The 230,686-nt window shown below is 37.8% G+C and carries 187 protein-coding genes and 5 pseudogenes (1 of these 192 cut by a window edge); 92 read left to right on the plus strand and 100 right to left on the minus strand.

Annotated elements, in window-relative coordinates:
- The 5 genes from LVD15_RS18685 to LVD15_RS18705 form a co-directional block, all read left to right on the plus strand.
- On the plus strand, window positions 1-804 hold the 3' end of the coding sequence (locus tag LVD15_RS18685) for a hybrid sensor histidine kinase/response regulator transcription factor (protein WP_233776732.1). Its footprint begins 3,378 nt before the window's first position; only the last 804 of its 4,182 coding nucleotides appear in the window; its start codon lies off the left edge, out of view; the stop codon is at window positions 802-804.
- A 79-nt stretch (window positions 805-883) separates the two neighbouring features.
- Window positions 884-2,173, plus strand: a complete 1,290-nt coding sequence (locus LVD15_RS18690; protein ID WP_233776733.1) for a glycoside hydrolase 5 family protein — start codon at window positions 884-886, stop codon at window positions 2,171-2,173.
- Between the two features lie 59 nt (window positions 2,174-2,232).
- Window positions 2,233-2,682, plus strand: coding sequence for a hypothetical protein (locus LVD15_RS18695; protein ID WP_233776734.1), 450 nt, complete (start codon window positions 2,233-2,235; stop codon window positions 2,680-2,682).
- A gap of 94 nt (window positions 2,683-2,776) precedes the next feature.
- Window positions 2,777-3,187, plus strand: a complete 411-nt coding sequence (locus tag LVD15_RS18700; protein ID WP_233776735.1) for a hypothetical protein — start codon at window positions 2,777-2,779, stop codon at window positions 3,185-3,187.
- 294 nt (window positions 3,188-3,481) lie between these two features.
- Window positions 3,482-5,374, plus strand: a complete 1,893-nt coding sequence (locus LVD15_RS18705; RefSeq protein ID WP_233776736.1) for a sialidase/neuraminidase family protein — start codon at window positions 3,482-3,484, stop codon at window positions 5,372-5,374.
- Window positions 5,375-5,381: 7 nt separating this feature from the next.
- On the opposite strand, the gene LVD15_RS18710 is transcribed toward LVD15_RS18705, so the two are convergent.
- The 5 genes from LVD15_RS18710 to LVD15_RS27150 all read right to left on the minus strand — a co-directional run bounded on the left by LVD15_RS18710 (window position 5,382) and on the right by LVD15_RS27150 (window position 9,088).
- Window positions 5,382-6,425, minus strand: coding sequence for an IS1380 family transposase (locus LVD15_RS18710; RefSeq protein ID WP_233780987.1), 1,044 nt, complete (start codon window positions 6,423-6,425; stop codon window positions 5,382-5,384).
- Window positions 6,325-6,702, minus strand: a complete 378-nt coding sequence (locus LVD15_RS18715; protein WP_233776737.1) for a hypothetical protein — start codon at window positions 6,700-6,702, stop codon at window positions 6,325-6,327. Before LVD15_RS18715 ends, LVD15_RS18710 begins: the two co-directional genes overlap by 101 nt.
- A gap of 202 nt (window positions 6,703-6,904) precedes the next feature.
- Window positions 6,905-7,717 carry a 3'-5' exonuclease gene (locus LVD15_RS18720; RefSeq protein WP_233776738.1) on the minus strand — a complete coding sequence of 271 codons (813 nt, stop codon included), beginning with the start codon at window positions 7,715-7,717 and terminating at the stop codon, window positions 6,905-6,907.
- A gap of 8 nt (window positions 7,718-7,725) precedes the next feature.
- Window positions 7,726-8,331: a Mur ligase domain-containing protein gene (locus LVD15_RS27145; RefSeq protein ID WP_306416727.1), complete on the minus strand. Its 606-nt coding sequence runs from the start codon at window positions 8,329-8,331 to the stop codon at window positions 7,726-7,728.
- Complete coding sequence (locus LVD15_RS27150) at window positions 8,273-9,088, minus strand: Mur ligase domain-containing protein (RefSeq protein WP_306416728.1); 816 nt, start codon at window positions 9,086-9,088, stop codon at window positions 8,273-8,275. The genes LVD15_RS27145 and LVD15_RS27150 overlap by 59 nt, the downstream gene beginning before the upstream one ends.
- Window positions 9,089-9,245: 157 nt before the next feature.
- Between LVD15_RS27150 and LVD15_RS26910 the strand changes: the two genes are divergently transcribed.
- Both LVD15_RS26910 and dnaB read left to right on the plus strand, forming a co-directional pair.
- Window positions 9,246-9,377 (plus strand): hypothetical protein, encoded by a 132-nt coding sequence (locus LVD15_RS26910; protein ID WP_255763300.1) that lies wholly within the window; start codon window positions 9,246-9,248, stop codon window positions 9,375-9,377.
- Between the two features lie 67 nt (window positions 9,378-9,444).
- Entirely contained in the window at window positions 9,445-11,028 is a 1,584-nt protein-coding gene (gene dnaB, locus LVD15_RS18730) for a replicative DNA helicase (RefSeq protein WP_233776739.1), read from the plus strand.
- A gap of 96 nt (window positions 11,029-11,124) precedes the next feature.
- Here the strand turns inward: dnaB and pckA are convergent.
- From pckA to LVD15_RS18750, 4 genes and pseudogenes are all read right to left on the minus strand, one after another.
- Window positions 11,125-12,736: pseudogene (gene pckA, locus LVD15_RS18735) on the minus strand (phosphoenolpyruvate carboxykinase (ATP)).
- A gap of 227 nt (window positions 12,737-12,963) precedes the next feature.
- Entirely contained in the window at window positions 12,964-14,220 is a 1,257-nt protein-coding gene (locus LVD15_RS18740) for a porin (protein ID WP_233776740.1), read from the minus strand.
- Window positions 14,221-14,290: 70 nt separating this feature from the next.
- Window positions 14,291-15,781, minus strand: coding sequence for an SLC13 family permease (locus LVD15_RS18745; RefSeq protein WP_233776741.1), 1,491 nt, complete (start codon window positions 15,779-15,781; stop codon window positions 14,291-14,293).
- 19 nt (window positions 15,782-15,800) lie between these two features.
- A complete protein-coding gene (locus tag LVD15_RS18750; RefSeq protein WP_233776742.1) occupies window positions 15,801-16,568 on the minus strand; it encodes a universal stress protein in 768 nt (255 codons plus the stop codon).
- A gap of 232 nt (window positions 16,569-16,800) precedes the next feature.
- Between LVD15_RS18750 and LVD15_RS18755 the strand changes: the two genes are divergently transcribed.
- Window positions 16,801-17,610: an energy transducer TonB gene (locus LVD15_RS18755; protein ID WP_233776743.1), complete on the plus strand. Its 810-nt coding sequence runs from the start codon at window positions 16,801-16,803 to the stop codon at window positions 17,608-17,610.
- A gap of 14 nt (window positions 17,611-17,624) precedes the next feature.
- Entirely contained in the window at window positions 17,625-18,185 is a 561-nt protein-coding gene (locus LVD15_RS18760) for an HI_0787 family protein (RefSeq protein ID WP_233776744.1), read from the plus strand.
- Between the two features lie 14 nt (window positions 18,186-18,199).
- On the opposite strand, the gene LVD15_RS18765 is transcribed toward LVD15_RS18760, so the two are convergent.
- From LVD15_RS18765 to LVD15_RS18775, 3 genes are all read right to left on the minus strand, one after another.
- The gene (locus LVD15_RS18765) at window positions 18,200-18,781 is read right to left on the minus strand and encodes a YceI family protein (protein ID WP_233776745.1); all 582 of its coding nucleotides are present in this window, start codon (window positions 18,779-18,781) and stop codon (window positions 18,200-18,202) included.
- Between the two features lie 101 nt (window positions 18,782-18,882).
- The gene (locus LVD15_RS18770; protein ID WP_233776746.1) at window positions 18,883-19,956 is read right to left on the minus strand and encodes a response regulator; all 1,074 of its coding nucleotides are present in this window, start codon (window positions 19,954-19,956) and stop codon (window positions 18,883-18,885) included.
- A 27-nt stretch (window positions 19,957-19,983) separates the two neighbouring features.
- The gene (locus LVD15_RS18775; protein WP_233776747.1) at window positions 19,984-21,243 is read right to left on the minus strand and encodes a PAS domain-containing sensor histidine kinase; all 1,260 of its coding nucleotides are present in this window, start codon (window positions 21,241-21,243) and stop codon (window positions 19,984-19,986) included.
- 141 nt (window positions 21,244-21,384) lie between these two features.
- Between LVD15_RS18775 and LVD15_RS18780 the strand changes: the two genes are divergently transcribed.
- The 3 genes from LVD15_RS18780 (at window position 21,385) to LVD15_RS18790 (ending at window position 25,298) form a co-directional block, all read left to right on the plus strand.
- Window positions 21,385-21,834 carry a universal stress protein gene (locus tag LVD15_RS18780; RefSeq protein ID WP_233776748.1) on the plus strand — a complete coding sequence of 150 codons (450 nt, stop codon included), beginning with the start codon at window positions 21,385-21,387 and terminating at the stop codon, window positions 21,832-21,834.
- 223 nt (window positions 21,835-22,057) lie between these two features.
- Window positions 22,058-24,004, plus strand: coding sequence for a sialate O-acetylesterase (locus LVD15_RS18785; RefSeq protein ID WP_233776749.1), 1,947 nt, complete (start codon window positions 22,058-22,060; stop codon window positions 24,002-24,004).
- 232 nt (window positions 24,005-24,236) lie between these two features.
- Window positions 24,237-25,298: an ATP-binding response regulator gene (locus LVD15_RS18790; RefSeq protein WP_233776750.1), complete on the plus strand. Its 1,062-nt coding sequence runs from the start codon at window positions 24,237-24,239 to the stop codon at window positions 25,296-25,298.
- On the opposite strand, the gene LVD15_RS18795 is transcribed toward LVD15_RS18790, so the two are convergent.
- Window positions 25,291-25,710: a response regulator gene (locus LVD15_RS18795; RefSeq protein WP_233776751.1), complete on the minus strand. Its 420-nt coding sequence runs from the start codon at window positions 25,708-25,710 to the stop codon at window positions 25,291-25,293. The genes LVD15_RS18790 and LVD15_RS18795 overlap by 8 nt on opposite strands.
- 285 nt (window positions 25,711-25,995) lie before the next feature.
- Between LVD15_RS18795 and LVD15_RS18800 the strand changes: the two genes are divergently transcribed.
- On the plus strand, window positions 25,996-28,215 hold the full coding sequence (locus LVD15_RS18800) for a TonB-dependent receptor (RefSeq protein WP_233776752.1): 2,220 nt from the start codon (window positions 25,996-25,998) through the stop codon (window positions 28,213-28,215).
- A gap of 46 nt (window positions 28,216-28,261) precedes the next feature.
- Window positions 28,262-31,057: an AAA domain-containing protein gene (locus tag LVD15_RS18805; RefSeq protein ID WP_233776753.1), complete on the plus strand. Its 2,796-nt coding sequence runs from the start codon at window positions 28,262-28,264 to the stop codon at window positions 31,055-31,057.
- A gap of 92 nt (window positions 31,058-31,149) precedes the next feature.
- Here the strand turns inward: LVD15_RS18805 and LVD15_RS18810 are convergent, their stop codons facing one another.
- From LVD15_RS18810 to LVD15_RS18845, 8 genes are all read right to left on the minus strand, one after another.
- Complete coding sequence (locus LVD15_RS18810; RefSeq protein WP_233776754.1) at window positions 31,150-31,839, minus strand: potassium channel family protein; 690 nt, start codon at window positions 31,837-31,839, stop codon at window positions 31,150-31,152.
- Between the two features lie 12 nt (window positions 31,840-31,851).
- A complete protein-coding gene (locus LVD15_RS18815) occupies window positions 31,852-33,669 on the minus strand; it encodes a TrkH family potassium uptake protein (RefSeq protein WP_233776755.1) in 1,818 nt (605 codons plus the stop codon).
- Between the two features lie 162 nt (window positions 33,670-33,831).
- Entirely contained in the window at window positions 33,832-34,359 is a 528-nt protein-coding gene (locus tag LVD15_RS18820; protein WP_233776756.1) for a hypothetical protein, read from the minus strand.
- A 200-nt stretch (window positions 34,360-34,559) separates the two neighbouring features.
- Entirely contained in the window at window positions 34,560-35,087 is a 528-nt protein-coding gene (locus LVD15_RS18825; RefSeq protein ID WP_233776757.1) for a hypothetical protein, read from the minus strand.
- 564 nt (window positions 35,088-35,651) lie between these two features.
- Window positions 35,652-36,308, minus strand: coding sequence for an SdpI family protein (locus LVD15_RS18830; protein WP_233776758.1), 657 nt, complete (start codon window positions 36,306-36,308; stop codon window positions 35,652-35,654).
- Window positions 36,305-36,568: an autorepressor SdpR family transcription factor gene (locus LVD15_RS18835; protein WP_233776759.1), complete on the minus strand. Its 264-nt coding sequence runs from the start codon at window positions 36,566-36,568 to the stop codon at window positions 36,305-36,307. Before LVD15_RS18835 ends, LVD15_RS18830 begins: the two co-directional genes overlap by 4 nt.
- A gap of 130 nt (window positions 36,569-36,698) precedes the next feature.
- Window positions 36,699-37,148: a DUF4348 domain-containing protein gene (locus LVD15_RS18840; protein ID WP_233776760.1), complete on the minus strand. Its 450-nt coding sequence runs from the start codon at window positions 37,146-37,148 to the stop codon at window positions 36,699-36,701.
- A 571-nt stretch (window positions 37,149-37,719) separates the two neighbouring features.
- The gene (locus LVD15_RS18845) at window positions 37,720-38,628 is read right to left on the minus strand and encodes an IS1595 family transposase (RefSeq protein ID WP_233776761.1); all 909 of its coding nucleotides are present in this window, start codon (window positions 38,626-38,628) and stop codon (window positions 37,720-37,722) included.
- Window positions 38,629-38,708: 80 nt separating this feature from the next.
- Between LVD15_RS18845 and LVD15_RS18850 the strand changes: the two genes are divergently transcribed.
- Window positions 38,709-39,158, plus strand: coding sequence for a hypothetical protein (locus tag LVD15_RS18850; RefSeq protein ID WP_233776762.1), 450 nt, complete (start codon window positions 38,709-38,711; stop codon window positions 39,156-39,158).
- Between the two features lie 23 nt (window positions 39,159-39,181).
- Complete coding sequence (locus tag LVD15_RS18855) at window positions 39,182-39,691, plus strand: hypothetical protein (RefSeq protein ID WP_233776763.1); 510 nt, start codon at window positions 39,182-39,184, stop codon at window positions 39,689-39,691.
- A 231-nt stretch (window positions 39,692-39,922) separates the two neighbouring features.
- Here the strand turns inward: LVD15_RS18855 and LVD15_RS18860 are convergent, their stop codons facing one another.
- The 5 genes and pseudogenes from LVD15_RS18860 to LVD15_RS18880 form a co-directional block, all read right to left on the minus strand.
- Window positions 39,923-40,321 (minus strand): hypothetical protein, encoded by a 399-nt coding sequence (locus tag LVD15_RS18860; RefSeq protein ID WP_233776764.1) that lies wholly within the window; start codon window positions 40,319-40,321, stop codon window positions 39,923-39,925.
- Between the two features lie 159 nt (window positions 40,322-40,480).
- Window positions 40,481-40,663, minus strand: a pseudogene (locus LVD15_RS18865) (transposase); the annotation flags it as partial.
- 5 nt (window positions 40,664-40,668) lie between these two features.
- Entirely contained in the window at window positions 40,669-41,988 is a 1,320-nt protein-coding gene (locus tag LVD15_RS18870) for an IS1380 family transposase (RefSeq protein WP_233776765.1), read from the minus strand.
- A 92-nt stretch (window positions 41,989-42,080) separates the two neighbouring features.
- Window positions 42,081-42,815, minus strand: a pseudogene (locus tag LVD15_RS18875) (IS1595 family transposase); the annotation flags it as partial.
- Between the two features lie 267 nt (window positions 42,816-43,082).
- Window positions 43,083-43,310 (minus strand): hypothetical protein, encoded by a 228-nt coding sequence (locus LVD15_RS18880; RefSeq protein WP_233776766.1) that lies wholly within the window; start codon window positions 43,308-43,310, stop codon window positions 43,083-43,085.
- Window positions 43,311-43,894: 584 nt separating this feature from the next.
- Here LVD15_RS18880 and LVD15_RS18885 point away from each other — a divergent pair.
- The 4 genes from LVD15_RS18885 to LVD15_RS18900 all read left to right on the plus strand — a co-directional run bounded on the left by LVD15_RS18885 (window position 43,895) and on the right by LVD15_RS18900 (window position 48,328).
- Window positions 43,895-44,584 carry a hypothetical protein gene (locus tag LVD15_RS18885; RefSeq protein ID WP_233776767.1) on the plus strand — a complete coding sequence of 230 codons (690 nt, stop codon included), beginning with the start codon at window positions 43,895-43,897 and terminating at the stop codon, window positions 44,582-44,584.
- 876 nt (window positions 44,585-45,460) lie between these two features.
- Window positions 45,461-46,261: a pyrroline-5-carboxylate reductase gene (proC, locus tag LVD15_RS18890; RefSeq protein ID WP_233776768.1), complete on the plus strand. Its 801-nt coding sequence runs from the start codon at window positions 45,461-45,463 to the stop codon at window positions 46,259-46,261.
- A 4-nt stretch (window positions 46,262-46,265) separates the two neighbouring features.
- Complete coding sequence (gene proB / locus LVD15_RS18895; protein ID WP_233776769.1) at window positions 46,266-47,060, plus strand: glutamate 5-kinase; 795 nt, start codon at window positions 46,266-46,268, stop codon at window positions 47,058-47,060.
- 68 nt (window positions 47,061-47,128) lie between these two features.
- Window positions 47,129-48,328: a glutamate-5-semialdehyde dehydrogenase gene (locus tag LVD15_RS18900; protein WP_233776770.1), complete on the plus strand. Its 1,200-nt coding sequence runs from the start codon at window positions 47,129-47,131 to the stop codon at window positions 48,326-48,328.
- A 286-nt stretch (window positions 48,329-48,614) separates the two neighbouring features.
- Here LVD15_RS18900 and LVD15_RS18905 read toward each other — a convergent pair whose 3' ends face one another.
- The 9 genes from LVD15_RS18905 to LVD15_RS27015 all read right to left on the minus strand — a co-directional run bounded on the left by LVD15_RS18905 (window position 48,615) and on the right by LVD15_RS27015 (window position 63,760).
- Window positions 48,615-49,541 (minus strand): DUF6607 family protein, encoded by a 927-nt coding sequence (locus tag LVD15_RS18905; protein WP_233776771.1) that lies wholly within the window; start codon window positions 49,539-49,541, stop codon window positions 48,615-48,617.
- An 8-nt stretch (window positions 49,542-49,549) separates the two neighbouring features.
- A complete protein-coding gene (locus tag LVD15_RS18910) occupies window positions 49,550-50,959 on the minus strand; it encodes an HmuY family protein (RefSeq protein ID WP_233776772.1) in 1,410 nt (469 codons plus the stop codon).
- 9 nt (window positions 50,960-50,968) lie between these two features.
- Window positions 50,969-53,230, minus strand: a complete 2,262-nt coding sequence (locus tag LVD15_RS18915) for a TonB-dependent receptor plug domain-containing protein (protein WP_233776773.1) — start codon at window positions 53,228-53,230, stop codon at window positions 50,969-50,971.
- Window positions 53,231-53,384: 154 nt separating this feature from the next.
- On the minus strand, window positions 53,385-53,993 hold the full coding sequence (locus LVD15_RS18920) for a response regulator transcription factor (protein ID WP_233776774.1): 609 nt from the start codon (window positions 53,991-53,993) through the stop codon (window positions 53,385-53,387).
- A gap of 379 nt (window positions 53,994-54,372) precedes the next feature.
- On the minus strand, window positions 54,373-55,506 hold the full coding sequence (locus LVD15_RS18925; protein ID WP_233776775.1) for a cytochrome-c peroxidase: 1,134 nt from the start codon (window positions 55,504-55,506) through the stop codon (window positions 54,373-54,375).
- A 2-nt stretch (window positions 55,507-55,508) separates the two neighbouring features.
- A complete protein-coding gene (locus tag LVD15_RS18930) occupies window positions 55,509-57,023 on the minus strand; it encodes a DUF6850 family outer membrane beta-barrel protein (RefSeq protein ID WP_233776776.1) in 1,515 nt (504 codons plus the stop codon).
- A gap of 98 nt (window positions 57,024-57,121) precedes the next feature.
- Window positions 57,122-58,456 carry a DUF4876 domain-containing protein gene (locus LVD15_RS18935; RefSeq protein WP_233776777.1) on the minus strand — a complete coding sequence of 445 codons (1,335 nt, stop codon included), beginning with the start codon at window positions 58,454-58,456 and terminating at the stop codon, window positions 57,122-57,124.
- Between the two features lie 23 nt (window positions 58,457-58,479).
- The gene (locus tag LVD15_RS18940; RefSeq protein WP_233776778.1) at window positions 58,480-61,137 is read right to left on the minus strand and encodes a TonB-dependent receptor; all 2,658 of its coding nucleotides are present in this window, start codon (window positions 61,135-61,137) and stop codon (window positions 58,480-58,482) included.
- 307 nt (window positions 61,138-61,444) lie between these two features.
- Window positions 61,445-63,760, minus strand: a complete 2,316-nt coding sequence (locus LVD15_RS27015) for a T9SS type A sorting domain-containing protein (protein WP_305038970.1) — start codon at window positions 63,758-63,760, stop codon at window positions 61,445-61,447.
- Between the two features lie 335 nt (window positions 63,761-64,095).
- On the opposite strand from LVD15_RS27015, the gene LVD15_RS18950 reads away from it, so the two are divergent.
- Entirely contained in the window at window positions 64,096-65,745 is a 1,650-nt protein-coding gene (locus LVD15_RS18950) for a vWA domain-containing protein (RefSeq protein ID WP_233776779.1), read from the plus strand.
- A 9-nt stretch (window positions 65,746-65,754) separates the two neighbouring features.
- On the opposite strand, the gene LVD15_RS18955 is transcribed toward LVD15_RS18950, so the two are convergent.
- The gene (locus LVD15_RS18955; RefSeq protein WP_233776780.1) at window positions 65,755-67,455 is read right to left on the minus strand and encodes a glycosyltransferase family protein; all 1,701 of its coding nucleotides are present in this window, start codon (window positions 67,453-67,455) and stop codon (window positions 65,755-65,757) included.
- A 1,125-nt stretch (window positions 67,456-68,580) separates the two neighbouring features.
- The gene (locus LVD15_RS18960) at window positions 68,581-69,015 is read right to left on the minus strand and encodes a hypothetical protein (RefSeq protein WP_233776781.1); all 435 of its coding nucleotides are present in this window, start codon (window positions 69,013-69,015) and stop codon (window positions 68,581-68,583) included.
- Between the two features lie 1,558 nt (window positions 69,016-70,573).
- Here LVD15_RS18960 and LVD15_RS18965 point away from each other — a divergent pair.
- Window positions 70,574-71,236: a hypothetical protein gene (locus LVD15_RS18965; protein ID WP_233776782.1), complete on the plus strand. Its 663-nt coding sequence runs from the start codon at window positions 70,574-70,576 to the stop codon at window positions 71,234-71,236.
- Window positions 71,237-71,387: 151 nt separating this feature from the next.
- On the opposite strand, the gene LVD15_RS18970 is transcribed toward LVD15_RS18965, so the two are convergent.
- From LVD15_RS18970 to LVD15_RS18990, 5 genes are all read right to left on the minus strand, one after another.
- The gene (locus LVD15_RS18970) at window positions 71,388-71,945 is read right to left on the minus strand and encodes an SH3 domain-containing protein (protein ID WP_233776783.1); all 558 of its coding nucleotides are present in this window, start codon (window positions 71,943-71,945) and stop codon (window positions 71,388-71,390) included.
- Window positions 71,945-72,316 (minus strand): hypothetical protein, encoded by a 372-nt coding sequence (locus tag LVD15_RS18975; RefSeq protein ID WP_233776784.1) that lies wholly within the window; start codon window positions 72,314-72,316, stop codon window positions 71,945-71,947. The genes LVD15_RS18970 and LVD15_RS18975 overlap by 1 nt, the downstream gene beginning before the upstream one ends.
- 171 nt (window positions 72,317-72,487) lie before the next feature.
- Window positions 72,488-74,809, minus strand: coding sequence for a CUB domain-containing protein (locus LVD15_RS18980; protein ID WP_233776785.1), 2,322 nt, complete (start codon window positions 74,807-74,809; stop codon window positions 72,488-72,490).
- Between the two features lie 231 nt (window positions 74,810-75,040).
- The gene (locus LVD15_RS18985; RefSeq protein WP_233776786.1) at window positions 75,041-75,763 is read right to left on the minus strand and encodes a PepSY domain-containing protein; all 723 of its coding nucleotides are present in this window, start codon (window positions 75,761-75,763) and stop codon (window positions 75,041-75,043) included.
- 6 nt (window positions 75,764-75,769) lie between these two features.
- Window positions 75,770-76,168, minus strand: a complete 399-nt coding sequence (locus LVD15_RS18990; protein ID WP_233776787.1) for a hypothetical protein — start codon at window positions 76,166-76,168, stop codon at window positions 75,770-75,772.
- A gap of 144 nt (window positions 76,169-76,312) precedes the next feature.
- On the opposite strand from LVD15_RS18990, the gene LVD15_RS18995 reads away from it, so the two are divergent.
- The 3 genes from LVD15_RS18995 (at window position 76,313) to LVD15_RS19005 (ending at window position 81,963) form a co-directional block, all read left to right on the plus strand.
- Window positions 76,313-77,599, plus strand: coding sequence for a leucine-rich repeat domain-containing protein (locus tag LVD15_RS18995; RefSeq protein ID WP_233776788.1), 1,287 nt, complete (start codon window positions 76,313-76,315; stop codon window positions 77,597-77,599).
- A gap of 1,750 nt (window positions 77,600-79,349) precedes the next feature.
- The gene (locus LVD15_RS19000) at window positions 79,350-79,520 is read left to right on the plus strand and encodes a hypothetical protein (RefSeq protein ID WP_233776789.1); all 171 of its coding nucleotides are present in this window, start codon (window positions 79,350-79,352) and stop codon (window positions 79,518-79,520) included.
- A gap of 67 nt (window positions 79,521-79,587) precedes the next feature.
- A complete protein-coding gene (locus LVD15_RS19005; protein WP_233776790.1) occupies window positions 79,588-81,963 on the plus strand; it encodes a glycoside hydrolase family 127 protein in 2,376 nt (791 codons plus the stop codon).
- Between the two features lie 225 nt (window positions 81,964-82,188).
- Here LVD15_RS19005 and LVD15_RS19010 read toward each other — a convergent pair whose 3' ends face one another.
- Both LVD15_RS19010 and LVD15_RS19015 read right to left on the minus strand, forming a co-directional pair.
- Window positions 82,189-82,506 (minus strand): carboxypeptidase-like regulatory domain-containing protein, encoded by a 318-nt coding sequence (locus LVD15_RS19010; protein WP_233776791.1) that lies wholly within the window; start codon window positions 82,504-82,506, stop codon window positions 82,189-82,191.
- A gap of 91 nt (window positions 82,507-82,597) precedes the next feature.
- Entirely contained in the window at window positions 82,598-83,710 is a 1,113-nt protein-coding gene (locus LVD15_RS19015) for an alkaline phosphatase (RefSeq protein ID WP_233776792.1), read from the minus strand.
- 288 nt (window positions 83,711-83,998) lie between these two features.
- Between LVD15_RS19015 and LVD15_RS19020 the strand changes: the two genes are divergently transcribed.
- The 5 genes from LVD15_RS19020 to ybiA all read left to right on the plus strand — a co-directional run bounded on the left by LVD15_RS19020 (window position 83,999) and on the right by ybiA (window position 88,570).
- Window positions 83,999-85,270, plus strand: a complete 1,272-nt coding sequence (locus tag LVD15_RS19020) for an alginate export family protein (RefSeq protein WP_233776793.1) — start codon at window positions 83,999-84,001, stop codon at window positions 85,268-85,270.
- A 218-nt stretch (window positions 85,271-85,488) separates the two neighbouring features.
- Window positions 85,489-86,730 (plus strand): hypothetical protein, encoded by a 1,242-nt coding sequence (locus LVD15_RS19025; RefSeq protein ID WP_233776794.1) that lies wholly within the window; start codon window positions 85,489-85,491, stop codon window positions 86,728-86,730.
- A gap of 92 nt (window positions 86,731-86,822) precedes the next feature.
- Window positions 86,823-87,620: a HipA family kinase gene (locus tag LVD15_RS19030; RefSeq protein WP_233776795.1), complete on the plus strand. Its 798-nt coding sequence runs from the start codon at window positions 86,823-86,825 to the stop codon at window positions 87,618-87,620.
- Entirely contained in the window at window positions 87,598-87,981 is a 384-nt protein-coding gene (locus LVD15_RS19035; RefSeq protein ID WP_233776796.1) for a DUF3037 domain-containing protein, read from the plus strand. The genes LVD15_RS19030 and LVD15_RS19035 overlap by 23 nt, the downstream gene beginning before the upstream one ends.
- Before the next feature lie 19 nt (window positions 87,982-88,000).
- Window positions 88,001-88,570 carry a riboflavin biosynthesis intermediates N-glycosidase gene (ybiA, locus tag LVD15_RS19040; RefSeq protein ID WP_233776797.1) on the plus strand — a complete coding sequence of 190 codons (570 nt, stop codon included), beginning with the start codon at window positions 88,001-88,003 and terminating at the stop codon, window positions 88,568-88,570.
- 89 nt (window positions 88,571-88,659) lie between these two features.
- On the opposite strand, the gene LVD15_RS19045 is transcribed toward ybiA, so the two are convergent.
- Genes LVD15_RS19045 through LVD15_RS19055 form a run of 3 tightly spaced genes read right to left on the minus strand, consistent with a single transcriptional unit; the run spans window position 88,660 to window position 92,652 of the window.
- A complete protein-coding gene (locus LVD15_RS19045) occupies window positions 88,660-90,258 on the minus strand; it encodes an MFS transporter (protein ID WP_233776798.1) in 1,599 nt (532 codons plus the stop codon).
- A 4-nt stretch (window positions 90,259-90,262) separates the two neighbouring features.
- On the minus strand, window positions 90,263-91,324 hold the full coding sequence (locus LVD15_RS19050; RefSeq protein ID WP_233776799.1) for an HlyD family secretion protein: 1,062 nt from the start codon (window positions 91,322-91,324) through the stop codon (window positions 90,263-90,265).
- A 2-nt stretch (window positions 91,325-91,326) separates the two neighbouring features.
- Window positions 91,327-92,652 (minus strand): TolC family protein, encoded by a 1,326-nt coding sequence (locus LVD15_RS19055; RefSeq protein WP_233776800.1) that lies wholly within the window; start codon window positions 92,650-92,652, stop codon window positions 91,327-91,329.
- 132 nt (window positions 92,653-92,784) lie between these two features.
- On the opposite strand from LVD15_RS19055, the gene LVD15_RS19060 reads away from it, so the two are divergent.
- The 4 genes from LVD15_RS19060 (at window position 92,785) to LVD15_RS19075 (ending at window position 96,524) form a co-directional block, all read left to right on the plus strand.
- Window positions 92,785-93,573: an AraC family transcriptional regulator gene (locus tag LVD15_RS19060; protein WP_233776801.1), complete on the plus strand. Its 789-nt coding sequence runs from the start codon at window positions 92,785-92,787 to the stop codon at window positions 93,571-93,573.
- Between the two features lie 151 nt (window positions 93,574-93,724).
- The gene (locus LVD15_RS19065; RefSeq protein ID WP_233776802.1) at window positions 93,725-94,567 is read left to right on the plus strand and encodes a DUF1206 domain-containing protein; all 843 of its coding nucleotides are present in this window, start codon (window positions 93,725-93,727) and stop codon (window positions 94,565-94,567) included.
- Window positions 94,568-94,705: 138 nt separating this feature from the next.
- A complete protein-coding gene (locus LVD15_RS19070; protein WP_233776803.1) occupies window positions 94,706-96,265 on the plus strand; it encodes a hypothetical protein in 1,560 nt (519 codons plus the stop codon).
- A 31-nt stretch (window positions 96,266-96,296) separates the two neighbouring features.
- Window positions 96,297-96,524, plus strand: coding sequence for a hypothetical protein (locus LVD15_RS19075; RefSeq protein ID WP_233776804.1), 228 nt, complete (start codon window positions 96,297-96,299; stop codon window positions 96,522-96,524).
- Between the two features lie 64 nt (window positions 96,525-96,588).
- Here LVD15_RS19075 and LVD15_RS19080 read toward each other — a convergent pair whose 3' ends face one another.
- Complete coding sequence (locus LVD15_RS19080) at window positions 96,589-96,828, minus strand: hypothetical protein (protein ID WP_233776805.1); 240 nt, start codon at window positions 96,826-96,828, stop codon at window positions 96,589-96,591.
- Between the two features lie 178 nt (window positions 96,829-97,006).
- On the opposite strand from LVD15_RS19080, the gene LVD15_RS19085 reads away from it, so the two are divergent.
- The 14 genes from LVD15_RS19085 (at window position 97,007) to LVD15_RS19150 (ending at window position 117,049) form a co-directional block, all read left to right on the plus strand.
- Window positions 97,007-97,489 carry a DUF4372 domain-containing protein gene (locus tag LVD15_RS19085; protein ID WP_233776806.1) on the plus strand — a complete coding sequence of 161 codons (483 nt, stop codon included), beginning with the start codon at window positions 97,007-97,009 and terminating at the stop codon, window positions 97,487-97,489.
- Between the two features lie 10 nt (window positions 97,490-97,499).
- The gene (locus LVD15_RS19090) at window positions 97,500-98,213 is read left to right on the plus strand and encodes an IS4 family transposase (RefSeq protein ID WP_233776807.1); all 714 of its coding nucleotides are present in this window, start codon (window positions 97,500-97,502) and stop codon (window positions 98,211-98,213) included.
- 319 nt (window positions 98,214-98,532) lie between these two features.
- Window positions 98,533-99,117, plus strand: coding sequence for an RNA polymerase sigma factor (locus tag LVD15_RS19095; RefSeq protein ID WP_233776808.1), 585 nt, complete (start codon window positions 98,533-98,535; stop codon window positions 99,115-99,117).
- Window positions 99,118-99,252: 135 nt separating this feature from the next.
- Window positions 99,253-100,266, plus strand: a complete 1,014-nt coding sequence (locus LVD15_RS19100) for a FecR family protein (RefSeq protein ID WP_233776809.1) — start codon at window positions 99,253-99,255, stop codon at window positions 100,264-100,266.
- Window positions 100,267-100,454: 188 nt separating this feature from the next.
- Window positions 100,455-104,123, plus strand: a complete 3,669-nt coding sequence (locus LVD15_RS19105; RefSeq protein ID WP_233776810.1) for a SusC/RagA family TonB-linked outer membrane protein — start codon at window positions 100,455-100,457, stop codon at window positions 104,121-104,123.
- A gap of 12 nt (window positions 104,124-104,135) precedes the next feature.
- Window positions 104,136-105,371, plus strand: a complete 1,236-nt coding sequence (locus tag LVD15_RS19110; protein ID WP_233776811.1) for a RagB/SusD family nutrient uptake outer membrane protein — start codon at window positions 104,136-104,138, stop codon at window positions 105,369-105,371.
- Between the two features lie 231 nt (window positions 105,372-105,602).
- Window positions 105,603-106,460 carry a hypothetical protein gene (locus LVD15_RS19115; RefSeq protein ID WP_233776812.1) on the plus strand — a complete coding sequence of 286 codons (858 nt, stop codon included), beginning with the start codon at window positions 105,603-105,605 and terminating at the stop codon, window positions 106,458-106,460.
- A 50-nt stretch (window positions 106,461-106,510) separates the two neighbouring features.
- Window positions 106,511-107,584, plus strand: coding sequence for a TlpA family protein disulfide reductase (locus tag LVD15_RS19120; RefSeq protein WP_233776813.1), 1,074 nt, complete (start codon window positions 106,511-106,513; stop codon window positions 107,582-107,584).
- A gap of 1 nt (window position 107,585) precedes the next feature.
- Complete coding sequence (locus tag LVD15_RS19125) at window positions 107,586-108,980, plus strand: alpha/beta hydrolase (protein ID WP_233776814.1); 1,395 nt, start codon at window positions 107,586-107,588, stop codon at window positions 108,978-108,980.
- Window positions 108,981-109,431: 451 nt separating this feature from the next.
- Window positions 109,432-110,958: a pyridoxal phosphate-dependent decarboxylase family protein gene (locus LVD15_RS19130; protein ID WP_233776815.1), complete on the plus strand. Its 1,527-nt coding sequence runs from the start codon at window positions 109,432-109,434 to the stop codon at window positions 110,956-110,958.
- 23 nt (window positions 110,959-110,981) lie between these two features.
- Window positions 110,982-112,307 carry a lysine N(6)-hydroxylase/L-ornithine N(5)-oxygenase family protein gene (locus LVD15_RS19135; RefSeq protein WP_233776816.1) on the plus strand — a complete coding sequence of 442 codons (1,326 nt, stop codon included), beginning with the start codon at window positions 110,982-110,984 and terminating at the stop codon, window positions 112,305-112,307.
- A gap of 4 nt (window positions 112,308-112,311) precedes the next feature.
- Window positions 112,312-113,496, plus strand: coding sequence for an MFS transporter (locus LVD15_RS19140; protein WP_233776817.1), 1,185 nt, complete (start codon window positions 112,312-112,314; stop codon window positions 113,494-113,496).
- 30 nt (window positions 113,497-113,526) lie between these two features.
- Complete coding sequence (locus LVD15_RS19145; RefSeq protein ID WP_233776818.1) at window positions 113,527-115,983, plus strand: GNAT family N-acetyltransferase; 2,457 nt, start codon at window positions 113,527-113,529, stop codon at window positions 115,981-115,983.
- On the plus strand, window positions 115,964-117,049 hold the full coding sequence (locus LVD15_RS19150; protein ID WP_233776819.1) for a heparan-alpha-glucosaminide N-acetyltransferase domain-containing protein: 1,086 nt from the start codon (window positions 115,964-115,966) through the stop codon (window positions 117,047-117,049). Before LVD15_RS19145 ends, LVD15_RS19150 begins: the two co-directional genes overlap by 20 nt.
- Window positions 117,050-117,236: 187 nt before the next feature.
- On the opposite strand, the gene LVD15_RS19155 is transcribed toward LVD15_RS19150, so the two are convergent.
- Complete coding sequence (locus tag LVD15_RS19155; RefSeq protein WP_233776820.1) at window positions 117,237-117,695, minus strand: PKD-like domain-containing protein; 459 nt, start codon at window positions 117,693-117,695, stop codon at window positions 117,237-117,239.
- 386 nt (window positions 117,696-118,081) lie between these two features.
- On the opposite strand from LVD15_RS19155, the gene LVD15_RS19160 reads away from it, so the two are divergent.
- Entirely contained in the window at window positions 118,082-119,260 is a 1,179-nt protein-coding gene (locus LVD15_RS19160) for a DUF418 domain-containing protein (RefSeq protein ID WP_233776821.1), read from the plus strand.
- 9 nt (window positions 119,261-119,269) lie between these two features.
- Here LVD15_RS19160 and LVD15_RS19165 read toward each other — a convergent pair whose 3' ends face one another.
- From LVD15_RS19165 to LVD15_RS19210, 10 genes are all read right to left on the minus strand, one after another.
- Window positions 119,270-119,725 (minus strand): CheR family methyltransferase, encoded by a 456-nt coding sequence (locus tag LVD15_RS19165; RefSeq protein ID WP_233776822.1) that lies wholly within the window; start codon window positions 119,723-119,725, stop codon window positions 119,270-119,272.
- Window positions 119,697-120,080, minus strand: a complete 384-nt coding sequence (locus LVD15_RS19170; protein ID WP_233776823.1) for a protein-glutamate O-methyltransferase CheR — start codon at window positions 120,078-120,080, stop codon at window positions 119,697-119,699. The genes LVD15_RS19165 and LVD15_RS19170 overlap by 29 nt, the downstream gene beginning before the upstream one ends.
- Before the next feature lie 103 nt (window positions 120,081-120,183).
- Window positions 120,184-121,098, minus strand: coding sequence for a methyl-accepting chemotaxis protein (locus LVD15_RS19175; protein WP_233776824.1), 915 nt, complete (start codon window positions 121,096-121,098; stop codon window positions 120,184-120,186).
- Complete coding sequence (locus LVD15_RS19180) at window positions 121,091-121,480, minus strand: methyl-accepting chemotaxis protein (RefSeq protein ID WP_233781015.1); 390 nt, start codon at window positions 121,478-121,480, stop codon at window positions 121,091-121,093. Before LVD15_RS19180 ends, LVD15_RS19175 begins: the two co-directional genes overlap by 8 nt.
- The gene (locus LVD15_RS19185; protein WP_233776825.1) at window positions 121,384-121,887 is read right to left on the minus strand and encodes an MCP four helix bundle domain-containing protein; all 504 of its coding nucleotides are present in this window, start codon (window positions 121,885-121,887) and stop codon (window positions 121,384-121,386) included. Before LVD15_RS19185 ends, LVD15_RS19180 begins: the two co-directional genes overlap by 97 nt.
- 57 nt (window positions 121,888-121,944) lie before the next feature.
- Window positions 121,945-122,442 (minus strand): chemotaxis protein CheW, encoded by a 498-nt coding sequence (locus LVD15_RS19190; RefSeq protein ID WP_233776826.1) that lies wholly within the window; start codon window positions 122,440-122,442, stop codon window positions 121,945-121,947.
- Window positions 122,432-124,465, minus strand: coding sequence for a chemotaxis protein CheA (locus tag LVD15_RS19195; RefSeq protein ID WP_233776827.1), 2,034 nt, complete (start codon window positions 124,463-124,465; stop codon window positions 122,432-122,434). The genes LVD15_RS19190 and LVD15_RS19195 overlap by 11 nt, the downstream gene beginning before the upstream one ends.
- A 5-nt stretch (window positions 124,466-124,470) precedes the next feature.
- Window positions 124,471-124,845 (minus strand): response regulator, encoded by a 375-nt coding sequence (locus LVD15_RS19200; RefSeq protein ID WP_233776828.1) that lies wholly within the window; start codon window positions 124,843-124,845, stop codon window positions 124,471-124,473.
- 428 nt (window positions 124,846-125,273) lie between these two features.
- Window positions 125,274-127,592, minus strand: a complete 2,319-nt coding sequence (locus tag LVD15_RS19205) for a glycoside hydrolase family 2 protein (RefSeq protein ID WP_233776829.1) — start codon at window positions 127,590-127,592, stop codon at window positions 125,274-125,276.
- Window positions 127,567-127,926 (minus strand): glycosyl hydrolase 2 galactose-binding domain-containing protein, encoded by a 360-nt coding sequence (locus tag LVD15_RS19210; RefSeq protein WP_233776830.1) that lies wholly within the window; start codon window positions 127,924-127,926, stop codon window positions 127,567-127,569. The genes LVD15_RS19205 and LVD15_RS19210 overlap by 26 nt, the downstream gene beginning before the upstream one ends.
- Before the next feature lie 360 nt (window positions 127,927-128,286).
- Between LVD15_RS19210 and LVD15_RS19215 the strand changes: the two genes are divergently transcribed.
- The 5 genes from LVD15_RS19215 (at window position 128,287) to LVD15_RS19230 (ending at window position 134,078) form a co-directional block, all read left to right on the plus strand.
- Window positions 128,287-130,575: a GH92 family glycosyl hydrolase gene (locus LVD15_RS19215; protein WP_233776831.1), complete on the plus strand. Its 2,289-nt coding sequence runs from the start codon at window positions 128,287-128,289 to the stop codon at window positions 130,573-130,575.
- A gap of 61 nt (window positions 130,576-130,636) precedes the next feature.
- Entirely contained in the window at window positions 130,637-130,945 is a 309-nt protein-coding gene (locus LVD15_RS27155; RefSeq protein WP_306416733.1) for a hypothetical protein, read from the plus strand.
- Window positions 130,872-131,906 (plus strand): glucose/galactose MFS transporter, encoded by a 1,035-nt coding sequence (gene gluP / locus LVD15_RS19220; protein ID WP_306416734.1) that lies wholly within the window; start codon window positions 130,872-130,874, stop codon window positions 131,904-131,906. The genes LVD15_RS27155 and gluP overlap by 74 nt, the downstream gene beginning before the upstream one ends.
- 157 nt (window positions 131,907-132,063) lie before the next feature.
- A complete protein-coding gene (locus LVD15_RS19225) occupies window positions 132,064-132,954 on the plus strand; it encodes an ROK family protein (protein ID WP_233776832.1) in 891 nt (296 codons plus the stop codon).
- 494 nt (window positions 132,955-133,448) lie between these two features.
- Window positions 133,449-134,078, plus strand: a complete 630-nt coding sequence (locus LVD15_RS19230) for a hypothetical protein (RefSeq protein WP_233776833.1) — start codon at window positions 133,449-133,451, stop codon at window positions 134,076-134,078.
- Here LVD15_RS19230 and LVD15_RS19235 read toward each other — a convergent pair.
- From LVD15_RS19235 to LVD15_RS26920, 7 genes and pseudogenes are all read right to left on the minus strand, one after another.
- A complete protein-coding gene (locus LVD15_RS19235; RefSeq protein ID WP_233776834.1) occupies window positions 134,068-134,901 on the minus strand; it encodes a polysaccharide deacetylase family protein in 834 nt (277 codons plus the stop codon). The two genes, LVD15_RS19230 and LVD15_RS19235, sit on opposite strands and share 11 nt — an antisense overlap.
- 114 nt (window positions 134,902-135,015) lie before the next feature.
- Window positions 135,016-135,381 (minus strand): hypothetical protein, encoded by a 366-nt coding sequence (locus tag LVD15_RS19240; RefSeq protein WP_233776835.1) that lies wholly within the window; start codon window positions 135,379-135,381, stop codon window positions 135,016-135,018.
- Window positions 135,382-135,423: 42 nt separating this feature from the next.
- Entirely contained in the window at window positions 135,424-136,380 is a 957-nt protein-coding gene (locus LVD15_RS19245; protein WP_233776836.1) for a hypothetical protein, read from the minus strand.
- Between the two features lie 239 nt (window positions 136,381-136,619).
- Entirely contained in the window at window positions 136,620-138,536 is a 1,917-nt protein-coding gene (gene nagB / locus LVD15_RS19250; RefSeq protein ID WP_233776837.1) for a glucosamine-6-phosphate deaminase, read from the minus strand.
- A gap of 151 nt (window positions 138,537-138,687) precedes the next feature.
- Window positions 138,688-140,844 carry a glycoside hydrolase family 3 N-terminal domain-containing protein gene (locus LVD15_RS19255; RefSeq protein WP_233776838.1) on the minus strand — a complete coding sequence of 719 codons (2,157 nt, stop codon included), beginning with the start codon at window positions 140,842-140,844 and terminating at the stop codon, window positions 138,688-138,690.
- A 10-nt stretch (window positions 140,845-140,854) separates the two neighbouring features.
- Window positions 140,855-141,292: pseudogene (locus LVD15_RS26915) on the minus strand (substrate-binding domain-containing protein); the annotation flags it as partial.
- A gap of 28 nt (window positions 141,293-141,320) precedes the next feature.
- Window positions 141,321-141,923: a LacI family DNA-binding transcriptional regulator gene (locus LVD15_RS26920; protein ID WP_255763306.1), complete on the minus strand. Its 603-nt coding sequence runs from the start codon at window positions 141,921-141,923 to the stop codon at window positions 141,321-141,323.
- Window positions 141,924-142,301: 378 nt separating this feature from the next.
- Between LVD15_RS26920 and LVD15_RS19265 the strand changes: the two genes are divergently transcribed.
- From LVD15_RS19265 to LVD15_RS19290, 7 genes and pseudogenes are all read left to right on the plus strand, one after another.
- A complete protein-coding gene (locus tag LVD15_RS19265; RefSeq protein ID WP_233776839.1) occupies window positions 142,302-143,558 on the plus strand; it encodes a carboxypeptidase-like regulatory domain-containing protein in 1,257 nt (418 codons plus the stop codon).
- A gap of 94 nt (window positions 143,559-143,652) precedes the next feature.
- A complete protein-coding gene (locus tag LVD15_RS19270) occupies window positions 143,653-145,692 on the plus strand; it encodes a SusC/RagA family TonB-linked outer membrane protein (RefSeq protein WP_233776840.1) in 2,040 nt (679 codons plus the stop codon).
- An 18-nt stretch (window positions 145,693-145,710) separates the two neighbouring features.
- A complete protein-coding gene (locus LVD15_RS19275; protein ID WP_233776841.1) occupies window positions 145,711-147,282 on the plus strand; it encodes a SusD/RagB family nutrient-binding outer membrane lipoprotein in 1,572 nt (523 codons plus the stop codon).
- Window positions 147,272-148,264: a fasciclin domain-containing protein gene (locus LVD15_RS19280; RefSeq protein WP_233776842.1), complete on the plus strand. Its 993-nt coding sequence runs from the start codon at window positions 147,272-147,274 to the stop codon at window positions 148,262-148,264. Before LVD15_RS19275 ends, LVD15_RS19280 begins: the two co-directional genes overlap by 11 nt.
- Before the next feature lie 247 nt (window positions 148,265-148,511).
- Window positions 148,512-148,580: pseudogene (locus LVD15_RS27310) on the plus strand (fasciclin domain-containing protein); the annotation flags it as partial.
- 396 nt (window positions 148,581-148,976) lie between these two features.
- On the plus strand, window positions 148,977-152,048 hold the full coding sequence (locus tag LVD15_RS19285; protein ID WP_233776843.1) for a SusC/RagA family TonB-linked outer membrane protein: 3,072 nt from the start codon (window positions 148,977-148,979) through the stop codon (window positions 152,046-152,048).
- Window positions 152,049-152,059: 11 nt separating this feature from the next.
- A complete protein-coding gene (locus tag LVD15_RS19290; RefSeq protein ID WP_233776844.1) occupies window positions 152,060-153,637 on the plus strand; it encodes a RagB/SusD family nutrient uptake outer membrane protein in 1,578 nt (525 codons plus the stop codon).
- Between the two features lie 538 nt (window positions 153,638-154,175).
- Here LVD15_RS19290 and LVD15_RS19295 read toward each other — a convergent pair.
- The 3 genes from LVD15_RS19295 to LVD15_RS19305 are packed head-to-tail and all read right to left on the minus strand — an operon-like array spanning window position 154,176 to window position 158,969.
- Window positions 154,176-156,038: a beta-galactosidase gene (locus LVD15_RS19295; RefSeq protein WP_233776845.1), complete on the minus strand. Its 1,863-nt coding sequence runs from the start codon at window positions 156,036-156,038 to the stop codon at window positions 154,176-154,178.
- A 56-nt stretch (window positions 156,039-156,094) separates the two neighbouring features.
- Window positions 156,095-157,552, minus strand: a complete 1,458-nt coding sequence (locus LVD15_RS19300) for an alpha-L-fucosidase (RefSeq protein WP_233776846.1) — start codon at window positions 157,550-157,552, stop codon at window positions 156,095-156,097.
- Between the two features lie 7 nt (window positions 157,553-157,559).
- Window positions 157,560-158,969 carry an alpha-L-fucosidase gene (locus LVD15_RS19305; protein ID WP_233776847.1) on the minus strand — a complete coding sequence of 470 codons (1,410 nt, stop codon included), beginning with the start codon at window positions 158,967-158,969 and terminating at the stop codon, window positions 157,560-157,562.
- Window positions 158,970-159,156: 187 nt separating this feature from the next.
- Here LVD15_RS19305 and LVD15_RS19310 point away from each other — a divergent pair, with 187 nt between their 5' ends.
- On the plus strand, window positions 159,157-161,052 hold the full coding sequence (locus LVD15_RS19310; RefSeq protein ID WP_233776848.1) for a beta-N-acetylhexosaminidase: 1,896 nt from the start codon (window positions 159,157-159,159) through the stop codon (window positions 161,050-161,052).
- A gap of 126 nt (window positions 161,053-161,178) precedes the next feature.
- Complete coding sequence (locus LVD15_RS19315) at window positions 161,179-162,213, plus strand: isoaspartyl peptidase/L-asparaginase family protein (protein ID WP_233776849.1); 1,035 nt, start codon at window positions 161,179-161,181, stop codon at window positions 162,211-162,213.
- A gap of 17 nt (window positions 162,214-162,230) precedes the next feature.
- Here the strand turns inward: LVD15_RS19315 and LVD15_RS19320 are convergent, their stop codons facing one another.
- From LVD15_RS19320 to LVD15_RS19340, 5 genes are all read right to left on the minus strand, one after another.
- Window positions 162,231-163,640, minus strand: a complete 1,410-nt coding sequence (locus tag LVD15_RS19320; RefSeq protein ID WP_233776850.1) for a M61 family metallopeptidase — start codon at window positions 163,638-163,640, stop codon at window positions 162,231-162,233.
- Between the two features lie 189 nt (window positions 163,641-163,829).
- On the minus strand, window positions 163,830-166,349 hold the full coding sequence (locus tag LVD15_RS19325; RefSeq protein ID WP_233776851.1) for a PAS domain-containing protein: 2,520 nt from the start codon (window positions 166,347-166,349) through the stop codon (window positions 163,830-163,832).
- 101 nt (window positions 166,350-166,450) lie between these two features.
- Window positions 166,451-167,065: a hypothetical protein gene (locus LVD15_RS19330; RefSeq protein WP_233776852.1), complete on the minus strand. Its 615-nt coding sequence runs from the start codon at window positions 167,063-167,065 to the stop codon at window positions 166,451-166,453.
- 218 nt (window positions 167,066-167,283) lie between these two features.
- Entirely contained in the window at window positions 167,284-168,195 is a 912-nt protein-coding gene (locus tag LVD15_RS19335; protein ID WP_233775934.1) for an IS1595 family transposase, read from the minus strand.
- Window positions 168,196-168,323: 128 nt separating this feature from the next.
- Window positions 168,324-169,808 (minus strand): T9SS type A sorting domain-containing protein, encoded by a 1,485-nt coding sequence (locus tag LVD15_RS19340; protein ID WP_233776853.1) that lies wholly within the window; start codon window positions 169,806-169,808, stop codon window positions 168,324-168,326.
- A 784-nt stretch (window positions 169,809-170,592) separates the two neighbouring features.
- On the opposite strand from LVD15_RS19340, the gene LVD15_RS19345 reads away from it, so the two are divergent.
- The 7 genes from LVD15_RS19345 to LVD15_RS19375 all read left to right on the plus strand — a co-directional run bounded on the left by LVD15_RS19345 (window position 170,593) and on the right by LVD15_RS19375 (window position 177,413).
- Window positions 170,593-171,270 carry a TetR/AcrR family transcriptional regulator gene (locus LVD15_RS19345; protein WP_233776854.1) on the plus strand — a complete coding sequence of 226 codons (678 nt, stop codon included), beginning with the start codon at window positions 170,593-170,595 and terminating at the stop codon, window positions 171,268-171,270.
- A complete protein-coding gene (locus LVD15_RS19350; RefSeq protein ID WP_233776855.1) occupies window positions 171,267-172,997 on the plus strand; it encodes a peptidase domain-containing ABC transporter in 1,731 nt (576 codons plus the stop codon). Before LVD15_RS19345 ends, LVD15_RS19350 begins: the two co-directional genes overlap by 4 nt.
- Complete coding sequence (locus LVD15_RS19355; protein WP_233776856.1) at window positions 172,990-174,372, plus strand: HlyD family secretion protein; 1,383 nt, start codon at window positions 172,990-172,992, stop codon at window positions 174,370-174,372. The genes LVD15_RS19350 and LVD15_RS19355 overlap by 8 nt, the downstream gene beginning before the upstream one ends.
- Window positions 174,373-174,409: 37 nt before the next feature.
- On the plus strand, window positions 174,410-175,723 hold the full coding sequence (locus LVD15_RS19360; protein ID WP_233776857.1) for a TolC family protein: 1,314 nt from the start codon (window positions 174,410-174,412) through the stop codon (window positions 175,721-175,723).
- Between the two features lie 984 nt (window positions 175,724-176,707).
- Entirely contained in the window at window positions 176,708-176,881 is a 174-nt protein-coding gene (locus LVD15_RS19365; RefSeq protein WP_233776858.1) for a hypothetical protein, read from the plus strand.
- Between the two features lie 15 nt (window positions 176,882-176,896).
- Window positions 176,897-177,175, plus strand: a complete 279-nt coding sequence (locus LVD15_RS19370) for a hypothetical protein (protein WP_233776859.1) — start codon at window positions 176,897-176,899, stop codon at window positions 177,173-177,175.
- The gene (locus LVD15_RS19375) at window positions 177,168-177,413 is read left to right on the plus strand and encodes a hypothetical protein (protein ID WP_233776860.1); all 246 of its coding nucleotides are present in this window, start codon (window positions 177,168-177,170) and stop codon (window positions 177,411-177,413) included. Before LVD15_RS19370 ends, LVD15_RS19375 begins: the two co-directional genes overlap by 8 nt.
- Window positions 177,414-177,534: 121 nt before the next feature.
- On the opposite strand, the gene LVD15_RS19380 is transcribed toward LVD15_RS19375, so the two are convergent.
- The 3 genes from LVD15_RS19380 to LVD15_RS19390 all read right to left on the minus strand — a co-directional run bounded on the left by LVD15_RS19380 (window position 177,535) and on the right by LVD15_RS19390 (window position 180,694).
- Entirely contained in the window at window positions 177,535-178,773 is a 1,239-nt protein-coding gene (locus LVD15_RS19380; RefSeq protein WP_233775818.1) for an IS256 family transposase, read from the minus strand.
- A 195-nt stretch (window positions 178,774-178,968) separates the two neighbouring features.
- Complete coding sequence (locus LVD15_RS19385) at window positions 178,969-179,430, minus strand: KTSC domain-containing protein (RefSeq protein WP_233776861.1); 462 nt, start codon at window positions 179,428-179,430, stop codon at window positions 178,969-178,971.
- A 301-nt stretch (window positions 179,431-179,731) separates the two neighbouring features.
- The gene (locus tag LVD15_RS19390) at window positions 179,732-180,694 is read right to left on the minus strand and encodes an alpha/beta fold hydrolase (RefSeq protein ID WP_233776862.1); all 963 of its coding nucleotides are present in this window, start codon (window positions 180,692-180,694) and stop codon (window positions 179,732-179,734) included.
- A 112-nt stretch (window positions 180,695-180,806) separates the two neighbouring features.
- Between LVD15_RS19390 and LVD15_RS19395 the strand changes: the two genes are divergently transcribed.
- Window positions 180,807-181,139: a winged helix-turn-helix transcriptional regulator gene (locus LVD15_RS19395; protein WP_233776863.1), complete on the plus strand. Its 333-nt coding sequence runs from the start codon at window positions 180,807-180,809 to the stop codon at window positions 181,137-181,139.
- 109 nt (window positions 181,140-181,248) lie between these two features.
- A complete protein-coding gene (locus LVD15_RS19400) occupies window positions 181,249-181,824 on the plus strand; it encodes a hypothetical protein (RefSeq protein WP_233776864.1) in 576 nt (191 codons plus the stop codon).
- An 86-nt stretch (window positions 181,825-181,910) separates the two neighbouring features.
- Here the strand turns inward: LVD15_RS19400 and LVD15_RS19405 are convergent, their stop codons facing one another.
- On the minus strand, window positions 181,911-183,515 hold the full coding sequence (locus tag LVD15_RS19405) for a hypothetical protein (RefSeq protein ID WP_233776865.1): 1,605 nt from the start codon (window positions 183,513-183,515) through the stop codon (window positions 181,911-181,913).
- Window positions 183,516-183,754: 239 nt separating this feature from the next.
- Between LVD15_RS19405 and LVD15_RS19410 the strand changes: the two genes are divergently transcribed.
- Complete coding sequence (locus tag LVD15_RS19410; protein WP_233776866.1) at window positions 183,755-183,913, plus strand: hypothetical protein; 159 nt, start codon at window positions 183,755-183,757, stop codon at window positions 183,911-183,913.
- A gap of 1,432 nt (window positions 183,914-185,345) precedes the next feature.
- Here the strand turns inward: LVD15_RS19410 and LVD15_RS19415 are convergent.
- Window positions 185,346-185,483 (minus strand): hypothetical protein, encoded by a 138-nt coding sequence (locus tag LVD15_RS19415; protein WP_233776867.1) that lies wholly within the window; start codon window positions 185,481-185,483, stop codon window positions 185,346-185,348.
- 5 nt (window positions 185,484-185,488) lie between these two features.
- Window positions 185,489-186,367 carry an NADP-dependent oxidoreductase gene (locus tag LVD15_RS19420; RefSeq protein WP_233776868.1) on the minus strand — a complete coding sequence of 293 codons (879 nt, stop codon included), beginning with the start codon at window positions 186,365-186,367 and terminating at the stop codon, window positions 185,489-185,491.
- 212 nt (window positions 186,368-186,579) lie between these two features.
- Here LVD15_RS19420 and LVD15_RS19425 point away from each other — a divergent pair, with 212 nt between their 5' ends.
- A complete protein-coding gene (locus LVD15_RS19425) occupies window positions 186,580-186,912 on the plus strand; it encodes a winged helix-turn-helix transcriptional regulator (protein ID WP_233776869.1) in 333 nt (110 codons plus the stop codon).
- Window positions 186,913-187,054: 142 nt separating this feature from the next.
- Here the strand turns inward: LVD15_RS19425 and namA are convergent, their stop codons facing one another.
- Complete coding sequence (gene namA, locus LVD15_RS19430; protein WP_233776870.1) at window positions 187,055-188,152, minus strand: NADPH dehydrogenase NamA; 1,098 nt, start codon at window positions 188,150-188,152, stop codon at window positions 187,055-187,057.
- 301 nt (window positions 188,153-188,453) lie between these two features.
- Here namA and LVD15_RS19435 point away from each other — a divergent pair, with 301 nt between their 5' ends.
- Entirely contained in the window at window positions 188,454-190,184 is a 1,731-nt protein-coding gene (locus LVD15_RS19435) for a glycosyl hydrolase family 28-related protein (protein WP_233776871.1), read from the plus strand.
- Between the two features lie 136 nt (window positions 190,185-190,320).
- Here LVD15_RS19435 and LVD15_RS19440 read toward each other — a convergent pair whose 3' ends face one another.
- Together LVD15_RS19440 and LVD15_RS19445 are read right to left on the minus strand one after the other, a co-directional pair.
- Window positions 190,321-191,265: a ketopantoate reductase family protein gene (locus LVD15_RS19440; RefSeq protein ID WP_233776872.1), complete on the minus strand. Its 945-nt coding sequence runs from the start codon at window positions 191,263-191,265 to the stop codon at window positions 190,321-190,323.
- A 322-nt stretch (window positions 191,266-191,587) separates the two neighbouring features.
- A complete protein-coding gene (locus tag LVD15_RS19445) occupies window positions 191,588-192,133 on the minus strand; it encodes a DUF2911 domain-containing protein (RefSeq protein WP_233776873.1) in 546 nt (181 codons plus the stop codon).
- 88 nt (window positions 192,134-192,221) lie between these two features.
- Here LVD15_RS19445 and LVD15_RS19450 point away from each other — a divergent pair, with 88 nt between their 5' ends.
- A complete protein-coding gene (locus LVD15_RS19450; RefSeq protein WP_233776874.1) occupies window positions 192,222-192,704 on the plus strand; it encodes a deoxycytidylate deaminase in 483 nt (160 codons plus the stop codon).
- Between the two features lie 21 nt (window positions 192,705-192,725).
- Here the strand turns inward: LVD15_RS19450 and murB are convergent, their stop codons facing one another.
- Window positions 192,726-193,745, minus strand: coding sequence for a UDP-N-acetylmuramate dehydrogenase (murB, locus tag LVD15_RS19455; RefSeq protein ID WP_233776875.1), 1,020 nt, complete (start codon window positions 193,743-193,745; stop codon window positions 192,726-192,728).
- Window positions 193,746-193,817: 72 nt separating this feature from the next.
- Complete coding sequence (locus LVD15_RS19460) at window positions 193,818-194,564, minus strand: DeoR/GlpR family DNA-binding transcription regulator (RefSeq protein ID WP_233776876.1); 747 nt, start codon at window positions 194,562-194,564, stop codon at window positions 193,818-193,820.
- Between the two features lie 98 nt (window positions 194,565-194,662).
- On the opposite strand from LVD15_RS19460, the gene LVD15_RS19465 reads away from it, so the two are divergent.
- The 3 genes from LVD15_RS19465 to LVD15_RS19475 all read left to right on the plus strand — a co-directional run bounded on the left by LVD15_RS19465 (window position 194,663) and on the right by LVD15_RS19475 (window position 197,560).
- Window positions 194,663-195,193: a 5' nucleotidase, NT5C type gene (locus LVD15_RS19465; protein ID WP_233776877.1), complete on the plus strand. Its 531-nt coding sequence runs from the start codon at window positions 194,663-194,665 to the stop codon at window positions 195,191-195,193.
- A gap of 5 nt (window positions 195,194-195,198) precedes the next feature.
- Window positions 195,199-196,329, plus strand: a complete 1,131-nt coding sequence (locus LVD15_RS19470; RefSeq protein WP_233776878.1) for an MFS transporter — start codon at window positions 195,199-195,201, stop codon at window positions 196,327-196,329.
- Window positions 196,330-196,495: 166 nt separating this feature from the next.
- Window positions 196,496-197,560: a Gmad2 immunoglobulin-like domain-containing protein gene (locus LVD15_RS19475; RefSeq protein WP_233776879.1), complete on the plus strand. Its 1,065-nt coding sequence runs from the start codon at window positions 196,496-196,498 to the stop codon at window positions 197,558-197,560.
- A gap of 2 nt (window positions 197,561-197,562) precedes the next feature.
- Here the strand turns inward: LVD15_RS19475 and LVD15_RS19480 are convergent, their stop codons facing one another.
- Window positions 197,563-198,078, minus strand: a complete 516-nt coding sequence (locus tag LVD15_RS19480) for a TlpA disulfide reductase family protein (RefSeq protein WP_233776880.1) — start codon at window positions 198,076-198,078, stop codon at window positions 197,563-197,565.
- Between the two features lie 143 nt (window positions 198,079-198,221).
- Here LVD15_RS19480 and LVD15_RS19485 point away from each other — a divergent pair, with 143 nt between their 5' ends.
- The 3 genes from LVD15_RS19485 (at window position 198,222) to LVD15_RS19495 (ending at window position 200,421) form a co-directional block, all read left to right on the plus strand.
- Window positions 198,222-198,566 carry a hypothetical protein gene (locus LVD15_RS19485; protein WP_233776881.1) on the plus strand — a complete coding sequence of 115 codons (345 nt, stop codon included), beginning with the start codon at window positions 198,222-198,224 and terminating at the stop codon, window positions 198,564-198,566.
- A 134-nt stretch (window positions 198,567-198,700) separates the two neighbouring features.
- The gene (locus tag LVD15_RS19490) at window positions 198,701-199,756 is read left to right on the plus strand and encodes a transporter (RefSeq protein ID WP_233776882.1); all 1,056 of its coding nucleotides are present in this window, start codon (window positions 198,701-198,703) and stop codon (window positions 199,754-199,756) included.
- A gap of 143 nt (window positions 199,757-199,899) precedes the next feature.
- A complete protein-coding gene (locus LVD15_RS19495) occupies window positions 199,900-200,421 on the plus strand; it encodes a hypothetical protein (RefSeq protein ID WP_233776883.1) in 522 nt (173 codons plus the stop codon).
- Between the two features lie 94 nt (window positions 200,422-200,515).
- Here the strand turns inward: LVD15_RS19495 and LVD15_RS19500 are convergent, their stop codons facing one another.
- The 3 genes from LVD15_RS19500 to LVD15_RS19510 all read right to left on the minus strand — a co-directional run bounded on the left by LVD15_RS19500 (window position 200,516) and on the right by LVD15_RS19510 (window position 203,027).
- Complete coding sequence (locus LVD15_RS19500; protein ID WP_233776884.1) at window positions 200,516-201,094, minus strand: DUF4136 domain-containing protein; 579 nt, start codon at window positions 201,092-201,094, stop codon at window positions 200,516-200,518.
- 120 nt (window positions 201,095-201,214) lie between these two features.
- Window positions 201,215-202,411 (minus strand): DUF3570 domain-containing protein, encoded by a 1,197-nt coding sequence (locus LVD15_RS19505; RefSeq protein WP_233776885.1) that lies wholly within the window; start codon window positions 202,409-202,411, stop codon window positions 201,215-201,217.
- Window positions 202,401-203,027, minus strand: coding sequence for a hypothetical protein (locus LVD15_RS19510; protein ID WP_233776886.1), 627 nt, complete (start codon window positions 203,025-203,027; stop codon window positions 202,401-202,403). The genes LVD15_RS19505 and LVD15_RS19510 overlap by 11 nt, the downstream gene beginning before the upstream one ends.
- 114 nt (window positions 203,028-203,141) lie before the next feature.
- Here LVD15_RS19510 and LVD15_RS19515 point away from each other — a divergent pair, with 114 nt between their 5' ends.
- A complete protein-coding gene (locus LVD15_RS19515) occupies window positions 203,142-203,429 on the plus strand; it encodes a hypothetical protein (RefSeq protein ID WP_233776887.1) in 288 nt (95 codons plus the stop codon).
- On the opposite strand, the gene LVD15_RS19520 is transcribed toward LVD15_RS19515, so the two are convergent.
- From LVD15_RS19520 to LVD15_RS19550, 7 genes are all read right to left on the minus strand, one after another.
- Complete coding sequence (locus LVD15_RS19520) at window positions 203,410-204,642, minus strand: permease (protein WP_233776888.1); 1,233 nt, start codon at window positions 204,640-204,642, stop codon at window positions 203,410-203,412. The two genes, LVD15_RS19515 and LVD15_RS19520, sit on opposite strands and share 20 nt — an antisense overlap.
- A 122-nt stretch (window positions 204,643-204,764) precedes the next feature.
- Window positions 204,765-205,523, minus strand: coding sequence for a DUF4397 domain-containing protein (locus LVD15_RS19525; protein ID WP_233776889.1), 759 nt, complete (start codon window positions 205,521-205,523; stop codon window positions 204,765-204,767).
- Window positions 205,510-206,799 carry an APC family permease gene (locus LVD15_RS19530; protein WP_233776890.1) on the minus strand — a complete coding sequence of 430 codons (1,290 nt, stop codon included), beginning with the start codon at window positions 206,797-206,799 and terminating at the stop codon, window positions 205,510-205,512. Before LVD15_RS19530 ends, LVD15_RS19525 begins: the two co-directional genes overlap by 14 nt.
- Window positions 206,800-206,803: 4 nt before the next feature.
- Window positions 206,804-207,133, minus strand: coding sequence for a four-helix bundle copper-binding protein (locus tag LVD15_RS19535; RefSeq protein ID WP_233776891.1), 330 nt, complete (start codon window positions 207,131-207,133; stop codon window positions 206,804-206,806).
- A 230-nt stretch (window positions 207,134-207,363) separates the two neighbouring features.
- Window positions 207,364-207,744 (minus strand): hypothetical protein, encoded by a 381-nt coding sequence (locus LVD15_RS19540; protein ID WP_233776892.1) that lies wholly within the window; start codon window positions 207,742-207,744, stop codon window positions 207,364-207,366.
- 90 nt (window positions 207,745-207,834) lie between these two features.
- Window positions 207,835-208,539 (minus strand): SIMPL domain-containing protein, encoded by a 705-nt coding sequence (locus LVD15_RS19545; protein ID WP_233776893.1) that lies wholly within the window; start codon window positions 208,537-208,539, stop codon window positions 207,835-207,837.
- A gap of 68 nt (window positions 208,540-208,607) precedes the next feature.
- The gene (locus tag LVD15_RS19550; RefSeq protein WP_233776894.1) at window positions 208,608-209,753 is read right to left on the minus strand and encodes a Gfo/Idh/MocA family protein; all 1,146 of its coding nucleotides are present in this window, start codon (window positions 209,751-209,753) and stop codon (window positions 208,608-208,610) included.
- A gap of 103 nt (window positions 209,754-209,856) precedes the next feature.
- Here LVD15_RS19550 and LVD15_RS19555 point away from each other — a divergent pair, with 103 nt between their 5' ends.
- Both LVD15_RS19555 and LVD15_RS19560 read left to right on the plus strand, forming a co-directional pair.
- Window positions 209,857-210,531 carry a TetR family transcriptional regulator C-terminal domain-containing protein gene (locus tag LVD15_RS19555; RefSeq protein WP_233776895.1) on the plus strand — a complete coding sequence of 225 codons (675 nt, stop codon included), beginning with the start codon at window positions 209,857-209,859 and terminating at the stop codon, window positions 210,529-210,531.
- Between the two features lie 8 nt (window positions 210,532-210,539).
- Window positions 210,540-211,832: an ABC1 kinase family protein gene (locus LVD15_RS19560; protein ID WP_233776896.1), complete on the plus strand. Its 1,293-nt coding sequence runs from the start codon at window positions 210,540-210,542 to the stop codon at window positions 211,830-211,832.
- An 82-nt stretch (window positions 211,833-211,914) separates the two neighbouring features.
- Here the strand turns inward: LVD15_RS19560 and LVD15_RS19565 are convergent, their stop codons facing one another.
- Together LVD15_RS19565 and LVD15_RS19570 are read right to left on the minus strand one after the other, a co-directional pair.
- Window positions 211,915-213,027, minus strand: coding sequence for a DEAD/DEAH box helicase (locus tag LVD15_RS19565; RefSeq protein ID WP_233776897.1), 1,113 nt, complete (start codon window positions 213,025-213,027; stop codon window positions 211,915-211,917).
- Between the two features lie 108 nt (window positions 213,028-213,135).
- Window positions 213,136-215,565: a glycoside hydrolase family 9 protein gene (locus LVD15_RS19570; RefSeq protein WP_233776898.1), complete on the minus strand. Its 2,430-nt coding sequence runs from the start codon at window positions 215,563-215,565 to the stop codon at window positions 213,136-213,138.
- A gap of 183 nt (window positions 215,566-215,748) precedes the next feature.
- On the opposite strand from LVD15_RS19570, the gene LVD15_RS19575 reads away from it, so the two are divergent.
- From LVD15_RS19575 to LVD15_RS19590, 4 genes are all read left to right on the plus strand, one after another.
- Window positions 215,749-216,885, plus strand: a complete 1,137-nt coding sequence (locus tag LVD15_RS19575) for a putative porin (RefSeq protein ID WP_233776899.1) — start codon at window positions 215,749-215,751, stop codon at window positions 216,883-216,885.
- Between the two features lie 225 nt (window positions 216,886-217,110).
- Window positions 217,111-220,194, plus strand: coding sequence for a SusC/RagA family TonB-linked outer membrane protein (locus LVD15_RS19580; RefSeq protein ID WP_233776900.1), 3,084 nt, complete (start codon window positions 217,111-217,113; stop codon window positions 220,192-220,194).
- 11 nt (window positions 220,195-220,205) lie between these two features.
- Complete coding sequence (locus tag LVD15_RS19585) at window positions 220,206-221,699, plus strand: RagB/SusD family nutrient uptake outer membrane protein (RefSeq protein ID WP_233776901.1); 1,494 nt, start codon at window positions 220,206-220,208, stop codon at window positions 221,697-221,699.
- A 137-nt stretch (window positions 221,700-221,836) separates the two neighbouring features.
- Window positions 221,837-225,202 carry a VCBS repeat-containing protein gene (locus LVD15_RS19590; protein WP_233776902.1) on the plus strand — a complete coding sequence of 1,122 codons (3,366 nt, stop codon included), beginning with the start codon at window positions 221,837-221,839 and terminating at the stop codon, window positions 225,200-225,202.
- A 5-nt stretch (window positions 225,203-225,207) separates the two neighbouring features.
- Here the strand turns inward: LVD15_RS19590 and LVD15_RS19595 are convergent, their stop codons facing one another.
- Window positions 225,208-225,906 (minus strand): LytR/AlgR family response regulator transcription factor, encoded by a 699-nt coding sequence (locus tag LVD15_RS19595; RefSeq protein ID WP_233776903.1) that lies wholly within the window; start codon window positions 225,904-225,906, stop codon window positions 225,208-225,210.
- Window positions 225,903-226,976, minus strand: coding sequence for a sensor histidine kinase (locus LVD15_RS19600; protein WP_233776904.1), 1,074 nt, complete (start codon window positions 226,974-226,976; stop codon window positions 225,903-225,905). The genes LVD15_RS19595 and LVD15_RS19600 overlap by 4 nt, the downstream gene beginning before the upstream one ends.
- 209 nt (window positions 226,977-227,185) lie before the next feature.
- On the opposite strand from LVD15_RS19600, the gene LVD15_RS19605 reads away from it, so the two are divergent.
- The 3 genes from LVD15_RS19605 (at window position 227,186) to LVD15_RS19615 (ending at window position 230,672) form a co-directional block, all read left to right on the plus strand.
- Entirely contained in the window at window positions 227,186-227,551 is a 366-nt protein-coding gene (locus LVD15_RS19605) for a hypothetical protein (protein ID WP_233776905.1), read from the plus strand.
- 25 nt (window positions 227,552-227,576) lie between these two features.
- The gene (locus tag LVD15_RS19610; RefSeq protein WP_233776906.1) at window positions 227,577-230,348 is read left to right on the plus strand and encodes an outer membrane beta-barrel protein; all 2,772 of its coding nucleotides are present in this window, start codon (window positions 227,577-227,579) and stop codon (window positions 230,346-230,348) included.
- Between the two features lie 183 nt (window positions 230,349-230,531).
- A complete protein-coding gene (locus LVD15_RS19615; protein ID WP_233776907.1) occupies window positions 230,532-230,672 on the plus strand; it encodes a hypothetical protein in 141 nt (46 codons plus the stop codon).
- The last annotated feature ends 14 nt before the right edge of the window (window positions 230,673-230,686 follow it).

Below are 230,686 nucleotides of genomic sequence, written 5' to 3' on the forward strand. Positions count from 1 at the left end.
GATGGCAATTTGAAAAAGCTGATGATAGTAGAAGATAACCCAGAGGTGCGTGGTCATATCAAATCTATGTTTGCAGGTAAATATGAAGTCATAGAGGCTGAGAATGGCAGGGTAGGGCTTGAGCTGGCAGAGTCACAATTGCCAGATGTGATAGTTAGTGATGTGATGATGCCTGAGATGGACGGTATCGCTTTATGTAAGGCCATTAAGAAAAACACAGCCACTTCTCACATACCTATAATTTTGCTTACCGCCCGTACTTCATTGATTTACAAAGTAGAAGGGCTGGAGAGCGGTGCAGATGATTATATCACTAAGCCCTTTAACTATCAGGTACTTTCTTTGAAGGTGAAAAACCTGGTTTCTACCAGAGATCAGCTCAGGAGGCATTTTAATGATAATCAGACGCTGGATATTGAGCCTAAAAAAGTCACTTTCAGTTCTGCTGATGAGCTGTTTATAGAAAAGGCCTTAGAAAGTGTGGAGAAGAACATGTCTAACACCGCTTATTCTGTCGAAGATTTTGGTGAAGATGTAGGTATGAGCCGTATGCAGATTTACAGAAAGCTCAAGGCACTTACCGGGCAGTCTGCTAACGAGTTTATTCGTACTATACGCCTTAAGCGTGCAGCTCAGCTTATAGAGCGAAATGAGTTTACCATTGCCGAAGTGACATATAGAGTAGGCTTTCAGGATTTACAATATTTTAGAAGTTGCTTTAAGAAATATTTTGGTGTGAATCCGTCAGAGTATGGTAGAAGTGAGGAGGAAGAGGAAAACACGGTAGAAGAGGAGCAAAAGTAACATCTATCCACCGAAAATGTGATATCGGCCATGGTTCAAAAAGTGTATTATGGCTCATATTAGCAGAAAAATCAACCTCATGAATAAGCGCACTTGTATATTTACCCTTGTTTTATTTTATCTCTCATATTTTAGTTTTGCTCAGCAGTTCGTTACCGTGAAAGATGGTCTTTTGTACCATCAGGGTGAGCCTTATTATTTTATTGGCACCAACTATTGGTATGGCATGAACCTGGGCTCAGCAGGTAATGCTGGCGACCGTGAGCGACTCAAGCGGGAGCTGGATCATATGCAGGAGTTAGGTATTAAAAACCTGCGTATTATCGGTGCTTCAGAAGGTCCTGATGACGCCCCATATAGAGTGGTGCCTTCTTTACAGCCAGAAGCAGGTAAGTATAATGAAGAAGTGTTTCAGGGGTTAGACTTTCTTCTGGTAGAAATGAATAAAAGAGGAATGACTGCCGCTGTAGGTCTTAATAATTTCTGGATTTGGAGTGGAGGTATGTCTCAGTACATTTCATGGGCTAATGATTCTGCCATGGTTTATTCCCCTCCGGTAGAAAATACTAACTGGCATTATTTTCAGCAGCATTCCAGTTCTTTCTTTGCTAATAAAAAGGCCAATAAATTATATCGAAATTTTATTAAAACCATGATTAACCGCACTAATACCATCAGCGGCATAAAGTATAAAGATGATCCTACCATTATGTCATGGCAGCTTAGTAATGAGCCCAGAGGCTATGCTAATATAGAAGCTTATCGTAAATGGGTAGATGAAACGGCTCACTTCATTCAGAAAAAGGATAAAAATCATTTGGTGAGCATTGGCTCTGAGGGTAACACGGCTACACACCACGCGGGCACTAACTTTTGGATAGATCACCAAAGTAAATACATAGACTATGCTACCATGCATATTTGGGTAGAAAATTGGGCTTGGTATGATCCTAAAAAAGGCACTGAAGATCTTGATTCGGCTATTTATAAAGCAAAGAAGTATTTGCATGAACATCTGGCTTTAAGCCAAAAAATGAATAAACCATTGGTACTGGAAGAATTCGGCGTTGCTCGAGATAATGGTTCTTTTGAAATAACCGCGAGTACTGAAAATAGAAATAAGCTATTTGAAGCCATTTTCGAAGAGGTTTATCAAAATGCGGGCAAAGGGCTAATGGGGTGCAACTTCTGGTCATATTCAGGTGAAGGCAGGCCTAAAAAGGCAGCAGGACTATGGCATGCAGGAGATCCTTTCACTGGAGATCCTCCCCATGAGAAACAAGGCTGGTATTCAGTGTATGATACTGACTCGGCTACGCTCGAACTTATCAGTAAGTATGCCGGCTTAATGAATGGCTTGCCTCAGTAATACTTTATTATTGATTCTGTGCGATAGTTTTTGTATATTATACTAAACGCTATTCACTCATGTTACTGTTTTATTCTATATGTTTTTGCGTGCTTACTGGCATGCAGGCGATGATACCTTTCAGAGAAGCTGATTCTTATGATATGCAGGTGCAATATAGTCTAAAAGAGAAACCCGCATCATTGTACCAGCAAAACAATGGTAAAGTAGAAAATAGTATATTACCGCATTTGGCATTATCCATTGATATAACCTCTGTAAAGCCTGAAGAATTCAGGGTGAATGTCATTAGTGGTCATGGAGGAGAAGTGATGAGTAAGCGGCTTAAAAAGCCTATTAAGCTTATGGTCAGCCTCGGGTTCACTGATGACATTTTTGATAACCTTAAGCCAGACACTTATCATATCTATTTTTCTGATAAAGATGGAGATATCCTTTCGCAGCTAAAGGTTCAGGTGAAAAAGGATAAAAGCTTACATTTTAACGATCAATTTGTTAGAGATTTGTGATTTTAAATATCTGAAAATCAATTGATTAAATTCATTAACTCTTTATTGGCCTTATTATTGTATTTCATGTAGTATAACTCTAAAGATTATCAACATGAAAAAGCAATTACTTTATATAATTCCTATAGCTATTTTACTTGCTAGTTGTGAAGTAGTAGTTGTAGAAGAACCTGTGATATCTAATGCCAGAGATCAGTTTTTAGGTTACTATGAGGTGGATGAATATAGCACCACTTTCGATGAATATGTTTACTATAATATGGATGTAGTAAGAGGCGAATATAGAGATGAAGTGTTTCTGACTAATTTTTACGGAGCTAATATAGATGTATTGGCTGAAGTGAACGGAAATAGTATTTACATCCCAAGTCAAAGAGTAGATGGATATTATATTCAGGGTAATGGCAGGATTAATGGCAATCAGTTGGTAATCAATTTTAATGTAGATGACTATTATGATCATCATGTACCTACTAATTATTGTGAATTAGTAGCTTATAGATAGATATTTTAAACTAAGAAAAAGGCCTATTCAATTAATTTTGGATAGGTCTTTTTTATGTCATTTTGAGATTGACCTAATCAAATTTTATCAGTTTGTAACAGATTTAATTTTTGGAGTCTTTAAATTCTTGGGTTATATTCACTCATAGTATGCGCACACATTTACAGCATTAGCCGAATTTGTCTAAATGTGTTCTTAATTAGATTGATTTATTGGACGCAAAGTTGGGTATAGGCTAATAAACTATGAGTGAAGTGTGACATTACTCCGCCAAGTTTTAAAAAATATGGATTTATGATGATGAGTTTAGTTGCTGACTTACGGAGCGTAGTTGTAAAATGCTCCATATTCTTTTGTGTATTTTGTTTTCAGTTTGTAAATGCTCAAACAGGGAGCGAGAACGAGCCGATAAGGTATGTAGGAGGTCAGCATATTGATCCATTTAGGCATGAGGCGGGGCTGAGGTATGCCATAGGGGTAGAGAATATCCAAACCTTAAGAGCTAACAGAACCAACCCTGACATGAGTGACGGATATGGTTGGACATACAATCATGCCTCTAACCTGGCTTACTGGAATGGGCAGTTTTACCAACAATACATCAGTGGTGAAGCAGATGAGCATATAGCTCCAGTGCAAACTATGCTGGTTACGTCGAAAAATGGTAAAGACTGGGGTTTTCCACAAGTTGCATTTCCTCCTTATGAAGCTCCAGAGGGTGTTGAGATTCCTAAAGGCTCTACGGGGTATATGATGCACCAGCGCATGGGTTTTTATGTGGCGCCTAATGGCAGATTGCTAACAGTGGCCTTCTATGGACATACGGAAAACCCTTTCGGTGAAAATGGTATCGGTCGGGTAGCAAGGGAGATTTATAAAGATGGTAGCATGGGTCCTATTTATTTTATTAGATATGATAGCCAGACCAAATGGAATGAGACTAACACATCATATCCTTTTTATAAAAAATCAAAAGATAAAGGATTTAGAGCAGCTTGCGAGGCACTGTTATCTGATAAATTAATGACCTGGCAGTGGTTTGAAGAAGACAATGGAGCGGATGGCTTTTATGCACCTAATCATATGGATAGGTCTCATCAGGCTTTTAACTGGTATACCCGGAAAGATGGTAAAATAGTAGGGCTTTGGAAGAAGTCTTATGCGGCACTTTCTATTGATGGTGGCGTGAGCTTTACTGATCCTGTTAAAGCATCTACTTTTGTGATGTCTGGAGGTAAAGTTTGGGGGCAGCAGACGGAAGATGGCAGGTATGCTATTTCTTATAACCCAATAGATCAGACTCAGTATCGATTTCCTTTGGCTATAACTACCAGCGATGATGGTATGATCTATGATAACTTGTTATTAGTGCAGGCAGAGGTGCCTCCAAGAAGGTTTACCGGCAGATGGAAAGATTTTGGACCTTGCTACATGCGAGGCATATTGCCTGGCAATGGAAATGCCCCCGGTACGGATATGTGGATGACCTATAGCATGAACAAAGAAGATATGTGGGTTTGTCGTATTCCTACTCCAATTAAATATGAAGTCACTCAGGATGTAAAAGATGATTTCGAAAATATGACTGCCGAAGGCGCTGTTGTTGATTGGAATTTATATTCTCCGAAATGGGCTAAAGTGCAATTGATAAAAGAGACTAATGCTAATCAGTGTCTTCAATTAACAGACAGTGATCCTTATGACTATGCAAGAGCTATTCGAGTATTTCAGGAAGGAAAAAATGTGAATGCCACTTTTAAGGTTAAAGTGGAGGAAGCAGATACCGCTAAGTTTGAAATAGAAATAGCAGATAAATTTGGGAATAGACCAGTGCAGTTGTCCTTCGATGGTGATGGATTTATCAAAGTATTTAATGGTGATAGAATGGTTTCTTTGATTCAATATAAAAAAGGTCAATGGTATTCTTTAAAAGTGAATTGTAATGCTGATGGCATTGGTAGTTATTCTGTTTATGTTGATGATAAATTGCTTGCAGAAGATTTACCAGCAGCTATGGCGATAAAGTCAGTGGAGCGTATTTCATTCAGAACAGGCAGCTATAGAAATACACCTGACAGAAAAACCCCAAATGAAACGAATGACCCGCCATTACCTGGGGCTGATGAAGAGCAAAAGCAGTCAAAATATTTGATTGATGATGTTTTTATTACCAGCCAAATGGATTAAACCCGGATTATTCATTAGAATAATCAAAAGGAGGACTAGTAGACGATATGTTCAAGAATATTCCCTCCATCCAGGGTCTTCTTTTGGAGGGTAATGAGATTTTTAAAACCTTTTTATTAGCATGGTTTGCTGTCCAGGCTCCTAATGCAAAGCAATAGGATCTGAGGGTTGATAGGGTTGCTTTTCGATGATGGTTCAACGCAAAATGCCTGAATAAACTCATCAAATTGTAAGCCACCATGATAAAGCGAAAGGAGGCTTCTGTTGCCCAAAAATCTTGTAAACAAAAATTTTCAAGCCCAAAATCTTGTTTCAATTCCTTAATTCTGTTCTCACAATCGGCGCGGGTGTTGTACATGTTCCAAATCTGATCCAGAGGTAAATCCATATTGGTCACATAGCAACTATATCGATAGCCAGGCTGATCTTCAAAAAGTTCCTTGCCTCCTGCATGTGGCCTGATGTCAACTTGCTTTTTTACAATAATGTATCGTCTTGGCTTACCGTTTTCATGACTGAAAACCATCTCGTTCAGCTCTATTCCCTTTGCCAGTTTGACCCAATCTTTAAGCCCCCAAACTTCGCTTTTTACATTGGGGTACATGCGTACAGCCATAATGTAATTGAGGAGTTCTTCATCTAGATATGACATGATTTCTTCGTTGTAAAAACCACTATCGGCCCTTACCAGACCTACTTTTTGTCCTGCCAAGGCGTGCTTAAAGGTTTCTTCCATGAACTCCCTGCAACTACTACTGGCCGCTGTGTTGCCTGGCCTGAGCCATGCATTGGCCACCATTCTGGTTTGACTCACAAAGGCCATCAAGGGGTGATGTGAATTTCTCCCTCTTTTGTTGGGGTTATAACCTTTACTACTCCCTTGTTGATCTCCATATCGAGTGATCACAGTACTATCAAAATCAATGGTGAGTGCTCCTAAACGGAGCTGGTCAAAGAACCATTGTTGAAGCTCTGGAAATACTTCGTTGTTTAGGGATTGAGAGAATTTTCCAAAAAAAACGACTGTAGGTACTTTGGCTAGGCATACCATCCCATCCAAAAATTGACTGTAAAACAGTATCATATCTCAACCAGTCACAATGGATGTATCTACTAGCCCCTGTCCAGATACTCAGCCAAAAACTCTCTACGATTTGCTTGGGGTCATACCCTCGGTTAGAACCAGGAGATGGAAGTGCCAGTTCGGCTAATTTTTCTCGTATCCCTACCTGATCGATAAATCGTTTCATTAAACTCATCCCTCCAAAGGGTGTCACTGGCTTGGAGGAATATTCAATGGGTAAAGACCCTATATTTTGAGTAACCATTCTGGTGATTTTTATACCTCATCAAAATCGATCTTTTTACACAATTATCGAAGGATTTTCTAAACTTTTAGTTTTCTAATGCATAATCAGGGTTAAAGTTACTTAGCTCTAATTGAGTGAAAACAAAAAAGCTGTATCAAAAGTATTCACCAATCTAGTGGCTACTTTTAATACAGCTCTTTTAAATGATTTCAGATGGCTTCTATCTATTTAAAGAAGAAAAAGCCTTTAGTTTTATTTCAGTCAGTCTTCTCTTGGTGTCTTGAGGGAAATCGCCTCGCATCATCCATTCATAATAATTGGGCTCTGCTTTTAAAACATCGGTTACAGGTCTGTTTCTGTGTTTACCGAAGTTAAAACAAGCTACGCCGTCATTATTAAGTACTATTCTGCCTGCCAGGTCTACCATGTTAGTAGAGGTAAGCTGGTGCAGAGTGTCCATATTATTTTCTATCACGCCAAGCTTATTGCCCAGGTTGTCTACCACTTCCTGACCATCATATTTCTCTACCTGAGCTTCCAGCACTTCTAAAGTGGCTTTAGTGTCAGCTTCAGCACTATGTGCATCAGTAAGGTCTTTATTGCAGTAAAATTTGTATGCCGCAGAAAGGGTTCTTTTCTCCATCATATGGAAGATCTTTTGGGCATCAATTAGCTTTCTTTTGCTTACGTCAAAGTCAATGCCTACACGCAAAAACTCTTCTACTAAAAGAGGAACGTCAAACTTCAGTATGTTGAAACCTGCCAAATCAGAGCCTTCAAGGAACTGAGCCAGACTTTTGGCTACATTCTTAAAAGTAGGCGCATCTTTCACATCTTCATCATAGATGCCATGAATAACGCTGGTCTCTGGCGGAATGGGAACGGTAGGATTAATTTTATTAGTCTTTACTATTGTTTCTCCATTAGGCATTACCTTCACTACCGATATTTCTAAAATCCTATCCTTCACCACGCTGGTTCCGGTAGTCTCAAGATCGAAAAATGTTAATGGATTTTTTAGTTTAAGCTTCATGAAGCAAATTAATTTATCAGTTCAGTGGCCAGAGCCTCGTAATCTACCTGGTTAAAAGTACCTGAGCTCATCATAAGCAAGTTCTTGTCTTTCCAGTTCTGATCACGCAGATATGCCAGTAGTTTATTTATATCAGTAAATACTTTTAGGTTTCTTTCGTCAAAGGCCTCTTTTATATCCTTTTTTGAAATAGGTTCAAGCTTTTTATGTTCTACAGTTTCTGGGTTATAGTACACAATGGGCTTGTAAGAAAACTTCATGCTGCCCTTATACTGAGCCAGAAAGCTCTTATTCAGACTGCTGAAAGTGTGTAACTCCAGGCAGGCTACCAAATCCCTGTCTGGGTATTGTTCTTTTAATGCTAAAGTGGTAGCTCGCACTTTTGAAGGCGCGTGGGCGAAATCTTTATAGATTGCAGTGCTATCACCAGACTTAATCAGTTGCAAGCGATTTTGAGGCCCTTTAAATGATTGTATGGCTTCGTAGAATTGCTCTTCTGATATGCCTATCTTTTTCAGAACCTCTTTAGCACCATTAATGTTTTGCAGGTTATGCTTACCAAATACCTTTATAGGTGTGTTTTTCAGAACCTCTGGTAAGGTAAGTAGTGCCATGTTCTATAATGAAAGGATGTGTTTTGTAAGGTGTCTCATGTACATCTTCACGCCCTTTAGTGCCTATTACAGTAGCTAATGGATCTTCTTCACAATATACTAAAGTGCCGCCCTTAGGAGAGGCATCAGCAAATTTATCGAACTGACTTACATATATTTCTTCTGAAGGAAATACATTGATGTGATCCCAGGCTACGCCACTAATAAGACCAATATGATGGTGATATTTAAGGAATTTTGGCGTTGAATCAATAGGAGAGGAGAGGTACTCATCTCCTTCAATAATGATTATGGGAGCAACATCAGTAAGCTGAACCATGGTTTCAAAACCTTCAAGTTTTGCTCCTACGGCAAAGTCGAACTTTCTGTTAAAATGCTTCAGTACGTGAATTATCATAGAGGTGATAGAGGTTTTGCCGTGGCTTCCTGCTATCACTATCCTTTGTTTGTCTTGAGATTGCTCGTATATATACTCAGGGAAGGAATAAACTTTTATGCCTAATTCCTCTGCTTTCTTTAGTTCAGGATTATCCTTGCGAGCATGCATACCCACTATTACAGCATCCAGATCTTTAGTGATGAGGTCAGGATTCCAACCTTGCTGCTTAGGTAGTAGATCATATTTCTTTAAGCTACTGTATGAAGGCTCAAAGATTTCGTCATCAGAACCACTTATTTGGTACCCCTTTTTATGCAGTGCGATAGCAAGGTTATGCATAATGCTGCCGCCTATAGCAATAAAATGAATGTTCTGCATATATCTGTTATGTAAATCCTTTGGTTAAGCGTCAAAATTAAGATAAAAATTATAAATGGTAGATAAAAATTAAGCTTTAAACCAATGTTAATATTAGTGTTGATAACTGAAAAATTTGTGAATATAAATTTGATTTTTCAACATAAAGGGTGTTGAAATGTGGATAGATCAAGACTTTAACGTTGATAACCTGTTTAATGTAGATATATATATAGGTATAGTGAATGAAGAGCAAGCCTTTTATGTTAATGAAATGAAAACTTTTATGCAACTCACAATCAATTGGTAGTCGTGAATTTTCTTTTTACGTTTGAGCTGCGAAAGAGAAAAAAACTAATCAAACCAGTAATCACTACATGGAAAATAAATCGTCTTTTAAGGTAGGGCAACTGTCCAATCGAGGGAATCGTGATGTAAACGAAGGATTGGGTAAACTTCCACCTCAGGCGATTGATCTAGAGGAAGCCGTACTTGGAGCACTTATGCTGGAAAAGGACGCGCTTACTACGGTTATCGATATATTAAAGCCTGATAGTTTCTATAAAGACGCGCACAAAGAAATATATGCAGCCATAGTAGAGCTGTTTAATAATTCTGAGCCCGTAGATATGCGTACTGTGGCTAACCAGCTTAGAAAAAATGGTAAGGTGGAAATAGCCGGAGGTTCTTATTACTTGGCTGAGCTGACCTCTAAGGTGAGTTCTGCAGCCAACGTAGAGTTCCACGCCCGTGTAATAATTGAGATGTCTATTAAGCGTGAGTTGATTCGTGTATCATCTGAAATTCAGCATGATGCCTATGAAGACACTACTGACGTATTCCAATTATTAGATAAAACAGAATCATCTCTTTTCGAAATTTCTGAGGCTAACATCCGTAAGAATTATGATAACATGCGTTCATTAATGGCGCAGGCTATTCAGGAATTAGAAGAAAGAAAAAATCATAAAGATGGCCTTACCGGAGTGCCAAGTGGCTTCTCAGCTTTGGATAGAGTAACTTCCGGATGGCAAAGAACTGACCTTGTAATTATTGCGGCTCGTCCTGCCATGGGTAAGACGGCATTTGTGGTTTCTGCGCTTAGAAACGCTGCGGTAGACTTTAACCACGCTGTAGCTATTTTCTCCCTGGAGATGTCATCTGTGCAGCTGGTAAACAGGCTTATTTCTGCTGAGGCAGAGCTGGAGAGTGAGAAGATTAAGAAAGGTAACCTGGCTGATTATGAATGGCAACAGCTGATCCATAAGACCAATAGACTGAGTAATGCCCCTATTTTTATTGATGATACTCCGGCACTTTCTATTCTGGAGCTTAGAGCTAAGTGTAGGCGTCTTAAAGCGCAGAATGACATTCAGCTGATAGTAATTGACTACTTGCAGCTGATGAGTGGAGATTCGGGCAAAGGTGGAGGAAACCGTGAACAGGAGATCGCCTCTATTTCAAGGGCTTTGAAGCAGATCGCTAAAGAGCTTAACGTGCCTGTAATAGCCCTGTCACAGTTAAGTAGGGCTGTGGAGACCAGGGGTGGAGATAAGAGACCACAGCTTTCTGACCTTAGGGAATCAGGATCAATAGAGCAGGATGCGGATATGGTAATGTTCCTTTACCGTCCTGAATACTATGGTATTACTGAAGATGAGAACGGTATGCCTACTGCAGGTACTGGTGAGGTAATTATTGCTAAGCACAGAAGTGGTTCTTTGGAGAATGTAAGTCTTAAGTTTATTGGTAAGTACACCAAGTTCTCAGATCTTGATCCGGGAGGCTTTGCTGGTGGAGATTTCCCTGGTGGTGGAGGTATTCCGGCTGAGTTTGATGACGGCCCAGGTACCATTACACTAGGTAGCAGACTAAATGAAGATAACGGCAGTAACTCAGGTGGCGCCGGTGGTGGTAGCTTCGGCTATAGTGGCCCTGATGAGGAAGATGCTCCTTTTTAATAACTGATTTTAACTCCTTTTTTTATATATATTATCCATAAAAAAACCCCGGAATATCACTTCCGGGGTTTTTGTTTTTCCAACTGCTCGCCTGGCTTATACCTGTTCTACAGCAGGCGCCCCAGACATGATCTCATCATTCGCATATGATTCATAGTTTCTGAAATTAGAAGCAAAGTTTTCTGCAAGGAGATGAGCTTTATCGTCATACTTAGCTTTGTCAGTCCAAGTATTACGTGGGTTAAGAAGCTCCTGTGGCACTCCTGGGCATTCGTTAGGGTAGTTGAGGCCGAAAGTAGGCAGCTCACTATACTCAACATTTTCCAGTTGGCCGTTTAGCGCAGCAGAAATCATACTTCTAGTGTATTTCAGAGGTATTCTGTGTCCGGTACCGTAGGCTCCACCAGTCCAGCCAGTGTTGATAAGCCAAATGTTTACCTCGTGTTCTTTGATTTTTTTCTCCTAGTAACTCGGCATATTTAGTAGGGTGTAATGGCATAAATGGCGCTCCAAAACAGGCACTAAATACACTGGTAGGCTCTGTAATACCTGCCTCTGTACCAGCCACTTTTGCTGTGTAACCAGAGATAAAGTGATACATTGCCTGGCTTACTGTAAGCTTACTGATAGGAGGGAACACTCCATAGGCATCACAGGTAAGGAAGAAGATATTTTTCGGATGACTTCCTGTAGAAGGACAGCACGCACCAGAGATATAGTCAATTGGGTAAGACACACGAGTGTTTTCTGTTACTTCTTTGTTAGAAAAGTCTACAATGCTGGTTCCTGGTATGAAACGAGTATTTTCCAGCAATGAACCGAATTTAATGGCGTCATAAATTTGTGGTTCTGACTCTCTGGTAAGGTCGATCACCTTAGCATAGCAGCCTCCTTCAAAGTTAAAGACACCGTTTTCTGACCAGCCATGCTCGTCGTCACCGATCAGATGTCTGTCGGGGTCGGCAGAAAGAGTTGTTTTACCAGTTCCAGATAAACCGAAGAATATAGCTGTATCTCCTTCTTGGCCAATGTTGGCACTACAGTGCATAGAGAGTACATTTTGTTGATCTGGCAATAGGAAGTTAAGCACACTGAAGATACCTTTTTTAGATTCTCCGGTATAACCTGTACCACCTACTAATATGATTTTTCTGGTAAAGTTAATGATAGCGAAGTTTTCGGCTCTGGTGCCATCTTCAGCAGGGTTAGCCATGAATTCTGGCACCGCTACTATAGTGAAGTCTGGTTCAAAGTCTACTAGCTCTTCTTTTTCAGGTCTTATAAACATGTTGTAGCAGAAGAGGTTGTGCCATGCCTGAGTGTCAATAACCCTTACTTTCAATCGGAAATCTGGGTCTGCACCTGCATAGGCGTCTCTTACAAATAGTCTTTTATATGCTAAGCTGCTAACAACTTTATCAAATAGTTTATCAAATTTTTCAGCGTCGAATGGGATGTTAATATTTCCCCACCATACTTTGTCACGGGTAATATCGTCTTCTACAATATATCGGTCTTTAGGAGATCGACCAGTAAATTTACCTGTGTCACACATTAGAGCCCCGGTGCTTGTTAATACACCTTCGTGATTGTTTATGGCTTCAGACACCAACTCGGCAGGAGTGAGATTCCATAAAACACCTTTTGCATTTGCTAGGCCTAGAGATTTGAGGCCTTTAAAGATTGATTCGAGATTAGAACGTTTCATCTGATTTAATGTTTAAAAGGTTAAGGACTTTTATCTGACATAAAAACGAAGAGTTTTAATGCTTATTTCTTCTTTTTTAGGTCTTTCTATTTATCTGTTTTTTTTCAGATTTTTCAGGTGATTTTCACCTGTTTTTGTTCCTTTTTTTGTTGGTATGAAGGTCGCAATTTAAAACTATTTCCAACATGACCTGTATTACTAAAATTAGTGATTAATGTCAGTTTTTATTAGAATTTAAATTGATACTGCAGCAGAAATAAGTTCTTTCTGGTAGTACTGTTGGTATGACCCTCATTACTTTCAAAAATAGGGCGACTTTGTAGCGCTAAAGTGAGTTTAGAGTGTTTCATATCAGGGTAATAATTAATACAAAAATCGTAGTTCACCACTTCATCATCCAGAATATCATAGTCTGCATATTGCATAGATATAGCTGGCTGTATCATAGATTGTGTTAAGTGATAATTACAGGCTATCTGAGCGGTAAATATAGAGCCTGTTCCTGCAGCAGGGTAGGCATTACCACTACCGCTATAGCTGCCCATTTCATTAGTGCCGGAACAAATATTATTTGGCGCAATATTTCGTATGAAATTTTCTCCTAAATCAGAGTTAATATAGCTGCCATAAAAAATAGCATCTATTTTAGGAAGTAGCGGTGTCTGACAAAACACATCCAAGCCATGCATATTCATACTGTGAAACACTGTGTCTTGCTGCTCCAGGCTCCATGTGGCACTGGGCTGATACAGATGGCCTACTCCTATATTAAATATGTTTTTTCTGGAAGTATAATATTGAGGAGCGAAAGATGAACTTTGTTTCTCTTTATCCATAAACTGATACTTAATATACCATGATGTTTGGTAGTCAGAGTATTGGCTGGAGAAAGTGGCCTGACCGCTTTTGGGAGTTACAGGGTTACTATCATTATAGGGTTTGGCTAATATAAGCCGGTAGTCTATTTTTCCTACTTGTCCGTAAGTAAAAAGGGAAGGTCTTCTCATCATATCATCATAAACATTAATAGCCGCAAGCGTGCTAAAATATATGTCTGAAGAAAGTTGGGAAGCTGTAGCCGGGGCGGTATATCTACTTAAGCCTACCCAGGCACTTTTGCCCACACCTACTTTAAGCCATGGCTTAAATTCATAGAAGCCGTAAGCGTCTAGTATTTTAAAGGTGTTCTCTTTTTTTGCCGTGTTAATATTGTTTTGTCCTCCTTGAAATACAAAACCAAAGTTATTGGTCAGTTTTCCCTGGACTTTAATTCTTAGGCGTCTTACAGAAAAATCTGTAACGCTAGACTGTGCTTCTTCTTTTACTAATGATCCCGGATTGAGATCCGTATATCTGAGCCAAAACTGCCCAGAACCTGATATCTTCAAATATTGTTTTTGTGTGCTATCTAATGGAATAATGATTTGTGCTTTTGCTACAGTAGTAAAGCAAATCAATATAATAAGTGATGCAAAAAGTTTCATGACTGTAGGGGGTGAATTCCCCACCAGCCTTTAGAGCTGGTGAGGATAGTTAAAAATCACACTCATGATTTTAAATTATACCGAGCGAGGTAGTGCAGTATAGCATCAGAAATACTAATGCTGTGCCTAACAGGCCCATAAATATTCCCATACCTGCCAGATGTTTAGTTTGTATCAGGCCAGTGCTAAATGCTAAAGCATTAGGAGGCGTACTGATAGGTAAAGACATGCTGAGAGAAATGGCCAGGGTTGTGGATACTAGTAATACTTTTTCTCCACCATATGCTTCTAGTCCTGGTACGGTAGTGCCTATTACTGCTATAATGGGTATGAGCAGGTTGGCAGTAGCCGTATGTGACATGAAGTTCGCGATAAGCAGCCCCGTAATGGCAGCTAGCAAAAAGATGATAGCTAATGACATGTTTCCAAAAGGAATACTGTTTACTATCACCGCAGCAAGACCGGTTGCATCCAGAGCCAAGCCTAAGGCAATGCCTCCGGATACCAGCCATAGCACATCCCAACTGATGTTTTTTAGATCGTCTTTATTGATCACCTGAAGGCATAAAAACACCGCCACAGGAATAAGTGCTATAATATAAGAGTTCATACCATGAAGGAAATCCGTCAGCCAGAGGGCTACTGTAACAGCAAATGTAGAGTAGATGATGATAGAAGCTCTTTTATTTTGTTTTGTGGCTTTAAATTTAAGTTCGATTTTTTTTGTAGTAGGGGGGTATAAATAAAGTATAAGTAGCCATCCGCATAACATGAGTAATAGTGCGAAGGGCACACACATGATCATCCATGTGCTAAAAGATATAGAATTATCACCGATTAGGTACTTCATGGCTATGGCATTAGGCGGTGTGCCAATAGGTGTGCCTATGCCGCCTATGTTAGCTGCTAATGGTACGCTGAGTACAAAACCGATACGTCCTTTATCTTCTTTATCAAGGCAGGCCAGTACGGGTACCAGTATGGAGAGCATCATGGCGGTGGCGGCAGTGTTACTCATAAACATAGAGAATACTGCGGTGATGCTCATAATGCCTAGCATAACCCATTTAGGCCGGCAGCCAAAAGGCTTGATGAATGTACGTGCCATGGCGCAGTCCAGGTTGTACTTGGAAGCGGCTATAGCCAGAAAGAATCCTCCTAGAAATAGTATTATAATAGGAGAGGCGAACGTGCCAATAATTTCTCTGTAGTTAAGTATGTTGCCAAACATGCTGGAATCCTTATTGAGAAATGCCAGAGCCAGGCCACTGTCTGATAGTAGTACCAGTTCAAGTAAAATTACCACTATAGAAGTGGCAAAAATAGGAACAGGCTCCATGATCCAGAAAATAGCAGCAAAGGTGAATATAAAGATAGCTCTGTGTTGTGTAACCGTGAGGTTATCCAGGGGAATCCAGGAAGAGGGCATAGCCCACACTAATAACGGAATGGCTATGCACAATATCAGTTTTAGAGTTGTGGTGTGGGCTACAAAATTAAAGGCTAAATTATTGAATCTACGATGTAAAAAATCGAAAGATTGTCTAAAGTAAGCTTGCATGATCGCATGATTTTATTCACTAGCATAAAATAAGCATCGGTATCTTCGTATTTTCTGCAAGTTGATAAATCAGTTTGCCTTCAGAGTTTGATTTGTTTCTTCCATGGTCCCTAGACAGCGTAATCAGTAAATCTATTTTCTGCTCTACCACATAGTTATTTATGGCATTCTCCATATCCTTATCGTTTATGGCTACGTATTCATGCTCTATATTTTCCAGGTAGTATTCCAGTATGTTTTCAGAGTTGTCTATCAATACAGGTTCTTTTTCTCTGTTTACATGAAATACATATAGCTTAGAAGAGAATTTCAGCGCTAGTTGCATTACATCTTTAAGTACCTGAGATACTCTTATTTCTTTAAAGTCATTGCCATAAGCAATACGTTTTAATCTATAATCAGTGTAGAAGTCAGGCACCGCTATAATAGGGCAATCAAGGTCTTTCATTAGTCCGCTGGCAATAGATATACTATCTTTTCTATTCTCTGATTTAAGGCCCATTATAACAAGGCTAGAGCGGTGTTCATCAGCAGCTCGGAGTAACTCATCAGCAGGGTTGCCTAAATATATATGAAATTCATAATGAGGCAGGCCTGTAAGTGTTTCTTCACGGAAGGTATTAAACTTATTTTCTATTTCTGCTTGAGAGAAATCAGTCTTATCAGTTACATGAACAATCACCAGATTTACAGATTCCTTATCAAAAATATAACTGGCGTATCTAACTGCATTTTTACTAGCATCAGTAAAGTCAATTGGGATGAGAATGCTTTTTAGATTTTTCATTTTTGGTTTGTATTTAGGTGAAAAATGTAAGGGAGGCACCATTTCTTCCCTTAATCTTATGTATGCAAGGTACTTTTTAAAGTATAGGAATTGAATGATTACAGCACGAGGAATTCATGACTTTTGTCACTTATTTCTTTCATGAAGATCATGATTTATTCAACCCTAGGTCATGAATAAGTGCCAAAATAAAAGAGACCTTTAGGTATGATTTCAATAAAACATTACTACCATGTTACTCGCAGATAAAACCTATGAACACACTATTGATAAGTATACAGAAGATACTTTAAATAAAGTAGAAGCCGATGCTCGTCAGGCTCAAATGATAGCTGATCTGATGGCTATTAAAAAGAACAAAGACGTAAAAATGAAATCTCAAAGAATTTTGTTTTTCAGCATTGGTTTATTGGTAAGTATGTCCTTCGTAGTAGGTCTTTTTGAATGGAAGTCCTATGATAGCGGTGAACAATTAGCCGTAGCACATGTAGATGCTCCTGTAGATGAACTCTTAGAGATACCTCCTACTGAGCAAGCTCCTCCTCCTCCTCCAAAACAAGTGCTTCAGCAACCTAATATAGTAGAGGTGCCTGCAGAGGAAGAAATAGAAGAGGAAATAGACCTGGATTTTGATATTGACATCACCACTGAAGAAGCGATTGAGCAAATAGACTTTGATAATACCCAGCTTGCTCAGCCTGAGGAAGAAAAGGTAGAAGAGGTGTTTACCATAGTAGAAACCAGACCTGAACCTAAAATGGGTATGACTGATTTCATGAAGTTTCTCTATGAAAATATAAGATACCCTAAAGGAGCCTTAGATGCCCAGATACAAGGTAAAGTGTTTGTTCAGTTTATAGTTAATTCAGACGGTACATTGAGCGATTTTGAAGTGCTTAAAGGAATAGGTAAAGGATGTGACGAAGAGGCTGTGAGAGTGCTTAAAACTGCTGCTCCCTGGAACCCAGGTAAGCAAAGAGGTAGACCTGTAAAAGTGAAAATGGTTCTTCCTATCAATTTTGTATATAAAGAAAGAAAGTAATAAACCCAGAAACCATGAAAGCGGTAAACAACATACTTAGACATTTGGAACACTTCGAAGTAGAAAAGGGATACTTTACTGGAGATAAAGTGAAAGACAAATATTTCAAGATGCATACCAGCAATAATGAAATTCCTGAAGTGATTTTGAAAATTAGTGCTATTGAAACTGAAGAGCTTAGAGAAATAGTACCCGATTTAAGGAAATTATCTTCCTTCATAGTGAAGTCTAAAATAGATCAGGACCTTAAAAATGGAGATCCTAAAGTAGTAAATAAGTTAATGTCATTTTATGAAGGTAAAGAAAAAGTAGCTTTCATGACCTTTTGCAGTACTTACTGCTGCTGGCATAACAAAGATGATTATCCTGTTTTTAATATAGAAGCAATCAGGATTTTGGGTAAATATTTTAAAAGAAGTTTTGCTGAATATCTGGGAGATTACTCTCTTTTTCAAGAAGATATGAAAAGCCTTAAAGAGCAGCTGGGTTTAGATTCTTTGAATTTTCAGGAGCTGGAAAAATTCTTCTGGTTGTTCTCTCAAGATCTGGAAGAAGCTAAGGTAAAATCAGCATGAAAAGGGTTTGTTACTTATTTCATAACAACATGTAGTCTAAGGTTAATGGAAATTATTTCATTAACCTTTACTATTCCCATCATTGCAGTAGGAGGGTCTATCCCGAAATCTTTCATATTAAAATCTGCATTTAAATAAATTCTATACTCATCTTCAGAAATTTGCTTCACTTTATATTTTAGCAAATACTTATTAGCCTTTCCGGCAATATTAATCAGAGATTCGGCTATAGGCTCGCAGTCGCCAGATTTGAGTCCTTCCAGGGTGAGTAATTCAAACTTTATTTTAGGATATTTATCAGCCTTGAGTGCATTTTTAAGGTCATGAGTCATCTTGGCATTTTGGCAGTCAAAATTACTCACCGCCAAGTGAAAGCCTGTATTTTCAAATACTAGTTGATCTTCATCCTGGCTATAGCATACATTGAGCTGATAATTGGAAAAAGCATCTTCCATTACGCAGCTAAATGAGTTTACGTTTGAGGTGCCAGAAAGTGAGAAATGACTTTCTGGTTCTATGGTTACTTGTTGAATGGTTTGGGCTTTGGCAAAAAAAGGTACCAAAGCCAAACCCATGGCAAAGCTCTTTAATTTCATGGTATTTCGAATTTAAGGCAATGTAAAAAAGGTCATTTGTGATAAAATCTCAAATGACAACCATCAGTAGTAGCTTTGATTACTGTCAGAGTATATGATCTCTATCTGGCAAAGTGCCATTTTTGGATCTGTGCCAGCTTATCTCTTTCCTTTATTACTATTTTACCAGAGCGTGTCTCTACTATGTCTTCATCTTTAAGGTCCGAAATAACACGGATTACTGATTCTGTGGCAGTACCCACCATATTAGCCAAATCATCTCTGGAAACGGATAGCTCAAAATCAGCTTTTTGATCAGGATTAAACTTTTCGCTTATAGTAAGCAAAGCTTCAGCCGTACGCTGCCTCACAGAATTATAAGCAAGATTAAGGAGCTTTTGTTCCTTTTCTGATACTTTATTAGAGAGCATTTCTATGAATTTTCTGGATACTTCTCTATTGCTGTATACAAGATCAAAAAACTCTTCTTTAGGGATCTGAATGATCTCAGATTCCTCCATGGTTTCAGCGCTATCAGGGTGTTCTATGTTTTCTAATAGTGCCTCGTAGCCGAAAAAGTCGCCGGAAGTATAAATGCTGGTAATCAGCTCTTTGCCATCTTCATTAGTGCGGATGCTTTTTACTTTACCACTAGCTACAAAGTATACATAGTTAGCATACTCGCCTTCGCGATAAATGTCATGTTTTTTCTTATAGTGACGTGGCTTTTTGTTTTCATGTAAGTGACTCAGATCATGAAAATCTTTTACGTCTTTAATGAACTGGTTCAGGCCATCAGCATTGCTGTTATATTCCTTTTTAAGGGCCTCTGTTTTCTTGAGCCTTATCTGTATGGCATCTAGCAGTTCTGTGTCTTCAAACGGTTTGGTTAGGTAGTCATCTGCTCCCAGATTCATACCTTTTCTTATATCTGTTTTTTCAGCCTTGGCTGTAAGAAAAATGAAAGGGATATTAGCGGTTTGCTCTTTTTTAGCCAGAATGTGTAGCACTCCGTAACCGTCTAATTCCGGCATCATAATATCGCAGATAATCAAGTCAGGATGTTGGTCTACAGCTATCTGCACGCCTTCCTTTCCGTTAGCGGCTTCAAGAGGTTCGTAGCCATCGAGCTCTAATATCTCTGCGATGTTTTCTCTTATTTCATTATTGTCTTCAATAATCAGAATTTTTCTCATAGTTCAGGGTTGGTCAGACTCTCTTATCTATACAATTTTCGGCAAATCTATTGAAAAAGTAGTGCCTTCATTTAATTTACTGCTAAAGGATATTTCTCCTTCCAGCATATCTACATATTTTTTTACAATATTTAAACCTAAGCCGGTACCTTGAATATTGGTAGCATTTTTGGCTCTGAAAAATCTTTCAAACATATGCTTCTGCTCTCCTTCGGGTATACCTATACCTTGATCTTTAACCGTAATAGTAAGCAGATCAGGATCTTCTCTAATAATAACAGTAATGTCTGTATTTGCCTCAGAGTACTTTATAGCATTGCTTAGCAGGTTAATAAGTATATTTTTTAATATTTTTTCATCAGTATGGAAAAGGATCTCTTTTTCATCGATGTCGATAATAATGTTTTGGCCGTTTTTGCAGATATCAGCCATGTCATCTGTGATATCTTTGAGCACCTCATTGATTTTTATGTCCTCTTTTTCAAGGCCTACTTTACCTTCTTCCAGTTTAGATAACGATAAAAAGTCGTTTAGAATATTAGTGAGGTTGCCAATAGCGGACTTTATTTTATTGATGTGCTTTTGCCTTTTTTCCTCCGTGCCGGGTTCTTTATACCGCTCTATCAGAGAGGCGGAAGATAGCATGGTGCTTAGAGGGGTTCTGAACTCATGAGAGGCCATAGATACGAACCTGGATTTTAACTCATTGAGCTCTCTTTCTCTACTTAGTGCTAGTCTGGTTTCATCTTCGGCTTTTTTTCTAATGCGTACCTGATCTTCCAAATCAGCATTAACTCTCTCCAGTTGCCTAATAGTATTATCCAGGTCTTGAGTTCTTTTAGTAACCCTTTTTTCTAGCTCTGCGGCATATACTATCAGCTGCTCTTCACTTCTTTTAAGGGCTTCTTCTATTTTCTTTCTTTCTGAAATATCAATGGCAAAGGCTAGTGTGTGGTACACATTGTCTATCTGAGCCATATTAAGGCTTATCTCTACAGGAAATTCAGAGCCATCTTTTCTTCTACCTGCCAGGTCACGGCCATGCCCCATTTGCCTGGGAGCAGGGTTGGCTTCATAGGCTTTACGATCATCTATGTGTACCCCTCTTACCGCTGGCGGAACTAGTAATTCTACTGACAAACCTATCAATTCGCCTTCTTCATACCCAAATAACTTATGGGAAGCCCTGTTTGCCATCACTATAGTTCCTTCTTTGTTTACTACAAAAATGCCTTCTTCACAGGCTTCGAAAACGGCTTTGTAGGGGTCTGGATGTTCGTTTTTCACTGGTTAGTTAAGTTTAGAAAATACGTCGACTGGCTCAAAAATATGATAAAAATCAGTAAACCGCTTGATTCACGTTCATAATAACGCCCAAAAAACAATTTTACTTTAGTGAAAAAATTATATGAATGAATAGCCAGAGCTATGTTTAAAAGAATAATATACCCAACTGATTTTTCGGAGTCATCGATGAGGTGTCTTTCTGTGGCATTAGACATTGCTAAAGCTCATGGGGGTGAGTTAATTATACTATATGCCTATAGGTTAATTACTGGTAGTGCACAGGAAAGTATAAAAAGCAAAATTCAGTTTAAAAGAGAGCAGGAGGATGCTGCCAACCTCAAATTTGAGCAGCTAAAGGCTTACATGCCTGAAATTCAACAGGTAGATCATACCTTCCTGGCTGAAGTGGGCTTTGTGAAAGAGAGGCTTTTTTCGGCTATTGATACCTTTGATGTGGACCTCGTGGTGATTTGCGAGAACATCCAAAAGAAATTACAGGAAAAATGGGACTTAAGCGAAGAGAGCGCTTTTAACAGATTTAAATGTCCTGTTATGTTTATTCCTGGGGCTAAAGTATTGGTTAATCAATGACACCTTTATGCCCACAAACCATGATTATATGATATGAATTAATCTCCTGAAAAGAGGTTAATCTTTCATTATCACAAACCTACACCAAAAACATTCGCGATACCGGGTTATAATTAATAGCCCGGTATTTTGATTTATTTTAGTTTTAGTATAGTTTCAAGGACTCAATAAATTATACAAGTTAAATAGATAAAATGGTTTAAAAACCATAATTATTAACGCTATGAAAACTAAACTAAAAAAATACAGCCTGCTGCTTATCTTATTCATAATGAGTACAGCACTGGCTGATGCCAAAGTGAAATTACCCAAGGTATTAGCGGATCATATGGTGATTCAGCGAAACCAACCCATCACCATCTGGGGATGGGCTGATAAGGGTGAGCAAATAACCGTAGAGTTTAATGGAGAAAAGGCTACTACTAAAGCTAAAAAAAATGGTGAATGGCAAGTAGAGTTGCCTGCTATGAAGCACGGTGGACCCTATACACTTACGGTTAAAGGAGAAGGCGATCCTGTGATTCTTAATGATATTTTAATAGGTGATGTGTGGATCTGTAGTGGGCAGTCTAACATGGAAATGCCTATAGATGGATGGGGCACTGTAGACAACGCTGCTAAGGAGATAAAAAATGCTGATCATCCGAACATTCGTTTACTGACTGTGGAGCAGGATAGAAGCTTCTCACCTAAAGAAAATATTAAAAAAGGCGAATGGAAGGTGTGTACACCTGAGAATATTCCTTCTTTTTCGGCAGCAGGCTATTTCTTCGGCAGAAAGATTAATAAAGAGCTAGATGTGCCCATTGGGCTTATCAGTACTAACTGGGGAGGTACCTACATTCAGGCCTGGACCAGCTGGGATGCTATCAGTAAAGATCCTGAATATAAAGACCTGGACCCTGTTGAATATGAGAAGCAGCTGAAGAAGTGGGAAGAAAACAGAGTGGCTTATTTAAAAGCGATTGAAGACGATCCCGGATTAAAAGAACGATGGTTTGCTCCTGAGACCAATACACAAGGTTGGGAAAAGATAAAAATGCCGCGCCAGTTTGAGCAGTCTGTAATAGGTAATGTAGATGGAATAGTATGGTATCGTTATGATTTTGATATTAACGAAGACCCAACCAATCAAAAGGCCGTACTTAGCCTGGGCGCCATAGATGATTATGATAAGACATATGTAAATGGCAAACTGGTAGGAGACCAAGGGGGCTGGAATACTACCAGATTCTATGAATTACCCAAAGGCCTATTAAAAAAAGGTAAAAACACTATTATAATAAGAATGTATGATACCGGTGGTGGAGGTGGCACCACAGCTTCTCCGGAGGAATTCTACCTTTCATTAGATGGTGAAAAGCTAAGTTTAGTGGGCGACTGGCAGTTTAAAGCTACTGTAACTACTGCTATGTATGACGTGAAAGACTCAGGTCCTAATTCTTTTCCATCTCAATTATATAATGCTATGATAGCACCATTACTCAACCTTCATATTACCGGTGCTATCTGGTATCAGGGAGAGGCCAATACCTATGAGGCATACCATTACCGTACTATGTTTCCTGCTATGATACGTAACTGGAGAGAAAAATGGGGGCATGAATTTCCATTTATCTGGGCTCAGCTAGCGAACTATATGGCCGCTAAACCTCAGCCAGATAATAGTGAATGGGCAGAGCTGAGGGAGGCACAGCATATGGCATTATCATTACCTAAAACAGGAGAGGCGGTTTTAATAGATGTAGGTCTGGCCAATGATATTCACCCTACCAATAAGCAAGATGTAGGCTTAAGACTTGCGCTTAGTGCACTTAAGGTAGCTTATAATAAAGACATCGTTTATTCTGGCCCTACTTATGAATCAATGGAAGTAAAGGGAAATGAGGTGGTTTTATCTTTTTCTAACACCGGCAGCGGGCTTACTACTAAAGATAAATATGGTTATGTAAGAGGTTTTGCTATAGCTGGTAACGATAAGCAGTTTCACTGGGCTAAAGCAAGAATAGAAGGAGATAAAGTAATAGTATATAGTGATGAAGTGTCTGATCCTAAAGCCGTAAGATATGCCTGGGCAGATAATCCTGATGATGCTAATTTATATAATAAAGAAGGATTGCCTGCATCACCGTTTAGAACTGATAGCTGGAAAGGGCTAACTGAGCATTAATTTGATATCATTTTTGAAATTAAATTAATTATTTAAGCTCATTTAATTATATACCTGTTATTTATTGTATTATAACAAGATCTTGACTATTTTAAGAAAGGAAAATTTCAATAGTTTCTTGTTAAATAAATACAATGAAAAAAAGTATACTGAAAATACTGGTAATTGAAGACTCCCTCGATGATTATACCTTAATTAAGAGGGAGCTTCAAAAGAAGAGCTGGAATGTACTTTGAGAAGGGTTGATACTAAAAGTGAGTATATAGAAGCGCTCAAGGAATTTCATCCGCAGCTTATTATCTCTGATCATTCATTACCTCAATTTACAGGGATGGAAGCATTAGAAATAAGTAAAAATATGGGCATTAAGGTGCCTTTTATTCTTATTACAGGAGCCGTTTCTGAAGAATATGCGGTGAGCTGCTTTAAAAAGGGAATAGATGATTATATTCTCAAAAGCAGCTTATGTCGTTTGCCTGTATCTATCAAGAATATTCTTAAGAAATATGAGAATATCAGGCAAAAAAAGGAATATCAAAAATCATTAATTCGGCAAAACGAACATCTGAAGAAAATTAATAGTGAGCTGGATAACTTGGTTTACAGTGTTTCGCACAAATTAAGAGGGCCGCTGGCTACTATTGGAGGTATTATTAATGTAGCTCAGAATGAAGTGGGTAATTCTAATTTTGATTCGGGGCTGTATTTCAACCTTATTAAGGATCGCTTAAGTCTTATGGATAGAACTATTAAGCAGATTCTGGAGTACTCAAGAAATTCTCGTACAGAAATAGATGTAGAGCAAGTAAGCATTATCACCTTAATAAATGAGGTTTGGAAGAGCATTTCTTATCTGCCTATGTGGGATAGGGTAATGCTGGAGCTGGATATTGCACCTGAACTTAACTGGACAGGAGATAAACATCGTATCATGGTGATTATTCATAACCTGTTAGTTAATGCCGTGAAGTTTGCAGATCATAATAAAGTAGCAAATTGGCTAAAAATAGAGGCAGTAGAGGTGGAAAGCAGGCTTAGGGTAACCATAGAAGATAATGGCATAGGTATACCTCAAGAGAATATTTCAAAAATATATGACATGTTTTACCGAGCCTCCGAACAGGGCGAAGGTGCAGGCTTAGGACTTTATGTGGTAAAAGAAGCCGTTAAAAAACTAAAAGGCAGCATTAAAATAGAAAGTGAATACAGAGATGGAACCAAGGTAATTCTCAACCTTCCTACTCGTTATAAAACACATAATTCTACTGAAGCTATTCTGGAAATTCTCAGGTAATGATAAAGGGCAGCTCATCCTGTTTGCAGAGGAGGTTTTCTAATATTTCGCTGAAGTTTCTGATGTTAATAGGTTTTACGAAGAAATGAGAGGCCCCTAATGACTTAAGCTCATAGGTGTTTTGAGGCTCCGCAGAGCTATAAATAATGCAGACACAAGATTGCATGCCAGGGAAAGAACGGATGATCTCTAAACAATCTTTTCCAGATAAAAACGGCATGTTATGATCAATGAAAATAAACTCAGGAGGAGGTGTGTCTGATTGCTTCAGAAAAGAAAATGCTTCTTTTCCACTCGTTACCCCATATACCCTTACGTCCAACTTAGATGACACTTTCTCCAATGCGAAAGAAAATAAGTCATGTTCATCCATGTCGTCATCTATCAACAACAGACTTAAAGCGTTTTGCATATCCTTTTAACTACTTGTTCCAACAATATGAAAATAGCTTTTTTTCATTATTTCTGGAATAGAAAAACTAGCGAAAAGGCAAGATAAGGTACATGTATCATGATTGCGTTAAATTGACATATTGTTGTTTGTTTTCATCTGTTTATAGTCATAAATACCAACTGATTTTCCTTTTATATAAAGGATAATGCCCTTCATAAGTGTATGGGTGATGTCATCATATTTGAGGTGTTTTGCCCACCTGCCTTTAATAGCTTTGCCCCGATCAAAACCAATTATATTTTTATGAAATTACTTTTTACTACTGTTATTTTCTTAACTACTCTATCCCTTAGTTATGGGCAGCAAATCAACGGAAAAGTCGTTGATGGGGATAGTAGGGCTGTAGAAGAAGCCTATATTCTGAATTATCGTTCAGGAAATCATACACACACAGATCACTTTGGCAGGTTTTTAATGGCCAGAGTTTCTCTAGGAGATACATTGGTAGTGAGCCATATTGGCTATGAACCCGCTACCGTGGTGATTACTAATTTAAATGCCCCGCTGCAGGTCAGTATCCAGGAGAAGGTGATCTCTTTAGATGAAATACTGGTATCTCCAGAGATGGATGCTATCAACGTACTTACAGATATTAACCTTAAAACTACTCCTGTTAACTCATCTCAGGAATTACTTAGAAAAGTGCCTGGGTTGGTAATTGGTCAGCATGCTGGTGGTGGTAAGGCTGAGCAAATGTTTTTAAGAGGCTTTGATATTGATCACGGTACTGATATAAGCATCTCAGTAGATGGTATGCCGGTAAATATGGTGTCTCATGCTCACGGTCAAGGTTATGCTGACTTGCACTTTCTTATTCCTGAAGCCATAGATAAAATTGATTTTGGAAAAGGACCTTATTATGCCGGACAAGGTGATTTTAACACCGCCGGTTATGTTGGCTTTAAAACCAAAGAAAAACTGGATAACAGCCTGGTAAAGCTAGAGGCTGGTCAGTTTAATACACAACGATTTTTAGGAATGTTTCAGGTGGTAGAGCAAGAAGATCATTCTGCTTATGTGGCTATGGATTATAACCTTACTGATGGACCTTTTGAGAGCTCACAGAATTTCAATCGCTTAAATATGCTTGCCAAATATACAGGTAGGGTATCAGCTACTGATAAAATTTCAATATCAGCCTCTCATTTTACCAGCTCGTGGGATGCTTCCGGTCAAATACCTCAAAGAGCGATAGACAGTGGTCTTATCTCCAGGTTTGGAGCTATAGATGATACTGAAGGAGGAACTACGAGCAGGACGAACCTCATTTTTAACTATGTTAAAACCATAGATGAGAAGACTTTTGTAAAGAGTACCGCTTTTTATACCAAATATGACTTTGAGCTGTTTTCAAACTTTACTTTCTTCTTAGATGATCCCGAAAATGGAGATCAGATCCGTCAGTTTGAGAGCAGAGATATGTTTGGTGCCAATAGCGAATATAACCATACCTTAAATCTATTGGGTAATGAAGCCCTGTTTCAGTGGGGTGCGGGCTTTAGAAATGACCAAAGTAATGGCAATGAACTGTCTCATACACTAAACAGAACTACCACTTTAGATACATTGGCATTAGGTGATATTAATGAAACCAACCTGTATAGTTACGTTAACCTGAGTTATCATTTAGGGAAATGGGTAATCAACCCGGCGTTAAGGGTAGATTATTTTAAGTTCAATTACAATGATCAGCTGGTTACAGCCTATGAAACACAATCAGAATCTGAAGCCATAGTAAGCCCTAAGTTGAATATTCTTTATAATCCTTCTCGTCAGTTACAACTTTACTTGAAGTCAGGTAAAGGGTTTCATTCTAATGATGCCAGAGTGGTGGTGGCTGAGAATGGAAATGAAATACTGCCGGCGGCCTGGGGAAGTGACATCGGCGCTATTTGGAAGCCAACTCCTAAGTTGATTTTAAATGCCGCTTACTGGTACCTTCATTTAGATCAGGAATTTGTGTACGTGGGTGATGCTGGTGTGGTAGAGCCTAGCGGTAAAACCAGAAGAACAGGTGTTGACTTAAGTGTGAGGTATCAACCCGTATCATGGTTGTACTGGGATACAGATGTAAATTATACGTTAGCACGCTCAGTTGATGAGCCTGAAGATAGTGATTACATTCCATTGGCTCCTGATTTTACTGTTATGAGTGGTATCAGTGTTATTCACCCTTCAGGAATTTATGGAGGAGCCAGACTTCGATATATTGATGACAGGCCAGCTAACGAAGATAATTCAATTGTAGCCGAAGGATATACCGTGGTAGATCTGAACCTGGGCTACCAGTGGAAGAATTTTGACTTTGGTATCAATATCCAAAATTTATTTGATACAGACTGGAATGAAACTCAATTTGCAACAGAATCAAGATTGCAAAACGAGCCTGCTCCTGTAGAAGAAATCCATTTTACTCCCGGAGCACCATTTTGGTTCAAAGGCTCAGTAACTTATAAGTTTTAAGTAAAAGTAAGCATCCTTTTTAATAACAGGATGCTTACTTTTGAGTATGGTTTCTAGTCAATTATCAAAAGCAATTCATTATTTTTTTGATTGTTACAGGTCAGATAATCGTGAGCTTTCTATCTTCGATTTTTTAGATAATAAGGTTGAAAATCGCCTGATAATAGAAGGTAGAGAAGAGCTACTTACAGGTGATGCCCCCATCATCCCTATTGAAGATGAAGTGGCGGTAAGCATCCGAAAAAAACTTGAAGTGTACCAAAAAGAAAAGGAGCTGCTATATGCAGCTTTCTTTGTTTGTGGATATTACACTAATACTAGTGGTGAGCAGAAAAGGTTATGCTCTCCGTTGGTCTATTATAATGCTGAAATAGAACAGCGAGAAGATTTTTACTACTTGTCTGTAAAGCCCGACAGTCGGAAGATCAATTATCCTTTAGTGAACTTACTCACAGAATCTGGTACTAATGATCAGCTATACGATCAATTGCATGATCGCCTGCCTCATGAGCTTATGCCTTTTGATAAAATTGCAGGTGTAATAGAGCTATGTAATAACTTTTTTGATCAGGTAGATGCTCAGAGCCTTTACGGCTATCCTGATAATCTTTCGCTTAAGGAAATTAAAAAGGTCATTTCAAGTCTTAAGAGCAATAAAGCAGGGAAATTAAAGCTCGTTCCTGCCAGTATGCTCGGTGTAGTAGCTAAGTCTAGTAATACTAGGGGAGTACTCAATGAGCTGAAGGAAATGATTACTGAGGAAGAGTATTCTGCGCCATTACAATATTTGCTAGACGAGAATCCTGCTATTTCATCTACTTCAGGGGATTATATTAAAGGAAGGATTCCGGTAATTCTGAGTGAGGCACAGCAAGTGATACTTAAGTCTGGCGCAGAGCATCCTGTTACTATGATTGTGGGGCCTCCTGGTACAGGCAAGAGTTATACCATTGGCGCTCTGGCTATTGAGCATATGAGTAGGGGTGAGTCTGTACTTATAGCTTCCCGAACGGACGAGGCAGTAGATGTTATAATTTCTAAAGTAGCTTCTCAGCTGGGCATAGACAGGTGCGTAATTCGTGGAGGCAGAAAGAGAAGGTATCTCACTCCGCTGATGCGTTTTTTGAAGGCTTTGCTGAGTAGGGCGAATAAACTTCGTTACCTGATTGAAGAGTTTGGTATTGCTGGCAGAATGGATGCATTTAAGCTGGCGAAACGGATTACTGAACTGAAAGGGAAATTACAGGAGCTGGAAGAGGACACCCGTACACTGGAGGAAAGCCTGATCTTAGAAGTGGATAATGAAATGCGCTGGGGTGATTACCTTAGTAAGGAGAGAGAAGGTTTATGGAATTGGCTTAAAACGGAATATCTTGATTTAAGGAATAGGTACCAAACACCGGTTTGGAAGATTAGCGAGCGACTGGGAGAGGCAGATGAGCAAAAAATAGAGCAGACTCTGGAGTTGATTAAGCTGAAATATGTATTTCAGATTTTGGAAGTGCTAGAGCATAATTGGAATGATATAAAGCAGTTTAGAGAGGGACTTGGGCTGGCTAGTGATACAGAAACGCTTAAGCTCTTTTCTAAAATAGACTTTAAGGCGATTCTTAAAGCTTTTCCTATTTGGGCTGTTACAATGGCTGATGTAAAAGATGTATTGCCTTTTACTAAGGAAATGTTTGATGTAGTAATTATAGATGAAGCTACTCAATGTGATATTGCCAGCTGTCTGCCTCTGATGCAACGAGCCAAAAGAGTGGTGTTTGCAGGAGATCCATGCCAGCTGAAGCATGTTTCTTTCTTATCAACTGACCTGCAGACCATATTTAGAGAAAAGCATGGCTTGCAAGCGATGAACCCTGAGCATCTCAACGACAGAAGCAAGAGCATTCTTGATTTAGTAATGAGTAAGCTCCATTCCGGGGATCAAATAGCTATGCTCGATGAACATTTTCGTAGTGTTGAGCCCATTATAGCTTTTAGTAACCAGCAATTTTATGATAATAACCTTCATATCATGACTAGCAGGCCAGATCATCAGCCAGATAGCATAGTTATGGAGATGTGCGAAGGTAAGCGAGAGAAAAGAGGTTATAATGAAAAGGAAGCCAGTCTTATTATCAAGCGAATAAGAACATTAATTGATGAGGAAGAAGGGCTGGAAGCAGGAATAGCTACCTCTGTGGGCATACTGTCTCCATTTAGAGGCCAGGTCGATTATCTTGGTGAATTACTGGTTAATGCATTTACCATTAGCGAGATAGAAAAGCATCAGCTTAGAGTAGGTACGGCCTATAGTTTTCAGGGTGAAGAAAGAGACATCATGCATTTATCTTTTGCGGTAGACAAGGATACGCACCATTCGGCTTTCATACATCTTAATAAAGAAGATGTGTTTAACGTGTCAATCACCAGAGCCAGACAAAGGCAATATTTGTATTTATCAATTAAGCCAGAAGAACTTAAAAAGGAGTCGTTATTTAGTATGTATGTTCAGTCTGTAAATAAGCAAAGGCTTAAGTACCAGAATGAAGACGCAGAGCTGCACGACCGCTTTTTAGATGAAGTGTCAGAGGCATTAACAGAAGCAGGAATAAATGAAATGTGGCCTAACTATCAGGTAGCAGGCTTGAGTATGGATTTGTTATTGAAAAAAGAAAACAGATACATAGGTGTCGACTTGATAGGTTTTCCCGGCGCTTATGAGTCAGCTTACGGCGTGGAGCGATACAGGATACTTCATAGAGCAGGCATTAAAGTATTTCCATTGCCTTATTCAGATTGGTATTTCGAAAGAGAGGAGACTTTGAAGGCACTTAACCTGTTTATTAATAATTAAACGGAAACTCAGGCTTTTTAGCAACATGATATAAAAAACACTCGGCCTTTCACAGACCGAGTGTTTCCTCATTACTTTCTATTTCTTATGAATCAGTCTCCTGTTTCAAAGGCTCTTTTTATGTCTTTGTTGCTACCAAAAACCACTAATATGTCTTCTTTATTAAGCTGAGTTTCAGGAGATACTACACCTAGTGCCTGTTTCTTGTAAGTTTCATGCCCAAGCATGTTCTTTTTCTTTACCTTTCTTATGATGGTGATTACGTTAAGGTTGTATTCGCTTCGGAAGTCGCTTTGTAATATCGTTTTGCCAATATAGCGCTCAGGAATTTCTATTTCAAGAATGTTGTAATCAGGAGAAAGTTCAAAGGAGTCGATCACATCTTTTAGCTGTAGCCTTTTAGCTAGTCTGGTGGCAGATTCACTTTCAGGGCTTACAATCTCATGCACCCCAATGGCATCAATCACCGTGCGGTGAAGATCAGAAATGGCTCTGCCTATAATCTTTTTAGCACCAAGTTCTTTTAGCGTGGCAGTGGCCAGTACAGAAGCACCAAAGTCTTCTCCAATACAAACTATCACAGCTTCACATTCCTTTAAAGGCAACGTTTCCATGGCGGTCTTATCACCCGAATCCATACGCATAGTGTGAGCAATGCTATCCTTAAAAGCATTTACTCTATCCATGTCTTTATCTATCCCGATTACTTCAAAACCCATCTCTGTAAGCGCTACAGACAAGGTTGAACCGAAATTTCCTAATCCTATAACAATGTAGTTCATAATTAAATGCTATTAAGTAATAAATACACTTTCGTGCGGATATTGATAAGTATGTGTTTTGGCCTTTCTTATTAGTGCAACAAGAATGGTTAATGTACCTACACGGCCTATAAACATAGTGATTATGATCACGATCTTGCTCAGTACGTGTAAGTCATGAGTAATGCCCAGGCTTAAGCCTACGGTGCTAAAAGCAGAGAAGCATTCAAAAGCCACTGCAATAAGCGGCATCTCCGGATTATATAGGGTCACAAAAAATACCGATAATCCTATTACTAAGAAAGACATGATAATGACAGAAAAGGCCTTTCTTACGGATTCGTTAGAGATTTCTCTTCTAAACAGTTCCACTCTGGTTTTATGCTTGGCTATGCTCAGCGTGTTCAATACGGCCACAGCAAAAGTGGTGGTTTTCAAACCCCCTCCGGTAGAACCAGGAGAGGCGCCGATCCACATCAGTATGAGGTATATTAATACGGTAGGCACAGCTAGTTTACTCATGTCTACAGTGTTAAAACCCGCGGTACGAGGTGTAACAGAACCGAAGATAGATACTATAATTTGTTCATACCATGATAATCCCACCAGTGTATTGTGCTGCTCGGCCCAGAAGTAAGCGGCAAAACCTACTACAAGTAACACTGCGGTAGTTACTAGCACTATTTTAGTGTGAACCGTTAAATGACGTCCTTTGTGTCTATATTGTCCTTCTCCGCACCAGTGATAAAACCTTTGAGAGAAGGTGTATTTAAAGCTATTGTAAACATCAAATATTACTGGGAAGCCTATTCCTCCTAATATTATAAGAGCTGAAATGACCAGGTGCAGTGAATAAACGTGCCTTACTACCGGATCATATAGTCCTTGCGCTAAGGTAGAGAAACCTGCATTACAGAAGGCGGAGATAGAATGGAATAGCGAAAACCATACCGCTTCACCAGGTTCTGACATTTGATCATGAATAGTGAAAAATATAAGCACACTGCCTAGCAGCTCTAAAAAGAGGGTAAAACCGATGATTTTTAGGGTGGTACTCACAATTTTACTCATCCGCTTTTCATTAATAAAATCCTGTATAAAAAGGGTATTTTCAATACTGGAATTACGTTTAAAGAAGAAGCCGAAGAAGCTGGTAAAGGTCATTATTCCTAAACCCCCAATTTGTATAAGGATGAGTATAATTACCTGGCCAAAGTGTGTAAAGTCTTTAGAAGTGTCTAGCACCGCCAGTCCGGTAACACAAACGGCACTGGTTGATGTAAATAATGCATCTATGAGTGAAATGCCGTTATTGGTAGCTTTAGGCAGCATGAGTAATAGCGTACCAATAAGTATGAGTAATAGGAAACTACCAGTAAAAAGTACGGCAGGGTTAATGTCTAGTTTCTGAAACTGTAATGAGCGTTTTGAAAACTCAATAATGAATAGAATGATTACATGAAACCTGATAATAGAAAGATCTGATGCTATGCCGCCAATTATGAGTTTACTTTCTTCTCCTTCTGGCACCAGCCAGTGAAAGAAAAGAATGATCACTAGTATGGCAAATAAAAAATATTCAGAAAAGAGTATCCTTTTACTGGACTTGCCGTACAAGAAGGTAGTTATAACCCTCACTGACAATGTGGCGATAAAACAGAAGATGCAGATTAAGTAATAAAACTGAATACTGGCTGTGGTCCATTCAGGTAGCTTAAATCCGGCTTCAACTATTACACTTATAAAAGCTATTAGGCTTATAAAAAATAGTCCCTTGTCAAGCATCCAAGCCAAGGATCTGGAAAATAGGCCCTTGGGCTCTTCAATGTCGATGTTGTGAAACAACTTCAAGATATAGAAATTCTAAATTGCGGGCGCAAATATGGAAAGAATTGCTACACGGTACAAGAGAAGTACAATAAATGTGCGCTTCTTTACAAACAAGTGTAAAAAAAAAGAGACCGTTTGGTACTACAGCCTCTTTTTGGGGTGATAACGATGTAATGTTCTATTTTAGAAGGATTGGAATTTTCCAGAAACAGTACCAGTCATAGTTGAACTATTGCTCATGGTAAGATTATAAGTAAGGCTGTAATTATCACCACTACCAGATACTGTGATAGAGCCTCCTGTGGCAAAAAAGTAATCATCTGCCTGTTCATCTAATATCTCGTTACCATTGGCGTCTACAGATATGTAGGCGCTCTTGAAATAATATTCGTCATCTTCGGGACTAAGATTATGGGAGAATGTTCCTGTAGAGAAAGAATCTCCAGGTGCATATAATTCAGCATAGATCATAAAAGATCCACTATATCTGCCGGAGGTAGTATTTAGAGTTCCATCTGAGACGGTAAAGTCTATATTGTAATGAGTTCCTTCAACGCCATAATCTTCCATTATGCCAGAGGTGGCGGTGTAAGAATCATCCCCAATTTCGATGGTGCCGTTAGCTGTAGCGGTATCTCCATCATCATCTGAACCGCAAGAGAAAAATAAGCCAAATAGTGCTGCATAGCTAAAAAGTACAACTTTTTTCATAAATGATATTTATTTGATTTGTTATGGAATTTTTAAAAAATAGGTAAATTCTAAATTGAAAGCTCAAATATGTGAAGTTTTGTTACATGGAAAAAGAGAAGTACAATAAATGTGAGCTCCTTTATAAACAAGCATAAAAAAAAGAGACCGTTTGGTACTACAGCCTCTTTTTTGGGGTGATAACGATGTAATGTTATATTTTAGAAAGATTGGAATCTTCCAGACGCACTACCTGTAAGGGTTGATCCATTATTTAGCGTAAGGTTATAAGTGATTGTATAGTTATCACCTCCTCCACTAAGTATGATGGTTCCTCCAGTAGCAAAGTAGTAATCATCTGACAGATCACCTAATTCATTATTGTCATTGGCATCTAGCGTAATAGAGGCACTGGTAAAGTAATAGTCGCTATCTTCAGGGCTCTGATCATAGGTGAATGTACCTGTGGAGAAGGAACTGCCTGGTGCAAATAACTCTGCATAGACCATGAATGATCCATCATAATCTCCAGTGGTAGTATTAACGGTTCCATCCGAAATGGTGAAGTCTATATTATAGTGGGTTCCATCAGACCCGAAATCTACCATAATTCCGGAAGTGGCCGAGTAAGAATCATCTCCAATTTCAATGGTGCCGTTAGCTGCTGCGGTATCTCCATCATCATCAGAGCCGCAAGAGAAAAATAAACCTAATAGTGCTACATAGCTAAAAAGTACAACCTTTTTCATAATTAATATTTGTTTAGTGGTTCGTTATGAAAATTTTACAATAGGGTGATTGGGTTGATTATGAATAAGTTAGTCAAATTTTAATGGTTTTTATACTTATAATCTTTTGATAGTGAGGGTGTCATTACGTGTGTGATGAATAAGGGTAGAATCATAGATTGAAATATCTATGTGTTTTTTCAATTGCTGGGAAAGAAAGACATTTCTGGTTTCGTTCCTTTTGATGATGGCATTCTGTCTTTGAACTATGTATTTATTTAATCATTCCCTGGAGGAAGGGCTAAAGAGCTGACACGTGATTTTATATTAATGAATATTCGCTTTGGAAAAATTAACGGGCAGATAGCTACTATTAGCGACCAAACTTACATGAAGGTGGTAGTGTTGATTAACCTGGAGCGAGTTGCAGAACTGAATAGAGGTGGATAACTAGGCAATACAACCTATTGATATACAATAGCATGATAGAGCCAATAACTTGATAGAATATACCTTTAACTCATTATATAACTATGCTTCTTCTGCCAGGTATAAAGGACTTTTAGGTGTGAGTAAAATATTTATTTAGCTGCTTTGCTTTTGCTTTAGATGGAATACATATGAGTAGATAATAGGTGCAATGGCAAATACGGCTATACCTGCTATACTCACAGGCATAGATAAATTGGAGGGGGTGATAAGTACCAAAATAAGAAACAAAATGCTTCCATACACCCATAATCTTGCCGTAACCCGGTGCGTTTTGTTCCAATTTTCTTTGCTGCGTAGAGTCCAGGGTGTTCTTATGCCTATAAAATAGTTTTGCTTTATAGATTGTAGGTAGTTGCCCAAAATACAGAAAAGCATGAGCAGCAGGTAGGGGAGGTAATCATTTATATTCAGGTTTTGGTTGATGGAGGAGAGTAAGGTAAAACACATTACCACAGAAAGTAATACCATGATAGAAAGCTGCACCCAAAAATATTTGTTTCCCATTTTTTGAATCTGTTGCTTTTTTTGAGTAAAAACAGGCGCTAGCTTAAATGTGGTGTAAGTGAGCAGTAAAATAGCTCCAAAAATATAGGGTACGGTAGTTTTGGAGGCCCAATCATCTGCTTCCCCATTAATGTTAAAATGTATGGGGATTTCTTCAGGCAGTTTGTTCCACAGATAGGCCAGTAGGGCAAAAGGCAGTACTAATATAAGTATAAGGAATATTTCTTTTTCGATGGAGGTTTTCATGGTTGTTGGTCTTTTAGGTTTAGCATCCAGGTTAATAAATCATCAATCACGGTAGTGTTTAGGCTATAAATAACAAATTGACCCTGCTTATCTGAACTTACTAATTCTGCTTGCTTAAGCAAATCTAAATGGTGAGAAATGCTAGGTTTTCCCATATTAAAATGAGCTGCTATTTCTCCGGCACTCCTGTCTTTCAGTTTCAGCAGCTCCAGTATTTCTCTGCGCGTATGGTCATTGAGCGCTTTAAAAGCCTTGTTCATATTATGAATTTACTAATATTTATATATTTCGACAAATATCGAAATAAGTTTTTGGTATAAGTTGGTGTTGTTTTTTGTTTGTGTGTGAGGAGGGTAATGATGGATTTTTCTAAATCAATATAATTTACAATTAAGTAGAAAGATCATCTTTATTAGAAAGGAACCATTTTCCCTGCTTTTTAATAAAGTAATAATGTACATTGATTCCATTGTCGATTCCTAATAACAAGATTTTAGCTGTGTCTGTAAAGATTTTAACCTCTTGTTTGTATGCATCAATTTCTCGAGTGGCATAGTCTTTTTTGTATTCAAAATGGAGATGATGCCAATCGTTAAGAGATCTTTCTTCTTCTATCATACTATCGTCATAGATGTCAAGATGCTTTTCTTTGAATGGGAATAATGTTCTTGAAACTTGAAATAGGGAATCGGATTTAAATCTCTCAAAGAACACATTAAAGTCTTCTTTCGCTTGTGTATGGATTTCGATAGAAGTTAAAGAAGTATGCTCTTTCGAATAATCTATAAATGAGAGCATGCCTAAGATGGCTGTTGTTAATATTAGGTGAAAGTGATGCATGGTTTAGTCTTCTGATTTTATGTAGCTGTAAATATGATAGATCGAATTGAATTTTGCGTACTGTTAAGAGTAACAAGTATATTCTGTTTAGTGGAATAGCTAAGTCACAATTCTATTCTGATTGCACCCTCCTCTGGCATTTATAACACCCTGATCATGGATTACATAAAGGCTAGGCATTACAAATGGAGAATTTATATATCCAACTATACATGATGGACGTGTCAAATGGTAGGTAGTGACATAGTTAGAAGCGGAATAACCAAATTCTATTAAGGTTTAATTATTGGAACTAACAATATTTATTATTCGTTTTTTTTACATATTTTCGTAAAGCCATGAAAGTTGAAGTTTTTGCTACAATCGAAGAAATGAAGTCAGACAGAGTTCCTAGAGAATCATCTGAGAAGGAGATTATTGAGCAAAGACAATTCGTAAAAGGGTTTAAAAAGGCTAGAATCCGTAATATAAAAAGGAACAATTCACTTCCCCATTAATCCCATCTCTGACGTAGGATACATAAAAAGTCTTGAATTGCTAGATAATATTGTTGCTGAATTAGAAAGTAGAACTAGGTGCTTAAGCAATATAATTGGTCCAACATTTTTTTAGGAACAGGAGGATGCATTATCATTCTCTGAACCAATGAGTCGAAAGCAGTATCTTTTGATGAATGCCGATTAAAGCGATAACAATATTCATCCAAATAGCCTTGCAGGTGTTTGCCACTTACTGAATGATGAATGCCCCTGAGCCAACCTTTAAGTTGCTGTATGCACCTGTGTATCAGGTTGAAATTTTCACCAGGATCACTTTTTTGTGAAGTGATTTTATAAACCTTTTTTAAAGGCTTATATCCACTCCACAAGTCAGTTGTTATCTCTGCTTCCGGGCTAATATGCTTGCTGAACAAACGGCCTAGTTGCTCTGTAGAAAAGTTGGCTATTCGCAAAGCATACATACGCTTTACTCCCGTTTTACCTTGCTTTTCAATGACAACAGCCACTTTCTCCTTATTGGCGGCTCCACGCCCAGTCTTACCTTTTCTTTTGCCGCCTGATAATAATTCATCCACTTCACATTGACCTGTGAGAGAAAACTGGCCACTACTTGACATGGCTCTACGAACTTTACTCATAAATAACCAAGCTGTTTTCTGTGTTATCTCATATTTTTGTGCCATCACAATGCTTGAAACACTTTTAGAGGTCGTAGACATTTCAAAAAGGATATAGAATGCCTTTCTCAGGTTAAATTTCAACTTATGAAAAAGTGTATTAGCTGTAACAGATTCACTGTAACGACAGCTTTTGCATACCCTGCCCATTTTTTTACCTGGCCAGAAGTGACGATGTCCACATTTCTTGCATTCATATTCTTTTGAATGTTTGTACTTTGCCAAGTAGTTTAAACAAACCTGATCACTATCAAAATAATCGATAAACTTTAATAAACTCGTATCTTTAAATTCTGTAAACATAAGGATATATTATTCTTTGCTTACATAATATACTAAATAATTTAGTAATTACTAAGTATCTAATTCTATTAGAAAGTAACATGGTGGATTACATGATTGTTGGTGGTACAGCGGTCAATATTCATGGGTTTCACCGATTATCAATTAACCTTCCAAAAGATATACTTTATGATTTTGATATTTGGTATAATCCCACAATTGATAATTTTTATAGGCTAACTTCTGCGCTTGGTAACATTCAACCTGAGAGTAGAAAAGAGTTAAAAGCAATAATATTTGATCCTAAAAGAGCATTTTTAAGAATCACTAAAAAGCCTTTTAAGCTTGAATTATTGCCTGAGATTGCAGGGTTCGACAAAAGGAACTATAAAGAGGTGAAAAGTAGATCAATAAAGTTTGTGATTAATAAAAGCGAAGCCACCATTATAGGCTTTGATGATCTTATTTATGTTAAAAAATCTACTAATAGAGAAATAGACAAGAGAGATGTAGAAGAGCTGAAGAAAGTGAAAAAGAAGAATATTAAATGATGATTATAAAAAAGCTATTCTTCATGACTATAGCATCACTTACCGTATTTTTTATTTGCTCATTTGTATTCTCAGATCAGACAGTGGATATTACTTGTACAGATCATAATTGTTCGGGGGAATATCAGGGGGAAGAGTTTATAAATGGTGATGATATTGCGCATCAATTCTCGAATAAAATGTCTCGAATTGTTGGGGATAAGCTTAAAGAGCTTTTCAAAAATGAAAAGTACTCTAAAGTGGATTTCGATAACATTGAAATGAGTACAGCAGGTATGGGGTCAGGAAATGTTACTTATTACCTTAAAATACCATTTGTTAGAGTAGAAAATAAGTGCGACGCTTATACCTCATTCGATCATGTAGGAGGGTGGAATCATACCCCTGCACTCTCACAACGGAAACACCAATTACAGAAAGCATTGAAGTCTAATCACACACTTGACATCAGTGAGCTAAAAACTACTCCAGAAGGCTTGCAGGAGCATTGGATTCAATGGAAAAATAAAATCACTCAATCAATGTGTGATTAACAACTATGCATAATATCCAGCTAATCTTGCTCTGCCGTGATTATATTACGATTGAAACCTTTTCAGGCATTTGTAATGCCACTTATCATGGAATACATAAGTTAATGGCATTACAAATGTCAAAAGGGTAAGGTAGTCATATAAATAATGACCATGCGGTAACCTTAATTTTCCTTACGGTACTAGCACATTTTGAATGAAGATAATGAACAGAAAAACGAATGCTGCCTGTTATACCGCTTTGATATCATGCATTTTGTTTTTGTAAGGGTCTGACAGAGAGTTGGAGATAGACACTATCGGCACTTTCAATACTTTTGATATCTTTTTGGCATCTTCTATCAGTGAATTTAAATCACCATGATCCATAAGGTTTAATCTTGAATAATCATCGAGTACCAGGTTGAGTTCAAAGCTGTTATATGCGCCTGATTCTCGTGTAACCACATACTCGTTGATAATCTGTAAAGCTTTGGCGTTTTTGAAATCAATCATTTTCCCATCTGCTACTATTTTTTCTTTGCGATAATGGATTAATGCACTGGTGCCGGTAAATAAGCGTACGGCTAGCCCTGCAACAACAAGAATAAAATAAAGAAGATTTACATGGTGGATAGTATATGCTGCCAAATCTGAAAAATTATGAATTTGGTGGAGTAAAAAGCCAGTTAAATAGTCAAAAATAAGAGGTGTTAAGCCAAATAGGACCACCCCCAAGCCTATAATTTTTAATATGCTGCTGGAAGTAATAGTAATACGGTCTTGTTTTTCTTTTATGATTATCCGTAATTAGTCATATGCTGTAATGTTAGCTATAACGAGCCTATCAAAGAGCTTATCACCAAAGTATCGTCTATTGAGTTTGTAAACAAACTCATCGAGATACAATTGAAGGTACTTTCCTTTAATCTTATGGTAGTTCCCTAGAAATGTTCTTTTGGCATTGCTAATGGTAATATGTACCCATTTAACCCGGATTATTCATTAGAATAATCAAAAGGAGGACTAGTAGACGATATGTTCAAGAATATTCCCTCCATCCAGGGTCTTCTTTTGGTGGGTAATGAGATTTTTAAAACCTTTTTATTAGCATGGTTTGCTGTCCAGGCTCCTAATGCAAAGCAATAGGATCTGAGGGTTGATAGGGTTGCTTTTCGATGATGGTTCAACGCAAAATGCCTGAATAAACTCATCAAATTGTAAGCCACCATGATAAAGCGGAAAGAGGCTTCTGTTGCCCAAAAATCTTGTAAACAAAAATTTTCAAGCCCAAAATCTTGTTTCAATTCCTTCATTCTGTTCTCACAATCAGCGCGGGTGTTGTACATGTTCCAAATCTGATCCAGAGGTAAATCCATATTGGTCACATAGCAACTATACCGATAGCCAGGCTGATCTTCAAAAAGTTCCTTGCCTCCTGCATTTGGCCTGATGTCAACTTGCTTTTTTACAATAATATATCGTCTTGGCTTACCGTTTTCATGACTGAAAACCATCTCGTTCAGCTCTATTCCCTTTGCCAGTCTGACCCAATCTTTAAGTCCCCAAACTTCGCTTTTCACATTGGGGTACATGCGTACAGCCATAATGTAATTGATGAGTTCTTCATCTAGATATGACATGATTTCTTCGTTGTAAAAACCACTATCGGCCCTTACCAGACCTACTTTTTGTCCTGCCAAGGCGTGCTTAAAGGTTTCTTCCATGAACTCCCTGCAACTACTACTGGCCGCTGTGTTGCCTGGCCTGAGCCATGCATTGGCCACCATTCTGGTTTGACTCACAAAGGCCATCAAAGGATGATGTGAATTTCTCCCTCTTTTGTTGGGGTTATAACCTTTACTACTCCCTTGTTGATCTCCATATCGAGTGATCACAGTACTATCAAAATCAATGGTGAGTGCTCCTAAATGGAGCTGGTCAAAGAACCATTGTTGAAGCTCTGGAAATACTTCGTTGTTTAGGGATTGAGAGAATTTTCCAAAAAAACGACTGTAGGTACTTTGGCTAGGCATACCATCCCAGCCAAAAATTGACTGTAAAACAGTATCATATCTCAACCAGTCACAATGGATGTATCTACTAGCCCCTGTCCAGATACTCAGCCAAAAACTCTCTACGATTTGCTTGGGGTCATATCCTCGGTTAGAACCAGGAGATGGAAGTGCCAGTTCGGCTAATTTTTCTCGTATCCCTACCTGATCGATAAATCGTTTCATTAAACTCATCCCTCCAAAGGGTGTCACTGGCTTTGAGGAATATTCAATGGGTAAAGACCCTATATTTTGAGTAACCATTCTGGTGATTTTTATACCTCATCAAAATCGATCTTTTTACACAATTATCGAAGGATTTTCTAAACTTTTAGTTTTCTAATGCATAATCAGGGTTTAAGTGTCTCGTTAGTGGTTTGTTTATTAGATTTCTCAGTAATGTGAAGCTCTATATAATCAGCAATGTTAACATAGGAAGTGCTTTGGTCTGAAAATACAATACTTTGTTCATCAATGGATGATTGTAATACATGGTCTACTTCCTGTGAACTGTGGTCTTTAAGTACTTTAGCTTTGAAATAGCGACATTGACGTTCTTTTTTACCTGTTTCCAAATCTTCTAAAGGAGTAGATTCAGCCATTACTGCTACATTTTGTTTTCCTGCCGCGCCTCTACCTCTTTTCCCTTTATTCTTCTCGATCTCAGTTGATTCCACTGTAAAATAGCCCTCATCCATCTCAATCATTCCTTCCAAAGTGTATCTGGAATCTCGATTTCCCATGGCTTTTCTCAGTTTATGAACCATTGCCCATACGGGTTCATATCGTTTCAATCCCAATTGCTTCTGAATCTCCTTGCTGGAAAACCCTTTTTTGGTAACACTCATTAAAAACATTGTTTTGTACCAAACCAGAAAGGAAAGGTTAGAGTCTTGCATGATAGTGCCACTGCGTAAAGAAGTTCTACTTCGGCAAGCTTTACACTCATAGCTCCATCGGCTTTTTATCCAATAATGCTGATCATGACCGCAACGGTGACATATAACTCCTAACTTGTCTCGTTCTCCTTTAAAATGCTCCCTGCATGATTGTTCATCACTGAAGTGGGTAGTGAAACTGAATATATCCATACACTAATTTAATCCTTTTTTTTACATTATGGGTAATTACGGATAATCATTTTTTCTTTTAATTTTTGAGCTTTGAAATTGGAACCGCCTCCTTTTAGTGGGTGCCAATCAATTTTTTGCATAAACTCTATATCGGTTTGGGGAAGGTCTTTCTCTATATTGGTATCGCCATTTGTGAAACGCTTTTTTTTAGGAAATCCAAAAACAGTAGTAATTACAAAGGCTATAACAAAGAAAACGTATGTAGTATCTTTATTTTGTTTTATTTTATTTTATTTTATTTTTTATAGCTATAGCGGTTTCTGTATCAATCTTCGTTCTTTTTTGATCGATTTTGGTCTCATGGCTTGTCTGATGTTGGGATGTTATTGTCTGATTATCTGTACTTATAGCATACTCTTCAGAGCCTGATACCTGAACAATAGTTACAATAGCACCTACTATCATGGGTAATAACATCAGAATTAAAAAGAGGTTGGATTTATTTATTTTCATTGTTTTGTAATATTATATAATCTGCTGACAAATATACCTATCCGTTTCTATTTAGCAACTATGTCCTGATTTAGAAGATTTTATGACTACAGAATCATTTCACTATAAGAGTGTAGCTAGTGATGGGAAGGTGTTTGAATGGCTACCTAAATTATATACGAGCGAAGTGCCCGTGTAAAATAATATAAATGTAAGTCAAAATATAATTATTCTAAGCTAATGTTTCTAGATGATGACTAATTATATTAATAAAATATTTTAAATTTATGATATTAGTAAGTGATTAGTTAGTTTAGATTTCTGAAAGATGAAAGGGAATGTTTGTTTCCCTTTCATTATGTTGTTACGGTCAATTGAATAATATCCAAGTGAGTAAGGAAATCACCTTTTGATATAATGGAAAACTCTCTGATGTATTTAAGTAGATATTGACCCTAGCGGGAGAAGCATTTGACCTGAACGCTCCTAAAAACAAAAGTAAGGCCTAACAAATATTTCTAAAAAAAATGCGAAACGCGTTTAAAACATCTATTTTAACTTTAAGCATCTTAATGCTTCTTTTTTCGTGTAATCAGGAAGATAACATGGAACCGCAAACTAACTATACTGAATTATCAGAAATAATTTCAAATAATTTAAATAGTATAGCAGAAGGGTTGCGTGCTAAAAATCAGACATTTACCAATACGGAATTGGTTGAGCTGCTTGGTAAAGAAAATTTAGAGACTAAATATGGTGTAAATTCTGACGCTGTAATGTCTTATTCTGTCAATTTTAAAAAATTGGATTTTCAAAAAGCTCGGAAGAATGAGGGGTTAAACCTTTCAGATGAGGCTAATCAATATTTACGCCTCATACAGTCCAAGTCTAACACTGCTATTCATTTAAAGGAATATAAAGAATCGCTAAGGGTTATTAATCAAAGTATTATAGACTCAGATTTATCAGATGATGAAAAGGAAATTCTTAAAACTCAAATAGTATCTCTTCAATCCTCTTTGTCCTTTATGGCCGCCAATTTTGATTTGTTTCAGAATCAAACAGCCACTAATGGAAAAGTAGATGTTGATGGAGGTAAGGAGAAAATAGAAGACGAAGATAAAGGATGGTGGGATAGTTGGGGCAAATGCGCTGCAGGGACACTTGGTGGAGCGCTTACCGGTGGACTAGGAGGTGCAGGAATAGGTTCTGCTGTACCTGTTATAGGAACTACCGTTGGAGGAGTAGTCGGTGCCATAGGAGGAGGTTTAACGGGAGCGGCTGCATCATGTTAAAATCAAATCAAAAATTCTTAATACTTATTCCTAACCTTATTCTGTTAGGCTGGATTTTTTGGGTATTTATTAAACAAATTAATTCCCAAACTTTAGTATTATGGAAAATTGTTGCTTCTGGTATTGGATTATTTATTTTTCTCATTTTGCTTGGTGTATTCATTTTAAGGATGAATCATAAGGGCTCATAGCTATTTAAACAGCTCTGGCTCTAATTGAGCCAGAGTTCCTTTCTTCGTCTTTTTTGAATTATTCAAATCATTAATGTGAAATATATCATTGCATTTATATTTGCTCAATCACAATTCTATTGCCGTGGCAATCTTCACTGACATTTATAATGCCGCCTTTCGTCGCTTTTCCTCAAACCTGTAGCTTTAACTACCCATTTTCCCCGTGTGTCCTTACCGTAGGAGTGCTGTTTTCAACGCCTGCCTTTTCAATCTGTCACATCTCTCATTACAAAGAAAAAATTGGCATACCCTATTTTATTTAATGTCAATAAAGAATGGGTTCCTTACATGCTAATCATGACACCTTTTCAGGTTGTTGTGTCACGTGATATTTCCCTATAAGTTCATAAAAATATACGTAAAATTAAATTAGTCCATAAAATGAGGCATTATGTCATGGTGTTTATTTACTGACATAATTACCTATTTGTGACTGAATGTCACATTTCATGCACATTTGTCAATAGCAATAAAAAATGTCAGGAATTTTTTTAATCAGCCATTGGAGCGAGATAGGGCTATAGTTTCACCATCTTCCTGCCCAATGCACAAGATAATTTTCTAAAAAAGGTCGAAATGCACAATGGTTGTATTATATGAGGTGATTTTTTAAACACAAAACCTTAAAATTAACATTTAAGAAATGAAAGTATTAGTAATAGGAGCGGGAAACATGGGGTTAGCATATGCTAAGGCTCTTGTAAAATCAGAGCTTTTGTCTAGTGATAACCTGATGATCTCAGATACTGATAAGGAAAAATCAAAGCAGCTGGAAACTATAAGCCGTTTTGATGTTTACACAGATCTGGAAGAGTGTTTGCCTGCGGCTGACATTATTTTTATCGCGGTAAAACCCTATCATATTGATGAGCTTTTTGGTGACATAAAATCTAAAATGACAGAAGATCAGTTAGTGATTTCTCTCATGGCAGGTGTTACTATTCAAACTATTCAGGAAGGCCTTGGTATATCTAAGGTGGTAAGAGCTATGCCTAATCTGCCAGCTCAGGTAGGTAAAGGACTTACATCTTTTACTGCTTCAGAAACGGTATCAAGATTAGAACTATCTACAGTAGAAAACCTGCTAAATACCACTGGTAAATCAGTAAGGTTAGATACTGAAAATGATATAGATGCCTCTACAGGTATTTCTGGTAGCGGACCAGCATATGTATTCTATTTTATGCAGTCTATGATGGATGCCGCCAAAAAAATGGGCTTTTCTGACCACGACTCTAAAGTACTGGTAAGCCAGACCTTTGAAGGTGCTGTAGAGCTGTTTAATAAATCTGACCTATCACCTCAATCATGGATGAACCGTGTGGCCTCTAAAGGTGGAACCACCAGAGCCGCATTAGATTCTATGGATGATAATAATGTGAGGCAATTAATTGAGGATGCCGCATACGCAGCATTTGATAGAGCAGTTGAACTAGGTAAATAATAAAATGGAAGTTGAAAAACAGTATAAAAAGAGAATTGTAATAAAAGTAGGTACCAATGTGATGACTAACAAGGATAATCGCATAGTAGTACCTATCCTTAAGAAGTTAGTAGACCAGATAGCCCGATTGTATGAGGAAGATATCATTTGCGTGTTGATATCCTCAGGATCGGTAATTGCCGGAAAAGAAGTTTTGGATGGCAACACGATTATAGACCCCACTACACGCCGACAGGTATATTCTGCTGTGGGGCAACCACGTATGATGCGTCATTATTACAGCTTGTTTCATCATTATGGAATGCGCTGCGCACAAGTATTGGCCACTAAAAGGGATTTTGCCCCAGGTAAGTACCGTGACAATATGATTAATTGTTATGAAGGCTTGCTTAACCAGGGTATAGTGCCTATTGCCAATGAAGATGATGCCGTATCATTATCAATGTCAATGTTTACAGATAACGATGAGCTGGCCAGTTTAGTGGCAGAACTCATCCATGCGGATGCACTTATCTTATTAACAGATACAGATGGTGTGTTTGACGGGCACCCTGATGATGAAGATTCTAATCTGATTAAAACAGTAACTACTGATCAGTCAGTGGAGCAGTTTATTCAATCATCAGGCAAGAAAGAAGGAGAAGGCCGTGGAGGAATGGAGTCTAAAATTAATGTAGCTAAGAAAACAGCTGCCAAGGACATTCCTACTTACATAGCCAATGGTAAAAGAGAGGATGTGATCGTTGACATCGCTCATGGTAAAAATGTCGGTACTCGCATATATCAGGAAGAAGATTAATTTTTCTTGTTACAGTAAATGCTGAACAATAAAAGAAGTAATAAAATCAAAATTCAAGAAGATAATTTATGCTATTAATAGACACAGACAAAAAGAATGCAGTTTTAAACTCTATGGTCCAATATTTAGATAGTGACCGTGCAGAGATTATTGCTGCTAATAAAAAGGACCTTGAGGCTTTTGATCGTGATGATCAGGCTCTTTATGACCGATTGGTGGTGAATGATGCCAAAGTAGATGATATGATCAGAGCGGTGAAAGAGGTGTTAGCGCAGGATGATCCTGTAGGTCAGGTGATAAGCAAAGGAACATTAGATAATGGCCTTAATATCACTAATAAAACAGCACCCTTTGGTACTATAATGATCATTTATGAGTCTCGCCCAGATGTTACTATAGAGGCAGCAGTTTTAGCTTTTAAAGCTAATAATAAGATTTTGCTTAAGGGTGGTAAAGAGGCGCACCATAGTAATGAGGCGCTGGTAGAGTGCTGGCACAAGGCACTAGCTGATAATGGCCTTGATAAAGATTGGATCCAGTACCTGAAAATGGACAGAGCCACTACGCAGGAGTTTTTAAGAAACCCTGATCAGCCCCTGGACCTTATTGTACCAAGAGGAGGGGAGAGACTGATAGAGTTTGTAAAACAACACGCCAAGTGCGCAGTATTAGTGAGTGGTAGAGGTAATAACTTTGCTTACGTAGCTCCTGATGCTGATATGGAAAAAGTGATTCCTGTTTTGGTAAATGCTAAAACGGACAAGATATCCGGTTGTAATGCTCTCGATAAAATATTAGTTGATAAAAATCACCCTCAGTTAGATGATGTACTTCATAAAATTGAAACTGCATTAACTGAGAAGGGGGTACACATTGTGGCAGGAGAAGAGGTGCTTGAGACACTTTCTGCTACAGATAAAATTGAAAGTGATGATGTTTGGTATGAAGAATTCCTGGCTATGAAAGCAGTAATTTCTACTGTAGATGGGCTTGATGATGCCATTTCATTCATTAATAAGTATTCTGGAGGTCACTCCAACATTATACTTACCGAAAACACTGATGATGCTATGAAATTCATGGAAGGAGTGGATAGCGCAGCGGTTTATCATAATGCATCTACCAGGTTCACAGACGGTGGACAAATGGGAGTAGGCGCAGAGCTGGCTATCAGTACAGACAAGTTGCACCACCGCGGGCCTTTAGGGCTTAAGCAGCTTGTAACTAATAAATATTATGTTTTTGGAAGCGGTCAGGTGAGGAAATAGTAGATTATTAAATATATAGTAAAGAAGGCTGTATCAAAGGTAACTTTTAGGTCAGGTTGAGGTTCTTGAAATTTTCATTCTTTTGAAAGGAAAAACACTTCAAGTTCCTCAATGTGACATTAACTAATCAAGTAATTACTTTTGAAACAGCCTCTTTTTTTGTTTTCTCCGTAAGGAGATGAATATAAAATAAGGATTAAACTAAGAATGATTCGAATTTAGTTTGTGCCTCACTTGGCCAGCGAAGGACAAATTCAATACTGGCCAATGAGGGCTTAAAAATTAACTAGTTACTGGCTAGCTGTATATCGCTTTCAATGTAAGGTTGTATTACTTTTTTTATGGTAGCCTTAGCCTTTTCTGAGTCATGCTCTCCTTTGTAATCTTCTTGCAAAGCGAAGAGTTGCTCGTATAAAAATTGGTCTTCTACCTTAGTTTTTAAGGCTAAAGTCTTCTTGCTTTCGTACACTTCATCCCATACTGCACGCACGTCAGCCCAATAAGCAGAGTAAGTATCCCACCAGGCTTTGGCAGCACTACATTTGCTATCTTCTACTTTAGTATAAGTATTCCAGCCTTTTTCCTGAGCAATGAGTTGATCTTCGCCATCTCTCAGTACTTTGTCATTGTCTTGTTCGTGAATCCAGCCTTCTTCAGTAATTTCCTGACGGTTTCTTCTTTTCATCACGTTGTAGTCATCACGCTTGGTGTACTCTCTTCTTGGTAGTGGAGCATCGGTAGTGTTTTCCCAATAGTCTCTTCCATCAGCATGGATCCAAGTAGCAGAACCTTCATATCTGGGGCCATCATCTACCTGATATACTTTTTGAGACCACTGTCCTTTCACTTCATTTTTACTTAATGACACCGGTTTCCAGGTTTTGTCTTTGTCATAAGTGTATAAATCAGTGTTTTCATATAGCCAGTCTTGTCTCCAGTGTTTTATAATCATGGTATCTCTGATTACTAATAGATGCTGTAAAGAGAGCTTGTCGTCATCTTCTTCTGCCATAGTAACCCACTCGTAGGCATGAGACTTATAGTTTTCATGAAACTCATAATCTCTTTTAGGTGAGAAGGTTTCTGCAAAATTGAAATATACCTTGTAGCAGCCACACATTGACTTTATAGACGCTACATCTTGTTTCTTTTGCTTTTGAGCCCATAGTAGGGCAGGGCTCAAAAGCATAATAATAAGAAGTGTTTTTTTCATAGTTATGGTTAGTTTAAGTGCTCGTATTGGATCTCAGGAGCTTCAGTACTTCCATCTTCAGCAGAGAAGTAAGCTGTAAAGTGCAGCTTAAATATATTACCTTCCTCATCTTGAATAATGTAAATCTGTTTATCATGAATGGTATAACCACCGGTTTGACTACTGGTTCTCCAGTCTACACCAATGGTATTGAAACCATTATCGGTATCATTTAAAGCTTCAGTGGCTTGCTCCAATGTTACATCTTCAAACCCTTGTTCTGATTCTGTTAGATCTATCAAAGCTACAGAGCTACCTCCGTAGTAGTTATGGTAAGCTCCCAAAGTATTGTATATCATAGAATAGCCAGGAACAGATATTACATAAGTTACGGCTCTTACCACAATATCCCAATTGGCAGGCTCTATTTCTGCTTCACCATTATTGAAATGTACGTATTTAAAATTAACATCATCGGATTTTGTTACAGTGAAAGTAGTTTCTTCACTACCATCCAGGTTAGCAGAGTGGATGGTGTACTCATCTCCTGATTTTGTTAATTGTACCTTACGGTAGCCTCTATGTACTGGATCTACATCACGAGGAACGGTTGCTTCAGTACCTCTGTCTACTATGTAAACATTGCTGGTGTTACCATTGGCGTCCCAGTTATAAAAAGCGGTCTCTTCAAATGAACCCTCAAAAAATGAATTTCCAGTGGCTACATCAGCAGAAAAAGAAGCATTTTCTACGTCCTCTTCAGTAATATTTTCGAAGTCGGCTTCGTCTGTAGCAGCGGCTCTCATAATAGTACTGGCATTAAGAAGTATATTGAAACCCTCACCGGCAGACTCCAACGCTAAGTCATAATTGTTTCTGTTTACAGTAGTGGTTTCCAATCTATCAAGATCAAGATAAAAATGCTGTTCTCTACTCGATCCTTCGCCTACATTAGCTGTAACAGTGGCAGAAGGAGTTACAAAATTTTCTGAAACGGTAACGGTTAAGGTGTTGTTAGTGCCTGCAATAAAGCTTTCAACATTAGAAGAAAGGGCAAAACTGATAGTTTTATCTTCTTCAATATTTAATGCAGTGCCAGGAGCAATAGAAAATGAAATTTCTGTGTCTCCAACACTTACAGGTATAGTTACTACGTTATCTTCAGCAGCAGGTTCAGTGTAATAGTCGTTATCTTCTCCATACACCAAGTCTGCAGAGCTGGCAGTAATCATTAGGCTCCCGGCACTTTCAGCGGCTCTTGAAAAGACAATAGATACTTCAGTAGCATTATCTCCTGAAAGGCCTACTTCAGTGTTGTTAAAATTCACATTTACTGGAGCAGGACCACCATCATCATCTCCGCAAGAGATCATCAAAGTAGCGGCGCACAGCAGTACTATGCACATCATAATAAAAGTATACGGTCTGTTCATCGTCATTATTTATAGTTATTGTTTTGATTGTAGTTTAAAATTCATTCTTAGAAAGTAGGAGCGTCCGTAACCCACGGAAGTCTGGCCGGAAGTATCAGCATGAGCCCCACCGGTAGTTCGGTTGTTTTTTACAGAGGTTACATCGGTTATGTTTTTAGAGCCAATAGAAAGTGAGGCCCATTCTGTGAGTTTTTTTTGTATAGTCAGGTCGAGTAGGTGGTAGCCTTCTCTTTTTTGGAGTTCGGGAGCAGTGCTTCCATCTTCCTGAGTTATTTCGAAGTAATCTTTAGAGGTACCGTTGTATTTATAATAAAGGCTAAAGGAAAGATCAGGCTGTGCCCAGTGGTATGAAAAGGATCCATTCAGCTGAGCGCCATATACAAATTCAGGTATATCATAAGCATCTTGTAGTTCCTGATACAGACCTGTATAGGCTAGTCCGGTAGAAATATTAAGATTTTTGTAATGGTATTGTAAGGTAAGGGTACTTCCTATTGTCTTGTACCGGCTGATGTTTCGGTAAGTGGTCATCATATCACCACTGGCAGTTTCGGGACTAATATAGCCGATGCGATTTTTTATGTTGTTGTAAAAGCCAGCTAATACCACTTGCATATGTTGTAGAGGGAAGCTTTTAGTAAAGTCAGCATTGAAAGAATGAGAATACTCAGGCTCAAGATCTTCATTTCCTTCTATATGATGATTGCTATCTATAAACTCATGGTATAGCTCTCTTAAAGAAGGAGCCCTGAACCCCCTGCCATAACCCAATCGAACTTGAGAACTAGATGTAATTTGGTATTTAAAATTAATGGCAGGGGAAGGCTCAGTAGTATAAATGCTGTTATAACCATAGCGTATGCCCGGGCGAATGAGTAGCTTTTCGCCCGCTTTTATCTCCGTAGAAGCAAAGAAGGAAACGTCAAAGGAAGATTTCTCTCCATCACTAAGGGTGGTGCCTGCAGTACGTTCGTAGTTACTGTCAAAACCTAGCTGGGCACTTCCCCAGTTCCATTTAATGTTGCTTAATGTGTTTCGGAGGAAAAGGGTTTTGAAGTAAATAGTGTCTTGTTCGTAATCGTCAGTGGTAGTTTCTCTATCGGTAGCTAGATTTTTAAGGTATTGATGGGTGGTACGCTCATAGTCTGTATATGAAATAACAGGCTGCATATTGAGCTTGCCCACTTTTATTTCTGACTGTACCTGATGGCTCCATCTTTTGGTAGTATATTCTTCATCTGTAGCTATGGGGTCATAAAGCTGATTAGCAGATGGCTCTCCTAAATTTTCAATATTTTCATTGAGATAATTCAGGCGATAGAAAATCGAAAATCCGTCGATGTTATAGCGGGTGAGCCCTCCCAGGTTATACTGGCTTTTTGGGTACCACTGCCGGTCTCGGTCAGAATATCCTTCAGTATTTCCTACCCAACCGCCGAAATCATTATATCTTCCTTCTGCTTGGAAATACCACTTTTCGCTGGGTTTGTAAGTGAAGGTAGCTGCAGGAGAATGAATGCCTTCATCGAAAGCACTATATTCCTTTTCTACACTTTCTTCATGTAATGAAAGGTTAGCACTCCATTTATATGCACTGTCTTTATTAGTAATAATATTAATTACTCCAGCTAAGGCATCAGCACCATAGTTTACCGCCATGGGGCCTTCAACAATTTCTATTTGCTCTATACTGTTTACATTAAGCTGGCCCATGTCTATTTCATTGCTTACACCGCTTCTTCCAGAAATAGGTACGCCATCAAGGAGTACTTTTACGTTTTGACCAGAAAGGCCTTGTAGGGTTATACCAGAGCTACCTGTAGCATTGTCTCTGGAAAAACTAATGTTAAGCTCATTTTTAAGTACTTCCTGTATGTTAGTAGCCCCTTGCTTTTCTATCCTTTGTTTGCTGATAGTCTTTACTTTGTATACAGAGTTTTTGGCTGACTGCGGTGTATACTGTGAGGTGACTACCAGCGGATTCAGTAAGGTGATGGCTGGGCTAAGCCTTATGGTCTGCCCATTCTCTTCTATAGTGAGAGACTTAGCATTATACTCTATATGAGTGAGTTTTGCAGAAAGTGGAGTGCTCCAAGATGTAGAAGCTTTCCCTTGGCTATCAGTGATAGAAGTTTGTTGTTGCCCATTTTTTATGAAAGTAATCTGGGCGCCTTCAATAGGTTGATTGCTGGTGCTGTCAACACAAAGAATAGTAGCTTGCCCGTATGAACAGGTGCCAATGATTACGAATAGGAATATATTGAGTATTTGCTTCATTAATTTAGACTAATTCTAAATAATGCAAATGTAGGTCAGTGTTGTAACGTTATCAATCGCTCTAATTAATGAAATTGAGTAGCGGTTAGTAGGAGGGTACTAGCTAATACTAGTGATAGGGTAGTGATTTGATCTGGTGAGTTGGCACATCATTCTAGATGAGCTGCAGTTCTAAAGCGTGTTTTACAAATTCAACCGGAGATTGTATGTCGAGCTTTTTGATAATATTTTTTCGGTGTGAGTTGACAGTGTGTATGCTTAAACTTAGCTCATTAGCTATTTTTTTAGTGCTTTTACCTTTGGCTACCAGTATCAGAACTTCCTTTTCCCTTTGGGTTAGGCTTGATTGCTGAGATTTGCCTAATAGAAGATCCATGAATTGATGACTATAGAATTTGCTTCCACTGAGGCATTGTTCTATTGCTTGTAGTACTTCATGCGGTTGAGCATACTTATGAAGAATACCGGTAACACCTATTTTATAAAACTGCTTCAGGTTGATTTCATCAATATAACGAGTGGTGAGAAGAATGCTGTTGGTCCATTTGCGCTTAAGGAAACGGGCGCATACTGCTGGTGAAGAAATGGCTTCTTCATACTCCATAATAAGCAAGTCTGGTGTATGCTGTTTTATGGCATCTTCTACCTGGTCTAATTTATATAAATGTTCAGCTATGGTGAACTCACTGTTTTTCTGCTTCAAAATATTCTCCAGACCCAGATGTATTAATGGAGATTTATCGGCTACTACGAGTTTTGACATGTTATATTAATTTAGACTAATTACAAACAAATATAAATAGCTTCTTCTAAACTTCAAGAGTAAGAGCGGCTATGTTTTTTATTCAGGGGTAAGGTTTGTCCAATAATTGGAATGATTTTTTAATATATGGAAGAATTTTAGTGTAAATAACTCAAAAAAGGCCGTAATCTGAGTTTGGCACAGTAATGGACTTATTTTTATCGAGTATGATTAGTGAGGGGATTTCAGAGAATGGGTTTTTTGTTTTGTTTAGTTTGAGGAATTCATAATCTGAAGCGGTAGAGGAGATAAAGTTTAATAGAAGTGTGTGAAGTTAGATGAATGAGGAAGATGTCCCAAAGAACAGTGCTATGTGTCGGACATGCTTCCTCATTTCATTTTATGGCAATTCAGGAGGTGTAACTCTGTATGTTCGGGATGACAAAGTTTTCATAAAGGCCACCAGGGCCGCTTTTTCCTGAGCATCTAATTCTAATGGTTTCAATAAATGTGAGGTAGTCGGAAATAAAGGGTCATCCATCTGATCTTTTTTACGTTTCGGATGCGGCATACCCGTGTTATAAAGATTCACTACCACTTCTAGGCTTGTAAAAAGGCCGTTATGCATGTATGGACCGGTTTTTCCTACTTCTCTGAGTGTTGGAGTTCTAAATTTGCCCACATCAGCTTTGTTCTTAGTGATTTCATATTGTCCCAAATCTTCAAAAGGTCTACCATAATAGGTAAGACCGGTATTATGAAATTGATTATCAGAAAAATAGCCTGTGTTATGGCAGTTAATGCACTGCGCCTTGGTTCTGAATAAGTGTAACCCAAGTACTTCTCTATCTGTAAATGCTTCAGATTTTCCATCAATGAACAAATCAAAACGTGAGGTTCTGCTTACTATGCTGCGTTCAAAGGTGGCTATGGCCTTTTTTATTCTTTCTTCAGTAACCGTTTCATCTCCAAAAGCCGCTTTAAAATGAGGTGCATAGCCTTGAGTATTGGCTATGGTTTCCGTAGCTAAAGAGATATGAGAATTCATTTCTAGTTTATCTTGTATAGGCAGGGCGGCTTGCTCTTCCAGCGTTGCAGCTCTACCATCCCAAAAAAGGCTCGAAGCATAGCCGCTGTTTAATATGGTCATAGCATTTCTTTTTCCTAGCTGTCTGTTATGACCGTAGCTGTTACGCCTGCCATCGCCCCAGCCCAGTTCAGAATCATGACAGCTGGCACAGGCTATTTGTCCGCTCTCTGAAAGACGAGGATCGAAAAAAAGCATTTTTCCTAATTCCTTTTTTTCGTCTGAATAGGGATTGTCTGCCGGATAAGTCATTTCGGGTAAATGTCCAATATCTTGAAAGGTAGACCTGTCTATAGAAGAATCTAATGCCGCTTCTGGCCATTTTTCGGTTAATCCACTGCTATATCTTGCTCGTAGGTCATCTAAGTCGTATTGATCTTTCAACACTTGAAAGCCAGACAGGGTAATGAATAATAATGTGGTAATTATAAAAAAATGTTTTTGCATGATTAATAGTAAAAATTAAGAGAAACTGATCCGAAAAGGCGATGAGCTTTATCATTAGAAGAAAAGGCTATACGCTCCAATGCCTTGCTATAGCTCAGATGTAATTTAATACTTGTTTTTAAATCGGATTCTTTATAAAAATTGAAAGAGGTACCGGCCTTCAGACTACCGGTGTTAGTGCTATAAAGATCTACATCATGGTAGATGATTTGGTTGTAATAGGCTTTAAGGCTTTGACCTAAATAATCGTCTTCTTTAATATTACTCAGATAATTTTCATTACCATTGAAGAAAGTGGAATTGATAGAAGTGCTTATTTGCGCTGCTAATGAAGGTTGAATATTAAGGTTTTCATTAATAGGAAAGGTTTTGCTTCCTGATACTGATGCTTCAAGTTTAGATAACTCTGACTTTGTGGTGGAGAGTACATCTTGTTGGGTTACCTGCCAAAGGTTAATTTGGGCGTTGAGTTCCCATTGTGTAATGTTATCATGTTGCCTGAAATAGCCTAGGTCAAGTTTAACTTCTTTTTCTTTAGCATTATAATTTTTCCCTCCTTTATCAAAAAGAAAATTAGTAGCATCAAATTGAGATAAATCCAGGCCGAGTTTCAATAATTTATCAGTAGAAGCATGATGCAGCCATAAGGTATTTAACCTCCATGTGGTAGGGGAGTAGGAGCTTACGGGATCTTTTTCTGAAGGGTTTATATCACTAATATCAAAAGTCTCTTCACTTTTATTAGCGAATATAATATCAGCTATTATCAGGTTGGTTTTATTTTGAAAAGTATACCCGATGTTAAAACCACTGAGAGAGGCAGTCATTCCAGAGTTTGGAGAATTGGAGCCACCATAATTTAGTAAAGTGCCATATCCTGCCATCCACTTTATATAGGTGTCATGGCTGTAGGGAATGTTATTGCTGGCGTTAGAATACTTAATATTATTGCGGAAATGGCTAAAGCCATAGGTGCCTGCGGCTTTTATATAACTAGTTTCTGATAGTTTATAGCTAGCTCCCAAATCTAAGACTATGCTATTGTTAGTGACTTTAGAACGGGGATCATATTCTGATCGGAAGCGGTTGGTTACCTTAAAATCTCCATTTACACTAAATGCCCAGCGGTTGTTTTTAGTAGGAATAATCATACCTCCTGATAACTCATAATTCTGGTTACTCCAATCGCTGCCTTTTTCGGCTGTCATAAACTGATGTGTAGGCATTAGGCCTCTATGGTATAATTCACCATTTAAGTCCCATTTCAGGTTTTGATAATACTCTTTCTCAGCTTTAAATTTTCCATAAAAGAGAATATTCTGTTTGCTATGATAAAGGCCGGTGGTAGTTAATCCTACCTGTTGAATGTTTTCAGGAATAGCGCCTGCTCGTAGGTCTCCATCTTCATAATTATAATAAAGTGATGAAGCGGTATAATCATTTATGGGCAAGAATAATAAGTTTTGTTGGTTAGCATAGTCATTTTGCAAAACCGATTGTAATAGTTGATTATCCATTGCTTGGAATGTGTGTGTAAGGCTATCCTGCCCATTAGCAATTAGGGGCAGGACTATTAAGATCCATAAAAAATTATACCGCTTCATGTCTATTTTATCTATTGTATAATCACTTCAGGGTGCGAAAGCACTTCAAAGTCATTAGCAGAATTGTTGGTGTCTTGATAAAAAACTTTATCGCCGTCAGTAGATTTTACTTTTCTAATGATTGATTCGGAAGACTGTCTACCTTTAATCACGGCTTTGTCGCCAGCGTCTATCGTGTTTGGTAACCTTGCAGGGGTTTGTTTGCTTGGATCTGTATTTTGACACATAACGCCATCAGTTATAAAACTGGCAGGTACCTGCATAAACGTGGCCGTAGTTTCAGATACGTTTGTAACAGTAGGCAAAGGAATTCTATTCCATGAGTTAAGCTCTTCATCAGTTGCGGAGAATATAACAATAGCCTCTCTGCCATTAGTGTCCAGAATCAAATCATTGCCTTTGAACGTTTTGAAAATAATATTCAGGTTAACAGAATTAGGGTTGTCTATGTCAGAAGTTAAAGGATTTTGACCTATACTTGTTTGGTAGTCAGCGTAATACCCTTCAAATTGAGCTTGGCTAAGGTCTACTGTAAGGTCAGGGTTTTCAACTTCATAAGTTACAGTTTCACCGTTTTTGTCTTCAGCAACTAATGGAGCTTTGTGGTTAACTGCGGTGGCAGCTACTATCACACTTTTACCGGATTCTAATGGATAATCAGATCCATTACCAGGTATTTGAAGTACTTCTTCTAAATATACATAACCACTATTAGCATTTGTTTGGTCTGTCTGACCTGCTGATAAGCTCCAGTCATATTGTCCATCAGCTAAATAGTTTTCTTTCCCTGCACCGCTAGTAGAAGTGGCTCCTTTTACCTGTGCTATGTAGAGACCATCAAGAAAGATGATGTCATTGCTGTTATTATGAATTTCTATGAATTGATCTCTGAAGTTGGCTCCTAATTTCGCATCAGATCCTGCAAAATAAAGTTGCTTGATCAGTAGATCACCTACTTGACCAGACTCTAGTATCATGTCAGTGCTGGTTACTCCGGTTTCTGAGATGCTTATAGTGGTTGAAGTGTTGAAGTATACTTCTCCTGTAGTTTGTTTGTTAAATGCCTGTTCGTAATCATCAGCACTCATGGTGAGACTGGCATTTACAGTATAATTGCCAGGGGTTACTTCTATTTCTGCAGCTCCTGCCGAGGTAGTGGTAGCGGTGTAGCTTCTGCCATCTTCAATGTTATTTAAAGTCAGGGTTACACCCCCAGCGGCTATACTGCCGTAATCTTCATTAAAGTTTACATTAATAGTATGTGTTACCGGAGTTATAAATTCTCCATCATCATCTGAGCAAGCCCAGAATAGAAGTAGTGCGCTTAGTATATAAAGTTTTTTCATTGGTAAAATAAGTGTGTATATGTTTAAAATTGATATTTGATTTGAGCTCCGAAGCTTATAGGATCATTTTTCGACATCTTGCCGGAAATAGTAGATTCCACCATGGGCTGATAATCCAGGAAATTATAAGCATAGAATGAAAAGCTAAGTCCGTTAGACAGTTCTTTGGAAATTCTTAAATGAAAGTTGTGATAGATGCTTGTTCTGTTGTCGGTTGAATTGCTTTCAGGCAGTACTATGCTGCTATATTTTTCTGCTGTTCTTTCCTCAGGTGCAATTTCTATTCTTTGGCCGGCCCCATTAAGATAGGCATAGGGGTATAAGTCTATAATGGAAGCGTAGTTAGTGCTAAAGGTAAACTGCTCAGCAGTTAATGAAATCAATAGGCCAATTTCTGAGATATGGTGCGTAATAGTTGCTGTCAGTTTTAGTTGATCGCGTATGTCTGGTTGCGTTTTGTTAAAACCATACAGATATTCAGTTTCGAGGGGGTCTTTACTTTTTTTGAATCTCTCAGATGAATTGAAGGTAGTAGAATGAGTGTAGGATCCATTCAGTGAAAAGGAGGTGTTGATAGCTTTTATTTTTTTAAAATTTAAATAAAATTCTATCCCTTTGTCTTTGGTTTCCGAACCATTGTAAGCCTGGCTATAGGTGAGCAAAATGTCTCGATAACCACTTATCTGATATGTAGGTGCTTGGTTTGGATTTTCAAAGTTAAAATCTACGTTGGGTACTGAAACTGATGTATATTTATCATCAGATACTATTCCATTGTAAGTGAAGTTGTAGTAGGCTGTAATAGCCAGAGAAGCGATTTTTGCATTATAATTGGTGCCTATCTCGTATTTCCAGCTTTTATTCGGACTTAAGTTCAGCTTGCCAATCTCTTGCTTGTAGGTTTGAATAAGGTTGAAGGAGTACTCATTAGTTCTGAAGTCAGCTATGAGCATGTCAAAATATTGATCTCCCGGATATATTTGTGATAGGGAAGGCGCTTTAGATGCGAAGCCTATCCCACCACGAACACTCCATTTTTTCGTAAGCTCGTAACCGAAATTAGCCCTTGGGCCAAAGCTTGCAAATCCATTTTGCATGTCCATGCGGAAGCCAATGTTAGCGTAGAGCTCTTTATTGTTTGCAAAGGTATGAGTGATATTATCTTGAAGGTAAATACCATAATTGACACGAGGTTTTACATAAGAATCAAAATCCAATGGTCTGGTGGAGTTGCCATCACTATCTCCAGCGCTGGATAGGGCAATATAAGCGAGCGCATTTTCTGAGGATACCACTTTTCCTTTACCACTATTATCAGTGTAGGATAAGTTGGTGCCTAGAGATAAGCTGTGATCTGTATTGTTCGTTTTTAATACTTTATTTAAAGATACGTTAGCACTGATGTTTATAGGTTTACCAAATACCTCTGATTTTTGAAGATAAGCTACTGGTGTATATTCACCAGGGGCCAACCCCGTTTCTGTGCTTGTAGGTAATATTTTGCCTCCATTATTTATGAATTGTTGCTTATATGACCTTTGAGATGCATAGCTATAGGCCGCATTGAGGCTGATATTATCGATAATTTGCGTGTTAGGTTTCCAGCTAAGGCGGTTGCTCACTCTAAAGCCTATGTCTTTTCTGCTGCTGGCATCTTGGCCGCCGTCATCATTATCCTTGTCATAGTTGATGTCATCAAAATTATTATGGAATGTAAATGATAAGGTGTTTCTAATGGTATTGTCATTATTATGAGTGCTCCAAATAGCTGAAGTGTTAATACGGTTGAATTTTTTAAGGCTTTCTCTGGGATCAGTATTAGAATTTAAATAATCAAAGGAAAGGCTTAAGGCACCTCCTTTATCATTGATTTTGAAACCTTTGTTGAGAGACATTGAAGTAGTCCCTTGTCTTAAGTTAGCGCTGAGTGTATAAGGTGTTACTCCAGCTTTTCTGTTGATCTTTACTACTCCTGAGGTAAGGTTGCCATATTTGGCGTCAGGAATACCGGTTATCACTTCCACCTCTTCTATGTTAGAAGCCGGAATAGTACGCAGGTCTATGCTGGAATTTACATTGTCAGTATCAAGTAAACCGTTACTATCGTCATAGGTTTGCATGTTAGCATCGTTAGATAGCGCAACGCCGTCTAATACAAATGAAACGCCAAATGCATTTACATTAGTAGTGTTAGCGCTTCTAAGCGTGATGGCCTTGGATCTGGTAAAGTCAGGTGCTGAAATGGTTTGGCCTGGCAACTGTTGCAAAATATCACCTACGCTAAAGGATTGTACCTGATCTACAGCATATTCATCTAGTTTAATAGATGAGCCTACTTTAGAAGTAGTAGGGGTGGCGGTTACAGTTACTTCATTAAGTTCGAGGTTCTCGTCTTTTAGCTTAATAAGTACTTGAGAGGTGTTGCCGATGTCGCTGGAGCGAAGTATATATTCTTGCTTGCCTAAAAAATGAAATTCTAACTCAAAGGCCTTGGCGTTTAAGGTGATACTAAACTGTCCGTTAGTATCGGTGTAAGTCCATTGATTAGTGTTTTGGTTTTGAATACTTACACCAGGTAAGGCTACAGAATCTTCATAGGAAATTACCTTACCACTGATAGTGGTCTGCGCTTGTGCTGAGAAAGAACAGAAGAATATGATCAAAAATATATATAGCCGCATCGTCCAAAAAATTGAGCGGCAAACATACTAATCTTATTTAGATTAATTAAAAATAAGAAAATAAAAATTGATTTTATTGAAATTACTTACATCGTGATGAAGTGTTGTATAATTACTTAAATTCTGTAATTAGTTTAATAATAGATCGTTGTGATTTTGAATAATAATTCAAAAAATGAAATATTACATAAAGAGTAGGGAGGTGGACCTGCCATTAGTTTAAATCAATATTAATGATTTATAATGCCAGATCTAACAGGAAAAGAAACAGGACTAGCAAAAAAGCTAGTCCTGAGTAATGATTTGCTTATTGTATTATTAGCTGAAATGCCTTTTGGTTATCACCTATTTTTAGATTGATATAATAAGTGCCTTTGGTTAGACTACTAGAGTTTACATGTATGCGTGTTGCTTCTATTTGGTAATCTAATGCTATTTTTTTACCAGAACTATCGAAAAGTTCTAAATATATCTGACTATCTGGTATTTGCCCTGGCAGGTTAATGTTAAATGAGCCATGATTAGGGTTAGGATAAAGCACAATGTTGCTGCTTAGTTCAGTTCTAACACTAATTATGTCAAAGATTTCTGTCTTGCCATTATAGTCTGTTTGTGCTAATCTGTAATAAATAATACCCTGATTTATCACATCGTCGTCATAGCTGTAATCATGCTCTGTGTTAGTAGATCCGCTACCTTGTACCGTTGCTATTTCTGTCCACTCTATACCATCTAGTGATCGGTATATGGTAAAGTAGTCATTATTTTCTTCAGTGGCTGTAGCCCAGTATAAATGCACCTTATTTTCTATGTTTATACCGTCCCACTCCATTAGCGTTATAGGTAGCGTGTTAGAAGGATCTGCTTCTATAATACCATCGGGGTTAGCTCCCGGATTAGAAGGTCTATCCGCACCAGGGTCGGCTGCTGATCCGCTATTATTATTATCACCGCCATCTCCACGGTCTATTTCTGGGTCGGTTTCAGCAGGCATAGCTCCAGAAAAGATGATTACACCTTTGCCGCCACCACCGCCACCACCGTGCACGTCAGTTTCATCAATATCAGCACCATTACCACCACTAGCTGTTATGTCAATTTCACAGTTTAGATCCCAATTAGCTACTTGCAGCATTATAGAACCTCCTGCGCCAGCACCACCACCACCATCTCCATAATTGCCCGGTACGGTGTTGCCATCTGCAGTGATGCTTATGTTGCCAAAACAGTTACCTCTGGCTACTGTATTTGCTCTAATAATCACTATTCCGCCACCATTTCCGCCAGCAGTAGCCAGCCCATTGTTTTGGTGACCACCGCCGCCGCCGCCGCCCATGAAAAAGCGATCAGCCGAAATGTGATAACTTAAATCGGCTCCTCCTAGTCCGCCAGAACCTGGCGTACAACCGACTGAGGCATTGTTCTGATTGTAGCCGGGGCCGCCATTACCGCCGTTAGTATAGTTGGCGCCACCACCACCACCCGCATTATGAGAGCTGGCTCCACCACCGCCAGAGATCATCTTGCCTCTGCCATAAAAATAATTGGTATTATCAGTCTTGAATATACTTTCTCCCTTATGTCCGTAATTGGTGGAGGCAGAAGTGTATATATTGGCATTACACTCTAAAGCATTGTTGGCAGAGGTAGCACCACCGCTAAAGCCTTCGCCATTTACTGATATGTTGTTTCGTAAAGTGAGGGTGTTAGCTACATCTATGGCAAATACACCGCCAATATCACCGTTCCAAGGCAGGGCGGTGAGGTTATTAGTAGTGGTGTAGTTTTCAAACCTGGGGAAAGAGATAATCTGTACTGATGAGTTATTTCCTGTATGGAAGGTGTTACTCAAAGGCTCTGTTAAGGTAATGTTTTGAGACGTAGTGGTGGCGCCTTGTACATTTATATTGTCTATTACGGCATATTCATTATTATCATTCTCTACATAAACCTGAATAATAAGAGAGGTACCTGATAGATTGGATATACTTAACGTTTGAGCATTGAAATTCCGTGTTAAATTTCTTAAAGTAGTATAAGTATTTCCTCCATCTACAGAATAGAGAACATTTAAACGATCATTGTTTTGGTTATAGTTTATCTGTTGTACATCTAATGAGAAGGATACATTGGTATATCCTCTAATATCAATGGCGTTAGAATACCAGTAGCCTCTTCCTCCCTGAAAAAAAAGCACATAGTTGCCTCCTAATGTGCCTATTCCCGATTGCTGAAAGTTCCATGTATTCTGAATGGTACCATTCACATTTCCATCAGAGAAATCAGTTTCGAATAACGTGGTGTTTGTGGTGCCGCCAGTATTAATAGACTCAATAGTGGCCAGCTCATATATTCCGGCAGAGGAGATGTTGCTCAGTGTACCAAAGTTAGCATTGTTACCTGTATTGTTAGTTAATACATTATCCTGTACCTGCATAATGAGCAGGTTTTCTCCAGGCTCAAAAGTATCATAAGTTTCATTAAGATCAGAAACGGTAAGGATGTTGCCGGACACATTATTTACTTTGCCATAAGCATTTATGATTTGTTGAGACCAAGCGTTAGTGATAGTGCCCACGATGAGGCAAGCAAAAGAAAGCCAATTAATTATAGACAACTTCATTTTACAGGGGGATAGATGTAATTAAAACCGCCCAAAATTACTGTGATTTGATGTTTAAACGCAAATTATAGCAGATGATAGAAGTCATGCGTTGAAGTGTGTGATAAATGAACGAAGTGGAAAAGTGTAATGCTATACTGTATATGTTTTTTTGAGGGTGTGTATATGTTGAAATAAGCTTAAATAATAGTCGTAAAGTAATGTTAAATATTTTTTAATTTTTTTTGAGAAAATCGGGTTATTTGCTGTGTAAATGGGTTTAGCAACTACTAATGATCAGAAGACTTGGAGTATTTAATAAAAAAGGTGTATGATTGAGTTTAGTTGATTATCAAATGCTTACGAACAAAAATAAATTTGTTATACTAATGGCTTTTGCAGTGTCAATAGCCGCTCATATTCCATTCATTTCCCAAGCCCAAAATAATATTGCTGTTTCTAATACTGATAAAGTAAAGATAGCTTCAGCAATTAATGGCTATTTAGAAATTATTAATATAGCAACAGGCAAAATCAGGAAACATGGTCAGTTACTTAATGATTATAATCTCAGGGTTAATGATAGATACCTTTCAAACGGGCGAGTTAGTAAATTCACTCCGCTGCTTAAACAATTACCAGAGCGGGAAAAGGAACGTGGCATAGCCGGATTGTCAGATATTCCAGAAGGCAGTAGGGGAGCAGTAGATAAGCTTTTCAATTCTATTTGGTCTAAGCTTGAAGAAAGGCTTCAGTTAGAATTGCAATTGAATGAATTGACCCAAGATTATCCGCCCGCCACCAATGTAGCGAAGTTAGATAGCGTGTATGGCTACTTAGAGCAGATAGATCATAACTATAAGGAATATTATGCTCTGACTCTTAAGTTAGAAGAACTGGCAGCCAGTATATACGATCAATATTTAGCCAATAATGAACCTAGTGCATGGAAAAATACAGCACGAGAAATGAAAGTAGTGATAGATACTGCTAGAAGTTATTTGAATAAGGCTAGGGCAGGGCATTATTCTGAGGAGTCGCCACTGGATACCCTTTATTGGCACCAGGCTCTGGAGCAATTTGCTGTTGATAAATCAGAAAATCTTGGAGCTATAAAAAAAGTGAGAGGAAATGACGGTAGTGATGCACATCAATATTATGATCTCTTTATACATCACATGCGGAGGGCGATGAGAGAATTTCATAATCAGTATAAACCCTTTATGCCATATGCTCCGCAACCTTATTATTATGTAGTGAATGAATTTGATTATGCTATTGATGATTACAATAAAATTATGACTCTTAGCGGAAGATCTGATCTTACAGAGCCGCCCGCATATTTGGTAGGATTGGTTAAGGAAATAGGGCTATATAATTTTTCAGACCCTAGAAAGGCTCCTGAGCCAGAAAGTGTTAATGTAAGCAATGATGCAGATCCTTTACCCATTAATGTATCAATGGAAGGCTTTGCTTATACGCATACGGTACTACTTTTAGATGTTTCCGGTAGTATGAATGATCCTGTGAAACTGCCCTTGCTGAAGCAGTCTATTGTGAGGTTAGCTCCCTACATGAGAGAGCATGACCGCGTTTCTGTAGTGATTTATTCAGATGATGCTCAGGTGATTTTTGAAAATGAGCCTTTCAGTAATAAAAAGGCCATGAAAAAGCTGGAAACATTAATATCAAAAGGTAATACTGATGCTCAGAAAGGACTTAAAGAAGCTTACAAATTGGCTGAAAAGGAGTTTATCACCCAAGGTAATAATAGAATTATTATAGCTACCGATGGCGATTTTCATATAGATGACAAAACTGAAAAGATGGTTCAGAAAGGCTATGAAAAAGGAGTTTTTCTTTCAGTTTTTGGCTTTGGCCATAAGATTTATGATGAAAAGCGCTTTGAAACACTTACTGCGATGTCTGGAGGAAATTATCTGCATATAGATGAAGATAACAGCCTACAAGCTTTAGTGGCAGAGCTGCAGGCAGTGAAAAAATAAAGCCTCTTTTTATTTTAACTTTTGGATTATTGCGCCCTCGATAGGACTAGTATAGAGAACCTCTGCATTATTCAGTGTGTCAGCACTAATAACCACATCATTCTCTTGTGCCTGGTAAGTGGAGTCCATGGTTCTGGTGGCGTTCGGAAACTTGAACTTAGAATAGAATAAATGAAAGTGAAGGTCTCTTTCCACCCAAATCTGGTTAAATTCAGTGTCTTCTATCATTTCTAATTCTTTATTTAAAGAGGCATAAAATGCTTTGTCATAAATGTAAACTTTGATTCTGTGTAGCCAGGTATATTTAAAATTGAAAATAGTGTTAAATGCTAGCAGAAGTGAGAGGGTAGTTAGTATGGGGATTTTTAGTGAGTGTTGATTACTAGCCACGTCATAAAGCAAACTTCGTACTAACAAAGCAAAAGTGACATTCAGATAAATTAAAGATCTGAAAGGCATATAAGTATGCATTATTAATGAGAAAATTACAGGTATGGCTAGTTGGAGGAAAAAGTAATAAAGAAGAGACGTTGAGGTATGTGAGAATCGTTTTTTTGACAAGAAGTAAATTACTAAAGGCAATAATAACACGAGATAGGCTTTACTATTGATATTAGTTATAACACTAATATTTTTGAGTATTTCCATATGGATGAGAGTCCAGTCAAGAACTTCCTTGCTCAGTGAGTATAGAATAATGTTTCGCCATCCACTAACAAGGATTACGGGAAGGTAGAAAATAAGCGTAATTAGCATTACCACCATTATTGAAATTGATAAAAGACCTTTTTCTTTCAGCGAGAACCGTTTATGGTGAAGTGCTACATAGGTAAATAGCCCACAGCAAGAAATTATGAATAGTTTATTAGTGCAGAGCCCTATACTACAGGCTGTTACAATAAGTACAAGGTAAAGTGTGTTTTTACTTTTTAGATAACTATTAAACCATAAAAATGAGGCTACAGAAAATAATGCCAGCAGATGATAAGACCGGCCCTGCACACTGTATATGGCAGACCAAAATGACAAAGCTACCACAACAGTTATAAAAATGGCTTTTGTTATGCCTTGTTTAGCAAACCAGAAAAAAATTAAGATCAGTAAGCACAATTCACTGAATATAGAAGGAAGCCTAATGGCTAATTGATCACTAGCACCTAGACTTAGTGCCAGGTGAGATAGATCGGTGTATAAAATATGATTGTTGAGCCATTGTATGTTATCATTAAACTGATAAGTGTGCCTAACTATTAAGTTTTTCTTACTATAGTAAATGAAGTCAAATACCTCATCTATATGCAGGGGAAAGTGGAAAAACAAAAAGACTTTATAACCAACCCAAGCGATGCCCAGCGCATACAGTAATAGTAGTTGTTTTTGGGTAAAGGGATGTGCTTTAAAAGTTAAGGGTACTGACTTTTTGAAAAGGTAATATATACCAGCACAGACCAGAGCTACTAATGATATAAAGAGAGCTAAAATAAGGTATAAGTGATGAGAAACTGATATATAATGCTCTTTAAAGATAAAGAATTCATCTAGCCGATTCTCCAAATAAACGTCCTGAAATTCGGACATAATAGCGGCTCTGAAACCTTCAAAACTATCAACCGAAAACAATGTATAGAACCAATAGCATGATGGTATAGAAATGAATACTATCCATGACAGGATACCAATAAATATAAAAACAGATGATCTACTGTTCATGAAAGAACCATTGCTGAGGGTTATAAATAATCATATTTAGCCCCTCAAGGTACAGATAATATTCAGAATTGAGGGTGGAATTATTTTAAATATTTGGAAAGTTATAGTTGTATGTTTATTCTCAGCTTATGTGCTCTTGCTCAAATAATTACCTTCATTAAAGAAAAAGCACCTGATCAGTGAGCTCCCGGCCCTTCAATTCGTCATACCTTTCCACGTAATTACCAGCTATGAAAATGATTACAACTACCGAGTCAGTCTGAGCTCATTGAAGGGTAGACGATCGGGATCGATTCATGATCTAGTTGAATTGTATCGGCCTTTTTACTTCTCCAAAAGTCATGTCGACGAAAGGAGACATCTATGTACTTAACTAGCAGAGCCCTTACATTTGCTTGCTAATAAAATCAACAACCTGCTTTCCATAGCTTCAAGATTACTTCGTCATGCATTCCTCGTAATTACCAGCTATGAAAAATTATTACTACTACCGAGTCAGTCTGAGCTCGTCGAAGGGAAGACGATCGGGACTGCTTGATGTGGTAATGAAGTCTTATCAGAAATTTTTGAACTGATGCTTAACTGTTATGCATATACGCGTCTGGCAATAGCAGGCCGTCATTCCTGAATCGTGTAGCATACCGGAATGATATCAGGAATCTTTCTGTTGGGGTAGTAGTATCTGATCAGTGAGATCCCGGCTCTTCACTTCGTTGCGGCCGGGATGACGGTGTGATGTTGGTTTTTAATCAAATTTATAATTTAGAGGCACAAGCGGACGTATGCGCCAGGTTTTGTTATAACCTTGGATCTTCGTTGTTCTTAGTCTTACCGAAGGGCGACTAAGGATTTCTAATCAACACGAGTGTCTCTGGCACGGTAAATAAAACAGCTGCTTTATTTATAAAAACTCAATCTCTATCAAACTGCATTCCACTACGGCAAAAGAAAGAAAATGAATACCTGACTGATTCCTTATTTTGTAACCACTGGACATTTAATGAAAATAGTCAACGATTATTTAAAATGATAGAGATTTTGCATCTAATACCGTGTCACAGACACTGGTGATCATTTAAGAGTTCGTAGTCCCTGCGGGAGACTACGAACAGCTATGGCTTGACTTTACATGGGCGGATTTGAGATAGATGTTAATATTTTCTCTAAATTTTTACTACTTTTTAAAATTTTTTTAAGTCTTCTTATGTCGGTATTTTCTGACCAGTAAATGGAGTCATTATTTATGGTATCCAACAGTCTTAACTTTAGTGTTTCAATATTCTCTAAAAAGGCAACAAGGTTTAGATTCAATTCAATATTATATGTCGGGTTAATAAAGTCCCAAAATGGTCCTCGCTTGCTAAGCTTTTTAACTTCTGTCACAACGAATACTTTGCCAGAGGAATCGATAATCACGCAATCATTTAAAGTTCTCTGTTTTAAAGATAGGCTTGTGGCAACTTTTAATTGCATTAAATTTTCATAAATGCTCAATTCTTTGACACTGGCATCAGTGTCAAAAATTATGGCTGGAAGAGTTAAGTTTTCTGTTTTAAACATCAATTAATGGAGTGTGATGTACCGGAGATTGCTGCAGGAAAAGTCCATTTGGGTGTTCCATAGTATATTCTTTACGCTTGATTAAATGTCAATATTTTACTTGTTCCATGCACAGCACGATGCACTTCCCAACCACTGTACTCTACTCCACTAATAACTTTATTTGTGATGGATTTTAGGTTCCACATCTGATTTTTCACAAAGTTAGGTACATATTTACCAATTCTCTGGTTTTGATGTAAAAAAGCATGATGTATAGGTGCGTCTTCCCAGCGAATCCTGAAGTATGATAATATCGACTGTAATTAGTTGCAGGATCAAACCATTTTTTCCACCACTCCGTTATCCTTAGTCTTACCGAAAGGAGACTAAGGATCTATAATAAACACGAGTGTCTGTGACACGGTAATTTTGACCCAAACTGGCGCAAGTGTCCACTTGTGCCTATTTTGGTTACCTAGTTGTCCGTAGATTGCGACTAATAATTTCCAATGATCATGAGTGTCTCTGACAGAGTATCAACCCCTCTCTGCTCAGTTAGCACTACCTGATCGGTGAGACCCCGACTTTACACTCCGTTACGTCCGGGATGACGATAATGATTATGGTACCTATAATTATACTGGTAATTGCGAATGCAGCGAAGCGGAATGAAGCAATCTCGAAGTTACTACTACAGCCAATTGCAGTCAGCATTCCATAGTCACGAGATTACTTAGTTATACCTTCCTCGTAATCACCAGATAGGATAGGGCGTTATTCCTGTATCATGCAGAATAGCGGAATGATATCAGGAATCTCACTGTTCCGTTAGCACTATCTGATCAGTGAGATCCCGGCTCTTCACTTCGTTACGGCTGGGATGACGGTGTGATGTTGGTTTTTAGTCAAGTTTATAATTTAGAGGCACAAGCGGACGCTTGCGCCAGGTTTTGTTATAAACTTGGACCAATTGGGGATGATCAATCATATAAAAAATCTTTTGAAATCATGTTTATCATACTTATCAAAAACATCACAGTCTAAGACAATAGTTTCTTCAATGTTTCAAGTGCTTCAGGGTGTTCTTGGTTTTGGCTGTCTATTTCTATTTTTTCGATCTCAAAAATAGCTTAGAACTTATACATCGCTTGAACCTAGTGCAGCCTTCAAATTCCATGAAGTAAAAGGTAGAAGTATGGCAAATGGAGTATTAGTCAAGTTTATAATTTAGAGGCACAAGCGGACGCTTGCGCCAGGTTTTGTTATAACCTTGGACCAGAAGGGGTTTATAATCAACACGAGTGTCTCTGACACGGTAGATTTGCCACCTGCTTCATTTATAAAAAAAACTCAATCTCTACCAAACCCCGCATTCCAGCATAGTCTCTTGCGCTTGACTACCTATAGTGCTCTGGTTTATCTACAATCCTTCTTCTCGTACCACCGAGATTTATACTCACGTAGCCTTGAAAAGCATAAAAAACATTAAAAATTTGCTAAATTAGGAGGAAAGATATATTGCGAATTTATGCAATTACATATATTACTACGTTGGCGTTTATTATGAAAAATCGATATGGAAAAAAATAGTGTTATATTAATACAGCTCATTATTTCATGTTTAACATTAATCCTGACACCATTATTTTCTGCTCTTATAGTAAATTATCGACTTAAGAAAAGTCACACTTATTGGGAAAAACAACAAGGTTTCCTTAAGGACTTGGAAATTGATAAGTTAAAAGCTTCAACTTATCGGGAATCAGTTGTAAGCACAAATAAATTAAATGATAAAATACTTCACCATCACATTTATGCCTCAAAAAGAGATATATTGCAAGCATTGTCAAATGTACTTAAGGCAAATAATCCCAATGAATCAGACACCTTCTTAAGACTATTTGAAACAGCTAAAACTACTGCAGAAGAAAGTTATCTCAATATGAGAGAGGCGAGTATATTTTACTCAGGAATAGGAGTAAGTATTCGACTTTATTTTAGCGAAGAAATATTTAAGAAATATTCAGCCCTTCAAATCAAATTTAAGACTCTACAAAACAATCTGATTTCGATATCCAAATTAGAAAAAATAGCACTTGACTTGATTTCTAAAGAAGTAAGCGTGGAGGATTTACAAGAAAAACTAAGAGGTATATATTTTGAAGAATATGATAGGCAAAAATGTGATAATGAAATTCACAAATTTCTTGATGCCTTGATGATTGAATTTAGAAAATAACGAAGCCCTCGTTCCCGCCATGCTCTGCATGGTGGAATACTAGTAGGAACTATAAATTTTATAATTCTTGCAGTGTCCAGGGTGCCATTCATCATTTTTCTGTATACTTCCCAGGCACATACAACCATCAATATCTTACTCTAATTAATTATTACAACAAAACAATAATCAAGGCTCCAACACCGAAACCTGCGGCAAAGGAAATAATTTTGTCTTCCATGGCTCCCCACCATAGCTTTTTGGTTTCTTTTTTTAGTTCATCTACCAGTGCTTCCAGGTCGGTGACTTTCCTTGCTAATTGTTGATTATTGTCTTTTAATTCCTGGTTATTTTCTCTTAGGGTAGTCAGCACAGTGTCTAATTCTGTAATAGTTTTTATAAGGTCATTGCTTAGCGTTGTGCTATCTCTTTCAATGTTTCTTATAACTTTTGTTAGCACCTTTCTGGTTTGTTTTACTTCTCCTAGCAGCCGGTTTCTATTGAGCGTTAATTGTTGGTAAAGCTCTTGAATTTCATCTAACTGATCGAGCCTATCATTTATATAGCTGGCTCTGCTGCTACTTACTATAAAAGCACTATCTGCTTCTATTATTATAGCGTCATGCTTTTTTACTTTTATATAATCATCAGACTGTTTGAAGGTAAGCTTTTGAGCACGGAGGTGCATCGGTAAGGTGAAAAGTGTGGCTATCAATATGAAATATTTCATTACTGTAATCTGAACTGGTTATTACTACGGATGCTTTTAGTGATTGTATCTTGCTTTTGGATGATGATAAGCAAGGAGTCATTGAGAGAACGTAAATCTGAAGTATGAATACTCATTACAGAATCCATCTGAACTTTAAAATTTCTTAATTCCAGGCTGGTATTTTCTAATGCTTTTAATGATTTGCTATAGCGTAAATACAGTGCTTCGTAATTCTTCTCAATAGTATGTAGTGAGTCAGTAGCAGCAGAGAAAGAATGATGAAGTTTTACTATTTTTTTATGATTATTAGAATGATTTACTAAGAGACTTATGGTGAGCAGTGCCAAAATGGCAATAAGAAAAATAAATAAAAAAGTGTTCTTAGGCATAGATTAATCATTATAGAAATAATCTCTGCAATATAAGTCATAGCTGTAGTAGCTGCAATATTTTGATTAAATCGAGTATTAATATAGGCTGCTTAGAGGAGTGGCTATGGGGTAAATAAAAAGCCACTCCAAATACTGGAGTGGCTTTCTGTAGTTATAGAAGTGAATGATTTACTCTACGGCTATTTTGTAAGAAACTACTTCTTTAGCAGTTTGGAAATTAAGCAGGTAGAGACCGGTCGCTAATGAGCTGATATCAATTTGATGTTCTCCAGAATTCATTTGATATGGCTGCAAATACTGATGTCCTATAAGGTCAGTGATGGTCATTTTTACATCTTCCTGTTTCCAGTTTTCGATAATAAGCTGGTCCTTAGCTGGATTAGGGTAGATTTTAATATCACTAAAAAATTCATTATCCAGTCCTAGTACGGGGTCAGAATTGTTGGCTGTGTAGTTCAGGCTCCAGCCCGCAGCATTTTCATACAAATCAGAGTGGAATTTTATAAATATGCTATTGCCTGTGGAAGTTATAGGTTCAGGAATAGTACTTCCGCTATAAATGCCGATAAGCTCGCTATCTTCTGAGTCTCCATCATAAATTTCTACTGCATCATAGATCGTTCCATCAGGATCTATGTCTTCTAATACAAATTCAGTAAAGCTGATAGTTACAGTTTCTGCGTCTGTAGGAGCTATTAGCCATGAACAGTTTTGGTTATTACAGTAATTATCATCACCACTACCGTCTGTAATTGTTCCTTCAGAATCAGTTATTTCAGTGTTTCTAGAGCAAAGTAACTTACTATCACTGGTATAACTTGCTGTAAAGCCACTTCTCGTTACTGTATAACCTGAAGTAAATTCAAGTATCATTACTCCAGTTGAAGAGGTAATGTCTTCCGGAATATAATCACCTGTAAGCTCACTGAGAATGTTCATTCCATCTGATATCACTAAAAAATCATATGAATCTTCTAAGTTAAATTCTGAAAATGAAAGCGTTACAGTATTGGCGCAGGGAGGGGTGATATAGAATGTACAATTAGAATTATTGCCATAATATTCATCGCCAGAGCCATCCGTAATTGTACCTTCTGGTTCTGAGAAATCAGTTCTTCCTGAGCATGTAGAAGTACCAGTGGAACTATAAGTGGCGGACCAACCCTGGCCTGCTGTTTCTCCGTCCGTAGAAAACAATATATATGCAGCACTGCCGGGTATGGTCACTACCTGGGGGATATCATCACCCGTGAAACTAAATAAAGGATCGACTGAGTTAGATCCATATATATAGACATAGTCATGGTCTTTTTCTATATCAAATTCAGTAAAGGTTATAGTAATCGACTCAGCTCCCGGAGGCAAAATTGTCCATTGACAATTGAGGTAGTGGCTATAGTTGTCATATCCACTACCATCAGAAAATGCTCCTTCTGCATCTGTAAGTATTGTTGAGCCAATACAAGTAAAATTAGAAACGCCTACAGCCATCCAGGCTTCACTTACTGTGTTATATTCTGCTGAAGTAGTGCCATAAAGGTCCTCAGCTGCCTGTAGAGAACCATAATAGGCGTCAATATAAGATGCGTCTGCTTCTAAATAATACATTAAATTTCTATATGCTATGTCTCTGGCTTTCTCTATTCCTATGCCACTAACTTCATAAGCATAACCATTGTCATTTGTGCCAGAACCTCCTTCACTGAGTAAGTAAAACCACTTATTTTGAACGCCACTATTAATATGAACACCACCATTGTCCCAAGATGAATTAGTATTTGCCCAATTATCACCCGCATAAGTGTCAGGTTGATTTGCTGTTTTTGGGGCGGACATCGATCTCAAAAAAGGATCAGCAATCGTTACATCTTCACCAATATTCCAGTTGGGATTGTTACTGGCGTAGAATTCAACACAAGTACCGAAGATATCAGCGAAAGATTCGTTAAGGGCACCAGATTCTCCTTGGTAGTATAGACCTCCATTTCCATTATTGTCAATTACCATGTGGCTGAATTCATGCCCTTCTACATCTAGTCCTACTACTGGGCCCATGTCTACATTGTTACCTAACCCATAGCACATTACGTTATAAGGAGCTGGATATGCAAAGGCATTGTTAGCGGTTTCTGCACCATAAGCAGTTTGTAATTCTAATGGATTAATATATTGCTTTATTACACTTCCGTTGTTATCATAGCTATCTCTTCCAAGTACATTTAGGTAGAAATCATAAGTTTTTTCCATTCCCCAATGAACGTCCATTGCGTAGCTATTTCTAGCTTCTACGGTATAACGTATGGTATTATTGTCATCAGAAAATTCATGAGTACCCTCGTTAGCATTTAAAGTATATGTGCCTCCTAGCTGATCAGTGCCGTCATTGTTGTAATTATAAAAGGCGGCCTCATAAGGACCGTTATCCAACATAATGTTGAAATCAAAAACTAAAGGGGAACCAAAGTATTCGGTATAATTACTTATAGCCATAATATGCTCATCTTTATCATATATAACTAAGTAATAATAATCTAAGTCACTAGACGCCCAATCTGATATATCAGTAATGGTAAATGAGGTCAGGTGAGGAACGGCTCTCCACGTAGTTGAGCTGTTAGTATAATCTGTTACTCCAGTAAAACCATTACTTCCTAATGTTCCATTTTTTGCATTATAAGTCTCTATATTTCTCGTGCTTTCCCTAAGCCTGTACCCTCCTTGTTAGGAGTCTGTAGTAATATTCTTGATGCCGCTATATAATGTATGTGCGGTAGCCGGCGTGTCTGCATGAGCTATGAGGTTTAGAGTCTTTATAGGCTTTCCACTTTTGGCATCAATAAAAACCTTTTTCATGGTTAAAGGCTTAGCCGCATCTATACGCACCTCATAAACTAAAACGAATTCTTTATCTGAATTTCTTAAAATTTTTAATTCAGCAGGGTAATCATTTAATGTTTCTGTTACTTTCAAATGTGTTTTGGCCTTAGCTATAGCATCTTCAGCACTAAAAGCGGGCTTTACCTCTAATTCTTTAATCTTAGGGGTTTCTCCTTGCAGAATAAGATTCTTTTTGGAGTGCTTAAAAATCTGATAACCTATAATGGGTAAGTTTTTATAATACTGTTGCAGTGTTTCATGGCGAAAGCCTTGCTTATCAGTGGTAGTATTTACAGATTTAAGAGTTACTTCTTGGGGTAACTTTAAAGTATTGCGTAATTCTTTTTCCGAAATATCAGTTCGGTTGTTAAGCGTTCTAAATTTACCAGTTTCGGTAGTTTTAGATTGATTAGAATTGCTAAATAAATGCTGATTTTTTTTAGATCCTTTGGGAGGAGTAGAGCGTTGTGACGAGCTGCCAGTGGTGTCTGGCTTGTCTTTTTTGCCTTGCGAAAAACCATGTAAACATGGAGCAAGAATTAGAACCAACAGTAGAATTTTTCTCATATTAAGTTATTTTGTGAGATTGGATAATGATTTATATAGAATATCAAGTTCTTCAGGAAGATCTTGGTGACCAAGACCCCAAACCCATCTGTAATGATTTTCATCTTTTGTGTCTAGTTCAATGAACTGGTACATGTTCTTAGGTTCATTCAGTTTTATAGGCTTAGCTTTTTCCGCTGTTCGGATGATTTGAGATAGCTTTTCTGGATCAATGGTTTTTATAAAACTGGTGTCATTTTTTGAGATCAGTGATAAGCTACCTTCTTTTGAAAGCTGATATTGCTTAACGGCACCTGTAAAGCCACCGCCTGAGCCAAACCTGATATATTCCACATCTGAAACTATTTGAGTACTAGAACAAGAAGAAAGAAATAAAATGGAGATTAAAAAGTGTCTTAATTTCATTGATAACAAAAAAATGGTGTGCTATAATGTCCGCTAAAATATGAAAAAAATTGATGTTACGTATTATAAGCAATATTAAATATGTTAAAAGTAATATTTAATGTTTGCTTATGATTTTTTGAACTAAATTCTTAGTTTAAGGCTATGAAAGAATCAATGTCTGGTTTTATTGGGATCTTACTATTGTTTTTGGTGGGTAGTATTTATGCTCAAAGCCCATATCAATCGGCACGCGATTCTGTTAAAGATCTGAGGTTAAAATATCAAGAGGAAAAAGCATTAATAAGGCTAGAGAAATATAAATCCATACAAAATAAAGATTCCATAACGTGGCTTGATTTGAGTTATTCCAAATTGAAGAAGCTACCTGAATTTGTCTTTCAATTTAAGAATTTAGAATCTCTGGATCTGTCTCACAATGATATTAAAAAATTAGACCGGCGAATTAATGAATTCACCCAACTCCACTCATTAAACCTTAGCGATAATAATTTCAATGCACACAGGCTCATTCTAAAGAAGAACAGACGGATTAAGGTGGTCTATCTTTCTGAAAATGAGATGGATAAAATTCCTTGGCGAGTTAAAAGATTAGATTCTTTGACAGAAATCATACTAACTAAAAACAGGTTTGTAGAGTTGCCGCGGAGAGTTAAGAAGCTTAAGAACTTGAAAATTTTAAATCTTAGCGATAATCCTTTGGAGCTGAAAAGAACTCCTTATTACGATAAACTAGGTCACATTTCTAAATTGAGGCTTAATAAGTGTAAGTTGTCTCATTTTCCTGAGGCTTTATTGTGCCTCAACAATTTAGAGGAGCTGCAGCTTGCAGAGAATCAAATGGCTTCTCTTCCTGCTTTTATTGATCAATTTTCACAGCTCAGACAATTAATTTTATACAAAAATAAGATTGAAGTCCTTCCTGAAGAATTCTATAACCTTATTCATCTGCAGCAGGTTGACTTGTATTACAATAAAATAGAAATTATAGATAAGAAAATTAGCGAGTTAGAAAACCTGGAGATTTTATACCTCTCTCATAATAAGATCTACAGTCTGCTAAATGAGCTGGGCGAATTAAAAAACCTGAAAGAGCTATACCTTCATCATAATCGACTTAGTTATCTGCCTCTAACCATAGCTAGGCTCAAGACATTAGAGGTCCTGCGAATTAATGATAATTATTTTAACGAGTTTCCACCTTCTATCCTTAGCTTGCCTCAACTTTTTAGTCTGGATATAGCCAATAATGAAATAGCTATTATTCCTGAGGAAATATTAAAGTTGCCTTTGCAAAATTTTTATTTTCAGCAAAACCCTATTGATTTTGATGATATTAAAAACCATCACTTGGTTCAAACTATAAATAAAATGACTGAAAAAGGGGCCGTTGTAAATCCTCATTCCTTTGAAAAATTGGAGCGACCTTAGCCTACTTAAAGGGTTTAATATTTCAAACTTCAGTGAGCCGAAGAACTTACAGCAAGAAAGTAAGGAACCTCAGCTATGGAATGTAAACTGTGTCTTGCCAAGTAGGTTGTTCTTTGACAGGCTTGTGCTAACTCAATACATAGATTTCTCCTGCCGTCGAAATGACAAACGCTTTTAAGCTATTGGAAATAAGAGACGGTCTCACAACATACAACCGTCATCCCGGCCGCAACGAAGTGAAGAGCCGGGATCTCGCTGCTCAGGTAGTGCCACGTGATCAGTGAGATTCCTGATATCTTTCGGCTATCGCTACATGATTCAGGAATGACGTTTTTTTTTCCTTACTGGTAATTACGAGGAAGCCATGACGAAGTAATCTCGAAGCTATGGGAAAAAGCCTTCACAGAGGACAGCATAAGCAACTTCGAGATTGCTTCATTACGCTTCGCTGCATTTGCAATTACCAGCTCTCTTGAGTAAGTGCGAAATCTTGCTGTACCGTCGTGCGGTGAGATGGGATTGAAAAGCAGGCTTTTCTCAAGTCCTTAGTGGCAGTTCATTTATATGAAATGCTTCCGTGAACGGAAGACCTTACAGCAAGAAAGATTTTTTTGTTACTTTTTTGATCGATTGCAAAAAAGTAAGGGAACTAGGGCTATGGAATGTAAACTGTGTCTTACCAAGTTGGCTGTTCTTTGAAAGGCTTGTGCTAACTCAATACATAGATTTCTCCTGCCGTCGAAATGATAAACGCTTTTAAACTATTGGAAATAAGAGACGGTCTCACAACATACAACCGTCATCCCGGCCGCAACGAAGTGAAGAGCCGGGATCTCGCTGCTCAGGTAGTGCAACCTGATCAGTGAGATTCCTGATATCATTCCGCTATCGCTTCATGATTCAGGAATGACGTTTTTTTTCCTTACTGGTAATTACGAGGAAGCCATGACGAAGTAATCTCGAAGCTATGGGAAAAAGCCTTCACAGAGGACAGCATAAGCAACTTCGAGATTGCTTCATTACGCTTCGCTGCATTTGCAATTACCAGCTCTCTTGAGTAAGTGCGAAATCTTGCTGTACCGTCGTGCGGTGAGATGGGATTGAAAAGCAGGCTTTTCTCAAGTCCTTAGTGGCAGTTCATTTATATGAAATGCTTCCGTGAACGGAAGACCTTACAGCAAGAAAGATTTTTTTGTTACTTTTTTGATCGATTGCAAAAAAGTAAGGGAACTAGGGCTATGGAATGTAAACTGTGTCTTACCAAGTTGGCTGTTCTTTGAAAGGCTTGTGCTAACTCAATACATAGATTTCTCCTGCCGTCGAAATGACAAACGCTTTTAAACTATTGGAAATAAGAGACGGTCTCACAACATACAACCGTCATCCCGGCCGCAACGAAGTGAAGAGCCGGGATCTCGCTGCTCAGGTAGTGCAACCTGAGCAGCAAGATTCCTGATATCATTCCGCTACCGCTTCATGATTCAGGAATGACGTTTTTTTCCTTACTGGTAATTACGAGGAAGATATGACGAAGTAATCTTGAAGCTATGAAATACTGCATCTTGTCGGACAGCAAAAGTAACTTCGAGATTGCTTCACTACACTTCGTTTCATTTGCAATAACCAGTTTTATTGTAAGTACGTTATCTTGCTGTACCGTCGTGCGGTGAAAAGGGATTGAAAAGCCTATACTCATTCAATACATAGATCTTTCCTTTCGTCAAAATGACAATCGCCTTTTTTTAAATTATTGAGAGGAGGTCTTGGTTTCACTTATTTTATCAAAGAAAATTTGGGTGTAGAGGCCATTTTAGCTTACGAAAATTTAAGTATAGATTATGGTAGTGGCCAAGCAATTGCATTGGATGAGGTTGAATACTCAGGAGTAGCATTAAATATAGGTTTTCAGGTGTACTTATAAGGCCTATCTATTTTTATATTTTAAGTGTTCTACTTACATTTAATAAGTCATAGAATGAACACTACTCATGAAAAAATTACTACTATCCCTTTGTGTGGCGGGGTTGATCTGTTGTGATCCCCCCAAGCACGATGTTACAGAAGGCTCTCTGACCTATTTTAGTTTAGAAAATGTACAATTGTTAGAGAGTCCTTTTCTACATGCCCAGCAGCTGGATAAGGATTACCTGATGCAGCTCAAACCAGATCGCCTGTTAGCTCCTTTTCTACGTGAGGCTGGTTTAGAACCGAAGGCCGAAAGTTATACTAACTGGGAAAACACAGGCCTCGATGGTCATATCGGAGGTCATTATGTTTCAGCCTTATCGCTGATGTATGCCTCTACACATGATGAAGAAATAGGTAAGCGTTTGGATTATATGCTTTCAGAGCTCAAGCGCTGCCAACAAGCCAATGGAAATGGATACATAGGCGGAGTGCCGGGAGGCAAGGCAATGTGGCAGGAAATAGCTGCGGGCGAAATACGTGCAGGAGGCTTCAGCCTTAATGATAAATGGGTGCCGTTTTACAATATTCATAAGACATACTCTGGGCTTAGAGATGCCTTTTTTTATACCCATAATGAGCAGGCTAAAGAAATGCTCATCAGCATGACTGATTGGATGCTACAATTAGTCTCTGGCCTGACTGATGATCAAATTCAGGAGTTATTAAAAAGTGAACATGGCGGGTTAAATGAAGTTTTTGCTGATGTGGGCGACATTACTGGTCAGGATAAATATCTGACATTGGCTAAAAAATTCTCTCATAAGCAAATACTTGAGCCTCTTGTAAAGCGGGAAGATCAGCTTACAGGCATGCATGCTAATACGCAGATCCCGAAAGTGATAGGTTTTGAAAGGATAGCTGAGTTATCATCTGATTCTTCATGGGATAAAGCCGCCAGTTTTTTCTGGGATGATGTAGTGAATGAGCGGTCAGTAAGTATTGGTGGCAATAGTTCTTACGAGCATTTTCATCCTAAAGATGATTTTACCCAAATGATACAAGGCACTCAAGGGCCTGAGACCTGTAACACTTATAATATGCTTAAGCTCACTAAAATGCTCTATCAGCAGAGCCCGGTGTGCAGGTATATAAACTACTATGAAAAGGCATTATACAATCATATATTATCTTCTCAAAACCCTAAGAATGGCGGTTTAGTTTACTTTACACAGATGCGTCCTGGTCATTACCGCGTATATTCTCAGCCCCAAACCAGCTTTTGGTGTTGTGTAGGTTCGGGAATAGAAAACCATGCTAAATATGGAGAGATGATCTATGCTCATACCAATGAATCATTAATAGTGAATCTCTTCATACCATCTCAGGTGAAATGGGAGGCAAAAGGAGTGGAGTTGATTCAAAGAAATGATTTCCCAGAAGAAGAGGTGACTCACTTTGAAGTGAAAACTGCTAATGATGAGCCCGTTGAATTTGCCTTATCCATCCGTAATCCGGAATGGACAGATGCCGTAAAAGTGGCTATTAATGGAGAGCTGTATTCTGATTTTGATGCGCAGGATGAATATATACGTATAAACCGATCATGGAAGTCTGGGGATAAGGTAGAGGTAAGTCTGCCTATGGGCTTACACACTGAACAGCTACCTGACGGCCAAAATTATTATGCTTTTGAATACGGTCCAATAGTGCTGGCTGCTAAGACCAGTGAAGAAAATTTAAAAGGCCTTTTTGCTGATGATAGCAGGGGAGGACACATAGCTGGAGGAGAAATCATTCCTTTAACTCAGGTGCCTGTGGTCGTGTCGTCCTCAGATCAGATTTTGTCTAAGGTAACTAAAAAGGAGCCCTTAAAATTCAATTTGGAAGTGGTGCAGCCTAATGGCGACACTAGCCTGGAATTGATTCCTTTTTATCAACTTCATGAAGCCAGATATGCCATTTATTTCCCTCAATTTACTCAAGCGGAGTTAACCCAAAAGCAAGAAGAACTGGCCGTGCAAGAGGAGATAATGCGAAAACTGGAGGCTATAACGGTTGATAAGGTAAGTAGTGGTGAACAGCAACCAGAATCAGATCATTTTGTAAAGCAAGAGGGCACCTGGACAGGCTATAATTACGAACATCATTACCGGGAAGGTAGCGGATGGTTTAGTTATGAACTAAAAAATCAGAAGAATAAAGCTCAATTTTTACAAGTGAGTTATCTTGATGTAGACCAAAACAGGGCTTGCAATGTTTATGTCAATGATCAGAAAATAGGAGAGATCACTTCTAACGGAGAAGCCAAGAGTAGCCTGCAAAAAATTGAATGGAACTTACCCGATGGATTAACAAAAGCCGATGATTTCACAGTAAAAATAGAGAGCCAGGATAAGCTCTGGATGATGAAAATTGTAGGTGTTCGTCTGTTAAGTGGCAGAGGAGATAACATGTGAATTATCATATTTGGAAGCATTGGCGCAGGCCGAAAGTCTATTCTTAGACACGATTACCAATGATGGTTGTGTGAAAGTATAAGTAAGGCATCTCAACTGTGGAACATAAAGACTAGATTATCCAATTTGGCTGGTATTTGAAAAAATCTACCTTAAAACAATAGATTCAGGTATGCTTTCAAAGCAATGACATGTCATTCTTTTTGTGCGGTTGGGAGCCAAATTTTAGGACTCTGGTTGAAGCATTATCAATAAGGAGCTACTATTGTTAATGGTAACGCTCATAGTGTTATAGCCATTGCACGTAACTTTCAGGTGTCCATTAACGGGAGCCGTTATGATAAACTGACCCTTTGGATTTGTGTTTACCACCTGATTGTTGTCTGTAGAAAGAATAGAGGCCTGAGCCAGTGGCGTGCCGTTACCAGAAATGACAGTGCCTGAAACGCTGATGAACTCTGCTTTGGTTACCGAAAGGTTAGAACTTGCAGAGGTTTCAATGGCTTTTTGATTATTATAAGAAACTACGAAAGAAGAAACCATAGTGATGTTGATTTATCGTTGTTAATAGAATTATACAGGCCATTTCAGGGTAGCTGCATGAACAGTTATATCATGAAATGGCCTTTGTTAACTATTTAATATTGCCCAGTGCATCTACCAGTTTGTGGTTGATTTCATTGTTCTCATAGATGCCTCTAAAGTCATCTTCATGTTCCCCTTTAGCGAATACCGGGATAAGCTCAGCAGTATGCTGGTCGGTAGTGAAGTACACGGCCACACTATCAGCGCGGTCAGACTTACCAATAGCCACACCACCTGTTTCATGATCAGCAGTAACTACTAGTAATGTATTTTCATGACTTTCTACATAATCTAAAACGTAACCTAAAGTTTTATCAAAATCCAGCATTTCAGTAACCATCATTTCTGCGTTTTTGGCATGACCACCCCAGTCAATATAAGAACCTTCAACCATAAGAAAATAACCAGAGTCTGAAGCTGAAAGCTGTTCCAGAGCAACTTTGGTAGCATCAAGTAGAAAGTCGCCTCTACCATCTATTTTAGAAGGTATTCCTTCTTCTGCTAGCAGAAATCCGTACTTTTTATCGGCGTCAAGGCCATTTTTAAGACTTGTAGAATCCATAATATATCCAGCCTTTTCAAAGTCACCATATAGATCTTTTCCATCAGCTCTTTTAGTAAAATACTTTAATCCGCCACCAGCAAAAAAGTCGGTACCACTGGTGAGCAGCTGTGCTGCAATATCTTCATGCATATCTCTGTCTTTTACATGAGCATAAAAGCAAGCCGGAGTAGCGTGAGTTATAGAAGTAAGGCTGATGAGCCCGGTTTTGTAGTTTTTCTCTTCCAGTTTTTCTAAAATGGTAGGCATATTGGTAGTGTCTGTGCTTACGCTAATAGCCCGGTTATAGGTTTTGCTACCAGTGGCAAAGGCTGTGGCTCCACCTGCTGAGTCGGTTACTTTATGACTTTTAGAAGAGGTTTTTATAAAGCCTATATTTTTAAATTGCTCAAAGTTAGAGGGTGACCCTTTGTAGTAAAATGAAGAGGTGATCTGAGGTAGCCCCATGCCATCACCAATCATGAAAATAACATTAAGTGGTTTTTCTTCTTTTATAGTTGCTTCTGCCTTTTCTGGTTGAGAATCTTTAGTTTGAGAGCAGCTAAACACTATAAAAGCGGTGAGCAGGCTGCCTATTGATAATAATTTGTTGACGGTCATTTTTGTAATCTATTGAATATTAAAACGGTTCAAATTACCTTAAAAGCAAGCAGGTAATAATGCTAATCAGTATTATGTTTAGGTAAAGGAAATATGACCCGAATTTTACTTCTCGGTGATGCATAAAAATCTTTTTATTTCATCTCTGAAAAAGAAAAAATCTCTATTTGGGAATAAATGTAGAAACAACAATTTTTCTAAATCACTGTAAATCAATATTTTAATTTAATGGTATGGGGCTTGTTTACCAAGTAAGTATTTTAAAGAATTCTAACTTTTATTGATATTATGAAGAGGACTTTACTACTACTGATTTTTATTGGATCTGTAGCTTATCATGCTCAGGCTCAATTTACTGTGAGCGGAGATTTCAGGTTTAGGTCAGAGTTACGAGATGGAGCCAGGGTTTTATTAGATAGTACAAAACATGCTTCGGTAGTATCATCTCAAAGGACGAGGCTGATTACTCATTTTAAAGAGGATAGGTTTGAAATAAAGGTAACTTTCCAAAACGCCAGAATTTGGGGGCAAGATAGAGAAAGGGCTAATGTGCCTAATTTAAACCTTGCAGAAGGATGGTTAAAGTATAAACTTAATGAAGATACCACCAAAGGCTTTTTTGTAAAAGTGGGTCGTCAGCACCTGGTGTTTGATGATGGCCGTATATATGGAATGAGAAACTGGAATGATATAGCTGTATCTCATGATTTGGCATTGCTACAATACGAGAATAATGGATGGAATATTATAGGCGGTGGCGGTTATAATAATGACGCGAATAAGTACTTTGAATCAGCTTATGATGTTAATTTTTATAGATATCTAGGTGTAATCTGGGTAAATAAGCAGCTTAACGAACAGTGGCAAGCTTCATTATTAAACAGTGTAGAAGGGCATGAAGACGAGAATAATTATGAAACATTATATCCTAGAGCTACCTCTGGTGTTTATGTTAAAAAGGATAAAGGCAATTCGCCGATCTCTTTGCAGGCTTCTTTTTATTATCAATACGGAAAACACCCCATGGGTACCAAGCAGAGCAGTTACATGTATTCAATAGTACCTACCTACCAAATCAGCAAAAAATGGAAAACTACTTTTGGAATTAACTACCTGAGTGGTAATGACCAGACGGAAGCATCAGATAAAAATAAATCATTTAATAAGCTTTTTGGTGACGGCCATAGGTATTATGGTTATATGGATTACTTCCTGAATATTGAAGACAATACATTAGGAGGAGGTATGAGAGAGCTTTTCTTAGGCTTGTATTACAAGTTTGGAGAGAAAACACAATTAGAGGTTTCTTATCATAATTTTGGCATGGCTGGCACTTTGGTAAATGCAGAAGATGGTAGTGTGGTAGACGGCCAATTAGGCAATGAAATTGATTTGCAGTTGAAGCATTCATTAGGTAAAGGCGTAACATTAGTTGTTGATTATTCTACTATGTTCGCTACTGAGGATATGGAATACTTAAAAGGAGGGGACCATACCAGATATCAGCAATGGGCTAACGTTATGCTCATAGCTAAGCCTCAGCTGTTTAAAAGTAAATAGAAGTAACTCTCTCAGGGAGTAATAAAAAGTTTTATGTAAATAATAGTCCACCTTAAGAATATAGATCAAGCAATGTATCTATTCTTATGCAAAAGCATCACTAATTATAGTGATGCTTTTTTTATTGCCTTCAGACTAACTGTTTCATTAACTTTCTCGACTAAAAAACACCACCACCATATAGGCATCTTCTTTCTTTTCTGTGATCTTTGATGAAGATGAGGAAAGATAGAATACTTGTACTCCTTTTTTTAGTAATAATTAGTGGGTTGATCTTAAGGATAAATTATAAGTTAACTTTTGATGATACCGTTAATCAAAAGGATGATGTTATATCTCAGCTTCATTTTCTTGAAGATCAGTTAAAAGAAGAAGATTTAGGAAATAAAATGCAAGACTTATTTCCTGAGGGTTATGTATTTGTAAATGCACTATATGGATTAGCATGGTGTGAGTTGGCATTATCAGATCCGTCTGATTTGGCAGTCAGAGATAAGGCATTAAAAGAGGCTCTCTATGCCTATGAATGTATTGACTCTAATGAAGCCAAATGGCAGTTTCCTATATACTTATACCCTGAATATGGCATATTCTATAATGGTTGGAGAAATTATTTGTTGTCCAAAATTTTGAAGGTATCTCAAGATTTTGATAAGTCTGCAGGATATAAATTGAAATTTAAACAACAAAGTGATTCAATAGCTCAGGCAATTGTAACTTCCAAAATTCCTTATTTGCAGTCATATGGTAAATTGTGTTGGCCCGCGGATACTTATGTTGCCGTTGCTTCTTTGGCCAATTATAAACAGTTAGTTAATTCAAAATATGACACTTTGGTTAAAAATTGGATAAGCCGTTCTAAGTTGTTCTTAGATCAAGAAAGTCTTTTGATCCCCCATAGAGTGGATTACCAAACTGGCGAAGTTATAGAGTCACCTAGGGGAAGTTCAATGAGTTTAATGGTAAGAATGCTTTTGGATATTGATCCCAAATTTGGCGAGGAGCAATATGATAGCTATAAAGACAAATTTGTTTCTACAATCTTAGGTTTACCCTGTGTAAGAGAATATCCGAAGGGCGAATTTGGGTTGGGAGATGTTGATTCTGGCCCGGTTATTTTTGGAGTTGGCTTTTCTGCTACTTTGGCTTCTTTAGGGAGTTTTACTGGATATGGTGATCAAAAATTGGCCGATTGGCAGTATAATACTGTTAATGCATTCGGTTTTGATTGGACCATTAAGAGAGACAAACGGTACCTATTAGGATTAATGCCTATGGGAGATGCTTTTATAGCATGGGGAAGAGCTTCAAATTTAGCTTATGTTAACAATCTTAAAGAAGATGATTATTTCTTCCCTTGGAAGTTTTATATCTTTTCAGCAACCATGCTGATATTAATTTGGGGCCTTTATTTTAAGAAGGCGTTAATACATCTAATAAGACAGAAACAATATGTTTAGCCCATTCCATTCATTTTTAAAAAACACCACCACCATATAGACATCTTCTTTCTTTTCTGTGATCTTTGTTTTTTTAGAAATTGAAAAACTTAATGATTCCAGAAGATAATCCTTTAAATCTAAGGCTGGTTAATACTACCCGATATGTAACGCCGCTGCGTGAAGGGGGCTCCATGCCAGCAATTGTAGAGGCTGATGACGACTTTTTATATGTACTGAAGTTTCGTGGTGCAGGCCAGGGTACTAAGGCGCTTATAGCAGAGTTGATTGGTGGGGAGATAGCCCGGAAGCTGGGCTTTTATGTGCCTGAATTAGTGTTTATAGATTTGCAAAGTGGCTTTGGTAAAATGGAAGGCGATGAAGAAATTCAGGACTTATTGCAAAATAGTGTGGGTACTAACCTCGGATTACACTACTTGTCTAACTCCATTACTTTTGACCCTGTAGCTACTGAAGTTTCTGCTCAGCTGGCTTCGCAAGTGGTGTGGTTAGATGCGCTCCTCATGAATGTGGACAGAACAGTGCGTAATACCAATATGCTGTGGTGGAATCATGAACTTTGGCTTATAGATCACGGAGCTTCATTGTATTTTCATCATGCATGGAATAACTACGAAGGCACTCAACCTTTTTCATTAGTGAAAAATCATGTTTTATTAAAAAAGGCCACTGAGCTCCATGAGGTTAATGATGTTTTTCAACCCCTTATTACTCCTGATTTTATTGATCTGGTAGTTGATTCTATTCCAGATGATTGGTTGAATGATGAGCATGTTTTTGATACTAAAGATGATCATCGTAATGCTTACAAAACCTTCCTCAAAAGCCGGATCTCTAATTCTCAACTATTCATAAAAGAAGCAGAAAATGCAAGATTATCACTTATATGAGTATGCTACGCTTCGGCTCATGCCCAGGGTGGAGCGCGGAGAGTTTGTGAATATTGGCACTATATTATACTGCAAGGCACATAAGTTTTTAGAATGCCGTTTTCACTGGGATGAAGGCAGAATTAAGGCAATTTTCCCTGAGACAGACCTTGAATTGGTGAAAAAGTATGCTATGGCCATTGAAGAAGTATGTGCAGGAGGTAAAAGGGGAGGAGCTATTGGTGAACTTACCATAGCAGAGCGTTTTAGGTGGATTACAGCCACCAGAAGTACCATTTTACAAGCATCACCAGTGCACCCGGCTTTTTGTAAAGAAGCAGAAGCTACCTTAGAGCGGTTGCATAGTGAGCTGGTTTTATAATTACGAATTTTAATAAAAAATGAAGAAATATAGTATTGATTGGCTGGAGCAGCAGGAAAATGTGAAGTTCTTATTCTTTTGGGGACATACTAAAAAAGCAGGAGAGGTAAACCAGGCCTGTTTTAGCCAATGGTATGAAAGCCCTTTTCAGGTAAAGGGAATAACTTATAAAACGGCTGAGCACTGGATGATGTATCATAAGGCCTCGCTTTTTAATAACGAGGATATAGCGGAGCAGGTCATTGCATGTGTTACCCCGGCAGAAGCCAAGAAACTCGGCCGTAAAGTGAAGGGGTTTGATGAAGAAACTTGGAATAGTAAACGCTATGAATTGGTAACAGAGGGTAATATCCATAAGTTTAATCAAAACAGGCCTTTGGGTGAGTATTTGTTAAATACAGCTAACAGGGTGTTGGTAGAGGCTAGTCCTGTAGATGCTATTTGGGGCATAGGTCTGTCAAAAGACAGTGAAAAAGCGCAGCGTGTAAGTACTTGGAGAGGACTAAATCTATTGGGTTTTGCTCTAATGGAAGCAAGGGACTTTTTGCGAGAGAAGGGCTTTTTTGAAGGAGATGAATTGCCTCAATAGACATGGCTAAGGTGGTGGAAATCATTAAAATTCTATTGACGGTATTTACCGCCAATAGAATTACATCACATCAACAAACTATGTCTAATCTAAACAGGAATAAGTTTGGTTCCTATTTTCCTTAAATGATAATGGAAGTGTGGAGTTACTGCTATAGCGAGCATTACTATCACTATAAAAATGCTCATATAAATATAGTAGTCTCTCACATATAATAAATTACTTTGGTTGGCTACGGCTCTACCTAACAGTCTGCGTGCGCCCTGAGTACTTTGCAGTGTGGTAGCTCCGCCGTGTGTTAGGGCCTGTTCGTACCCTTGTATCCTTTGCATGGTGAGCGGGTTGGTAGCGGTAACATCATCACCAAAACTATTATAGTGAATTTGCTGCTGCCTTAATCCCATAAACGCAACCAGTGCCATACTAGCAGTAAAAGTGGCAAACCTAAAGGCTACTCCTGTTACAGAAGCAGAAAAAGCAATGTTTTCAGGGACAGAGGTCACATAGAATATGACAATAGAAAGCATAAGAATACCATTACCAAAGCCCAGCAGGAATAAGGGTAACAATATGTCCGCTATTTCTGCCTGATTACTAATTACTCTCAAGCTGAGTAGATGGAATACTAACAATGACCCGAAACCCGCAAGCCATACCAGCCTTATTCTGGTTTTAGCTAAGATAAAGCGCGCTGCTAATGCTGCACCAGCTACAATACCCAATGCATTTACTATCATTACATAACTTTGATAGTAAACATCCAGATGGACACTATTGGCAAAGAATCCATATAGAGCACTGGTATCACCCTTGCTAAAGTAAAAGGCGATGAGCAATAGCATGCCTATTCTGAAATTTCTTTGTTTAAATACGCTAAGATCAATATAAGGATCCTTTAACCTTAGCTGTCTTACCACATAAATGGTGAAGATAAACACAAAGGCAATGCAGCAAAGGGTGATTCTCATGCTGTAAAACCATTGATAGTATTGGCCATAAAGAAATATGTAAGCTAATAGTAAGAACGATGATGCATAGAGTACAAAGCTTTTCCAGTCTATTGATTTAAGAGATCCTTTTCCTTCCCTTCTAAAGTCTATATCATTTCTTAGCAGGAAGAATAGCAACACAATTCCCGGTAAAAGGGTATAGATTTTCAATAGAAAAATGACGTTGAAATCATATTTACTAAAAACAAATGCATCTAATATTTGAGATAATGGAGCTGTACCTAACAGCGTACCATATAATGTGGCATAACCCAGAATACGACTTCTTTGTGCATGAAACTGCTGAAAAATAAGAGTAAACATTATTCCTATAAATCCCAGAGAAAGCATGCCTCCAAAAAACCTAAAAACCAGTAAGAGGCTGAAACTTCTACTATAATATAAGATGATGTTAATAATCACGAAAATTATAGAACATGCTACCAGATATGGCTTAGATGAAAACCGGTTGAATAGTTTCCGTTCAAGCGGAAATGCTGATGCAATAGCCAGGTAGAACACTACTACAGAGTATCGTACATCAGTACTATCAATACCATAATAACTCGCCGCACTGCTTACTCCACCCAGGTAAATGCCCAAAACGGTAGCTACCGGTATTAGGGTAAGGAATATAGCTACTAATGCTAACCAATTAGGCACCCATGATTTAAATATTTGATTATTAGCTTTTGCCATATAGCTATTCTTTGGGAATTGAAACGATGGCGTTCATGCCAGCTTTTAGCTTTGTGAGCTGCTCAGGAGAATCTGTAAAAGCTATTTTTACAGGAAAACGTTGAGTGATTTTTACAAAGTTACCAGTCGCATTATCAGGAGGTAATAACGAAAACTGAGACCCGGTAGCTGGTGATAATGATTCTATCTCTCCATGAAATGTTTTGTCAGGAAAGGCGTCAATGGTAATTTTTGCTTGTTGACCTTCTTCCATATTAGCTATTTGTGTTTCTTCAAAATTAGCTACTATCCATTTGCCTTGGTTTTGGTCTACCATAAAACCAATAGTTTGACCTTTTTGTATAAATTGGCCAATTTGAATTGATTTGTTGCCCATGTATCCGTCAGATGGAGAGGTGATTACAGCGTACTTTAAATCGAGCTTAACTCTTGCTAGAGCAGCTTCTTTTTGCTTTACATCAGCTTCGGCTACACTAATTTCTGAGGTAACATCATTGGTGCGGTTTTGAGATGCTTTGTAAGTGTTTTTTAAAGCTTCATAGTTAGATTTAGCTACGTCTAACTGTGTTTTGATATTTTCGAATTGTTGTTGTGTTACAGCTTCACCTTCCAGCAGTTTTTTGTACCTGTCATATTCCTGTTGCTGATGCCATAGCTCAGCCTGTGCAGCGCCAATTCTGGCTTTGTTTACACTGGCACTGCTACTGGCAGTATTAACATTACTTCCTAAAACCTTAAGTCTTGCTTTTGAAGAGGCCAATGCTGCTTCTGCTTCTTTTAACCTTACTGAGGCTTCATCTACATCTAAAATCACCAAAGTATCACCTTTATTCACTTTTTGATGATCTTCAAATCTGATGTCCTTAATATATCCACTAGCTCGGCTTAAAATAGGGTTGATGTATTCTTTTACCTGGGCATCATTAGTTTCTTCGTATTTCCAAAAATTAACCATAGCAAGGGCTCCCCAAATGATCAGCCCTGCTAAAATGACCACAGCCACACCATACGTTACTTTGATGGCTACATGGTCTATCTTCTCATATTTTTTTATGTTATCGCTCATTTTTATAGTTGCCCTGTTATTTTAAGTAATTGATAATAATGCAGCCTGGCAGAAATTTTACTGTTGATTAAATCGAATTTGGCTTGTAAAAGCTGGGTGTCAGCGTCTAATAAATCAGTGAGTAATGCTAACTGATTGAAATACATCTGATTCACTATTCGGTAGTTTTCTTCTGCCTGTACTATATTCATATCTGCCACTTTCACCTCTTCTAAGTCTTCATGAAAATGTTTGTATGCTGCTTTTACCTGTGTTCTAAGTCTGTCTTCAGTATGCTCTTTGGCTAGCTTAGACTGCTCTATGGCTATCTCAGCCGCCTCTTCTTTGTGCTTGTCATGGTAAAGCACAGACAGGTCATAAGAGAAGCGCAAGCCCGCCATGCCCATGAGATAAGGAGCAGTACTGTACGGGTAAAGCCTGATTTGCGGATAGGAGTAGGTGTACTCACCAAATAATCCAAAACGTGGTAATTTATCCGCTTTAAGTTCTTGCAATCTAAATTCACTTATAGAAACATGAGATTGTGCTATTTTTTCTCTGGGAGAAGTTTGGATGGTCTCTTCTATATATTCCAGATAAGCCTTTTCAGCTTTAGCTAAATCTATGTCTATGCTATCCGTTGGCTTTAGAGGCTGTTCATCATCATAACCAATGAGTATGTTGAGCTGCTGAGTGGCAAGCTCTACATTATTCTTCATTTTTAGCAAGTTAGTTTCCTGTCTGGAAAGCTGTAACTTGGCTCTTAGCAAATCACTTTTTAGTACTACACCGTTTTCGTATAGTTGATTGATTTGGTCTAATCTCTTATTGTTTCTGTAAATATTTTGTATGATGAGTTTTTTAAGCTCTAATGCACGTTGCATATCCAGGTATTCTGAAGCTACCCTGTAGTGGATGTCAGATACACTCTCTTCTTCCAGATATTGAAGCAGTGTTTCTCTGGTTTCTGCTTCTTTAATTTTAATTTTGGTTTTGTGACCGCTATAAAGATTCAAATATGCCTCTATACCTGCGTCATAAATGCTATGGTCTTCAATGGGTATGTATTCTGGCTCTTCTAGTATCCCATCATTAAATACGGGTACATTGGCCAATTTACCATAGCTACCATCTACGGCTACATGCGGTAGCCATTGCTGTTTAGAATCTTTAACCTCTTCTTTTCCAATCTTCGTGTCATAATGCTTTAAGCGTAACTCCTTGCTGTAGGTATTAGCTCTTTCCCAAGCTTCTTGTATTCCCAGAGATATGCTATCTTGCGGCAGATCCTGAGCGTTTAGTACTCCACTTAAGACTAAAAAGAAGAAGAAAAATATCTTGCTTTTCATTTTGTCTTGAGTTTTTAAAAATTTCATTGTGCAAAGTTTCGCTTATTTTTAAAGTCTTTTTTTCAAAAATTGGACAATTGTTTTATAATTTAGGCCACACAATAAATTGACTAAAAATAACTATATTATTGCATGCACCCGTTTCTGGAAAAGGTAGATAATGACTCTGAAGCTTACTTCGTTCATCATAATAAAGCGGAGGAAATGCTTCCCATGCATCAGCATGAGAAGCATCAGTTAAGTTATATAGAAGGAGGGGTTGCTTTTCTTAATACCTCTGAGAAATCTTATTTTCTGCCTGCACGTCATTTTTTATGGATACCTGCGGGCACTAAACACAATGTAACTTCTCGTACCTCTGTAAAAATGGTTCATAATTTTTATATACCTACCTCTTTATTTCCCAGTAAACATGTACTTAGTAAAACCGGTGGCATATATCCTGTAACCAATCTGCTGATGGAGATGATTTATTATACTGAAGAGTGGTTTGGAGAGATTACCAAAAAGGATGCAGAAGAATTTGAATTTTTAAATGCCTTTAGAAATGTAGTATTGCATGTGGCCAAAATCCCATTTCCACTGGTGCTACCTACCACAGATAATGAGAATTTGAGGGTGGTGCTTAAATATATTCATGATAATATAGATCAACCATTGTATTTAAATGATTTGGCTAAAAGGTTTGGTTACAGTACCCGTTCTTTTTCCAGGATGTTTCAAAAGAATATGGATACCTCTTTTTTGCAGTACGTTAAACTGACCCGAATAGTGAGAAGTATGGAGAAATTACTTAAAACAGATCAGTCAGTCAGTGAGATAGCCTATAGCTGTGGCTATAACAGTTTATCTTCTTTCAGCTACACTTTTCAGCAGGTGGCCCACATATCACCGGCAGAATTTAGAAAGCAGAATTTGTAAATAAATGGAGGATCGTTGTAAAGTTTCCCCACTAAAGGGGAATAAAATTCCTGATTCAGACTACGAAATCCTGCTTTAATCATATTTAAGCGGTGGGCATGGTTTTGGAAAAAGATAATTCAAATATTTTGTAACCAAACCATGAAAACCAATGTCATCATTTACACAAACAGCGCGATCAGCTAAAACATCATTCGAATATACCGAATGGAAAGAAAAACTGGCTCGTATTGGGCACGCAGCCAAAGGAATAGTATACGGAATAGCCGGTGTTCTTACACTTATGGCAGCTTTTAATATGGGAGGTCAAAAAGCAGGTAAAACACAGGTAATAGATTTTCTACAAAAACAAGCCTTTGGTCAGGTGTTAGTAATCCTGATGGGGATAGGATTAGCTTGCTATGCGTTTTATAGATTTGTACAGGTAGCTGGTAAATCTGAAAAGCTTCAAGATAAAAGTGATTTAAAAAGAACCGCTTTAAAAGTGGGATTCTTTATATCTGGAATTATATATCTTGGTTTTGCTTATTATGCCATTTCTCAAGTATTAGGAAGTTCAGGATCAAGCGGATCGAGTAAAGGGCTTCTTTCTTCTATGATGGAGCATTCTTGGGGAATAGTGGTAATATATATTGCCTCAGGTTTATTGTTGATAAAAGCTATATACCAGTTTGTAAAAGTAGCTAATAAAGAATATTATGAGGGAGTAAGAGGAATGAACGTAGGCGTGCAAAAAGCGAAGTCTATTGTAAGAAAAGCCGGAGCTATAGGTTTCATAGCAAGAGGAATTTTAATAGGAATTACTGCTTATTTCTTTTTTCAGGCGGCTAATACACACGATGCTTCACAAGTACAGGGTACATCAGGTGCATTTTCATTCTTACAGCAGAGTAGCAGTGGTCCGTGGTTAATGGCCGCTGTAGCCCTTGGTTTGATTGGGTACTCGGTGTATATGATTATAGTATCAAGATATAAAAATTTCCATATTAGATAATTCTTTGTGGGTTTGAAAAGTGCATAAAAAGCAGCGCAATGAAAATTGTGCTGCTTTTTTGTTTAGGAGGAAGGGTATTTGATTAGTATTGTTTATTATTGAACTATCTTTTAATTATACATTGTAAAACTATAGTTGGTGGTTAAATACATAGCTTATTATTGTATTATATTTAATATTATTTTAAATAGTTGTTCGTATAAAGACGCGTCAGTGCAAGATAAGTCGGAGCAAGAGGCATCAAGGTCTATTGTTTATTTTAAGGAGCTCAAATCTCATTTGAGTTTCCCAATAGATTCCATCAATACATATCCAATTAAAAAAACGAGGGATTTTATATTTTCTCCACTAAATCAAAAGAATAAGCTGTGGATTGATGGTTATGAATTGGACTTGAAATCCGGTGACTTGAAATCATTTGAGGAATGGTTTGGTAAGGCTGGTAAAACCTTAAAAATTCATGAACGCCTGTTTTGGCGGGACGAGTATAGTGGTACGCTTTATATCAACTTGAATCACCACTTACTTACTTATGCTACCAAAAGAGATACTTTTTTCATTAGTGAACTGACTAATGTGACTGTTATGTACTTTGAGAAGGAAGTTTTTTATTTTACGAATAGAGATGCACTTTACCGCTATGACCGGAGTACGCAGGATATTGAATGTTTGAAAAATTTTAATGATTTGTATGTCTTTAGTATTGCAGGTGCAGAAAATGGACTAACACTCTCTTCGAAGAATGGGGTATTTGCTTACTCATTTGCCAATTGCACTTTACAAGTCTCTGCTGGAAATAAGCATAAATCAGGAAATTCGACTTTTCGTAGGTATTTGCCGAGTACTCAGTATGGTAATTATGTAAAGCGCAAAGAAGAGAATTATTCTTGGTATTACAATAGAGGAGATATTTACCTGAGTGCAAGTGATACTATATTTCAATATGAAGGCGATTTGTTTGGTAATAGTTTGAATGAGTTAAAAACCGATAGCTTATATGTTTATTTACTGTTTAGTGATACTTTACAAGTTATCAATAAAGGCTATTTTAAAAATAGATGTAAGCTTTTTGACTATCAAAAACATAAAAGCGAGTATCTGACAGTAAGTGATTTTCATCCAGCTTATGATTTGGGACTTTATTCTGTTATAAATGAAGTGGATTCATTTCAAAATGTATACATAGATTCAGAGTTTCCAGATATAGTCCATACAATCAAGTCATTGCCTTATCAGGTGATTGGTTCAAGTTATATAACAATAGAGGAATTAGCAGAAGCCATTGAATACAATAGGTTAGATCGCAAATACTTAAAGCCAGCTTTATCGAGACTATATGGCAGCTCTGTTTGGAAATTTGATTTAATGAAGGCTATTTATTATGGTAAGCAATATCATAACATTTGGCCAGAGGATAGTTCCTTTTTTAAAGAATTAGAATCAATTCAATTGGATCAAAAAGCTTTTGAAAGTATAAATAGTTCTAATATGCTTGTGGATGAGAAGCTGTATAATAGGGGCAAACTTAAAATGACGGTAATGAGTCATTCCAGAATTTTTGGGGAGTATAAAAATGATTCTTTGCCGTTCGATGATTTTAATATTATTATGAAGAAATACCCACAAAGTGAGTTTGCAGATGATGCTGCCTATCATACTATTCTGCATCGATATTTTTGGGATCCGGGGGCTATATAATGGAGGTGAAATAGAGGCATTTAAAAATTTCATGGATAAATACCCTCACTCGGAGTATATAGATGAAATTACTTTAAGGTGGTCGCTTTTCACTCTATGGGTAGAGGTAGACTTCAATGATAAATATGAGAAACTTAATGAGGTTCAAAAGGTAATTGATAAGCTTTCGTATAATTCATTAACATCTAAAGAGAGAGAGCTTTATTCTGACTGTGTTCAAAAGCTAAAAGAATTAAATGATGAGGTGAATAAAGAATGACAAAAGAGTACGTATTTGCTCATCAAAGGTGCTTAATCATTACTTATTGGCCTAAAATTTATCCTCAAGAAGCTTTTTCAGTAGCCATTAACTCTTCTTTGTTTTTAGAGCAGCCAGTACAGCAGATCGTGCAAGCTTCCACATCAGAATAAAACTTAGTAGCCTGAAATACGGCCATTTCACAATTATTGAAGAACCCTAGAAACACAGTATGAGGAGGTGTATAAGGACATCTTTCTTCATGCACATCATGTTTGCCTGGTGAGGTATGGGATTTTGTAATATTTACATAGTACTTGGCCATATTTATAAAATATAAAATGGAAAATAATTGTTCCTGTTACAGTTAATTTCTTGAAAAAAAGAGATTATCTCATGCCTATAATAAATCACTAGTGTCCGAAAAAAGATAGGGGCCTCTGAATAATTTCAAGAGTGCCCCATAATGTGTATTTTCGGTTTACCACAACAAAAAATCACACATGAGTAAAAATACATATTTCTACGGACAGCCAATCTTTTCTCAACTATTATCGCTGATAGATAAATCGGTGTTAAATCAAATAATATCAAAATACCAATCTGACAGATATTACAAGAAATTGAATACTTGGCATCACCTAGTAAGCATGTTATACTGCTGTTTCAGTGGGGCAAGTGCTCTCAGAGAGCTTACTACGGGGCTTTTGGCCTGCCAAAACAAGCTGATCCATTTAGGTATTCAATTTATACCCAGACGTTCCACTTTATCAGATAGCAACAAAAAACGCAGTAGTATAGTCTTTGCAGACATTTACATGAAATTGTTTAAAAAGTATCGGCACCTTTTGCCGGACAGCCGCTTGAGAATGGAAGTTCTCAATAAACTTTATATTGTTGATTCAACGATTATTAGTCTGTTTAAAGATATTCTCAAGGTAGCAGGACGCCCTGAGAAAAGATGGCAAAAGCAAGGGAGGCATTAAAGCTCATGTAATGATTCATGCGGCAGAATTAATGCCATGTTTAGTACGGTTGACCAAGGGAAGTCAGCATGATCATACATTTTTAAAGCAATTACAACTCCCAGAAGGATCCTATGTGGTGATGGATAAAGGGTATATCGATTATAGACAATACGCACAATGGAGTCATCAAGGGATATTTTACATTACTAGAATGAAGGAAAATGCCAGATATCAATCAATAGATGAGCTAGAACTGCCTGAAGATAAAGACTTTTGTGTACTTAAGGATGAAAAAGTTGTTATCAGTTTCAAGACTGATGGACAAGTGCAAGAGCTTCAAAATAGAAGAATAGCCTATTATGATGACCTCAATAATAAATTATTAGTGTTTATGACCAATAATATGGAGTTGGAAGCAGCCACAATAGCGGCCATTTATAAATACCGATGGCAGATAGAGCTTTTATTTAAAAAGCTGAAGCAGAACTTTCCTCTCAAATATTTTCTGGGGGACAACCAAAATGCTATTGAGATCCAAATTTGGAGTGCCCTGATCTGTCTATTATTGATGGAAGTAGTCCGAAAACAGATCAAAAAAAGATGGGCCTTCTCTAATATGGTCTCATTGGTAAGGTTTCACTTGATGGCCTATGTTCACCTTACCCGCTTTCTAAACAATCCAGACCTAGAACTTCAAAAAACAATATATAAAACCAATCAATACCCTTTATTTAGTCCATAGAGGGCTCACTTTTCCAGATTAGAAGAAAACCACTTTATTTTTGCTTAGAATCGCTAAAATTTCTTAGACCAGAGTTTAGTCGGACACTAGTGATAATAAATGATGTAAAGTTAGGATGTGGGTTTCTTTTAATGAAATATCATTTTTCTTCAAAAGTATATTTCGTAAATTTATTTATTCAGCTCTGTGCCTATTTTGCCACAGATGGTGCGATAGTTGTGCTGGATGTTACAGCATATGATGTAATATTTATAAAGGTATTTTTGTTTTTTAGAAGGACATTTTTACTTTTAAAGTTTGCTAAGTTTAGACGTATACGGTGGGAAGTAAAGAACAAAAAGATGATTATGAGTTGATTAAAAGAGTAGTAGAAGGGGATCAAAAGGCCTTCACTCAGCTCTATGATCAGTACCGAGCCCGCTTGTATTCGGTAGCTTTACGATTGCTCAAATCGCCTACCCGCGCTGAAGGAGTAGTTCAGGAGGTATTTTTAAAGCTTTGGAAGGATAGAGAAAAGTTAGATTCGATTAAAAAAATCGAGAACTATCTGTTTGTTATGGCCCGAAATAAAATCTATGATCGATTTGAAAAATTGGCCAATGAACAGGAGGCTGATAAAGTATTCTGGGAAAGAAAAGAGCATGTTACTCAAGCTGATAACGAGTTGCTGGAAAAACAATATGAAGAAATATTGAATAGTATACTCAAAAAACTTACCCCTCAGCAGCAAGAAGTTTATAAACTTTCAAAAGAAGAGCACCTTAGCCAGCAAGAAATTGCTGATCAGATGAATATTTCACGACTTACCGTTAAGACTCATATGGCTAACGCCCTCAAAATCATACGAGAAGGTCTTAAAAAACACATTGAACTAGCGCTAATATTAGGCCTGTTTATCAGTTGATTTCTTAAGGGAGAAGCACTTTTCCCTATATTTTATTTGTTCTATTTCGGGGGCTGTAAAATAAAAATTCAAAAAAAATCATTTTTACCTACTCCCATGCCTTTTCTCACCCGTCTTTAATATAAAGGCCCAATAATGGACAAGGATAAATTTCATAATCTCTTAAAGTTATACTCAGATGATAAGCTGTCAGCTCAAGGCAAAGAAGAGCTCATGGCTATGGTATCATCTGGTGAGTATGAGTTGGAGGTACAAGAATATATTGACAGTATGCTCCATAGTGGTGATGAAATTGTGGACATGTCAAAAGAGGCATCTGATAGAATTATCAGTGGCATCATAAGAGAGACTACTTCAAAAGTAGTGCCTATGTATAGCTGGAAGTTTTGGACCGGTATAGCAGCTACTTTTTTAATGTTAGCCGTGTTTACTTATCAATGGCTGAAGCCTGATACTCATGTAGGTGAAGTAAAAGACGCCGAGTATACAGCAGTGGCTGAAGATATGGAATTTGATGGTAAGCAATATATTCAGTTGCCTGATGGCAGTACAGTAATATTAAATGACAAGAGTAAGCTCGCTTATACTAAGGATTTTGGAGACACGGTAAGAAGAGTACAGTTAGAAGGTGAAGGTTATTTTGATATAGCTCATGATGAGAATAAACCATTTATAGTAGAAAGTGGTAAAGTGAAAATAACGGTTTTAGGAACCGCCTTTAATATAAATGCATATCCGGATAAGAAGGAAGTGTTGGTAACAGTGAATCGAGGTAAAGTACGTGTAGAAGCAGAGGAAGCGCATAAAAAAGTGGACTTAACGCCTAATGAACAAGCTGTGTTCAATACTGCCACTTCAGACTTGGTAGCTACTGAGGTGACTGCTGAGCCAGCTTTATCATGGAAAAGTAATTATTTGATTTTTGATGACTTGAAACTATCAGAAGCTATGGCCATGATAGAGCAGCAATATGATGTGGATGTCACCTTTGAAAATGAAGATTTGGGTAATTGCCGTTTTACGGCCACTTTTTTAAATAATGAAAATCTGGAGCAGGTGCTTAGTGTGGTGTTGGGCGTAGTGAATGCTGAATATAGCTATGATAAAACATCAAACGAAGTTTTTGTAACAGGCAAAGGCTGTCAATAGCCAAAATAATAACTTGGAAACTTTTTTACATTAACCCATACATAAATGAAATATCAATTTACACAGGTAATGATGGATTATGGATAACAATAAAAAACCACCTGCTGACAACAGGTGGCTAGTGAATCCCATGTGACGATGGGCATTTTTAATAATCTCTCACAATTACTAAAAAACATATCAAATATATGAAAATATTCTTTACCCCGCGTTGGCTCGAGGGTAATACAGGGTATTACTATGCCTTTAAAAACACCTTAGGCCACTTTTTACGTATTATAAAGACAGCATTTCGGGATAAAATCGATTACAGAGGTCTTCTTATGAGGTTTACTTGCGTACTTATATTGTTCATTTCAGCATTGGATCTGGGTATTGCTCACCCGGTGGAAGGGCAGAAGCTGGAAGAAATCCAAGTATTGGTGGAATTTGAAGATGCTGATTTAAAATCTGTATTTAAAACATTAGAGAAAAAGACCAATCTCTTATTTGCTTACCCTACAGGAGCTTTAGATACTTACCGAGTAAATATGGATAAGCAGAGTAGGTCTGTAAAAGAAGTATTAGATCAGGCTCTGGCTAATACTCCATATACTTATAAAAGACTGGAGAATAATATACTTGTCTTCAAGAAAGAGAACAATGAAGAGGTAAAAGAAGTAGCTTCTATTGGTGCTTTTGAAGAGCAAGTGAGAGTTACTGGTAAAGTAACTGATGCCACTACGGGAGACCCTATGCCAGGGGTTAATATTGTTCTAAAAGATAGAGCATTGGGTACTATGACTAATGCTGAGGGGATGTATATGATTGAGGCACGACCTGAAGATGTTTTAGTTTTTTCATTCATAGGTTACAAACCTACAGAGGTGTTGGTAGGCAATAACTCCATTCTGGATGTAGCCATGGAGGTGAGCTTAACTACTCTAAGTGAGGTTACAATCTTATCTACAGGTTATCAAAAAATAGAAAAGGAAAGAGCTACAGGATCATTTTCTACGCTTGAATCGAAAGATTTAAAAAAGGTGCCTTCAAGAAATGTTATTCAACAATTAGAAGGACAAGTAGCTGGACTTCAGGTGAATATTAATGAAAATGACAATACCTTCGTCTATGATAACTTAGTAGGCAAAGAATCAGGAGGAACAAGTTATTCCTATAAAATAAGGGGCCAATCTACCTTAGATACAGATGGGAAGAATGACTCACCACTAATAGTACTTGATGGTACGCCTACTGAAATAGACATTCGTACGCTCAACCCTAACGATATAGAAAAGATTACTTTTCTTAAGGATGCTGCATCAGCGGCGATTTATGGGGTGAGAGCTGCTAATGGTGTAATTGTAATAGATACTAAAAAAGGAAAAACAGGAGAAACAACAATTAATTTCTCTCATACAACTACCTTTTCTTCTAAGCCGAGAATATCTGAATTACCACTAATGAATTCTGCTGAATTAATTGATTTTGAGCAAGAGTTAGTAGATTCCGGTATTGCAATGGATCCTACAACGTCCTTTTTTCGTCCAGCTCCAATAAGTGATGCAATGGACATTATGTTTCAAGAGAAGCGTGGGGAACTCAAGCCAGGTGAGGCGTATTCTGCATTGAACATTCTTAGAAATAGAAATAACTATGGACAAATAGAAGACAATTTCCTGCAAAGGGCTAAAGCTGAAAGTTATAACTTGTCATTAAGTGGGGGGCAGGAAAAGCATCATTATTTTGCTTCAGCATCTTATTCTAAAGAAGAAACAAAGTTTATAGGTAGGCAGGGAAGGCGATTAACGCTACTAGTTAATCAAGATTTCAAGTTGTTTGATTATGCCACCTTAAATACCAGTTTAAAAGGATCCATATTTAAATATGACCAAAATCATGTTGGGCTTCAACCCCTTCAATCGTCTAATTATATGTTTTTACCATATGATCAGATAGAGGATTTTAAATATAGGCAGTTTTACTCGGCAGAAAGCATTGAGTTAGAAAATAATGGTTATCTACCGGGTACCTATAATTATATTCAGGAATTAGATAATAGAAACAACACTGTTAATGAACAAAATTATTTTGCTAATGTTTCGCTAACTATTCCGCTTATTCTTGAGGGGCTTGATTTTGTAAGCACTTATTCAATTGAGCGTTCTTACTCTGATAATGAGAACATTTATAATGAGGAGACATATCATACCAGGGAAATATTAAATACGGCCACTTCAGTTGATCCATCTACAGGAAATTTGATATACGGAATACCTCGAGGATCGATCGTTCAAAACAATAATTATATCAATACTAATACTACTTCTCGTTTTCAACTTAACTACGCTAATAATTTGGTGGAAGACCATTATTTAAGAGGCATGGCTGGGATAGAATTCAGGCAGATGAAAACAGAAGGAAAGGGAGGCACTCTTTACGGGTATGACGAAGATTCTCAGACATTTGTGGGGTCACCGATTTCCCCTTATACAACTATAGATGGTTACCCTCGTGACCTTGACTATTTCAATAGCAGATTATCACAAAGACGGAGGTTTTTGTCTTATTATGGTGATTTGAGCTATACTTATAGAAACAAGTACACACTTACGGGAAGTGTTAGGCTAGATGATTACAATAACTTTGGTGTTGATAAAAAATATAGAAGACAGCCATTATGGTCAGTAGGGACTATGTGGAATATGAAGAAGGAAAACTTTCTGGCAGCTGTAGAGCCTATCAATAGTTTAAAGTTAAGAGCAAGTTATGGATATAATGGTAATGTTAGCCTTACCACTTACCCCTTTACTAATATTAGTTTAAGTACTCAGGCAGATCCATTTAGTAAAGATCCTTATGCCGCTATAAACTCACCGGCCAATCCGGCCTTAAGATGGGAAAAGACAGGTATTTTTAATATAGGAGTAGATTTTGCCTTGTTTAACAATAGACTTAGAGGAACAGTAGAATATTATGATAAGAAAAGTAAAGATCTCCTGGTTGAATTGCCCATATCCGTATTTTATGGTGTAGATGGTAATAGGGTGACCCAAAATTCGGCTACGCTGAAGGGGCATGGTGTTGATATGAATCTCTCAGGTACTATTTTACAGAAAGATGCTTTCAATTGGGATCTTGGTGGGGTGCTAACTTATAACGTTAATGAAGTAGCAGATTCAAGATTTGATGATTACACTAATTATCTCAGAGGAGCCGGTAGGCCCCCTGTAGATGGCTATGCTCTCAATAGCATTTTTGCATTCAGATCTGCAGGACTTGACAATACAGGGAGAACTCAGGTATATAATAGAAACGGAGATATAGTGGATTATAACACTGATTTAGAAGAGCTTGAGGACTTGAAATATATGGGTACCATGCTTCCTGATTACTATGGAGGCATAAACACTACCCTGACTTACAAGAGACTTTCGCTTTATGTCTTGCTTACTTATAAGCTTGATTATGTTATGGTGAAACCTACTTTTTCTTATGGACTTGGAAGAGACTACGATCTTCACACGGACTTAAGTAATAGATGGAAAACAGCTGGTGACGAGAAAAATACGGATGTACCCTCTCTTATGGGGATGACGGGCAATAGCCTTACCCGATATATGCTCAGCGATAAGCAGATCATGGATGGTGATCATATTCGCCTTAAACAAATATCACTGACGTACGATCTGTCAGGTATGTTTTTTACTAACTATATCAAAGGGGCATCATTATCCTTTTCTGCGCAAAACGTGGCACTTTTATGGACTAAAAATGATGAAGGTTTAGATCCGGACTTTTTACCTACATTGGGTAAATCAAGTATAAACTTAGGTCCTCCCGTAATGTATAGCGTAGGTGTAAATGTTAATTTTTAATCATTGCTTATTATGAAAAAAAATATCGTATTAATCATGCTCATTATAACTGTTTTAGCTGGTTGTGATGATTATGTAGACATTAGGACTGAAGGAGAAGTAGTGCCGAAGAGGACTATTAACTACCGGTATTTGCTAAATTATACTAATAAATTTGATAAGACCTATAGGCCAGTAGATATAGCTTCAGATGATATCGATTTGATGAATGATAGTCAAGTTGCATCATTGGATGCTTCGGACTTTTATCGTGTTCATTTGAATGCATATGCTTGGGCAGATTCTATTTATTATCAGGATGAACCCGATACAGATTTAGTGCTTATGTATCAGGCTCTTTACTACTCTAATGTAATTATCAACGAAGTGGTAGATAGTGAAGATGGGACCGAGGCTGAAAAAATGGCCATAAGAGGAGAGGCTTTAGTACACCGTGCTTATGCCTTATTAACACTTGGTAATATATTTGGTCCTGCTTATGATGAGCAAACAGCAAATACTGATTTATCTATTCCTGTTTTTACTACCCCTACGATAGATGAGAATATAAAAAGAGCCACAGTGTCACGCCTCTATGAAGTAGTTATTAATGACCTTAAAGAGGCTGCTAATGCAGGACTTCCTAGTCGAAACTCAGGGAGATCTATTGCTTATCCTTCTGAGGCATCTGCCTATGCTTTGTTAGCCAGAACATACCTATACATGGGAAATTATGATGCCGCACTTACTAATGCTCAAATAGCCTTAGATCATCAGAATTCACTTCTTAATTTAGAAGATTATGAAAATGAAGCATATCCCAATAAGCAATTTGACCCTGAATTAATCTTATCTAAATCTAGTAATCAGACTTATAGGTGGGCCCCTCTCGTACTTACATTAAGTGATGAGCTATTGGATCTTTTTGATGATGGCGATTTGAGGTACTCTATATTTACAGCTCCAGCTACAATGGCATCTACGGATTATACTGAAGGGAGAGTTTATTACAAGGAGTTTTTAACAGGAGAGGAAAGAAATGGTGGTCCTACTGTACCGGAAATGATGCTTATTAAAGCAGAGTGCTTAGCACGAAGTAATCAGTATGAAGCTGCTATGGAAACTATTAATGAATTAAGAGTGCATAGGTTTAGAGCAGGTGAATATACACCTCTTACTGCCACTGATGCTGAAGATGCTTTAAGGAAGGTTCTACAGGAGAGAAGAAGAGAGCTGATGTGTAAGGGAGGGTTTGTTGGTTTGATCTAAAAAGATTGAATAAAGATCCTCGTTTTGCTAAAACTATAAGTCATCAGGTAGGGAGTAGTGGAATGACTTATACTTTGGAACCCAATGCTGCAAGGTACCAATTTCCTTTTGCTAAGGCATTATATCAATACGCTCCAAATCTTTAATATAATTTCAAGCATTTAAAATAATACAAAATGGTTTATGACAATATCCGTATTGCTATAAACCATTTTTGTAATAATAGACACTATGAAGATCCTCAAGACAATATTTTTACTGTTGGTAATAAGCATTAGCACGTCGTGGGCTCAGAATCCAACTTTTAAAATCACCCCTGATGCACCTGCTCCGGGAGACGATGTAATGCTTCATTTCGATGCTTCTCAAGGGGCTCTATCAGGAGTAGATGAAGTGAGTGCAAGAGTTTACTCTTTTTGTGATTATGCATGGTATGCTGAAGATATTGAATTAGAAAGTAAGGAAAAAGATCAGTGGACTGCTCAGTACCACATCAAACCAGAGACCGCGTTCATAGCATGTGTGTTTGTGTCTGATACCCTTATCGATAATGGTAAAGAAGTAGCACATGGCTGGATAATTCAAAAAATGCCTGGAGCTTATACCGCCTGGGGAATATCAAGAAGTGGAGCCTTTAAAGATGAAGTGCCTGAAATCATTGAAGATCAATACCGCATTGATGATGCCGTAGCTCTAATGTGGATTAACAACGAATTAAGAGATTTTCCTCAAGCTCGTGAACATGTCTTTTATTATGGTCTTAAATTAATGACTTTAGTGAAAGATGGAGATCACCCTGCCAGAATAAAGAAAGAAGTTAAGCATGTATTATCATCTGAGCTAGATAACAAACAACAGTATGATATACAAAGAACGCTAAAGCTATTGCCACAGGATGATGAAAAAATATTTATAGACTCAGTTAGTGAAGTACTTGTAAAAAAATATCCTCAAGGAGTATTAGCTAGAGATAATGAGATATTGAGGATATCTAAAGCGCCGGATAAAAAAAAAGTTACTGAAAAGGATATAAAAAGTTTGTTGAAAATTTCCCTCAAGAAGCATTTGAAGATGTATATACAGATGTAGAAAGTATATTTTATAATAAAATGTATAAGCGGGTAGCTTATAGTTATATTATGGACAACGATTTTGATTTCGTCTTCAATAACCTTTCAACAGCTCCTTATACCATGATTCTGGATTATAGTTGGCACTTAATGTCAATTTCTTTGCGTAATGAATCTATGTCAAATGATAGCCTTGTTATGTTAGGCGATATCATTGTGCCTGAGCTTGAAAAAAGAGAAAATCAGGTAGCTAAAAAGTATAAAGGCCTGCTTACTCCTAAGCAGTGGAAAGAAAGAGCCTTTAATTCTTCAGTTAGAGAGTATCTCAGTTATGCGATCATATTAGAGAACGACGGTCAACATGATAAATCAGCGAAATACCTAAAAAAGATAAAGCCTTATTTTGGTTACGACAATGCTGATTATAATGAGCTATATGCTAACATGTTAATAAGAAATAAAAAAATAAACCAAGCTATCACTTATATCAAGGAGTGCTTAAAGGAAAATAATGCCACTCCTAAAATGATCAGTACTTTAAAAAGGGAATTTCTCAATGAGGGAGGTGAAGAATCTGAATTTAGTGGATATCTAGCCGCTGCGAAGGCTGGAGAGCAAATGGATGCCAAACGAGAAGAGGTGCTTTCTGCAATAATGGATGAACCTATAGCAGATTTTAATCTGACTAATCTAAATGGTGATCAGGTTAAGATGAGCGATCAAAAAGGCAAAGTGATAATTCTTGACTTTTGGGCTACTTGGTGCGCTCCTTGCAAGAAGGCTATGCCTGGCATGCAGATGGCTTTGGATAAATATAAAAGTGATGAAAATGTGGTGTTTTACTTTATAGATACTCAGGAGTTTAGCTCAGATTATAAAGAGAGAGTAAGAGATTTTATAGAGGAAAAGGGGTATGATTTTAATGTTTTATTTGATGTAGAAAATGAAGAAACGCATAAGAAGGATAAGGTATTTTCGACTTATGCTAAAGCATTTAATTTTTCAGGTATCCCTCAAAAGTTAATAATAGATCAAAATGGTAATTTAAGATGGCGCTCTACAGGGTATTCAGGCAGTCCCAGCGAGTTAGCAGATGAAATTTCTATTGTTGTTGAATACTTGAAAGAGGAAAAAACAAATTAGTATGTTCATGCGCTGTATAGCATTATATATCCTTTATATACTGGTAATTACGCCATGTTTTTCGCAGAATGTATGGCAGAGTCAATATAAATCTTCAAGAAAAATATTGCAGGGAAGCGTAGAAGAGGGGCAGAATAAACTTTTTCTTACGCTTCCTGAAGAAGGTATTGATTCTTTGGATATGAAAGTTGTTAAAATGGGCACTCTCCGATGGCAAGCTCAAAATGAAACCTATGGTTATGATATAGTGATAGAACAGCATGAAAACGGTTCTTTGCAGACGCATTGGTCACATTATCGCGAGGAGTATGATTTATACATGAAGGCGGTGGATAAGGTCTTACCAATTACATTTGCTCAGCATCCGAAACCTCCGTTTTCTTATTATTCGGATAGTATTACGTTTACTAGCGAGGTTACGGGACTGCAATATGGAGCTACTCTAAATATTCCGAAAAACATGCAGGAGTATCCATTAGCTATATTGATTACTGGCACTGGCAGACAGGATCGAAATTATGTTTATTCTGGCCATCAATTCTTTACAGTGCTGGCAGATGCATTAGCGCAGGAAGGGATAGCTTCTATCAGGGTAGATGACCGTGGCGTAGGCCAAACTACGGGTGATTTTTCTCAGGCTACTTCAGGTGATTTTTCTGATGATGTAAAGGCGGTTATTCATTATCTAAAAGAAAGAGATGACATAGACCATTCTTATTTAGGATTAATAGGGCATAGTGAAGGGGGTACAATAGCCTCTATGGTGACTGCTCAGGAAAGAGATGTAAAATTCATGGTAAGCTTATCTGGAGTAGGAGTTAGCGGCTTTGAAATATTGATGCTCCAGAATAGAGCAATTTTAGAGTCACATCAAATGCCAGATTCATTAGTTACTAAGTATATGTCCTTGTATAATGATCTATTTGAGGTGGTCTATCAATCAGAATCTGAAGAAGATATAGAGTCAGGTTTAAGAACTTCTCTGGAAGCCTGGACAAGTAAAGAAGACGAAGCCACACTAAAAGCCATGCAACTGAATGAAGGCAGGGCAGAATCTTTTCTTTACCGCTATGGCAATATGGCAAAAAGGCCGTGGTATAGGTTTATGATTAAGTATGAACCGCATGATTACCTTCCTCTTATTAAGGTGCCTGTTTTGGCCGTGAATGGAAGTAAAGACATTATGGTGCCGGCCAGAGAAAACCTGAAAAACTTCTCAGAAGAAGTAAATAAGAAGTTAATTACTACAAAAGAGTATGCAGGCTTAAATCACATGTATCAGCACTGCGAGGAATGTACTGCAGCAGAAATAAAGGAATTAGATGAGGTCTTTGCGCCTCAGGTATTGGATGATGTTTCTAAATGGATCATTGATCAGTATCAAAAAAGGCAATAGTTTCCAAATCCCGAGAAGAGAGAAATGATAAAGGAACTTGTCATTTCTTCTCTTTTCACTCTCCTGTAATATCAAATTAAAAGGTATTATTTTCCCTATTTACTTTATTTAATTAAGAATTTAATATTAAATAATAGGCTTATTAAATCTTAATGAATCTTGTTGCATATAGCTACTTATAGTATTCCGTATCACTAGTATTAGCTATATTTCTGATTGCCCAATCAATTGAGAGTCATCATAAAAACTTTTTACAGCGCTTTTTTCATTCTTCTTCTAAGCAGTTCGATCGCGAAAATTGGCTATGCATTTACCCTAGCATTAGCGATTGCGACTGTTGAAATATGCTTATAGCTTTGCTTTATTCTTATTTAAACTAAATAAAAATAGATTTAGATGAGAATAGATTGTTTCTATTAAAATAATGTGAACCTAAACCAGAACATATTTTATGTTGCAGGAAAAATATGCCCTCCAACTAATGGAGAGCGAAAAGCCGGAGCAATTATATAAATACCTATTCAATGAGCTTCCGGAGAATAAAGCTTATTATCAAAAGAGCATTAATCAAACTATTAATGCAGTAATTGATCACTTGGAAACACGCACTACTCCCTACAGCGGAGCCACCGTGGAGCAAATCAGCGAGCGTTTCAGTAGACTACCTGCAGAATACCAGGAAGGCAATTCTTTGCAGATAGTATTGGAGGAGCTTAAAGAGCTGTATCTTAATGATGCTGTCTCTTTCCATAACAAAAAGTATGTAGCTCATCTTAATTGCCCTATACTTATTCCCACTTTAGCAGCAGAGGTCATTATCAGTGCCATCAACACCTCTATGGATACGTGGGATCAGAGTGCAGGCGGTACTTTTATTGAGCTTAAGCTCATTGAATGGACGCTTGATAAAATTGGATATCCACAAGCGGCAGATGGTGTATTTACCAGTGGAGGTACCCAGTCTAATATGATGGGACTGTTGCTGGCTCGCGATCATTTTATTCATAACAATTATGCGGTAGATCCCAACCTGGATGGTCTGCCTGCTGAGGCAACAAAGTTTAGAATCTTCTGCTCAGAAGTAAGCCATTTTAGTTTGAAGAAGAATGCCGCATTGCTAGGCTTGGGGCAGAGATCAGTTGTGCCGGTTCCGGTGAATGACAAATACCAAATGGATCCTGATGCATTAGAGGAGGCTATTATCAAAGAGAAAAGCTTGGGTAATATTCCTATTGCAGTGGTGGGCACTGCTGGTACCACAGATTTTAGTTCTATAGATCCTTTATCAGAAATAGCCGGGCTGGCTGAGCGCTATCAACTTTGGTTTCATGTGGATGCTGCTTATGGTGGAGGACTCATCCTTAGCGATAAGCATAAAGAGAAACTGAAGGGAATAGAGCTGTCAGATTCAGCTACTATTGATTACCATAAAACCTTTTTTCAGCCAGTTAGCTCTAGTGGTTTTTTTATGAGAGATAAGAGCTATATCAATTACATAAAATACCATGCTGACTATCTCAATAGCAAAGAACAGGAGGAAGAAGGTATTCCTAATATGGTGAAAAAATCCATACAAACTACTCGGCGGTTTGATGCCCTCAAGCTGTGGGTAAGCCTGCGAACGATGGGTACACAACGCTTGGGACAATACATTGATGATATGATTGATTTAGCACAACGAACCTCACTGATGCTCAGAAATAGAGGCAAGTTTGAGGTGCTTAACCATCCCGAAATCAGTGCTATAGTGTTTAGGTATATCCCTTTACCTAATACAAAAGTGGATGTATGTGCTCTGAATACATATATAAGAAAAGCCATGTTTGATGAAGGCAAAGCCTTGATAGCCAGCACCAAAGTTGATGATCAGGTATATCTGAAATTCACTTTGCTTAACCCGGTCACTGAGCTTAGCGATATGCAAGAGATAGTGGAGCATATCGAAAGACACGGCCATAATTACTTTAGAAATAACTAACCAAAACATTTAATAATATTGCAATGAATGACGAAAGCATTTATGATTTTGTAGGCATAGGTGTGGGCCCTTTTAACTTGGGGTTAGCCAGCCTTACTCATTCTATAGAAGAACTTAATGGCATTTTCTTTGACCAGGCTGATCAGTTTAACTGGCACCCGGGCATGATGATGCAAGACACCACTTTGCAAATTCCTTTCATGGCTGATCTGGTAACACTGGCTGATCCTACCAGTCCGTTCAGTTTTCTGAATTTCCTTAAAAATGAAGGACGCATTTATTCATTTTATATTCGGGAAAATTTCCTGGTTTTACGCCATGAATATAACCGATATTGTCAATGGGTAATCAGTCAATTAAGTAATGTTCACTTTTCAAATCAGGTGGTTGGAGTGAGTTATGATAATGACAACCAATGGTATGTGGTGAGCGTGAGACATACAAAAACAGGAGAACATAGAGAGGTAAAAGCTCGAAAACTGGTTTTAGGAACGGGTACTTCTCCTTATATACCGGCTTGTTGTGAAAACATAATGGATAAAGCTACTCATTCAGCTCATTATCTGGATAATAAAAAGGATTTACAACAGAAGAAATCAATTACGGTGCTGGGCAGTGGCCAGAGTGCGGCAGAAATATATTATGACTTACTTCAGGATATTGATCACTACGGTTATGAGTTGAATTGGATAACCCGTTCGCCTAGATTTTTCCCTTTGGAGTATAGCAAGCTCACGTTAGAAATGACTTCTCCTGAGTATGTAGACTATTTCTTTAATCTGCCTCCGGCCAAGAGAGATGATCTCATCAGCAATCAAAAGCATTTGTATAAAGGCATTAACACTAACCTTATTGGTGATATTTTTGATTTGCTATATAATAAAAGGCTACTGGCTGATATAAAAGTAGGCCTGCGAACCAATACCGAACTTAAGCAGGCGGAATATGATGCTTCTTTAGGTCACTTCAATTTGGAATTGTATCAGCAAGAGCAGGAAAGGGCTTTTGTACATCAAACTGAGGGACTAGTGCTGGCCACCGGATACGGATATAAACAGCCTAAGTTTATCAATGGCCTAACAGAGGAGATAAAATGGGATAAGAAAGGTCGTTATGATGTCAATCGTAATTATACTATTGATAAGCGTGGCGCTGATATTTTTGTTCAAAATGCAGAGCTCCACACACACGGTTTTGTCACTCCGGATTTAGGTATGGCTTGCTATCGTAACTCTTACATTATCAAAGAGATTACAGGCAAAGAATATTATCCTGTAGAGCGTAGAATTGCCTTTCAACAATTTGAGGTATCTGAAGAAGAAGCGGTTTCTAATTTTGAACTAGCCTGATTATATGACGTTACGCTCTTTTCTGATAGGCATGACTTTGATCTCCGTAGTCAGTGATTCTATGCTGCACCCATTTTTCCCTCAGTTTTTTGAGGGAACTTTTGGTGTAGATGATCCCAAGCATGTAGGTTATTATATAGCCGCCATGTGCTTAACGGTGATGTTTGCCTTTCCTTTTTGGGCTTATGTAGCTCGGCGCATTGCAGAACTGAAACTACTTGCATGGACACAGCTGGCAGCGGGACTTTTATGCTTATACTGTTTTTGGACTACCTCGCTGTTTAGTTTTTGGGTAGTTTCTCTTTCTATGATAGTTTTTAAAGGCAGCTACTTGCTCATCTATCCTTACGTAATGAGTTTGGAGCAGAAAGAGAACCATACCAGTACTGTGGGTCTGCTTTCGGTAATAGTGCACTTCGGAGCGATAGTCGGTGCTATTTTAGGAGGCCTGGTAGTAGATTCTTTTAATCCCAGATACATATTTCTGGTAATGGCTGCTGGAGATTTTATTCAGATCTTCGTGAGCATTTATCTGGTAAGAAGCGCTAAGTATGACACCAGCTACAAGGCTCCTGAGAAGGAAGCAGACACCGGTAGCCTGGTTCCTAAAGGTTTTATATTGAAACTAGGGATTATCACCCTGCTGCTATATGGCTTTGCTTATATGATAAGGCCATTTTTCTCACTGTACTGGGAGCAGATTTCGCAGTATGATAGCAAAATTATTTCAGGGACAATATATGCAATACCAGGCTTTGTGGCGCTATTAGCACTATGGCTGGAGAAAAAGAAAAAGGTCGGCAATAGTGCGTTGAATGCTATACTGCCTTCATTACTGTTGGGTATAGCCGGACTCATGTTGCAAGGGGCAGGCGTGGCATTGGTGGTAATAGCTGGCCGGTTAATTTACGGGTGGGCTATATACCAGGCACTGGTAAAGTTCGATGTATTGCTCTTTGAACTGAGCACCCCAAAATCTTATGCTACAGATTATAGTAAAATTCATTTTTTTCAGAACCTGGGAGTGCTCATCGCATCATTTAGCGTAGGTGTTCTGGTAGATAATTTTGGCCTTTACATGCCTTTTTGGACTGCCACAGTCGGCTTTGCTATCACATTAATTCTCTACTTGCTGGCTTTTAAATCAGAGGTGTTTACCACCAAAAAGCATTCAATAAGCAGTGAGTAAAACCTAAACCATATTTAAGAAATATATCTTATGAATACTCAGACTAATATTAATAAAGAACCTGTTTTTACTAAACACATAGAAGGGTATGGCACATTTACGCTTCACCCTTTTGATCTGGAGGCTGACAGCCCATTTATACATGACTGTGTAAACAGAGAATACGCCCGATATTGGGACATGATAGGCACATCTTTGGAAGAAGTGAAACAAACCTATTCTGAAATTATTAATGGACATACGCAAGCTTACATAGGCTCTTTTGATGGAGAAAAGGCTTTTTTGCTAGAAAAATACGACCCGTCTCAAGACATGATTGCAGATTACTATGAAGTAAAGCCCGGTGACTGTGGCATGCATATACTGGTGGGGCCAGCTCAGCAACCCAAGTCTAATTTCACTTGGTATGTGTTTACGACTATTATGGATTTTATTTTTAATGATAATAGCGTTACCAGAATAGTGGTGGAGCCTGATATAAGAAATGAAAAGATTCATAAGCTTAACAGTCGTGCTGGTTTCAAATATGATAAGAAATTGAACCTGCCCCACAAAACTGCACATTTAGCTTTTTGCAGTAAAGATGATTATCAGGGTGCAGTTGCAGGTGAGTTTAATAAAAACAGTTCAAAAGCTGACGATCAAAATATTCCTTTTAATGGAGGGAGTGCGGTAAGTCATCTTTCACAAGCGAATTGGCAAAAGGCCAATGTAATGTTTATAAAAAAGGCCATTGCTGAGTTTACACATGAGCTGATTTTACAGCCACATTTGGTGCAAAAAGAGGCTTCCGAAAATCATCATTATGCTTTAAGTGCAGATAAGCCAGGAGTCGTTTATTATTTCCAAGCCAAAAAAATGGCCCTCGATCATTGGTCTATTGACGAAAATACGATTAGTAAAAAGTTAAATAACGAGCCAGCGGATTTAGATGGTCTTTCCTTTATTCTCGATTTCAAAGAGCAGCTAGGCATTCCGAAAGAAATGCTGCCAACCTACTTGGAGGAAATCTCCAGCACACTGTATGGCAGTGCGTATATGCTTGAAAAAAAAAGCATTTCAGCAGCCGATCTCATCAATAGCGGGTATCAGGAAATAGAACATGCCATGACTGCCGGCCATCCTTGCTTTGTGGCTAATAATGGACGTATTGGCTTTGATACTAAAGATTACAAGGTTTTTGCTCCGGAAGCCAATACTCCGTTCAATATTATTTGGTTAGCAGGCCATGTAGATAGAACACATTACGCGCATGTAGAAGAACTTCCTTATCAAACTTTGTTAGAGCAGGAGCTGGGAGAAGAGCAAGTGAATGTTTTTAACGCTCATTTGTCTAACAAAGGTCTCAATCCGGCGGACTATTTCTTTATTCCGGTACATCCGTGGCAGTGGTTTAACAAGCTAGCCAGCATTTTTTCTCCTGATATAGCTAATGAAAAACTAGTTTACTTAGGAGAAAGTAAAGATTTGTATTCCGCACAGCAGTCTATCAGAACATTATATAATATTTCAAATACTCATAAATTTTATGTAAAAACCTCATTGTCAATACTCAATATGGGCTTTATGCGTGGGCTATCGCCCTACTACATGGGCGGCACTCCGGCCATAACAGAGTGGGTTCAGGAAGTCTTCGGGAATGATGAATACCTGAAAAGCCAGGGGTTTGAAATGTTGGGAGAAGTGGCTACTATGGGCTATCGTAATTTGTATTTTGAAGAGCTGGGAAAGACCAATGCCTACAATAAGATGTTGGCCGCACTTTGGCGCGAAAGTCCCATGAATAAACTTGAAGAGGGGCAAAGTCTCATGACTATGGCAGCCTTACTGCATGTTGATAATGAAGGTGCCGCAGTAGTGTCAGAATTAATTAAGGCGTCGGGTTTATCGGTAGAGCAATGGTTAAAGAGTTATCTAAAATGCTATTTGAAACCATTATTACATTGCTTTTATAAATATGATACCGTGTTTATGCCGCATGGAGAAAACATTATTCTGATAATGGAAAATCATGTGCCGGTAAAAGCCATTATGAAAGACATAACTGAAGAAATGCAAGTGCTGAGCGATGAGATTGAACTACCTGAAGAGGTAAAAAGAATCTATGCTGATGTGCCTCATTCGGTACGGCTACTTTCCATTTTTACGGATGTGTTTGATTGCTTTTTTAGATTTTTAAGTGCTATTATGGAAGAGCATGGCGTGTGTAATGAAGAGGCTTTTTGGAATGCTGTAGCTGATTGTATTCATGAGTATCAAAGTGAATGGCCTGAGTTCAATCAGAAGTTTACAGAACATGATCTTTTTGCTGAAGACTTTGCTCGTTCTTGTCTTAACCGACTGCAGCTCAAAAATAATAAGCAAATGGTGGATTTGTCAGATCCTGCTGCAGCATTACAGTTTCACGGAACACTTATCAATCCAATTGCTTCAAATAAAGAAAACCAACTAACCAACCTAAATACCTATGGAAACGAAGCAAAATGAAAGAATAAAAGCCATTGATTTTGGAAGGGGAATGAGTGTGCTAGTGATGATACTTGTACACACCCTCTGGGTTTATGGTAGTGTAGAAACCCAGCGAGATTCTACTTTGGGGCATGTTGTTCATTTTCTAGGCAAAGGAACTGCCATGTTCCTGGTGTCTATGGGAGTTTCGTTTGTGCTTTCCAGCAGGCAGAGTGTTGGAGGGTCTATGAAGCGGGGCCTGATAATATTAGCTGTAGGCTACCTGATGAATATTCTCAAGTTTATAGTGCCTCTTGAAGTTTTCCATACCATGCCAGAAGGTTTTCTTCAAGATTATGGCTGGACTCGACCATTAAGTGCTGGTAAGCTCATATGGTTGGCATCTTTAGGAGACATACTTCAGCTGGCAGGGTTAGCCTTGTTCTTTATGGGGCTGGCCAACCGATATGTTAAAAACAAATATGGCTTATTGATAATAGCATTAGTCATAGCCATACCTTCAAGGTTACTCAGCGGTGTATCAACAGAAATAACGGGTCTACACTATGTATGCGAGCTATTGTTTAGCGATGGCTGGCATGTTTACTTTCCTGCTTTCCCATGGATGTCATTCATGTTTGCAGGTATGTTCTTTGGCCGTTGGTATAAGGAATTAGAATATGATCAGGATCTTCTATTTAAAAAAATGCTGACGTGGGGAATAATACTTTTATTAATAGGAGGAGGCCTTTGTTACTATGATTTTAGCTATCATTTTGGAGACTTTTTCCACCTAGGCCCAGGAGGAGCTTTCTATCTTTTAGGGTTGAATTTGGTAGTTTTTTGGTTGGTACATCTATGCGTTAAAAATGCCAAGACTAATTACTTTCTTAGCCTTACCTACTATTGTAGTAAAAATGTTACTTCCATGTATGTTATTCAATGGACGCTGGTATTTTGGGGTACTATGATATTCGGTTATAAAACACATGACCCGTTGACCACGGTGCTTATTATGCCTATTATAGTAGTGGCCACTTTTGGTGTTAATTATCTGTTTCAGATAACGAAGAATAATGTGCTTAGGGGACTAACTTCGTTATGATTAAAGAAGCCGTCTCAATCAGTTTCTGATTGAGACGGCTTATACTTTTATAAGGATGGATGTGCCGGAGTGCAGCCGTTTCCAACCATAGTGTAAGAATCTGTACACTGTTGCTCTATTCCACATTCATTGGTATAAATTGCGGTTACCTCAAAGGTCATTTCTTCGTCACAAACTATGCCATATGTTACAGAACAACCACTAGCGGTGCCATATAGATTATTTCCCAGTAAATATTCCAACTGTAGCTTACTCCTGTATGACAAGGGACAGAAAATGTATGGCGATTAGGCCCATGGGGTTTGTACTCAATTGATTGAGTGATATTACATGCATCATTGAATGTGCCATCTTCTTCTTTTAATATTGTTTTTGATACAGAACATGTTTCTTGCCCTTCTCCATAGGCAGATATTATACCGGATTCAAAATTACTTCCAAAGCTAAATTGAGCATGAGTTGTTCCCTGTCCACTTATAATGCTAATATCCCCACTAGTTACACTCCATGTGACTGTACTTGAAGAAGATGAACCTTCATAATTATAATAATTTGTTGTACTGGGACAGGCCTTTGAGTTTCCAATTATGTCGCAGGTTGTTGATAAAATGATATTATTTGATTTTGACGAGGAATTATTTGTCATAACATCACTATTTAATTCTTCACGATATGGGTCAGAGCAGGAGAAAAAGTAAAATAGTGATATAGCAGATAATTAGGAATGAATAATTGATTCTTTTCATAAAATAGGATTTAGGTTAATAATTCTTTAATTTAAATAAATAATATTAAAGAATGAAAAAATATAATTTATGATTTTAGTCGTTCTGAAATAAAAGCTTTAATTATTATCGTAAAATGAAAGGGAGTCAAATATTTATTATTGTATAATAAAGTTTTAACGTAAGTTATTGTTAATAATGCGTAATTTCAGCCTGCGTTAAAAGCATAATAGATAGTGATGTTCTGGTGGCGTTTGAGGATTTGCCTTAGCGTATAATTTTTTGCAGAATCATTACTTTTTGAATTATGAGTAAACGCTTTCATGTAGTAGACGCCCTTAGAGGTTTTGCTATTATATCCATTATGTTGCTCCACAATATTGAGCACTTTGATTTCTACCATACACCTGAATCTTTGCCGGCATGGATGGTAAAGATAGATTCCGTTATTTGGGATACCTTATTTTTTCTTTTTGGAGGTAAATCATTTGCCATTTTCGCCCTGCTGTTTGGACTCACTTTTTTTATACAGATTAATAATCAACAGAAAAAGGGTAATGATTTTAGGCCTCGCTTTGCCTGGAGGATGTTCTTGCTTTTAATATTCGGTATCATTAATTCAGCCTTTTTTCAAGGTGATATTTTGATGATTTATGCAGTTATAGGCCTTTTTATGATTCCTCTGGCTAAACTAAAAAGCCAAGTGTTAGTGGTAATAGCTGCCATTCTATTATTACAGCCGTTAGAATTGTTTCAGTTAGTTATAGCTATTCAAAATCCTGATATGGAGCTAGCCAATCCTACTTCCTGGACTTATTTTGGTAAGATGAGTGGATACATAACTGACGACTCCTTATGGACGACTTTGAAAGGAAATCTGTTCAATGGAAGAAGGGCGGTACTACTTTGGAATTATGAAAATGGACGATATTTTCAAATACTAGCCTTATTCATTATTGGCTATTTAATGGGCCGTAAAAATAGGTTTGAGTGGAATGCTGATAATAAAAGATATTGGTTAAACATGTTGCTGATTTCAGCCTTGCTTTTTATGCCATTATTTGTGATCACTAAAAATATGGAAGGATTATTTACATCGGCTGCTATTAGAGCATCATTAGTTCAAATTACCCAACCATGGACTAACCTGGCCTTTATGTTTTCAATGGTATCCTTATTTATTTTGCTTTTCCATTCTAAATTATTCCATAAGCTTTTGAATATCATTACACCCATAGGCAAAATGAGTTTGACTAACTATGTGCTTCAGTCAATCATAGGATCTTTTATTTATTACGGATTCGGTCTAGGCTTATATGAGCATACGGGAGCTACCTATAGCCTTATTATCGGTATAGTGCTGTCTGTGGTATTCATCATCTTTTGCAGCTATTGGGATAACCGGCATAAGCATGGACCTTTAGAAGCGCTGTGGCATAAGTTGACTTGGATAGGTTATTCAACTAAACCTAATATTCATAGGTAAGCCGCTTAATTATCGCATTTTCTGATACCCCGTATGTATACGCTGTACTAGGGGCAGATTCATGCCCATTATAGATTCTGAATGGCCTAAAAATAGGTAGCCGCCTGTTTTTAGGCATTGGGTTAATTTGCTTACTACTTTCTCTTGTGTGTCTTTGTCAAAGTATATGAGTACATTCCTGCAAAATATGATGTCGAAGCTTTCATGGGTAGGGTAGCGCTCATCCATAAGGTTGAACCGACTGAAATTCACCTTATCTCTTATATTTTTAACCAGGCGAACTTTACTCTCTGTCTTGATTTTGCTTCTTAGGAAATATCTTCTTTTGAGATCAATAGGCACTGTTGATATTCGGCTTTCATCATAGATAGCCATTTGGCCGGTCTTAAGTACATCGGTGCTTATATCTGACGCTATAATGGAGTAATGTAGCTTTTTATCTGATTGTAAATTGAACTCCTCCATGGTCATAGCGAGGGTGTAAGCTTCTTCTCCGCTGGAGCTGGCCGCGCTCCGATATTTTCACATCCCGTTCGCCATCTGCCACTGATTTAGGTAGGATAATACTTCTCATATAGTCGAAGTGTGATTTTTCCCTGAAAAAATCTGTTTTATTAGTAGAGACGAGGTTGATCATATACACCACTTCTTCGTGCTCTTTATCATTACACACACGCTCTATGTATTTCTTGAAGGTAGGAATGCCTATCTTTCTTAGATGTTTTTGTAGGCGACTTTCTAACAATACCTTTTTGGCTACAGGAAGGTTAATGCCATAATGATCATAAATGAATTTGCTGAGTTTATTAAACTCGCTCATGTTCATTTTTATATTGGTTGGGTGGGAAATAGTAGCATTCATATAAAGTGATAAAAATCCCGATATTGTCGATTGCTCCACAATACCGGGAATATTTTAATAATTAATACTTTTCAAAACCACTGTCTAAACTGTCTGAAGAATCATCCATTACCAAATCAAAGCCTTTACCTTTTACTGGCTTAGTGGGTGCCTTAGCTCTGGGCTTAGGTGATGATACATTTTTATGACTTGTGAATATGTTCTGACTGTGATCTAACTCTTGAGTATTGCCCAGGTTAAAGAACGCTATGGCTTCTCTAAGTGTGTCAGACTGGTTATTAAGCTCTTCTGAGTTAGAGGCTAACTGTTCTGCACTAGCCGCATTTTGCTGCACTACTGAGTTAAGCTGTTGGATAGCCACATTAATCTGGTTAGCACCTTCATTTTGCTCCATACTGGCCGAGCTGATCTCAGCAACCAGGTTAGTAGTTTTTTCTATTTCAGGTACTAGCTTGCTTAGCATTTCACCAGCAGTACGGGCTATTTTTTCGCTTGAGTTAGAAATCTCATCTATTTCCTTAGCTGCATTCTGACTCCTTTCTGCCAGCTTTCTGATTTCAGCCGCTACTACAGCAAATCCTTTTCCATGTTCACCAGCTCGGGCAGCTTCTACTGCAGCGTTAAGCGCTAGTAAGTTAGTCTGACGTGCTATTTCTCCTATAATAGAGTTTTTCTTAACAATTAAGTTCATAGAATCTACAGTTTCAATAACTGCATCGTTAGACTGTGCTACTTGCTCATTAGATTTTTTAGCAATTTTTTCTGTTTCACGAGCATTGTCAGTGTTCTGCATAATGTTAGAAGTCATTTCTTCCATTGAAGATGATACTTCTTCTACAGAGCTAGCCTGCATAGAAGCGCCTTCTGATAGCTGACCTGCAGCTGAACTCAATTCCACACTGGCTTTATTGATATATTCAGCACCTCTTTTTACAGTCCAGATTACTTTTCGCTGGCTTTGGGCCATATCATCCATTTTTCAATAACAAGAAGCCTATTTGATCTTTAGGGTTGTAGCTATTTCTGTCTATGGTAATTCTTAAATCTCCGTTAGAAATCTTTTCTACAATTTGAGCGGCTTCGTTTAAAGGTTTTGAAATACTGTTTTTCAAGAAAAGACCACCAGCCACAATCAGAATCATTACCAGCACCACAATGATCATAGAGTTACGGAATATACTTTCGCTCAGGGAAATACTAGATTCGTAAGATTCTTCAGATGCCTGCAAGCTCAGGTCAGTATACTTATCCATAGCAGATCTCATTGGCTCAAAAGAGGCCATATAGTCTCCATAATATAAGTCATTGGCTTCCACAAACTGCCCATTTTGCAGCATGCTAACCAAACGATCAGACATGATGTCCCACTTTTGTGCTCTCTTCTGAAATTCTCATCATACACATCGTATTGATTGTATTGATCATTTTTAGTAAAAGCAGATATTTTATAAAACTGAGTATATCTTTCTTCTACCTGATCTACGTTTTCTGCAATTTCATTAAGGGCAGTGTTAAATTTCACATTATCATCCTGAATGTTTTTAGATAGGGCTTGTGCCACTGCTATGCTTGATTGGTAAGCATCTCTGTCTGCTTCTATCAAGTAATCAATACTCAATAGATTATCATTATATATTTTCTCTATCTCAGCCTTCAAACTCTGAGTTTGAAAACTATTGAAAACAGCGCCGGAAACGGATATCAACAGTACAAATGCGAATATACCGACGATACGCTGATTAGTAGTAAATCTTGATCCTTTCATTATTGTCTTTCTTAAAAAATAAATGTTGAATGTGATGCAATGGGATGGTCAAATCCTTTATTGATCCTGGTTGTTTTCTTTAATGGCTTCAATCTCTTCAATCGAAAAAGTATGGTCTATATCAAGTACCATTACAAAGTCATCTCCTTCTTTTAATAGTCCTTGTATGAAGCGCATATCATACTTAGAGTTTACATTAGGAGTAGGGAGCATGGTCTCTTCATCCATTTCCAATACCTCCAGCACCTGGTCTACCAAAGCACCGAAATACATAGTTTTATCATCAATAATCATATTTATAACTATGATGCAGTGGTCTTTACCCAGTTCTATAGGAGCAAGACCGAACTTGATGCGCGTATCAATAACCGGCAAAACCTGACCTCTAAGGTTAATAACTCCTTTCATGTAGTCTGGAGCCTTAGGAACCTTCGTAATCCTGGGAACCTCCATAATTTCTACCACCTTATCTACCCCCAGCGCAAACACTTCATGGTTCAGCTTAAAGGTTAAATAAGCTTTCATTTGTTTTGTAGCTGTTGTTTCATTGTTCATCTAGCATATTAGTTAGTTTTTCCTGTTCTATTAACTTGTTGATATCCAGCACCAGGGCTATCGATCCATCGCCCAAAATGGTGGCTCCTGATATAAAATCCTGATCCTTATAGTAGTCGCTGATAGGCTTAAGTACAGTTTGATAATTGCCTATAATTTCATCTACTACCAGAATGATGCTTCTTTCTCTACCCTGAATATTTATGCCCATACCATTTACAGGCATAGCTGTATTGTTTAGGGTCATTTCTTTACGAACATTGATAAAGGGATGTGGCTCATCATCTACCGTGATCCATTTGCTTACATTATTAGCCAGTGAAGCATACGGCACTTCATAGCATTTGTGCACCATAGATAAGGGAACTATAAAGTGAGTGTCATCTGCTTTAACCAAAAGGCCATCTATAATGGATAGCGTTAATGGCACCTTAATGGTGAATGTAGTACCCTGTCCTTCTTTAGAATGTATGTCTATAGAGCCGTGTATTGATTCAATATTTTTCTTCACCACATCCATGCCTACGCCACGCCCGGAGACATCAGTTACATTTTGAGCGGTAGAAAAACCGGGCACAAAGATTAATTGGAATACCTCTTGATCCGTTAAAGTGGCGTCCGCACTAATCAATCCTTTTTCTACGGCCTTATTTTTAATGGCTGAGATGGAGAGGCCTTTGCCATCATCTATAATGTCTATCTGTACTTTTGTGCCAGAATAAAAGGCATCGAATATGATAGTTCCTTTGGCTTGCTTGCCTTGGGCGGTGCGCTCTTCAGCTGTTTCAATACCATGATCTACACAGTTTCTAAGCATGTGCATAATAGGATCTGATAGCGTTTCTATAAAGGTTTTATCTAGCTCAGTTTGCTCACCCTTAACTATAAAGTCTACCTCCTTATCCATAGCTACGGCACAGTCTCTTACCATACGGTGAAACTTGCCTGTCATTCGCTCTACAGGAACCAGGGTCATATCAAAGGATATGTCTCTTAGTTGTTGAATATGGCGATTGATATTTTCAGCCAAAGCTTCCAAGTGAGGATTGCCCGATTGTGATGCTACTAACTGTAAAGAGGCCTGGTCTGTAACCAACTCACTAACCAGGTTCATCAAATCATCAATCTTCTCTGTGGATACCCTTAGGCTACTGGCCTTTTTTTGCTTTTTATCAGAGGTTGGCTTACTGTCTTCAGGGGCAAAAGTGTCTTTTAGTGAACTTACATATTGTGTTATTTCTTCTAACTTCTGCTCAGTAGGTATCTTTTTAAGTACCTTAAGTAGTTCGTCAAAACCCAGCTCTTTGAAGAGGTTAAAATTGGCTACTTTATGAATAGAGATAGTCACTTCTTCCTCAATGAAGAGAAATTCAGCTGAAATATCATCTTTAGTGATCTGACCAGAAATATAGAGATCCCAATGTGAAATAAGTTCTTCGTTACTTTCTTCTTTTCCGGCTACTATTTCCAAAGTAGCTTTATCGGCCAGCTCTTCAAAAATATTGAATATAGGATGGAAGGATTCTGAGTTGATAGGCTCTATCGGATGAAGGGCAACATAATAGGTACTTATATTTTCCTGATCTTCCTGATCTATATAAGCTTCTAGCAAAGCTTCCTCTTTTTCCTGATCGTTTTGTTGAAGAGTTTTAATTACATGATTGGCTATGGTGTTCACCTCAGCCAGTATTTCTTTATGCTTTTTTGTTTTTGTGAACTGCCCGGATTCATTCATCATCTTTCTCAGATGATCCAGATAGTTCAGTGTTTTAGTAGTTATACCAGGTTCATTATGGATAACTTTATTTCGTATACCGTCTAGCACATATTCAATTAGGTGAGCAAAATCACCTAGCTCTTTGAGCGAGAAAATATGAGCCGCTCCCTTGAAGGTATGTAGTGCCCTAAAAGCTTCTTCGATGTGTTGAAGGTCAAAGGTCCTTTCAAATGAAAGGAGAGCCTGCTCTGCTATTTCCAGCTGCTCAAGCGCTTCTTCTCTAAATACTTCATCGTGCTTAGACATGAAATTTATTTTTTGTTGATGGTATAGTTGATCATGCCTATGAAGTTTTCAATCTTATAGGGCTTTTGAATCCAGGCATCTAAACCGGCTTCTTTGGCTAATCTTTTCTTTTCAGTGTCTTGCTCACTGGTAAGGAGTATAAATGGATATTTTTTGAGTTTGGGATCTCCTTTAACGGCTCGAAGTAGTCCAAGCCCATCAAGGTTGGGCATATTGAAGTCTGACAAAATTAAGTCTATTTCTAAAGAGCCGTTTTTTAGTTTTTCTAGTGCATCGTTACCATCACGAGCCTCTTCCGTTTTGAACCCATGCCGATGTAAGGTTTCCGCTACTACTTGCCTTATGCTGGCAAAATCATCTACGACTAGGATAGTGTGCATGTTATTTCTGCAATTTGTTGGTTGTAATTATTTAATGATCAGCTGACAACGCTAATGCCATTTAGTTAAATAACTGAAAATCAAATAAATATGAATTATTTAAAATTGCAAAAATTCCCTCACAGGGAAAATTTTACTTAATCGAGATTTGATATGTAATAATGGTGAAACATTAAATTATATTCTTAATAAATACGGTTTTATGGGTAATATTCCGTTTTTTTTATTTGCTGAAATGGCGTGTTTTGAACCTTTAATTGAATAGGTGAAGTGGCTATTACCTAAATAAGAGAAGTTAAATGAGAGGAAATATATATGTTCTTGGGATGAACATAAGAGGGTAGAGGATTAAAAAATATGGGGCTGTACCCTAAAGAAGTAACTAGCTTAAAAGTTACTTTTGAGACAGCCCCATATAAATTATTGGTTTATTGAATCTGGATGTGCTTAGTGCTTACATTCCAGCCTTCAATGGTTATTTCGGCATTGCTTAAATCAGTATTGGCAGGGTCATAATCTATGGTTATAGTTTTACTTTCTTCTGCTATTACTGATACATAATTGTCATCATAGAACACTGGTAATATTCTTTTACCCGTTTCCTTATCTACTACAGAAATTCTATTGAAGAAGGCTACCGGCTGATCGGCATTTTGACTTAAAGTCACTTCAATTTTGCCCTTTTTAGATTTTTTTGCTTGAGCAGTTACAGAAGTGCTAGCCAGCTTTTTAATACCGCTGTATTCGCCTTGTGCATCAGGCACCCAGTAGAAGTTTTCTGCTACAGGCTGCTGGTCCATGTCTAGCAATTGTAGTCTAAGGAATATGCCATTCTCTTTTGCAACTTTATCAAGATACCTTTTTACAGAAAGATACTTTTTACTAGATGAAGGCTCAATACCAACAATTACCTGAGTAAATAATTTTTTGTTACCTTCCATATCTACAGTTTCTACACGAAGCATGAGGTTATGGTAAGTGTCAAATGTATTGTTTACAGCCATCACCATACCGTCAGTATGATTATACATTACATGTAGAGGCTCACTTCCTTTTCTGAGTCCATAAAGGCAGGCATTAGGATCCAGGTAATAGTCATACATTTGACCTCTCATGGCTGTCCATGGGTTTTGAGTCTTCCAGATGATAGTACCAGTATACCAATCCCACATGTGAGAGCTGAAGCCTTCCATAAGTGCTCTGTACTGGTTGTAGTTCACTAACTGAGCCTTTTTACCAAAGTCTTTTGCATCTTTAGCATCGCCATAAGGTCTGATGTGGTGTTCGTATCCAATATATTTATGATAGTCCCATACTTTATCTACCGTAGAGTCATTAAAAGTAGGGGGTACTAGGTTTTCTTCAGGAATAAATCTCTTGAGTGATTGGATATCTCCAACGCCTACAGAACCTACTTCTGAGTTAAAAGGCCATGTTTTATGATTCCAGAATACATCTGTATTTTGAATAGTATAAGGGCCATCTCCGTTTCCTCCAAGGAAGTTAAAAGACATACTGTCTGAATTTGAATAGGTGATGAACCATCTTGTTCCATCCTCTTCAGGAAGAATGTCATTTTGAAGAGCATCCATAATATCCATAGGAGGGGTAAGTTCATTACCACCACAGTAAATAGCTAATGAAGGGTGATTTCTAATCATTTTCACCATATCACGAGCAGATTCTACGAAAAGGTTATGATCATCAGGGTATTTTCTTCTGGTCCACTGATCTTCCAGCTTCATAGGGTCCACCCATTTACCATTACAGTCAGCAGAGATCCAGAAATCCTGAATTACTAATAATCCATATTTATCACAAGCTTCGTAAAACTCAGGCCTTTCGGTAAGCGCACCTCCCCAAATTCTGATTAGGTTGAGGTTCATGTCTCGGTGAAATCTTATTTCAGCATCATATCTTTCTGGTGTAAAGCGAAGCATGGCATCAGAAATAATCCAGTTACCACCTTTAATAAATATTTTCTTTCCGTTAACCATGATTTGCATACTGTTAGTATGCTCATTCCATTTTCTGGTAATTTCACGAACCCCGAATTTTAAGCTTTCCTCATCAGAAACGCCTTGTTTCTTCTCCTTGAAGGTAAGTTTCAGATCATAGAGGTTTTGAGGACCATACATGTGAGGCCACCATAATTTAGGGTTTTTAAGCGTAAATTCTGGGAGTTGTACTTTGGTGGTGCTGTTCGCTTTTATGGAAACATCTTTACTTACTGTCTCACCATTTAGCTCATAAGATAAGGTTCCTTCTACAGCTTTTTTAGTAGGGTTTTCTAACTCTGCTGCTACCTCCAAAAAGGCATCAGGCTGAATTTCTGCATCATTATCTCTTATTCCTGGTACACGTGTGATAACGTGTGGATTTTTCAGGTTTACAGATCCTGTTTTTTCAATGGTTACTTTATCCCAAATACCGGTGTTTCGGTCTCTGATAGGTTGTATCCAGTCCCAGCCAGCTACGTACTGATGGCTCACATTTTTGGCAATAATACCATCACCACCTTGTCCGCCATTAGGGTTACCCACATGATCAGGAGGATACACAATTACAGCTAATCTGTTTTTCTCTTTATCTTTTAATAATGAAGTGATGTTAAAAGATTGTCTTAAAAACATGCCTTCGTAAGGCTCATCATTCACTTTTTTGCCATTTAAGAATATCTCACAGCTGTAGTTAATACCTCTGAAGTTTAACCATACCTGTTCATTCTTTTTTGGTAGAAACTTCAAAATCGTTTACAAACCAGTAGGTGTAATGATCTCTGCCAGTCTCGTAAATATCTGGGATGTCCAGGTTATTCATGCCATAAAAAGGATCGGGTACCTTTTTATTGTTTAACAGGGTAGTAAGTACTGTACCCGGAACGGTGGCTGGCAGCCATGAACTGACGTCATAACTACTCTCTGATAATTTTTCTCCGCTATCACTGACCTCTTTTATGGGAGCGCACTTCCAATCGGAATTGAGCTCTTGTAAGTCTTGTGCCTGGGCTTGCCAGGAGAAGACCATTATAAAGGTGAGTAACGGTAAAATGAGTTGTAATTTAATCTTTTTTAAAGTCATGCCGAATAGATAAGCTTGATGTAAAGTATATGTGTGCGCACACATTACTCAAATGTATAAATAAAATTCTAAAAAACTTTGAGTGCAACTTCATTAATCCTCTAAAGATGAGAAAATATGTGCTGAGCTCAAAGAATGCCCATTTTTTAGCATTGATTTTTTTAATAACGCAAAATATTCTTCTGTGTTTGCGTACACAAAGCTTAAAAATAATGATTTTATCCTTTACTTGTAAAATTATTAGTATAACTTTAGCGAAACAAATTGCAAGTCATTAGTAAAGTCTACAGCACTTAAAGCTTTTGGAACCTTTACTAAAGCTTCTTTCAAAAACAAGCATGATAAAATAAGGTGAAATTCATGAACAGATTTTTATTACTTGCTGCCGTAGTATTTTTTATAAGCAGCTGTCAGAAAGAAACTCAGGAAACATCAACCAGGGCAGATGAAACCTCTCAAAACTATACTCAATATGTAGATCAATATATTGGTACAGGTTTTCATGGCCATGTTTTTATGGGGGCTAATGTTCCTTTTGGTGCAGTACAGTTAGGACCTACAAACCTTACTGAAGGTTGGGATTGGTGCTCTGGCTATCATTATAGCGATACTACAGTAATTGGTTTTGCGCATACTCACCTTAGCGGTACAGGTATTGGAGATCTTGGTGATATATTATTGATGCCTACCAGTGGAGATGTGAATTTAAATCGAGGATCAATAAAAGATTCTACTCAGGCAGAAGGTTATGTAGGGTTTTACAATCATGAAGATGAAACGGTAAGGCCTGGATACTACAGCGTTTGGATTGATAAATATGATGTGAAAGCTGAGCTTACTGCTACTACAAGGGCGGGAATGCAGCATTATAAATATGAGAAAGAAGGTCCTTATAATGTAATTATTGACCTGGAAAGAGGAATTGGCTGGGACAGACCCGAGAAGACTTACATAGAGCAAATAGACGATAAAACCATAAAAGGCTACCGTTACTCAAAAGGATGGGCGGTAGACCAGAAAATATATTTTTATATGCAGTTTTCTGCTCCAGTTAGCAAGATAGTTACAGATAAGGATGGAAATCTGGAGGAAATAAAATCCTTAGAAGGAGAGAGGTTAAAAGCGGCCATTGTTTTTGATGAATTACCAGAAGGAGAAGTGACCATTAAAACTGGTGTTTCTGCGGTGAGTGTAGAAAATGCTCAGGAAAATTTAGAAGCAGAAATTCCTGCCTGGGATTTCGATCAGGTGGCCACTGCTGCTGGAGAGGCCTGGAATAAGGAATTGTCTAAAGTAAAAGTGAAGCTGCCTACAGAAGAACAGATGAAGATTTTTTATACTTCATTATATCATACCATGGTGGCGCCATCTATTTTTAGTGATGTAAATGGTGAGTATAGAGGGGCTGATGCTAAAACTTATAAGGATACCACTTTTACCAACTATACCACTTACTCTCTTTGGGATACCTATCGTGCAGCGCACCCACTTTTTACGCTTACGCAAAAAGATAAGGTAGAAGATTTTGTTAAAAGCTTCCTGAAAATTTATGAGCAGCAAGGGAAATTGCCTATCTGGCATTTGGTAGGTAATGAGACAGACTGTATGGTAGGCTACCCGGGCATACCAGTAGTGGCAGATGCTTATTTCAAAGGCTTTGATGTAGACGGAGAGCTCGCTCTGGAGGCAATGAAAGCTTCTTCTATGCGTGATGATTACGGAATGAAATTCATTAAAGAAAGAGGCTATATACCTGCAGATTCTGTGAAAGAATCAGTAGCTAAAGCCCTGGAATATTGCCTGGCAGATAGAAGTATTGCTCAACTTGCCAAGTCTTTAGGTAAGGATGAAGATTATGAATATTACAATAAGCGGGCACACGCTTATGAAAGATATTTTGATAAAGAAACCGGTTTTATGCGAGCTGTTATGGCTGATGGAAGCTTCCGCACCCCTTTCAGTCCATTTAAATCTACCCATATGTGGGGCGATTATACTGAAGGTAACGGATGGCAATATACCTGGTTAGTACCTCATGATGTAGAAGGACTTATTGAGTTATTTGGTAGTGAAGTGGCATTTGAAGAAAAGCTGGACAGTCTGTTTATAGTAGAAGGAGACATGGGCGAGGAGGCTTCGCCAGACATATCAGGCCTGATTGGTCAGTATGCTCATGGAAATGAGCCGAGTCACCACGTAACCTATTTATATAACTATGTAGGTAAACCTTGGAAAACGGCTGATAAGGTGCGCTACATCATGGATAGTTTATACACTACAAAGCCAGACGGTATCTGTGGTAATGAAGATGTGGGGCAAATGTCTGCCTGGTATGTAATGTCTGCACTTGGCTTTTATCAGGTGAGTCCTTCTAATGGTCAGCTGGTATTAGGAAGCCCGCTGGTACAAGAAGCTACACTTGATATGGATGGAACAACCTTACATATTGAAGTAAAAAATAATAGTGCCGAAAATAAATATATACAGAACATATCATTGAACGGCAAAGCATATTTGAACTCATCAATAGCCTACTCAGACCTTGCTCAGGGGGGTGAATTAGTTATAGAAATGGGTAATACGCCTTCTAAAGAGTGGGGAGTAGCACCAGAGAATAGGCCTAAGTCTATACCTGCTCAGTTCCAATAAAATAAACTGCGGCTACTACCTGTTTTCCAAATAAAGAATAATGAAAGTTAAATAGTTAATTATGTCAGAAAACAAAGGAAACTTTTTCATGTCCATGTGCATAATAGGCACACTGTTTTTTACCATAGGGTTTGCAACATGGGTAAACGGAACTTTAATTCCTTATTTACAAATTGCCTGTCAGCTAGAGACAGAAATTCAATCGTATTTAGTGGCCACCGCTTTTTATATAGCTTATACTTTAATGGCGCTGCCTTCATCTTATTTACTGGGTAAGGTAGGTTATAAAAAAGGGGATGTCATTGTCATTAGTAGTGATGGCTATAGGTGCCATTATATTTGTGCCCGCCGCTACGGTACGGAGTTTTGACTTATTTTTGGTAGGCCTATTTATAATAGGGACAGGACTAGCGTTGCTACAAACAGCGGTAAATCCATATGTTTCTATCATTGGTCCATCAGAGAGTGCTGCTACCAGAATGAGTATTATGGGTATATCTAACAAAATAGCAGGTATTTTGGCTGGGCTGATTTTTGGATTTATTACTTTAAGTGATGTGGATGCAATAGAAGCATCATTGGCTTCAATGAACGCGGTGGAGCAGGCTGCTACGCTAGATGAATTAGCTTCAAGAGTGATAGTACCTTATTACATTATTGCCGCAGTGTTAGCTGTGCTTGCAGTAGTGATATGGATGTCTTCATTACCTGAAATACAAGGTGAAGAGGACGATGAAGAGGCTGTACCTGATAACGCTGCAGATACTTCTAAAAGCAGTATATTACAATTCCCACATTTATTATTAGGCGTGTTAGCACTGTTTTTATATGTAGGAGTGGAGGTAGTAGCCGGTGATACTATTATCAGTTATGGTAAGTCTTTAGATATCTCCCTTTCGGTAGCAAGATATTTCACGCAAATAACACTAGCTTGTATGCTATTAGGGTATATAGTAGGAATTTTTACTATTCCTAAGTATATTTCTCAAGCAAAAGCTTTGGCTATTTGTGCTATTTTAGGTCTGGTATTCTCTGTAGGAGCATTAGTAACTACTGGTTATGCTTCAGTAGCCTGTATTGCTTTGTTAGGATTAGCTAATTCACTGATGTGGCCTGCAATATTTCCTTTAGCGATATATAAACTAGGTAAATTCACCGCTCGTGGTTCAGCACTTTTAGTAATGGCCATATCTGGGGGAGCCATTTTACCATTAATTTATGGTACTTTTTCTGATATGTTTAATAGTCAGATAGCCTATGTAGTATTATTGCCATGCTATGCTTATATTTGCTTTTTTGCAATTAAAGGTCATAAAGTAGGATTAAAATAATTGAATTGATAATTATTAATTTTTTTTAGATTTGCAGTGTGTGCGCGCACAAAAATAATTTGCTTTTTAGGTAATTGAAATATATCTTCAAAACACAATTTAATGAGGATGGAACAGTGCCTGAGGTTTTTGAATTTTACTGGTAAAAAATAAAAATATGTCAAATAAGACACTTGTTGGAGTTGATATAGGGGGGACTAGCATCAATATTGGTTTGGTAGAAGCCGGACAATTAATTAAAAAATTAAAGGTTGCCACACCAGCACAAGAAGCTAAGGAAGTGGTGATTAAGGCTCTGCTCGATGGTATTGAGAACATAAAAGCCGGACATGAGGTGCAAGGGATAGGAATAGGAGTTCCGGGCTTATTAGACGCTAAACAGGGCATAATATATGATTTAGTAAATATTCCTTCTTGGGATGAAGTGCACCTGGCTAAGGAAGTGAGTGAGCACTTTGGCATAGAGGTATTTCTGGCTAATGATGCTAATTGCTTTGTGGTAGGTGAGAAGATTTATGGCAAAGGCAATAAATATAATAGTATAGCAGGAGTAACATTAGGAACAGGCCTGGGTATGGGTTTTGTATTTAATGAACAACTGCATAGCGGCATCATGTCAGCGGCGGGTGAAGTAGGAGCAATTCCTTATATGCTGCATAACTATGAGCACTACTGTAGTGGCAAGTTCTTCACAAGAGAATTTGGTCTTGATGGAAATGTGGTGTTTCAAAAAGCTTTAGATGGACATGCCGTTTCTAAGGGTATTTTTAAGCAATTTGGACTACATCTGGGGCATTTATTTAAGTATTTACTCCATATAGTAGCACCAGAGGCTATCTTCATAGGAGGCTCTATTAAAGATGCCTATCCGTTTTTCTCTGATGCCATGTGGGAGGTACTTCATACTTTCCCATACAAGAGGGTGGTGGATAATCTGATAGTAGAAAAATCTGAAATGAACGATGTCGCCATTATGGGAGCAGCAGCCGTTTGTGCAATGAACCTGAAACTGAAAGAGAAATCTGATGTCCCTGGTATAGTGCTTTAATTATCGTAAGCTGATCTGTTAAGGTCAAAACATATAGCCATAAGGCCGTCCTTTATTGAGGACGGCTTTTTTTGTGTTTTAGAAAACGGGGGTGGAATAGATGCTTATGTTTTATGGTTTTTCCATTAATCCTATTATTTGTAAAAACAATAATTGCTTAGTAAATAAGATAAAAAATAGATAAATTAAAATAATGAGTAGAATTTGAGTGCGATTTGATAGTTCACCAGTAATAATGACTTAAATTATAATGGTTGGATTATTTCTTAAATGAATTTAATCATGAGGCTTTTTAAATCACTTACTTCCCTTCATTCCTTGCGCATTACCAACAGAAGGATTTATGATATGAAATGTAGGTTAATGTGGATGTATTATTTATTGTTTCCTCCAAAAAGTATTATAGATAAGCGTAAACTCATCTCGGGTACTATTCCTGTAATCATCAATAACTTTAACCGCTATGCCTCCCTGAAAATTTTGAAAAATGGTTTATGACTTTAAAGAGTCACAAGACTTCCATTATTATAATCGATAATGCTTCCACTTTGCCGTCACTACTGACCTACTATAAGAAGATTTCTTCTCAAAAGAATATTCAGCTCATTAGACTTAAGAAGAATAGCGGACTTAACTGGATTCTTCCGGTGAGCATGGCCTTACGGCGTTTTGAAAAGTACATTGTGTCTGACGCTGATTTAATTCCATATGACAGTACTCCTGATGATATTATTGATAAGATGGAAAATACTTTGAATACCTATAGTCATATTAATCACGTGGGTGTATCTCTGGAGATAAATGACCTTCCCAATCATTATCCTTTAAAGAATAAGGTTATTGACTGGGAAGGGAAGTTTTGGGCAAATAAAATAACACCTGAACATTATATAGCTCCTGTAGATACCACATTTGGCATGTATAGAAAAAACTCATTAGTTACAGCCCTTACGCCTTCATTACGGTTAGACAGGCCCTACACATTTAAGCATGTTGATTGGTATATCAATCCAGAAAAATTAACACAGGAGGAAAATTTGATTGTTGAAACCAGCTCAGATTGTTCTACCTGGAACAGTATGTTAAAAGAGTATATTAAAAAGGAAGAGGAGCCTATTTCTTAAGCGGCTTTTTAAAGATATATCCTGATTGGAGCATATATTCTATGGTATGGTAGAATAGTTCTCCATTGTTTTCATAGTCATGAGTTAATAATATGTTGCTGGAGAGGTTAGATGTTTCTTTTTCTTTAAACGACGGAGTATATCCGGCATTTGGTCTTTTAGTTTCTAACAGAGCATAGGTGTTTTGTAAGGCGTTATTCAGGTCTTCATTATTCATGAGTTTATAATCCTCCAGGTCAAGGGTCCACATCCAGTCTCGGTCTCTTTTAAATTTTTCATAAAATGGATGATCTATATTAATTGAAGGTGGAGTATACCCTAAGCTTTTTAGGTGTTCTTGTACCTTATTGGCTCGAACCATTCCTTTTTCTTTTTTATGGCTATAGAAGGCGAGTGGCTTGAGCATTTTGTAGGCTAAGCGCTTCTTTCTTCCTAATTTAATTTCGTATATCTGATCAAAAGGGTAGAGGTTAAATCCAAACTTATAATCCCCTTTGTCACCAAAAGGAAATCGGAATACTTTAGGATAGCTTTTAATGCCGCAGCTTTGATACAGATCTGCAATAAGTTTATCAGCCTTGTTAATGTCTTCTAAACAGGCTTTGAGAGATAAGGAAGAGAAATGCTTGTGACTGTATGAATGGTTGCCAATGTGATATCCGTGTTCTATGGCATACTTAAGTTCTTCGGAAGCTCCAGGTATTTGCTGCCCAATACAGAAAAATAAGGCAGGAATTTTATTCTTCATCAGAAATTGAACCTTGTTCTTAAAATCTTTGGAAGGGCTATCATCAATAGTTAAATATACAGATTGGAAGCTCATGTAGAGGCTGGTTCAATGGTGGATCATCTCTCTACAATTTAGTCATTAATTGATTTTATACAAATGAAGCTCAATGACAGTAGGTGTGATGAGAGTCTCTACTGGCGCCTTAATTCAATATGCCCAACAATCTTTAGTCATATTACCATTGGTAAGGTCTAGCTTAAACCACCAACCAGATCGGCCAGATTTCTCGGCAAATTCGTCTTTACCAATGCACGCCACTCTTAGATCGGAGGCAGAGAGATACCAAAACCGGTAATGCGCCGGTGGGGGAACAGAAAACAGAAGCTCACCACGTAATGAATACCCTAGGAGCTTTTCTTCTTCAGGGGTGTAAGTGGTTATTAAAATGATTCCTTTCTCTTTATTGATGAGAGCATCTGCTACATCATTTACTTTTATGTGGTAGGCGTTGCCTTCAATTTCAAAACTGATTGAGCCTGATTCTTCATTGTATTCTAATTCATTACTTTTCATTTATTCTTAGGCCTTTTAAGTATTCTTTATGCTTAGAGAGGATTAATGCTCTTCTCTATTAATCATATCCTCTATATCAGAAGAATTGGTGTTATTACTGAATGCTTTAACTTCTTCAATCCATTTTTCTTCAAAATTTCTTCTTCCTTTTGCCGTAGTAATAGAGTAACAATAGGGACTGGTATCAAATGCGGAGATGAGTAATTTGTTTATTTCGTCTACACTCATTTTCGGTTTTGTAGGGTGTTTTTGTCGTTGTTCTATACCCAACAGAATGTTTTGCTGCACTTTAGGGTCTCTTTTTATTTCTTGCTCTCGGATCGAGTTCAGTATTAAAAACTTTGCAGGAATGGCTTCAGTCTGAAAGGCCTTTAACCTTGCATGACCATCAATAATAATATAAGCACTTAGGCAGGTTAAGTACCATACAAGCACTGGTGGACAAGCGTTTTCTCGTACGAGTTTACGATACCATTTTACTCTGCCGCTTTCAATATTGGGTTCATTTTTCAGGGCTATGATGTTCCCGTTTTTACCAATATCCCAATCGATCCACCTGGGGTTTTCAGTTACGTAGGCATCATCCAGGTCATAGATGATCTCAGAGGTGTTTGCTGCTCTATTTTCATAAGATGAGCCGATGGTAATAGTCCAAATGCCTTTTGATAAATAGGGATCATTTTTATCGCCTAACTGTTTGGCGAAGAAGCGAGACCAAAACCAGTAATATTCTTCATTTTTTGATTCTTCAACAGTGGCTGCGTTAATGGGAGCAACAGGCATGTCAGATAATTCCCAGTCTAATGGATTAATAAGCGCCCAAACACCCCAGTAATCACTACCAAATGTGCCCCATAGTACGGGCTGCGAATTATTATATAATTTGAAACGGCAGTTGTTGCCGGATTCGAGAAGGAAATTTGATTTGATATCTTCATTAATTTCTATTCTCAAGCCCATCCACACTTCAGAGTTGTTGGTAATATCTTTCCAGATCATAGTCACTTATTTGAGTCTGTGTGAGAAATCAGTTTGGTATGATTTCATGGTACAAGGCTACACAATGATTCAAATATTCACAAGGTAGAAGATGCTAATGGCGAGAGTATTAGGTGGCTAGGCTCTAGGGATATTGCCTTGAGGAGAGAAAGAATAGGAGGAATGTATAAAAAACAAAGGCTGCTTCATTCTCACCTTGAAGCAGCCTAAGACTAACATAACATTACCACTTAACAAAACTAAAAATGGTATCTTACAAAGGCCTCCATGGCCTCATACTCAGTTAAGCCGAGCTTATCATATAACTGAGCTGTGGTTCTATTCCGATCTTCTGCACGTTGCCAGAATTCTCGTTTATCATTACCTGGAAATACAGGTGAATCTTTCTGTGATTGGTGTTTGAAAATGGCCTTTCTCTTTCTCATTAGCTCTTCCGGGCTAATAGGGATCGCCATTTCAATATCTTCGATATCCCATTCTTGCCAAGCGCCTCTGTAAAGCCATACATAGCAGTCATCTAACCAAGCTTCTCCTTGCTCTTTTAACTGAGCTAAAGCCTTAAATATGGCGTCTAGACATACAGCGTGGGTACCGTGTGGATCTTGCAAGTCTCCTGCTGCAAATATTTGATGAGGTTTCACCTCTTGTAGCAGGTCTACTATTATTTGTACATCTTCCGGACCAATAGGCTTTTTCTTTACCTGACCTGTTTCATAAAATGGCAGGTTAAGGAAGTGTACATTATTTTCTTTTACTCCGCAGAATCTACAACCAGCTTCTGCTTCTCCTTTTCTAATAAGACCTTTAATGCTTTTTACTAAAGGATCATCTTGCTCACCTAGCTTTTTCTCGGCTAAGAATTGCTTAAGATCTTCGAATTTTTCAGGGAAATCTGATTTGATACCCATTGAATCCATAAAGTCTTTAGCGAAAGTGGCAAATCTGTAGGCATCATCATCAAATACGGCTATGTTACCAGAAGTTTGATAAGCTACATGTACGTCATGTCCTTGGTCTACCAAACGAAGTAGAGTGCCGCCCATAGAAATTACATCATCATCTGGGTGTGGGCTAAAAATAATTGATCTTTTAACCGCAGGATTACTTCTTTCAGGTCTGTTTTTATCGTCAGAATCTGGTTTACCTCCAGGCCATCCGGTTATGGTTTTTTGTATTTCTGCAAATACTTTAATGTTCAAATCATAAGCACTACCAGAATTTACTAAAAGATCCATTAGACCTGCTTCTTTGTAATCATCGTCAGTAAGCTTTAAAATAGGTTTGTCTATCTTTTGGCTTAACCAGGTTACCGCTCTTCTAGTAAGTTTTTTATCCCATTCTACCAGACTAACTACCCATGGCGTTTTATATCTGGCCAGGTTAGCAGCAGCTCTTTCATCTAATACCACGCTGGCATTAGGGTGTGTTTGTAGGAAAGATGCAGGTACCTCATCAGTAACTTTACCTTCTACCATTTCCTGAACAATTGGGGCTTTACCTTGTCCCCAAGCCACAAGAATGATCTTTTTAGCCTGCATAATTGTGCCTACACCCATAGTGATAGCACGAAGGGGAACAAACTCTTCTTTAATAAAATCCTTAGCTGCATCAGCCACAGTAAGCGGATCTAGTTTTACCATTCTGGTAGGAGAGGAGAGTGATGAACCTGGCTCGTTAAAACCAATGTGTCCGGTACGTCCTATACCTAAAAGCTGAAGGTCAAGTCCTCCTAGTTTGGCTATTTGTTCATCATAATCACGGCAGTAAGCTTTCACAGCGTCTAATGAAAGCGTACCATCAGGAATATGTATATTTTCTTTTTTAATATCTACATGATTAAACAGGTTCTCATACATGAAGTGTACATAACTCTGTAGAGAGTCTGGCTCCATAGGGTAGTATTCATCCAGGTTAAAGGTAACTACATTGCTGAAGCTGAGACCTTCTTCCTTGTGCATACGGATTAGCTCTTTGTAAATATTCAAAGGTGAAGCACCTGTAGCTAAACCCAGAACGGCAGGTTTGCCTTGTTCCTGTTTCTCTTTGATTAGGTCCGCAATTTCTTTTGCTACTACCTGAGAGCCGGTAGAGTCATCAGGAAATACGGTTACCGGTATTTTTTCTAAGCTCGTTTCGGAATAATTAAGTGCTGACATATTAAAGATTTTGATTAAAGAACCTGTCTTGTTATACAAATATAGTGTGTGCGCACACAAATTAAAAATTTTATTGCGTGTGCGCGCACAATTTTATTCAAATATTTTTGTTTTCGGTTTTATACATATAAAATAAATACGGTGCTGTTGCTTATTTAACATTAAAAGAAGCAACAAGTTTTTCATCTCTTGAATCACTGCCTAATACCACTTTATAAGTACCTGGGTACACTTTCCACTTTCCTTTTTTCAAATCCCATTTGCGTAATTCACTTACAGGAATACTAAGAGACACTTCTTCTTTACCATTAGCATTTACTTTTATTTTTTTAAAAGCTCTTAATTCTTTTAATGGCATACGATCCATTTCAGGATATTCAATATAAGCTTGTACTACTTCTTTGGCGTCAAATTTTCCGCTGTTGTTTACAGTTAAAGCAAATTCGATAGTATCATCGCTTTTATATTTTTTAGCCGGTTGTTTTTTCCACTCATAACTAAAGTCACCATAAGTTAACCCAAAACCAAACGGATACTGAACGTCTCCATCAAAATAACGATAGGTTCTGCCTTTCATATCATAGCTGGCATAGGGGGGTAGATCATCAAATGACTTATAGAAAGTAATTGGCAATTTACCTGATGGTGATGTCTCTCCAAAAATAATGTTAGCCAGGGCATTACCACCTTGCTCACCAGAGTACCATGCAAAGATTATGGCATCAGAATATGGCTCTATGGCCGAAATATCTACCGCACTACCAGCAGTAACCACCGTAATAATAGGTTTGTCATGCTTAGCTCTTAAAGCTTTAAGATATGCAATATGAGCTTGTGGAATGCTTAAATCCTTTTTATCTCCACCATTAGCAGCCAGGAAAGCATCTCCTTCTTCTCCTTCTAATACAGGGGTAAGGCCAATAACAGCAATTGTTAAATCACTATTTTCAGCAGCCCATTCACCGCCAAAGTGCGTGGTGTCTGTGTAGTTAGAACCCAGGTCATACTGTACCGCAGTTTCAGGACCAGCAGCAGCGGTAATACCTTCAGCATAAGTAACAATATTACTAGAGATTCCATGATAGTTACCCAACATAGCATCTAACGAGCCAGAGTTAGAACCCACTACCACCATGCTTCCGTATTCTTCTTTGTTAAGAGGCAGAAGGTTTTTATCATTCTTTAATAAAACCATACTCTCTTCTGCCGCTTGCTTGCTCAGTGCAACGTTTTGCGTATTATGAACATCGGCTTTTCCTAGTTTTGAAAAAGGAACAAGGTTTTGATCATCAAAAAAACCAAGTTTGAATAAAGTAGTAAGATTACCGGTAAGTGCTTTATCTAAGTCCTCTTCAGTAAGTAAACCTTGCTCAATAGCAGGCATAAGCTCATCTTGTAGTAGGTTAGAGCAATCCAGATTAACGCCGGCTTTCACAGCAGCTACAGCCACTTCAGTACCAGTACCCATTACTTTATGGCGCACATAAATATCTTCCAGAGCCCAGCAATCAGTAACTATATGGCCCTTAAAGTCCCACTCGCCTTTTAATATATCTTCCAGTAAAGTTTCACTGGTGCAGCACGGTTCGCCATTAACTCTGTTATAGGCACACATGATAGATTCTACTCCACCATCTACTAATTTTTCGAAAGCATATAAATAGGTCTCTCTTAAGTCTTTCTCATCTACTACCGCATTGAACTTGTGCCTGTCAGCCTCAGGTCCACTGTGCACGGCCAGGTGCTTGGCTGCCGATGACACTTTTAAATAGTTAGGATCATCTCCTTGAAGCCCTTTCATAAAGGCTAATCCCATTTGTGATGTTAAAAAAGGATCTTCACCATAGGTTTCTTGCCCACGGCCCCATCTCGGATCTCTGAATAAGTTTATATTAGGAGACCAGAAAGAAAGCCCCATATACTGAAGGTGTCTGTTTTTGGCTACAGCCAGGTTATATTTAGCTCTGGCTTCTGTAGAAATCACATCGGCCACTTCATGCACTAGCTCATCATTAAAGGTAGAGGCCATAGCGATGGCTTGTGGAAATACGGTAGCATTACCCGCTCTGGCTACACCATGTAAACCTTCATTCCACCAGTTATATTTAGGAATGCCGAGGCGTGCTACACCGTTATTGTTATATCCCATTAAGGATATTTTTTCTTCCAGGGTAAGTTCAGAAAGTAGTTGTGTAACCCTGGTCTGTGTAGATAGATTAGGGTTTCTAAAATCCTCCTGGGCTAAGCAAATGTAGGAGGAAAAGAGATAAAAAATTAAGATACATTTTTTGATTGTGTTCAAAGTCATTTTAAAAAGTTTAATGAATTTTAGATCTTACGTAAGAATCCAGATTTTGTCTGGTTATTATTTCTAAAGGAAAAAGCTCCTCATGTGGAGGCTCCTTTTTAAATAATAAAAGGTTGGCCAGGTAAGAAATCCCCACACTAGCCTGTCGGTTAGGGCTTTGGTTGATTAAAAAGTCGATTGTACCTTTTCTAAGATGTTCTATATTTTCATTAAGTAAATCATAACCCACTAATCGGATATTATGTTTTTGCAGTTCTTCCAAAAGAGAAGCCGCTTTATACGTTCCTTTAGAGGTAGTAATAAATATACCATGAATATCATCTTCCTTAAGTAGGTGCTTAATTTCTACTTTGAAAGCAGGATGTTCAGGATCGCTAAGTGCAAAACGAATAATTTCATAAGGATTATCCATTTCACTAAAATAATCTCGCAGACCGGCCTCCTTCGCTTTAAGGTGGACAGAGTTTTCTACGTCTTCATAAAAGGTGAAGTATAGCTATTTTGTTTTTATCGCTTTTGCCAAGGTCAAGCAGTTCTGCGGCTACTCGCCCGCTTTGATAAAGATCCTGACCTATAAAACACATAGAAGAAGAGTTGGCAATCTTAGTATTGAAGAGCACGTAGGGAATGCTTAGTTTTTTGAGTGCTTTAAATAATTCCTCAGATTCCCGAAAGAAAATAGGAGCTATTAATACGCCATCAGGTTCGAGCGTCATGACCTCCGCAACGGTTTTTGAAAATTCGTTACTATTATAAAGGTCAAAATGCTTCGGTATAATCTCTACACTATATTGAGACCATTCACCTACGGCTTGCTCTATACCAGAATAAGATAAGGCCCAGTATTCATCCTGTTCAGGATCTGGAGTCAGTGCTACCAGCCTCAGGGTTTTATTAGAACCCAGGGTTCGCGCCAGCAGATTGGGCTGATATCCGGTTTGATTGAGAATCTTCTCCACCTTTTTACGGGCTTCTTCAGATACTCTACCTCTGCGATGGATAACACGATCTACCGTTCCTACTGATACACCTGCCATCTTAGCAATGTCTTTTATCCTGATATTTTTTTGGTTCTTCATATGTAAGATTTTAAGCCAACCAAAATTAATCAATAATTCTTACCATAATATGATAAAAACTACATTCTTCCCTTGAAGAACTATAAACTTACTAAATATTTTGCGTAAATATGTTTTCGCTAACAAATATAATGTGTGCGGACACAAAATAAATAAATAATTTTGTTTTTATCATGGATGTAAGTAATTTACATGAAAATTAAAAAAGTTGTTTATGCTATCTATTCATTTAGATTTTATTTTAATGTGCGCAGTTGAATAGGATTCTTAAAAGAACAGATAGCAAGGTTGGTATTTCTGTACATAATAAGGTCTCATTAAAGTATGCTCTTTTATTTTGATAGGCAGTATTATTTTTTACTTAAACTATAATCTTATATGAAACAAAACTACAGCAAAAGACAGGATCATCTTGTTCATTCCAAGGGTAGTGTATGGAGATGTAGAGGGTCGAAGTGGATTTTTTTCCGATCTCTTGTTCTAGTGTTTTTTATTGGTATAAGCAGTGCTTATGCTCAAAAAACGGTGACGGGAACGGTAACAGAGGCGGAAACCGGAGAAGTACTTCCGGGAGTTACAGTAATGGTTAAAGGCACAGGATCAGGAACAATAACAGATGGAGACGGCGCCTTTTCTATATCAGCAAATTCGGAAGATATATTGGTTTTTTCTTTTGTGGGTTTTAGGCCTGTGGAAGTTACCTTAGGTAGCAGAACTAACCTTCAAGTATCTTTATCTGAAGATATAACAGAACTTACAGAGGTAGTGGTTACAGCCTTGGGGATAGAAAAAGAGGAGAAGAGTTTGGGATACTCAGTGGCAACGGTAGAGTCTAAAGACATCACCTCAGCAGGCAACATGAATGTGGGTACAGGTATGATTGGTAAAATGCCAGGTGTTAGAGTCAATGCTTCTAATGGTGGAGCTGCCAGTGCGGTTAATATTCAGGTACGCGGTACTAGTTCCATCAGCGGTAATACTCAACCACTATATGTTGTAGATGGTGTGCCCATGCGTAGAGACGCATTGATTAACATGCAGGCAGCAGGATCTAATGATGATTTCTGGAGTGAGCAAAGAGTAAGGGAAAACGGACTTATAGATATAAATCCTGAAGATATTGCCAGTATATCTGTGCTTAAAGGAGCAAGTGCTACTGCATTATATGGATCTGATGGTACTAATGGAGTGGTGGTTATCACTACTAAAAAGGGTACTTCAAGAAAAAAAGGCTTGGGTGTGGATCTGAAGTTACAATATGATGTAGAGCAATTGGCATTTCAGCCTGACTGGCAAAATTCTTATGGGCCAGGATATGATGGAGATAATAATAAAGCTATTACAGGTAATAGGTCAGGTTGGGTTACTGAAAGTGACGGATCTATTCACCCCTATTATGGATCTTATGGTCAGTTTGGCCCCAGGTTCGATGGCAGAGAAGTATCGTACTGGGATGGGACCACAAGAAAATACTCTGCTAATGAAGATAATTACAAAGATTTTTTCAATACGGGATATAATAAAAATGCTAACATAGCCATTTCAAACGCCGGAGATCAGGGTAGTTTCAGGGTTTCTTATGCAAGGCAAGATTACGAAGGAATCATGCCTGGCTTTGACATGAAAAAAGAATAACTTCAATTTCAATGGAACTTTAAAATTGAATGACAAGGTATCTGTGGATTTAATTTCCACCTATATCAATAGCAAGGTGCATAATAGACCTTACATGTTAAATCAGATATTTACATCTTATACCGGCTTTTTTAGCAGAATGGATGATATGGACGCTTATAAAACTCTATATCAAACAAGCGATGGCTATAAATATGTGACTTTAGGTGCAGGATATAGTGAGGATGATCAATTGGCTTACAGAATAAGAGCAACAAATCTTTTAGACTATTTCTGGAATCAAAATAGAAATAGTAAGGAAGAAATATCAAATCGTTATATGAACAATGCAACGATTAGGTATCAGATTAATGATAAGTTCTTTGTAAGAGGCCGAATTGGTAACGATTATACGGGAGCGGAGCATGAGACAAAAGAATATTCTGAGGTTCCATCTTCAGTAAGATATTCCGGTACTTACAGAATTCAAAAAGGCACTTATAACTTGGTTTATGGAGATATCTTGGGTACTTATAAAGAGAATTTAAGTAGTGATCTCGCAATGAACTTGTCATTAGGAGCTACTTATAGAGATGAACAATATAATGAGTCTACGATAGGTACTAATGGTGGGCTTATACTTGAAAACTATTTTAACTTGGTAAACTCACAAAGAGCATTAAATGGAGGTGACCAAGCTAAGACCTACGTGAAAAATCAGTACCAGTCGGCTGCTTTCGGTATGGCAGAATTCTCTTATAAGGATTATTTATTCGTGCAAGGTACAGGCAGGTACGAAGGAAGATCGACTTTACCTGAAAATGAAAATACTTACTTCTATCCTTCTGCTAATGCCAGCTTCGTATTTTCAGAAGCATTTACTATGCCCAATTTTATGGATTATGGTAAGTTAAGAGCATCTTGGGGTGTGGTGGCGAATAGTCCTGAACCCTATGCAGCGGCAGTAACTTATAACTTAGGGTCGTTAAACGGTAATAACTCTACTGCTTTGTTCCAATCTCCAGAATCTGGTACTTATGGTAATAATGACATAAAAGTAGAAAAGAAATATGCCTTAGAGTTTGGCTTAGAAACCAGCTTATTCCAAAATAAAATAGGTTTGGATGTTACTTACTATAATAATATAATAACAGACCAAATTTTGAATGTGGCTACGCCGTCTTCCTCTGGAGCCTCTGCTATGCTTGCAAACGTGGGTGATCTTACTAACCAGGGTGTGGAGATTGGCCTTAATGCTACACCTTTCCGTTCACAAGATTTTCGATGGGATATATTTGTGAACTATGCCTATAATAAAAATACTGTAAAGAAATTAATGGATGGCATAGACTATATCAATTTTGTGGATAAAGATGGTGGATCATTATACATCAGAGCTGAAGAAGGGGAAAGTATTGGAAATATATATGTATTGCCTTTCCTTAAAGATGCGGATGGAAATAAAATTGTAGATGCAAATGGTTTTTATAGCCTCGATGCATCAGCAGATTATGAGAAGATTGGTAATGTTATGCCCAAGGCAGTGGGTGGTATTAATAACACCTTAACTTACAAGAATTTTTCTTTAAATGTAGTAGCGGATTATAGATTTGGCGGTAAGATGGTATCTACTCCGTATTTATATATGAAAGGTGCGGGAATGTTTGAAAGCACCATGCAATATAGAGATGCAGCCAATGGCGGATTGGCATATGACATAGTAGATGGTGAAAAAGTACTTTCTCAAAATGGTCATTACCATGATGGGATAATTCTGGATGGTGTTACCTCTGAGGGAGCTCAAAATACACAGGTAATAGATGCAGGATCTTACTATATGAATTCATTCGCCTGGGGAGGATCAGGAGGTGGAGCCGAAGGGCAGTATAGAGAGGCGGTGATGGATAATAGCTTTGTGAAGCTACGTCAGGCAAGCTTAACATATAACTTACCTGTTAATATCAGCGATAAAGTAGGGTTAAGAGATGTTCAAATTAGCCTTGTAGGGAGAAACCTTTTCTACATATGGAAAAACACTCCAGATAACTGGGATCCTGAAGCGGCAATTGGTGATAGCTGGCAGGCTCAAGCAATGGATAACGCAGCAGCTGCACCTACAAGAAGTTATGGTATAGTGCTAAGGGCTAAATTCTAATCTTAAAACGGAAAATAAATGAAAAAAATATTAATAAATACATGTGTATTTGGGATGTTACTACTCATTGCCGTAGGATGTAGCGATAAGTTAGAAGATTACTATATAGATCCTAATGAAACTACCAATGCCGATATTAGTAAGCTCTTTACTAATATGTTATATAACGACTATATAAGGCCGACTTACTGGGATTATAGAACTTTTAAAATGGAAGCTTCTGCGAAGTTCTCATTGTATTATGGCTTTGGAGTTGCAAACAGAATGTATCAGCCAAGTGCTGGTTATATGGAAGACAGATGGGAAGGGTTCTATAGTAATGGAATAATGAATAGTTATCGTTCTATGGAGCAGAAATACATGAGCCTAAGTGATGAAGAACAAATTAATAATGAAGTTTTCATGCAACTAGGCAAAATCATTTTGTACGATCAGGCTTCGGAGTTAATTGATTATTGGGGAGACATACCTTTCTCAGAAGCAGGTTCCTTAAATTTGACCAATTCACTGGGAATGGCAAAATTTGATGATGCTGCAGAGTTGTATTCCACGTTTATTTCAAATTTAGATGAGATCAACAGCTATCTCTCTACTTTAGAAATGTCTTCAAGTACTAGTGGTCAGCTCAATGCACAGGATATTCTAAACGGTGGAGATATAATTAGTTGGAGAAGATATGCTAATTCACTAAGAGCCAGACTGTTGATGAGAATAAGTGACTATGATGCTGCTAAAGCACAAACTGAGCTTACTAAAATGTTCGCAGATGAAGCTACTTATCCAATAGTATCTTCAAACGAAGAAAACATTTTGTTAGAGGTGAACCCTGAGTCAAGTAATTTTTACTCAGACATTACGAATGCACTTCAGGAACTTAGTTTTGGCCCGTATGCAGGAGATTATATGCTTGAAGATGTGATGGTGGCAACTAATGACCCTAGAACGGATGTGTTTTGGGATGCAGGTTCTGGGGGCTTTGTAGGTGTACCGACGGAAGCTACAACTAACGAGCAACAGAACTTGGCAAATGATGGCGTTTTAGCTTCATTTGATACACTCACATTTTTATATAACTGGAATATACCTGGAGTAATTTTTACGTCTGCTGAAATGAATTTCATAAAAGCAGAAGCTTTTGAGAAATGGGGCGGTGGTAGTGCTGAAGAGGCATATACGGCTGGTATAGAAGAGTCTATTGATTTTTATTATTCATTGAATCAGAATGCTTCTGTGGGTACTTCATTTCCTTCGTTTGCAAGAGAGCCAATGGAAAAACCTGAGGAGAGTGTAGTCACTAGCTATCTAACAAACGCAGCCATCGCTTATACAGGGTCGACTGAGGAGAAGATGGAGAAAATAGCAACTCAGAAATGGCTGCATTATTTTATCCTTCAGTCAGGTCAGGCATGGTCAGAAATAAGAAGAACCGGATATCCTGAATTGAATCTCCCTGTAGATCCCACTACGGGGGAATTACCTCCTTCAAGATTATTATATCCTGCTACTGAGAGAAGTAATAATGGTGCAAATTACGCTGCCGTAGCTTCTAAAGATACCAGGGGCACTAAAATATTCTGGGATGTTGATTAACATCAGACCTAAGGATATGTATATAGATAATTTTAGAATATTTATTTTTAAAAAAAATATGAAAGAAGTCATTCATAAAATGTCAAAATTATTCAAACTCATGGCTTTTAGCTCTGCTATTTTGTTAGCTGCCTGTAGTAATGATGATGATAATAATAGTACCCTTCCAGATGGCAATATGCTATCTACACTTGAAAGAAATGGTTTTAGAATTTATGGCAAAGCGATTGTGGAATCAGGGGTGGATGCAGAATTATCTGATTCTGAGTTGTTCACAATATTTGCCCCGAAAGATGAGTTTTTTCAGGATCAGGGTGTAACGGTTAAAAATATTGGTGATGCCTATAATCTGAGAGAGGTGGTTTTGGCTCAAATTGTGAGTGGTGAATTTTATACACGTGATTTAACTACAAATGAAATGCAGAGTCTAGGAGATACTGCTTATACAGCTAATCCTGCTAATCTTACGGTTAACGGGGCTGTGATTGCCGATCCTTATAACTTAAGTGCAACAAATGGAGTGGTTCATTCTGTTTTGGATATATTCATAGATCCTACATTTAGGATTTATCCTAAACTTACAACTAAAAGTGAGTTAAGTACATTTCACTCTGTTATCAGTAAGTTTCAAGATATTGCAGATGCTCTTAATTCAGATGATCAATATACTTTAATAGCACCTACTAATACTGCCTTTGATGATTATTTAGAGGAACATGACTTGGATGATATTGAAAGTATATCTGAAACAGAATTGAAGAGAATTGTTCAATATCATATTATCGAGGATGTGATTTATGAAACTGGCGATCTAGATTCTGGACAACTTATTACAACTTCATTAAATGAAGATGTGCAAGTAAATATCGTAGAAGAAGAGGGTAATCAGATATTTTTCTTCAATTGGTCCGAAATAACAGATGCTAATATCTACGCTGTTAATGGTAGAATACATATTGTAGATGAACTTCTGATGCCTTAAATGCAAATTAGCGAACTAATGTTTCCTGCGGATTTATAATCAACGATAGAAATCTGTAATTAATCTTTATGAAAGAGGTCGGACAATTCGTTTTGTTCCGACCTTTTTATATAATTAAGAAAAATCAGATCCGCTAGTTTATTCTATTAGCCTAATATGGAGCTACTTTTGTTCAAAGTGTTTCTCCAATAACCAAAGACACTCATCTAACTGTAGGTTTAATTAGATCAAATTCTGAGCTAACACTCGCGAAATAATGACAACCAATGGAGTTGTCCATATTATAGATCAGGTACTGTTGCCTAACGATAGGTAGTATATTTTTCTTTAAGTAGGAGTATAAAAGGCCATCTCAAAATTTATGTTTGAGGTGGCTTTTTTATTGCCATTATCTTCACTTAACATGTAGGTTTTCTGATGCTTAGCGGCTTGATGTTGTGTGTTCTTTAAAGCAGAATATCAAGCTTGTTTTTTGTGTGTCCGCAAACATATTTACTGTGTGCGCACACAAAAACCCAAAATAATTTTGTTTTTGAAGATCCAGTGGCTAGTTTGGTGATCAACTTAGTGTTATGTAAATATTACTCATGTAAGTTCTTAATCAGTTTGGTCATGATTAGGAAAGAGGTAATACTAAGGCAGGTTGCTAATACTCTGGCAGGAGTGATGCCAACCTGAATGTTTTTCATTTTTTAAAATTTATTAACATGTTATGAAGCAAGTTTACAGCAATCCACCCAACTCGTATACTGTTTTGGGTTTAACAAAAACTGCTTTAAAGGAAACTTTTAAGGCAGAGAAATTGATCATGCAGTTTCTTTTAATGGCGCTTTTGGTTGTGTTTAATCAGGCACAAGCCCAAAGTCCAATAAGTGGAACTGTATTGGAAGAAACTACTGGTGAGCCTGTTCCTGGGGTTACTGTAGTAGTAAAGAATACATCTAGGGGAACAATTACAGATGGTGAAGGTCACTTTACCGTTGAGGCATCACCTGATGATATTTTAGTTTTTTCTTTTGTAGGTTTTAAAAGAAGAGAAATCAGTGTAGGAAATCAAACTAATTTTTCAGTTTCTCTTGAAGAAGATATTACTGAATTATCAGAAATAGTAGTAGTGGGATATGGAGAACAAAAGAAACAAAATTTAACAGGTGCAGTATCAGCCGTAGAATCTGAAACTTTAACAACCAGACCTGTAGGTCAGGTATCGGCTGCATTACAAGGAGTGGCACCTGGAGTTACTGTTACACAAAGTAGTGGACAGCCTGGTGCTGATCAAGGAAGTATCCGTATCAGAGGTATTGGTACATTTAATGACAATGCTCCTTTAGTTTTGGTTGATGGTGTTCAGTATAACATCAATGATATAGACCCTAATGATATTGAGTCAATGTCAGTACTTAAAGATGCGGCGGCAGCATCTATCTATGGAGTTAGAGCTGCAAATGGTGTAATCCTTATTAAAACTAAGAGGGGTGATAAAGGAGCTCCTAAAGTGTCTTACAACAATTATTTTGGATGGCAAAGACCTACTACTTTACCTGATTTTGTGGGAGCCCAGACCTATATGCAGCTAAGAAATTTAACAAGTACTAACACAGGTGGTGGCACCGTATTTTCACAAGCGCAAATTGATGCTTACAATAACCCTGATCGTAATACATTTGAGTACCCAGACGTAAATTGGTTTGATAAAGTGTTAAATGCAAGTGGTTTTCAGCAGAGCCATAGCTTAGGTATTGCGGGTGGTGCAGATAATATTAAGTACCGCTTTTCAACTAATTATTTTGATCAAAAAGGGCTTGTTGAAAAGACTGAATTTGAGCGTATTACAGTAAGATTAAATACTGATATTAAGCTTTCTGAGAGGTTAAATTTTAATGCAGATATTTCTGCTAAAATTTCTAATACAAAAGAACCTCAGGGAGGAACAAGTCAACAGTTCCAGACTGCTGATGCCACTAACCCATTGAATGGGATTAAAAATGAAGCCGGAGAATGGTTAAGAGCAAGAAATGAAGATAATCCTTTAAGATTACAAGAAGAGGGGGGGCTTTATGAGGATAAGGAAAACCTTTATATGGGTAACTTCCGTGCAGATTATGAGATAATTGATGGATTAACATTATCAGGGTTAGCCTCTGTCAACAATAGCTCTGAGTATTATAGTCAGCGTGATTTACTGTTTGAGTATGGAGATGTTGAACAGGGAGCCAATTCTGTTGCTAAAACTTCTGTTGATTTTTGGTTTACTAACATTCAAGGACTATTAAACTATCAAAAATCTTTTGGAGAACATTCTATAAAGGTGCTTGGAGGTATTTCAAGACTTACGAGGAGGTCTGATCAATTATATGCAGATAGACAAAATTTACCTGCACCTTATTTAGATCAATTAGATGCCGGAGAGCAAGAAAATCAACATATAAGTGGAAATGCTTATAAATATGCTTTGCAGTCTTATTTTGGAAGAATTAATTACTCTTTTAAAGATAGGTATCTATTAGAGGCCAATATAAGAAGAGATGGTTCTTCTCGTTTTCCTGATGGTCAAAAATGGGGGACATTTCCTTCGTTTTCTGCAGGTTGGATAATATCTAGAGAGGCGTTTATGGATGATGTGACAATTTTTGATGAGTTAAAATTAAGAGGGTCATGGGGTAAATTAGGAAATGATAATACTTTAGATGGTAATGGAAGTGCAGATTATTATCCATACCAATCAACACTTGAAGTTTCAAGTTATCCTTTTAATGGATCAATGGTTCAAACTTTACAATTAAGTTCTTATCCAAATAATTCTTTAACGTGGGAGACTACAAAAATGACCGATTTCGGACTTGATCTTGTTCTTTTGTCAGGTAAGATAGATGCTACTTTTGATTATTATATTAAGGAAACTAATGATATTCTAATGCCATACTTGCAACCAAGTTCTGTTGGTCTGTCATACCCTTTTCAAAATGTGGGATCTATGAAAAACAGAGGTTGGGAGCTAGCAGTTAATTATCATGGTACAGTAGGAGAAGATTTTTCTTTCACTATTGGAGGTAATATTGCTGATGTAAAGAATGAAGTAACTGATCTTAATGGAACAGATCAATTAGAGGATAGTAATGGTATTTTTACCGCCTTAAAAGTAGGTGATCCTATTAATGCATATTATGGATATGAAGTGGATGGAATGTTCCAAACAGAGGAACAGGTGAACAATTATGCGAGTGTGGCTGGTGCAGCCCCCGGAGATTTGATTTATAGAGATGTAGATGGTAATGATGAAATCAATGCCGATGATAGAGTTTATCTAGGTAGTAATATTCCAAGGTATACTTACGGTATTAACTTAGGCGCTGAGTATAAAAACTTTTCTTTGTCTGCATTTTTTCAAGGTGTAGGTGATGTTGATGTGCATACTTTAAATATTTTGCAAGCACCTATAGGTCCGGATGGAAACTTCAGAAGTCTTCATGAAGACAGTTGGACTCCAGAAAATACTAATGCAGCTTATCCACGATTAGGAGCTAATGAGCAAAATAATCAAGCTTCTTCTTATTGGGTAAAGAGCGGGGCATATCTTAGACTTAAAAATGTACGATTGAATTACAGGCTTCCTTCTGAGTGGTTAGAAAGTGTAAACATTTCAAATTGCAGTTTATTTGTTAGTGGTCAAAATTTATTAACCTTTTCTGGTTTGGAAGACGGAATAGATCCAGAAACGCCATCCACTAGTAGATACTATCCACAAGTTAAAATTTATACGTTTGGAGTAAATGTTAACTTTTAATTGACAGAAATATGAGAAATAGATATATAATATTAATTTTTTTGGGTGTAGCTGTGTTTTTCAGCTCCTGCGATACAGACGATTTTCTAGATCAGCAACCAATGGATGAGGTGTCGGGCGAGGCATATTGGCAAACAATTGATCAAGCTCAGTCAGCTTTAGATAATGGATATAGATATCTAAGAGATGATTATTATAGAATGGTGATATCTGCCACAACTGATGATAGTTATTCTTGGAGTGATTGGCCTACTGATGCTAAGTTTGTAGGTACTGGGACTGCTACTACTACTGCTGGTTATTTTTCCCATTATTGGTCCACGAATTTTCGAATTGTTAGTTCATCAAATTTTTTATTAGATAATATTGATAATATTGAAGGAGATGAAGCTAGTCTAAATGAAATTCGAGGACAAGCACTGACTCTTAGAGCCTATGCTTATCAACAATTAATTGCTCTTTTTGGTGATGTGCCTAGAGTAGAGCATGTGCCTTCTCCTGAGGAGCTTTATCCTACTCTTACTAGTAGAGAGGAAATAGCTAATTGGATAGTTGATGATTTAACGCAAGCTGCGGAGTATCTTCCCGTTTCTTATGAAGGTGAATCAGGTAGAGTAACTAGAGGTGTGGCACTTGCTATTAAAGCTCGTGTTTTGCTATATGAAGGAGATTGGCAAAGAGCAGCTGAGGCTGCGCAAGAAGTTATGGATCTAGGGGCTTACTCAATAGATGATGATTATTTATCTTTATTTGATGGAACAAACAAAGGAAGTACTGAGATTATTTTTGCAGCTCAATATTCAACTAATAGTAAAAATGCGATTGCTACTTGGGTAGGAGGTCCTGCCGTAGGAGGATGGAGTCAAATAGTACCGCTCCAGAGTCTAATTGATGCATATGAAATGACGGATGGGCAGACTATTGATGAATCCCCCTTGTACGACTCTTCTAATCCTTTTGACAATAGAGATCCCAGGTTATCACTTACGGTTATTCTTCCTGGAGGGGTAGTTAATGGTAGTGTTGTTGATGTAACGGATACCACCAGTGGTAATATAAATGTGATAGGTGCAAATAATGCATCTCCTACTGGATATTATTATAGAAAGTATGTGGCAGACGATATATCTGGAGATTGGGATCAGAGATCTTATAATGATGAAATATTGATTAGATATGCTGAAGTATTACTTACTTATGCTGAAGCTAAAATTGAAGCAGGTCAGATTGATGGTACAGTATTGGACGCAATTAATCAGGTGAGACAAAGACAAGGTGTTGAAATGCCAGCAGTAACTACTACATCAGCTGCAGAATTAAGGGAAATTGTAAGAAGAGAACGCAGAGTGGAATTCGCTTTAGAAGAGCATAGGCTATTCGATATTCGCAGATGGAGAATTGCAGAAGATGTGATGCCAGGAAATGTGTATGGGATTCTTAATGATTTTGATGAGAGGAGAGGTGATTATGGTCAGCATATTTTGATTGAAGAACGTTATTTCGATCCTTCTAAAGATTATTTATGGCCTATTCCTCAGCAGGAAATGGACTTAAATGAGAATTTACAACCAACAGGTGGTTGGTATTAAAAGAGGCTATAATTAGTATAGTATAGGTTAATTTTTTTTTTCAACTTTTGAAAAGCCGTGTTCACGTAGGAACACGGCTTTTTTTATGAATTATATTTTAGCTCTTCCATTTTTTGATGGGGAGGTGTTTTATAGATCAAAATGTAGGTGTAAAATGTGATGTATTGTTTTGTCTTAATGATCTCGTTTAATAGAGCATAGAAGCTTCATTAGTGGGTGATGATTAGATTTATCATTTAGAGTAAATGACTTATTGTTAAGTGTGTAAGGAGTGTATTATTTTGGTGCTTTATTCTCTTACAAGAGATTAAAAGCATAAAAGAATTATTAGTTTACTAAAAGTGGAATACGTAAATAATGTTCTAAAGGATAAACTTCAGCTATACGATAGAAAGAGGGGGTTTATCGGTTGGATGCACTATCTGGTATAAGATTAGGGAATAGTATGGAGTAGATTGGGAAAAATGCAACAGCAAGAGGAGAGGGCTTGTAAAAGAACAAGCCTGTAATTATTTGCAGGCTTGTATCATTGGGTGGACTAATCTACTTTAAGATCAGTTAATATAGGTTCTTTTATTCCTGAAAGAGCTTTTTGTTCTGTGTCGTTAAGTTGTTCAAAAACAATTACTTTATTTTCTCCTTCATTTAACCAGCATCCTGGTACATATAATGTTTGCTGAGGGCCTACTTTCCAGTATCTGCCTAGGTTATGGCCATTAACAAATACTATACCTTTACCCCAATTTGTCATATCAAGGAAAGTGTCACCTGCTGTTTTTATGTTAAAAGTAGCTTCATAGATTACAGGTAAACCAGTTTTGGCTTCCTTCAGATTATCTAGTGAAGGTACTTCATCAAATGGAGCCTTATACATTTCCCAGTTACCAGTAATTTCATAATCATTAATAGTTACAGGGCTTATTATACCTTTTTTATTATGTACAATTTCGGCTCCGTAATTAATTCTCCCCATGTTTTCAACCAGGATTTCAAGAGTACCGTTGAAAGGCATGGATATGTTCATTTCATAGTTATTAAATACTCTATTTAATACGCCTTGCTTCTTGCCGTTAACGTATACCGTAGCAAAATCTCTAAGTCCTTCTATTTTCAACTTTCCGTTAATAGGCTGAGTAAATCTCTTTCTATATAAAACATAACCAGATTCTTGCATCAACTCTTCGTATGTGAGCGGAGTTTCTGATTTAACCGGCTTTTGTTTTTTGATATAACTGAGGGCATCAGCTGATTTTGAAATTTCTATAGATGGAATAGATATAACGGGTATCTGCTCAGGAATTTCAGGAACATCATATGAAACATACTCCTTCATCACTTCTCTGATGGCTTTGTATTTTGGTGTGGCCCATCCTGCTTCGCTAATAGGGGCATCATAGTCATAGCTGGTAAGATCAGGCTGAATATCATGCTCATCATTATAGTTAGCCCCGCTGGTGAAAGCGAAATTTGTGCCGCCATGAACCATATAGAAGTTAAAGTCAACGCCATTCTCTAAATAGGTTTTGGTCTGATTGGTGAGACTTTCTGACCCTATAGTAATGAAGTCTTCGGCCCAGTGATCTAACCACCCTGAATAAAATTCAGCTACCATATAAGGACCTTCATTATTATGATATTTATTTACCGCCTTTTTAAGGTTGTTAACATTGCCTTCTCCATTGGCAGTAGGTAATACTCCTTCAATCGCTCCTCCTTCGAATAACCAGCTGCCGTCAGAAGTAAAAAATGGCCCTTCAAAGCCTACTTCCTGAAGCATTTCATAGATCTTGGTTCTGTAAGCCAGGTGATCCTCGGCACTGATATCTTCTCTCTGAGATACATAAGAACCGAATTCATTTTCTACCTGGGTCATAATAATATTACCCCCTCTGCTCACTTGTAAATCAGCTACCTGCTCAGCCAGCTTGCCTAAGTATACCTTACAAGAGTCTAAGAATGCCTGATTGTTCGCTCTAATTTCAAGGTCAGGATTGTTTTGTAGCCAAAACGGATATCCTCCAAATTCCCATTCAGCACATACATATGGTCCTGGTCTCAAAATCACATAAAGCCCTTCTTCCTGAGCGGTTTTTATGTATTCTGCTAAGTTCTTATTACCAGTACTAAAATCCCATTTTCCAGGTTCTACTTCATGGTAGTTCCAAAAAACATAGGTTGCCACGGTATTAAGACCCATGGCTTTAATCATTCTTAATCTGTGTCTCCAATATTCTTTAGGAATACGGCTATAGTGCATTTCGCCACTATAGATATGGATAGGCTTTTTATTAACCTGAAAGCTTCCATCTTTAATTCTGAAAGCTTTTTTTCCTTGTGCATTGGTCTGGGTTATGGCCAGACCAATGAGCATTAAGAAAATAAGCGTTTTTAATTTCTTCATATATAACTAGTTTGAGATAGAGTAAATTGATAACCAATTACATCCATCACTTTGACTTAGTAAATTTCAACATTATTTATAACGGGACAGGCTTTACTATCTGTTATATTAATTTTGATTTTCTCTGTATCCACAGGCTCTTCAAGTCTTAAAATCCTTTTGTAACCGATGGTAGTAGCTTCAGCAACTTTCTCCCACTTGCCATTTAACCAAGCTTCTACATTGAATTCTTTTACACGTTGTCCTAATGGAATGTACTCTTGAATAGTAATGTATTTTACTTGTTGTGACTCTCCTAGATCAATTTCTAAAGAACCTGTCTTAACGGCATCATCGGTAGCCCAATAGGTGTCATAATTGTCATCTAGGGTTTGGTTGGCAGAGTAAGTATCATCTTCTCCTCGAACTGTAGATGCTGAGATAGAAGCGCCTTCTGTAAGGTCTTTAGCAAATTCTTTCTTAAGAAGTGCATCCCATCCTTTTAGTGAAGCAATGTCATTTTCATGAAATTGACCTCTTTTATCTGGAGGAACATTCAGTAATAGGGTAGAACCACGACCCACTGAAGTAAGGTAGATATCTAATAATTGCTCTGGCGTTTTTACAAGAGAATCTTCTTTGGCGTGATAAAACCAACCTGGTCTGATAGAAGTGTTGGCTTCTAAAGGCACCCAGTTTTTACCGTCTTCAGATCCTTTATTCAAAAGGTCTTGTATTCCAGCCATACCGGCATAAATGGAATCTGAAGATATAGTGTTCCAGTTAGTAAATCCAGCTCTTGCCAGCTCATTTCCTCCCCATCTTAAATCTGGGCCACCATCACTAAAGAACAGTACCTGAGGTTGTATTTCACGAACCATTTCCAGCGTTTTAGGCCAGTGATAGTATGTTTTACGGTCTATTTTTCTTTCTTCATTAGCTCCACCATAGTATCCGTCACCACCGTTTGCACCATCAAACCACATTTCGAATACATCTCCGTATGAAGTGAATAGTTCTTTTAATTGATTTCTGTAGTAAGTGACATAAGTAGAATCTCCATAATCTGCCCGGTTACGATCCCACGGAGAAACATAAACCCCAAACTTAAGTCCGTACTTTTTACAAGCGTCAGATACTTCTCTTACTATATCTCCTTCACCGTTTTTATAGGGGCTGTTAGCAATGTCATGCTCTGTGTATTCTGAAGGCCATAAGCAGAAACCATCATGATGTTTACAAGTAAGAATTACGCCTTTGAATCCTGTTTCTTTAAGCACTTTCACCCATTGATCAGCATCTAGGTCTGTAGGGTTGAATAGCTCAGGAGACTCATCTCCATAACCCCATTCTTTATCAGTAAAGGTGTTTATGGTAAAATGAATAAAAGCATTTTTTTCCATTTTGTGCCATGCCATCTGTTCAGCATCAGGCACTGGACCTACAGCTGCGGGCGGCGGAGCATCTTTTTTGCTTTTGCAGGCTACTATGGATAATGCTAATAGAGCTGCAACTAAAATCTTATTTCTTCTCATGCGATAATTAGTTTTCTGTATTAAATTCAAAGGCTAAAGCAGGGTAGGTGTCATTCTGACTGATGAATTTTTCAGGAACAGTAATTTCTACTTTTCCCTGGTTAAGTTTCCAACTCACCTTTTTGCCATTGCTAAGCATTTTTATTTTGCTGCCTTTTTTTGGAGTATTTCCTTCCCAGGTTACTGTGGTAGGAACCTTTTCTCCTTCAGGTATATTTACTATGGCGTATTTTTTACCTTCTTTATCTTCAGTGAAAAACACATTCTCGTAATTATAGGTAGGTGTTATTCTTGTGTTATAAATTGCCTTTCCGTTTTGATCTAACCAGTCACCAATTTTTGCCATTCGCTTCATGTCTTCTTCTCTCAACGTTCCATCTGGCTTAGGCCCAATTCCTAGTAATAGGCTACCACCTTTGGCTACAATTTCTACTAATGAATGAATGATTTTTGTAGATGATTTTAACTGATCATTAGGTACATAACCCCAATTGTTAGCCAGAGGAATGCAGCTTTCCCATGGGTTACTGATCTGATGGTCAGGAATGCTTCTTTCTGGTGTCTGATAGTTTTCATATGGACCATGAACTGTTCTGTCAACCACTAGCATTCCAGGCTGATTTTCTCTTGCCATAGCTGCTATCTTGGGTAAATCTATACTTTGCTCTCCATTTCTTACCATTCTACCAGGTCTTACCCAGCCACCATCTAACCACAATATATCTATGCTGCCATAGTCAGAAGTAAGTTCTTCTACTTGATTATAAGCAAACTGCTTGTATTTATTCCAACGCTCAGGATGAGCAGCAAGGTTATAGTTCACATTACGATCCCAAGAACCATATTTATCCCACCAGAAGTACTGTGAGTGCCAATCAGGCTTGGAGAAATATGCTCCAATCATCATGCCTTCGTTACGAAAAGCTTCAAACACATATTTAGCTACGTTAGCTTTGGGGTGGTCTGCAAAAGGACCATTAGTGATTTTGAAATCGGTTTGCTGAGTATCAAACATATTGAAGCCATCATGGTGCTTGGTGGTGAATACTACGTATTTCATACCAGCATCTTTAGCGGCTTCTGCCCATTTTTCAGGAGCAAAGTTTACAGGGTTAAACTCTTTGCTAAGTCCCCAATACCATTCTTTAAACTCACAGTAGCTCATAGAATCTTTACGATTGATCCAGTCTTCTGAGGTGAGCTCCCATGACTCTACCATGCCACCTTGTGCATATAAACCCCAGTGAATGATCATGCCGAACTTCTGATCTTGCCATTTATCCAGCTTGGCAAGTACCTTAGGATCTTCAGGCCAGTCGTATTCTGTAGACATACCATGTAAATTATTTTCCTGTGCGTTTACCCATACGGGAGCGCTCAGAAGAAAGAGAAGCATTAACGCTATATTCTTGCTCATAAATATTACCTTTAGTTTGAATGTATGATTGGACTCTTACTTACAATCTTAAATAAAAATCTTTAATTTTGGAAAATGTGTGCGCAAACATTTGTAAATTGCTCACAAGATATTAACATGTTTTCAGGAAATGACAGTTTTTAGGTTATTATCCTGATGTTTTAATCAACCCTTTAAAAAGAAAGAAATGAGAAATCACTTTTTACAACTTTTAATTTGGGCGGTGATATTCACAAGTGTCAGTTGTTCAACTTCCGTGCCGAAGGAAGAAGAATATAACTCCCCAATCAGTATTATTCCTGAGCCTGTTAGTTTAGAACAGGGAAAGGGAGCTCTTATTATTAATGAAAATACAAAGCTTTTATTTGCTAAAGATGATGAAGAGGCACAGAAAATAGCAGAATCTTTTGCTGATCAATTTAGTGCAGCATCAGGTATTAGCTTGGCTGTTGAAGAGAGTGCGGAAGGAAAAGTTGAAGGTGGTATCCTATTTAGCGTAAATGAAAACCTTGACGTACCTGAAGAAGGGTATGAGCTTAAAGTAGATGATGCAGGTGTTTCAATTGTAGGAAAAGACCATGCAGGGCTTTTTTATGGTATGCAGACATTAAAGCAATTACTGCCCCCTGCCATAGAAAGCACAGAAAAAGTAGAAGGCGAAAAGTGGTTAGTGCCATTGGTTTCTATTCAGGACTATCCGAGGTATAAATGGAGAGGTTTACATTTAGATGTATCCAGACATTTCAGTACGGTAGACTTTGTGAAAAAGTATATTGATAACATGGCTATGCACAAGCTCAATACTTTTCACTGGCATTTAACTGATGATCAGGGCTGGAGAATAGAGATCAAAAAATATCCTAAACTAACAGAAATAGGAGCTTATAGAGATGAGACTTTAGTAGGTCATGCTGGTTCTACAGAGTTTGACGGGAAAAGATATGGAGGTTTTTATACTCAGGAAGAAATTAAAGAAGTAGTGGCATATGCTCAGGAGAGACATATCACTGTGGTGCCAGAGATAGAACTACCCGGACATGCTACAGCCGCCGTGGCTTCTTATCCTGAATTAGGAGTTACAGGCAATAGGCCTAAAGTAGTTACCGAGTGGGGAGTATTCCTGGATATTTATGGTGTTCAGGATGAAACATTTGAGTTCTTACAAGATGTGCTTACCGAGGTAATGGAGCTTTTCCCAAGCAAATACATACACATAGGCGGAGATGAAGCATGGAAAGATCAGTGGAAAGCATCAGCAGAGGTACAAGAAAAAATTAAAGAGTTAGGTCTGAAAGATGAGCATGAATTACAAAGTTGGTTTATTACCAGAATAGAGCAGTTTGTGAATTCAAAAGGTCGTCAGATCATTGGCTGGGACGAAATATTAGAAGGAGGTTTAGCGCCTAATGCCGCTGTTATGTCATGGAGAGGTGAAGAAGGTGGTATTGCTGCTGCTAAGGAAAAGCATAATGTAGTGATGACTCCCGGAGGTTATGTGTATTTTGACCACTATCAGGGAGATCCTCAATTTGAACCATTACAAATTTCTGGATATACAACACTTGAAAGAGTGTACTCTTATGATCCTACCCCAGAGGTGCTTTCACCAGAAGAGCAAAAATATATTTTAGGAGCTCAGGCTAATGTATGGTCAGAGTATCTGCCTACATCAGAAATGGTAGAGTATGTGGTGTTCCCAAGATTAGCAGCTTTGTCTGAAGTGCTTTGGACTCCGTTAGAGAATAAAGATTGGGAAGCTTTCAAAGAAAAAATTCCTAATCAGTTGAAAAGGTATGATTACAGAGGAATTAATTATTCTAAAAGTATCTACTATGTTACTTATGACGTAGAGGATAAGGCCGGTACAGAGAAGCTAGTGGTTTCATTGAAAAACCAATTTGGACTCTCTAAAATGTACTATACTACAGATGGCTCAGAGCCTACCAAAGAGTCTTCTTTATATGAAGGTCCTCTATATCTTGATGAAGGAACTACTTTGAAGGCAGTAGCCATTCAAGATGGAGAGCCAATGTCTAAAGTGACTGAAATTACGGTAGAAAAGCCCAAAGAAGAGGAGAAGTAATAAATTAAAAATTGTGAATTAGAAACAAGGTAGGTGTAATGGAAGCCATTACTTTTGATGCCACCTTGTTTCTTTTATTTTTATTTCTGAATTATATTAAACTCCAAAATTAACCTAAGACAACACATGAAAAATAATAGAAGAGACTTTCTTAAGAAGTCTTCACTGGGAATAGGATTAGCCGGAGCAGGCTTTATGCCACTAGCCTGTAATTCTGAGAAAAAAGATAGCGCAGAAGGTGCTGCAGCCGCAGCCACCACTGAAAATGCAACCAGTGATTCTAAAGTAAAAAAGCCTGTAGTAATATCTACCTGGAACCATGGTATGCCTGCAAATGCTGCTGCCTGGAAGCTGTTGAAAGAAGGAGGCAATGCTCTTGATGCCGTAGAAGCGGGGGTAAGAGTACCTGAGAGTGACCCTGAAGTACGTACGGTAGGCTTAGGAGGATATCCTGATAGAGAAGGAAAAGTGACCCTTGATGCTTGTATCATGGATCAGCATAGTAATTGCGGATCTGTCGCTTTCTTGCAGGATATTGTCAATCCCATATCTGTTGCCAGAAAAGTGATGGAGGAGACTCCGCACGTAATGCTGGTAGGCGAAGGGGCACTTCAGTTTGCAGTGGAGCAAGGTTTCGAAAGAACTAATCTGCTTACGGAAGCTTCAAAAAAGGACTATGAAAATTGGTTGAAAGAGTCTAAATATCAACCAGCAATCAATATTGAAAACCATGATACCATCGGTATGCTGGCCTTAGACGAGCAAGGTAATCTATCCGGAGCTTGTACTACCAGCGGCGCATCTTACAAAATGCATGGTAGGGTAGGAGACTCTCCTATAATAGGTGCAGGCCTTTTTGTAGATAATGAAGTAGGAGGTGCTTGTGCTACCGGACTCGGTGAGGCAGTAATTAGAGTTTCAGGAAGTGCTATGGTGGTAGAAATGATGAGGCAGGGCGCTAGTCCTCAGGAAGCTTGTAAAACCATTGTAGAGCGTATTTATAAGAAGTTGAAGGATGTTGAAAACTTACAAGTAGGATTTTTGGCCTTAGATAAAAATGGAAATTATGGAGGTTATGCCATTCATAAAGGCTTCAACTATGCCATATATTCTAATACAGTAAATAACGAATTGATCGACGCCACAAGTATGTTTAGTTGATCTAATTTGATATTCAATTATAGAATTTGCTTGAAAGAGGCCTGTTTTAGGCCTCTTTTTTTTATAATATCTGCGATGGTGGGATTATTCTGCCCATCATAATGTAATGCTCTAATGCATTTTCTATTTGTTGTTTTGGCAGGTAGTGAGATGCTACTTTTAAGAAGTCCTTTGTAGTTAACTCTCTGTCTTTTTTTAAGTCCTCTTTCTAGTAGGCCTCTCATAAAATGTTGGTAGGTCTTATCTTCATCTTTTAATAAGGAAAGTTGCTTGTTTATATAAGCTGCAAACAACGCGCCTCTCTGGTATGGCAATCTTTCATAGTCATGATTATCCCAGAAGTGTTCTAATATTTCACTGTTTGCTATAGTGTTTGTTGGGTTACTTAGTAATTCTCGATAGGTGTCTGAAAGGGTGTTTTTTAAGTCCATTTCAGTAATTAGTCCGCTTTTTTTAAGTAAAAGCCATGTATTGTAATCAGTAAAGCCTTCATTAAACCATTGGTTTTCATTGCTCATGGAGAGATAACTGGAGCCGGTAAATCTGTGCATAATCTCATGAGATACAGTAAAAAGGACTTCGTTATTGGCCAGTATAGTGTCACCGGAATATTTTATATGGAAACCATTATTAAAAGCAGTTCCTGATACTTGATGATTGTCAATGTCCAAGAAAGGAGATGCAATTAGTGAGTACACTTTTTCATTTGTGTTGCCCCAAAATTCTGATATTGAAGGCATAAAAGCCTCAAAGTAGTTCATGAACCGATTGAAATTGTATGATTCTTCAGATTCCGTTCGTAGAACTATATAATTTTTGGTGGTACCCGTCATCCGTTCTTCTATATGTAAATTAGAGGCACCACAAACTAAAGCATCCATTCCTTTGGTCAGGCTAATGGTCACTTCCTGTTCAGGTTGCAGCTCTGGAGCGAAGCTGAAAAACAGAGGAAAAGCAGGTTCATTGATGTATTTTACGGACATTTTCATTTTATCGTATGCTCTCTTATAAACTTTTGGCTTTAGAAATAAAGAGTGGGACAAAGAGAAGAAATACGAGTCTGTGATGATTGGCCTAAACATTTCACCTACTACTTTTTGCTCAGGAGTATGGGTGTCAATGATATCATATTGTATAGAAACCGGTTCTTTGGTGCTGTGTATGAAGGTGATGGTGCTATTAGCAGAATCGATTTCAAATTTCACGCTAGCCTGAAGTTTTATAAGGCCTTTTAGTAAATCACTCATGCCTCCATAATACTTATTGCCATATTCAAAAGTGGTACTTCCTTTGGATTTAGGCTTGTATATCAGAGAAACATGCATGACGTTGGCATCCATGTCAAAAGTGTAATCCAAGTCAGCTTGAGCGGCTGCTGTTGATAGTGAAATAACTAAAAAAAATAGGGTACTCTTGATGAGCTTCATAGGTTTATTATGCTAAAAAATGGTTTGGGTTTAATCTTTAAATATAAGCTTTTAAAGTGGTTTATAGAAGGAGCATTTCATGTTTCTAATAAGGGTGAAATTATATTTAATCATTAAGATACAATAAAAAATGAGGCCGTCTCCAAAGTGTTCTTTTAGATGCGGCCTCATCAAGTAAACCATTAAATATTACTTGCCTTTTCTTGCCATTACTAGTTCGGTAATGTCACGTGAGTAATTAGCTACTCCTATTATGTTATCTTGTAAATCTTTAATAGGACAGTAGTAATTATAAATGTGAACAGCACCTTTTTCAGTATTGTAATCAATAGTAAAATCGATATTTTCACCTTTAAAAACTCTACTGATGATTCCTTTAATTTGATTTTTTTGACCTTCAGTTTGCTGCATGTCTATGAAGCTTTTTCCAGCTTCAGCTTTATTTCCATTTCGTACTAATATTTCCTGGAAAGGCTCATTGAAAAGGATAATGGTTCCAGCTTTATCCATAGTAAATAAAGGGTCAGGAATCACATTCATTACTTCTTTAAGATACTTTTCATTTTTCTGTACCTCTTTCATGATACGTTCCATCTCTTCTTGGGTAGCGGCAAGCTCTTCCATATTCTGTCTTAGCTCTTCTTCTTGCGCCCTAACTTCTTCTGCTTGCTCTTGTGTTTCTGCCAGCAGTTCGTTTTGTTTCATTCGGGCTACTTCGGCATCTGTAATATTTTTAGCGAATATTGAAGTGGCTACAATATCTCCATCTGTATTCTTAATGGGGCTATACATTACATTGAAGTAGTCCGTTTGCTTACCCATGATTTTTTCCACTTTGATCTCTATCATTTCACCTGCCAAGGATTTTTTAATAACAGACATATGTCCTTCTACTTCTTCTTTTTCAAAGATAGCATTGATAGGAGTTCCTTTTTCTATGTTTACACCCAGTTCTCTCCAAGCTTCATAAAAAGCTTTGTTAAAAGTGACTACCTGTAAATTTTTATCTACCGTAAAAACATGATCAGTGGTAGAGTCTATTACATCAGACATAAACTGCCTGTTGTCTTGCACTTCTTTAAGTATTCTCTCAACCTCTTCTTGTGTGGCAGAAAGTTCTTCCATATTCTGTCTTAGTTCTTCTTCCTGAGCCTTCATTTCTTCAGCTTGCTCCTGAGTTTCAGCCAATAGCTTCTTTTGCTGCATGTTAGCGACTTCTTCATCGGTAACATCTTTAGCAAATACCGCCGCAGCTACTACTTCTCCCTCTTGATTTTTTATTGTGTTATAAATAAGGCTAAAGTAGTGCTTTTTACCTGCTATAATCTTGTCGGTTTTAATCTCTGTGGCAATACCTTCATGTGCTTTTTTGATTAACTCGAGGTGTTTGTCTCGCTCGTCATCCTCAAAGAACTGGGCTATAGGCATTCCTTTTTTCAACTCAACACCCTGACTCTCCCATACTTTTTGAAATACACTGTTGTATATAAGTAGGTTGAAGTTTTTATCCACTGTGTAAATGGTGTCTGTAGAAGCATTAATCAAGTCATTCATAAATTGTTGACTGTCTTGTACTTCTTTTAGAATCCGCTCTATTTCTTCTTGTGTAGCAGAAAGTTCTTCCATGTTTTGACGCATTTCTTCTTCCTGCGCCTTCATTTCTTCTGCTTGTTGCTGAAGCTCTTCATGCGCCAGCTTGGTGTTAGTTACGTTTATGGCCAGCTTCAATACACTCTGAGCTTCTCCTTTATTATCTTTTATAACAGAATAGCTGCCTTGTATGTATACTTTCTTGCCATTTTTTCCATAGCGTACGTATTCACCATTATGAATTTTTCCTTTATTCAGATCACTCCAAAATTGAGCGTACTCAGGAGAGTCTCCATATTCTTTGTCTACAAATATTCTGTGGTGTTTACCTTCTATCTCATCCATGGTGTATCCCATCATGGTAAGGAAGTTGTCATTGGCGTTGCGAATAATGCCGTCAAGGTCAAATTCTATGGAAGCAATACCACTCTCATCTACAGCAGCCATTCGGCTTTCAACCTCACTGCTTTTTCGGGAAATCTCTTCCTGAGTAGCTTGAAGCTCTTCCATATTTTGTCTCATTTCCTCTTCTTGAGACTTAAGCTGTTCGGCTTGCTGTTGCGTTTCTTCAAGTAGGGTTTTTGTAGTCTCGTTTATTTGAGCGGTAGAAATTACTGATGCAATGCTTTCTGCCAATTTCTCTACAAACTCTATTTGATAATCTTTAAGCGTGTGGAAAGAAGCTAATTCTATTACGCCAAAAATATCCTCCTGTACTTTTAAGGGTACAATAAGAATGCAAGTAGGAGGGGCTGTTCCTAAACCAGAAGTAATGTTTACATATGCTTTAGGTACCTCTTTTAAGAAAATAGTGTTGCCCTCAACCCAGCACTGACCTACCAGGCCTTCTCCTTTAGTGATTTGCTTTTGCATGAACTTCTTCCGTTCATATGCATAGGCAGATTTTAGTTCCAAATGCTGATTGGCCGCTTCTCCCTCTATAACAAACAAAAAGCCCTGATTAACATTTAGGTAGCTAACCAGTTTGCTTATGATGCGCTCAGACAAGCTGTTGAGGTTGTTATCCGTTCTAAGAATTTCTCCGAACTCAGCAATACCTGTGTTCACCCAGTTACGCCTTTCATTATCTTCCAGGTTCGATAAAATTTGTTCTTTCATCTTCGAAAGCGTGAAAGCCAATTTATCTTCTTGAATGTCCAGATCTAATTCATGCTTAAAGTCGCCAGATGAAATGGCTTCTACATAAGAGGTGAGTTTTTCTATTCTCTCTCTTCTTCAGTACTTAGTTTTTGGCTACTTATAGCTGAGGCCTTTTCATTTTCTTTATAGACACTATATACTAAAATGCCCATTATAATAAATAGAAGTAATTCTGCTATGATGAGTACCACTGTCCATACTACTATAGATGACTCAAGGTTCTCAGCTGTTTCATCCAACAAAGTGCTCAGACTATTTAATGTCTTTACCAGTTTGGCTGCTTTATCTTCTATTAGAGCGGAGTTAAAAGCTACGTTCTCTGAAAATTGATCGTTTAACTCTTTAGATTCTGCCCAGGCTCTTTTTAATAAGCGATGAGTAGAGATGTCTTTAATATAAAAAGCATCCTTTTCTTCATAAGATGCTTTTAGAATTTCATGTGCTTTTTCAAATAGTTCAGCTTGTTTAAAAGCTTGCGTTTCGTCCTGGAGTTTTTCAAGCTCCAACCTTCCTTCTGATATGTTATTCCTGGCGGCATCTACACTCTCGGCTAATTGTAAATTAGACTGTTGTTTTCTGATATTACCGAGTTGATATTGAAAACCTAAAAAACCGATAACTAACCCTAAAATCAGAATCCCACCAAGGCCTTTGAAGTAATTATTTTTATTCATATAAAAAATGGTAGTGTTTGATATATATATAAATACGAAAAAAAATGCCAGAAAAGAAAGTGTTGATCTTAAGCTATTTAGGGATTCTGCGAAAGGGAAAAAGTCTCATTTTAGGAATTTAATTCCAGATACTGTATTAAAATAATATTTGATAAAAATTCTATGCCATAAAATGCTTTTATTTTCTAGGACATATAATAATTTATGATTATCCGTAATTAGTCATATGCTGTAATGTTAGCTATAACGAGCCTATCAAAGAGCTTATCACCAAAGTATCGTCTATTGAGTTTGTAAACAAACTCATCGAGATACAATTGAAGGTACTTTCCTTTAATCTTATGGTAGTTCCCTAGAAATGTTCTTTTGGCATTGCTAATGGTGATATGCACCCATTTAAGTGTCTCGTTAGTGGTTTGCTTATTAGATTTCTCAGTAATGTGAAGCTCTATATAATCAGCAATGTTAACATAGGAAGTGCTTTGGTCTGAAAAAACAATACTTTGTTCATCAATGGATGATTGTAATACATGATCTACTTCCTGTGAACTGTGGCCTTTAAGTACTTTAGCTTTGAAATAACGACATTGGCGTTCTTTTTTTCCTGTTTCCAAGTCTTCTAAAGGAGTAGATTCAGCCATTACTGCTACATTTTGTTTTCCTGCCGCTCCTCTACCTCTTTTCCCTTTATTCTTCTCGATCTCAGTTGATTCCACTGTAAAATAGCCCTCATCCATCTCAATCATTCCCTCTAAAGTGTATCTGGAATCTCGATTTCCCATGGCTTTTCTCAGTTTATGAACCATTGCCCATACGGGCTCATATCGTTTCAATCCCAATTGCTTCTGAATCTCCTTGCTGGAAAAACCTTTTTTGGTAACACTCATTAAAAACATTGTTTTGTACCAAACCAGAAAAGAAAGGTTAGAGTCTTGCATGATCGTGCCGCTACGTAAAGAAGTTCTACTTCGGCAAGCTTTACACTCATAGCTCCATCGGCTTTTTATCCAATAATGCTGATCATGACCGCAACGGTGACATATAACTCCTAACTTGTCTCGTTCTCCTTTAAAATGCTCTCTGCATGATTGTTCATCACTGAAGTGGGTAGTGAAACTGAATATATCCATACACTAATTTAATACTTTTTTTACATTATGGGTAATTACGGATAATCATATAATAATTAGTACTGGAATAAGTAAATCAGGAAATGAGCTTTATTTATTACTGATAAGTGGTATGGCAAAAGAAAAAATTAAAGGATAAGGAATTTAGATTTATAGGTAGAATTGTTTGCCTGAATATTTACCAAATAAACTCCCGGGCTTAGATCATTAATTGAGATTCTATTGTTTTTAAATCCACTTTGGATAAGTGTTTTGCCTTGCATGTTTACTATTTCATAAGTACCATTGCTAAGCGCCATGTTTTTAATGGTAATATATGAAATGGCAAATGTTACAGGGTTAGGTGATAGTATGATGGTTTCATTGGTATTGTTGCTTTCTGGAGCAATCATTTTTATGTCTAAAACTTTCTGATTGCCGTCAAAATCTGTTTGTGAAAGCTGATAGTAGGTTCTTACCATTCCAAAGTTTGTGTCTACCCATGAATATTCAGTCTGGGTTTCTTTACTCCCGGCTCCATTAATAGTGGCTAATGGTGTAAAAGTCTCTCCATCAAAGGATCGACTGATGGTGTAGTAATCATTGTTAATTTCAGAGGCGGAAGTCCATTGATTTAAAACTTGACTACCTGATAAAGTGGCTGTGTATTTAATTAATGAAACTGGGAGAGGAGTGCATCCGGTGCCGCAGCATCCATCAGGGCAATCGCCTCCATTTACACCGTTAAAAGGATCGTTGATGTCGCCATCATACCTAATAGTGCCATCACCAAAATCCATTGAACCTGCCTGATCATTATTAATATCATTACCAATATCTAATAGTCCACCATCGCTTATATCTACATTGCTGCCATAATCATTGTTAAAATCATTACCCACTGTTAATGTACCTCCGTTAATATTAACAATACCTCTAGTCACCTCACCACCTTGCGGGTTGATTCCATTATTAAAATCACCGGCAACATAAAAGGAAGCTCCATCTTCAATATTAAAATCTGCCTGAAAGTCATTATTAATATCTCCACCCACATTTATGCTAGTGCCTTGGCCTTCTGCAGTGAATTTAGATCCATCTTCTGTTTGTAAATCTCCAGAAACTGTTGCTGTACTGCCATTAGAAAATTCCATTTTGGCATGAAATCCATTAAATAAAACTGTTGTGGTGTTTGGTAGCTCTAGGCTGGAATTATCAAAAGTGGTTTCGGCTTCATCCATATTAGTAAAACTGCCATTAACTAGTAAAGCAGATTCGTTGATGAATTTGGCTTTCGCTTTATTATAGATTGTCATTTTTCCACCAACCGTTAAAGTAGTATGATCTAAGTCAAGGTTGCTGCCATCTGGGCCGATAAAACCAAAGTCTAGTCCTACTTCAATTTCACTATTTTTTACTTTTAAGCTGGTTTGTGATGCTGTTTTGAAATGGCCAGTGGTTTTAATGGAAGAATTATCAATTCTTAAAGAGCCTGTTTGCGTATTGTCTACAAAATCTCCACCAATGTTAATTTGGGAATCATCTATATCCAGTCCGCCGTGATATCCTGTGTTAAAATTATTTGTAACATTTAATGTAGTCTGATCAAGGCCTAAGGTAATATCATTTCCCATAGAAACAGAATTGACGTTCATCACTCCACCAGAAATAGTAATGTTTGTACTGCCACTATTTCTAAGCTGGCCACCAACGGTAATAGATGCGCCTGCTTCTATAACCAGGTTTCCGCTAAGCGTGAAGTCTCCAGATATAATAATGTGAGAACCGGAAGGTATAATACAAGCTCCGGAGTGGTAACAGATCCATTTACATCAGAGGAAGGGCATTGGGCAAAGGCAAAGTGTGATGTGAATGAAATGATAAATAATAAGGCATAATGTCTTAAATAAGGCATGAGTAATGTAATTAAAGCCAAAAAATTCAGGTTGTAGTTTAAATAATATTGCTAGATACAAAAATGACGCGGGAGGGCTTAAAATAATTATGTGAATGGGTGTTAAATTGAGTAATCGGATGTTAAGGTATGTTGAATGGAATTGATTAAAAATTAAACAAAATATAATAATATAAGATTGTTAATATATTTAGATTAATAGTGTTATGTAATTTGTAATTGTAATTAATAAATAAAATATATTGAATTTATAATCTTGTAGATATGTGTCATATTAACGTTATTGCCACTAAAATGGTGTTGTTTAGTCAACTTTTTTACGGTTATCTTCTGATTGTGAGATGCTAATAACTGTTTATGCAAATTTTCAACTAATTATGAACGTCGCTTATATTAATAGTGCATGGTTCATGTAAGTTTTGATTGTTTTATGAGTTTTAGGTAACTTTTTTTAAAGTCGATCGTTTTACTTACTATTGTAATAGTATTACTATCATTTTGATATGAAAGACTTGCGAATTGAGATTCAGGTTAACTCTTGTACTTATTTAAAGGACCCACTGTCTAGTACATTAGGCAAGAAGATTATCTCTGGAAGTATAGATTTGATTAATAATCTGGGCTTTGAAAGCTTTACCTTTAAAAAGCTGGCCTTGAGGATTGGTTCCACGGAGGCTTCTATTTATAGGTATTTTGAGAGTAAACATAAGTTGCTTTTGTATCTCACCTCATGGTACTGGGCGTGGATGGAATACAGGCTGGTGTTTCTTCTGGCTAATATTTCATCACCCATAAAAAAGTTAGATCTTTCGCTTGAAGCGCTAACTGAAGAGGTGAAAGAAGACAAAAGTATTTCGCATATTAATGAGCGAAAGTTATATAAGATTGTTATTAATGAATCTGCTAAGGCTTATTATACTAAAGAGGTAGATAAGGAGAATAAGGACGGTGTTTTCCTCGGATTAAAGAACTTGGTGGATCGGGTTAGTGACATTATTTTGGAAATAGATCCTCAATATCCATTTCCGCATATGTTGGTCTCTACAGTAATTGAGGGAGGGCATCATCAACGCTATTTTGCTGAACATTTCCCCAGACTTACTGATACGGTGGGGCAGGGAGATGCTATTACTCAGTTTTATAAAGATTTAGTCTTTGGAGCATTGAAAATTAATTTATGAAAGAAAATACATCTACACTTACACCTACACAGCGGTTTTGGAGGTTACTAAAACCAGATAGAAAAGAGATAAAGAACGTTTATCTGTATTCTATATTTAATGGGTTGGTAAGCTTGTCACTTCCGTTAGGAATTCAGGCTATTGTAAACTTTATCCAAGGGGGGCAGATAAGCACTTCATGGGTGGTTCTTGTGTTTTTGGTAGTATTGGGTATAGCTGTTTCTGGTGTACTTCAGATTTATCAATTAAGGATTACGGAGAATCTTCAGCAGAAGATATTTTCAAGAGCGGCTTTTGAGTTTGCTTATAGAATGCCCAGAACCAAGATGGAAAGCTTGTACAAGCACTATGCTCCTGAATTGATGAATCGCTTTTTTGATATTATATCGGTACAAAAAGGCCTTTCTAAAATATTAATAGACTTTTCTGTAGCGTTGCTCAATGTTGTGTTCGGTCTCTTATTACTTTCATTTTACCATTCATTCTTTATTCTGTTTAGCGTTATTTTGGTTATTCTGGTAGTCGTGATTATCCGGTTTACGGGTAAAAAAGGTATGGCAACTAGTTTAAAAGAGTCGAAATATAAGTATAAGGTAGCTTACTGGTTAGAGGAGCTGGCAAGAACTAACACTACTTTTAAGTTGGTAGGTAATACAGATTTGCCTTTAGAAAAAGTGGATACGCATGTAAGCAATTATCTGGAATCTAGAGAGAATCACTTTAAGATTTTAGTTCAGCAGTATTCGTTAATGGTGGTTTTTAAAGTATTGGTAGCCACAGGCTTATTAGCCATAGGCGGAGTACTGGTCATGGAGCAGCAGATGAATATAGGTCAGTTTATTGCCGCTGAGATTATTATTCTTACCGTAATGGTGGCTGTGGAGAAATTAATCAGAAGCCTTGAGACTATTTATGATGTTTTAACTTCTCTGGAAAAAATAGCTCAGGTTACAGACATGGAGCTGGAAAAAACCGAAGGCGTAGACTTTACTAAAGAAGTGAATGGTAACGGACTGTCCTTAGATTTGGAAAAAGTCACTTTTGCTTATCCTGATCAACAAAATCCCGTATTGCAAGACGTGAATTTATCAATAGAATCAGGAGAAAGGGTAGTGATAAGTGGAGATAATAATTCTGGCAAACGGACTTTGCTGTATGTTATTGCGGGTCTTTATAAGGTGCAAAAAGGCACAATAGCCTATCAGGGGTTGCCGATTGGTAACTTGAATATAAGTTCGCTAAGAACAGTATTTGGTGATTATTTGTCACAAGAGCAGTTGTTTGAAGGTACTGTAATGGAAAATATTACTATGGGCCGAAAGAACGTAAGCTTTGAAGAGGTGAAGTGGGCCATAAAAAATCTTAATCTGGAAGAATTTATAAAGGGACTTTCAAAAGGATATGACACTGAGCTAGATGCGCAAGGAAATAAGCTGCCAGGCAGTATCGCTCAAAAGTTATTGCTAGCCAGAAGTATTGTGGGTAATCCTAAGTTGTTGATTTTAGAAGATCTGTATATGCACTTAGATGAAGAGGAGTATAGAAGAGTGATTGATTTTCTCATAGATAAAAGTCATCCGTGGACTTTGGTGGCCATTTCTTCCGAATATTACTTTACCAGTAAGTCTGATAAGGTAATAATCATGGAAAACGGAAAAGTGAGTAAAAGTGGAAAGTACACTGAATTAAAATCATTTTTAAACCTTAAAAACAACGGCCATGCTTAATATTTCTGTTAATAGTGTAAGAGATAAAATTGACCGTACTAAGTACAGTGCTCTTAATCTGGTAGAGAATAAGGTATCTGGTAGGGTGTTTTTAAGGATTATTAGTTTTACGCTGATTGCTGTGGTAATCATCATGTTTTTTCCATGGACTCAGAATATTAACTCAGGCGGTAATGTAACTGCCCTGCGGCCTGATCAAAGACCACAGACTATTCATTCTATAATAGCAGGTAGAATAGAAAAGTGGTACGTGCAGGAGGGGGATTTTGTGGCGAAAGGAGATACTATTCTTTTCATTTCAGAGGTAAAAGATAATTATTTTGATCCGCAATTGCTTTCAAGAACTCAGGAGCAGCTAAAAGCCAAAGAAATGGCGGTGAAGTCTTATATGGAAAAGGTTAAAGCTCTTGATAATCAGATAGATGCTTTAGCTACTACCAGTGATCTTAAGTTGGAGCAAGCTAAAAACAAATTAAAGCAAGCCCACTTAAAAGTACAGAGTGATAGTATTGGCTACGAAGCGGCTATAACTAATTATAACATTGCCAAAGAGCAGTATGGAAGACAAGAGCAGTTATATAATGATGGCTTGAAATCGCTGACGGATCTGGAAAAGCGTAAGCTGACTTTACAAAAGGCACAAGCGGATATGATTTCTTATGAGAACAAGTTGCTATCAAGCAAAAATGATGTGATTAATGCGAAAGTGGAGCTAACTTCTATAAGAACTAAATACAGGGAGAGCATAGCTAAAGCGGAATCAGATAAGTATTCGGCTATGTCTAATATGTATGATGCGGAGACTACCGTATCAAAACTGCAAAATCAATACATGAACTATTCAGTGAGAACGGGCATGTACTATATCACCGCTCCACAAAATGGCTATGTAACAAAGGCCATTCAAACGGGGATTGGTGAGACGATAAAGGAGGGGGCCAGTATTGTGAGTATAATGCCATCTGATTATACTTTGGCGGTAGAAATGTATGTTCGGCCTATTGATTTACCATTATTGGAAAAGGGACAACCAGTACGTATTCAGTTCGATGGCTGGCCGGCAGTAGTTTTTTCCGGATGGCCGAATACCAGTTATGGTACTTATGGTGGTAAAGTGTATGCCATAGATAATTTTATAAGTCCAAATGGTAAATACAGAGTGCTGGTAGAGCCAGACCCCGAAGATCATGAATGGCCTAAAGCGATAAGGGTAGGAGCAGGAACCAGAAATATGGTTTTACTGAAAGACGTGCCTATCTGGTATGAATTATGGCGACAAATCAACGGCTTCCCACCAGATTATTATAAAGCTAATCAGTCTGGTGCAGGCACAAGCGACAAGTCGTCAAAGGCTTCAGATAAATCAAAAAAATAGAAAACAGTCAATTATAAATATAAGCGCTAAATAGCTTATGAGCATAGTGAAGAAAGTAACCTGTATGTCTTTCATGCTGATGGTATTCATGATTACTATCAGTGAAGGGCAACAACAAAATATTGATTCAGCTACACTTACGCTGGAAGATTTTTTAGATATAGTTAGAACTAACCATCCAGTGGCTATTCAGGCTAATTTGCAGCCAGAGAAAGGAGAAGCAACTGTACGTCAGGCTCGCGGCGGGTTTGACCCGAAAGCAGCGGCGAAGGTGTCTGAAAAATACTTTAAAGATTATACGTATTACAGTAAAAACGACGTAGGCCTTAAGGTGCCTACCTGGTTTGGTATTGAGGCGAAGGCTGGCTATGAAGAAAATAAGGGTACTTATCTTAATCCTGAAAACAGCACTTCAGGAGCGGGCTTATGGTATGCCGGAGTATCTGTGCCAGTAGGAAAAGGTCTTTTTATAGATAAACGAAGAGCCGAGTTACGACAGGCACAAGTTTATCAGCAGAGCTCAGAAGCTGAAAGAAGATCTATGCTTAATGACTTGCAATACGAAGCAGGAAAGGCGTATTGGGAGTGGTTTAAATCATATCATAGCCTTAAGGTATATGTAGAGGGGCTGCAATTGGCCACTGAGAGATTTCTGGCTGTGAAGCAAAGTGTGAAGTATGGAGATAAGCCTGCCATAGATACTTTGGAGGCCTCTATACAGGTGCAAAACAGGCAATTATCATTACAGCAGGCGCGACTGGATTATTTGAATTCAACGGCATTGCTGTCTATATACTTATGGGCCGAAGGTGTGGTGCCACTTGAGTTGGATGAGTATACCGTTCCATCAGATTTAAGCGAAATTTCCGCTTTAGATGTCAACCTTGAATATAGAGATAGGATCAGTGAAATGGTAAATGCGCACCCTAAACTTCAGCTATATGAGTATAAAATTGCTGATTTGGATATACAGCAAAGGCTGAAAAGGGAGAATTTGAAACCCGAGCTTAACCTCAACTATAATGCTTTAAATGAAGCTATGGGATCAGATCCTACCGCAGGTTATAGTATGAATAATTACAAATGGGGGCTCGAATTTAGTTTTCCTATATTTTTAAGAAAAGAAAGAGGTGCATTGCAGCTGGCTGACTTGAAGATTAGAGAAGCTCAACTTTCCTTTACTCAGCAAAATGCACAGCTGATATATAAAGCCAACACAGCGTTAAATGCCTGGGATAACACCTTTGACCAGGCCAATACCTACGAGCAAACCGTAGAGAACTACAACCAACTGCTAACAGGAGAAAGAAAAAAAATACCAGGCAGGAGAGAGCTCACTATTTTTAGTTAACTACAGAGAAATGAGCTATATCAATGCCCGAATCAAATGGGTAGAACTGATCAGCAAGAACCGAAAAGCCAAAGTAGAAGCAGAGTATTCTTTGGGGCTTTTAGGTACAGGGATAGAAGAATAATTCCTTAGTATTTTGTAGTCTTTAACTAAGAACTTTCAAATGATCATTAGGGTTCATGACACGATTTTAAGACGTGTATCGTCGGTTTTAACTGTCGCTTGATTGTTGCCACTTGGCAACTATTTCCGATGCCTCGGGCTCGTTAAGTAAATATAATTTTCAATAGCTTTGCTTAAAATTAGATTAAGTCATGCCTGCCGCCGTCTTTTCAGTGTTTGGGTTTAGGAAATGTGGTGCAATATCGGCCAGTGGACTAAAGGAAAGTGATCACTCGAAGTGTGCCGAGCGATTGCAAGTGACTCCAAATAATTAGTTTATGAAAGCAAGATATAGGTCTGTAATTAAATTTATATTTCTAATCCCATTAATTACTACCTTAGGTTTGGTTTTAAAGATGAATTTACAATGGGAGGCAGGTATATACGCGTATACAGTCATTCTAGGAACATTGATATCAGGACTTATTGTATATGCTTTATTAATTTATTTGTTTAAATAATTTCTGAATTGGGGCTGTCTCGTCCAAAAATAAGCTTCGACTAGCCCAAACTGGCGCAAGTGTCCACTTGTGCCTATTTTGTTTTCAGTTATCTAGTTGTTCGTAGTCTGCAACTACGAGCTTTCAAATGATCAGGAGTGTCTCTGACACGGTATTAAAATATCCTTTCTGCTCAGCCAGCAGTACTGATCATTAATTCCCCGGCTGTCCACTCCGTTACGGTTGGAATGACGGTTTGATGTTGATTTATCCTTCCAAGAACTGGTTTTTGCGAATACAGCAAAGCGTAATGAAGCCATCTCGAAGTTACTTTTACAGTCCATTTCAGCCTGGGTTCCATAGCCTAATTATCTTTCCTTTTTTGCAATCGATCAAAAAATTAACAAAAAATCAAGGTGATTTTCTCTATTTGATGGTACCTGATTTTATCTATATTTACGCCTCTAACGAAGACCAGCAAGATATGGATGTTTATTTTGATGACCTTAAAGTAACCCATACCCTCGGTAACGTAGTATCAGGGGCAGATTTCTAACCCTTTGGTTTAATCATGACAGAAAGAAATATTACTCGCGAGAAATTTAGATACGGCTACTTCTTTTTTTATAGTCCTACCGGTACATATGCTCTTGAAACAGAATTACTAGTTATTCAACATTACGAAGGATTACCAGATAGAATTGATTATTCTCCTGATTTTGTTCTCACAAAAGAGATAGTAGATAGACATTGGCAAGGGGGATCAGGAGAAGATTTATATGTTAATCAAGCAAATATCCAATTACCAGGTGTAACAACCAAAGATTTTAATTCTATGGGCTATGAGTAATACAGGTCAGGTGTATGGTACACTTGATATGACATTGCTCAACCCTAAAACAGGAACGGTTAAGTTAGGCTATAGAAACCCAAATGTTAGTCCAAACGGGTTGGTAATGGATAGATACGATTTTACTTATGATGGCAGAAAGTTTCGTGATTTTGCTACGTGGGTTGGTAAACCCTCAGGTAAAGGAAATGCATTTGATATTCACGGTTATGGAGTGTCGAAAATTCCCGTGAAATAATTAGAGTAGGTAATGAAAAATAAATGGATTTTTATTTTAGCAATTTCAGCCATAGTGTGGGGAGTGTTAGCTCATCTCTGTCTGCTTCCCTCCCAGGAGCTAGCCCCTGGGAGGGAATTTTTTATTTTTTGGTTTGACTGGTTTTTAGTTCCAGTTCCAATCTTCCCTCAAATCTAATGGCTAATTGCTGCACCGTCAAACCCCAATTCCGCAAAGGTGAAGTCCATTTTTTCTCAATACGTCTGCAAACTAAGTAAACTAATTTCATCAAGGCCATATCACTGGTAAATGCTCCCTTACTCTTGGTAACTTTTCTTACTTGTCTATGAAAGCCCTCCACTGGATTTGTAGTGTATATTAACTTTCTTATGGGTTTACTGTAATCGAAATAAGTGCTAAGTAGTTCCCAGTTATCATTCCAAGATCGTATCACCACAGGATATTTCTTTCCCCATTTTTCTTCCAGTTCTAATAAAGCAGTCTCTGCCTGATCTTTTGTGTCTGCTTGATAAACTAATTTAAGATCTTGTATAAACACTTTCTGTTCTTTACTGGCTACATATTTCAAGCTATTTCGAATCTGATGAACTACACAAAGTTGAACATCTGTTTGTGGGTAGATGGAGTGTATCGCTTCACTAAAACCTTTCAAGTTATCAGTGCAGGCTATCAAAATATCTTTCAAGCCTCTATTTTGTAGCTCAGTAAGTATCTGAAGCCAAAAATTAGCTCCTTCGCTTTCTGATAGGTACATGCCCAATATCTCCTTGTTGCCCTGCTTATTGATCCCTAAAATATTATAAAGGGCTTTATGCTTCACCTTACCTTCATCTCGCACCTTGAAATGCATGGCATCTAGCCAAACAATACAATAGACCGATTCTAATGGCCTATTTTGCCACTCCTTTACTTTAGGGATCACTCGGTCTGTGATATCACTTAACACCTCTGTTGATATATTTGTGTCATACATCTCCTTGATGTGCTCTTGAATATCTCTCAAACTATTACCTAGCCCATACATGGCTATTATTTGCTTCTCAAGATTGTCTGCCAGTATACGCTGGCGTTTCTCTACTATTCTTGGCTCAAAGCTGCTATGACGATCTTGAGGAGTATTTATCTCAACGTCTCCTAAACTACTCTTAACTGTTTTCTGGCCTTTGCCATTGCGCTTATTGCCATGAGAGCGTCCTTTTTCTTCACTGGATAGGTGATCCTCCATTTCTGCTTCCAGAGCTTCTTCTAAGAACTCCTTCAACATGGGGCTGAAAGCCCCATCCTTACCAAATAGAGATTCTCCTTTTAAAAATTGTTTAAGTGCTTTTTCCTTTAATTCTTCTTTCTCTTGTTTGTTCATTGCTCTTTAGTCTAAACATTATTTCTTTATATCCAAAGTTTAGACAGAGATGAATTGACAGTCTCCTCAATCGCAATTATATTGCAATTGCCATCTTAACGGGCATTTGTAAGCCCTTATCATAAAACTCAGCCCCGGTTCGTTCACCTTTATAAGTGTTGGCGCGTTGTTTTGAGTGGGTGTCATTAAGCCTTTCTAAGCAGCAGACTCTTCTTGCTTGGCGTCTTTTTTAGATTTTCTGTAAAGGAAAGAATGGAATATGTTGCGTTTAGCAAAACGATATGGGTTACTCGCATTGAGAAATTTATTAAAAACATTGCTGTTCACTCCAAAATACTCATAGGTAGAGCCGTCTGTAAAGCTCATTTCCAGCAGTAGCCCTTTATGCTTATATCCATCTATGCCAGATTCTGTGGTGGTTTTAGTGTAGGCATCCAGGTTGGCCTCTTTGGTTTCAGGAGCAATGCTAATTAGAAAGTGGTAAGCATCTATTATTTTTAGGCTCATCACTTTCGCTTCTTCAGCTTTTTCATCGCCCTCTTGAAATTTATCAGGATGCCACTCTTTTACGAGGTTGCGGTAGGTTTTTTTTAAGTCTTTCAGATCAATCGCTGAATCGATGTTAAACAACTTTTTGTATTCTTTGATACGCTTCATATGACCTTACTTAAAATGGAAGTGCGAAGCTACATATTAAAAATAAGATTCTATGATTTATTTTTCTTATTGCTAATTATCTCCGGTTTTTATTATCCTCTGGCGCAAGCATCCGTTTCTGCCAATAATAGATATTTTCCCACTGTATAGGTGAAACTGAAGACTTTATAATAGTTCTCACGGCATACTAATAGACTGAAAAATAAGTGTTTTTTGTAGCTTCAAGATTGAATTAAAATAACAAGCGCACTACCTGTGTTGCGTGCTTGTTATTTTTAATTCGCTAAGTCTGATCTTTCAATCAGGGTTTTTCAGTAGTAGAGAAAAAAGGTAGCAAATGCTTTAATAATTGTTCTGGCTGTTCTTCAGCAGGGAAGTGGCCACTATTAGTTATAATTACAGAGGTAACATTAGTTGCCAGCAATTGCCATTCTTGTTCCACAATAGGACCGCAGGCTAAGTCTCCGGCAAACGTAAAGACAGGCATAGAAAGTTTAGTTTTCATATGTGCTCTAATTTGTGGTATAGTGGTGTCTATGCTGCGGTAATATTCAAAACTCGCCTTTAATGTTCCTGGCTTTTTACGCAATAGTTCAATGTAAAAATCTCGTGCATATTTATCTATTGCATCTGGGTGACCACTTTTGCTTTCAAATTGATAACCAAAATAAAGGGCTTCCCTTCCTTCTACAAGTCGTTCATTAATTTCTAAAGCACGATTAAAGTTAAAGTGCCATAGAAAATCACTCGTAGTCCTATCGTCAGAAATAAGCGCTGGCGAAGGGGAGGCTCCCGGAATCATACCTTCTCCTATTGCCAGTTTTAAAACTCTATTAGGCTCCATTGCAGCCAGAGCATAACCTACCATAACACCAATATCATGTCCTACGTAAAAAAATTGGGAATGTCCTAGCTGGTCCATTAAGGTTAACATATCATTGGCTAAAGTATCTACATCAAAACCGCTGTCAGGTCTTCCGGAAAGCCCAAAGCCTCTGGGATCTACCGTAATAACGGTAAAGTACTTACTTAAAGGGAGCATTAAATGGCGCCAGGCATACCAGTTTTCTGGCCAGCCGGCATGGAGTAGCAATGGAGTGCCTTGTCCACCAATAACTGCATGTATGCTTAGATTGCCAATATTGATATAATGGCTGTCAAATGTTTTTGTGAAATCAGTAGGCAAGTAGGGTACGTTGTGTACACTACCATATTCATTACTTGATATGGTGGTTTCGTGATTGTTCGGGTTTGTTGAATTCATTGTATTGTCTTTTATGATTTTATTTGTGCAAAATAAACCAGGTGCTTACTTTTGTACAAGTACTTACTTAAAAGTGAGGTACTAACATAAAAGTTAAAAACGTTGAAAATCAATGAGTAAGGAACGAAAAAAAATTACGCCATCTGATGATCATTGTCCAGTAAAGGCTTCTCTAAATATTTTGGGAGGTAAATGGTCACTGATTATTTTATATCAAATAAATGAACGGGTTATAAGGTATGGTGAGCTAAAAAGAGCCATTCCGGGAATTTCAGAAAAAATGTTAATTCAAGAGTTGAATAATCTTGTTAAAAATGGACTTGTTAATAAAAAGGCTTATCCGGAGATCCCCCCAAGAGTAGAGTATACTTTAACAAAGTCTGGTTATAAAACGCTTCCTATTATTGAGGCCTTAGCAGTTTTTGGTGAAGAAAATTTATTGTAAAAATGAACTTGGAATCTAATTGCACTAATCGTATGAAATTGTAGTTGGGGAAAAGCATACAAATGTCTGGTCTGTTGGTTAGCTTAGGCACTAATATCAAATGAAAATCATGGACTATTGGATTGACGATAGGCAATTGACGGTGTTAACACAAGATTCACTTCTCTTTGGTTCGTATCCCAAAAAGAAGTTGAATGAGTATAAGCTTAAGCTAGATCAAGGAGCCATTCCCATAGAACTCATGGGGTTTAGATTGGATTACATAAAATATATAGAAACGCAACATGATAATTCCAAAATAAAGTTTGAACTCGGAAGGAGGTCTAAAGAAACTATAGAATTTCGCTCAAGTCAACTGAAGCAAGAAGTATTAGATAAAATCATAGAAACTCGGCCTAACTTTATTGAAATCAGACCGCGAACATCAAAAATGTGGTTAACTTATTTTCTGGTCACAGCTTATATTGTTGCTGTTTTCTATTGTATGACTAGTGGCCATGGGGATTTTAGAGGTGGTGCAACACCATCAGCTCAAGCCATAGGGTACATTATGACTTGGTTTTCGAACACATTTTCTAAAGAATTGGTCTTAGCTGTTGGAATGGTGCTGATAATATGGAGAACTGTTATTTTAATTTTAAATCTCAGGAAAATTCCTAAGACGCTTAGATTGAAACAAAAATAATGATCCTGATATTTTCCCCACCTCAAAATCCCAAATAGAAGACTCTGAGTAGGGGAATGCTTGTTGTTGAAATGATTGTATGTCAGCTACTTTATATTAACTCTTAAAAGAACATCTTCTTTCTTCTTTTTATAAACTTCTACAATAAACTGGTCATCGTTAGGCTGCATCACTCTGGAGGGGGTAAGTTGGTATACCCTCATACCGTTCACATCTTCCGTATTGAATAGGTTAACGCGCTTCATATTACCTGTGGCGTCATCTATAGTGTAATCAGTGAGCAGGCCTACACCTTTATTCCCGATGATGTGGGGTACTTCATTGCCTTGTAAGTCTTCATTTTCAATATTATCTAAAAACACGAAATGATGCCTTCCTCCTTGGCGAAAATATTTGTATGACATGCTGCCTGCATTGTTATAATCGCTTTGCCTTTTAGGTATTTTATTGATCCACACAAGCTGGCCGTCAGGTGAAATTTTAGTGGCCAGAATATCATTGTAGTTATAAATAGTGTAGGTATGAGAGCGTCCATTAATGTTAGAGGTGAAGGTGTTTGCAGAAAATTGTTCTCCTACCATAATAATACTGCCATCTTCTAAAAGGTCTGCATGATCAAAATACAGGTTACTAAGTGAGGCTTTCTGATCTTCCTTTTTATCTTTTTTTATGTTTTTCCTGGCAGCCCGATCAGATAAATTCTTATTGATAAGCTCCAGGCTGATTTCATAGGTGTTAGAGTCGAAAATTTGGCCGTCTTTCCTTACCTTACACACAAAAATGCCATCGGCATCGCGCATGGCTTCTCCTTCATTGTAAAAGCCTGCACAAAGCATAAAATCATCTGAAGCTTCAAAAATGTTCAATGTGTTTATAAACTTATCCTGAAGTGAGATAGGTGTTTTGTTTACTCCTTCGCTATTGGCATGTACTGTAAGTAGCTCAATATGATAATTAGGTGAATCTTTATTTGATCTTTTGCTATCTGTGGTTTCATCGTTATATACCATGGCTAGCACATAGGCATTGCCATCTTTATCTACTGAATAGTCAAGATTATTCATCATTTTTTCAGTGTACGGCATGGTTACTTCTTTGCTCCAAATAGGGTTGAAATATCTGCCAAAAACATGCATTCCTATAATGTCGTGGCTTTTCTTGTCACTTTTAAATTCAGGTACTTTTCTGTATTGAATCATAAGCTTGGAGCCATCATAGGAATCAAGAAAATTAAATTTATTGGTTACAACTACCCGCATGCCTTTCCGTATCATGTCGCCGGATATTTTACCCGGTACAGCAAGAAGTTTATTAGTTTCTTTATTTAAGGTGCCATTAGCAAAATCTATTTCTCTGTAAAAGAGCTGGTCTAATTTTTTGCTACCATCCCATTCTGAATAAAAAAGATAGAATCCACCATTGTGTTCACCTATCCATTCTATGGCTGCATTTCGAGGTAAGTCTTTATATTCATGCTGAGATTTGAATTTTAGATTTTTATCAAACTTTTGAATAAAGATCATTTGTCCGTCAATTTTCACAGTCATGACTTCATCTCTATCATGGAAGTAAAGCTTGGTATGGGCATCAATTACCCGGTAGGGCGGGCCTACGGTTATATCTGCTTTTTGAGCCTTTAAGCTACTGTATAAGAAGCAACAAAAAAGGAAAACTAGAATTCTGTATTTCATCTGTATAAAAATAACTTTTAGCATTCATCCTGATGTAGGTATCGGGATTGTGCTCTTTTTATCTTAAAAAATTGAAGTGGTTAATTTAATAAATATTCAAAGTTAAATTTTATTTCTTTGGAAATAACCATGTGATTATCTGGAGTCAGTATTTAAGCGGGTTTGAGGTGCTAAATTCATTTGCTGGTTGCCTTATTATGGAATAAATTGCCAGCTCATTTTATAAACAATAATATTTCATGAAGCATTTTTTCTTAGTTGGCTGTCTGTTTTTACTTTTTGCCTGTGGCTCTGATGATAATGAATCTAAAGGGGTATCTGGTACTGTTATTTTTGATGGTAAAGAATACAGGATTGCACGTGGGTTAGCAGGAGAGGGTAGTCATACCGAGACCTAACATTTGTTTCAACTGTACCACTAGAATTGACATAATCTACTCCCTAAAATCCAGGGTCTTCTCGACGAAAGGAGACATCTATGTATTCATCTAGGATAGGCTTTTCAAATATCTGCTTGCTTGGTTAATTCACTGTCTGCATTCCATAGCTGAGGTTCTTTACTTTTTTACAATCGATCAAAAAAGTAACAAAAAACTCTTTCTTGCTGTGAGGTCTTCCGCTCGCTGAAACATTTCATGGTCATGAACTGCCACTAAGGACTTGAGAAAAGCCTGTTTTTCAATCCTATTTCACTTCACGACGGTACAGCAAGATAACGTACTTACAATAAAACTGGTTATTGCGAACGAAACGAAGTGTAGTAAAGCAATCTCGAAGTTGCTTTTCCAGTCAGGCGAGATACAGTATTTCATAGCTTCAAGATTACTTCGTCATATCTTCCTCGTAATTACCAGATAGGGAAGGTGAAGATCACACCCACCGAGTCACACTGAGCCCCGTCGAAGTGTAGACGATCGGTACTGATTTATGATTTAATTACATCTCAACTGTGTTGAGTTTTTCATATTACCTACAAATTACTTATACTGTCATTGGTACGAAAGGAGACATCTATGTATTCATCTAGGATGGGCTTTTCAAGCATCTGCTGGCTAGGTTAATCCACTTTCTACATTCCATAGCTGAGGTTCTTTACTTTTTTGCAATCGATCAAAAAAGTAACAAAAAACTCTTTCTTGCTGTGAGGTCTTCCGCTCACTGAAACATTTCATGGTTATGAACTGCCACTAAGGACTTGAGAAAAGCCTGTTTTTCAATCCTATTTCATCGCATGACTGTACAGCAAGATGGAACCGCAGTCGAGTCACATTGAGCCGTGTCGAAATGTAGACGATCGGTACTGATTCATACTCTACTTCCTAAAAATCAGGGTCATGTCTACGAAAGGAGGGATCTATGTATTTATCCAGCATAGTCTTTTCAAACATCTGCTGGCTAGGTTAATCCACTTTCTACATTCCATAGCTAAGGTTCCTTACTTTTTTGCAATCGATCAAAAAAGTAACAAAAAGCTCTTTCTTGCTGTGAGGTCTTCCGCTCACTGAAGCATTTTATAGTTATAAACTGCCACTAAGGACTTGAGAAAAGCTTGTTTTTCAATATTATTTCACCTCACGACGGTACAGCAAGATAACGTACTTACAATAAAACTGGTTATTGCAAACGAAACGAAGTGTAGTGAAGCAATCTCGAACTTGATTCTACAGTTCTTTGCGCGCTGCATCTCATAGGTTCGAGATTACTTTATCATACCTGCCTTGTAATTATCAGATAGGGGGAAGGGCATGACCTCTACCGAGTCAGTTCGTCAAGAGGCGCTCATGCTATTTGGTCTAATTGTAAACGGCCAAAAATGTCATGCAGTTAATGTCAGTCTACTTTTATAATGAGTTTTTTGCCACTATGACTGCCATCAAAAAGGGTTTGAAAGGTTTCAGGAAGCTGGTCAAAACCATCGACAAACTCTTCCTGATATTTGATTTTTCCATTCTGCACTAATGGCGTCATCTCTTCTAAAATTCAGGCATTTTATCCATAACATAGGGCGTAGCAAATGCTTTAATACTAAGAAAACGGTAATGGATAATGGTGATAAGCCTTGGTAGATAGTTAGTTCCTTCTGGCAATGTGGTGTCGTTATAATCTGCAATGGTGCCGCAAAGTGTCATCTTTGCATTTTCATTAAAATGCTCCATTAAAACAGGGAAAATGGGGCCACCCACATTTTCGTAGAAGGCATCAATTCCGTTTGGTAATGCCTTCTTTACCTGATCTTCAAAATCATTAGCCTTATAATCTATGGCTTCATCTAAGCCAAGTGTGTTTTTTAAATAGGCCACTTTTTCGGCACCACCGGCCACGCCCACCACACGGTAGCCACGCAGTTTACCTAGCTGAGCAGCTATGGAGCCCACAGAGCCTGCCGCACCAGTAACAACTAAGGTGCCGCCAGGCTTAAAATCATGGAGCTTGGTCATGCCGTACCAGGCAGTAAAACCATTAAGCCCGAGCGGACCTAGAGCGGTGGACAGTGGTGCTACCTTAGCATCTAGCTTGCGAAGGTCTGAACCATCAGAAATGGCGTAATCCTGCCAGCCAGACCAAGTCTGTACATAATCGCCGATTTTAAAATTCTCATTATTGCTTTTTTTTACCACAGCTATCGTTGGGCCCTGCATTACATCATCTATATCGATAGTGGGCCACTCCGAAGAGCCATTACCCATAAGATTTCGCTGATAAGGCTCTACGGAGATCATAGTGTTCTTAAACAACACTTCGCCGCTGTTAAGCGCAGGTATTTCGCTAACTATCTTTTCAAAGTCGCTGAGTTTAGCATTGCCTACCGGACGTTGCTTTAAAATAATTTGTCTGTTTTTGGAATGTGTCATCTTTATTGTTTTTAACTGAGCGACAAAACTAAAAGATGGAAGTGTTTTATATAAACTAAGTAACTAAAAGTTACTGTAACAAAAAAGTAACCTAGTTACGTTTGGAGGTAAAATTCTTTTTCAATTATTATTAGGAGTTTAGGAGGTGTTTGTTTCCTTTGTATGGTCAGTAACAAAAGGAAACTTATACTGAAAGGTAATTTTAATAAACTATGGAAGAGCAGGATCAAAAGATTAAGGCGGTTCATGATGCCATGGACATATTAAATGGGAAGTGGAAAATATCAGTCATTTCATCGATTTGTTATCATAGCTCAAGGAGGTTTTCTGAGATTCTTAATGACGTGAAAGGCATATCTAATAAAATGCTAAGTAAAGAATTGAAGGAATTGGAAAAGAACGAATTAGTAACGCGTACCGTGTTAGATACCCAGCCTATTACAGTGGAATATAAGTTGACCGACTATGGCCAAAGCTTACGAACCATTATTGATCACCTTTCTGACTGGGGCATGGCACATCGTAAAAAGAGTATGTATAAATAGGGGTGTAGCTATATCTTCTGTGGATACTGTCATTTTCTTAGTTATTTCGCGCCTAATCCAGTAAATGATGGCGCATCGTTTTCAGCGCCTGCCACAGTAAAATAATACCTCACTAAATACTGAATTAGTGAGGTATTATTGTTTATTTCCATTCACCATGATTGGGATAGGCTCTTTCATATTGTTTTGGCCAGGTTGTTTCATGCTCATCATCTAAAATATGTGCTGCATATAGTGGGAAATTAGGGTTTCTCAGGCTTTCTCTACCGATAAAGATGAGGTCGGCATGTTCTTCCTGTAAGATCTTTTCTGCTTGCTCAGGTGTGGTGATCAGCCCTACAGTACCAGTAGGTACGTTGGCCTGGCTTCTTATAGACGAAGAGAAAGGTACTTGATAACCCGGTTCTACAGGAATATTAGCCAATGTATTTCCTGCCGTTGAAACATCAATTAGGTGAACTCCCAGTTGTTTTAAAATTTCAGAGAATTTTACTGAATCACTTATCTGCCAGCCATCATCTACCCAGTCTGTAGCAGATATTCTTACCATAAGAGGCTTCTCTTTACCCCAAATTTCTTTTATAGCATTTACTATTTCTACTATGAGGCGTATTCTGTTTTCAAAACTCCCACCATAATTATCCGTTCGGCTATTGCTTAAAGGAGAGTAAAACTGGTGTAATAAATAGCCATGACCGGCATGTAGTTCAATAACATCATAATTAGCGGCTATAGCCCTATGTGTAGCGGCTTTGAAATCATTAATAACTTGTTGAATTTCTGATAAGGACATTTCATGGGGTAGAGGCTCATTTTCGGAAAATGGAATGGGGCTCGGCGCAATGGGCTGCCATCCATTGGTTTGATCCTTGTTAATATTTTTTCCTCCTTCCCAAGGTCTTTCTTTGCTTGCTTTTCGGCCCGCATGAGCTAATTGGATTCCTATTTTACTGCCATGTTGATGTACAAAATCCACTATGTTTTTTAAAGGAGGTATATGATCATCTTTCCAAAGACCGAGGTCGGCATGGGTAATTCTTCCTTCAGGTGATACTGCTGTGGCTTCTTGGATGATTAAACCGGCACCACCAACTGCTCTGGCTCCTAAATGAACCAAGTGCCAGTTATTGGCAAAGCCATCCACAGCTGAATATTGGCACATAGGAGAAATGACAATTCGGTTTTTTAAAGTGATGTTTCCTAATTGATATGAACTCAATAATTTGCTTTTTGTATCCATTATATTGTTTTATTATTCTATTAACAGTGCAAAGGTGCTTGAAAGCTGCTACTTATGAAATGAACTAGATAAGATTCTCTATTTTTTCGTTTATTTCTGATTTTAAATTAGAATTTTGGAGTCATATTTAATTAGAAAGCCAGATCATATTGAGCATATGCCTATCTGCCTGACTGAAAAACTCAATCAATGAAAGTACATTGAAAATAGCCCAAATCTCTCTCATTAATGCATGTTTAATTCATTCTTACTATCTTATAATACAATTATTATTTCATGTAAATAAAACAAGAAATAGATTATGAGGTATTTAGTAAGTCTGGTGTTGGCTCTGTTTTGTGTTACGGCTGTAGCTCAAACTACTTTTTTGAATGTTAAAACGTTGGGTGCTTATGGGGATGGCACTCATAATGATTACACGGTGCTTCAAGATGCTGTGGATAGCGCGGCGTCCATTGGAGCAACGGTGTTCTTTCCGGTGGGCAATTATAAAATTGATCAAACGCTGGTGATCCCTGCCGGGGTGTCATTAGTAGGGGCGGGGAGAGGCCTTACGGCTACCGGAACTCCCGCTTTGGGCTCTATCATAATTAATTCTGGCACTGCAGTAACCTTGAGTGTAAGAGGTACCAATGTGGCTATCACTGATATGGTGATTTATGATGATAACAATGCAGGGGCAGCTGGCGGCATAGAGCTGTTGGGTGATGGCAAAATAGTAGAAGGAGTGGTGCTAAGGCAGGTGCTTATTTCAGGGTTTACTGATGGGGTGGCGCTAAAGTTAAAAGCCATTAATTCTGGCGGGCTTACCTATTGTTCTTTTTATGATGTGCGTATTCGCTATGGAGCTACGGGGGTAAAGATAGAAGAGGAGGCAGGTTCTTTCGTAAATTCAAACTCCTTTTATCATGGAGCTATTTCTGGTGATGGTTTTGATTATGGTATACGTGTTTCAGGAGGAAATAATAATGTTTTTAATGGTACGGTGGTAGAACCTTACTCTTCTGCTTATGGGCATTTGGTAGTAGAGAAAGGTGAGTTTACGGGGGCTCACATCCGGATTGAAGGCAGTAATCAGTCGGACACCATACCGCTGGTGGAGTTTAAAGCGGGCACAAGAAATAGCTATGTTACCGGAATTTATTCTGGTGGTCTCACCATAGATAATGGTGATAATTACGTGGGCTTTCGGGCAGCAAAATCTTTCTCTCAGCAGCTGGGTAGGAATAATTTGTATCAAAATGCCGCTTTTTATGGTGTTAAAAACGGGCAAGTGCCGTATTGGCAAATGTCAGGAGTTGATACCGTGATGGAAGTGAGTGACGTATGGCGAAAAAACATGAAAGTATTGCAGGTAGAAGTAGCGGCTGGAGCCTCAGGCTATCTCCGGCCTGATCCTATTTACCTGCCTGAATATGAATCTTCACCAGCCTATCAGCAGGTGAATTTTGGAGCTTTTATAAAGACTGACGTGAGTAATTTTGTGACTACTACCAGCCGTTCTCCTTCCGGATTGGTTACTGGCGGCTACCACCCTGGCGACGGTCAGTGGCATTCTATTGGCATGACCAGCCTGGTAGATACCACACAATCATATGACCCAAAGTTCTATTTTAATAATACTACAGGGGCTAAGCAATCTTTTTATATAACGGCTCCTGCTTTGAGTTTTGGTTACGCACAGCCGCAAACAGATCATTACCTTACTGCTAATGGAGGGGTGGTGAATGGCACTATCACTTACGGTTTGGGGCAGAGCTACCAGTTGTCTGGTGGTTTTCTGGTGCTGCCGGGGGAGGGAAATATCTTTACCATTACAGGTGCGGCATCCATTACCCGTATTAATCACCTGACGGCTGATCGTATGCCGGCTGGCACTATGATTACTTTGCTTTTAGATTCAGGAGCTACCCTGGTGAAAAGTGCTTATCTCAAACTCGTAACTTCTTATACTGCCAGTGCTAATGGTTCTATTACTTTGGTTTCTATGGGAGACGGCACCTGGAGGGAGATATCTAGGGCGGGTAGTTGACAAGCTCAGTCGGTCTCAAGTCAGTAGAAAGTCTACGCTTCGAGATCCTCAATGTGACTTTATTTCTGTTAATAGTACACAACTAGAGGTCATGCTAAGTAACTCGAAGCATAGACCGACTTTTTTGCTTAAGCTCTTAATGTTCTTGGTAAGCTACTCCCTTTTCTTTGTAACCGAAAAATTCAGCTATTTTACGGTAGTTTGGAGCTGCTACTTCTAAACGATCAGCAATTTTCACAATATCAAAAATCAATTGCTCACGCTCATCAGGTTTGCCTGCTGCCAGGTCCTTTTGCAGAGATGCTGTAAATTCATCAGCCAAATGATTAAGGATCTTTAAGTTTTCTTCTATCAGATCATAGTCATTAGTAAAATGTGCTGCCTCTTTAATTTCATCTAGTTCTGCCAGGAGTGCTTTAAACTGCTCATTATACTCCTTGTTTTCCCTCATATCCTTAGCGTTAGCATTATGGAATGAGCCTACTGCAGCAAAGGCAGAGGTGAAGCATAGTTTTCTGAAAATGGCACTGTATATATCAGAAGCGTAGGTAACGTTAATGTCACTGCTGGTAAGGTCATTTTCCAGTTGTATCAGGGCAGGGAAATCAGTTTTTTCTTTCCCGCTAAAGCCATATACGATTCTAAAAATCTGATTGTTTTGGGTGATTTCACCTGGGGCCGAGATGTATCCTGTTACATAAATACAGCCATCACTTATTTTTCTATTAGGAATTTCTTCTCTAAGAATGTTACCCGCTTCCATGGCATTGAGTATAGGAATGATGATGGTGTTTTCATCACTTGCTTTTTCTACTGTGGAAGCTATATCTTTGAGGCTGTAAGCTTTTACACAGATGAAAATAACGTCATAAGGTTGGTTATCCAGCTCTTCTGCTGAAATAGCTTTAATGTTTTTGATGGAGTTGGTTTCGCCGGTATAACTATGAATGATTAGTCCGTTATTTTTAATATTTTCAAGATGCTTTCCTCTGGCCACCAGTGTTACATCATGGTTTGTTTTTGCTAAATAACCACCAATCAGTCCCCCGGTACCTCCAGCACCTACAATTAAATATTTCATAATTCTAATCTATTTTTTTTGTTAGTCTGTTAGGGTACTAAGTTACTTGATCTAGAGTTATGATAGGGTGTAATTTAGCCTCTATCTTTAAAATAAAGCCGTTTTTGGGATTTTAGGAGTTATTTTTTGAACTGAAAATTGTCTCTATTTTGGGCGAGTGGTTTACATAAAATTTGGTCATTTTATGTAATGGTAATAGTATAGGAGGTGGATTGTGTGGAAGTGTAATGAAAGAGGATGTTGAAACTAATCTTTATAAAATTATATTTCGAGATCCTCTTTAAGTCTTGAGTGAGTAAGTTTTTAATGAATAAGCAGGTGATTATTCATTATCAATAAAAGTGATAGGTATCTCTACTTTGGTTTTGTCCCACATCATTGCCAGTTTGGCTTTTTCATTGCTTTGTTCAAAGGCCATGGTAAAGGGCTCCCAGGTTACGCCCGGCTTCACATTTAAGGTGGGCACTTCAAATCGAAGGACATCTGCCTGCGGGTTATAATTATAGGCTCCCCATTGGCCTAGTTCTCCATTAATAATGATGGTCCATTTATCAGAGCTAGGAATAGTGAAAATGGAGTAAGTGCCAGCCTTCAAAGTATCAGTTTCGTTAATAAGCAGATCTCCGGTAAGGGTTATTTCTGTGGCTTCGTTAGCTCCGGTTCTCCACACCTGGCCGTAAGGAACTAACGTGCCGAATATTGTTCTATTTCTCTTGTGAGGTTGTGAGTAGGTCACTTTTACGTAAGTGTCTTCATACTTCATGGTAATGATGGCCGTGGGGCTGGGGCGTGGGGTAATGGCCTCTTGGGCAAAAAGACAGTAAGAAAGTAACGATAAGATAAGTGTGAATAAGGGTTTTGATTTCATAATTTTGTCAGCGATTTCTTTTATTAATGGTTAAATATAGTCAACTTTCCATCAAATACTATACCGCTAAAAATTAGGATTTTAAACGATGAACAAACCAGAGTTTGACGATATATTCATGGAGTTGGCAGTGAATCTGGCCAAAAGATCGCATTGTATTAAGCGTCATGTAGGCGCAGTACTAACCAAGGATACGAGAATAATATCTATTGGTTATAATGGACCTCCGGCAGGCACGCATAATTGTGACCTGGAATGGCCTGAGCAGGGCTGCCCCAGAGATTCAAAAGGAGGCTGCTCACTAGCTATCCATGCGGAGCAAAATGCCCTTTTATATGCTGTGAAAAACAAAACGGAAGTGAAAGGAGCCACTATGTACGTAACCCTGGCGCCTTGCCTCGCGTGTGCCAGAATTATTTATACTATGGGAGTGGAGCGAGTGATTTTCCTCAACTCTTATGCTGAATATAAAGGCATTAAAAGTGATGAAGGGGTGGACTTTCTGGTGAAATTTGGTGTGAAAGTGGAGCGATACAAAGGAAGTATAGCAGCGGTTACTGAGATGATCTAAGCTCAGTAACCATAATTTCTTTTAGATAATATTGACTTCTGGGTGCAGCTCTATACCGAACTTTTTCACTACAGAAGCTTGTATTTCCTGAGCCAGGGCCCAAATGTCGTTACCATTACCTCCGCCATAGTTAACTAATACCAGGGCCTGCTTTTTATGTACGCCAATATTGCCATTGGTGTATCCCTTCCAGCCCGCTTGCTCTATGAGCCAGCCTGCAGGCACTTTTACTTCATTATCAGGCAGTTCATACCCGGGTATGTTTGGGTAATCTACTTTTAGGCTTTCAAAATCTATATTGGTAATGGTTGGGTTTTTAAAGAAGCTGCCGCTGTTGCCTATCTCTTTTGGATCTGGCAGTTTGCTTTGTCGGATAGAAATTACCGCCTGGCTTACATCCTGAATAGTAGGTGACTTGATCTTTAGCTCTTCCAGCATGCTTTTTATAGCACCATATTCTATATGCAGCTGATGGTCTTTTTTGCTGAGCTTGAAGGTAACATGAGCAATAATATATTTGCCTTTAAGGTTCCTTTTAAAAACACTTTCTCTATAACCGAACTGACATTGCTCTTTGTTAAAGGTTTCAATTTCGCCGGTTTCTATATTTACAGCTTCCAGTGACTCAAATATTTCTTTGATTTCAATGCCATAGGCGCCAATGTTTTGCATAGGAGCGGCACCTACTGTTCCGGGTATCAGTGATAGGTTTTCTGTACCACCCCAGTTTTGTTCTATAGCATAAGTAACGAAATGATGCCATACTTCACCAGCACCAACTTTTATAAGAACAAAGTCATCCGTTTCTTCTACTATAGTTTTGCCAGTAATCGTGTTTTTTATGGTGAGGCCATCAAAATCCTGAGTTAGTAGAATATTGCTGCCACCACCCAAAATTAACAATGGATTTGACTTCGCTTCTTCTGTTTTTAAGGTTTCCTGTAATTCTTTTATAGAATTTACTTCAGTGTAAAGCCTGGTTTTGGCTTCCAGCCCGAAGGTGTTATAAGGTTTGAGGGATATATCTTTATGAAATTGCATGTAATGCGAATTACGCAATTATTAGGGAATAAAAAAGCCCTCCTTTTTAGAAAATATGCTTTTATGCTTTATTTAAAGCACCTCAATACCCAATTGATGAAAAGCCGTTAGTTTTTGATCTTCATGGTTACTGGTAATAATGGTGCTGATTTTATCTACACCACACACAAAATAAGGCTCAGCCGTATCCAGCTTTTTGGGAGTGGCTAGTGCAATAGTCTGCAAAGATGATTCAGTCATTACCTTTTTTACTTTGCTTTCTTCATAATTAGGAGCGGTAACACCATGCTCATGATGCAGGCTGCAAATACCAAGAAAACACAGGTCAGCTCTAATATCTTTGAAGAAATTAATGGTGTCATAGCCTGTGGTAACAAAGGCCTCGTTAAATAGCTGGCCTCCTGCAAAAAGCACTTTTATGTTTTTGCGATCTTTTAAAATAGTAACCACCGGAAAGCTGTTGGTAGCTACTGTAATGTGCAGGTCATCTGGCAGCATATGGGCGATGGCCAGGGTAGAAGTGCCTCCGTCAAATATTACCGTTTGCCCGTTATGAAACAGTGGAATGGCTTTTTTTGCAATTAGTTGCTTGGCTTCTGAGTCATAATCAAGCCGGTCCATGAAGTTATGCGGGTTGGTGGAGTGGGCTATAGCACCGCCACGTACCGCCTTTAATTGGCCTTGAGAGTCTAATTCTTTAATATCTCTCCTTATAGTATCAATAGATACTTCTAATAAAGTGCTGAGCTGGTCCAGATACACTTTGTGGTGCAGGTTCAGTTCTTTTAGAATGTGCTGAAATCTCTCTTCCTTTAGCATGATTTGCGATTTTCAGCAAAATAAGAAATTAAATTGCAATATGTTGCAATTTATATTTAATTTTGATGCAAAATATTGCAAATATAAATAGTGAGATAATGAGAAAGTCTATAGCGATAGATATGGATCATGTGTTGGCGGATATAGAACAGCAGATGATAAAATGGTATTCTGATAAATATGGCGTGCAGGTGGAGGCAGAAACCTTAAAAGGCAAACCTGAGCAAGAGGCGTTTCCTGACAGAGAGAAGTTGAGAGACCTACTATTTATGCCTGGTTTTTTTAGGACAGCAGCTGTCATAGAAGGAGGTATAGAAGCAGTAAAACAGTTATCAGAAGATTTTGAAGTGTACATTGTTTCTGCGGCTATGGAGTTTCCTCAGTCGTTAGCAGAAAAGAAGGAATGGCTTACCGAGCATTTTCCATTTATTAGCTGGAAGAACATTGTTTTTTGCGGTGATAAAGGTATTATTGACACCGATTTCATGATTGATGATCACATGAAGAATCTAAATCATTGTAAAGGTCGCGGTATACTTTTTACGGCGAACCATAATGCGAATATAGACTATGATGTACGGGTTAATAACTGGAAAGAAGCTTGTGATTACCTGTACCAAAACAGATAGACTGATTGAATAATCTACAAAAATCCAGGATAGGCATTGGCGCTATATTTTTTGCATATGGCTTATGCTTTGCCAGTTGGGCGTCACGTATTCCCAGCATACAGCAGGCTATGGAGCTGTCAGATTCAGCACTTGGTATGGTGCTGTTTTCTTTGCCTATAGGTTCATTAATTTCCTTGCCGCTTTCAGGGTATCTGGTTGCTCGCTATGGAAGTAAAATAGTAGTTATCATTTCAGGGAGCATCTATGTTTTTGCATTAACAGGCATAGGCTTGGCTCCTAATCTTTTTACCTTAATACCCGTGCTGGTCTCATTTGGTTTGGTGGGTAATACTCTTAATATAGCCATTAATACCCAGGCGGTGAGCCTGGAAAGCAAGTATGGTAGAAATATCCTGGCAACCTTTCATGGTATGTGGAGCTTGGCAGGGTTTGCCGGAGCCGCCATTGGAGCATATATGATATCTGACAGTATAGTGCCAAAATACCATTTTATGGTGGTGTGGGCATTGGCTTTGCCTATATTTCTTTTCAGTTTCCGGTTTTTATTAGCTGAAGATGCCGCAGATAATGAGCCTAAGCCCATTTTTGCATGGCCAGAGAAGTCTTTATTGTTACTTGGTGTAATTGCCTTTTGCTCTATGATTAGCGAAGGAGCTATGTTTGACTGGAGTGGCGTGTATTTAAAAAAAGTGGTGCAAGTGAAGCAAGATTGGGTAGGTCTGGGATACACTGCTTTTATGGTGGCTATGGCTACTACCAGACTGGTGGCTGATAAGCTTACGCATCATTTTGGAGTGAATAAAATGCTTAAGCTAAGCGGACTGTTTACAGGCATAGGGCTACTGATTGTAGTTACATATCCTAAGTTTATCATCTCTGTTATTGGTCTTTTAATAGTGGGAATAGGTGTTTCTTCCGTAGTGCCTTTGGTTTATAGTGTGGCCGGAAAAACTAAGCAGATGTCATCTAGCGCGGCATTGGCCTCAGTCTCTACTTTTGGTTTTCTGGGCTTTTTGGTAGGTCCACCAGTGATCGGCCTTATTTCCGGAGCCTCCAGCTTGAGAGTGGCTTTTACCATACTCTCATTAATGGGGATTATAATAGGTTTTTTGGCTCAAAAGCTTTCTAAATAATAATGGTATTATATATGCATAAATCAGAGGTATAGGCTAAATACCTGTGTGATATGCTTAAAAAAAGCTTGTATAAGGACATATAGCAGGGATAGATGGAAGAGGATAAGAAGTTAATATAGCAATACCTCGCAGGTATGTGAATTTTAATACACATATTAAATAGATGATAAAGCAAATAGGTATTTTCGTTATTGTGGTACTGCTGATTTTATGGAGATGTACTAATCCTAATAAGCAACAATCTGACCCAGAGAGCAATGTAATGGCAACAACCATTGCCAATCAGGAAGAGCAGAAGGCAGACAATAATGAAATAGAATGGATTGATTATACTACTACTAAATTTCATTTTACACTGGAAGTGCCTGACAACTGGAAGGTAGAAGACACCAAAAATAGCAGAGGTTTAAGTGTAGTGACTTTATTTAGTTCGGCCTATGATCTGGTGGCCAAGCCTCCTTTTGACTTTATTGAATATCCTAAAATCACGTACATTACTATGCACCCTGACGGAGGAAGTCATCCGGAGCCTTTGGGTAGTAAAATCAATTTGCAGGGTTGGAATAAAGATCTTCCTGTAGATTTTCAATTGAATAGAGATTCTTCTTTAGTATATATTCTTAATGATGGTGAGCCCTGGGCTTATCTGTTAAAGCCTTCTAATCCTCCGAAGGGGTGGAGTGATAGCGGCTTTATATTTGTTCATTTAGGAGTATCTGATTTTTCAGCCCGCTGTTTTGATAATACGGGAAAGCCAAAACCCATATCGGCCTATGACATGTCTGCCGGCGATAAAATGACTTATTATGGTGAAGTGAAAGATGAGGAGAAAGAAACCGTACAGCATATCATGAATTCACTTTACTTTTTTAACGGGAGAGGCACCAGGCAAGATATTAGTCAGCTCATCAAGGCGGACTGGCCTCAGCCTAATGATACGATATCCTCACCAGTAACAGTGAAAGGTAAGGCCAGAGGATATTGGTATTTTGAAGGCAGCTTCCCGGTTTTGCTCAAAAATGAAGAGCAGAAAGTACTACAGGAAAAGGTTGCTACAGCCAAGAGCAAATGGATGACTAAAAAATGGGTGCCATTTGAAATTACTATTGACTATGATCAACCTAATCATAAAAATGGATTTTTGGTGCTAAAGAAGGCTAATGCTTCTGGTAAGCCTGAAAATGACCGGCATTTATCTATTCCTGTGGTATTTGCCTCACAAGAATAGTGTCAGATAGGCATCTTTTCTTTTTTTCCGGAAGAGATGATTAACCTCATATTCTCTTTGCTATCCCACTCACGAGCACCCGTTTCACTAAAGCTCAGCTCACCATCTTGAGATACAATGAAAGTAGTGGGTAAACCTTTAATATCCAGCTGCTCCAGAGGCATATCTAGTTTGGCAAAAGTAACGTCATACTCATGAGTTTTAAGGAATTTTCTGATTTGCCCCAGCGGCTCATTAGATACCAATAAAAATTCCACATCTTTTTCTTCGAGTGCTTTTTTTGCATTTTCTAAGGAAGGCATTTCTTTGATACATGGCGTGCACCAGGTAGCCCAAAAATTGATCACCAAAGTTTTTCCTTTATACTGGGTAAGGTCTATCTTGTCGCCTTCAATAGTTTTTAGTTTTATGCCTTCTAAAATATTGTCTGGCTCAGAGTCTGAGGTTTCTGTGCTGGCACCAGAACAAGAAATTATAGCCAATACGATTACTAACAGTATAAACGGTTTTAAATACATATCATTACTCTTTTAATACCATAACAAAAGGAATAAGCTACTGTTATTCTCAAAATGTTTTTGAAACGGATGTTTTGTCTTAGCTTCGCAACTTATTATTACAGATGGAATTGAGGCGGTTTTTAGCAGTAGCTTTTGTATGCATGTATTTTGTTGGTTTGTTAGAGCCAATTGCTCCTTATATTGAGTTTGAAATCAATAAAGGATACATTCAGGAGGTGCTTTGTATCAATAAAAATGAACCTATTACAGTTTGTGGAGGTAAGTGCTACCTCTCCAAGCAGCTAAAGAAAGTCGCCGAAAAAAGTAAACAACCCACTTCTGGTAGTTTCAAAATAAACCTCAATACTTATCCTATTGGTTTTGTGCAGATTTTAAATTTTGAGTTTAAAGCTTTTACAAGCAGTCAGGATGCGCAATGTCTGTATATTGAAAACTATTCTTTTCAGCCTCAATATCAGGTATTTCATCCTCCAATGTTTTCCTGAGTTTCTTTCTTAAAGCTTATATCAAGCGACAAACAAGTCTAATTTATTAAAATCAATTTGAAGATTATTGAAGGGTAATACCATTGCCCTGTTATAATAACTACTGCATTTCTGTGGTAGGAAAATAATGTATTATGAAAAAAATATTTATTTCAATGGCCTTGGTGATACTAGGGTTACAGTTTGGTCACGCACAAGAAAAAGTAAGTTTACCTAATGCTCATGCTCCACTAGGGGTGATGGGAGATCACGCTCACAATAAAGGGGAGTGGATGGTTTCTTATCGTTATATGCACATGACCATGGATGGCAATAGAAATGGCACCGATGATTTGGATGATAGCTTTATTGCTACCACCGTACCTAATCGATTTTCAGGTATGGACATGATGCCACCTACGTTGAGAGTTGTGCCTCAGGATATGACTATGGATATGCACATGCTTGGCGTTATGTATGCGCCTACAGATAAACTCACGCTCATGGCTATGGTGCCTTATGTGGTGCGCGATATGACTTTAACTACTTACCAAGGAGGTATGGGTTCGGAAGTGCTGGGTAATTTTAATACGTCAAGCTCAGGCTTGGGAGATGTTAAAATATCAGGTATTTACAAAATCACATCCGCTTTTAGAGGTACTTTGGGAGTAAGTATACCTACAGGTTCAGTTGAGGAAACCGATGAAGTACTAACACCCATGAATATGCGCAATGAAATGAGATTACCTTATGCTATGCAAAACGGCACTGGCACTTGGGATCTTTTGCCTGGCTTAACTTATAGTAAAAGTAGCGAGCAGACCGGATATGGAGTGCAAGCAAAAGCCATTTTGCCTTTAGCGGATAATTCTGAAGGTTATAAAAGAGGCAATAGAGTAGAAGCCACTGCCTGGGGAAGTTATAATATAAAGCGCTGGGTGAGCTTTTCTCTAAGAGCACAGTATGCTCATGAAGCCGATATTGATGGTATAGATGATGAAATAATGGCTCCTGTACAAACCGCAAATCCTGATTATTATGGCGGATCATGGATTAATGGTTTTACCGGTTTAAATTTCATTGGTCAATCAGGCATAGTGAAAAATCATAGGCTAGCCGTTGAGTGGGGAGCACCGTTCTATCAGGATCTAAATGGCCCGCAAATGAAAGCTAAAAGTACTTTGATCATCGGGTGGCAATATGCCTTTTGATTAGCTTTAAAGAACGGTTTCTTTAGCACGAATACCTTTGCCTTTAAATAATCAACCATAAATCAATTATTTTTATTAAAATACTGTTATTAATAGCGATTTGGCTTATTATCAACTAGATTTATCGTTTAAGTATTTATACAATGAAAAATAATATTTTATTAATCTTTCTAGCTAGCCTGTTCTTTGCCGCTTGTGGTAGTGATTCAGATTCAGGCGATGATGATATGTATACCGGAAGAGAGCTTACGTACACTTTGTATCAAGCCTCTGATTACCCTACCCATGGGACAGTTGTTTTTAAAGAATTATCAAACGGAAGAGTAGAAGCAGTAGTGCATTTAGATGGTACTGAAGGTGAAGCTACACACCCTGCTCACTTACATTTTGGTAATATAGAAACAGAAAATGCCGTAGTGGCCGCTAACTTTAATGATGTATCTGCTGAGAACGGTGGAAGCACCACTGTGGTGAATACGTTGACAGATAATAGTGAATTTACTTTTGATGATATTGAGAACTTTAATGGTTCAGTGAAAATACATTTGTCAGCTACTGGTGAAGGTGAAAAGGTGATCTTAGCTGCAGGTAATATAGGAACGAATAAAACTACTACCATACTTCAAAATGGTAGAGCAAAAGTGGCTATTTGTACTAATGAATAAGTCTTTATAGTGCGCTTTGCAACTGTAATTTATTAATAAAAGAAAGGCCGTTCAAATCATTTGAACGGCCTTTCTTTTACTGATAGTTGAAATTTTACTTCGCCATGCTGGTCATCTGACCTTCTCCTGCACGGTAAGGGTATTTTCCAAATATCATGGAAACACCTTCTCGTATTTCAGTCTGCTTGTTTTCAGTTTGCGGGTTTAAAATACCTGAAGCATAGCCCTGCCATACCAGCTGTCTTTTGCTGCGGTCAATAATGTCTATTACTATACTTCCTTGCTTGGTATTAGAAGTTTCTACATTATTACCCCATGAGTAATAGCCATAGTAGGGGTAGGGATTATAGTTTTTACTGGTGATCTTCTGCTCCACTATTACCTGAGGGTTGATCAGTAAGTCCGGGTTTTCACTGGAGAGGGTATAGCCTCTTCCTGTCATTTCTTCTTCTATTGATTTTTTTAGCCTTTTTTTAATCAATGTATTATAAAACAGAGGCTCATTATTCTTGTCTCCGTTTTCGTTTTGAAAGTTATCAGACCAATAGAAAGTTTGGTAATTACTAAAGTCAGCATCTCTATCATAGTCTGTGTTTACTGCAGTGGAAACGGCTGTACAACCGGTAAGCCATAATGAGATTAATCCTATTCCTAATATATTCCATTTCTTCATATTTCCTCCTTTTTTATAGTCAAACTCACAGTTTTATAACGAATTAGGAGGTGGTAATGTTGAGTCAATAAAGGAGAAATGTGCTTTTTTGGAGAATTTAAATAATTGAAATAGAAGTGTTTAGTTTCGTTTATTAGCTAAAATGCTAATATCACAGTTCAGGCTTATAAGGAAGGCTTCAAGCCCGTCGCTACGCCTATAATTGGCGGCTCTTATTGCTATGCCTTTAAGGATTGATAGCTTATTTTTACTCAGTTTCATTCTTCCAATTCCATAAAGAGGAGAATAGTAAATACCCAGGCCAAGCTTATGGCTATTGAAGCCAGAGAGATCATAGTCTGAAGTGTAATATTCCTGATCAATGGAATGTTGCTGATAGGCAGCGAAAAAATCAGCTTTGGTCTGAGTATGAAATCGATAAAAAGGGCTGATGGTTAGGTACGGCGTTATTGAAATGGGGAGTTCTATATCAGCGGTATGCGCTGCAATACCAAAATCATCAGCATAGTAGCGGTAAAAAAATCGGCCTATAAAGTAATCGTTAATATAATAGTTAAGTCTGAGGCCAAGTGGGTATTTCCAGCGGCTATCGGGCAGTTTTTCTATTTTGGGTAGGTCTTCATCAACAAAGTAAACACGATGAAAAGGAGTAGACAATAAGCCTTTTTGATAAACCAGGTCAAAAAGGAGTGAAGCCTGCAGTTTTTTATTGATTACCTGAGAATACACGGCAGATAGGGCATATGAATTTCTCTTATTGGTAGTGATAATAGCATTATTGGTACCTCTGATTTCTTCGGGAAAAATAGGCAGCCAAGTGTCAAAGTAAGCGCTTGCATTAAGCCCCAGTTCGCGGTTATCATCATCAGAACCGATAGACCAACCGCCTTTTATATAAGTAGAAAGGTAATCTGTTTCGGTAGACCCGCCAGCACTGATTGAGTAAGTGTGGCGATCATTATAGTCTTTAGTGTAGCCTACCTCTGCAGAGGCACGGACATCCTCTCTGCTGGCTGATGACATGCGGCTATCGATATTATCTGTAGAGGCCGAAGTATAGACGTTAAGATGTGTGTAGAAGAATATGGCACTGATTGAATCTAGCGGTATATTGATGTCTATTTCAGTGGCTCTGTCTTGCAAGTCTTGGGTTCCGGTGCCTCCGGTTACAGCGGCATGGTCACCGTCTTGTGAGTAGTAGTTAAACAAAAAATTAACATCTATCTCCTTTTTCTCTTCTGCCTGGCCGTAAGCCCAAGAGGAAATAAGGCTTAAGCTTATTAGTAATAATATGCTTTTTATTGGTTTACAATGCATGAAAGCGGAGGCCTAATAAAAGTGAAAGATTACGAATTAAATGCTTAGTGTTCTCCTCTTCAGGCTTAATAGTCATGGCTACATATTGAAGCTGCAAGTGCAGAGAGGTGTTTTTACCCAAGCCAAACTGATTAGATGCTCCTATTTTAAGGTACGTTTTGCTGTCATCATTTTCATGGCCTATATAGGTGGCAGAAGTATCAAACCATCCGTAGGCTACAGAAGGACCAAGTTTATAATTAGGGCTTTTAATAAGGAAAAACTCTGTAGTAATGAAGGCTGATCTGAAAGTAATATGTTCATCGCTTATGGCATATTTATTTCTCACGGCATTGTCATTATAGGCGATAAGCTCGTGTTCACCTAAACTGCTGTAGTTTACACCTGCTCCCACATTCCAGGTATTAGTTATACAGTACAGTGCATTGAAGCCAAAATCAAGATTAGCGATATAGTGTGAGCGATCCCACTGCTGAATATCACTTTTGTCATAAACCCACCAGCCAGCTCCTGCGCTGAATGTAGGCTCTATTATTAGTCTTTTTTCTGGCTGCTTTTGAGCATATGTAGTAAGGGATAAACCACAGAGCAGCAATAATAATAGAGGGTTTCTCATGAGGTGTTAAAGATACTCAGAAAGTGATGAATCAATTGTGGTGGAAAATTAAGAAATTATGTTTTAGGTACAGAAAGATTAATCAGATTATAATATAAGAAAATTGATATACAGATGATTAATTACTATATTGATATCATGGTGACTAAGGAGATGTTCGATGGCTTTACTTTTGATGAGAGGTATGAGATAATTCTGACAAATGGTGTTTTCTTAAAAGAATGTCATCATTTTGAGAAGCTCCTCAAGCTGTATAAGCTTGAGAATTTCTTAGTTGAAGCTTGTTTTAATGATAAACACCGGCTTATTCAGGTAGAAGTGATATCACACCGGTCGGCCATGTTCTTTTATGGCATTTCAGATAAAGTATTTAGCGCTTCCATTACAGGAGGGCATATTTAATTATTATCCCTCCCAGAAGCCAGATATAAGCTATTATTGCTAACACTTTCAATATACTTTCTAGTTTTCCTTTATCTGCCATGGCGTGTCCGTGGTGATGTCCTCCATCTTTGGGCTTTTTACTTTTGAACCAAATTAATAGTCCAGAGATAGCTAAAAAGGCAATATTTAGAAAGAAAGTGTAATTGATTTTGAAGTGCTCCTGATCTTGCATTCCTTGTCCACTCTGCGTTTCAGGCAGTATATCTAAAAAGCTGAAACCATAATGTAATAAGAGTGAAGAGCCTATTAAGGCTACAAAGAGGGTTAATAAAATGTAAAGGGCCATTTTCCAACCATAATATTTGGCATTAATTCTTAATACCGGGAATACTACCAAATCACTGAAAATAAAAGCCATTACTCCGGCAAAGCTCACACCATTAGAATACAGCAATGACGCCAACGGTATATTACCCATAGATCCTATGAAGGTGGTAAATGCGGCAACCGGACCAACTAATACATGCTCTAATACTTGCACAAAGGAGAGGCTATCGGCTCCACCGTTTCCAGTACCTATAAATAGTGTTTGGTAGAAGCTTTTAGGAACAAAAGCGGCTATTATTCCGGCTATGGTAAAACCGATGGTAACATCTTTCCATACCATTTTCCATTCCATGATGTACTGCATCCCTACTTTATGCCAGCCTTTAAAGCTTTTGATCTCTTTGCGCCAGTCAGGTGAATCCATTTGATGGCCTTCCTCTTCATTGCTGAATTTTTCTCTGACTTTCTTAATAAGCTTTTGAGGTTTAGTCAGTTTTATGAAAACCCAGGAGATGAGTATGAGTAATAGACCTCCCACATATTCACCCACCACAAATTGCCAGGTAAGGAAAATACTTATTACTATTCCTAGCTCTATCACCAGGTTGGTGGAGGCCAGTAAAAAGGCGATAGAGGGTATAAATCCTGCACCTTTTTTGAATAATGACTTGGTGGTGGCCAGCGCAGCAAAGCTACAGGAGCTAGATATGAAACCGAAAAATGTGGCCAGACCTACTTCTTTGGCTCCGGCTCCGCCCATAGATTTTTTCATGCGGTCTTGCGTAACAAAGACCTGGATCATACTACTAACAATGTAGCCTAAAGCAAAAGCCCATAGTGCTGACCAGAAAAAGCCTAAAGTGGTATATGCTGATTCTCCCCATTTTTCTAAAAATCCTGACATAATTATATTTTGTTTTATTAAAATATAAAAGAGCTAATGCTTAATGCTCTTACTAATCATTTATATATACAATTGATAAAGTACCAAATTGTTATGGTTAATGTGTCTTTATAGTATTGAGACTAATTCTTCTGCATCATAAGTGCTTTCGACTTATTTTCAAGTACTATAGTTTTCATTTCTCTGGCATCATTCATATTGGGGCCTGTAAATATGGTGTAAACATACCCTGCAGTAGTTTTTAGTTCAATTTCAGATACCGTTATATCCCCTTTTTTTATCTCGTATCTATGGCTTCCACCAGTTATCTTTTTCATGTCAGTGTTATGAGGGTAGAGTACCTTCTTAAATAATTTTGAATTTTGTTCTTGCACAGATAGTGGAGTAGAAGAGGGGCTAACATTAACAAAACGGACATAAGGAGCTTTTGTGCTACCGTCGTAGTTGTCTCTTAACATATACCATTGAGGCATAAAGTTGTTGTCATCTTTGGTTTCTCCTCCAAAAAGCTTCTTCAATTTAAAAATGGTAGTATATTCATTGGTTTGAATATCATCAGTTAGCATGCCTGCTAATACTAGGGTGTAAAAACCATTAGCACCTATTACAAATTCTTGCTCCAGAACTTTTTCATTCTCTATAAGAATTGAAAATTGGTAATGATCTGGTGAGAGATTAACGTATTTCATAGACTTTCCATAGTCAATAGTAAATACAACTTGCTCTCCATTTTTCAGATTAGTTATTGTGAGTTTTGCCTCAGGTGCTTCTATAAAATTAACGAGCCTAAAATGAGCATCTTTCTGTTTTGCTGAGGCAGAATGGAATGAAAAAGAAGCCAATAAGGCTATTACTATTACAATTAAGCTACTCTTTCTCATAATTATCGGACTTATTGATTTTGGCTAATATGGCTGGCCTGCCAAATATGATAATAACCCCTAAACCCCCTAATAAAGCTAAGCTTACAGGGTTAATGATAGCTAGCCTGGCTGTAAGAATAATTAAAACAATTCCGCCCACTATAAGGCCAGTCATGGGAATCCATTTGCGTGAATTAAATTTTTTCAGGGCTATATAGTTAACGGAGAGAAATGTGAAAAGGAAAACTAAAGACGCAGCTTCTACCAGAGTGGATAAAGATCCTAAAATCGCAAGTAAAGCAGCAAGTACTCCTATTACAATCACTGATCGGTCGGGTACATCATTATCATTTTTGTGCTCAAAGAAGTACGGCATTTCACCATCCTTGGCTACCCGAGCTGTTAACTTAGCGGTAGAAAATAAAGTGGAGTTGATAGCAGCAGCAGTGGCCAAACCAGCAGCAACAATAATCATTATAAAGCCAGGCATGCCTAGTCCTTCTTTAGCAGCAACGGCTAGCGCTACTTGCTTTTCATCTATAGTGGTAAGTGCTCCGGCTAGCATAACCGCTCCAAGAGCTACCATAATGTAAATGATTACTACAAACAATACTCCTGACATTACTGCAGGGAATAATCTTTTTTTAGGTTTTTTGATTTCATCATATTCATAGGTAAGCAATTGAAAGCCTTCATATGACACGAAAATGGCTGCTGCACCAATGGGTGCACTCCAAATACTTTTAGGCTCAGCACCAGCCATAAGTTGCAAAGAATCCCACTGAGAGAGTCCGTAAATAGCCAGGATTAAAAGTGCAATGAGGTTAGCCCAAACAATTATTATTTCTACTATAGCTAACTTACCTGCCCCCATAAGGTTTAGGAAGATCATAAGTGCTACTATGCCAATAGCAAGGACTCTTGTTAGCCAAGGACCGGCGTCAAAGGCAAATGAAATATAATGTCCGAAAGCAAATGCATAGAGAGCTATGGTTAAGACATAGCCAACTACTAGTAGCCAGGAAAGGCTCCCAGCTATTCCATTAAGGTTAATATCTCGCAAATACTCAAAAGCGCCACCGCTTTCTTCAAACTTATTGGCTAATTTTACATAGCTATATGCAGATGTAATAGCTATTATACCTGCTATAGCAAAACTCAGCCAAGACCATTGCATTGCTACTGCTACTACCACGCCTAAGGCGGTGTAGATACCACCGCCTACCATTCCTCCGGCAGTAAGAGACCATACAGAGGCAAAACCCAGGTTGCCTCCTTTGGATGAGTTACTCATAGTTTTACGCAGCCACTGCGTTCAAATATTCTTCGCAGATTTCAGCACAGGCTTTACAGGCGTTAGCACATATCTTACAGTGGTCATGGTCATGCTTAGCACATTCTTTTGCACAATCATTACATACGTCTTTGCATAGTTGAAGCGCAGCCTCAGTATATTCAGAATTACCTGAAACATAAGCGGCAGTTAGAGAGCAAATAGCCGCGCAGTCTCTGTCAGTTCTGATGCATCTAATCATAGCTTTTACATTTTCTTCTCCCAAGCAAGCATCAGCACAGTTATCACAAGCGATAGAACATTCAGATAATCTTTTTAATAATTCAGTATTCATAGTGGTACAAGTTTTCTTAGTTAGTCTTTATAGAAGTGCTTCAAATACACTTGTTTCACCTATATACAACTGCTGTGCCTAATGGCTTATGTACCTTTAATAGGGGAAATGCCCTTTTTTTGTAGGGAAAGAATTCTACAGTTGGGGGATAATTATGCCAGATTAAGGCTTAAATAAAAAAAAGAGGCTGATTGCGGCAGCCTCTTCCATGCGTAAGTATCTAAGTGGACTTATATTTTTATTAGTTCTGCCGCTATATTGTATTTAGTCACCAGATCTTTAGTGAACTTCATAGATCCATGCGGCACAAATATTTGAAAGGCACCTTCTTTAATAGTAGCCATAGTGGATAGTAACTTCCATTTATTGACTAGCTTTTGTGTGTCTTTCACTTTTTTTGACAGTTCAAAGTATGCTTTTTTTCCAGATTTGCTTTTTGCAGTGATATCAGGAATAAATACGTCATTGTTGTTCTGATTAACAAGTTTTGCTGGCGTATCAAATTCTGGTAAATCTGCTCTGATGTTATCAAAACCAAGATTTTCTACTTTTTCAACTGCCATTTCTAATTTTTCCTGATATCCTGTTTTTTCTCTGTTTTGTTTTAGCATAAAGTCTGTTTTTTAGTTACACACTGCTTAATAGATAACTAAAAAAAATGACAAAATCAATTTTTAGAACAGTGAATTAATAAAATAGTCCTATTTTATTTCAAACACAGCTCGCATTTCAGACCTAATAGTGATGTTTTTAAAATCAAGTTCACTCTGGTAATCCATGCTAGCTGATTCTGATTTCATCATAGCCACATTAGACATTCTCATAGGGGTAGGCGCATTGTAATCAATCTCTTCAATTTCAAGAGCTGAGCCTATTTCTTCATCTATACCTGTTAAAAGAAATTCAGCTTTTTCCTTAGCCATTTTCAAGGCCTTAATTTTAAGCTCTTTACGATATTCTTCTATTTTTGAGTGAGATACTTCATCTACGCCCATGCTGTTAACCCCTTCAGAGTCTAATTTCGCTACAAGGTCATTGATCATTTTTACATTGCTCACTTTTAGCCTGAAGCTTTTTGTGGCCATAAAATCATCACTACGCTTTTTACGAGGATCCCAGTTATAGCCATAAATATTATCTACTTGCAGACTTTCCTGTGGTAGACCAAGGCTTTTTACTGCTTTTACCAGTTCGGCCTCCAGCTTATTCATCTCTACCTTTTTAGAGCCATCTTTATATTCTTTTAAAGCTATTCTAATAAAAATCTCATCAGGAATAATCTCCATTTCGGCACTTCCTCTAACTTCTATTTTTTTAACAAGTGGGCCATTATTGTTTACCATTTGCTGAGCAAAAGCTGATATCCCGATAAGTAGCATTGCTACGATTAATGTTGTTCTTTTCATAAGTTGTTATTCGTTGTTTAATAGTATGATGTATTAAGACACCATATTCCATAAAACCGTTTGAATAACTACCAAACTAATTTTACCGGTTCTTTCTTATCAGCTGATTCATAGATAGATGTAATTATCTTCATATCTCGTAATCCCATCTCACCAGGTACTTTTGACTTTTCGTTATTCATTACGCACTTGGCAAAGTCATCCATTTGTAAGGCCTGCTGGTTGATGGGCGGGTAGGTAAGCTTTTCATCACTGGTTTCTCCTTTTATGCCAGAGTAGGAGTATGCTGGCTTTAGCTCCCACCAGCCTTTTTCGGCTTCAGCCCTAAGGAAGTTGCCAGAATCATAATAACTGGTAGTAGCATCAGCGGTGGCTCCGCCAGGAAATTTTAGAGTAAAGTCAATAGACTGCTCTACGTCCTTGAATATATCTGGCCTGGTCACTTCTCCATACTTAGCAGACACTTCTATAGGATTTTTGCCCATAGTATATAAGGCCCCTTGCAATACATAAATACCAATATCCATTAGCGGACCCCCGCCGGCAAGATCTTGCTTGGCCCTCCAGGCATGTGGATCATTTAGCTTAAAGCTATGGGCACCAGTTATCTTTTTTACTTTACCATACACTTCTTTTTGTCCCAGTTCACTCACCTTTAAGTTGTAAGGATCAAAATGAAGTCTATAGCCAATAGAGAGGTGTACATCGTTTTCTTTGCAGGCCGCTATCATTTGTTCGCACTCTTCTACGGAAATAGCCATAGGCTTTTCGCAAATAACATGCTTGCCAGCCTTGGCTGCTCTTATGGTGTATTCTGCATGCATAAAATTGGGTAGCACCACATAAATAATGTCGATGTCGTCGTTATTGGCTATTTCGTCATAGTTTTCATAGTTGTAGACATTGGCCTTAGGTATGTCGTACTTTTTCATCCAGACTTCTTCTTTGCTAGGTGTACCAGTTACAATGCCTGCCAGGTGACAGTTTTCTGTTTTTTGCAAGGCAGGAGCTAACTGATAGGTGGCATAACTGCCGAGGCCTACCAGAGCTATGCCCAGGCTTTCTTTAGTAGCTGGGGCTTTTTCGGTTGTACTTTCGGCTGGCTTGTTCTTGCCACTGCAAGATAGTAAGTAGGAAGAGCCCAGAGACAGCGCTCCGGCGGCCATAGAGCTTTTAATGATGAAATTTCTGCGGTTTTCAGACGTTTTTTTCATAGGTTTTAGGTGATTTAGGTGTTGTCAATCTGAACGTGTGCCTTTGTAATTTTGTTCTTACAGAGGCAAAACTTAATCGACTAATAAAGCGTTTATTCAAGATATGGAAACAAAAGCAAAAAAGACTAAAAAAGCAGCCCCAAAAACGGATATAGCAGGCAAAATTCAAGATGCCTATAAAAAACATGTTTTGCTTAATGGAGAAGTACCCCCTTCGGTATTTAAGTTTATGATGGACTTAAAAATGAATGAAAGCGAATTTTATCTTTATTACGGATCTTTTGCTTCCATAGAAAACTCTATTTGGCAGAAATATATAGATGATACAATAGCTACCTTACATAAAGACTCTGTTTACCCTGAATACACGGTAAGAGAGAAATTATTGGCCTTTTATTATACTTTAATAGAAGTGCTGAAACAAGATAGGAGCTTTGTAATGCACTCACTAAAATCTTTGAAGAAGTCACCAGAGTTGACTCCGGGTTTTATGAAAGGTTTTAAGGCAGAATACTTACAATTTATTCAGCAATTGGTTGATGAAGGAATGGAAAGCGAAGAGATAGTGAAGAGACCATTGATTTCAGAGCGGTATAAAGATGGACTTTGGCTACAGCTGTTATTTGTGTTAAGGTATTGGAGCAAAGATGAAAGCGCCAATTTCACCAATACAGATGCTGCTATAGAAAAGTCAGTAAACCTGTCTTTTGAACTCATGGGAAGAGGTCCACTGGATATGATAGTGGATTTTGCCAAGTTTATGTATCAGTCACGATAATTAATTGAATGAAAGAACAGATTAATATACCTACCTCAAAGGTACAGCGGGCCAGTAAGTTTATTAAAACAGGAGCGAAGGTAGGTGGTAATTATATAAAGCATTACAGTAAAAAGCTTTTTGATAAAGACTTGAATAATGATGAGTTGCATCTTGAGAATGCTACTGATATTTATGAGTCTTTAAGTGAGCTAAAAGGTAGTGCGCTCAAGGTGGCTCAGATGCTGAGTATGGATAAAAACATGCTGCCTACGGCTTATCAGGATAAGTTTTCCATGTCACAGTATAGTGCTCCACCATTATCTTATCCTTTAGTAGTAAAGACTTTTCAGCAATATCTGGGAGATTCTCCTGATAAGATATTCGATTCATTTACTCGCTCAGCGGTTAATGCAGCCTCTATTGGTCAGGTGCATAGAGCTACCCTTAAGGGAAAGAAGCTGGCAGTAAAGGTGCAATATCCTGGTGTGGCCGATTCTATTAGCTCTGACTTGAAGATGGTGAGGCCTATTGCCGCGCGCATGTTTAATTTAGGGAGAGCAGAGCTAGAGCAGTACATTGAGGAAGTGGAGTCTAAGCTCATAGAAGAAACTGACTATAAATTAGAGCTGGAGCGTTCGCAGGAGATCACCAAGCTTTCATCGCATTTAGATAATGTGGTGTTTCCTAACTATTATCCTGAGTTTTCTAGTGCAAGGATATTAGTGATGGACTGGCTTGATGGCCATCATTTAAAAGACTGGATAAGCCATAAACCTTCTCAGGAGTTACGAGATAAAGTAGGGCAGGCACTATGGAATTTTTATGATTTTCAAATCCACCAACTTAAACAAGTACATGCTGATCCGCATCCGGGAAATTTCATAATAACTACTGGTAACAAAGTAGGAATTATCGACTTCGGTTGTGTGAAAGTGATTCCTGAAGACTTCTATGAAAAGTACTTCCAGCTGATGCGTAGCGATGTGCTCAACGGAGATTTTGATTTAGAAAAGCTTTTCCTTGACCTGGGATTTTTGGCTAAGACAGATACACCTGAGGAGAGATCATTTTTCATGAAAGTATTTGTGGAGCTGATTGACCTGTTAGGAAAGCCTTTTAGGTCTAAAGAATTTGATTTTGGTGATGATGAATACTTCTCTCAGATCTTTGAACTGGGGGACAGAATGTCTCGCATGAAAGAAATAAGGCACTCTAAAACGGCGCGAGGCAATAAGCACGGATTGTACATTAATCGTACTTATTTTGGATTGTATAATCTACTTAATATGCTAAGAAGTAAGGTGGTGATATCTTCTTAAGAAGAAGAATAGAACTAACTTTTATACCAAATATTTATTAAAAAAAGGCTGTCAATCTATGATTGACAGCCTTTTTTTGTGATTATCTTACCTGAATAAAGCTTAGGTGAAGTGCTTTCTCTAAGTATCGTAGTTGTTTCATTTCAGGGGTAGTTACAATAGCCAATGAAACTCCTTTGTTACCTGCTCTGGCAGTTCTTCCACTTCGGTGAGTGTAATATTCTTCTTTGTCAGGTAATTCATAATGAATAACAAATGAAAGGTCTGGTATATCAATACCTCTTGCCGCAAGGTCAGTGGCTATGAGTAATTGCAGGCTTTCATTTTTAAAGGCACGCATTACTTTATCTCTTTCTTTTTGCAGCAGATCTCCATGGATGGCATCTGCAGCTACATTTTTAGCAATTAGCTGCTTAGCAACAGTTTTAGTGGCCTTTTTTGTTTTACAGAATACAACGCCTCTATTACCTTTTTGTGTTTTGAGAAATTCCAGCATTACCTGTAGCTTGTCAGCTTCCTGGGTAATCACAAATTGGTGAACTATGTTTTTATTCACCACCTCCTTTTTATTGATCTCAATACGATGGGCATCGGCAGCCATATGCTGGTTTACAATCTGTCTGATACCATGAGGCATAGTAGCAGAGAACAACCATTTGTTTTTTACTTTACTAAGAAAGCCAAGAATCTGATCGAGTTCTTTTTTGAACCCCATGCTCAGCATTTCGTCGGCTTCGTCAAGTATTACGGTTTTAACATGTGAAAGGTCAACCGCTTTTTTGTTTACCAAATCTATTAAACGGCCGGGAGTAGCCACTATGATATGTGTTGGTCGCTTTAGAGCTGCTATTTGTTTATCTATCTGAGCTCCACCATATACAGCTTCTGTAAATATCTTATCAGTGTACTTAGTGAATTTGAAAAGCTGTTTGGCTACTTGCTGTCCTAGTTCGCGGGTAGGGCAAAGAATTAAAGCTTGTACCACCTTTTTGGTAGGATCTACCTTTTGTAGCAGCGGAAGACCATAGGCTGCAGTTTTTCCTGTGCCTGTTTGAGCCTGGCCTACCAGGTCAGTATCTCCTGAGAGTAACACAGGTATTACTTCATTTTGTATTTGAGAGGGGGTGATTATCCTTAATTCCTCAAGGCCTTTAACGAGCTGTGGCGTTACACCTAGTTCTTTGAAAGTAGTCAAAACAATGTTATTTAAATATAGTCTGCAAATGTAGTCATTATGAAGCTTGGTAACTAGTGTAAATCTTTACTGCGGTAAAAAGAAATTAATTATAAAAGGAGCTGGATTTTATTTTTTCAGCAAATGATTAACCGCCAACACCAAAAACATATAGTTAGTAGCTCCACCGCCCATTACATATTCTGTCTGTTGCCAAAAGAAGGGCCACACTTTTAGTTCTGGCAAGTCAGGACGGATGAGAGCGGTTCCGGAAGCTACCCCGCCAGGGATATAACTCCACTCGGCACGATTTACACCATAAGCTACAGTTACTGATTTCGAGCCAACGCCAGAGGCAAATGAAGAGGTGTTTTCTCCCGGGTGCACTCCTAATACAAAGTTCAATGCATTGATGGTTAGGTCAGCAGGAGCAAACTCTGGCCAGCCCTTATGGAAAAAGTATTGCTCTACACCGAACCGTTGCAAACCCCAGCCTGCACCCCAAATGTTCGGTTTATAGGGTACACCGAAAGGGGTTTCTGTTTTTTGCTTCTTTAATTCTTGTTGGAAATCAGCCGCTGCTGTGGTCATGGTGTTTTTAAATTTTTTGTTGTCAATAGCATGGATGACATGACCTATAGCCCAACCGCAGTTGGCCATTCGAGCGGTAATCTCGGGAGCCATTTTTATAAGCTCATCTTTGAATTTTTGATCCTTGGTGGTGAGTATTATTTCTGACAATGCTAGCACGCGGTTATCTATGCCTTTTGCTTTTTCCTTCGCGGAAGCATATAATGACAAAGCTACTTCAAGGCATTCATCAGCAAGATCTTTATCGGAAGTTTTCAAGACTCGAGCCACAGCAGCTAATCCGGCAGCCACATAAAGCTCTCTATCAGGATTATCTTCAGTAAATACCAGGCGGTCGTCGGGTCTTCCTTTTTGATTATACACTTTATTGTCTGTCATGTTAACAGCATCTCCAAGCATAACATATTGCCTCAGATCAGAGCATATAATTCCTCTGTAGAGCCTACCCATAGACCTATAGCCTCCCAGTATGTTGGCCAATCCATGCTTTATTTGTTGTAAGGCGTCAGATTCTCCGTCAGGCACATGAATTTCAACCAATTGCTTTTCTTCATCTATAAGGGTCGCATCATAGTCTAGCCCAAATTCATCAATCATCAGAGCTAGCATCCAGACGGTGCCTATTTGAGATTCCACCCGCAGGTCATAATCGCCGGCATCATGCCAGCCACCACGGTCTAGCTGAGGCACATGTTCCAAAGGTTTATATTTAGTAAGTGTAGCAGGGCCTTGTACATATCCATCAAAATGATTTGAATCTAGCGGAGCCATCAGAGCATCATCTAAGTGACAGCGCCCATGCCACACGCGGTATTTTTCATTGACTCTCATGTGGCACATTTGGACAGGTAGAAAATATTCCAACGTAGGTTGCCACACCTGCCGATCATAAACATCGTCTCCAATTTTAAAGGCATGCGTTTGCTTACCTCTATACTCAAGGAAATACATGCCTTGAGTTTTCACCTCTGTAAAATCAAAGGTTTTGTATTGATACCTTAAGAAGGTTCCCCAATCTTCTGGTACAACTGATTTTACTTCTTGCTGTCCATTTTTGCCTAAGCGTAATAGTTTTATGTTAGAAGACTGATGGTCTTCTTTATCCATTTCTATAACAGCAATTTTCTCCTGCTCAGTAGTATAACCTACCTGAGAGACCTGAATCACCGGAGTGTATTGCCAGTTAGGGATAACATGAGGCGTAATAATCCATTCAATGGCCTTTTGGGTTTTATTAGCGGGTATTTGGGATCTTACTATGTACCAGCCATTGTTATGATTTGAGCGGCCGTCCCACAGCTCAAGTTCTGCATCGGAAGTAATCAGCATTCTTTGTTTATCACTCTCAGGAGCTATGGTTAGTTCATGACCAGTAGCTAGAGGGGTGTTTAAATTTTCATCATTTATATACTTGATAGGGCCATAAGGCTGAGCTGGAAATATGCCATACTGCTCATCCATAATAAAGCTTTTACCAAATAGGTCTCCCGGAAATAATTCTAAATTGAATCCCATTTTACCCACCCATTCTTGCGGAATGGCGTTTTCCAGGTTGACTGAAACTTTGAATGAGCTGTTTTTAAGAGGCTCTACTTCTACGTTATAGGTAAACTGTAAATCAGGATAGTCAATAGGATTAAAGCCCGTTCTGTTTTTGGAAGAGTCCGGATACCATAATTTTTGAGATAGAGTCTGATTTTCTTTGTCAACCGTCAGCTTTCCTCCTTTAGGCATGGGAGACCATTGGCCTGGAGAAATTTCTAAACGAACATCTCCATTGGCAGCGACTCTTACGCCATGTTGTATAATAGTCACTCCGGTTTGATGACCATCAGGATAAATATCACTGAAGACCGTGACATTCAAACCAGGCATTTCTAAATAATTCTGATCATTAAGCTTAAGGTTCGATTGGGCAAACAGTTGGTTTAGCCCCAAAAAAAGGATTAGGCAAAGTAGTGATTTCATGAGAGTAGGGTTTTTATTAAATATAAGGAATTATTAAGACGAGGAACTTATTATGAATTATCTATTATGAATTATCTAATATGAATTATTATTAAAAAGTTGTTGCTGGGAGTTGGTATAAGCGTTAACTTCAGTAAGAAGAAGGGAAATTGACGCGGGATAACCTTAACCTGACCTGATTCCATGAGATTTGCTACTACATTCCTACTGTTATTTATGGCGCTGCATTCTGCCTATTCACAGATTGATAGTTTAACAGCTTCCAAATTATCTTTTACCGCAGATTTTAGATTTAGAATAGAACAAGACTGGGATTCTCGCAAGTCTGACGGCTCCTATAGAGATGACCGATCGCGGCTGAGGTACAGACTTCGGTTCGGTGCCAGCTACCAATATAATGAATGGGCTTCTTTTGGTACGAGGATAAGAACGGGTACCTATAGCAATCAGCAAGACCCGCATATTACGTTGGGTAGTGGGGGAGGAGAGTTCGAAATATTGCCTTTGGGTTTTGAGAAGTTATACTTTAAAGGCCAATACAAATGGTTTTCAGGCTGGATTGGTAAGAACACTTATCCTTTTCAGAAACAGAACGAATTATTCTGGAGTGATAACGTATACCCTGAAGGCATATTTTTACAAGGTCATTTTAATAAATTGTCTTGGTTTCCTGCTTTTGACGTAAAGGTTGGGCATTTTATCATAGGCTCGGCCGGAAGGTCCTTTGCAGATGATGGCTACATGGAAGGGATACAGCTGGTAACTACCTGTATGTCTAAGCGATTGAAGTTCTTTCCGGCTTATTATTACTTCCATAATTTGCCATTAGTGCCAGATGGCAATGCCAGTGAGCTCATTAAATATTCGATATTACATTTAGGTGCTAATTATAAGTTGAGTGATAAGCCTGCCGTAAGTATTGGAGTAGACTATTATAATAATTTACAAAGTTATGATGATGCAGAATCTATTTCCTCCATGTTAAAAGAGGAGAGAGAAGGCTTGGTGCTAGGGCTATTATATGGAGACTTTAAAAAGGCAGGAGATTATACTGTTGGTTTATATTACACCTATTTGGAGCGATTTGCTGCAGTAGATTTTATGGCACAAAATGACTGGGTCAGGTGGGACTATTCTTCTTATGATTCACCAGCTGGCAGGTTAACTAATTTTCAAGGGCTGGAGATTATGGCGGGGTATATGATAAATGCCAATTTTAAACTCAAGGCCAGATATTTTAATGTAAGGCAGCTCCATGCCTATGGCGATGACACAGAAAACGGTCAGCGCATTCGTTTAGATCTTGATATAGGCTTTTAAGTTGATTATTAATATTTTATTAGAAAATCTTGGTTAAATTATTAACAATCGATTGCGTAGTTGATATATTGTTTTTAAATTCAATAAGTAAAAAGATTTATAAATGGACTTTTCAATCGTTTGAATAAAAAACAAACGGTTGTTTTATGAAGATTTAAATAGACCTATCGATGACATAGAAAAATAAATATTGAACCATTATTCTAACTTATAAACCTATAACTAATGACGCTACGTTTTACTAACCTCAACAGGCGGTCGGGGTTGAGATTGCTCCTCAGTCTGTTCGTAATGCTTACCTGTAGTCTTTCCTATGCACAAAGCAGAATCTCAGGTACCATTCTTGATGATTCAGGCTCAGCACTTCCGGGAGCCTCTGTGCTAATTAAAGGAACTTCTAAAGGTACAGTTACTGATATCAATGGAGAATACAGTTTATCTGCTAACCCGGAAGATGTACTAATCTTTTCTTTTATAGGGTACACCACCCAAGAGATTAATGTAGGCTCCCAAACCAAAATAGATGTAACCCTGGAGCTCAACGCACAGGAACTTACCGAAGTAGTAGTGGTAGGTTACGGTACGCAGAAAAGAGCACAGGTTACTGGAGCTATCGCCTCCATAGAAGAGGAGGAGATCACAGCAGTGCCGGTAGCTACTACAGATCAGGTACTACAAGGTCGAGCTCCTGGTGTTTCTGTAATTAATAACGGTTCTCCGGGTACTAACCCAAATATTACAATCAGGGGCTTAAGTACACTTAATAACAACAATCCCTTATATGTGGTAGATGGAATTATCGTATCAGGCATTGGTGATTTGAACCCGAATGATATTGAGAATATCCAGATATTAAAAGACGCTTCTACCACAGCTGTTTATGGTTCTAAAGGATCAAATGGTGTGGTTTTAATCACTACTAAAACAGGTAAGTCAGGTAAAGTAAAAGTAGATTTTAGTACTTACGCAGGTAGCCAATGGTCAACTAAGCGATTTGATTTGCTGAACACCCAACAGTATGTGCAGTATGCCAATGATATTGCTGCTCCTCCCAGAACTTCAGATCCACAGTATGCTAATATGCTTCAAAATGATACGGATTGGCAAGATGAAATCTTTCAATCTGGGTTAATGCAGAATTATACTCTGGGAGTATCTGGAGGGGGTGAAAATAGTACCTTCCGTATTTCTGCAGGATACTTGAATCAGGAAGGTATTATTATTACTACCGATTATGAGCGCTTTAACCTTAGGGCCAATAGTAATTTCACATTAGGTAAATTTGAGTTTGGAGAGACATTGTCTTTGGCTCTGAGTGATCAGTCTCCCGAGACTAGTAGTGGGGGGCGTTCTATTATAGAGCATTCAATTAAAATGCCACCATACTTGTCCGTTCGAAATCCTGATAATTTGGGAGGTTTCCAAGGACCTAATTCGTCCATTGACGGACAGGATGCTGCCAATCCAGTCAGAATTTTAGAATTGGTAGATATTAGTAACAGAGAAAGAAATATAATAGGTAATATATATGGTCAGTATGAGATAATAGATGGTCTTAAATTTAAGTCTCAACTAGGAGGTGAATATTCTCATTTTAGATTTAATATTCATTCGCCTTCATATAATGATGATTCTGATGGAGCTACTGGTGCACAACCTTTTTCTGAATCTTACCTGAGCAATGGAGAGCTCATGACTGTGACTTTTACCAATAGTCTTAACTATAATCTAACGTTAGCCGATCAGCATAATTTTGAAATTTTAGCGTTAACTGAATATGTAGCTACGGATACTAGAAATCAAAATTCGAGTACAAGGAATGAATTGTCCGATGATATAGAAGAATTGTGGTTTCAGAATCTAGTAACTAATTCTTCTACTATAGAATACAGAAGAGTAGGTTATTTGGCCAGATTAAATTATAATTTTGAAGGTAAATATATTTTCTCAGGATCTTTTAGAAGGGATGCTTCATCCCGTTTTGGAGCCAATGAAAGATGGGGGTCATTTTCTTCTATTTCGTTAGGATGGAGAATAAGCGATGAAGATTTCTTTAGTTCATTAGATTTTATTAGTAATCTAAAATTAAGGGCCAGTTGGGGGCAAACTGGTAATGATAATATTATGGCTTACGGATATCAAAGCTTAATAGAGCCTACCTTCTTTTATCCTATAGGAACTGAATTAACAGCTGGAGCCAGCTCAGCAGGTTTAGCCAATCCCGACCTAAAGTGGGAAACTAATGAAATGTCTAACATAGGTTTAGATGGAGGATTACTAGATGATAAAATTACTTTTTCTTTAGAGTATTATTTCAACAAAGGAAAGGATATACTTTTACCTACAAAGTTACCTAGTTCATCTGGTTTTTATCAAAACGATTATGTCAGAAATATTGGGGAAATGGAGACAAAAGGTTTTGAAGCAATGATAGGTTATCAAGGTAAATCTGGAGATTTTGAATGGTCTGTATCCTTAAACTTAGGTACAAGTAAGAATGAAGTCACCAGTACTGGCCCCAATCCAGCTTTAGAAGGAGCGTCATTTGAGGGACAATTTATAACTCGAGTGCAGGTAGGAGAACCAGCCTTTAGTTTTTATGGATGGCAATTTGATGGTATTTTCCAGAATCAGGCAGAGATTGAGGCCCATGCTATTCAACCCAATGCTGAGCCAGGAGATTTTAGAATTGTCAATACAAATACATCTGAAGTTAATGGTAATCAGGTTATTAATGATGATGATAGAGTTTTTATTGGGAATCCTTACCCTAAAGCTACAGGTGGGCTTAACATATCAGGTAAATATAAAAACTTTGATTTGAGCATCTTTGTAAATGGTGTTTATGGCAATGATGTATATAATACTAATAAATATGATTTAGAAGGAATGCCACGTCTTTTTAACTCAGGCACAGCCGTACTTGATCGTTGGACAGGAGAGGGGACATCTAATACTGTTCCAAGAGCATTAGGTGTTAGTACTAACACGGAAATATCCAGCAGGTTTGTCGAAGATGGCTCTTTCACTAGATTTAGAAACATTTCTATAGGCTACACCATCCCTCCATCTGTATTTAATGATAAGATATCTAAATTCAGAATATATGTAAGTGGACAGAACCTAATCACAATAACAGATTATAGTGGCTTGGATCCTGAAATTGGTAATTACTCTGCAACTGCCCCCAATGCTGTACCGGGAGCCATTGGTGGTTACAATACTGCCAATAACTTCTCCTATGGAGTTGATTTTGGAAATTACCCAATTGCTAAATCCATCATTGCAGGTATTCAAATCGGATTTTAATTAACATGATCATGAAAAATATAAATAAAACAATATTGTTGCTCTGCATACTTTTTATGACTTATAGTTGTAATGAAGATGATTTGTCATTAGAAAGTCCAAACAGACCTCCCGCGGATAATTTCTTTCAAAATAGAGCCCAACTTCAGGCTTCGGTTAATGCAATTTATTCCAACCTACAAACGCAAGGGTTATATAATAGACATATGTTTTTTGCAATGGATAATATGGCGCATGAAAATTCTGGTAACTCTCAACTTGAGGCGGATAAGAGGCAATATTTAGAATTTACCTTTAATGCAGATCATGGTGCTATTGGTGCTTTTTGGGAAAGCTGTTATAGAGGTATTCATAAAGCTAATTATGTGATTAACAATCAAGAATTAATAGATCAAATCCTCGTTAGTGAATTGCCACCTGAAGAGAAAAATAAATTTTTAGGAGAGGCTCATTTTCTTAGAGCATTCTATTATTTTATTTTAGTTACGAGATTTGGGGATATACCCTATATCAAGGAAATACCTCAATCTACAGAAGGCTTTCCTATTCGTCCAGAAGAAGATATTTATAATGATATTATAATTCCTGATTTAGAGTTTGCTGTAGCCAATTTATATGCTAAAGAGAATACTGAAAATGGTAGAGCAACGGTTGGAGCTGCATATGCTTTATTAGGAAAAGTGCACTTGTATAGGCAAGAGTATCAAGCAGCTAAAGATGCGTTTACTAATATTTTAGGTGAATATACATTAGTAAATAATTATGAGGAGAATTTTCTGGAAGAAACAGAACACAATGAAGAATCTATTTTTGAAGTAGAATTTGATGATGCTTTTCCTGATACAGATAAATGGAATTCGGATGTTTCTGGAGCAGGCTATAATGAAGTGACCTTTCGTGGACAGGAGTATGGTTGGAATGACTGGTTCAATGTTTATCCTTCTGAAATGCTTCTTGATGAATATGAAGACGGTGATCCCAGATATGACATGACCTTTTACTCCAATGGAGATACCTTCGCAGGTGGTATTGTATCCATTCCTCTTGATAGAGTAGCAGCATGGAGAAAGTACCAAAATTACTATAAAGATGCTAATGAAGATCAGGCATCAGGTATTAATATGAAGGTTATAAGGTTTGCTGACGTTCTGCTAATGATGGCAGAGGTAGAAAATGAGCTGGCAGCTGATGGAGGTGATGCGTTAATGTATTTAAATATGGTGAGAGATCGGGTCGGTATGCCTAACTATGGTACCCCTGCTATGAATGCTACTTATCCTGTTACTACTAAACAGGAACGATTTGAAGCAATAGTGCATGAACGCATGGTGGAGCTAGCTGGGGAGCAGGTGAGATTTCCAGACTTAGTAAGATGGGGTATAGCTGGTGATGTTCTTGGTCAATTTGATTTTCAGGTAGGTAAGCATGAGCATTTTCCTATTCCTCAAAGAGAAATCAACTCTAATGACAAGGTGACTAACGCAGATCAAAATAATGGATACTAAAATCTTATAAAGCATTAATGCTGAAGATTATCTCTTGTATAATAAGTTAAGTTGAAAAGGTTCTGAAGGCGTTTAACATGTTTTTAGAACCTTTTTTTGAATTACAAATAATTGATCTATTCCTAAATAAACTAATTATGTCATTACTGCAGAAGTTTAAGTACAGTATACTCGCTGGCTGCTTCGGTCTGGTGCTAAGTTGTATGCCAGAGAAGCCCAATGAAAAGGTCAGTGAGGAAAATGATGTGAAGTATGCACTCTTTAAAAAAGTTTCAATTGAGAAGTCTAATATAGATTTTGCCAATAAGCTTACAGAAACGGATACATTTAATTACTTCAATTACCCTTATATCTATATGGGAGGCGGTGTTTCCGTGGGGGATTTTAACAATGATGGCCTTATTGATATCTATTTCACCGGCAATATGGTGGAAAATAAGCTTTATCTCAATAAGGGAAATCTGGAATTCAAAGATGTGACCCAGACTTCGGGTACGGCCGGAGATGGCTCCTGGATGCACGGTGTCACTGTCTGTGATATTAATAATGATGGCTGGCAGGATATTTATATCAGTGTATCTGGTAGAAGTAAGAAAACACCTAATCAATTATTCGTTAATCAAGGCTTAAATGATGAAGGTATTCCTGTCTTTAAAGAGATGGCTATGCAATATGGTATAGCTGATGTTGGCCATAGTACACAGTCCACCTTCTTTGATTATGATAATGATGGCGACCTGGATTTATATGTGGCTAACTATCCCATAACCAAGTTTGATACTCCGTCATTTTATTACAGTCAAATGAATAAACACCCCAGAATGGATCTCTCTGATCATTTATATAGGAATAATGGTGATGGTACTTTTACTAATGTAACAGAAGAGGCGGGTCTGCTTTCTTTTGGTCTGTCTTTGAGTGCTACCATTAGTGACCTTAATAATGACGGCTTTAAAGATATATATGTATCTAACGATTTTGCTAGCCCTGATATCTTGTATATGAATAACGGGGATGGCACTTTTTCTAATACCATTAAGCAATCTACCAGACAAACGGCTTACTATGGAATGGGAGCCGATGTGGCTGATTTTAATAATGATGGGTACATGGATATTTTTCAGGCAGATATGGCTCCTGAAGATAACAGACGGTCTAAAGAAAATATGTCTGGAATGAACCCTGCAGGTTTTTATGAGCTGGTAGATTTAGGGCTTAACCACCAATATATGTACAATGCTTTGCAAGTACACCGTGGGGTTGATGCCAATGGCCTGCCTCAATATAGTAACATTGGTTGGTTGGCCGGTCTTACCTCTACAGACTGGAGTTGGTCTCCGCTCTTTGCTGATTTCGATAATGATGGCTGGAAAGATATTTTCGTTTCCAATGGTACCAGAAGGGATGTGAACAATAATGATTATTTCAAGAAGATACATTCTAATGATATTTATTTCAAAGCAAGTCATGGTGGTAAGAGTGATAATCAGCTGGAGAAAGTAAAGAAAATGCCTTCGGAGCCGATTGCTAATTATGTTTTTAAAAATAATGGAGATCTCACCTTTGAGAATAAAATAGAAGCTTGGGGGCTGACTGACAAGGGGTTCTCTAATGGGGCTACTTATGCTGATCTTGATAATGATGGAGACCTTGAATTAATCATTAGTAATATAGATAACAAGGCAGATATTTATGAGAATATATCTCATGATCATGGCAAGCACTATATTTCTGTGGACTTTAAAGGCCCGGAAGCGAATAAAATGGGAATAGGCACTCATGTTAAATTATGGGCTGGAGATCTGTTTCAGGTGGGTGAGCTTACTTTAACCAGAGGCTATCAATCTTCTGTAGCTCCGGAGTTGCATTTTGGATTAGGTAGTTTAACCGCAGTAGATTCATTAGAAGTAATTTGGCCAGATGGAAAGTCACAGTTAATCAAAAACGTGGAGTCAGATCAAACATTGACACTTAATTATGGTGAAGCAATGAAGACAAAAACAGCAACAAAAGAAGAGAATGCTCAACTGTTTGCTGCCTATAGTGGTGATTCTACTGTTTTACCAAGCCATGTGGAAAATGAGTTTAATGACTTTGATATACAGGTCTTATTACCGCACAAGATGTCCAATTTTGGTCCTGCATTGGCAGTAGGTGATTTTAATGGTGATGGATTAGATGACTGCTACATTGGAGCTGCCTCAGGTAGTAATGGTGCTATTTATAAACAAACGGATAATGGCTCTTTTACGAAAATTGATTTTCAAAATACTGCGGATCTTGCTTATGAAGATTTAGGTGCCACTTTCTTTGATGCAGATAATGATGGTGATCTTGATTTGTACATTGTGAGTGGAGGTAATGAATTTTCCGGTAAGGAAAATTACTACCAGGACAGGCTTTATATTAATGACAAAGGCAATTTTGTCAAATCTGATTTGCCAGAAATTACAGGTAGTGGCTCCGTAGTGAGACCATATGATTATGATGGTGATGGAGACCTTGATTTGTTTGTTGGAGGTAGGCTGACATCTGGCCGATATCCATACCCGGGAAGTAGCTATCTATTGCAAAATAATACTAAAAATGGAAAGGTAAGCTTCACTGTAGTAACCAATGAAGTAGCGCCAGGCTTAGAGAATGCAGGTATGGTCACAGATGCTCTTTGGACAGATTTTAATAATGATGGACAAATAGACCTGATGGTAGTAGGAGAGTGGATGCCTATAAAAGTATACATTAACAATAATGGCACTTTTGAGGATCGTTCCGGAGATTATTTTACTGGTAATACCTCTGGCTGGTGGTTTAGTATTGCTAGCGGAGATTTTGATAATGATGGTGACACCGACTATGTATTAGGGAACCTGGGACTTAATTATAAATACCAGGCAGTACCTGGCAAGCCTTTTAATATTTATGCCAGTGATTTTGATAAAGATAAAAGTAGCGATATTGTATTGAGCTATCATAATTCAGGGCAGGAGTTTCCCGTTAGGGGAAGAGGTTGCTCTTCTCAGCAAATACCAGCCATAAAAGCCAAGTTTAAGGATTATTATACCTTCTCCAGAGCCAATGTTATTGATATTTATGGAGAAGAGAATCTGGAAAATGCTCTAAGCTACAGCGTAGAAAGCTTCGCTAGTATCTATCTGGAAAATAAGGAAGGTAAATATGATATGCTTAACCTACCTAATGAAGCTCAAATGTCTCCAATCAATGATATTTTGGTGAAGGACTGGAATAATGATGGCAATTTAGACTTGGTAGTAGCAGGTAATCTTTTCGCTTCTGAGGTAGAAACGCCAAGAGCTGACGCAGGTATTGGTTTATGCCTTTTGGGAGATGGTGAAGGCGGCTTTAAAGCTATGAATTTTAATGAAAGCGGTATTTTTATGCCTTATGACGTAAAGCAGATGGCCGAAATTAAATTGGGTAGAAAAGAGGGTTTTGTTTCAGTAAGTAATCAAGGGCCAACACAAGTGTATCAACTACAAAAGTAAAGAGGCTAGGTAAGCCTTTGGGTGACTTCATCTCTATAAGATTTGCCTATAGGAATATAAATTTCACCGACTTGTAGCTGATTTCCATAAATAGATTTAATTACAGTCTTATTCACTATATAAGACTTATGCGTTCTTATAAAAAGGCTTGAGGGTAATTCACTTTCAAGCTTTTTTAATGATTCAAGAGCAATAATCTTTTCGCCAGATTGCAGATGAAATCTAACATATTCTCTTAGGCCTTCTATATACTTGATTTCAGATATTGGAACCAGGTGTATTTTATGATCAGCCTTTATAGAAATCGTAGTTTTTTGAGGTGACTCTGAAGAAGTCTTTTGCTCCAATTTTATTAGATCTAAAGCTTTGTTTATGGCATTAATAAATCGCTCTAGCTTAATGGGTTTAAGCAAATAATCTAATACATCAAGTTCATAACTCTCAAGGGCATAATTTGGGTAAGCCGTGGTGAGTATTACCTTTGGCTTTTGCGTAAAAGATTTTAGAAATTCAATTCCTGTAAGCTCAGGCATTTGAATATCCAGCAGGATGATGTCCACAGGCTGTTCATTTAAAAAGCTCAAGGCTTCCACAGGATTTTTAAAGGTGCCTACTAGCTCCAGCTGACTCATTTTGCTTACATACTGAGTGAGTAATACTCGGGCCGGGTGTTCATCATCTATTATTATACAGCGCGCTTTCATACTTCTATAGTGAGGTTAACAGTGAATGAATCAGCTTCTTCTTCAATAATTAGTTCGTGTTTATTAGGATAAAGTAACTCTAATCGTTTTTTTACATTTTCAAGCCCTATGCCGGAGGTTTTGTCTTTAGAGTAATTTTGAACAGGCCTACTATTACTTATGCTGAATAAAATTTGCTCTTCTTTTGATATGAGTGTGATTTTTAACCAACCATTATCACTTTCCAGGTTGCTGTGTTTAAAGCTATTTTCTATAAAGGGAATGAAAAGCATGGGTTCTACAGGCAGGGCCGTATTTGTTACCTTAATATTCAAATCAATATTGGCTTCTCCTTCAATTTTTAACTTTTGAAAATCTATGAAATTATGGATGTATTCGATCTCTTTATCCAGACTCACTTTGTTCTCATTACTTTCATAAAGCACATACCTAAGCATGTCTGATAGCTTCATAATCATATCCGGAGCCTTTTCCTGACTAGTGAAAGACATGCTGTAGATGTTGTTTAGAGCGTTAAATAGAAAATGAGGATTAATCTGAGACTTTAATAATTTAAGCTCTGTATTTAAATTTTCATTTTTAATATCTGCCTCAGCTTCCTGTCGTTTACGAGTTTGCATGGTAAGCCAGAAAGTGGTGCTTATAAATAATACCGCTACAGATGATATATTATCCATTATCACTCTTGGGCTTATTCTAAATGTTCTTACAAACTTATCAGGTCTATGATCAGGCCTGGGTGGAGGCATATCTCTAAGGCCTTGGAATCTTTCCGGTGGGTCAATAGGGAAAAAATGATGAATAAATTCTCTGAAAAAGTAGATAGCTATCAGCAGAGAGATTATGGAAAGCAAGTACAGGATATACCTGTTTTTTTCCATTAGTTTAGGGAGCAACACGTATACATTAATATAAAAAATCAAGGCATGAACTCCTATGATCCTCAGTGTGAGCCACAAGCTTTGTACATAATCCATCCAAGCTGATGACACCCAGTTATACATTACTATAGCGTAAGTAAGCCATAATATTATATGTATTCCTATTCTTTGAATTCTCTCTCTTCTCATCACATTGTAAATTTAAATAAACATTACAAGCGGTACTGATAATATTCAACCAATGGCCTTTCTTTATCTATGAATAGAAAATGAGCCTCTATGAAAAACAGGTCATTGGGTGTAGTTGTACTTTCGTTGAGAAAAAGCTTTAGTATGTTGAAAGAATTTTCAAGTGAGACATAATTAAGAAAAATTGCTTGGTGAAATTATAACAAGATATGAAAAATATAGTAATGATATGCTTTGCGCTTATAGCTCTAGGCCAAACAGCCTTAGGGCAGCCAGGTAGAAGAGGTGACTTTGCTGATAGAATTGACGAAGAGAAGAAGGAGGTGCTACAGGAAATAACTGATTTGAATGATGATCAGAAATTGCTGATAGAAGAAGTATATGAGCAATTTAAAGCTTCATTAAAAAATACTATGAGTACTGGAGAACGAGGAGAGATGAGGGAGAAATTTCAAGACATAAAAACAGAAAAGGATAATGCCATTAAGGATGTTTTAAATGAAGATCAATTCAAACTTTATGAAGAGCTTATGCAAAAGAGAAAACCTCCGAGAAGGCAGCAGAGGGATGAATAATATTATTAAACTTGTTGTGTATGTTATGATTCTGACTCCAGGAACAATCCTGGGTCAGAATCTTTCTGTTTCTGGCCATCTGGTAGATCAAAACGATCAGTCTGCCGTGGTGGGAGCCACTGTGTTGCTTACCAATGTGAAAGATACTACTAACATATACTATGGAGTAACTGATGAGCAGGGTGCTTTTCAAGTTAAGAACCTGTCAAAGGCCTTTTATAAATTAAGAATTACCAGTATTGGTTATAAACCTTATCTGCAGTTTGTAAGGGTAGAGACAGAAAAAACAGACCTGGGTAAACTCACTTTAGAGGAAGATACCAAGGTGCTCAGCGATGTAGAAATTACCGGAGAAGTGATACCCGTTAGGCAAAAGGGAGATACCACGGAGATGAACGCACTCGCATATAAAGTTAATCCTGATGCTAATGCAGAAGATCTTGTAGCAAAAATGCCAGGGATAATAGTGAAAAGTGGATCTGTACAAGCACAAGGTGAAGATGTTAAGAAGGTGCTGGTAGATGGAAAGGAGTTTTTTAGTTCTGATCCTTCATTGGCCTTGAAAAATATACCTGCAGAAATCATAGATAAAATAGAAGTCTTCGATCAGCAGAGTGATCAGTCGCAGTTCACAGGTTTTGACGATGGCAATACAACTAAGACCATCAATATTGTAACCAGACCAGATAGGAGAAAGGGACAGTTTGGTAGGGCCTATGGCAGTTATGGTTCTGAAGATAGGTATGCATTAGGAGTTAATTTAAACTCATTTGATAGTACCAGAAGAATGACCGTGCTGGGCATGGTCAATAACATTAATCAGCAGAATTTCGCTCAGGAAGATTTATTAGGAGTTATGAGTGGCGGAGGCAGAAGAGGTAGACCGGGCAGAGGCCCAAGAGGTGGAGGTTCATTCAGAGGAGGAGGTTCTGGTAATTTCTTAGGATCACAGCAAAGTGGTATTTCAGAAACTCAGTCTTTTGGTATTAATTTCGATGATGAGCTTTCGTCAAAAATTCATATAAATGGCAGTTATTTCTATAACAGAAGTGATAACAGTAATGATCAAACTTCATATAGAGAGACTTTTCTAAATGGAGATTCGAGCCAATTTTATAATGAAACTTCTCAATCAGGAAGCATTAATAATAACCACAGACTCTCTATGCGTATGGAGTATGAAATGGATGATAACAATTCTATTCTTTTTTCACCAAGAATAAGCTTTCAGGATAATAGCTCTATATCATCTCAGAGTGGAATTACTACTTCTCAGTCTGAAAACCTGATTAGCAACACGCTCTCAAATTATGATAATGATCGTTTCGGTCTTAATTTTTCAGGAAACTTATTGTTTAGGCATAAATTCGAAAAGAAGGGAAGAACACTTTCACTAGATGTCTCCAGTAGTGTTAATACTAATGACGGAGAATCTTATCAGAGGTCTGAAAACACATATTATCTTAATAGTGATCGAAGCGACAGCTTAAATCAGTTTATAGATTCCAATACTAGAGGTAGAACTATCAGTGGAAATTTGGTCTATACTGAGCCAATAGGAGAGTATGCTCAGTTAGAGTTTACTTATAATCTGTCTCAAACTTATAATGATGCTGAGAAAGAGAATTATGATTATGACTTTCAGCAAGAGGTTACGCAGCAATTAGATACTGCCCTTTCTAATACTTTTGAAAGTAAGTACTTGACCCACAGACCTGCAGTGGGCTGGGGATATAGAAAAGATGCTTTAAGTGTGAGAGCAAATGTAGGCTTTCAAAGTGCTACGCTTTCCAGTGATCAGGAGTTTCCTTATAACTATTATTTGAAACGTACTTTTCAAAGTGTGTTGCCTGATCTGATGATTCGTTATAGAGTTTCTCGTAGTAAGAATTTTAATCTCTTTCTGAGAACCAGCACTAGTGCACCTTCAATTTCTCAACTTCAGAATGTGGTAGATAACACTGAGCCTCTGTTCTTATCTTCTGGTAATGCAGATTTAGATCAAAGCAGAACATCACAACTTCATATTAGATATTCAAATGCTAATTCGGAGAAGTCTACCCAGTTTTTTGTTATGCTCATGGCACAGAATACTGCGGATTACGTTACAAATGCCACTTTTGTAGCATCACAAGATTCTGTTCTTAACGGCGGCATAGTTCTCAATAGCGGAGCACAGTTATCTACACCAGTCAATATTGATGGGTACTGGAATACCAGAGCATTTTCAGCTTACGGATTCCCTGTTAAGTGGTTGAAATCCAATATTAACACGTCATTATCTGTCGGTTATGTGCGTGCGCCCGGTATTACTAATAATCAATCTAATGTAAGTAGAACCTATAGTGCAGAAGGAGGAGTAACTATAGCCAGTAATATTAGCGAAAAGGTGGATTTTACGGTTTCTTACCAGGCTAATTATAATTATGTGGTCAACAGTTTGCAAAAAGATGATGCGGACGATTATATAACCCATAACCTAGGCTTGAAATCTAATTTTATATTCTGGAATGGTTTGGTGTTTAGAAATGATTTTCAATACCTGCAATATGCCGGATATGATGATGCTAGCCTCAATGAGGGCTATGTGCTCTGGAATATGAGTGTGGGTAAGAAATTCCTCAAAAATGATAGAGCAGAACTGTCTCTTTCAGTATATGACTTGCTGGCTAATAACACCAGTATTTCACGAACTAATACCGAGAGTTATATTGAGGAGGTGAGAACTAACGTGTTACAAAGGTATTTTCTAGCCACTTTCACCTACACAATTAGAAATTTCAAGAGCAAATCATAATGCTAATAGAAGATATATGATTGTTTGTTGAAAATTATTTCTGAAAAAATATTCATAAGCTACTTTTAAATTATACGGGACTAGAGCTTTTATTAGCATCATGGTATAAAAATTGTAAAAGCTAAAAAGGCAATAGTAAAAAAGTAATAATTGCTTTAGTTCCGTTCTCTAAAAAATAGCAATATGAAAAAGAATAAGCAGGCGTTCATTTTGTGTATGGGTGTGGTTTTGGCCATTCTTCTTCTTCTGGTAATTAAACGGGACGTTACCACTAAAAGTACTACCATAGAAGAGGTGGCCTCTTCTATTGACGGTAGTGACTAATGAGATTAAAGTGG

Source organism: Fulvivirga maritima, assembly GCF_021389955.1.
Classification (GTDB): Bacteria; Bacteroidota; Bacteroidia; order Cytophagales; family Cyclobacteriaceae; genus Fulvivirga; species Fulvivirga maritima.

Bases quoted from the DNA above. Each gene is read 5' to 3' on its own strand.
- LVD15_RS18690 (WP_233776733.1), top strand. From the start codon at position 884: ATGAATAAGCGCACTTGTATATTTACCCTTGTTTTATTTTATCTCTCA.
- LVD15_RS18695 (WP_233776734.1), top strand. From the start codon at position 2,233: ATGTTACTGTTTTATTCTATATGTTTTTGCGTGCTTACTGGCATGCAG.
- LVD15_RS18700 (WP_233776735.1), top strand. From the start codon at position 2,777: ATGAAAAAGCAATTACTTTATATAATTCCTATAGCTATTTTACTTGCT.
- LVD15_RS18705 (WP_233776736.1), top strand. From the start codon at position 3,482: ATGATGATGAGTTTAGTTGCTGACTTACGGAGCGTAGTTGTAAAATGC.
- LVD15_RS18710 (WP_233780987.1), bottom strand. From the start codon at position 6,425: ATGGTATGCCTAGCCAAAGTACCTACAGTCGTTTTTTTTGGAAAATTC.
- LVD15_RS18715 (WP_233776737.1), bottom strand. From the start codon at position 6,702: ATGGTTACTCAAAATATAGGGTCTTTACCCATTGAATATTCCTCCAAG.
- LVD15_RS18720 (WP_233776738.1), bottom strand. From the start codon at position 7,717: ATGAAGCTTAAACTAAAAAATCCATTAACATTTTTCGATCTTGAGACT.
- LVD15_RS27145 (WP_306416727.1), bottom strand. From the start codon at position 8,331: ATGGCACTACTTACCTTACCAGAGGTTCTGAAAAACACACCTATAAAG.
- LVD15_RS27150 (WP_306416728.1), bottom strand. From the start codon at position 9,088: ATGCAGAACATTCATTTTATTGCTATAGGCGGCAGCATTATGCATAAC.
- LVD15_RS26910 (WP_255763300.1), top strand. From the start codon at position 9,246: ATGTGGATAGATCAAGACTTTAACGTTGATAACCTGTTTAATGTAGAT.
- dnaB (WP_233776739.1), top strand. From the start codon at position 9,445: ATGGAAAATAAATCGTCTTTTAAGGTAGGGCAACTGTCCAATCGAGGG.
- LVD15_RS18740 (WP_233776740.1), bottom strand. From the start codon at position 14,220: ATGAAACTTTTTGCATCACTTATTATATTGATTTGCTTTACTACTGTA.
- LVD15_RS18745 (WP_233776741.1), bottom strand. From the start codon at position 15,781: ATGCAAGCTTACTTTAGACAATCTTTCGATTTTTTACATCGTAGATTC.
- LVD15_RS18750 (WP_233776742.1), bottom strand. From the start codon at position 16,568: ATGAAAAATCTAAAAAGCATTCTCATCCCAATTGACTTTACTGATGCT.
- LVD15_RS18755 (WP_233776743.1), top strand. From the start codon at position 16,801: ATGTTACTCGCAGATAAAACCTATGAACACACTATTGATAAGTATACA.
- LVD15_RS18760 (WP_233776744.1), top strand. From the start codon at position 17,625: ATGAAAGCGGTAAACAACATACTTAGACATTTGGAACACTTCGAAGTA.
- LVD15_RS18765 (WP_233776745.1), bottom strand. From the start codon at position 18,781: ATGAAATTAAAGAGCTTTGCCATGGGTTTGGCTTTGGTACCTTTTTTT.
- LVD15_RS18770 (WP_233776746.1), bottom strand. From the start codon at position 19,956: ATGAGAAAAATTCTGATTATTGAAGACAATAATGAAATAAGAGAAAAC.
- LVD15_RS18780 (WP_233776748.1), top strand. From the start codon at position 21,385: ATGTTTAAAAGAATAATATACCCAACTGATTTTTCGGAGTCATCGATG.
- LVD15_RS18785 (WP_233776749.1), top strand. From the start codon at position 22,058: ATGAAAACTAAACTAAAAAAATACAGCCTGCTGCTTATCTTATTCATA.
- LVD15_RS18795 (WP_233776751.1), bottom strand. From the start codon at position 25,710: ATGCAAAACGCTTTAAGTCTGTTGTTGATAGATGACGACATGGATGAA.
- LVD15_RS18800 (WP_233776752.1), top strand. From the start codon at position 25,996: ATGAAATTACTTTTTACTACTGTTATTTTCTTAACTACTCTATCCCTT.
- LVD15_RS18805 (WP_233776753.1), top strand. From the start codon at position 28,262: ATGGTTTCTAGTCAATTATCAAAAGCAATTCATTATTTTTTTGATTGT.
- LVD15_RS18810 (WP_233776754.1), bottom strand. From the start codon at position 31,839: ATGAACTACATTGTTATAGGATTAGGAAATTTCGGTTCAACCTTGTCT.
- LVD15_RS18820 (WP_233776756.1), bottom strand. From the start codon at position 34,359: ATGAAAAAAGTTGTACTTTTTAGCTATGCAGCACTATTTGGCTTATTT.
- LVD15_RS18825 (WP_233776757.1), bottom strand. From the start codon at position 35,087: ATGAAAAAGGTTGTACTTTTTAGCTATGTAGCACTATTAGGTTTATTT.
- LVD15_RS18830 (WP_233776758.1), bottom strand. From the start codon at position 36,308: ATGAAAACCTCCATCGAAAAAGAAATATTCCTTATACTTATATTAGTA.
- LVD15_RS18835 (WP_233776759.1), bottom strand. From the start codon at position 36,568: ATGAACAAGGCTTTTAAAGCGCTCAATGACCATACGCGCAGAGAAATA.
- LVD15_RS18840 (WP_233776760.1), bottom strand. From the start codon at position 37,148: ATGCATCACTTTCACCTAATATTAACAACAGCCATCTTAGGCATGCTC.
- LVD15_RS18845 (WP_233776761.1), bottom strand. From the start codon at position 38,628: ATGTTTACAGAATTTAAAGATACGAGTTTATTAAAGTTTATCGATTAT.
- LVD15_RS18850 (WP_233776762.1), top strand. From the start codon at position 38,709: ATGGTGGATTACATGATTGTTGGTGGTACAGCGGTCAATATTCATGGG.
- LVD15_RS18855 (WP_233776763.1), top strand. From the start codon at position 39,182: ATGACTATAGCATCACTTACCGTATTTTTTATTTGCTCATTTGTATTC.
- LVD15_RS18870 (WP_233776765.1), bottom strand. From the start codon at position 41,988: ATGGTTACTCAAAATATAGGGTCTTTACCCATTGAATATTCCTCAAAG.
- LVD15_RS18880 (WP_233776766.1), bottom strand. From the start codon at position 43,310: ATGAAAATAAATAAATCCAACCTCTTTTTAATTCTGATGTTATTACCC.
- LVD15_RS18885 (WP_233776767.1), top strand. From the start codon at position 43,895: ATGGAACCGCAAACTAACTATACTGAATTATCAGAAATAATTTCAAAT.
- proC (WP_233776768.1), top strand. From the start codon at position 45,461: ATGAAAGTATTAGTAATAGGAGCGGGAAACATGGGGTTAGCATATGCT.
- proB (WP_233776769.1), top strand. From the start codon at position 46,266: ATGGAAGTTGAAAAACAGTATAAAAAGAGAATTGTAATAAAAGTAGGT.
- LVD15_RS18900 (WP_233776770.1), top strand. From the start codon at position 47,129: ATGCTATTAATAGACACAGACAAAAAGAATGCAGTTTTAAACTCTATG.
- LVD15_RS18905 (WP_233776771.1), bottom strand. From the start codon at position 49,541: ATGAAAAAAACACTTCTTATTATTATGCTTTTGAGCCCTGCCCTACTA.
- LVD15_RS18910 (WP_233776772.1), bottom strand. From the start codon at position 50,959: ATGACGATGAACAGACCGTATACTTTTATTATGATGTGCATAGTACTG.
- LVD15_RS18915 (WP_233776773.1), bottom strand. From the start codon at position 53,230: ATGAAGCAAATACTCAATATATTCCTATTCGTAATCATTGGCACCTGT.
- LVD15_RS18920 (WP_233776774.1), bottom strand. From the start codon at position 53,993: ATGTCAAAACTCGTAGTAGCCGATAAATCTCCATTAATACATCTGGGT.
- LVD15_RS18925 (WP_233776775.1), bottom strand. From the start codon at position 55,506: ATGCAAAAACATTTTTTTATAATTACCACATTATTATTCATTACCCTG.
- LVD15_RS18930 (WP_233776776.1), bottom strand. From the start codon at position 57,023: ATGGATAATCAACTATTACAATCGGTTTTGCAAAATGACTATGCTAAC.
- LVD15_RS18935 (WP_233776777.1), bottom strand. From the start codon at position 58,456: ATGAAAAAACTTTATATACTAAGCGCACTACTTCTATTCTGGGCTTGC.
- LVD15_RS18940 (WP_233776778.1), bottom strand. From the start codon at position 61,137: ATGCGGCTATATATATTTTTGATCATATTCTTCTGTTCTTTCTCAGCA.
- LVD15_RS27015 (WP_305038970.1), bottom strand. From the start codon at position 63,760: ATGAAGTTGTCTATAATTAATTGGCTTTCTTTTGCTTGCCTCATCGTG.
- LVD15_RS18950 (WP_233776779.1), top strand. From the start codon at position 64,096: ATGCTTACGAACAAAAATAAATTTGTTATACTAATGGCTTTTGCAGTG.
- LVD15_RS18955 (WP_233776780.1), bottom strand. From the start codon at position 67,455: ATGAACAGTAGATCATCTGTTTTTATATTTATTGGTATCCTGTCATGG.
- LVD15_RS18960 (WP_233776781.1), bottom strand. From the start codon at position 69,015: ATGTTTAAAACAGAAAACTTAACTCTTCCAGCCATAATTTTTGACACT.
- LVD15_RS18965 (WP_233776782.1), top strand. From the start codon at position 70,574: ATGGAAAAAAATAGTGTTATATTAATACAGCTCATTATTTCATGTTTA.
- LVD15_RS18970 (WP_233776783.1), bottom strand. From the start codon at position 71,945: ATGAAATATTTCATATTGATAGCCACACTTTTCACCTTACCGATGCAC.
- LVD15_RS18975 (WP_233776784.1), bottom strand. From the start codon at position 72,316: ATGCCTAAGAACACTTTTTTATTTATTTTTCTTATTGCCATTTTGGCA.
- LVD15_RS18980 (WP_233776785.1), bottom strand. From the start codon at position 74,809: ATGGCTATAAGTAATTATACCGAATACTTTGGTTCCCCTTTAGTTTTT.
- LVD15_RS18985 (WP_233776786.1), bottom strand. From the start codon at position 75,763: ATGAGAAAAATTCTACTGTTGGTTCTAATTCTTGCTCCATGTTTACAT.
- LVD15_RS18990 (WP_233776787.1), bottom strand. From the start codon at position 76,168: ATGAAATTAAGACACTTTTTAATCTCCATTTTATTTCTTTCTTCTTGT.
- LVD15_RS18995 (WP_233776788.1), top strand. From the start codon at position 76,313: ATGAAAGAATCAATGTCTGGTTTTATTGGGATCTTACTATTGTTTTTG.
- LVD15_RS19005 (WP_233776790.1), top strand. From the start codon at position 79,588: ATGAAAAAATTACTACTATCCCTTTGTGTGGCGGGGTTGATCTGTTGT.
- LVD15_RS19010 (WP_233776791.1), bottom strand. From the start codon at position 82,506: ATGGTTTCTTCTTTCGTAGTTTCTTATAATAATCAAAAAGCCATTGAA.
- LVD15_RS19015 (WP_233776792.1), bottom strand. From the start codon at position 83,710: ATGACCGTCAACAAATTATTATCAATAGGCAGCCTGCTCACCGCTTTT.
- LVD15_RS19020 (WP_233776793.1), top strand. From the start codon at position 83,999: ATGAAGAGGACTTTACTACTACTGATTTTTATTGGATCTGTAGCTTAT.
- LVD15_RS19025 (WP_233776794.1), top strand. From the start codon at position 85,489: ATGAGGAAAGATAGAATACTTGTACTCCTTTTTTTAGTAATAATTAGT.
- LVD15_RS19030 (WP_233776795.1), top strand. From the start codon at position 86,823: ATGATTCCAGAAGATAATCCTTTAAATCTAAGGCTGGTTAATACTACC.
- LVD15_RS19035 (WP_233776796.1), top strand. From the start codon at position 87,598: ATGCAAGATTATCACTTATATGAGTATGCTACGCTTCGGCTCATGCCC.
- ybiA (WP_233776797.1), top strand. From the start codon at position 88,001: ATGAAGAAATATAGTATTGATTGGCTGGAGCAGCAGGAAAATGTGAAG.
- LVD15_RS19045 (WP_233776798.1), bottom strand. From the start codon at position 90,258: ATGGCAAAAGCTAATAATCAAATATTTAAATCATGGGTGCCTAATTGG.
- LVD15_RS19050 (WP_233776799.1), bottom strand. From the start codon at position 91,324: ATGAGCGATAACATAAAAAAATATGAGAAGATAGACCATGTAGCCATC.
- LVD15_RS19055 (WP_233776800.1), bottom strand. From the start codon at position 92,652: ATGAAAAGCAAGATATTTTTCTTCTTCTTTTTAGTCTTAAGTGGAGTA.
- LVD15_RS19060 (WP_233776801.1), top strand. From the start codon at position 92,785: ATGCACCCGTTTCTGGAAAAGGTAGATAATGACTCTGAAGCTTACTTC.
- LVD15_RS19065 (WP_233776802.1), top strand. From the start codon at position 93,725: ATGTCATCATTTACACAAACAGCGCGATCAGCTAAAACATCATTCGAA.
- LVD15_RS19075 (WP_233776804.1), top strand. From the start codon at position 96,297: ATGGATAAATACCCTCACTCGGAGTATATAGATGAAATTACTTTAAGG.
- LVD15_RS19080 (WP_233776805.1), bottom strand. From the start codon at position 96,828: ATGGCCAAGTACTATGTAAATATTACAAAATCCCATACCTCACCAGGC.
- LVD15_RS19085 (WP_233776806.1), top strand. From the start codon at position 97,007: ATGAGTAAAAATACATATTTCTACGGACAGCCAATCTTTTCTCAACTA.
- LVD15_RS19090 (WP_233776807.1), top strand. From the start codon at position 97,500: ATGATTCATGCGGCAGAATTAATGCCATGTTTAGTACGGTTGACCAAG.
- LVD15_RS19100 (WP_233776809.1), top strand. From the start codon at position 99,253: ATGGACAAGGATAAATTTCATAATCTCTTAAAGTTATACTCAGATGAT.
- LVD15_RS19105 (WP_233776810.1), top strand. From the start codon at position 100,455: ATGAAAATATTCTTTACCCCGCGTTGGCTCGAGGGTAATACAGGGTAT.
- LVD15_RS19110 (WP_233776811.1), top strand. From the start codon at position 104,136: ATGAAAAAAAATATCGTATTAATCATGCTCATTATAACTGTTTTAGCT.
- LVD15_RS19115 (WP_233776812.1), top strand. From the start codon at position 105,603: ATGAAGATCCTCAAGACAATATTTTTACTGTTGGTAATAAGCATTAGC.
- LVD15_RS19120 (WP_233776813.1), top strand. From the start codon at position 106,511: ATGGACAACGATTTTGATTTCGTCTTCAATAACCTTTCAACAGCTCCT.
- LVD15_RS19125 (WP_233776814.1), top strand. From the start codon at position 107,586: ATGTTCATGCGCTGTATAGCATTATATATCCTTTATATACTGGTAATT.
- LVD15_RS19130 (WP_233776815.1), top strand. From the start codon at position 109,432: ATGTTGCAGGAAAAATATGCCCTCCAACTAATGGAGAGCGAAAAGCCG.
- LVD15_RS19135 (WP_233776816.1), top strand. From the start codon at position 110,982: ATGAATGACGAAAGCATTTATGATTTTGTAGGCATAGGTGTGGGCCCT.
- LVD15_RS19140 (WP_233776817.1), top strand. From the start codon at position 112,312: ATGACGTTACGCTCTTTTCTGATAGGCATGACTTTGATCTCCGTAGTC.
- LVD15_RS19145 (WP_233776818.1), top strand. From the start codon at position 113,527: ATGAATACTCAGACTAATATTAATAAAGAACCTGTTTTTACTAAACAC.
- LVD15_RS19150 (WP_233776819.1), top strand. From the start codon at position 115,964: ATGGAAACGAAGCAAAATGAAAGAATAAAAGCCATTGATTTTGGAAGG.
- LVD15_RS19155 (WP_233776820.1), bottom strand. From the start codon at position 117,695: ATGACAAATAATTCCTCGTCAAAATCAAATAATATCATTTTATCAACA.
- LVD15_RS19160 (WP_233776821.1), top strand. From the start codon at position 118,082: ATGAGTAAACGCTTTCATGTAGTAGACGCCCTTAGAGGTTTTGCTATT.
- LVD15_RS19165 (WP_233776822.1), bottom strand. From the start codon at position 119,725: ATGGAGGAGTTCAATTTACAATCAGATAAAAAGCTACATTACTCCATT.
- LVD15_RS19170 (WP_233776823.1), bottom strand. From the start codon at position 120,080: ATGAGCGAGTTTAATAAACTCAGCAAATTCATTTATGATCATTATGGC.
- LVD15_RS19175 (WP_233776824.1), bottom strand. From the start codon at position 121,098: ATGGATGATATGGCCCAAAGCCAGCGAAAAGTAATCTGGACTGTAAAA.
- LVD15_RS19180 (WP_233781015.1), bottom strand. From the start codon at position 121,480: ATGTCTGATCGTTTGGTTAGCATGCTGCAAAATGGGCAGTTTGTGGAA.
- LVD15_RS19185 (WP_233776825.1), bottom strand. From the start codon at position 121,887: ATGAAAGGATCAAGATTTACTACTAATCAGCGTATCGTCGGTATATTC.
- LVD15_RS19190 (WP_233776826.1), bottom strand. From the start codon at position 122,442: ATGAACAATGAAACAACAGCTACAAAACAAATGAAAGCTTATTTAACC.
- LVD15_RS19195 (WP_233776827.1), bottom strand. From the start codon at position 124,465: ATGTCTAAGCACGATGAAGTATTTAGAGAAGAAGCGCTTGAGCAGCTG.
- LVD15_RS19200 (WP_233776828.1), bottom strand. From the start codon at position 124,845: ATGCACACTATCCTAGTCGTAGATGATTTTGCCAGCATAAGGCAAGTA.
- LVD15_RS19210 (WP_233776830.1), bottom strand. From the start codon at position 127,926: ATGACTTTAAAAAAGATTAAATTACAACTCATTTTACCGTTACTCACC.
- LVD15_RS19215 (WP_233776831.1), top strand. From the start codon at position 128,287: ATGAACAGATTTTTATTACTTGCTGCCGTAGTATTTTTTATAAGCAGC.
- LVD15_RS27155 (WP_306416733.1), top strand. From the start codon at position 130,637: ATGTCAGAAAACAAAGGAAACTTTTTCATGTCCATGTGCATAATAGGC.
- gluP (WP_306416734.1), top strand. From the start codon at position 130,872: ATGTCATTGTCATTAGTAGTGATGGCTATAGGTGCCATTATATTTGTG.
- LVD15_RS19225 (WP_233776832.1), top strand. From the start codon at position 132,064: ATGTCAAATAAGACACTTGTTGGAGTTGATATAGGGGGGACTAGCATC.
- LVD15_RS19230 (WP_233776833.1), top strand. From the start codon at position 133,449: ATGACTTTAAAGAGTCACAAGACTTCCATTATTATAATCGATAATGCT.
- LVD15_RS19235 (WP_233776834.1), bottom strand. From the start codon at position 134,901: ATGAGCTTCCAATCTGTATATTTAACTATTGATGATAGCCCTTCCAAA.
- LVD15_RS19240 (WP_233776835.1), bottom strand. From the start codon at position 135,381: ATGAAAAGTAATGAATTAGAATACAATGAAGAATCAGGCTCAATCAGT.
- LVD15_RS19245 (WP_233776836.1), bottom strand. From the start codon at position 136,380: ATGATCTGGAAAGATATTACCAACAACTCTGAAGTGTGGATGGGCTTG.
- nagB (WP_233776837.1), bottom strand. From the start codon at position 138,536: ATGTCAGCACTTAATTATTCCGAAACGAGCTTAGAAAAAATACCGGTA.
- LVD15_RS19255 (WP_233776838.1), bottom strand. From the start codon at position 140,844: ATGACTTTGAACACAATCAAAAAATGTATCTTAATTTTTTATCTCTTT.
- LVD15_RS26920 (WP_255763306.1), bottom strand. From the start codon at position 141,923: ATGAAGAACCAAAAAAATATCAGGATAAAAGACATTGCTAAGATGGCA.
- LVD15_RS19265 (WP_233776839.1), top strand. From the start codon at position 142,302: ATGAAACAAAACTACAGCAAAAGACAGGATCATCTTGTTCATTCCAAG.
- LVD15_RS19270 (WP_233776840.1), top strand. From the start codon at position 143,653: ATGTTAAATCAGATATTTACATCTTATACCGGCTTTTTTAGCAGAATG.
- LVD15_RS19275 (WP_233776841.1), top strand. From the start codon at position 145,711: ATGAAAAAAATATTAATAAATACATGTGTATTTGGGATGTTACTACTC.
- LVD15_RS19280 (WP_233776842.1), top strand. From the start codon at position 147,272: ATGTTGATTAACATCAGACCTAAGGATATGTATATAGATAATTTTAGA.
- LVD15_RS19285 (WP_233776843.1), top strand. From the start codon at position 148,977: ATGAAGCAAGTTTACAGCAATCCACCCAACTCGTATACTGTTTTGGGT.
- LVD15_RS19290 (WP_233776844.1), top strand. From the start codon at position 152,060: ATGAGAAATAGATATATAATATTAATTTTTTTGGGTGTAGCTGTGTTT.
- LVD15_RS19295 (WP_233776845.1), bottom strand. From the start codon at position 156,038: ATGAAGAAATTAAAAACGCTTATTTTCTTAATGCTCATTGGTCTGGCC.
- LVD15_RS19300 (WP_233776846.1), bottom strand. From the start codon at position 157,552: ATGAGAAGAAATAAGATTTTAGTTGCAGCTCTATTAGCATTATCCATA.
- LVD15_RS19305 (WP_233776847.1), bottom strand. From the start codon at position 158,969: ATGAGCAAGAATATAGCGTTAATGCTTCTCTTTCTTCTGAGCGCTCCC.
- LVD15_RS19310 (WP_233776848.1), top strand. From the start codon at position 159,157: ATGAGAAATCACTTTTTACAACTTTTAATTTGGGCGGTGATATTCACA.
- LVD15_RS19315 (WP_233776849.1), top strand. From the start codon at position 161,179: ATGAAAAATAATAGAAGAGACTTTCTTAAGAAGTCTTCACTGGGAATA.
- LVD15_RS19320 (WP_233776850.1), bottom strand. From the start codon at position 163,640: ATGAAGCTCATCAAGAGTACCCTATTTTTTTTAGTTATTTCACTATCA.
- LVD15_RS19325 (WP_233776851.1), bottom strand. From the start codon at position 166,349: ATGAAAGAACAAATTTTATCGAACCTGGAAGATAATGAAAGGCGTAAC.
- LVD15_RS19330 (WP_233776852.1), bottom strand. From the start codon at position 167,065: ATGAATAAAAATAATTACTTCAAAGGCCTTGGTGGGATTCTGATTTTA.
- LVD15_RS19335 (WP_233775934.1), bottom strand. From the start codon at position 168,195: ATGGATATATTCAGTTTCACTACCCACTTCAGTGATGAACAATCATGC.
- LVD15_RS19340 (WP_233776853.1), bottom strand. From the start codon at position 169,808: ATGGGAAATGATATTACCTTAGGCCTTGATCAGACTACATTAAATGTT.
- LVD15_RS19345 (WP_233776854.1), top strand. From the start codon at position 170,593: ATGAAAGACTTGCGAATTGAGATTCAGGTTAACTCTTGTACTTATTTA.
- LVD15_RS19350 (WP_233776855.1), top strand. From the start codon at position 171,267: ATGAAAGAAAATACATCTACACTTACACCTACACAGCGGTTTTGGAGG.
- LVD15_RS19355 (WP_233776856.1), top strand. From the start codon at position 172,990: ATGCTTAATATTTCTGTTAATAGTGTAAGAGATAAAATTGACCGTACT.
- LVD15_RS19360 (WP_233776857.1), top strand. From the start codon at position 174,410: ATGAGCATAGTGAAGAAAGTAACCTGTATGTCTTTCATGCTGATGGTA.
- LVD15_RS19370 (WP_233776859.1), top strand. From the start codon at position 176,897: ATGACAGAAAGAAATATTACTCGCGAGAAATTTAGATACGGCTACTTC.
- LVD15_RS19375 (WP_233776860.1), top strand. From the start codon at position 177,168: ATGAGTAATACAGGTCAGGTGTATGGTACACTTGATATGACATTGCTC.
- LVD15_RS19380 (WP_233775818.1), bottom strand. From the start codon at position 178,773: ATGAACAAACAAGAGAAAGAAGAATTAAAGGAAAAAGCACTTAAACAA.
- LVD15_RS19385 (WP_233776861.1), bottom strand. From the start codon at position 179,430: ATGAAGCGTATCAAAGAATACAAAAAGTTGTTTAACATCGATTCAGCG.
- LVD15_RS19390 (WP_233776862.1), bottom strand. From the start codon at position 180,694: ATGAATTCAACAAACCCGAACAATCACGAAACCACCATATCAAGTAAT.
- LVD15_RS19395 (WP_233776863.1), top strand. From the start codon at position 180,807: ATGAGTAAGGAACGAAAAAAAATTACGCCATCTGATGATCATTGTCCA.
- LVD15_RS19400 (WP_233776864.1), top strand. From the start codon at position 181,249: ATGGACTATTGGATTGACGATAGGCAATTGACGGTGTTAACACAAGAT.
- LVD15_RS19405 (WP_233776865.1), bottom strand. From the start codon at position 183,515: ATGAAATACAGAATTCTAGTTTTCCTTTTTTGTTGCTTCTTATACAGT.
- LVD15_RS19410 (WP_233776866.1), top strand. From the start codon at position 183,755: ATGAAGCATTTTTTCTTAGTTGGCTGTCTGTTTTTACTTTTTGCCTGT.
- LVD15_RS19415 (WP_233776867.1), bottom strand. From the start codon at position 185,483: ATGACGCCATTAGTGCAGAATGGAAAAATCAAATATCAGGAAGAGTTT.
- LVD15_RS19420 (WP_233776868.1), bottom strand. From the start codon at position 186,367: ATGACACATTCCAAAAACAGACAAATTATTTTAAAGCAACGTCCGGTA.
- LVD15_RS19425 (WP_233776869.1), top strand. From the start codon at position 186,580: ATGGAAGAGCAGGATCAAAAGATTAAGGCGGTTCATGATGCCATGGAC.
- namA (WP_233776870.1), bottom strand. From the start codon at position 188,152: ATGGATACAAAAAGCAAATTATTGAGTTCATATCAATTAGGAAACATC.
- LVD15_RS19435 (WP_233776871.1), top strand. From the start codon at position 188,454: ATGAGGTATTTAGTAAGTCTGGTGTTGGCTCTGTTTTGTGTTACGGCT.
- LVD15_RS19440 (WP_233776872.1), bottom strand. From the start codon at position 191,265: ATGAAATATTTAATTGTAGGTGCTGGAGGTACCGGGGGACTGATTGGT.
- LVD15_RS19445 (WP_233776873.1), bottom strand. From the start codon at position 192,133: ATGAAATCAAAACCCTTATTCACACTTATCTTATCGTTACTTTCTTAC.
- LVD15_RS19450 (WP_233776874.1), top strand. From the start codon at position 192,222: ATGAACAAACCAGAGTTTGACGATATATTCATGGAGTTGGCAGTGAAT.
- murB (WP_233776875.1), bottom strand. From the start codon at position 193,745: ATGCAATTTCATAAAGATATATCCCTCAAACCTTATAACACCTTCGGG.
- LVD15_RS19460 (WP_233776876.1), bottom strand. From the start codon at position 194,564: ATGCTAAAGGAAGAGAGATTTCAGCACATTCTAAAAGAACTGAACCTG.
- LVD15_RS19465 (WP_233776877.1), top strand. From the start codon at position 194,663: ATGAGAAAGTCTATAGCGATAGATATGGATCATGTGTTGGCGGATATA.
- LVD15_RS19475 (WP_233776879.1), top strand. From the start codon at position 196,496: ATGATAAAGCAAATAGGTATTTTCGTTATTGTGGTACTGCTGATTTTA.
- LVD15_RS19480 (WP_233776880.1), bottom strand. From the start codon at position 198,078: ATGTATTTAAAACCGTTTATACTGTTAGTAATCGTATTGGCTATAATT.
- LVD15_RS19485 (WP_233776881.1), top strand. From the start codon at position 198,222: ATGTATTTTGTTGGTTTGTTAGAGCCAATTGCTCCTTATATTGAGTTT.
- LVD15_RS19490 (WP_233776882.1), top strand. From the start codon at position 198,701: ATGAAAAAAATATTTATTTCAATGGCCTTGGTGATACTAGGGTTACAG.
- LVD15_RS19495 (WP_233776883.1), top strand. From the start codon at position 199,900: ATGAAAAATAATATTTTATTAATCTTTCTAGCTAGCCTGTTCTTTGCC.
- LVD15_RS19500 (WP_233776884.1), bottom strand. From the start codon at position 201,094: ATGAAGAAATGGAATATATTAGGAATAGGATTAATCTCATTATGGCTT.
- LVD15_RS19505 (WP_233776885.1), bottom strand. From the start codon at position 202,411: ATGCATTGTAAACCAATAAAAAGCATATTATTACTAATAAGCTTAAGC.
- LVD15_RS19510 (WP_233776886.1), bottom strand. From the start codon at position 203,027: ATGAGAAACCCTCTATTATTATTGCTGCTCTGTGGTTTATCCCTTACT.
- LVD15_RS19515 (WP_233776887.1), top strand. From the start codon at position 203,142: ATGATTAATTACTATATTGATATCATGGTGACTAAGGAGATGTTCGAT.
- LVD15_RS19520 (WP_233776888.1), bottom strand. From the start codon at position 204,642: ATGTCAGGATTTTTAGAAAAATGGGGAGAATCAGCATATACCACTTTA.
- LVD15_RS19525 (WP_233776889.1), bottom strand. From the start codon at position 205,523: ATGAGAAAGAGTAGCTTAATTGTAATAGTAATAGCCTTATTGGCTTCT.
- LVD15_RS19530 (WP_233776890.1), bottom strand. From the start codon at position 206,799: ATGAGTAACTCATCCAAAGGAGGCAACCTGGGTTTTGCCTCTGTATGG.
- LVD15_RS19535 (WP_233776891.1), bottom strand. From the start codon at position 207,133: ATGAATACTGAATTATTAAAAAGATTATCTGAATGTTCTATCGCTTGT.
- LVD15_RS19540 (WP_233776892.1), bottom strand. From the start codon at position 207,744: ATGCTAAAACAAAACAGAGAAAAAACAGGATATCAGGAAAAATTAGAA.
- LVD15_RS19545 (WP_233776893.1), bottom strand. From the start codon at position 208,539: ATGAAAAGAACAACATTAATCGTAGCAATGCTACTTATCGGGATATCA.
- LVD15_RS19550 (WP_233776894.1), bottom strand. From the start codon at position 209,753: ATGAAAAAAACGTCTGAAAACCGCAGAAATTTCATCATTAAAAGCTCT.
- LVD15_RS19555 (WP_233776895.1), top strand. From the start codon at position 209,857: ATGGAAACAAAAGCAAAAAAGACTAAAAAAGCAGCCCCAAAAACGGAT.
- LVD15_RS19560 (WP_233776896.1), top strand. From the start codon at position 210,540: ATGAAAGAACAGATTAATATACCTACCTCAAAGGTACAGCGGGCCAGT.
- LVD15_RS19570 (WP_233776898.1), bottom strand. From the start codon at position 215,565: ATGAAATCACTACTTTGCCTAATCCTTTTTTTGGGGCTAAACCAACTG.
- LVD15_RS19575 (WP_233776899.1), top strand. From the start codon at position 215,749: ATGAGATTTGCTACTACATTCCTACTGTTATTTATGGCGCTGCATTCT.
- LVD15_RS19580 (WP_233776900.1), top strand. From the start codon at position 217,111: ATGACGCTACGTTTTACTAACCTCAACAGGCGGTCGGGGTTGAGATTG.
- LVD15_RS19585 (WP_233776901.1), top strand. From the start codon at position 220,206: ATGAAAAATATAAATAAAACAATATTGTTGCTCTGCATACTTTTTATG.
- LVD15_RS19590 (WP_233776902.1), top strand. From the start codon at position 221,837: ATGTCATTACTGCAGAAGTTTAAGTACAGTATACTCGCTGGCTGCTTC.
- LVD15_RS19595 (WP_233776903.1), bottom strand. From the start codon at position 225,906: ATGAAAGCGCGCTGTATAATAATAGATGATGAACACCCGGCCCGAGTA.
- LVD15_RS19600 (WP_233776904.1), bottom strand. From the start codon at position 226,976: ATGAGAAGAGAGAGAATTCAAAGAATAGGAATACATATAATATTATGG.
- LVD15_RS19605 (WP_233776905.1), top strand. From the start codon at position 227,186: ATGAAAAATATAGTAATGATATGCTTTGCGCTTATAGCTCTAGGCCAA.
- LVD15_RS19610 (WP_233776906.1), top strand. From the start codon at position 227,577: ATGATTCTGACTCCAGGAACAATCCTGGGTCAGAATCTTTCTGTTTCT.
- LVD15_RS19615 (WP_233776907.1), top strand. From the start codon at position 230,532: ATGAAAAAGAATAAGCAGGCGTTCATTTTGTGTATGGGTGTGGTTTTG.